Source organism: Proteiniphilum saccharofermentans (assembly GCF_900095135.1).
GTDB lineage: Bacteria > Bacteroidota > Bacteroidia > Bacteroidales > Dysgonomonadaceae > Proteiniphilum > Proteiniphilum saccharofermentans.
In genome coordinates this window covers 57672-288357 of record NZ_LT605205.1, presented here as the reverse complement: position 1 = coordinate 288357, position 230686 = coordinate 57672, and the positions used below count along the sequence as shown (strand labels likewise).

Annotated in this window: 157 protein-coding genes, 1 other RNA gene and 3 pseudogenes (1 of these 161 running past the window's edge); 84 read left to right on the top strand and 77 right to left on the bottom strand. The window is 44.9% G+C overall.

The genetic code is table 11. From position 1 onward, the window contains the following. The 9 genes and pseudogenes from PSM36_RS00985 to PSM36_RS00945 form a co-directional block, all read right to left on the bottom strand. Positions 1-776, bottom strand: the 5' portion of a protein-coding gene (locus tag PSM36_RS00985; RefSeq protein ID WP_076928401.1) for a glycoside hydrolase family 43 protein. It extends 349 nt beyond the left edge of the window; 776 of the gene's 1125 nt are visible here — the first part of the coding sequence; its start codon is at positions 774-776; the stop codon falls past the left edge of the window. Positions 777-978: 202 nt separating this feature from the next. Beyond that, entirely contained in the window at positions 979-1323 is a 345-nt protein-coding gene (gene rplT / locus PSM36_RS00980; protein ID WP_076928400.1) for a 50S ribosomal protein L20, read from the bottom strand. Positions 1324-1423: 100 nt separating this feature from the next. Further along, positions 1424-1621 (bottom strand): 50S ribosomal protein L35, encoded by a 198-nt coding sequence (gene rpmI, locus PSM36_RS00975; RefSeq protein WP_076928399.1) that lies wholly within the window; start codon positions 1619-1621, stop codon positions 1424-1426. Between the two features lie 118 nt (positions 1622-1739). Continuing rightward, positions 1740-4592, bottom strand: coding sequence for a bifunctional fucokinase/fucose-1-phosphate guanylyltransferase (locus PSM36_RS00970; protein ID WP_232001493.1), 2853 nt, complete (start codon positions 4590-4592; stop codon positions 1740-1742). A gap of 152 nt (positions 4593-4744) precedes the next feature. Continuing rightward, positions 4745-5197: a bactofilin family protein gene (locus tag PSM36_RS00965; RefSeq protein WP_076928397.1), complete on the bottom strand. Its 453-nt coding sequence runs from the start codon at positions 5195-5197 to the stop codon at positions 4745-4747. Next, positions 5190-6026: a M23 family metallopeptidase gene (locus tag PSM36_RS00960; RefSeq protein WP_076928396.1), complete on the bottom strand. Its 837-nt coding sequence runs from the start codon at positions 6024-6026 to the stop codon at positions 5190-5192. The genes PSM36_RS00965 and PSM36_RS00960 overlap by 8 nt, the downstream gene beginning before the upstream one ends. Positions 6027-6070: 44 nt before the next feature. Further along, positions 6071-6565, bottom strand: coding sequence for an AraC family transcriptional regulator (locus PSM36_RS00955; RefSeq protein ID WP_232001492.1), 495 nt, complete (start codon positions 6563-6565; stop codon positions 6071-6073). Between the two features lie 125 nt (positions 6566-6690). After that, positions 6691-7395 (bottom strand): WecB/TagA/CpsF family glycosyltransferase, encoded by a 705-nt coding sequence (locus PSM36_RS00950; protein WP_076928395.1) that lies wholly within the window; start codon positions 7393-7395, stop codon positions 6691-6693. Positions 7396-7405: 10 nt separating this feature from the next. Continuing rightward, positions 7406-8260 (bottom strand): annotated as a pseudogene (locus tag PSM36_RS00945) (delta-aminolevulinic acid dehydratase); the annotation flags it as partial. A 69-nt stretch (positions 8261-8329) separates the two neighbouring features. Between PSM36_RS00945 and PSM36_RS00940 the strand changes: the two are divergent. Further along, entirely contained in the window at positions 8330-8656 is a 327-nt protein-coding gene (locus PSM36_RS00940; protein WP_076928393.1) for a transposase family protein, read from the top strand. Positions 8657-8661: 5 nt separating this feature from the next. Then, a complete protein-coding gene (locus PSM36_RS00935; protein WP_161947535.1) occupies positions 8662-9528 on the top strand; it encodes an ISL3 family transposase in 867 nt (288 codons plus the stop codon). Positions 9529-9894: 366 nt separating this feature from the next. Here PSM36_RS00935 and PSM36_RS00930 read toward each other — a convergent pair whose 3' ends face one another. Next, a complete protein-coding gene (locus PSM36_RS00930; protein WP_076928391.1) occupies positions 9895-11106 on the bottom strand; it encodes a tyrosine-type recombinase/integrase in 1212 nt (403 codons plus the stop codon). Between the two features lie 247 nt (positions 11107-11353). Between PSM36_RS00930 and PSM36_RS00925 the strand changes: the two genes are divergently transcribed. Then, positions 11354-12625, top strand: a complete 1272-nt coding sequence (locus PSM36_RS00925; protein WP_076928390.1) for a Gfo/Idh/MocA family protein — start codon at positions 11354-11356, stop codon at positions 12623-12625. Positions 12626-12679: 54 nt separating this feature from the next. Here PSM36_RS00925 and infC read toward each other — a convergent pair whose 3' ends face one another. The 5 genes from infC to porX all read right to left on the bottom strand — a co-directional run bounded on the left by infC (position 12680) and on the right by porX (position 19544). Next, positions 12680-13237, bottom strand: a complete 558-nt coding sequence (gene infC / locus PSM36_RS00920; RefSeq protein ID WP_076928389.1) for a translation initiation factor IF-3 — start codon at positions 13235-13237, stop codon at positions 12680-12682. Positions 13238-13317: 80 nt separating this feature from the next. Further along, the gene (gene thrS, locus PSM36_RS00915; protein ID WP_076928388.1) at positions 13318-15264 is read right to left on the bottom strand and encodes a threonine--tRNA ligase; all 1947 of its coding nucleotides are present in this window, start codon (positions 15262-15264) and stop codon (positions 13318-13320) included. A gap of 143 nt (positions 15265-15407) precedes the next feature. Further along, entirely contained in the window at positions 15408-17477 is a 2070-nt protein-coding gene (locus PSM36_RS00910) for a tetratricopeptide repeat protein (protein WP_076928387.1), read from the bottom strand. A 35-nt stretch (positions 17478-17512) separates the two neighbouring features. Further along, positions 17513-17929 (bottom strand): tRNA (adenosine(37)-N6)-threonylcarbamoyltransferase complex ATPase subunit type 1 TsaE, encoded by a 417-nt coding sequence (gene tsaE / locus PSM36_RS00905; RefSeq protein WP_076928386.1) that lies wholly within the window; start codon positions 17927-17929, stop codon positions 17513-17515. Positions 17930-17972: 43 nt separating this feature from the next. After that, positions 17973-19544, bottom strand: coding sequence for a T9SS response regulator signal transducer PorX (gene porX / locus PSM36_RS00900; protein WP_076928385.1), 1572 nt, complete (start codon positions 19542-19544; stop codon positions 17973-17975). Positions 19545-19803: 259 nt separating this feature from the next. On the opposite strand from porX, the gene PSM36_RS00895 reads away from it, so the two are divergent. From PSM36_RS00895 to mscL, 4 genes are all read left to right on the top strand, one after another. Then, the gene (locus PSM36_RS00895; protein WP_076928384.1) at positions 19804-20439 is read left to right on the top strand and encodes a 3-keto-disaccharide hydrolase; all 636 of its coding nucleotides are present in this window, start codon (positions 19804-19806) and stop codon (positions 20437-20439) included. A gap of 13 nt (positions 20440-20452) precedes the next feature. Further along, positions 20453-21688, top strand: a complete 1236-nt coding sequence (gene rocD / locus PSM36_RS00890) for an ornithine--oxo-acid transaminase (RefSeq protein WP_076928383.1) — start codon at positions 20453-20455, stop codon at positions 21686-21688. Positions 21689-21777: 89 nt separating this feature from the next. Then, entirely contained in the window at positions 21778-22680 is a 903-nt protein-coding gene (gene ctlX, locus PSM36_RS00885; RefSeq protein WP_076928382.1) for a citrulline utilization hydrolase CtlX, read from the top strand. Between the two features lie 91 nt (positions 22681-22771). Next, the gene (gene mscL, locus PSM36_RS00880) at positions 22772-23188 is read left to right on the top strand and encodes a large-conductance mechanosensitive channel protein MscL (RefSeq protein ID WP_076928381.1); all 417 of its coding nucleotides are present in this window, start codon (positions 22772-22774) and stop codon (positions 23186-23188) included. 105 nt (positions 23189-23293) lie between these two features. Here mscL and PSM36_RS00875 read toward each other — a convergent pair whose 3' ends face one another. The 9 genes from PSM36_RS00875 to PSM36_RS00835 all read right to left on the bottom strand — a co-directional run bounded on the left by PSM36_RS00875 (position 23294) and on the right by PSM36_RS00835 (position 42105). Further along, complete coding sequence (locus PSM36_RS00875; RefSeq protein ID WP_076928380.1) at positions 23294-24061, bottom strand: TIGR03915 family putative DNA repair protein; 768 nt, start codon at positions 24059-24061, stop codon at positions 23294-23296. Then, the gene (gene galB / locus PSM36_RS00870; protein WP_076928379.1) at positions 24061-26514 is read right to left on the bottom strand and encodes a beta-galactosidase GalB; all 2454 of its coding nucleotides are present in this window, start codon (positions 26512-26514) and stop codon (positions 24061-24063) included. Before galB ends, PSM36_RS00875 begins: the two co-directional genes overlap by 1 nt. Positions 26515-26601: 87 nt before the next feature. Further along, on the bottom strand, positions 26602-27639 hold the full coding sequence (locus PSM36_RS00865; RefSeq protein WP_076928378.1) for a glycoside hydrolase family 53 protein: 1038 nt from the start codon (positions 27637-27639) through the stop codon (positions 26602-26604). A gap of 41 nt (positions 27640-27680) precedes the next feature. Beyond that, positions 27681-29387: a DUF5114 domain-containing protein gene (locus PSM36_RS00860; protein WP_083710870.1), complete on the bottom strand. Its 1707-nt coding sequence runs from the start codon at positions 29385-29387 to the stop codon at positions 27681-27683. 106 nt (positions 29388-29493) lie between these two features. Then, positions 29494-31071, bottom strand: a complete 1578-nt coding sequence (locus tag PSM36_RS00855) for a RagB/SusD family nutrient uptake outer membrane protein (protein ID WP_076928377.1) — start codon at positions 31069-31071, stop codon at positions 29494-29496. Positions 31072-31088: 17 nt separating this feature from the next. Next, complete coding sequence (locus PSM36_RS00850; RefSeq protein WP_076928376.1) at positions 31089-34070, bottom strand: SusC/RagA family TonB-linked outer membrane protein; 2982 nt, start codon at positions 34068-34070, stop codon at positions 31089-31091. 155 nt (positions 34071-34225) lie between these two features. Continuing rightward, positions 34226-36781 (bottom strand): cellulase family glycosylhydrolase, encoded by a 2556-nt coding sequence (locus tag PSM36_RS00845; RefSeq protein WP_076928375.1) that lies wholly within the window; start codon positions 36779-36781, stop codon positions 34226-34228. A 116-nt stretch (positions 36782-36897) separates the two neighbouring features. After that, a complete protein-coding gene (locus PSM36_RS00840) occupies positions 36898-40827 on the bottom strand; it encodes a hybrid sensor histidine kinase/response regulator transcription factor (RefSeq protein WP_076928374.1) in 3930 nt (1309 codons plus the stop codon). 15 nt (positions 40828-40842) lie between these two features. After that, positions 40843-42105 (bottom strand): putative DNA modification/repair radical SAM protein, encoded by a 1263-nt coding sequence (locus PSM36_RS00835; protein WP_076928373.1) that lies wholly within the window; start codon positions 42103-42105, stop codon positions 40843-40845. Positions 42106-42399: 294 nt separating this feature from the next. Between PSM36_RS00835 and PSM36_RS00830 the strand changes: the two genes are divergently transcribed. From PSM36_RS00830 to PSM36_RS00820, 3 genes are read left to right on the top strand one after another with little or no spacing between them, the layout of a single operon-like run. After that, positions 42400-42792 carry a DUF6249 domain-containing protein gene (locus tag PSM36_RS00830; RefSeq protein WP_076928372.1) on the top strand — a complete coding sequence of 131 codons (393 nt, stop codon included), beginning with the start codon at positions 42400-42402 and terminating at the stop codon, positions 42790-42792. A gap of 9 nt (positions 42793-42801) precedes the next feature. Next, a complete protein-coding gene (locus PSM36_RS00825) occupies positions 42802-43365 on the top strand; it encodes an RNA polymerase sigma factor (RefSeq protein WP_019540001.1) in 564 nt (187 codons plus the stop codon). Continuing rightward, the gene (locus PSM36_RS00820; protein ID WP_019540002.1) at positions 43362-43745 is read left to right on the top strand and encodes a hypothetical protein; all 384 of its coding nucleotides are present in this window, start codon (positions 43362-43364) and stop codon (positions 43743-43745) included. Before PSM36_RS00825 ends, PSM36_RS00820 begins: the two co-directional genes overlap by 4 nt. A 47-nt stretch (positions 43746-43792) precedes the next feature. Here the strand turns inward: PSM36_RS00820 and PSM36_RS00815 are convergent, their stop codons facing one another. The 9 genes from PSM36_RS00815 to PSM36_RS00775 form a co-directional block, all read right to left on the bottom strand. Then, positions 43793-44665, bottom strand: a complete 873-nt coding sequence (locus PSM36_RS00815; protein ID WP_076928371.1) for a polyphosphate kinase 2 family protein — start codon at positions 44663-44665, stop codon at positions 43793-43795. Positions 44666-44669: 4 nt separating this feature from the next. Continuing rightward, a complete protein-coding gene (locus tag PSM36_RS00810; protein ID WP_076928370.1) occupies positions 44670-46292 on the bottom strand; it encodes a S41 family peptidase in 1623 nt (540 codons plus the stop codon). An 84-nt stretch (positions 46293-46376) separates the two neighbouring features. Continuing rightward, positions 46377-46856, bottom strand: a complete 480-nt coding sequence (gene coaD / locus PSM36_RS00805) for a pantetheine-phosphate adenylyltransferase (RefSeq protein ID WP_019540005.1) — start codon at positions 46854-46856, stop codon at positions 46377-46379. Between the two features lie 110 nt (positions 46857-46966). Beyond that, a complete protein-coding gene (locus tag PSM36_RS00800; protein ID WP_076928369.1) occupies positions 46967-48835 on the bottom strand; it encodes a DNA topoisomerase IV subunit B in 1869 nt (622 codons plus the stop codon). Positions 48836-48924: 89 nt separating this feature from the next. Continuing rightward, positions 48925-50055 carry a GNAT family N-acetyltransferase gene (locus PSM36_RS00795; protein WP_076928368.1) on the bottom strand — a complete coding sequence of 377 codons (1131 nt, stop codon included), beginning with the start codon at positions 50053-50055 and terminating at the stop codon, positions 48925-48927. 77 nt (positions 50056-50132) lie between these two features. After that, on the bottom strand, positions 50133-51521 hold the full coding sequence (locus PSM36_RS00790; RefSeq protein ID WP_076928367.1) for an MltF family protein: 1389 nt from the start codon (positions 51519-51521) through the stop codon (positions 50133-50135). A gap of 183 nt (positions 51522-51704) precedes the next feature. Further along, entirely contained in the window at positions 51705-53036 is a 1332-nt protein-coding gene (locus tag PSM36_RS00785) for an ammonium transporter (protein WP_394333041.1), read from the bottom strand. 44 nt (positions 53037-53080) lie between these two features. Continuing rightward, entirely contained in the window at positions 53081-53440 is a 360-nt protein-coding gene (locus PSM36_RS00780; protein WP_019540010.1) for a P-II family nitrogen regulator, read from the bottom strand. Positions 53441-53486: 46 nt separating this feature from the next. Continuing rightward, a complete protein-coding gene (locus PSM36_RS00775; RefSeq protein ID WP_076928366.1) occupies positions 53487-54158 on the bottom strand; it encodes a TorF family putative porin in 672 nt (223 codons plus the stop codon). A gap of 408 nt (positions 54159-54566) precedes the next feature. On the opposite strand from PSM36_RS00775, the gene PSM36_RS00770 reads away from it, so the two are divergent. From PSM36_RS00770 to PSM36_RS00725, 10 genes are all read left to right on the top strand, one after another. Then, positions 54567-56621, top strand: coding sequence for a ComEA family DNA-binding protein (locus PSM36_RS00770; RefSeq protein ID WP_076928365.1), 2055 nt, complete (start codon positions 54567-54569; stop codon positions 56619-56621). A 67-nt stretch (positions 56622-56688) separates the two neighbouring features. Then, the gene (locus tag PSM36_RS00765) at positions 56689-58590 is read left to right on the top strand and encodes an ABC-F family ATP-binding cassette domain-containing protein (RefSeq protein WP_076928364.1); all 1902 of its coding nucleotides are present in this window, start codon (positions 56689-56691) and stop codon (positions 58588-58590) included. A gap of 75 nt (positions 58591-58665) precedes the next feature. Next, positions 58666-59436: a tRNA threonylcarbamoyladenosine dehydratase gene (locus PSM36_RS00760; protein WP_076928363.1), complete on the top strand. Its 771-nt coding sequence runs from the start codon at positions 58666-58668 to the stop codon at positions 59434-59436. Positions 59437-59769: 333 nt separating this feature from the next. Next, positions 59770-61563: an arginine--tRNA ligase gene (gene argS / locus PSM36_RS00755; RefSeq protein WP_076928362.1), complete on the top strand. Its 1794-nt coding sequence runs from the start codon at positions 59770-59772 to the stop codon at positions 61561-61563. A gap of 57 nt (positions 61564-61620) precedes the next feature. Beyond that, the gene (locus PSM36_RS00750) at positions 61621-62868 is read left to right on the top strand and encodes an acyloxyacyl hydrolase (RefSeq protein WP_076928361.1); all 1248 of its coding nucleotides are present in this window, start codon (positions 61621-61623) and stop codon (positions 62866-62868) included. A gap of 154 nt (positions 62869-63022) precedes the next feature. Beyond that, on the top strand, positions 63023-65479 hold the full coding sequence (locus PSM36_RS00745) for a glycoside hydrolase family 95 protein (protein WP_076928360.1): 2457 nt from the start codon (positions 63023-63025) through the stop codon (positions 65477-65479). A 4-nt stretch (positions 65480-65483) separates the two neighbouring features. Continuing rightward, entirely contained in the window at positions 65484-67736 is a 2253-nt protein-coding gene (locus tag PSM36_RS00740; RefSeq protein WP_076928359.1) for a GH92 family glycosyl hydrolase, read from the top strand. A 281-nt stretch (positions 67737-68017) separates the two neighbouring features. Beyond that, a complete protein-coding gene (locus PSM36_RS00735; protein WP_076931959.1) occupies positions 68018-69007 on the top strand; it encodes a sugar phosphate isomerase/epimerase family protein in 990 nt (329 codons plus the stop codon). 177 nt (positions 69008-69184) lie between these two features. Continuing rightward, positions 69185-70540, top strand: a complete 1356-nt coding sequence (locus tag PSM36_RS00730) for a Gfo/Idh/MocA family protein (protein WP_076928358.1) — start codon at positions 69185-69187, stop codon at positions 70538-70540. 43 nt (positions 70541-70583) lie between these two features. Next, entirely contained in the window at positions 70584-71378 is a 795-nt protein-coding gene (locus tag PSM36_RS00725) for a ThuA domain-containing protein (RefSeq protein ID WP_083710869.1), read from the top strand. Positions 71379-71759: 381 nt separating this feature from the next. On the opposite strand, the gene PSM36_RS00720 is transcribed toward PSM36_RS00725, so the two are convergent. Continuing rightward, on the bottom strand, positions 71760-74033 hold the full coding sequence (locus PSM36_RS00720) for a S9 family peptidase (RefSeq protein ID WP_232001491.1): 2274 nt from the start codon (positions 74031-74033) through the stop codon (positions 71760-71762). A gap of 245 nt (positions 74034-74278) precedes the next feature. Between PSM36_RS00720 and PSM36_RS00715 the strand changes: the two genes are divergently transcribed. Continuing rightward, complete coding sequence (locus tag PSM36_RS00715) at positions 74279-74482, top strand: hypothetical protein (RefSeq protein WP_175456786.1); 204 nt, start codon at positions 74279-74281, stop codon at positions 74480-74482. Position 74483: 1 nt separating this feature from the next. Next, the gene (locus PSM36_RS00710; RefSeq protein WP_076928356.1) at positions 74484-74834 is read left to right on the top strand and encodes a cupin domain-containing protein; all 351 of its coding nucleotides are present in this window, start codon (positions 74484-74486) and stop codon (positions 74832-74834) included. A 250-nt stretch (positions 74835-75084) separates the two neighbouring features. Here PSM36_RS00710 and PSM36_RS00705 read toward each other — a convergent pair whose 3' ends face one another. The 5 genes and pseudogenes from PSM36_RS00705 to PSM36_RS00685 all read right to left on the bottom strand — a co-directional run bounded on the left by PSM36_RS00705 (position 75085) and on the right by PSM36_RS00685 (position 81007). Further along, positions 75085-76203 (bottom strand): Gfo/Idh/MocA family protein, encoded by a 1119-nt coding sequence (locus tag PSM36_RS00705; protein ID WP_076928355.1) that lies wholly within the window; start codon positions 76201-76203, stop codon positions 75085-75087. A gap of 264 nt (positions 76204-76467) precedes the next feature. Next, positions 76468-76752 carry a hypothetical protein gene (locus PSM36_RS00700; RefSeq protein WP_154670937.1) on the bottom strand — a complete coding sequence of 95 codons (285 nt, stop codon included), beginning with the start codon at positions 76750-76752 and terminating at the stop codon, positions 76468-76470. A gap of 89 nt (positions 76753-76841) precedes the next feature. Further along, a pseudogene (locus PSM36_RS00695) lies at positions 76842-78289 on the bottom strand (IS1634 family transposase); the annotation flags it as partial. 122 nt (positions 78290-78411) lie between these two features. Next, positions 78412-79263: a TolB-like translocation protein gene (locus tag PSM36_RS00690; RefSeq protein WP_076928353.1), complete on the bottom strand. Its 852-nt coding sequence runs from the start codon at positions 79261-79263 to the stop codon at positions 78412-78414. A 319-nt stretch (positions 79264-79582) separates the two neighbouring features. Next, complete coding sequence (locus PSM36_RS00685; protein WP_076928352.1) at positions 79583-81007, bottom strand: hypothetical protein; 1425 nt, start codon at positions 81005-81007, stop codon at positions 79583-79585. A 296-nt stretch (positions 81008-81303) separates the two neighbouring features. Between PSM36_RS00685 and PSM36_RS00680 the strand changes: the two genes are divergently transcribed. After that, positions 81304-81450 (top strand): VOC family protein, encoded by a 147-nt coding sequence (locus PSM36_RS00680; RefSeq protein ID WP_083710868.1) that lies wholly within the window; start codon positions 81304-81306, stop codon positions 81448-81450. Between the two features lie 80 nt (positions 81451-81530). After that, on the top strand, positions 81531-82973 hold the full coding sequence (locus tag PSM36_RS00675; RefSeq protein ID WP_076928351.1) for an IS4 family transposase: 1443 nt from the start codon (positions 81531-81533) through the stop codon (positions 82971-82973). A 529-nt stretch (positions 82974-83502) separates the two neighbouring features. On the opposite strand, the gene PSM36_RS00670 is transcribed toward PSM36_RS00675, so the two are convergent. From PSM36_RS00670 to PSM36_RS00570, 21 genes are all read right to left on the bottom strand, one after another. Next, the gene (locus PSM36_RS00670) at positions 83503-84909 is read right to left on the bottom strand and encodes a hypothetical protein (RefSeq protein ID WP_076928350.1); all 1407 of its coding nucleotides are present in this window, start codon (positions 84907-84909) and stop codon (positions 83503-83505) included. A gap of 185 nt (positions 84910-85094) precedes the next feature. After that, positions 85095-85670 (bottom strand): RNA polymerase sigma-70 factor, encoded by a 576-nt coding sequence (locus PSM36_RS00665; RefSeq protein WP_076928349.1) that lies wholly within the window; start codon positions 85668-85670, stop codon positions 85095-85097. A 289-nt stretch (positions 85671-85959) separates the two neighbouring features. Next, positions 85960-88305, bottom strand: coding sequence for a glycoside hydrolase family 3 N-terminal domain-containing protein (locus tag PSM36_RS00660; RefSeq protein ID WP_076928348.1), 2346 nt, complete (start codon positions 88303-88305; stop codon positions 85960-85962). Positions 88306-88530: 225 nt separating this feature from the next. Next, complete coding sequence (locus PSM36_RS00655) at positions 88531-89610, bottom strand: family 16 glycosylhydrolase (protein WP_154671060.1); 1080 nt, start codon at positions 89608-89610, stop codon at positions 88531-88533. 74 nt (positions 89611-89684) lie between these two features. Continuing rightward, positions 89685-91556: a hypothetical protein gene (locus tag PSM36_RS00650; RefSeq protein WP_076928347.1), complete on the bottom strand. Its 1872-nt coding sequence runs from the start codon at positions 91554-91556 to the stop codon at positions 89685-89687. A 16-nt stretch (positions 91557-91572) separates the two neighbouring features. After that, positions 91573-93093 carry a RagB/SusD family nutrient uptake outer membrane protein gene (locus tag PSM36_RS00645; protein WP_076928346.1) on the bottom strand — a complete coding sequence of 507 codons (1521 nt, stop codon included), beginning with the start codon at positions 93091-93093 and terminating at the stop codon, positions 91573-91575. A gap of 19 nt (positions 93094-93112) precedes the next feature. Then, positions 93113-96556, bottom strand: a complete 3444-nt coding sequence (locus tag PSM36_RS00640; RefSeq protein ID WP_232001488.1) for a TonB-dependent receptor — start codon at positions 96554-96556, stop codon at positions 93113-93115. Positions 96557-96889: 333 nt separating this feature from the next. Beyond that, a complete protein-coding gene (locus PSM36_RS00635) occupies positions 96890-99706 on the bottom strand; it encodes a carboxypeptidase-like regulatory domain-containing protein (protein ID WP_076928345.1) in 2817 nt (938 codons plus the stop codon). A 3-nt stretch (positions 99707-99709) separates the two neighbouring features. Next, positions 99710-100741 (bottom strand): hypothetical protein, encoded by a 1032-nt coding sequence (locus PSM36_RS00630; RefSeq protein ID WP_076928344.1) that lies wholly within the window; start codon positions 100739-100741, stop codon positions 99710-99712. Continuing rightward, positions 100734-101546, bottom strand: coding sequence for a fimbrial biogenesis chaperone (locus PSM36_RS00625; RefSeq protein WP_076928343.1), 813 nt, complete (start codon positions 101544-101546; stop codon positions 100734-100736). Before PSM36_RS00625 ends, PSM36_RS00630 begins: the two co-directional genes overlap by 8 nt. A 151-nt stretch (positions 101547-101697) precedes the next feature. Next, positions 101698-102261, bottom strand: a complete 564-nt coding sequence (locus PSM36_RS00620) for a hypothetical protein (protein WP_076928342.1) — start codon at positions 102259-102261, stop codon at positions 101698-101700. Positions 102262-103040: 779 nt separating this feature from the next. Further along, the gene (locus PSM36_RS00615) at positions 103041-104024 is read right to left on the bottom strand and encodes a FecR family protein (protein WP_019540041.1); all 984 of its coding nucleotides are present in this window, start codon (positions 104022-104024) and stop codon (positions 103041-103043) included. 212 nt (positions 104025-104236) lie between these two features. Then, on the bottom strand, positions 104237-104815 hold the full coding sequence (locus PSM36_RS00610) for an RNA polymerase sigma-70 factor (RefSeq protein ID WP_076928341.1): 579 nt from the start codon (positions 104813-104815) through the stop codon (positions 104237-104239). A gap of 109 nt (positions 104816-104924) precedes the next feature. Next, positions 104925-106151: an aminotransferase class V-fold PLP-dependent enzyme gene (locus PSM36_RS00605; RefSeq protein ID WP_076928340.1), complete on the bottom strand. Its 1227-nt coding sequence runs from the start codon at positions 106149-106151 to the stop codon at positions 104925-104927. Positions 106152-106318: 167 nt separating this feature from the next. Next, on the bottom strand, positions 106319-107659 hold the full coding sequence (sufD, locus tag PSM36_RS00600; protein WP_076928339.1) for a Fe-S cluster assembly protein SufD: 1341 nt from the start codon (positions 107657-107659) through the stop codon (positions 106319-106321). 29 nt (positions 107660-107688) lie between these two features. Continuing rightward, positions 107689-108429 (bottom strand): Fe-S cluster assembly ATPase SufC, encoded by a 741-nt coding sequence (gene sufC, locus PSM36_RS00595; RefSeq protein WP_076928338.1) that lies wholly within the window; start codon positions 108427-108429, stop codon positions 107689-107691. Between the two features lie 69 nt (positions 108430-108498). Then, positions 108499-109263, bottom strand: a complete 765-nt coding sequence (locus PSM36_RS00590) for an ABC transporter ATP-binding protein (RefSeq protein ID WP_076928337.1) — start codon at positions 109261-109263, stop codon at positions 108499-108501. Positions 109264-109275: 12 nt separating this feature from the next. Then, positions 109276-110025, bottom strand: a complete 750-nt coding sequence (locus tag PSM36_RS00585; RefSeq protein WP_076928336.1) for an MlaE family ABC transporter permease — start codon at positions 110023-110025, stop codon at positions 109276-109278. Positions 110026-110078: 53 nt separating this feature from the next. Next, a complete protein-coding gene (locus PSM36_RS00580) occupies positions 110079-111641 on the bottom strand; it encodes a YihY/virulence factor BrkB family protein (RefSeq protein ID WP_076928335.1) in 1563 nt (520 codons plus the stop codon). Positions 111642-111734: 93 nt separating this feature from the next. Continuing rightward, positions 111735-112095, bottom strand: an RNA gene (rnpB, locus tag PSM36_RS00575) — RNase P RNA component class A. Between the two features lie 238 nt (positions 112096-112333). Further along, positions 112334-113191 carry a LytR/AlgR family response regulator transcription factor gene (locus PSM36_RS00570; RefSeq protein ID WP_076931955.1) on the bottom strand — a complete coding sequence of 286 codons (858 nt, stop codon included), beginning with the start codon at positions 113189-113191 and terminating at the stop codon, positions 112334-112336. A gap of 344 nt (positions 113192-113535) precedes the next feature. On the opposite strand from PSM36_RS00570, the gene PSM36_RS00565 reads away from it, so the two are divergent. The 10 genes and pseudogenes from PSM36_RS00565 to PSM36_RS00520 all read left to right on the top strand — a co-directional run bounded on the left by PSM36_RS00565 (position 113536) and on the right by PSM36_RS00520 (position 129883). Next, the gene (locus PSM36_RS00565; RefSeq protein WP_083710866.1) at positions 113536-114651 is read left to right on the top strand and encodes a DUF6051 family protein; all 1116 of its coding nucleotides are present in this window, start codon (positions 113536-113538) and stop codon (positions 114649-114651) included. Between the two features lie 128 nt (positions 114652-114779). Next, positions 114780-115343, top strand: coding sequence for an RNA polymerase sigma-70 factor (locus PSM36_RS00560; RefSeq protein WP_076928334.1), 564 nt, complete (start codon positions 114780-114782; stop codon positions 115341-115343). Between the two features lie 63 nt (positions 115344-115406). After that, the gene (locus PSM36_RS00555) at positions 115407-116378 is read left to right on the top strand and encodes a FecR family protein (protein WP_076928333.1); all 972 of its coding nucleotides are present in this window, start codon (positions 115407-115409) and stop codon (positions 116376-116378) included. A gap of 353 nt (positions 116379-116731) precedes the next feature. Next, positions 116732-119986, top strand: coding sequence for a SusC/RagA family TonB-linked outer membrane protein (locus PSM36_RS00550; protein WP_161947534.1), 3255 nt, complete (start codon positions 116732-116734; stop codon positions 119984-119986). Between the two features lie 12 nt (positions 119987-119998). Further along, positions 119999-121633, top strand: a complete 1635-nt coding sequence (locus PSM36_RS00545) for a RagB/SusD family nutrient uptake outer membrane protein (protein ID WP_076928331.1) — start codon at positions 119999-120001, stop codon at positions 121631-121633. Positions 121634-121918: 285 nt separating this feature from the next. Beyond that, entirely contained in the window at positions 121919-123598 is a 1680-nt protein-coding gene (locus tag PSM36_RS00540; RefSeq protein ID WP_083710865.1) for an FAD-dependent oxidoreductase, read from the top strand. Between the two features lie 4 nt (positions 123599-123602). Continuing rightward, entirely contained in the window at positions 123603-125276 is a 1674-nt protein-coding gene (locus tag PSM36_RS00535) for an FAD-dependent oxidoreductase (protein WP_154670936.1), read from the top strand. Positions 125277-125315: 39 nt separating this feature from the next. Next, positions 125316-126743 carry an FAD-dependent oxidoreductase gene (locus PSM36_RS00530; RefSeq protein ID WP_083710864.1) on the top strand — a complete coding sequence of 476 codons (1428 nt, stop codon included), beginning with the start codon at positions 125316-125318 and terminating at the stop codon, positions 126741-126743. Positions 126744-126964: 221 nt separating this feature from the next. Further along, a pseudogene (locus tag PSM36_RS17650) lies at positions 126965-127660 on the top strand (ThuA domain-containing protein); the annotation flags it as partial. An 87-nt stretch (positions 127661-127747) separates the two neighbouring features. Then, positions 127748-129883: an alpha-L-rhamnosidase-related protein gene (locus PSM36_RS00520; RefSeq protein WP_394333062.1), complete on the top strand. Its 2136-nt coding sequence runs from the start codon at positions 127748-127750 to the stop codon at positions 129881-129883. A 22-nt stretch (positions 129884-129905) separates the two neighbouring features. Here the strand turns inward: PSM36_RS00520 and PSM36_RS00515 are convergent, their stop codons facing one another. Then, a complete protein-coding gene (locus PSM36_RS00515) occupies positions 129906-130709 on the bottom strand; it encodes an SGNH/GDSL hydrolase family protein (protein WP_083710862.1) in 804 nt (267 codons plus the stop codon). A gap of 351 nt (positions 130710-131060) precedes the next feature. Here PSM36_RS00515 and PSM36_RS00510 point away from each other — a divergent pair, with 351 nt between their 5' ends. The 22 genes from PSM36_RS00510 to PSM36_RS00410 all read left to right on the top strand — a co-directional run bounded on the left by PSM36_RS00510 (position 131061) and on the right by PSM36_RS00410 (position 164469). After that, positions 131061-131627 (top strand): RNA polymerase sigma-70 factor, encoded by a 567-nt coding sequence (locus tag PSM36_RS00510; RefSeq protein WP_083710861.1) that lies wholly within the window; start codon positions 131061-131063, stop codon positions 131625-131627. 132 nt (positions 131628-131759) lie between these two features. After that, positions 131760-132749, top strand: a complete 990-nt coding sequence (locus PSM36_RS00505) for a FecR family protein (protein WP_076928327.1) — start codon at positions 131760-131762, stop codon at positions 132747-132749. Between the two features lie 263 nt (positions 132750-133012). After that, positions 133013-136309 carry a TonB-dependent receptor gene (locus tag PSM36_RS00500; protein ID WP_076928326.1) on the top strand — a complete coding sequence of 1099 codons (3297 nt, stop codon included), beginning with the start codon at positions 133013-133015 and terminating at the stop codon, positions 136307-136309. A 15-nt stretch (positions 136310-136324) separates the two neighbouring features. Beyond that, on the top strand, positions 136325-138163 hold the full coding sequence (locus PSM36_RS00495; RefSeq protein WP_076928325.1) for a RagB/SusD family nutrient uptake outer membrane protein: 1839 nt from the start codon (positions 136325-136327) through the stop codon (positions 138161-138163). A gap of 106 nt (positions 138164-138269) precedes the next feature. Continuing rightward, positions 138270-138428: a twin-arginine translocation signal domain-containing protein gene (locus PSM36_RS17270; RefSeq protein WP_154670935.1), complete on the top strand. Its 159-nt coding sequence runs from the start codon at positions 138270-138272 to the stop codon at positions 138426-138428. A 37-nt stretch (positions 138429-138465) separates the two neighbouring features. Continuing rightward, positions 138466-140163: an FAD-dependent oxidoreductase gene (locus PSM36_RS00490; protein WP_076928324.1), complete on the top strand. Its 1698-nt coding sequence runs from the start codon at positions 138466-138468 to the stop codon at positions 140161-140163. Positions 140164-140170: 7 nt separating this feature from the next. After that, a complete protein-coding gene (locus tag PSM36_RS00485; protein WP_076928323.1) occupies positions 140171-143179 on the top strand; it encodes an FAD-dependent oxidoreductase in 3009 nt (1002 codons plus the stop codon). Between the two features lie 13 nt (positions 143180-143192). Continuing rightward, positions 143193-144839, top strand: coding sequence for an FAD-dependent oxidoreductase (locus PSM36_RS00480; RefSeq protein WP_076928322.1), 1647 nt, complete (start codon positions 143193-143195; stop codon positions 144837-144839). Between the two features lie 7 nt (positions 144840-144846). After that, complete coding sequence (locus PSM36_RS00475) at positions 144847-146271, top strand: carbon starvation CstA family protein (RefSeq protein ID WP_076928321.1); 1425 nt, start codon at positions 144847-144849, stop codon at positions 146269-146271. A gap of 36 nt (positions 146272-146307) precedes the next feature. After that, positions 146308-147339: a sugar phosphate isomerase/epimerase family protein gene (locus PSM36_RS00470; RefSeq protein WP_076928320.1), complete on the top strand. Its 1032-nt coding sequence runs from the start codon at positions 146308-146310 to the stop codon at positions 147337-147339. 125 nt (positions 147340-147464) lie between these two features. Then, positions 147465-148601: an acyltransferase family protein gene (locus PSM36_RS00465; protein WP_076928319.1), complete on the top strand. Its 1137-nt coding sequence runs from the start codon at positions 147465-147467 to the stop codon at positions 148599-148601. Positions 148602-148685: 84 nt separating this feature from the next. Beyond that, positions 148686-150083, top strand: coding sequence for an alpha-L-fucosidase (locus PSM36_RS00460; protein ID WP_076928318.1), 1398 nt, complete (start codon positions 148686-148688; stop codon positions 150081-150083). Beyond that, positions 150080-151618: a sulfatase gene (locus PSM36_RS00455; RefSeq protein WP_076928317.1), complete on the top strand. Its 1539-nt coding sequence runs from the start codon at positions 150080-150082 to the stop codon at positions 151616-151618. Before PSM36_RS00460 ends, PSM36_RS00455 begins: the two co-directional genes overlap by 4 nt. A 96-nt stretch (positions 151619-151714) precedes the next feature. Next, positions 151715-153118, top strand: a complete 1404-nt coding sequence (locus PSM36_RS00450) for an arylsulfatase (protein WP_076928316.1) — start codon at positions 151715-151717, stop codon at positions 153116-153118. A gap of 109 nt (positions 153119-153227) precedes the next feature. Next, positions 153228-154784: a sulfatase family protein gene (locus tag PSM36_RS00445; protein ID WP_076928315.1), complete on the top strand. Its 1557-nt coding sequence runs from the start codon at positions 153228-153230 to the stop codon at positions 154782-154784. 421 nt (positions 154785-155205) lie between these two features. After that, positions 155206-156486, top strand: a complete 1281-nt coding sequence (locus PSM36_RS00440) for an acetylxylan esterase (protein WP_076928314.1) — start codon at positions 155206-155208, stop codon at positions 156484-156486. 67 nt (positions 156487-156553) lie between these two features. Further along, positions 156554-157483 (top strand): alkaline phosphatase, encoded by a 930-nt coding sequence (locus PSM36_RS00435; RefSeq protein ID WP_076928313.1) that lies wholly within the window; start codon positions 156554-156556, stop codon positions 157481-157483. Between the two features lie 11 nt (positions 157484-157494). After that, positions 157495-158943, top strand: coding sequence for a sulfatase family protein (locus PSM36_RS00430; RefSeq protein ID WP_076928312.1), 1449 nt, complete (start codon positions 157495-157497; stop codon positions 158941-158943). Between the two features lie 94 nt (positions 158944-159037). Continuing rightward, positions 159038-160627 (top strand): sulfatase family protein, encoded by a 1590-nt coding sequence (locus PSM36_RS00425; protein WP_076928311.1) that lies wholly within the window; start codon positions 159038-159040, stop codon positions 160625-160627. 137 nt (positions 160628-160764) lie between these two features. Next, positions 160765-162615 carry an endonuclease/exonuclease/phosphatase family protein gene (locus PSM36_RS00420; RefSeq protein ID WP_076931951.1) on the top strand — a complete coding sequence of 617 codons (1851 nt, stop codon included), beginning with the start codon at positions 160765-160767 and terminating at the stop codon, positions 162613-162615. Between the two features lie 48 nt (positions 162616-162663). Beyond that, the gene (locus PSM36_RS00415) at positions 162664-163617 is read left to right on the top strand and encodes a glycoside hydrolase family 43 protein (RefSeq protein ID WP_394333061.1); all 954 of its coding nucleotides are present in this window, start codon (positions 162664-162666) and stop codon (positions 163615-163617) included. Between the two features lie 144 nt (positions 163618-163761). Further along, complete coding sequence (locus tag PSM36_RS00410; RefSeq protein WP_232001486.1) at positions 163762-164469, top strand: carboxypeptidase-like regulatory domain-containing protein; 708 nt, start codon at positions 163762-163764, stop codon at positions 164467-164469. Between the two features lie 116 nt (positions 164470-164585). Here PSM36_RS00410 and PSM36_RS00400 read toward each other — a convergent pair whose 3' ends face one another. Next, positions 164586-166361 carry a DUF4091 domain-containing protein gene (locus PSM36_RS00400; RefSeq protein WP_232001485.1) on the bottom strand — a complete coding sequence of 592 codons (1776 nt, stop codon included), beginning with the start codon at positions 166359-166361 and terminating at the stop codon, positions 164586-164588. Positions 166362-166457: 96 nt separating this feature from the next. After that, positions 166458-167999: a family 43 glycosylhydrolase gene (locus PSM36_RS00395; protein ID WP_076928308.1), complete on the bottom strand. Its 1542-nt coding sequence runs from the start codon at positions 167997-167999 to the stop codon at positions 166458-166460. 582 nt (positions 168000-168581) lie between these two features. Between PSM36_RS00395 and thrA the strand changes: the two genes are divergently transcribed. The 4 genes from thrA (at position 168582) to PSM36_RS00375 (ending at position 176596) form a co-directional block, all read left to right on the top strand. Continuing rightward, on the top strand, positions 168582-171026 hold the full coding sequence (thrA, locus tag PSM36_RS00390; protein ID WP_076928307.1) for a bifunctional aspartate kinase/homoserine dehydrogenase I: 2445 nt from the start codon (positions 168582-168584) through the stop codon (positions 171024-171026). Between the two features lie 6 nt (positions 171027-171032). Beyond that, positions 171033-172238: a cofactor-independent phosphoglycerate mutase gene (locus tag PSM36_RS00385; protein WP_076928306.1), complete on the top strand. Its 1206-nt coding sequence runs from the start codon at positions 171033-171035 to the stop codon at positions 172236-172238. Between the two features lie 185 nt (positions 172239-172423). Continuing rightward, positions 172424-173725 carry a threonine synthase gene (thrC, locus tag PSM36_RS00380; protein WP_076928305.1) on the top strand — a complete coding sequence of 434 codons (1302 nt, stop codon included), beginning with the start codon at positions 172424-172426 and terminating at the stop codon, positions 173723-173725. 84 nt (positions 173726-173809) lie between these two features. Further along, positions 173810-176596 carry a putative LPS assembly protein LptD gene (locus tag PSM36_RS00375; protein WP_076928304.1) on the top strand — a complete coding sequence of 929 codons (2787 nt, stop codon included), beginning with the start codon at positions 173810-173812 and terminating at the stop codon, positions 176594-176596. Here the strand turns inward: PSM36_RS00375 and PSM36_RS00370 are convergent. The 4 genes from PSM36_RS00370 to PSM36_RS00355 form a co-directional block, all read right to left on the bottom strand. Continuing rightward, on the bottom strand, positions 176593-177852 hold the full coding sequence (locus tag PSM36_RS00370; protein WP_076928303.1) for a replication-associated recombination protein A: 1260 nt from the start codon (positions 177850-177852) through the stop codon (positions 176593-176595). The two genes, PSM36_RS00375 and PSM36_RS00370, sit on opposite strands and share 4 nt — an antisense overlap. A 142-nt stretch (positions 177853-177994) precedes the next feature. Then, positions 177995-178942, bottom strand: a complete 948-nt coding sequence (locus tag PSM36_RS00365) for a multiheme c-type cytochrome (protein ID WP_161947533.1) — start codon at positions 178940-178942, stop codon at positions 177995-177997. Between the two features lie 11 nt (positions 178943-178953). After that, the gene (locus tag PSM36_RS00360) at positions 178954-180603 is read right to left on the bottom strand and encodes a GMC family oxidoreductase (protein ID WP_076928301.1); all 1650 of its coding nucleotides are present in this window, start codon (positions 180601-180603) and stop codon (positions 178954-178956) included. Continuing rightward, the gene (locus PSM36_RS00355) at positions 180593-181138 is read right to left on the bottom strand and encodes a gluconate 2-dehydrogenase subunit 3 family protein (RefSeq protein ID WP_161947532.1); all 546 of its coding nucleotides are present in this window, start codon (positions 181136-181138) and stop codon (positions 180593-180595) included. Before PSM36_RS00355 ends, PSM36_RS00360 begins: the two co-directional genes overlap by 11 nt. Positions 181139-181433: 295 nt before the next feature. Between PSM36_RS00355 and PSM36_RS00350 the strand changes: the two genes are divergently transcribed. Further along, positions 181434-182399: a bile acid:sodium symporter family protein gene (locus PSM36_RS00350; RefSeq protein WP_076928299.1), complete on the top strand. Its 966-nt coding sequence runs from the start codon at positions 181434-181436 to the stop codon at positions 182397-182399. 44 nt (positions 182400-182443) lie between these two features. Continuing rightward, positions 182444-183754, top strand: a complete 1311-nt coding sequence (locus PSM36_RS00345; protein ID WP_076928298.1) for an LpxL/LpxP family acyltransferase — start codon at positions 182444-182446, stop codon at positions 183752-183754. Between the two features lie 66 nt (positions 183755-183820). Here PSM36_RS00345 and alaS read toward each other — a convergent pair whose 3' ends face one another. Together alaS and PSM36_RS00335 are read right to left on the bottom strand one after the other, a co-directional pair. Further along, entirely contained in the window at positions 183821-186439 is a 2619-nt protein-coding gene (alaS, locus tag PSM36_RS00340; RefSeq protein ID WP_076928297.1) for an alanine--tRNA ligase, read from the bottom strand. Between the two features lie 162 nt (positions 186440-186601). Then, positions 186602-187549, bottom strand: a complete 948-nt coding sequence (locus tag PSM36_RS00335; RefSeq protein WP_076928296.1) for a sugar phosphate isomerase/epimerase family protein — start codon at positions 187547-187549, stop codon at positions 186602-186604. A gap of 468 nt (positions 187550-188017) precedes the next feature. On the opposite strand from PSM36_RS00335, the gene PSM36_RS00330 reads away from it, so the two are divergent. From PSM36_RS00330 to PSM36_RS00295, 7 genes are all read left to right on the top strand, one after another. Next, positions 188018-188920: a class I SAM-dependent methyltransferase gene (locus tag PSM36_RS00330; RefSeq protein WP_161947531.1), complete on the top strand. Its 903-nt coding sequence runs from the start codon at positions 188018-188020 to the stop codon at positions 188918-188920. Positions 188921-188998: 78 nt separating this feature from the next. Next, complete coding sequence (locus tag PSM36_RS00325; RefSeq protein WP_076928294.1) at positions 188999-189391, top strand: MerR family transcriptional regulator; 393 nt, start codon at positions 188999-189001, stop codon at positions 189389-189391. 106 nt (positions 189392-189497) lie between these two features. Then, on the top strand, positions 189498-190664 hold the full coding sequence (locus PSM36_RS00320) for an exo-beta-N-acetylmuramidase NamZ family protein (protein WP_076928293.1): 1167 nt from the start codon (positions 189498-189500) through the stop codon (positions 190662-190664). Positions 190665-191075: 411 nt separating this feature from the next. Further along, the gene (locus tag PSM36_RS00310) at positions 191076-193700 is read left to right on the top strand and encodes a valine--tRNA ligase (protein ID WP_076931950.1); all 2625 of its coding nucleotides are present in this window, start codon (positions 191076-191078) and stop codon (positions 193698-193700) included. A 77-nt stretch (positions 193701-193777) separates the two neighbouring features. Beyond that, positions 193778-194647: a fructosamine kinase family protein gene (locus tag PSM36_RS00305; RefSeq protein ID WP_076928291.1), complete on the top strand. Its 870-nt coding sequence runs from the start codon at positions 193778-193780 to the stop codon at positions 194645-194647. A 95-nt stretch (positions 194648-194742) separates the two neighbouring features. Further along, positions 194743-195045 (top strand): hypothetical protein, encoded by a 303-nt coding sequence (locus tag PSM36_RS17265; RefSeq protein WP_154670934.1) that lies wholly within the window; start codon positions 194743-194745, stop codon positions 195043-195045. A gap of 44 nt (positions 195046-195089) precedes the next feature. After that, positions 195090-195743 (top strand): ATP-binding cassette domain-containing protein, encoded by a 654-nt coding sequence (locus tag PSM36_RS00295; RefSeq protein WP_076928289.1) that lies wholly within the window; start codon positions 195090-195092, stop codon positions 195741-195743. A gap of 171 nt (positions 195744-195914) precedes the next feature. On the opposite strand, the gene pbpC is transcribed toward PSM36_RS00295, so the two are convergent. The 3 genes from pbpC to PSM36_RS00280 form a co-directional block, all read right to left on the bottom strand. Then, entirely contained in the window at positions 195915-198401 is a 2487-nt protein-coding gene (pbpC, locus tag PSM36_RS00290; RefSeq protein ID WP_232001484.1) for a penicillin-binding protein 1C, read from the bottom strand. Positions 198402-198593: 192 nt separating this feature from the next. Beyond that, positions 198594-204167 (bottom strand): alpha-2-macroglobulin family protein, encoded by a 5574-nt coding sequence (locus tag PSM36_RS00285; RefSeq protein WP_076928287.1) that lies wholly within the window; start codon positions 204165-204167, stop codon positions 198594-198596. Positions 204168-204240: 73 nt separating this feature from the next. After that, positions 204241-205035 carry a helix-hairpin-helix domain-containing protein gene (locus PSM36_RS00280; protein WP_076928286.1) on the bottom strand — a complete coding sequence of 265 codons (795 nt, stop codon included), beginning with the start codon at positions 205033-205035 and terminating at the stop codon, positions 204241-204243. 257 nt (positions 205036-205292) lie between these two features. Here PSM36_RS00280 and PSM36_RS00275 point away from each other — a divergent pair, with 257 nt between their 5' ends. Both PSM36_RS00275 and ybeY read left to right on the top strand, forming a co-directional pair. Beyond that, positions 205293-206525: a nucleoside recognition domain-containing protein gene (locus PSM36_RS00275; RefSeq protein WP_076928285.1), complete on the top strand. Its 1233-nt coding sequence runs from the start codon at positions 205293-205295 to the stop codon at positions 206523-206525. Between the two features lie 38 nt (positions 206526-206563). Then, a complete protein-coding gene (ybeY, locus tag PSM36_RS00270) occupies positions 206564-206992 on the top strand; it encodes an rRNA maturation RNase YbeY (RefSeq protein ID WP_076928284.1) in 429 nt (142 codons plus the stop codon). Positions 206993-207037: 45 nt separating this feature from the next. Here the strand turns inward: ybeY and PSM36_RS00265 are convergent, their stop codons facing one another. Further along, a complete protein-coding gene (locus PSM36_RS00265; protein ID WP_154670933.1) occupies positions 207038-207685 on the bottom strand; it encodes a hypothetical protein in 648 nt (215 codons plus the stop codon). Between the two features lie 402 nt (positions 207686-208087). Between PSM36_RS00265 and mnmG the strand changes: the two genes are divergently transcribed. The 9 genes from mnmG to PSM36_RS00220 all read left to right on the top strand — a co-directional run bounded on the left by mnmG (position 208088) and on the right by PSM36_RS00220 (position 220342). After that, on the top strand, positions 208088-209962 hold the full coding sequence (gene mnmG / locus PSM36_RS00260) for a tRNA uridine-5-carboxymethylaminomethyl(34) synthesis enzyme MnmG (protein WP_076928282.1): 1875 nt from the start codon (positions 208088-208090) through the stop codon (positions 209960-209962). Positions 209963-210262: 300 nt separating this feature from the next. Continuing rightward, the gene (locus PSM36_RS00255; RefSeq protein ID WP_019538136.1) at positions 210263-210787 is read left to right on the top strand and encodes an adenine phosphoribosyltransferase; all 525 of its coding nucleotides are present in this window, start codon (positions 210263-210265) and stop codon (positions 210785-210787) included. An 89-nt stretch (positions 210788-210876) separates the two neighbouring features. Continuing rightward, positions 210877-212682: an excinuclease ABC subunit UvrC gene (gene uvrC, locus PSM36_RS00250; protein WP_076928281.1), complete on the top strand. Its 1806-nt coding sequence runs from the start codon at positions 210877-210879 to the stop codon at positions 212680-212682. Continuing rightward, positions 212679-213131 (top strand): D-aminoacyl-tRNA deacylase, encoded by a 453-nt coding sequence (gene dtd, locus PSM36_RS00245; RefSeq protein ID WP_076928280.1) that lies wholly within the window; start codon positions 212679-212681, stop codon positions 213129-213131. Before uvrC ends, dtd begins: the two co-directional genes overlap by 4 nt. A gap of 106 nt (positions 213132-213237) precedes the next feature. Beyond that, a complete protein-coding gene (locus tag PSM36_RS00240; RefSeq protein ID WP_019538139.1) occupies positions 213238-213579 on the top strand; it encodes a nucleotide pyrophosphohydrolase in 342 nt (113 codons plus the stop codon). Between the two features lie 26 nt (positions 213580-213605). Beyond that, a complete protein-coding gene (deoC, locus tag PSM36_RS00235) occupies positions 213606-214466 on the top strand; it encodes a deoxyribose-phosphate aldolase (RefSeq protein ID WP_076928279.1) in 861 nt (286 codons plus the stop codon). A gap of 57 nt (positions 214467-214523) precedes the next feature. Beyond that, positions 214524-217922 carry a glycoside hydrolase family 2 TIM barrel-domain containing protein gene (locus PSM36_RS00230; protein WP_076928278.1) on the top strand — a complete coding sequence of 1133 codons (3399 nt, stop codon included), beginning with the start codon at positions 214524-214526 and terminating at the stop codon, positions 217920-217922. Positions 217923-218118: 196 nt separating this feature from the next. Continuing rightward, a complete protein-coding gene (locus tag PSM36_RS00225; protein ID WP_076928277.1) occupies positions 218119-219687 on the top strand; it encodes a calcineurin-like phosphoesterase C-terminal domain-containing protein in 1569 nt (522 codons plus the stop codon). Between the two features lie 229 nt (positions 219688-219916). After that, positions 219917-220342, top strand: coding sequence for an Hsp20/alpha crystallin family protein (locus tag PSM36_RS00220; protein ID WP_076928276.1), 426 nt, complete (start codon positions 219917-219919; stop codon positions 220340-220342). A gap of 53 nt (positions 220343-220395) precedes the next feature. Here the strand turns inward: PSM36_RS00220 and PSM36_RS00215 are convergent, their stop codons facing one another. Beyond that, positions 220396-221370, bottom strand: coding sequence for a polyprenyl synthetase family protein (locus tag PSM36_RS00215; protein ID WP_076928275.1), 975 nt, complete (start codon positions 221368-221370; stop codon positions 220396-220398). A gap of 157 nt (positions 221371-221527) precedes the next feature. Here PSM36_RS00215 and polA point away from each other — a divergent pair, with 157 nt between their 5' ends. The 4 genes from polA to PSM36_RS00195 all read left to right on the top strand — a co-directional run bounded on the left by polA (position 221528) and on the right by PSM36_RS00195 (position 227151). Next, positions 221528-224326 (top strand): DNA polymerase I, encoded by a 2799-nt coding sequence (gene polA / locus PSM36_RS00210; protein WP_076928274.1) that lies wholly within the window; start codon positions 221528-221530, stop codon positions 224324-224326. 20 nt (positions 224327-224346) lie between these two features. Then, on the top strand, positions 224347-224799 hold the full coding sequence (locus tag PSM36_RS00205; protein WP_076928273.1) for a YqaA family protein: 453 nt from the start codon (positions 224347-224349) through the stop codon (positions 224797-224799). Positions 224800-224868: 69 nt separating this feature from the next. After that, positions 224869-225648 (top strand): radical SAM protein, encoded by a 780-nt coding sequence (locus tag PSM36_RS00200; RefSeq protein ID WP_076928272.1) that lies wholly within the window; start codon positions 224869-224871, stop codon positions 225646-225648. A 27-nt stretch (positions 225649-225675) separates the two neighbouring features. Beyond that, positions 225676-227151 (top strand): ATP-binding cassette domain-containing protein, encoded by a 1476-nt coding sequence (locus PSM36_RS00195; RefSeq protein WP_076928271.1) that lies wholly within the window; start codon positions 225676-225678, stop codon positions 227149-227151. A gap of 17 nt (positions 227152-227168) precedes the next feature. On the opposite strand, the gene PSM36_RS00190 is transcribed toward PSM36_RS00195, so the two are convergent. From PSM36_RS00190 to PSM36_RS00180, 3 genes are read right to left on the bottom strand one after another with little or no spacing between them, the layout of a single operon-like run. After that, positions 227169-228437, bottom strand: coding sequence for an MFS transporter (locus PSM36_RS00190; protein ID WP_076928270.1), 1269 nt, complete (start codon positions 228435-228437; stop codon positions 227169-227171). A 13-nt stretch (positions 228438-228450) separates the two neighbouring features. Beyond that, the gene (locus PSM36_RS00185; protein ID WP_232001483.1) at positions 228451-229509 is read right to left on the bottom strand and encodes a sialidase family protein; all 1059 of its coding nucleotides are present in this window, start codon (positions 229507-229509) and stop codon (positions 228451-228453) included. Beyond that, positions 229493-230584 (bottom strand): alkaline phosphatase, encoded by a 1092-nt coding sequence (locus tag PSM36_RS00180; protein ID WP_076931948.1) that lies wholly within the window; start codon positions 230582-230584, stop codon positions 229493-229495. Before PSM36_RS00180 ends, PSM36_RS00185 begins: the two co-directional genes overlap by 17 nt. Positions 230585-230686: the final 102 nt, after the last annotated feature.

Below are 230686 nucleotides of genomic sequence, written 5' to 3'. Positions count from 1 at the left end.
GAGCCTTCCGTCCAGCGACGGTTGACCTCCCCGGAAGTCACGGAACGGCTCTCCCACTCCGTCTGCGGATCGTCCATAATGGAAGGAGGTTGCAGTAGCAACACCGGCTCACCGAGAACAGCAGTAAAATCGTTAGAGATCTCCACACCGTAGACCCAACTCTCCTCGATCTCGTCAAAGAGGTTCTGCCCACGCGCCCATGCAGCTACTTCACTCTCAACCGGATTTTTATAGCAGCAACGCGAATAATAGAGATAAGTCCTGCCACCGTGTTGCAGGATATTGGCATCGATAATAGGATATCCCGGATCGAACAGGGGATTGTCGGACATCTCGGCAAACGGGCCTGTAGGTTGATCGGCCACCGCCACCCCGATACGGAAATTCTCCAGCTCATCGGTAGGATTCACTTTCCAGTCGGCGCTGAAGAACATATAATAACGTCCGTCGATTTCATATACTTCGGGTGCCCAATAGTTCTTTACTGTCCATGAACCGGGCTGGTCGCCCGAATAGACCTGTCCTTCGAAATGCCAATCGACAAGGTTATCCGAACTATAGGCACCGAACCCTTTCTCCACACCTCCCGTCCCGTACATATAATACTTCCCGTCGGAAGCGGAGAGGATAAACGGATCACCAAAAGCCACCGGTAACGGGTTCGAATAGGTGATGGTACCGGAAGAGGTTTTACCCGTATTACGGCAACCTACCAGCGTGCCAGCAAATATACCGGTCAACAGCAAAACAGCAGTTATTCCTTTGCACAGTTTCATATCATTATTCCATTTTTATATTTTCGGGACCTGTTTACCCCGGTCCCGCCTTCCAGGTGATTACTTCTCCGCTTGCACCAATCTCTCGCCAAACCGGTTTATACTCCATCTGCGTAGCAAAGATAAAATAAAAAAAGGAGAACCTGGTCAGGTTCTCCCTATCTATTCCATTCCGGATCAACCCGGCATGAAGAGTGTGTTACTATTTCACTTTATCCACGATAGCCTTGAATGCTTCGGGATGATTCATTGCCAAATCGGCAAGTACCTTGCGGTTGATTTCAATTTCATTCTTGTGCAGCGCACCCATCAGACGTGAATAAGACATACCGTGTTCACGGGCGGCGGCGTTGATACGTTGGATCCACAAAGCGCGGAAGTTACGTTTTTTGTTTTTACGGTCACGGTAGGCATAGGTAAGACCTTTTTCCCACGTGTTCTTGGCTACTGTCCACACATTCTTGCGGGCGCCGATATAGCCTCTTGTTAATTTCAGAACTTTTTTTCTGCGGTTGCGTGATGCAACATGATTGACTGATCTTGGCATAATGTTACTTGTTTTGAATGATAGCGTCCCTGTCGTACAGGGCTCTTGGCGGCATACATCCTGTTACTAAATCTCTTTTTTGGAAACTTACCCGTACGGATTATTTCAATCCCAACAGAATTTTAACGCTGTTTACGTCAGACTTGTGAACCAGACCGGTTTGCGTAAGATTTCTCTTTTGCTTTTTAGTCTTTTTGGTCAAAATGTGACTTTTGTAAGCATGTTTCCGCTTGATTTTTCCTGTTCCGGTAAGGGCGAACCTCTTTTTGGCACCGGAATTAGTCTTCATTTTTGGCATTTTGCTCTTTTTGAATTTGTTATTATTATTGTCCCTTTTACCTGTTATCCGGTAAAAAAGTTTGCAAAAGTAATGATTTTATTCTCGTTACGCAAGTAATTTTGGTGATTTTTTATTCTTATGACCTCGATACCTGAAATCCTTTTTTTGACAACTCCATATCTACGAATCGGGATTTCTCATTCAGCGGGTTTTTATTCAGCACTTTTCTGATGCGCAGCACCGCTTCCTCATCCTTCGCCACCATATAGAGATATCCTCCACCTCCGGCACCCGGCAGCTTGTACCCCAGCGTATAATCCTTCACCATATCGATGATCCTCTCCACTTCCGGCGGATTTGTACCTCTGTCGATCGTTTTCTTCTGTTCCCAGGTTTTCATGATCAACTGTCCGTACCGTTCAAAATCTCCCCGTTGAATAGAGTTTGCCATATCCAACGCATGCACTTTCATTTCATGCAGTATCGACAGGTGCCGTGCCGAATTAAGGAACATCCCCCTTACAATCTCACCCAGGATATTCTTTGCCACACGGGTAATTCCGGTATAGTACAACAGGTGAAACGGTTTATAAGCCTGGTCGGTAAAGAGAAAATCGGGAAGCCAGCTGATCTGGGGTGTCTGCAGGAAACCACGGCCCGATTCCAATAACTTTACTCCATGGAAGATACCTCCATACTGATCCTGCCATCCGCCTCCACTGGTCAACAGCTGCTCCAGTATTAACGTGTTCGTACTGATATCCTGCTTGTTCCATTGCAATCCGCAGAAATCATTCAGGGCACCCAGCACGGTAGACGCCAGGATAGAACTGGTCCCCAGTCCCGAGCCCGCCGGTATGGCAGCCAGTAACGTCAATTCTATACCCGCCCCGAATGCCTGCAGTTGTTCCGTCAACGTATTCCACCGCTCTGCTGAGAATTCCGGCAGGAAACCGCACAATGCCAGGGCCGCTTTGGGGATGGAGAAAGGAGAACCCAACTGATGGAATGCCCTCAGCCCATCAAAAGACTCCACCACTTCCGTTGCCCCCAGGTCAATGGAGCGCAATACGATCCGGTATTCCTTGGATGGCTTCACATAAACCTGCAAAGGAGGCTGCCCGTTCAGTTCTATCGCCACATTGACCACATTCCCACCTGAGTAGAGAGAGAAGGGCGGAGTATCCGTCCATCCTCCCGCCAGGTCGATCCTCACCGGGCTTCTGCCCCATATGATCTGGTCAGGAAATGCCGACAATCCGGGTGAACGTTTTTTGTTAGACAAAGCCTCAATCATCCCGTTGCGCAAAAGGGAGAAAGCTTCCTTCTCCTCTTTGTCCGCAGCCCCGGTCTCTCCAAGGAACGCCAAAAGTCGCGACCTGAACATCCGGTTATGGATATGCTGCATCTCATCAGCCTCCGGCGGCAACAAATCGGGCAGCTCCAGTCCCATATGATGATACTCATTGGCCACATCACTCAGGTCTAATTGATAAAAGACACTCTTTTCGTAGTTCTTCTCCAACATCTTGTAATTCTTACGCCGGAAAATCTCACGTTGGGCGTATAACCTGGCGATGGAAGCCCTCTCCATCAACTCGTCCGCCGAAAGGCGTTCAGACTCCAACCAGAGCCTCTTTCCCTCTCCGGAAAGATCGTGGCCGATCATCCATTTCAGCACTGTCTCCATCTCATCCAATTGTTCGAGGCATGGAAACAATTTACAGCGCTGGATATCCTCTGCATCACCCCCCAACACATCGGTGTTCAGGCCCCTCTGCTGTAGCCATTCAACCACCGGTTGTCCCATCCAGCATGTTTGCCGGTCACCGACCTTTCCTCCGGACCGGTCGTCCATTCCGTAGGGACGTATGGCATATGAGCGGGCGTCAACAGGTACCAAATCAATACATATACCTTCCGGCACATCTAATTGCCAATTGTTTTCCGGCACCCCGGTAATCACGCTATCCGCCTCGACAGTCCACCTGTTACCGAGACAGGAGTTCTCGATCCAGATATTCCGGTTTTTCTCGTTGAAATGAAAATCGATGATGGCATTCTGGGTGAAGATGGCAGGATTAGGTTTAATCTTCCGGTGCATGATCAACCGCTGGTCGAACACCTTATTTTGCAGCGCGAGGGTGGATGAGATCATCTCACGTGTGGTACCGTAATGGTAGAACTCACCTCTCTGCAAGGGAAGTATTTTCACGGAGAGCCGGTTGATTTCTCTGTCAATTTTCTTCGGATCAGTCCCTAATGCCAGGCCAAAGTCGCTATACAGGTCGTAGAACTCCAAAGAACCCTCTTTCCCGTATGAGCGCTCCCTCAGTAGTTGTACTGCCCTGTCGCTCAGCAGCCACATGCCGATATCCATCAGCATCAAATGGGATCGGGACAGTTCCTCCAATTCCTGCAACGAAGGCTTCTGCATCACCCTGTCCAGCACCTCGGGCATATCCCTGCGTGCGGCAAATACCCCGTGACGGGTTGCCTGTGACGAATCCACCCATAGGCCGTAGCACACCACATCCGCTTCCGGTATCTCTTGCAAGGGTTCTTCAGAACGGATCAACACATCCCCGCTTGCAATAAAAGTCCGCAGCGAGTCCGGTGCCTGTTTCAGTATCTGTTCATACAGAGGCAGCTGCAATGAAATAAGATCCTGGCGCAACCGTTGTCCCCGTGCCCAGCGAAATACCGGTATCGGCAATCCGGTCTTGCCCGTCACCGCGTAGGAAGGGAGACGCCTGCTCTGTCCACCCGCGTGGATCAGGATCCGTTTTTCGTTGGAAAGCCATGTTTCGAAGTCCGCACCCGGGTTTTCATTCCGGTAACATTCCTCCAGAAGCCAGGTTGTACCGCTTCCCGAACCTAATCGTTTCCCTTTCGGGTCGGAGGTGCAGAACCACTCTTTCCCGCTCCTTTGATGAAGCGCGTGATAATTCTTTGTGGCGTTATGTGGCAGTGAAAGGAGTTTCTTCATTTCAAAAAAATCAGATAGATACAGTATAAGTCGTTCTCTGCAAAAATAATAAAAACCTTTAGATAATATCTGATTTCTTTGAGCACCATTAAAATTTATTTATGCCAACTTAATGCGTGTTCGAACGCACCGACGAAAGCGCTGCTCAACCGTCAGGCATTTTTCTCTTTCGGCAAATTCTCCACACGCGGGAGTATTTCGACGGTTTTAACCTCATGGTCGTTGTTCTTGGCCGCTTCAATCTGGCTGATCTTCAGGTTCCCGTTATACCGGCTCCCCATCTCAATCTCCAGGGCATCCGTCACAATGTCGCCATGGACGGTGCCGGTGGACTTTAAGATGATCTCCTTGCTTTTAATATTGCCCTTGATGTGCCCGAAAAGGATGATGTAGTCACTCTCCATGTTGCCTTCCACGAAGGCTTTCTCTCCCAGTATGATGCCCTGTTTCAATGAAATATTACCTTCCACTTTGCCCTCGATACGAATAACGCTTTCACCGTGGATGTCACCTTTAAAGACAATATCATTGCCAATAATCGTGTTGATGGGCATGGAGTCTAACTTGGAAACCCCGCCATTGCTCTTTCTTTCGTCTTTAATCATAATTTTTCTCTGTATCAAAATTTAAATATTTTTTTGGGTTGATTTTTTCCCCGTTAACGATGATCTCATAATGCAGGTGGGGGCCGGTGCTCCTGCCGGTGTTGCCCAGCAACCCGATCATCTGCCCGCTGCCCACCTGCTGTCCCTCTTCCACATGTATCTGTTGAAGGTGCGCGTAGAGCGTTTGCAGGGTTTCATTGTGCCTTATGATCACGCATCGCCCGAGCCCGCCTTTATGGCCGGCAAAAGAGACCACCCCCTCGCCGGTCGACCGGACGCTGTCCCCCACCCGCCCTCTGAAGTCTATCCCCGAGTGGAATTCCCTGCCGGTTCCCGTAAACGGGTTGCGGCGGTAACCGAATTCCGAGGTGACGGCACCCCCGTACGGCTTGCCCACGGGCAGCATGTTCAGTATCTCCTCCAGGCCTTCAATCTGTTCCTGGTAGAAGTTGGCGAACTCGTTGATATGGATGATGTCGAAGTCGGGCCCCACTCCTCCCATATTCTCTATCTTCAGCTTCTCCAGTCCCCTCTCCTCAAGGAATGAGTTGAGGCGGTATATTCCCGAATCGATGGAAGCGAAAGCGGTGAGCGCCTTGTTGACATCGATCTGGCTCCGGATATAGTTGGCCCTGTCGAGCCTTTCCCGGTAAAGCCGGCTGGTGTTCTGGTAGACCAGGAAACCGGAAACCCCAAAAAAAGCGACCACGAGTAATAATGAAAACACAGCATACTTCCGCCAATTCATAATGATATGGGTGGGAACCTGGCGGACTTTGCTTTCCTTTTCCTTGGAGTTGACAATCAGTATCGAGGTTTTATGTTTCATTGTGATGGCTTTATGATTTTTGAGGGGTCAGGGTAAAACGGGGGTCAGGGGGTATCCTGCAATCTGCTTTTGCGGGGCGGGGTTCCGTAACGCTTGGTGTAGATGTTCACCAAATGTGATATGCTCTTGAAGCCGTACATTTTGGCTATTGCCGTAATGGGTATATCCGAATTGGCCACCAATGAGTGGATCTCTTCCATTTTCCTGTCCAATATCCATTGGTAAGGTGTTTGCCCGAAACTTTTCTTGAAATGGCGCGTGAAAGTCTTTAAGCAATCGTAGCCGCAAAGCCTTGCCAGTTCATTCATGTTCCTTGCCGATGAGTAATTGCCCAACACCCTTTCTTCAAACCATTTGAATTTAGATGTACGCGGGATGAACTTCACAAGGACGATCTCATCATCGGGCGACGAGGTAACCCTGCTTTTTAGTCCGTCCGAGAAAGTAAACGTGCATGATGCCACATCCGTCAGCAAATATTTGCGTACGTCATTCTTTCTGTTATTTTTTGATTTGATGCCGTCCATACAATCTTCCATTGCTTAGGTGAATATTTTTAATGGCTGCGGCCAATGAGTGCCTTGTTGACATCGATCTGGCTCCAGATATAACCAATTCATAATTTTCATGATAGCTCCATAACCATCTGCATAATAGAAATAAGTTATAATTTTCTTGTTGCCAACCAATACGCATACCGGATCAGATGAATCTGACGGCCTATACGCTTCGGTTGTTTTATAAGGCGATAAGCAAATTCCAGATTGTGGTCAATCCACCAGCGGGGTGCACGTTCCACATGTCCCGTATAGACGTCCAGACTACCTCCCAGCCCCTGATAAATGGCTGAATGACATCTTTGCATCTCTTCCATCAAGAGTTCCTGTTTGGGAGATCCCATCGCAACAAATACCACATCCGGCTTTTTTACCATAATATCCTCTATCAGGATCACTTTTTCCTCTTCCGTCTTAATATATCCGTTCCGGAACCCTTTGATCTGAATCGCCGGAAAGTCTTTCTTCAGTTTTGTAACCGTTTCTTCGATTATTTGCTGTGTAGTTCCCACTAAGTAGAAAGATTTCTCAAGATAAAACCGTTGTACGATCTTCAACCATAATTCGCATCCCGGGATTTTACAGGCATCCGTGTATCCTTTTTGTCGTAAGGCCAATTGGGCACCGGCACCATCGCAATAGCCGACATTCCGGTTAATGATCGCCCTTGTTTCGTCCGTCGCATGAAGGATCTTTTCGGCATTTATCGCTACGAGGATACCTTTATATAAATCCGCATAGTCCAACAACGCTTCTTCGGAATTGAAAGGATGCAACTCAACTCCGTTTAATGATACTTTTTTGTGTGTCACGATGAAGAAATCAACTATTTAGATAGTATGACATTGCATTGAACATAAACGCATTGCTCCAACGCATATAAGAAATTCTGGAACTGAAGTGCGGTTTTATCTGATAATAGAAATATCCTTTCTTGTCCTGCATATTTTTTAATGTCCAACCCATTACCTTTTCAGCCAGTTGTTGCCAATCGCCAAACTTATCCAGTCTCGATAATACAACGAACAGTTGTCCAGGACAATGGATATCAATCGGGTAAATTCGATCATGATAATATTTTGGAGTACCACCAGCCAGAAAAAAATTGCGTATATAAAAATCGAATCCTTTGATGATATTTTTCTGAAAGGAGTAATCCCCGGTTAAATTCTGAAAAGTTTGCAAAGCCTCTAAATTATATCCGGTATGAAAACTGTCTATCCATGATTGTACGGGCAACATGCCATAGATCCACGAACCATCTTTATTTTGAGCTTCACAGCAGGCTTCTACCGATGCCCGGGCCAACCGTTTATATTCTTCGTTTTTTGTATAATGATAACAGACACTCAATATTTTACTTCCCAATAAAGAAGCATTGAAGACGGTATTGTTTCCGGATAACGGGCTATAAGAAAAAAGGAAACCGTTACCACACTCGGTTCTATGCAGATCATTAATCACAAAATCCGCTGCGGATAAAACTTCGCTCAGATAGGTTTTATTGCGGGTAATTTCGTAAGCTTCACACAAAGCAGCCACGGCAAAAGAAGTGGCGACCACAGTCGGGGTATTTTTAGGAAACAGGAATATACGCCGGGCCTGCCAATCGAAATTATAACCCCAACAAGCTCCGCTATATCCTTTATTTTGAAGGGACAGCAAAAGATTGGTCAGAGAGTGTATTTTTTCCGGTTCTTCCCGTTTTAATATGACTTAACAAAATAAATTTTACCTTTGTATCGTATGACAACAAGCGATATATTAGAAAGAATCTTACTGCCTATCAATGATTTATGGTGTGTAGACAATGTTCAAATAAATGAAGAAGAAAAATCTGTTTATGTTCACCTATCATATAAGTTTGATTTTGTAGAAATTGACGGAAGAGATTACCCCATTTACGATTATCGTCATGAGCGTAATTGGCGTCATTTGGATTTATGGCAATACAAGACCTATTTAACTGCACGTATTCCGCGCTATAAAATAGGCGGTGAAATCCGTTCCGTTGACGTTAGCTGGGCAGATACAGGTGAACGTCTGACGACTTTACTTGAAAAAAAACGATAGAAACTTTGTCTCTGACAAAAAGTCAAAGCCGCACAGCTAAACTTTTGTCATTGAGCCACTCACAAGTAAGCCGGATAATGCACCGCAGCGTATCTCGAGGGCTGGAACGTCGAGACAAAAGCGACATTTATCCACACCTGAGCATTGACGAGAAAGCAACCAAAAAAGGACATCACTATTTAAGCATCTTATCCGATGAGCGCGCCGGAGTAGTTATTGAGGTTGTATCGGGACGAACCAAAAAAAGCGTAGATGATTTATGCGTAAAACTTTCTCAAAAGCAGCGCAAATCCGTCAAGACCGTATGCACGGATATGTGGGATGCTTATATCTATGGCGCAAATAAGTATTTTAAGGAAGCTAAACTCTGTCATGACAACTTCCATTTGGTGGGCTATTTGAATAAAGCGGTAGATAAAGTTCGCAAGAGAGAAGTTAAAACAAACGATGCCTTAAAGAAGAGCAAGTATCTGTTTTTGAAGGATAAAATGAACTTTACCAATAAACAGTATATTGCTTTCGAGGCTATATCAAATGCCAATTATGAGGTTTCGAGAGCTTGGAGAGTAAAGGAAAATTTTAGAGACATCGCATTTCGCCAAAACCGGCTGGATGCCCTTGCCATATATTCCTTTTGGCGGCTGGATGCCCAAAGGGCGAATATTAAAGAAATGAATGAGGTAGTCGAGATGTTTGACAGACATCAAAACGGCATTGTAAACGCAATAGAAACAGGTGCCTCAAATGCAAGAGCAGAAAGGTTAAACAGTTCAATACAAGAGATAAAAACAATTGCCAGAGGATATAGAAATGATGATAATTTTAGAGTAGCAATTTTGTTTTTCCATGGAAATCTTGATATGTATCCATAAATGTTAAGTCATACTAAAACTTATAGAACCAAATAAGTATTACTTTGTTTCAACAACATATAGGGTCATTTTATGAATATTTATATATTAAGAATTTATTATTCAATATGAAAATATCACTTATAAAGGAAGTAATTTACAAATCCTTATCGAGTTAGCTTATTTTCTTAATAGATTTTTATTATCTAATATTATATTCTTCAATGATATAGATGTCTATTTATCTTTTTTCTATATAAAAATGTAAGTTTTTGTAATGTAATTTCAGGTTTCTTTCATATCTTTGTGAAAAATAAAGTCCTGTTTCTGGAGCAGAATAGGGTATTTTAACCATTCACAATTTCTTCCATTTCTTCCCGGAACAGGTCAATTGAACACAGAGATTATTTTATGGTTTGCTTTGTCTATGACCGAATTATCCAAGGATGAAAGATAAATTCGTGTTATATTTTCGGAAGAATGTCCCATCCCCGCGCTGATAACCGATAAAGGAATATTGCTGTCACGTGCTGTTGTTGCCCAGGTATGACGCGGTGTATATGACGAAAGAGGAATGTCATATCCCAACATTTCAGACAACCGTTTCAATTGTTTATTATAATAACTCAAAGCGTTTTGATATTCACGGTACGCCTGCTTTTCATCGGTACTCGTAATAATGGGCAAAACATACGGTGTATGGATTGTCTTTTCCTGGTAGCGGTCTATGATCTCCTGTAGACAAGGTTCCACCTTGATACTTAGCCGTATTCCGGTTTTTCTCCGGATGTAAGTTGCAACTCCATGCTGGATATCGGATTTTTGCAAATAGGCCATATCCACGAACGCCATTCCCCGCAAATAGAGACTGACTAAAAAGAGATCGCGGGCATAAGCCAAAACCGGGATTTCTGTCAGGTCCAGTTTTTTTAACTGTTTGATGATTTGTTTGTCCACTGCCCGTTTACGAGTGGTATCTATACCCGTGTATACTTTCCGGAAAGGATTCCCGGCCGGGACCAATCCGTCGGACACAGCCGAATTATAAACCGCACGCAGGACACGCATATAAAATGAGCTGCTGTTCCGTTTTATTTTACGCTGACGGAGCCATTGTTCATATTCACTGATGAGTATTTCGGTACATGCGGGAAATGGTAAATATTGTTTGCCCAGGAATGCCGCAAAACTACGATATGCCCGCCGGTAATTAAGTGCCGTTCCATGAGCATTTTCCTCTTCTAATCTGCCTATACGTTTTTCCATGTATAAGAAAAAATCTTCTTCGGCAGGTATAAGCGCGCGGAACGCAAAAGCGATATCGGCTACATCATAAGGAACGCCGAAGGCCTCTTTCCGGGAAATGATGTCATGAAGAACGGCCAGATCGGCATTTATTGCCCTTTGTGCGGCCAACAGAAAAGAGACTTTTTCTCCGTTAATACGGACACGTGCATTCTGTGTATCCCATTCATGAGAATATAGTTTTATGGAAGATGTCAGTTGGACATGCTGTCTGCGATGAATAACCTGATAATAAATCGACCCGGCTTTGCCCGGTACGGTCGATATTCTTAATTTTACACGAATTGTTGCCATAGTACAATATTTTTTAATCCAAAAAATATACATGCAACAATCATACAAAATCTCTCTCCAAAAGGTCACAAAGGGGTATTTTCGTCCGAAGAGGCAAAAGAGATGTCAACAGGGCATAATAGAAATACAGATAAATCTGTTTTCCGACTGTGTTGCTTACCGAAATAGTTAGTACATTTGCCTATCCGGCCAATGACATTGATAACAATAATATGTTTATATATCTAACTCATTGAAAATATTTACTATGAACAGAAGAAATTTTATCAGGAGCGCCTCCATACTCTCCACGCTGACTGTTTTAAAGCCTGAAATAGTTTTTGCCACAAACAACAATTCCGCGGTAAGGATCGGATTAGTGGGATGCGGCAACCGTGCTGCAGGTATTCTTGGAAGTATGTCGGAAAATGCCAATATCCGTGTCGTTGCGTTGGCCGATCTTTTTGAAGACAAATTAGAGCAAGGTATTGCTTTTGCCAATACGCTCAATCAGAAAAGGAATTATGCTCCAGTCGGGAAAAACAACACCTACTCCGGCCATGACGCGTACCTCAGATTATTGGAGAACAAGGATGTGGATGCAGTCATTATCGCCTCCCCGGGTTATTCACATCCACAGATGCTGGAAGATACGGTTGCCGCCGGGAAACATGTCTATTGTGAGAAACCGATGGCCATAGATGCCGACGGCTGCCAACAGATTATAAAAACAGCGCGAAATATAGGGAATCGTCTTTCGGCATTCGACGGCTTCCAGGTCAAGTTCGCCACTCCCTATGCTGAGATGGGCAAAAGAATAAAAAGAGGGGATATCGGGGAGATCGTCACGGTACAGTTATATTATTTCTCATCGGGTGCGCCCATCATTCCACATGAAGGGATGTCATACGACGAAATGCGTATCCGTAACCACTATCATTTCCATGAAATATCAGGCGGCTGCTATCTGGACCAGGCCATCCACATGATCGACACCTGTAACTGGATATTGGATACTACTCCAATATATGCCATAGGGGACGGCACCAAAAAAGGGAGCCCCGATTTCGGGAATGCATGGACGAATTACCAGGTGATCTATAAATATCCGGGCGACATAAACGTGTCGGTACATTCTGCAAAATTCGGGAAAGTCTTCGGGGATGTATGCGCCCGGTTCATTGGCACGGAAGGTATTGCAGAAGCCCACTACAGTGGCGGCGTTTTCATTAATGGCACACACAAATGGGATTCGGGAATCGTACGTTCTGCAGCAGAGCTCACACCGGAATCGATCGCCCAAGGAGCGAGCTCCTCTTCACTCGACGATGCTGACCCCAATAAGGGAAAAGCATTTATCGACAGTATTATCACCGGGAAATATCTCAACCAGTTGGAATCGGGTTGTAACTCCACCCTCACGGCTATCCTGGGAAGAGAAGCTGCTTCGAAACAAGAGAAAGTGACATGGGATGAACTGGTTTACACCCCACATAGAATTGACCCGAATCTGGACTTAAAACAATTTACAGGAAAGTGAACGTGAGAAAAATATTGGCAGGAAAACGGTAAAAGCAAGGAGGAAGAACAGTCATTATTCTTCCCCTTTGTTTTCTTTTTTGGCACCGGGTGCCGCCTTTTTAGGGGAGAGCATGATTGACATACGCTTACCTTCCATGATAGGCATATATTCTACCTTGGCATACTCTTCCAGATCGTTGGCGAAACGTAACAACAATACTTCTCCCTGCTCTTTGAACAGGATAGAGCGCCCTTTAAAAAATACAAATGCCTTCACTTTTGAACCTTCGTTCAGAAAGTTCATGGCGTGTTTCAGTTTAAAGTTGTAGTCGTGATCATCGGTCTGGGGGCCGAAACGGATCTCTTTCACCGTCACCTTTACCGATTTAGCCTTCTGTTCCTTTAACTTTTTCTTTTGCTGGTATACAAATTTCTGGTAATCGATTACCCTGCAGACAGGCGGCTTTGCCGTAGGAGCTATTTCGACAAGGTCTAACTCCTGCTGTTCCGCAATTCTTAAAGCCTCCCTCGTGGGATAGATGCCTTCCTGCACATTGTCTCCTACTAACCGGACTTCCGGTACCCGGATACGCTCATTGATCCGATGTTGCTCTTTTGAGTCTTTTCTCATTCAAAAATTTTAAAAATTAAAAATGAATAATTAAGAATGAATAGTTAAGAGTCGGAATTTTAATTCTTAACTTTTAATTCTTAATTTCCACGATTCATCATTTCTTCCACTTCACGGGAAATTTCTTCGGCAAATGTACTCAATTTTACCGAACCTTTGTCTTCCCCACCCTGTTTTCTTACCGAAACTTCTTCATTTTCCACCTCTTTCTCGCCTACAATCAGCAAATAAGGGATACGCTTTAATTCATTGTCACGAATCTTACGACCCACCTTTTCGTTACGGTCGTCTACCTCGGCACGGATATCGAATTTCTTCAACTCCTTCACCACGTCGAAGGCATAATCGTTGAATTTCTCGCTGACCGGGAGCACTACTACCTGGGTAGGAGTGAGCCACAGCGGGAACTTACCGGCAGTATGCTCGATCAATACCGCCACAAAGCGTTCCATCGATCCAAATGGCGCACGATGGATCATCACGGGACGATGCTTTTGGTTGTCGGCGCCGGTGTATTCCAGTTCGAACCGCTCCGGCAGGTTATAATCCACCTGAATGGTACCTAACTGCCAACGGCGCCCCAACGCGTCTTTCACCATAAAATCGAGTTTGGGGCCGTAGAAGGCAGCCTCACCCAATTCCACTTTTGTTTTCAATCCTTTCTCTTCACATGCTTCTATAATGGCCCGTTCTGCTTTTTCCCAGTTTTCATCCGAACCGATATATTTTTCCTTATCGTCGGGGTCACGAAGCGATATCTGCGCTTCGAAGTTAGCGAAGTCCAATGCGTTGAAGATGATGAAGATGATATCCATCACTTTCAGGAATTCATCTTTCACCTGATCGGGCGTACAGAAGATATGCGCATCATCCTGCGTAAAGCCCCGCACGCGGGTCAGCCCGTGCAATTCACCGCTCTGCTCGTAGCGATACACCGTCCCGAATTCCGCCAACCGCAACGGCAGGTCTTTATAGGAACGGGGAAAAGCTTTATAGATCTCGCAGTGATGCGGGCAGTTCATCGGTTTCAACAGGAATTCCTCCCCCTCTTCAGGAGTTTTGATCGGCTGGAACGAATCCTTGCCATACTTGGCATAGTGCCCTGATGTCACATAGAGCTGTTTATGTCCGATATGGGGCGTGATCACCTGCTCGTAATCGAACTCGCGTTGTATTTTCTTCAGGAAGTCTTCCAGGCGAAGACGCAGTTGGGTACCCTTGGGTAACCACAAAGGAAGTCCCGATCCCACGGTCTGTGAGAAATGGAATAATTGGAGATCCTTGCCAATCTTACGGTGATCACGTTTCTTGGCTTCTTCCAGCATCACCAGATATTCATCCAGCATTTTTTTCTTGGGGAAGGTAATGCCATAGAGCCGTGTCAACTGGGGACGTTTCTCATCGCCGCGCCAGTAAGCGCCGGCAGCAGATAATATCTTTACCGCCTTGATATAGGAGGTATTGGGAAGGTGAGGCCCACGACACAAGTCGGTAAAACTTCCCTGGGTGTATGTGGTGATAGTGCCGTCTTCCAGTTCGTTGATCAGCTCTACCTTGTAATTTTCATCCCGGTCGGAAAACATACTGACAGCATCGGTTTTGGAGATACTCTTTCGTACGATATCTTCCCTGGCGGCGATCAGTTCCATCATCTTCTTCTCGATGGCCGGGAAGTCGGACTCTTTGATACTCACTCCTTCACCCGGATCCACATCGTAGTAAAACCCGTTTTCTATGGCGGGGCCTATACCGAATTTTATGCCGGGATAGAGTATCTGCAGTGCTTCCGCCATCAGGTGGGCAGACGAGTGCCAATAGGCATGTTTACCCTCTTCATCTTCCCATTTCAGTAACCGGACAGAGGCGTCGTGTCCAATCGGTCTTGTCAGATCCCATGTCTCACCATCCACACTCGCGGCAAGCACTTCCTGTGCCAGCCGCGGGCTGATACTGTTTGCAATCTCTATTCCTGTCACTCCTTTTTCATATTCCCTTACCGATCCGTCGGGAAAAGTAATCTTTATCATAATTTATGCCCTATTAGCTGAATAAAAACGTGTATTCTCACGTTTAAGAATACAAAAATAGTGATTTTTGTTGTAGTAAACCACATTTACAAATTTACAAATGCATGATTTTGCCTGTTAACCCACAAAGAAAAGCGGGCATGTTATTGCATCCGCTTGATGATACTATACGATTGCACAATCCCCAGTTCACCGGCTTTACGAAGATCATCAAGCCCGTCACGTGTTTCACCAATGGACAGACGCGATATACCCCGGTTGAAGTAGGCTTCAGCAAATTGAGGTTCCAGTTCAATCGCTTTGGTGTAGTCAGCAATAGCTGCACGGTAGTCTTTCTCAAGACTGAAAATCTCGGCACGGTTGTAATAAGCATACATAAAATTGGGATTCAGGCGGATAATCGCCTCATACTCCCTGAGTATCTCCTCATATTCAATCGATTTGGTAGAGATATCCGGTAATCTGGGTTTACCGGATATACCACTGCTGCCGGCAGATCCGGGGAGATCAATCCCTGTACTTCTGTCCATCATGATCGGATCGCTTTGCAGGCGGTCATATTCCACCTGCTTGGAACGGATTACAGCCCACGCAAAATGGGCGACCAACATTTTTGGGTTCATCTCAATAGCCCGCCTCATATCTTTCAAGGCATTCTCATAATCCTGCACCAACATAAAATCCATTCCCCGCCCGAAATAGAGCGAAGCATCGCCCGGCTCCCTGTCGATCCTGGCGGAATAGTTATCGATTGAACGGAAGTGCGTCTGTACCTGAAGTTCATTCAACGGCGCATCCCTGTTTGTCATCTTCAGCAACCAACTTAATCCAAGCTCACTATTTGCCTGATCCATTGTTTCGGAGTAATATACGGGACGGCGTACTTCAAAATCACGTTCATAGTAAGTCAGCACGAACCGCGGTTCCGGCTCGATAGGAGCACTGATATTTTGCACTCTTCCCCTGCTCTGACGCTGGTATTTTGTGTTTTCCGATTCTCCCTTGTCGGCTACCACCAAGAGATTGAACTTCTCAATATCGCGGTCGGCCTGCTCACGGGTATCTTTACTTTCCGACCTTTCCCTTGCCTGTTTGAAAGGTTCAGGATCCGCGGTTGCCACCTTACGGGCTTTAGACTCTTCGGCCCTCGCAATCATATAATCTTGCTCAGATCCCCGCAAGTCATTCAGCTCACGCTTCAACTGCGAACGCATATAATAACCGGTAAAGAAATCGGGATGCTCTTCCAGCACGACATTGAGGTCGCTCAAGGCGCCGGCCTTATCACCCACCTCGTTGTGCAGCATCGCCCTGTTCAGGTAAGCGATAGTATTTTCCGGATCCAGCTCGATCACCTTGTCGAAATCACGTATCGCCCTGTTATTATCGGCAACCTGTGCACGCAGAAGACCTCTGTTAAAACGGGCAATAAGGTTGTTTTCATCCATTTCTATCACCCTGTCGTAATCAGCCATCGCTCCACGCAGATCATTCAGATGATACTTCACCAATCCCCGGTTGATATAATTTCCTTCAAAATAGGGATCTAACCTGATCGCTTCATCCAGATCGGCAAGAGAACTATTATAGTCTCCCTGTTGAAAATGAAGCAATCCACGGGCTGCAAAGGTCTGTGCAGTATATGGATCCTTCTCTATCGCTGTATTCAGGTCGGCCATCGCCTTCGTGGTATCCTCCATCTGGATATACATGTGTGAACGGGCAAGGTATCCTGGGGTATAATCCGGGAAACGTCGTAAAAGCACATCAAAAAACTTCTCTGCAATATCATATTGCTTCAGTTCAATATTAACGATACCCATATTGACCAGTGTAAGCCTGTCTTCGGGATAAAATTCAAGGCTTCTCTGGTAATCCGTGGCAGCTTCCTCATATTTTTCCTGATTCTGGCGTGCAGCACCCCGCAACTGATAAGCAGCCGTATAGTAGGGATTACGCACCAGGCAGTTACTTGCATCTTCTTCCGCTCCCTGGAAATCATCGAGCATGAACTTAGCTACTGCCCTGAAATAATAGGGATCGGCCAGATAAGGCTTTGCTGTGATTACCTGGTTAAAATACTGTATGGCCAGCACGTAATCTTCAAAATATAGCGCATTCTTCCCGATCATCATCACACGGTCGGTATTGACCTGTGCCGATGTCGTGAGCGATGCGAGCAAAATAAAGGCAGCAATGATCGTTTTCTTCATCTTTAATCCTTTCAATGTGCGAATATATAGATTTTTCAGGAAATACTCTCTATTATCCGGCTTCCGCTATCGGTTTCCCGTACCGATAGCTTGACGGCATTCTCCGGTAATACCTGTTCCACGAGTTCCGGCCATTCGATAAAACAAGTATAACCGCTGTAGAGATAATCTTCGTAACCAAAATCGAATACCTCTTCAAGTTTATGGATCCGGTAGAAGTCAAAATGATAAATAGGTTCCCCGTCGCCTCCCCTGTACTCATTGATAATGGCGAACGTGGGGCTGGCAACAGTCTCTTTTACGCCAAGCGCCTGACAGACCGCCTTGATAAAAGTAGTCTTTCCGGCTCCCATACCCCCGTAAAAGGCAAAAACAGTATGATCACCCATTTGACCGATAAATTCCCGTGCCGCCGGTTGAAGTGCCTCTAAACTTTTTATTTCGATTCGCATAGTAATTTGAATAATGGGCCAATGTGAATAATATAATTGGTAATTAATAATTAGTAATTGGTAATTTCGAATCCAATGTTATAACCGGAATCACCATCTCCTCCATAGAAATACCTCCATGCTGAAAGCTATTTTCATAATAGGACTGATAGTGATTGTAGTTGTTGGGATAGACAAAAAAGTCATCATTCACTGCAAAGATATAACGGGTACTCATATTGGGTGACGGTAATCCGGCATTTTCGGGTCGGATCATATCGAATAGCCTCCTGGGATCATACCCGAGATTCTTACCCAATTTATAACGGAGATTTACGGCGGTCTCCCTGTCCCCCACCACTTTTATTCCTTTCTTCACTCTTATAGAGCCATGGTCGGTGGTGAGCACCACTTTATACCCTCTTTTCGCAATCTTCTCCAGCAGCGCCGGCAAGGGGGAATGCAGGAACCATGATTTGGTAAGTGAACGGTATGCCGATTCGTCAGGCGCAAGTTCTTTGATCATCCTCGACTCAGTACGCGCATGCGAAAGCAGGTCGATAAAATTGAATACCATTATATTCAGATCATATTTTTCCAACTCCATGAACCGGGTGACCAACTTTTCGCCCTCCTGATTCCTGTTGATCTTATGATAAGAGAAATTACAATTCCTGCCAAGACGTGTCAGATGCTCCCTAATAAATAACTCTTCATAAAGATTCTTCCCTTCATCCTCTGAGTCATATACCCAAAAATCGGGGAACATTCCCGACAATTGCTTCGGCATTAGTCCCGAAAAGATGGCGTTTCTGGCATAAGGAGTAGCGGTAGGCAGAATGGAGAAATAGAGATCTTCACTACAGATAAAAAAATCACTCACAACATCCTTTACCATCTTCCACTGATCGAAACGAAAATTATCAATCAGAATAAAAAAGAGCTTCTCTCCTTTGTCGACAGAAGGGAATACAAATCGCTGAAAGAGGTCGGGGCTCATCACAGGACGGCCAGGATGGTCACGGCCCTCCATAATCCAGCTTTCGTAGCTTCTGCGGATAAATTTTGCAAACAGACGATTCGCCTCTGCCTTCTGCGCTACCAGTGTCCCACTCATCGGATTCTGCGTTTGATCCAACCTGAGTTCCCAAAATACCAGTTTTTTATACACTGATATCCAATCGTCTGCGATCCGGCAATCTCCTATCTCAGCAATCAGAGGATTAAAAAGATCCCTGTATTCTTGTGTGACTGCCTCCGTCATGCGCTCATCCTGCTCGAGAATCTTCTTGATGCTCATCAACACCTGACTGGGCTTGACCGGTTTGATAAGGTAATCGGTTATCTTTTTTCCTATAGCGCGATTCATTATACCTTCATCCTCGCTTTTGGTAACCATCACCACAGGCATTTCAGGGTAGGATGAATGCAGTTCCGACAGGGTTTCCAGGCCGGACAGGCCTGGCATTTGTTCATCCAGAAAAATAATATCAAAGCGTTGTGAACGGCAGAGTTCAATCGCATCACGCCCATTATTGACACACTGCATCCCATATCCTTTTTCTTCCAGAAAAAGGATATATGGTTTCAGGAGATCTATCTCATCATCTACCCAGAGCAACCGTGCTTTGACCATCCGTTTGAGTCCTCTTAATCTACTTGTTATCGGAAATTAAACAAATGTATCTATTTCCGCGATATCTCACAATTTTTTTACTTTTTTTGGGACTCCATCCTGAGTATACGGAATTTTATAGACCATCATTCTATTTATCGTATGAAAAAGCTTATATTTGTAGCTATTGAACTCTTAGAGCAGAAATAAGGGTTGCTTTGGTTTACAGAACACAGATGAGGATCAACTTTAATGAACTTTATAATTTAAATTTATCCAGATGCAAGCAAAACTATCAATTATTATCCTATTAGCCTTTTTGGCAGTAAGTTGCGGACAACAGTCCGGTGAGATTTTCAATGGCAAGGACTTGTCGAACTGGAATTTTGTCGTCGAAAACAATGCGGTACCGGGAGACCAGGTATACACAGTGAAGGAGGGAGTGATCTCGATAAAAGGCGAGCCGCTCGGTTACATGTATACAAAAGAGAAGTACCGCAATTTCACGCTCGAACTGGAATACCGTTGGGCGGGAGAAGCAAGCAACAGCGGTGTTTTCATTCTGATTGAAGATCCTGCAAATCCATTCCCCAGGGGGATAGAATGCCAGTTAATGGCCGGAAAGGCCGGTGATTTCGTATTACTGAACGGCTCCGACCTGAACGAGTACACGCTGCCCGAAGGAGTAACGGAGCGACCAAAATTTCCTGTGATCGGGAAACAAAACCCTTCGAGCGAAAAGCCAACGGGAGAGTGGAACAAAGTACAGGTGACAGTGATAGACGGTGCCATCTCCGTGTACATCAACGATGTATTGCAAAACGAAGCGACCAGCACAGTAAAAGAGGGACACATAGGCCTCCAGAGCGAAGGCAAAGAGGTGCAGTTCCGTAATCTGGTACTGCGGGAAGCGTAGGAAAGTGGGAAATATGAATTTATCAGCTGCAACAAGACAGTATATTGACCTGGAAGAGAAGTACGGGGCACACAATTATCATCCTCTGCCGGTAGTACTATCCCGTGGGAAAGGGTGTTATGTCTGGGATGTGGATGGAAAGAGATATTTCGATTTTCTATCGGCTTATTCCGCGGTAAATCAGGGACACTGTCACCCTAAGATTGTAAGGGCCCTGAAGGAGCAGGCAGAGAAACTTTGCCTTACTTCCCGCGCCTTTTACAACGATACACTGGGGCCATACGAAAAGTTTATTCATGATTATTTCGGTTATGACAAGGTATTGCCGATGAACAGTGGCGCCGAGGCGGTGGAGACGGCTCTGAAACTGGCCAGAAAATGGGGTTATCTAAAAAAAGGCATTCCTGCAGCAGAAGCCATCATTATAGCCTGTGAAGGCAATTTTCACGGCAGGACTATCTCTATTGTCTCTGTCTCCACCGATCCGGATGCCCGTGCCGATTATGGTCCCTATACCCCCGGTTTCGAGGTGATACCCTATAATGATCCGGAAGCACTTGCTGCCGTGTTGGAAGGGAAAGCGGATTCCATTGCCGGTTTTTTGGTGGAACCTATCCAGGGGGAAGCAGGTGTAAATGTTCCTGACGAAGGTTATCTCAGGAGTTGTCACGAACTCTGTAAAAGGCATAACGTGCTTTTCATTGCCGATGAAGTGCAGACCGGAATTGCCCGTACCGGCCGGAAACTCTGTTGCGACCATGAAGGGATCCGCCCCGACATTGTAATCCTTGGTAAAGCCATTTCAGGGGGTGTACTGCCTGTCTCTGCCGTTCTGGCTGATGATGGGATCATGCTCACCATCCAACCCGGTCAACATGGATCCACTTTTGGAGGGTTCCCTCTCGCCTGCAAGGTAGCAACCGCAGCATTGGAAGTAGTGGAAGAGGAAAAACTGGCTGAAAAAGCCGGATACCTGGGCCAGATCTTCCGTGAAGAGATGGAGAAGATAGGAAGTCCGTTCATCAGGCAAGTGAGAGGAAAAGGGTTGCTCAATGCAGTCGTCATAGAACCGTATAACGGCAAACAGGCGTGGGATGTCTGCCTGAAGATGGCTGAAAACGGGCTGCTGGCAAAACCGACCCACAATCACATCATCCGTTTTGCACCACCGTTAGTGATCACTGGAGAGGAGCTGAAGGAAGCGATTGGTATTATCAAGGAGTCAATCAAGTCCCTGGAAACTACTTAAAGTAAGGTAAAAAAGTGGGAAGGTGGATTTTCAACTTTCAACTTTCAACTTTCAACTTTTAGTTTTTAGTTTTTAACTATATAAATCTTATGCAGACAACATCCAAAATATTGATGGTGCGCCCTTTCAGGTTTGCCTTTAACGAAGAGACGGCACAGAACAATTTTTTCCAGCAGGAGGGGAAATCCGATTCTGTAGCAGTCAAAGCGCTTGAAGAATTTGATGCCTTTGTGAATCAACTTCGCGGTAAAGATGTAGATGTGACGGTTGTACAGGACACTCCCGAACCGTGGACTCCCGATTCGGTTTTCCCAAACAACTGGTTTTCGTCTCATATCTCCGGCGAATTGGTGCTCTACCCTATGTTCGCCGAGAACCGCAGGCAGGAAAGAAAACGGGAGGCGTTGGGCTTACTGACCAGAAAGATGAATCACCGCAAAGTGATTGACCTGACACACTGGGAGAAGGAGGATGAATTCCTGGAAGGCACGGGAAGCATGGTATTCGACCGGGACAAACAGACCGCATACTGTTGCCGTTCACCACGCACCTCGGAGAAAGTATTGGCGGATTTCTGTGCCCGAATGAATTACGATGCAGTGGTGTTTGATGCAACCGATAAAAACGGGAACCTCATCTACCATACCAACGTGATGATGGCGGTGGGTAACCAGGTAGCGATTGTCTGCCTCGAGTCGATCAAAGACGATAATGAACGACAGAAAGTGGTTTCCAGACTGACTTCCGCCGGAAAGATCATTGTCGATATCTCTTTGGATCAGGTAGCCCGGTTCGCGGGTAACATGCTAGAGGTAAAGAGCCGGAACGGTCATCCTATCATGGTGATGTCGGCTTCCGCCCGTAATGCCCTTACCGCGCCACAGGAAACCATCATATCTACCTACAACACCATTTTATCCGTGCCGTTATCGACGATCGAGACAAACGGAGGAGGATCGGCGCGATGTATGATAGCCGAAATTTTTTATTAAAACAGAAGCTTTTACATTTTTTTTATTTACTTTGCACAATATCGTTTTTTTACGATACAAATAATTTTCAACCCTATTTAATCAAAAAACTATGTCATTCAGATCAGAACTAAAAGAATTCTTAATGCGCGGCAGCGTAGTAGACATGGCCGTGGGTATCGTGATCGGCGGGGCTTTCGGGAAGATCGTCACATCTTTTGTGAACGACATTCTTATGCCTCCGCTCGCGTTGGTCTCAGACCAAGGGCAATTCGTAGACCTGAAGCTTGTTTTAAGACAGGCGGTAATGGAAGGGGCGGAAGTAGTTAAGCCTGCCGTTACCTGGAATTACGGCGCTTTCATTCAGACGATCGTCGACTTCGTGATCATCGGCACGGCCATTTTCATGGTGATCAAAGCGATGAACTCCCTGAAGCGCAAGAAAGAGGAAGCACCTGCACCTCCTCCCGAACCGACCAAGGAAGAGACATTATTGACGGAAATCCGTGACTTGTTAAAGAACAAGTAGTTAAAAAGCATACCATGTTATCCGGAGCGAAGCGGGCCAATAAATTTACCAAAACTGAAAATCCGCAACGCCCCGGGACAGGGTAGCTGATAATCCGCAAAAGAATTACTGGATCTCCGGAAGGTATTTCCAGTAACGTTTTGGCATGTGCTGCCGTTGCAGTTTAAGATTGATACGCTCCTTAATTGTGATACTCTGAAAATATTCTTTCCACATTTTTTGAAAAAAAGCCTCTTCGTCAGAGAGCTTCTCATTGTCGAGTTTGCCTGATTTTAGTTCCACAAGGTCTTTTTGAGAGAAGGTTATCTCCTGCACTGTATGCGTATCATAGTATAGGCCTGTATTTCGCACGGTATCGTAAATAATCCAGGGTTGGCCGGCATAGCGCGATTTAAAATGCGGCACGATCAATGAAAGCACATTATAACGTGGAGAAACAGGGGCAAACCAGATGCCGTCGGCCGTCTCCTGAAAACGTACGAACTGGATCAGTTTCCGGGCATCGGTACCCACCTTCTGTGCGATATCCTTGATACGAAGTACGTCATCATCTCCGAAATTCATTTCAATCCCCTGAGGATGATCGATATTTTTACGGATATACCGGAAAAGCAACATTGTTGTTTCCGGCAATTCCGATAACCAAACGCTCAGCAACATATTTTGTGCGAATTTCGATATTTTTTTCTCCAGTCCTTTCCAGACCCGCTTCGATTTCTCTTTTTCGGTATCTACATAGTACTGCTCATCTATAAACAGAGGCTTTTGATCGAATTCAGAAAGGATCAGATCGGGAAATTTTCTTTGCTCATACGCAAAGAAAACACATGAAAGTAATCCGTCGAAAGTATTATCGTATGTAAAAACAATCATTATTCCACCCTTATAGAGATTTTTGACGATTGAACTCCTTTTGCCTTTGCTTCAAGGGTAAGCGTTCCGCCAGTTTCTCCGGCCTGCACAATGGTGGTGAGTTGCCCGTTGAAAAGCGGCATCTGCGGAAGGTGGAACATATCCAGGCATGTGGGGTCTCCATTGGCGGCAGCACGGTATTCCCCTGCACCGCTCACCGTGAAACGGATCATTCGGTCATCTAATGGACATAGGTTGCCGTCTTTGTCCACCACACGCACATTTACGTAAGCCAGGTCTTTCCCGTCAGCCGATAGCATATTCCGGTCGGGGATCAGCTCGATCCTATGGGGCTTACCTGCCGTACGAACCACTTTCTCCTCTGTTTTATTTCCGTTTTCATCGTAAGCAACGACCTTCACTTCCCCTGGTTCATAACACACATCCATCCACATCAGACGATATCTTTCCGTTAAGGAATTATTATTTTTTGTACGCTTTCCCTGGCTTTTCCCATTAATAAAAAGTTCGGCGGAGGGATAACTCGTATACACAAACACCGGGGTTACTTCTCCTTCGCGTCCTTTCCAGTTCCAGTGCGGGAGAATATGTAGCGTAGCTTCGTCCCTGTTCCAGATACTTTTGTACAGGTAATAGCGGTCTTTAGGAATACTTGCAAGGTCTATAATTCCAAACATGGAGCTGTGATTAGGCCATGCATCGGTGTCATAGGGCGAAGGCTCTCCCAGGTAATCAAAACCTGTCCAGACAAATTGCCCCAGTGTCCAGTGATAATCGTCAGCCAGAGCAAAATCTTCATCGGGGATATTCGACCAAAAGCAATATTCGAGATCATAGGAAGAGGACTGGTGATCGTCATAAAGCGCATCGGCTTTTTTCTCCACGGGGAACTTGTATACGCCACGGGAACTGACGGTGGAAGCGGTTTCAGAACCCAACACCAGATTTTGCGGAAGTCTTTCATATGCCTCCACATAACGGTGGGTTCGATAATTGAATCCGGGAATTTCAACCACCGCTGCAAACCCGTTGTCCAGCACACAACTGACCTGGTCCATTCCGGAAGTGACGGGACGGGTAGGATCTTCCCGGTGGCAAATATCCTGGAGGAAACGAGCCACCTTATAACCGTCGCTGCTGCATTGTGTCGGTACTTCATTACCGATACTCCACATGACTACGGAAGGGTTATTCCGGAAATGGCGCAACATATTCACCATATCTTTTTCCGCCCATTCGTCGAAGAACCGGTGGTAACCATTTTTGCATTTGGCAACATCCCATTCGTCAAAATTCTCCACGATCATCATAAAACCCATTTCATCGCAAAGTTTGACCAATTCCGGCGCAGGCATATTATGGGAAGTACGTATAGCATCGCATCCCATCTCTTTGAGGAGTGTCAGCTGGCGACGTAGAGCAGCTTCATTGATAGCCGCGCCCAAAGGGCCGAGGTCATGGTGGTTGCAAACTCCCTGAAATTTCCGCTGCTCACCGTTCAGGAAAAAACCCTTGTCGGCGATAAACCGGATATCCCGGATACCGAAACGGGTCGTATATTCGTCACTCTTTGTACCGTCAACAAATAGGGTGGACGTAGCCGTATAGAGGTAAGGCGTTTCGGGCGACCATAACCTGGGATTCTCCACGATAAAGTTCTGCTCAAACGGGCGTCCGTGGTCGAGTTGCTGTGTATTATCCTTCGTTGCCACCACCTTGTTATCCATATCCCTGATCTCCGTAACAATCCGTATGTTTGCATGATCGCCCGCTATTTCCGTCCGCAGGCGTACAGAGGCATATTCTTCTGACACAAAAGGCGTCGTGATATACGTTCCCCAGACAGGGATATGAGCCTTATTGGTTTGTATCACATGCACATTGCGGTAAAGTCCGGCCCCCGGATACCAACGAGAAGACTCCGGTTTATTCTCAAGCCGTACGGCAAGCAGGTTATTCTTACCGTCGACATGCAGCACTTCAGTGACATCGCAATGGAAAGCATTATACCCGTAAGGCCAGAAGCAGACCTCTTTCCCGTTTACATATACCCTTGCTTCGCTCATCGCACCGTCGAACTTCAGGGTAACGATTTGTTTTTCGGACTGGAAGTTTTCCACATCAAAAAAAGTACGGTACCAGCCAGTTCCCATATAGGGAAGGCCACCCGTGCGGCCGGTCTTTACCGTCGGCACCCTCTCCCCGTTCTGTATAATAGCTACTTCCTGAAGATCATGCTTCCGGTCGAATGGTCCGTAGATTGCCCAATCGTGAGGGATCCTTACCTCCTCCCAGTTTTTGTCATTAAAATCGTCGCTTATCGCTTGGGGGAAATCTCCTTTACTGAATCTCCAGTTCTTTTCCAACAGGAATTCGGTACGTTGTTGAGCATAAAGAGAAACTGTCAGAAAAAAGAAAATGATAAAAAATACAGACAATACGGCTCGTTTCATACGATTATTTTATTTTCTATATTTCGGTATATGGAACCTTTGATGACTGAAATAATCATGTCAGTCTCATACAATAATAATTTCAATTCAAAGCTTGAATGCGTCCAATGCTACGGTAGGGCGTCCGTTTTCATCGAAAGCGCCGAGGGTATATCCCTTCCAACCTCCATACGACTGGGGTTCCCAGTAGAAGACGCCTAAACAGCGATCATCTTCTATGGCTTTCGCTTTGGTGATCAGGTCTGCCAGGAAATCATGGCAGGCCTCCGCCTCATCCCATGGCATACCGACTTCGCAAATCATCACTTCCGAGTCGTAGCGGCTGATCATATCCCGTATGTTCGCAATACAATCAGCGTTCGTTTGTTGCCATGAGTCCGCTGCAGGATAGAGTGACATGCCGATCACATCCCATTTTCCGCCGTTATTCTTCAGTCCGTCGAATAGCCAGCGATAAAGGTCGTTATCATGCCCCCCATGCAAATGTACAATAACTTTCGCATCGGGAAACACCTCTTTTACGGCATCGTATCCGGCATTATTCAAGTCAGCATAATTTTCCATATTTACGGAAGCTTTTCCCTCTTCCCAAAGCATCCCGTTACCTGTCTCATTGCCTACCTGAATCCATTCGGGAGTGATATCATGCGCTTTCAGTTCGTTGAGTATCTCTCTTGTATGGTCGCCCACAGCTTCCTGCAACTCGTCCATATCCATATCCGTCCAGGCAGCAGGTTTTGTCTGCTGTCCGGGATCCGCCCACGTATCGCTGTAATGAAAATCTATCATCAGGCGCATGCCGAGGTTATTCGCACGGAACGCTTTTACCAGCAGGTCGCTCTTGTTGCACCATCCATCGACGGGATCGACCCATACCCGTAACCGGATAGAATTCATACCCAGTTCACGGAGTAAAGCCATACATTCTTTTTCACGATCATTACCGTCATAAAATTTAATACTGCTTCGTTCCATTTCGGTGAGCCAACTGACATCCGCCCCCTTGGCAAATCCACTCATATCGTATAGAGGAGGCTCCGGATATACCGGCTTATCGTCGCTGCTGCAGGCGGTAAGGGCGATCAACGCCCATACCGTATCCAGGAATATATTTTTTATGTTCATACGATTATTTTATTTGTTTACACTATCCTCACATTATCACATCATTCAATGGCATATGTCCGGTTGATAAGGTCTACCGTAATAGCGTAAGTCCCTGCTGGCCAACTGTTACTGTCGGGAATATCGTTACCACCATACTGTAATTTCCCGTCGCTGCCGCCAAAGAGAATATCCCAGTTATTCCGGATAAGGTAAATTTTAAATCCGTAGGTCGAAGCGCCTCTCACGGTAATACTTCCGGAATAGACACCCGGGACGGAGGTCGCCGCAAGTGTCTGATCGAACTCCCATTTATCGTCCAATCCGTTCACATATACATAGTCGCCTGCCTCAGTCAGTGCATAGGCGAGGTTTTTCAACGACAGGTCGAAGAAATAAACACCCGGTACAGGAGCGGCAATATTGTTCTGGCCCTGGAATTCCAGCGTTCCGGAATAGGCATCGCCTCCGGCTTGCGTGTACACGTCACCCCAATTGTCTTTCTCTATTCCAACCTGGTATCCCCATAGTGAATGTACATTCAGCACGCCGGCATAAGCCAGATTGTCCTCATCATAAAGATACAACTTATTATCGAAATTCCAGCTTCCTCCTGTGATACCGTCATCGATACCGATCATATAGACCTCCTGGCTGACGTGATCTGGCTCTTCCGATCCGCTCGTCACTTCACACGTCCAGTTTTTCGGATCGCTCAGGTCCAGGATCAACGTACATTCCCCTGCTGCGGGGATCTGTACGGAAACAGCACCTGCCACTCCGGCCAATACAAGTTTCCCGTTTTCCTGTGCAAAAGCGATGGTCACTTTATCGGCAGCGGGAGCGCTGTCACCTGTCTCGTAATTATACTCATCTCCCTGTCCGCTCAACCGGATCGTTGCCGTACCGGCAGAAGCGGCATTGAAAACATAGTACCATCTCGTATTGGGGCGATCAAACGTCATCTCGCCGGTGATATCCCCACTCACCTCCAATACCGGCAGATAAATAGCCGACCAGCGTTTACGCACAGTATTGACCTCTGTATAATAACAGCCGCCCGGCTCGGGATACCAGAAGTTCCAGCTACCTTCTTCGGAAGAAGCCAGGAAAGTAGACCCGTCTGCCGCAAGATTTCCCCATACCTTTCCGTCACCCTCTTCCATAAAGAAGTTGTACCACGAAGTAGCGCCGATAAATCCAGCATATACCCCATTCGCATCTGGAGAAGCCAGTGTAAGACCTGTTTGTTTTTTGTCCTTATCCAATATAAACCCGATAGTCATATCGATCAGATAGGGCGTGATATTGACTTTCTTTATTTCGCTGTATACCGATTCGATGTTGGGGGCTATGCTTCCGCGCAGACGGAAGTAGACAGGAGTCGCCACATCGGGTACAAGTCCCAGATTCTTGGCGATGGCATTCAACTCTGCACCGGTATAAGCTTTCGATTCCCCGGTACCTTCGGTTTCAATCACGTCCGACGAAAAATCTTCCTTCGTAGATAGCTGCAGGTATGCCGTAAACAGATCGGGAGCTCCCATATTCGGGTTGCTCACTACCAGCGTACTGTTTTTCCATGCGGCGGAGAGCACGATCTTCGAAGAATTTTCCTTACTTAACGTGATATCGGTTTCGGTAAGGACAAATTGACTCTCTTCCAGCCCCGAAAGATATATTTTATCTCCGTCTTCTTCGCAGGCGATCAAAAGCAGAAGCAGTAGAACGACGGCCGGATATTTTTTCAGTACATGTAATATATTCATATGATTAAAAATTAGACTCAAGAGCCAGGAATCAAGACACAAGACATTTTAACCATGACTTTGTGTGAAAACTGATTTCTCATGAGTGTTTCATTTGATTGTTTTTTTAATAATTCTCGTTACGCAGGTTCGGATTGGCAGTCAGGTCTGTGGTGGGGATGGGGTAAATATTGTATTTTCCATCTACCGCTCTCCCCTCTTTCACTCCCCCTTTCCACTGCCATAAGTAATCGGCCGTGGTAAACCTGCCATAGCGTATCAGATCGGTCCGGCGTGTACATTCCCAATAGAGCTCACGCGCACGCTCATCAAGAAAGAAATCAACCGTCAGATCATTGGCGGTCAGCTTCCCGTAGGTTTCATAATCATTGCCGAAAGCACGTTGCCGCAACCCGTTCACATAAGCCAATGCTTCTGTAACAGTGGCTCCCGTACCGCCGCGGCTGACAGCTTCGGCGAGCATCAGATAGACATCCGCCAGACGAAATACCGGAAAGTCCGTATTCACTCCGCCGTCCACTGTGTTAGACGCCATTTCACCTTCATCAGTCAGGTTTGTCCATTTGTCCACAAAATAACCGTTGCTTTGGTTATCTATTATATCGAGATATTGGGTTTGCCCTTCGGTAAAGAAAAGGGCCCTGCCATCTTTCTCGTTAAACAATGCCGGTATTTCGCCGCGTACGCGGAACATTCCCCATCCGCTGGTCACCCCGTAATCCGCAGGTTTCTGATAATCGGACGTGTTGCTTACCGCTCCACAAATAATATAGGTGGTAGCGCCCCAGGAGACGGTATGCGTCGCATCTACCGGAAAAGAAAATATAATTTCGTTCGTCCGTTTATGATTGTCGGCGTTAAACAGTTTCTTGTATTCGGGTTCAAGAGCATACCCCTGTTGTATAACCCTCTTACAGTAGTCAATACAGTCAATATATCGTTCCGTTCCCGTATATATGTTCGCATTCAGGTACATTTTAGCCAACAGGGCATAAGCCGCTCCTTTCGATGCCCGTCCGTATTCGCATTCCTCTTTGTCGGGCAGATCTCCGTCGATAGCCTGCAATTCCGATTCAATGTATTCGAATACTGCTTTCGCTTCATAGCGCGGTGGAATAAAAGTTCCTACCGGGTCATTCTCGGTAACAAACGGGATATTGCGGAAAAGATCGAGCGCATGATAATATGCCAGCGCACGGAGAAAACGTGCCTCGGCACGATAACCGCGAATATCCGCTTGTTCGCTTTCAGTGAAACGGGCTATTTGCTCGTCACCTGCATTACGAAGAAATTCATTGCAAAGGGCGATGTTATAAAATATACGATAGTACATATCAGCTACCCACGGATCGTTAGCGTCCCATGACAAAAAAGTCAGGTCACCCACTTTATCGCCTTCCAACCAGGTAGATGCCAGTTCGTCGGTTCCGCATTCCTGCAGATTGAAGAAGCTACGCATATAATCCTGCCCGTTATTGCTGGACAGGTCGGAGTTTCCTCCCCCTTTTTCTTGTCCGTTGATCACAAAAGCAACATAGAGTTTACCCAATACAGCCTTATAATTGGACGCGTCCTTGTATACATCCGAACTGGTAGTTTCAATGTTCGGATATTGGTCAAGATCGTCCAGACAGCCTGTCAATAAAAATAAACTAGAGAATAGTATATATATGATCTTTTTCATTGTAATATTTTTTAACGTTAAAATTCAAGACCGACATTCAGTGAGAAAGTCCGCGGCCGCGGATAAAATGACAAATCCATACCGTTCGGCACTTCGGGGTCTACACCATCATATCCGGTTATACAGAAAACATTCTGTACCATAGCGCTCACATTCACGGCACACCATTTGGTAATGCGTCCGAAATTATACCCCAGTGTCAGGTTATCCATTTTCAGAAAAGAAGCATTCCTCACATAGTAATCCGACAGGTACTGGCGGTTATTGAATCCGGTTTCCAGGTAACTTGCCGACAGGTTATTGATCTGAAAAGAATTATAACTTACAGTACTCCATGCTCCGGTATTCATTGCCATCCCGTTGTACACATAGTTGCCCACATTGGCGCGGAAGCTCATACCGAGGGTCCATTTGTCATAGCGGAGCGATGTACTGAGCCCGAAAATAAAATCGGGAGCCGGCGATTTGTAACGGTATAAGTCATTGGAATTGATCACTCCGTTGCCGTCGAGATCGGCATACGCCCCTTCGATGGGTTTTCCCGTTTCTTCGTCGTATAATTGGTGATACACATAAAACATATAGGGTTCATAACCTTCGGAAAGCACCTGAAACTGATAGCTGTCGATCGTCGGACCTACCAGCGTATTCATCGTGGCACTCCCTTCCACCAGCGACAGATTTTTCACCTTCATCTTCTGCCAGGTCATATTGTAACTTACATCCCATGTAAGATCCCTGGTATTTACCAGTGTGGCGTTCAATGTGAATTCAACTCCGCGGCTGTCGACATTTCCCACATTGGTAAGGATATTCTTGTCGAAATTGCTTCCTGCAGGCGAGGGTACGGTTGCCAGCAGGTCTTTGGTCTGACGGGTATAATAATCGAGACTTCCGGTAATACGGTCTTTCAGGAATCCGAAATCGAACCCCATATTCCAGGAGGAAGTCGTTTCCCATTTCAGGTTCTGCACATAGGCTTCGGGACGATAGGTATGCAGCCACTGGTCGCCGAATTGTACTTCCGCTCCTTCCTGACTATAGGTATATACCGGCAGGTAATTGTAGTTCCCGATACCTTCCTGTTGTCCCGTCACTCCGTAGCTTGCCCGTAATTTCAGGGTGCTGATCAGAGGATTGTCCCTTAGGAAGGCCTCTTCGCTTATGCGCCACGCCAGCGCTACGGAAGGGAAAGTACCCCAGCGGTGATCCCTGTGGAAGCGTGAGGTTCCGTCGCGGCGGACCGTTGCCGTAAACATATAGCGATTATCGAACGTATAGTTCAGACGGGCATAATAGGAAATAAGTGCATGGCGTTGATCGCCGGCTGCCGACGTAGTCTGCACCTCTCCTATCGTATTCAACTCGCTGTATGGTGCTGTAATGCTCTTCCAGAACTGGTAATCATAACCCATCGTCGCATCGATACTGCTCTTTACGGAAGTAAGGTACTTATTGTAATTCAGGTAAGCCGTAAGCAATCGGTTTGTATTTTTTTGAGGCCCATACCCGTAGTCACGCCCTTTTGTGGTATAATATTGCGCCGCTTCGGACGGCACATAGATCTCACCCTTGCCTTCGGCATGGTCATATCCCAGGGTGGTATGGAGTTTCAACTCGGGCAGGAAGTGCATCTTGTAATCGATATCGGCATTACCGATAAAGCGGCTCACCCTACTCGCGGAATAGTACTGTTCAACCAGTCCCAATGGGTTACGCACACCGCCATTCACAGGGTTACCACTGTTATCGATCGCTTCATCATATCCGCCGAAATTACTGTTCCCTGAATAGACCGGCAGTGTGGGATTAAATGTGGAAGCAGCCCAGATGGCTTCGTTATTCGTAAAACGGTTATTGTTCACAGCACCTTTTCCATTGAGTGTAACCCTGAGATGATCAGCGAAGAAAGAGGGTGAGAATGAAAAGCTACCGGTAAAACGCTCGGCATTGTCACTCTTCATCAATCCGTTCTGGTTGTAATACCCAAACGCGACTCTCACCGGCCATTGCGAAGCGATACGCCCGGCGATGCTCAGGTTATTATCGGTACCGGATGCCGCACGGAAGATCTGATCATTCCAATCGGTCGAGGTTGTGCCAAGTAGCGCTTTCTGTTCAACTGTTCCCCTCCCATTGATGATATCGGCGAACTGATCACGGCTCAGCATATCCGCCATCTTTGTACGTGTCTGCACCGAATTGGTAGTGTTGAACGTTACCCGCAGACGGTCATCCGTCCCTCTTTTCGTGGTGATGATGATCACCCCGTTGGATGCACGTGAACCGTAGATTGCAGTGGAAGAGGCATCTTTCAGTATGGTCATGCTTTCGATATCCGAAGGATTAATCAGGCTCAGGAAATTCCCGGAGTTACCGCTGATTCCCCCGTTCTCCAGGGGTACTCCGTCGAGGACTATCAACGGGTCGTTACTGGCGTTGAGTGATGCACCTCCACGGATACGGATGGTGCTTCCGGAGGTGGGCGATCCGCTGTTCGACATGATCTGCACGCCGGAGACCTTTCCGTTGATCAACTGTTCGGGCGATCCGATCAATCCCACGTTAAAATCTTTGCTGCTTACGTTGCTGACCGATCCGGTCAGGTCGCTTTTACGCTGCGTACCATAGCCGATAACTATAAGGTTATCCAGTGTAAAGGACTCGGGTTGCAATTGAATATTTACCGTTCCCCTGTCAACTACAGGCACAACCTGCGTTTCATAGCCGATAAAAGAGACCTGTATCTCGGTTTTTCCGGCGGGAAGTGTCAGGCTAAATTCCCCGTTTATACCGGCGGTCGTTCCGATGGTCGTACCCGTCACCAGGATCGTTGCCCCGGTCAAAGGCTCATTATTCTCATCGGTAATAACCCCTGTAATCCGTCGTCCGCCTTCCTGCTGTGCGAGCAGGGGGGAAGTACTTCCGGGAAGGATCAGGTACAGTATGGCTATAGCGAATACTGTAATAATAGGGTGAAATAATTTTCTCTCATTCATAATTCAGTTTACATTATATGGTATAGTAATATCTTTCATTTGATTAAAAATTAGACTCAAGAGCCAAGACACAAGACACAAGACATTTTAATCATTGGCATATTCATATTTTTCATCGAATGCTTCATAGTATAAAATATAATATGCATGTTGAACTATTCAAGCCATACATCGCCGATCTCAATAATAGCTTTCTCATTCTTCCGGCCATCGAATGAGATCTCCAGTAGTTCAATATCCTCAGGCCGGAAAGGGATAGGCACGACGGGGTCAAAATATTTTTTCAGAAACACCGGATAAGGGTGCGGTAACAACGCCGTGGCTGTCTGCTGCAATTCCGACAGGGGAATACGGTATACGGATTTTTCATTTACGGCTATTTTAGCGGCATACGTATAACCGGTATTCGTTACAAAACCGATACTAAGACTGTCTGGGGCATTATGTAGCGACACGCAAAGGGTGTTACTATCTCTCAGGCGCTTTGTCCGTAAATTGATTTCCTCTTTTATATAGCTCCGGAGGAAGAAACGGGGATTCTCATCATCCGATTCGAATACAAAACGTTGCATTGGTCTCGTTTCCGAACAGGTATCGATCAGCTCCCTTTGTACACGGCTCCATTCGGGCATGGTATATGTCTCTATCCGGCTGTTCTCACACGTTGCGGTAAAAAGGGATATCACGCTACCCGGATCAACAACCCGGGTTTCCCAATACATTGGAGAGGCATAGTCCCAATCGAGCGGGTTTCCCTGTATTCCGGCTGGGAACGTAGTTGGATTCCCGTTTCGTGAAACAATGATATTATACCTGAATTTACCTTGTGTGACAACTTCTCCGGGTATGATAGCCCGGTAAGTGTAACCGTGTATCCTTTCCATGAGATAGTGGGGATTATTGTCGTTCCAGAATGAAATGCGGTCGGTGTAGATCCATACCGAGTCGGGAAATGCCGGCCCGGCGATCTGTGCTTCGATCACCAGAGGTTTACCGCTTTCGGTAACCGCCGCGGACTGATGGGATACACTGTATGTTCGCGCACGGGGTTGCGGCGCCACATATTCACCTAATCGGATATTGTTCCACCGGGTATCGGCATCCCACTGCTGAGGGGAGACGTACCCTTTGCGTTGCAGGATATACACACCCGGGCCGAGAGCGGGAATAACACCATCCACAGCCTGGACGCTGTACCCGTTCCCCTCGTTGATTCCTCTTACTTCAAAATCATCCTGCAACGCAGGCAGGCGGAGCGTCATATCCCAATTGTTCCATGCAATGGTCACCACTTCTTTGTGAAGCGACGGTTTGGCAAACGGATCGCTTACCGGTACAGCATCGGGCATTACTTCAAGCCGCCACACACCCTCTTCCAACCGGTCGATAAAATAAGCGCCTGTTCCTTCGTACTGTACGATGGGCGAATTGCCGTATCCGACTATCGATTTCAATGCTACGGCATCAACAGGCGGGGTGGAGGTATGGTTGGAATAAAAGTATTTCTCTTTCATATTCATCATACTCAGATCCTGAGAATAGCTTACAGCAAAATCTGCGAAGAGTGTATCGGCAGGGTACGTGCCATAGGATTGTCCGCGTGGAACGGAATAAGCCACTTCAGCGGCAATTTTCATACTGATAGCTTTCTGTGGGGTATACGCCAGATTAAGGAAATGCGTTTGATACTCGGTATTGGCCCATGCCATATCCATCGGGTCATAGGCAAACTGCGTGATCCATTGGAAACCGGCTGTGCGGAATGTCCGAGCCATAGCAGGATGTATATAAGAATACATGATATCGGCCGGATCATATTCGTATACCAACCGGGTTTTGTTCTCAAATCCTTTTACATGACTGAAGGGGATATGAAAATCATCTACATACGGTAGAAAATTCCCTTTCCGGGTATATCCCGATACCAACCCGATAGGATACCACTGATACGTTGTTCCCTGAACGGACGTGTTGTAATAAGCCGGCACATGCTCCATGTTGTGGCTGACATTGTAAAAGACAGGTTTACGGTTCCCAGCTTTGCGCAGTGCGGCAAGTATACGGTTGATGTAATCACGGGTTTGTTGTTGTGTACCTGTATGGCAGGGCTCATTATTGATCTCAAATCCGACCACCGACGGGTCGTCCTTGTATGCTTTCCCGGTGTACGGATTGACATGCATGGCCAGCGAAGTAATATAGCGTTCCTGTGCCCGGATGGCTTCAGGGTTGGTATGGATCTCGCACTTATCATACGCATACGAAAAACCTCCGGTCGGTTGGTTCCTTTCCGGGTATCCGTTGCCGAAATTGGTCATGGCCGTGAGTATAATATGGATATCCCGTTCCTTAAGTTTATAGATTAGCCAATCCAACAGGTCAAGATGATCGTTCTCTATCAGGTTCCCTTCGATATCAGATATCTCCACATCCCATATATGGATGCGGTAAGCATTGAACCCCAAGCGGGCGAAATGATAGACATCCCTGTCGATCGCCGCTTTACGGTCAATATCCAGGTATCCCATTGCCCGGTAGGCATGGGCAAACGGAAGGGTATAGTTTACTCCGAAAAAAGAGGCTTCCCCGCGGGTATCTTCCCAGCGCATCACACCGTTTTTGTCGATGTATATAGCCGGTATTTCTTTTGCTTGCGTTGCAGGAAAAAAAATCAGGAAACAGAAAATAAGGGTCAAAATTCGTCTTTGCATACGTATTGCCTTTTAGTAACAATGATGCAGCAAAGATAGGCATGTGTAAAGGAGATTAAAAGCACATCCCGGACATAAATGGATAGATTTCGGACATGACCCTTTATCCTGTCCGGTCAGTTGTCAGCGTGTTCTTCCATAAACTGCCGCGGTGTCTTCCCAAACTCCGCCTGGAAGCATTTCGAGAAATAAGAGTGGTTGGAATATCCCACCATATACATCACTTCCGCCACTGTGAATTTTTTCTGACGAAGCAGCATGGCCGCTTTTTTCATCCGGATGGATTTAATATATTCCACAGGCGACATACCGGTGAGTTGCTTTGTTTTACGATAGATCTGTTTACTGTTTATTCCTGATAGTTCACTGAGCCGGTTTACATTCAGCTCTGAATTGGAAACATGGTCTTCGATAATCCGTATGAGTTTCGACAGGAATTTCTCGTCATACGATACCGCTTCGATGGCCCTGGGCTCCGAAATAATCTCCATACGTGCTTTGGCTTCCATCTGCTGTTTACGGAGAAGTAGTTGCTCCACCCGCGAAAGTAGTATCTCCGGCTCGAAAGGCTTTCCTATAAAAGCGTCGATATGGAGATGAATACTTTCGAGTTCCGTTTCTTTATCGTTTTTGACGGTGAGCAGAATAATCGGAATGGTCGATGTGGGAATATGTCTCTTAATCCGCTGACACATTTCCAGGCCGTTCATTACAGGCATCATCACATCCGCAATAATGAGATCAGGTTGGAATTCGAAACAAAGTTCTACCCCTGCCTTACCATTCTCGGCCACTTTACAACGGTACCGGGGTTGTAAGGTCTCACAGATAAATCCGGTGATATCGGCATTATCATCCACTACAAGGATCAATGGTTTATTTTCCGAAACAATCTGATCCTCCTTATGAAGCACTCCTGACGATGTTTGCCGGAACGGTAACGGAAGGATTAACGTGATTGACGTACCCCGGCCTTCTTCCGAAACCACGCGTATCTTTCCTCCGTGCAACTCGGTATAAGATTTTACCAGATAAAGTCCGACACCGGTACCTTCCCTCTTTCCCAATGTACCGGATGACTGGAAAAAGCGTTGGAATATGTATGGAAGATCTTTTTCGGGAATCCCTATTCCGTTATCGGATACTGTAATCTCCAATTCTCCGGTAGTATCGGAAGCATGTATCGAGAGGCTTATTTCACCCCCTTCGGAAGTATATTTGAAAGCGTTTGACAACAAATTCCCGAGGATCGACTCGAATTTAAGCACATCAATATCCAGATAAAGTTCCGGCAGATTACTTTCGAAAAGAAGAGCGATTTGTTTCTCTTTGGTTATCTCCTCTTCATACACGGCCAAAAGACTCCTGGCAAAAGAGATAAACTCTACTTTCGAGAGGATCAGGACAGATCCGGCGTTATCGTCTACCCGGTTAAAATCCAGTATCTGGTGTATCAGCGAATTCAATTTCCGGGCATTGCGTTGCACGATCTCCAATTGTTTCTTCTCCGACGGATTTTTCACTTCAAGGAGTAGTTTGCTGACCGGAGCGACAATTAGGCTCAAAGGCGTTTTAAAATCGTGAGATATGTGCGTGAAGAAATCTATTTTCGACTGTGATTGTTCCAGTATCTTCTCTTTCTCAAGACGCTCAAATTTCAGGCGGTTTCTTACCCTGAAAAAATTGATGATCCAGAAAATAAAGGTCAGCGTCAAAAGTATATAAACCGCTTTAGCCCATGCAGTATAGTACCAGGGAGGATTGATACGAATATCGATTATATAAGGTTGATCCGACGGTTTTCCATACGGGTCAGGTTCACTGATCAAAAGCTGATAGCTCCCATATTTCAGGTTATGATAAGTGATCCTGTTGGTATTTTGTTTCAGCAGATTCCAATCCTGGTCTACCGACGTTAATATATACATAAATTTAGGTTTCTCCTGCAGCGAATAGGACAAGTCGGATATTTCGAATGAAAGGTTATTCTGTGTATGACCGAATATAAATTTTCGTGCATAACGGATGCCGTTTTCGCTGATTCCGTCTTCAGGTGTTACCAGACGGTTATTGACATACAGGGCTGTAATCGTTATCGGACGTTCCACCCTGTGCATTCTGGCAATTTCGGGGGAGGTAATCACCAATCCGTCCACACCACCCATATAGACCAATCGGGTCCCGGGATCATAATACAAACTTGTAAAAGCTTTATCCATCACATGGAAGCGTCGCACATCCATCGTCTCTTTATGGATAATCCACGAACCGTCAGTGGTAGACACCCATATATCCTGTTCCACTTCGATCATTGATAATATTTCGTTTTGTCCGAAACTTTCCAGTAAAACGATATCCGGTTTCACACTTCCCGGCATAAAACGCATCACTCCACGACGAAATCCGGCCCAGATAACTCCCGAGCCATCACATAGAATATAGTTAAGGCTTTCACTGTCCGGGATATCGTCGGTCGGAATACGCGTAATTTCACGGGTCCGGATATTGATCTTTGTCATTCCTTTATTGTAAAGTAACATCCAGATATTTCCTTCGTTATCTGGGATCAGTTGGTTGACAAACATGCCTGGCAAACCATTGTCTGTAGAGTAATGATAGTCGGCGATATAGATTCCCCCGGAAGCTTTCATTAACCGTTGCTTATCGACCACAAATACTCCGCCAAGAAAACTGGCGATCCACAGATAGCCGTCATTATCCTCAAACAAATAATAGGCCCAGTTGCAATTATACATTCCGGTACTGTCTACTATATTATAATGGATAAATTGTTCCGTCGTATAATCGTATCGATTGATACTTCCGTCTGTGGCAATCCAGAGGTTACGGTCTTTATCCTCATAAATATTCCGCACACGATTATGGGAGAGCGGGGCGCTTCTGTTTCCCATTTTATACCAGATTGCCCGGGTATCTTGTCCGGAAACAGACCGGGAACGGATCAACCCGTTAGTACCTCCGAACCAGTAATATCCGTGGGAATCTTTAAAAAGCGAATAAAAGTGATTACCCTCTCCCGTACCGGTGATCTGTGAAATCGGCACATACCGGAAACCATTATTGAAACGGGAGAGCGAAATACCGTAATCTGTCCCTAACCAACTATTTTTTTCCTTATCAGTAAAAATGGTCCATACGATATTATTGGATAACGAAGAACTGTTACGGGAATCGTGGACCACATGCTGCAACTCTCCTTCCTCCTGATAGATATAAAGTCCGTTATCCGTTCCTGCCAATAAATTCTGTTGTTGATCCAACGCCAATGTTTTGACCGAATTTTCATGGAAGAACGTTAATTGCTCCACTTTCTTCGATGCAGGATCATACCTGAACAGATTCCCTTCCGTACCGATCCAGATACAACTCCTTACGGTATCTTCCAACAATGAGTTTACGAACAGATTACTTTTATTGACGGCACCGGGAAGAGGAATGGATTCGAAAGTATCCTTTTCCGGCAGATAACAGGATAATCCGTCGTAGGTTCCGATGTATATACGATCGTCCGTCGAATGGATAAGAGAGTAAATCGTTTCATGCGTTAAGCCTTTGTGTGTAGTTCTATCGATCCTCTCCAACCGTTCCGATTCGAAATCATAGGTATACAATCCGTTAAGGGTGCCAATCCATAACACCTTATCACGGCATACCATTGCACGGATATCCGTAGGAAAGGTGATGCCAGGGTTCTCATATCTGTCCGTACGATAGTTATAGATCAGTAATCCGTTATCCGATCCAAGGTACAGATAGTTTTCCCCAACGGTCATTCCACAATAGATCCGGCTATTGCTCCGCTCCCCGTAAGAAAAATGAGGTTGTACTGAATACCCGTCGTAACTGAACAACCCTTTATCCGTACCTATCCACATCATTCCCTGCCGGTCCTGAATAAAACTGTTCACGACAGACGCCTCGGGCCCTAAATGGATATTCTCGAAAATCTGATAATTGATGTTCTGACCGAAAGCCGGCACATAGAAACATATCGCAAGAAAAAAATATATAGATCGTCGTAACATATGCTTTGCTCCCTGCTATTCACCCCAATCTATTGAATATTGCAACAGTTCTGCCGCTGCTTTCTTCTGCTTTTGTGAGACCTGACGACGTACATACTGGGGCGTAAGTTCATTGACGGTCTGCATGGGCAATTCACGGCATGCAATAAAATACTGCGCACGCTTCATCACCACGCCTATCTTCTTCAGTTGTTCGGAACTTAGCCTGCCATACCGCCGCGAAGTGACGATCAGTTTAGCCGACTTCACGCCGATACCCGGCACGCGAAGGATCATCTCGTAAGGCGCCGTGTTCACATCAATCGGGAAAAATTCGGGATGGCGTAGTGCCCATCCCATCTTCGGATCGACATCTAGATCCAGATCGGGATGGGAGTCATCCACCAACTCTCCGGCCTTGAACTCGTAAAACCGCATCAGCCAATCGGCCTGGTACAATCGGTTTTCACGCACCAACGGAGGCTTGGACAACGCAGGTAGGCGGCTATCTCCGGAATTTACCGGAATATAGCCCGAATAATAAACCCGCTTAAAAGAGGGACGTTTGTATAATGCCGAAGCTAACGAAAGTATCTGTTTATCGTTGTCGGGCGTCGCACCAATGATCACCTGGGTACTCTGTCCCGCCGGCACGAATTTGGGCGCGGAACGGAATTTCTTGCGGTCTTCCGCACTTTCCAGCATCCCCTGCTGGATAAACCGCATGGGAGCGAATACGCTTGGGTAATCTTTTTCGGGCGCAAGCAATTTCAGGTTCTGTTCCGACGGAATTTCGAGGTTCACGCTCATACGGTCGACCAGCACTCCTGCCTGTGCGATCAACTCGCTACTTGCACCGGGAATAGTTTTCATATGGATATATCCGTTGAAGCGATGCACCTCACGTAATAGCTTCACCACACGTACCATCCGTTCCATCGTATAATCGGGATTGCGCATTACGCCCGAGCTGAGAAAAAGTCCCTCAATATAATTTCTCCTGTAAAATTCTATAGTCAGCTCTGCCAGTTCTTCTGCTGTGAAAGCCGCACGTTTCACATCGTTGCTCCGCCGGTTGGAACAGTAGGCACAGTCGTAAATACAGTGGTTGGTGAGCAGTATCTTGAAGAGCGAGATACATCGACCGTCGGGCGTGAAACTGTGACAGATACCCCAGCCTGCAGCCGTACCAATCCCTCCCTTTACATTGCTACGCGACGTACCACTCGATGCACAGGATACATCATACTTGGCAGCATCGGCAAGGATTTGTAATTTTTCGAGCGTCTTTTCGTTCATTTTGTATACAACAGATTTTGGCATTTTTCTCAGAAAATGCTCTCCGGGATCGGGAATTGACAAAGTAAAACGGGTACCGCTACTTCTTACCCAATTGCAAAGAAAAGAAATAGAAATCAGATTGACGAATTTAAAATCTTAAAAAACATATCATTGTCAATAAGTTATTAACATATTGATTTCCAATCAAAACAGACAAATTATAAAAATAATTACTTATTTTTGTAACCAGATACGATCATTGTAAGTCCTATGAATGAGAACAGCAAAAATAACGTTTAAAATGTTTGAATTATGGGTGAGTTTATTGGATTAATAGCGGTGATCAGTTCAGTTGCATTACCGATCATAGGAGGAATTGTACTGGGATTAAAATGGATGGGAAACCGTCATGCCGAACGAATAGGGCTCATTAACCAGGGGATTATCCCACCCGACAGCCCCCAAAAGAAATCGGATCCTAACCGGTTGGTGTCGCTGAGAAACGGGATCGTACTAATAGCACTGGGAATCGGGATCATAGTGGGATTTCTCTGTTCGGAGTATCTCATCATCGGTCGGGGCAATGAATTCTGGATGACCGGGGCAAGCGTGGTCTTTTTTCTCGGAGTTGGCTACTTAGTCTATTTTCTGGTGGTACAAAGAATGCCGGTCAACCGGTTAAAGGAGGAAGCCGAACAGGAATAACAGCTTGGAATGAACGAGAATCAACGTGTGCAACAAGTGCTCTCCGGCAACACTTCCGCATTCACATATTTTGTCGAGACTTATCAGGACATGGCGATTACCATCGCTCACCGGATATGCGGCAATATGCAGGATGCGGAAGATGTCGTGCAGGAGAGTTATGTAAAGGCATACAAGAATCTTCATAGCTTCCGTTCGGAGAGTAAATTCTCTACATGGCTTTACCGCATTGTCTACAATACGGCAGTCACCCAGACAAAAACACAGATATGGACGGATAGCGGGGAGATGCAAGCGGAAAGTACCCTCTTTCCGGTTGACAACAGCCTGCAGGTCGATATGGAAGAAACGGAACGCAAGGAGATGGTAGCCAATATTCTGCAAAAAATGCCTAAAGGAGACGCACTACTGCTTACGCTCTATTATATGGAAGAGAATCCTGTCAAAGAGATCGCCAAAATTACCGGGCTGAATGATTCCAATGTAAAAGTGAAATTGTTCAGGGCAAGGAAAATATTTAAGGAGTTATGGGTAAAACGCTATAAAGAAGCACTATTCATGGAGGAGACATGATGGAAGAAAAGAAACATACACAAAATGAGGAGCATCTTATCCGTGGGATGATGCAGGGTGCAAAACTAAAAGCATCCGATAATCTGAAATATCGGATCATGCAACAGATAGAGACCGAGCAGGCACTCACTCCATCGAAAATAAGCGACCGGAAAGAATCCGGCAATATACTGAAAGAATTCGGATCGATCTTCGGCACGATGTATGGCGTGTTGGCAGTGATGATTGCAGCAACATACTTCCTCTTCGGCCAGGAATACCTGTTCAGTCCCCAATTCCTAGGTACAGTGATCCTGGTTGCGTCCGTTTTCAGCCTGTTATGGTTGATTTCACGCCTTGATTCACATCTACAGAGAAAGAAAAAAATAGAGAACAAGTAAATCGGCCTGCATTCAATCAACCGCACTTAAATAGCATACAGGTAAAATTATTGCTTCATTAAAATTTCACGTGCTTTTTGCAGCATCTCGGGCGATTCTGCAGGCGGGTAACGCAGGTCGAGTGACCTGAACAGCTCAAGGATGATATCACCCACCGCCACACGTGCAAAGAATTTCTTATCGGCAGGAATCACATACCATGGTGCATAGGGCTTCGAGGTCTTCTCCAGCATCTCCTCAAATGCTTTTTCGTAATCATCCCACTGCTCACGGGCCTGCAAATCAGCCGAACTGAATTTCCAGTTCTTATCCGGCTCGTCAATACGGGAGATAAACCGCTCTTTTTGCTCCTCTTTGGATATATTCAGGAAAAATTTAAGGATACACATCCCATTCCGGTGAAGATGTTGCTCAATCGCATTAATATCCTCGTATCGGGCATCCCAGAACTGTTGATCGATATTCTCCACCGAACCATAACCGGGAATACGTTCATTAAGTATCCACTGCGGATTGACTTTCGTCGCCAGCACATTCTCATAATGCGAACGATTGAAGATCTCTATCATCCCACGCTGGGGTAACGCAATATAGTGGCGCCAAAAATAGTCGTGTTCCAGCTCATTCTTGGTAGGGGTTTTAAAACTATGTACCCGGCAGCCCTGTGGATTAATACCCGACATCACATGACGGATTACACCGTCTTTTCCGGCAGCATCCCGTGCCTGCAGAATGATCAGCAGTGAATACCGGTCGTCGGCATAGAACATCTCCTGGAATGTCTTCAACTCCTTGATGTTCTGCTTGATTTCCTCTTTGGCCGTTTTCTTGGTATATCCTCCGTCTTCACAGGTAGGAAAATCTTTCAGGCTGACTTTCGCGCCCTCCTGCACCCGCAATTTACTGTAATCGAAGTTCATACCCCTACCTGTTTTGTCCTACATTGCTCCCTACTCCTTCTAGTAATCCCTGATACCGGTTATCGTCGGAAATAATCTTCATCCCTTCCATAAAGATATCGTTTTCTTCATTGATGATCCTGAAAAATGCGGAAGAGTCATATAGATCCCTGGCCATCAATGCTTTTAATTGCTTAAAAATCAACGGGCGGGAAGAGGCGAATTGTTCTTCATCCCACTCGATATTCTCTTCGGAAGCTAGTTTCATCAATTTTGGAATCACACCTTCCGTTATCATATATTCTGCTTTAAACTTATTTATATCAGGATATTTCTGTAGTAACTCCCGGCGATGGTTGTCCACTTCCGCTATAGCGACCTTGTTGATCACACCCAATCCGTTTAATCTGCCGTGCAGCACAGTGCCGGCCGTCGTATCGATCGGTACAAAATAATCGGGCATAATACCACCTCCGCCATATACCGTGCGTTTATTCACCAATGTCGTGTACTTGAGGGAATCGGGGAAATGGATACTGTCGGCCTGGAACAGTTCACCGTGATTGTAACGATTCACAAAATCCATATTATATGCATCCTGGTCTCCATTCTCGTACGGTTTCTGGATGCTTCTGCCGGTCGGCGTGTAATACCTGGCCACGGTCAACCGGATCATGGTCCCGTCGGGAAGTGGTAACTGGCGTTGTACCAATCCTTTTCCAAACGTCCTTCTCCCGACTATCACACCTCTGTCCCAATCCTGAATGGCGCCGGCCAGGATCTCACTTGCGGATGCCGAGGCCTCATTGACCAATATCACCAGCTTTCCCCCTTTCAGTTCATCATCACCCGTGGCATTCATTGTATAGCGCGGCTGATTCTTTCCTTCGGTATAGACAATCAGTTTGCCGTCTCCCAAAAATTCATCCACTATATCATTGGCTGTCTGGAGTATCCCCCCTCCATTATCAGTCAGATCCAGGATGAGGTGGTCCATACCCTGCGCCCTCAACTCCTGCTCTGCCTGCCGGAACTCATCACCCGAAGTGATGCCGAAGCGACTCAGACGGATATACCCTATATCATCGGCCACCATATAGGAAGCATCGATACTGGTGATAGGGATCCTATCCCGGACAATCCGGAAAGGCATCAATTCCGGCACACCTCTGCGGAGCACTTTTACATTCACTTCAGTCCCTTTAGGGCCCCGAAGCATAGACACGACATCCTGGTTATTCTTCTTCACCCCGGCAATAAGCGTATCATTCACATAAATGATCTTATCTCCCGGCATAATACCGACCTTCTGCGACGGGCCACCGGAGATAACCTCCATTACATAGAGCGTATCGGTCAGCATATTGAACGATATACCAATCCCATCAAAGTTCCCCTGTAAAGGCTCATTCATGGCCTTCACCTCCTCCTTATTGAGATAGGTGGAATGCGGATCCAGTTCTTTCAACATGCCGCGTATGGCCGCTTCGGTCAGCCCTGAGGCATCCACATCGTCCACATACAGCCCCTGAATAAGTTGGAGGGTTCTCTCTAACTTGACACCTTCGGGTGACGGTCTGAATTGGGCATAAACACATCCGGTTAAAAACAGTGTACCTAAAACAATCGGTATTATTCTTTTTAGCATTTTTATTTTTTTGAGAGGTTTTATTCTTTTAATTCGATTCATCAGACAATCTCTATCCTTGTTTTCATTTAACGAAATAGTCCATTAAAATAACTCCATCCCTTCCGGGATAAAGCCACTCACATCGTACCCGTAACGCAGCAATTCCCTTACATGGGATGAACTGACATGGGTCAAGGCAGGTTCCGTAAATAGTACAAACGTCTCAATTCCCGAAATAGTTCGGTTCATGTCGGCTATCGTTTTTTCATATTCGAAATCTATTACCGACCTGATACCCCGTAAAATATATTGTGCACCCACCTTTTGTGCAAATTCTATGGTGAGGGAGTCGTAACTCTCCACCCTTACCCGCGGTTCGTTTTCGTATAATCCACGGATCATCCTGAGTCGTTGATCCAGGGGGAAAAATGACTTTTTCGCTTCATTAATCCCTATGGCGATCACAATTTCATCTACCAGCGATAATCCCCTTCTTACGAGCGACTCATGACCTATGGTGAAAGGGTCGAACGTACCGGGAAACAAGGCGATTCTATATTTAGCAACATCCATCTGAGACATATTTATTGGGGATGTGGGATTTGAGATGTGGGATGTGGAAATTGATTAATTACCAATTACTAATTACTAATTACAAATCAACCAATCACCTAACCACCTTTCCACCTTAATCAAGCGACCTCATCTTCTTCAACAACCAGATTTTCAATAATAAAAGATTGGCGTTCAGGAGTATTTTTGCCCATATAGAATTCGAGCAATTCTTTCAGAAGGTCTTCTTTACGCATGGTTACCCTATCCAGTCGGATATCCTCACCGATAAAGTTACGGAATTCGTCGGGCGATATTTCACCCAGCCCTTTGAATCGGGTTATTTCGGGGTTGGGTCCCAGCTCTTCAATAGCACTGAGGCGCTCTTCCTCCGTATAACAATAAAGAGTTTTCTTTTTGTTACGCACCCTGAAAAGAGGTGTTTGCAAAATATAGACATGCCCCTTTTTGATCAGGTCGGGGAAGAACTGCAGGAAGAAGGTAAGCAGCAGCAGGCGGATATGCATCCCGTCGGTATCGGCATCGGTAGCAATGATCACTTTATTGTACCGCAAGCCGTCCATATTTTCCTCAATATTGAGAGCCGCTTGCAGGAGGTTGAATTCCTCATTCTCATACACGATCTTCTTTGTCAACCCGAAGCAGTTCAGGGGTTTTCCCCTTAGGCTGAATACCGCCTGCAGGTTGGGATCACGGCTTTTAGTGATGGAGCCGCTGGCTGAGTCCCCCTCAGTAATGAAGATGCAAGTCTTATCCCTGTCATCCCCTTTGGCATCGTTGTAATGGATACGGCAATCTCTCAGTTTCTTATTGTGCAGATTGGCTTTTTTCGCCCGCTCGCGAGCCAGTTTGGTCACACCTGCTATGGCTTTACGCTCTTTCTCCGAATCAAGTATCTTTTTCTGTAGTACCTCTACAGTATCAGCATTCTTATGCAGATAATTATCCAGTTCTTTTTTGAGGAAGTCGTTAATATGTTTGCTCACTGAGATACCATTGGGTGTCATCTCCTTGGAGCCGAGTTTCGTCTTTGTCTGCGACTCGAACACCGGCTCTTCCACCTTGATACTGATGGCTGCCACCATACCGTTACGGATATCAGAGTACTCAAAGTTACGGTTATAGAACTCTTTGATCACACGTGCGGTCGCCTCCCGGAAAGCAGCAAGATGGGTTCCCCCCTGAGTAGTATGCTGTCCGTTGACAAACGAATAATACTCTTCACCGTACTGGTTGGTATGGGTAATTGCCACCTCTATATCTTCACCGAAAAGATGGATAATCGGGTAAAGTTCTTCGGAGGTAAGGTTTTCGTTCAGCAAATCTTCCAACCCGTTTTTCGAGCTGAATTTTTTATCGTTGAAAACAATGGTCAGGCCGATATTCAAAAAGACATAATTCTTCAGTAACGGCTCAATATGTTCGTCGCGGTAATGATACTCTCCAAATATTTCCACGTCAGGGGTAAAACTCACATAAGTTCCGTTTGGACTTGTGGTCGGCACAATCTCCCTGTCATTCGAGAGCACACCCTGCACAAACTCCACCGCCTTCATTTGCCCCTCCCGGAAACATTCCATTGCAAAAGAAGAAGAGAGCGCATTCACAGCTTTAATACCCACACCATTCAATCCCACAGACTTTTTAAATGCCTTGGAATCATATTTAGCGCCGGTATTCATTTTGGAACAGACATCCTTCACCTTACCGAGTGGTACACCACGCCCGTGGTCACGAACAGCCACACTTCCATTTTCAATAGTCACCTCGATGGTCTTACCGTATCCCATCATAAATTCGTCAATGGCATTGTCCAACACCTCTTTCAGAAGGACATAGATACCATCGTCATACGAAGATCCGTCGCCCAGCTTCCCGATATACATTCCGGGCCGCCGGCGGATATGTTCTTGCCACTCTAAGGTGACAATATTCTCTTCCCTATAATTATTATCGGCTATTTGTATGTCTTTTTCCGTTTCGTTCACTATTCTATTTCATTAAAATCAGACTATTTTCCGCCATGGTATAGCTCAAGCAAACTTGACTCTGCTCATTTGGCTTATAAAATAGTCCTTTATAAATTTTTTATAAATGCTCTCCGCCTTTTGTGTTGCTTTGTTTCCAGACTATTCCACATGGAATGCACTTTACTGTTTATTTCCAGTTCGGGGTTACTCTCGGCATATTCAAATCCCAATCGGTTGGCTGCCGGGATAAACTCGTTGAACATTAACGCATTCAGCCCTTTACCCTGATATTCGGGATCTACCGCCACCATTAACAAGTCGAGCACGTTGGTATCTTTTCCTTTTAACGCTTTGTAGAGGTGATACCAGCCGGTAGGCACAAATCGGCCTCTGGCTTTTTGTAATGCCTTGGCAATACTGGGAAGGCCTATGCCCACCCCTACCAGTTTATTGTCTTCCTGGCGAATCACCAATGTGAGGAATTCCAAACGAAGCATCGGGATATACATATCGACGTAATAATCAATCTGCCGGTCGGTCAACTCCACATATCCATAAAGATCTTTATAGGCACGGTTGATCAACTTAAAGATATCCCTCGCGTAGGGCAAAACATCCTTCTTACTCTCGAGATGCTTCACATCGAGCCCGAAACGTTTTTTTACGATCTCCGAGGCGCGCAGGAACCGCTCCGGCATCTCCTTGGGAATGGTAATGAGAAATTCCACCCAATCCTGATCCTTTATATATCCCATACGCTCCATATGGTTTACGTAGTAGGGATAGTTGTATATGGTGGAGAGGGTACCTATCTGGTCAAATCCCTCTACCAGCATCCCTTCATGGTCGAGGTCGGTAAAGCCGAGCGGCCCGTGTATCTTGTCCATCCCCCTCGACCGGGCCCAACTCTCAGCCGCACCGAAAAGGGCATCTACCACTTCACTATCATCAATAAAATCCACAAAACCGAATCGGGCATTCCGTTCGTTCCATTTCTCATTCGCTTTATGGTTGATGATGACACCAATCCTACCCACGATCTTATCGTCGCGATATGCCAGGAAATAGTTTGCATCACAATGATCGAATGCCGGATTTTTACTCCAGTTGAGTGTGGCTCTCTCATCGTAGATCAACGGAGGGACAAAATACTCATTCCCTTCATAGAGATCGATACCGAATTGGATGAATTTTTTCAAATCATCTTTCGTTCTGACTTTATTGATTATGACTGACATGTTTTATTTTCTGTAAATATGATTTTCACACCGATGGCAAAGATAGTGATTTTTTTATTGAATGATCAACAGGATTTTCATTCTTTCACCTTCTCCTTGTATATCTCCCATCTGTCTATCACATCGCGTACATATTTGATTGTTTCATCTGCCCTGAAATACCCATTTTTACAAACCGGATCCCGGTAGTACTGCTCCAGGCGTTTCAACTGCAAATATCTCTCCACGTTACTGTCCCATACCTCTTTATCACCACCATATTTTTCTGTCAGTGCCAATGCATCGAATACATGGCCGAGGCCTCCGTTATAAGCAGCTAAAGCCATTTTTATTCTCTCATCAGGGTTATTTATAAAACGGAAAATGTGAAGCAGATTTTTCAGGTATTCCGTACCTGCACTTATGTTTTTCTCAGGATCAAAAAGTTGCTCTCCTTCTGCACCCAATGAAGCGGCAGTAGCCGGCATTAATCCCATCAACCCTGTAGCACCCGCCCATGATTGTCCTTCCGTCTCGAATCTGGACTCCTGATAGGAAACCGAAGCAAGCAGCCGCCAGTCGATTCCCGACTCTTTCCCATATCGTTTGAAATAGGAATCAAAAGGGGAAATAACCCCATGGCCGGAAATCTCCCGGAAAGAGGGTCTTAAGAAGACGGAATATCCTTTTGTTTCTTCAAAATAGCGTTTGATGATCCGTAGAAAAGCAGTCCCGGAAGAGCGGCTCTTCATCCAGCTGTCCAGCGAATCAGCAAGTAGAGGAGTATCTTTTCTTACCACCCACGAAGAGCGCTGGTCGAAGCTGACCGGAAGATCCACATTCAGGTTTCCGAAATAGGTATGGTTGAGCATAGCCAGGTCATCGTCAGCCACTGTATAGGCGATCTCTCCCCGCGAAACCATCCGGATCAGATCTTCCACAACAATAGTGTCACTGTCTACCCTATCGATCAGAATACCTCCTCCCAGTTCGTCATTAAGGTTATTTATCCTGTCCAGGTATTTCGACTTATCGATCACTGTCACCTGCTTACCGATCAAACCGGTCACATCCGTCAACAGAGTATCGCCCTGTCCCGCACGTTGTACCAACACCTGATGTGAAATTTGCCGGAGTCCGCAATATAGTATTGAATCTTTCAAAGCATTGGTGACCGGTATACTGTAAGCAATTACATCAGCTTCCTTGTTTTGTAGCATCTCTACCATAGCTCCTGTATTCCCGGCCACAATAATCTCCGGGACTAACCCATGATGCTTGCAGAAATCACGAATCATATCGTAATGGTATCCCATGGGTTGATCCCGGTATATGAAATAGGAAGTGGATGTATTCAGAGTCAGTATGCGTAATGTATCCGACTCTACAATCTGAGGAAAATCGTACGTCCTCTCCTGTCTGCCCCAGTTTCCGCATGACAGGCACAGGATAACGGGAAACAGTAAAAACAATAGAGCTTTGCTCATATCCTGTTTAAGTTAAAAACCGGGGCAAATATAGTGAAAGCCGGGAGAAAAGCCAAGCTTGCTTAGGTTTTTCCGAGGCGCATCCTATATTATGGAAATTTAGTGAAAGCCGAGAGAAAAAACAAGCCGCCCTTGTAGAGGCAGCTTGTCCCGAAATTAAGAAAGATCAAATGACGGGTGGTTTTATTCATACGCTATTTCACCGTGTTCGGAGATATCGAGTCCGACAGATTCACTTTCCGCACTCGCCCTGATACCCACTATACTATCCACAATCTTGAATAATATCCATGTCATAATCGCACTGAATGCAATAGTGGCAACAGTTGCCACGACCTGTATCCACAACTGATTCCAATCGCCGTAGAGTGCTCCTTGCGCTCCTCCTTCGCCGGTAATCGCCTGTGTGGCAAAAATCCCGATGAGAAGTGAACCGACGACACCGCCGACACCATGCACCCCGAAGGCGTCCAATGAATCATCATAACCCAATTTTGGCTTCACATACGCTACCATAAAGAAGCAAACCAAACCGGCTACCAACCCGATAACAAAAGCCCCCAATACGCCGGAAGAGCCCGCAGCAGGTGTAATGGCAACCAGACCGGCAATAACGCCCGTACAAAAACCAACCACAGTCGGTTTTTTGTTGATAACCCAGTCGAGCGCAGTCCAAGTCAGCGCCGCAGCTGCCGCGGCTATGTTGGTAACCAGTAAAGCACTTGCAGACAAGCCGTCTGCTGCCAGGCCGCTTCCGCCGTTAAATCCCAGCCATCCCAACCACAGCAAAGCCGTACCGACCACCACGAACGGCACATTATGCGGAGTGATGGGGGCGGCTCCTTTTACATTCCATCCCTTCCTTTTACCGAGCAGGACAGCCATCACCAATGCTGATATTCCTGCATTGATATGCACCACAGTCCCTCCTGCAAAATCGATGGCACCCATTTCACCTATCCAGCCGCCGCCCCAGACCCAGTGGGCCAGCGGATTGTAAACCACCAGCGCCCATAACACGGAGAACAGCAGGAAGCCGCTGAATTTGATACGTTCGGCAAATGCACCGATGATCAATGCAGGCGTAATAACGGCAAACATTCCCTGAAACGACACAAACAAAAGTTCAGGAATAGCATAACCGTCAAGCAGGTCATTGATCCCTACGCCTTGCAGGAATATTTTATCGAAACCACCCACAACAGCATTCAAACCTCCCTCCAGCGAAGTAAAGGCCAGGCTATAACCAATCGCTACCCACTCTATAATGATTACAGCGGTCAGAATAAGACACTGCATCAATACACTCAATACATTCTTCCGGCGTACCAGACCTCCGTAGAACAGGGCCAGCCCGGGAATGGTCATCATCATTACAAGAATAGTGGCTACTATAATCCAGGCAGTATCACCGCTGTTCAGGACAGGTACCGCATCGTCCTGTGCAAAAGCAATAGCAGGTATGGCAAATAATGCGCAAAACATCATTATATATTTTATTATTTTATGCTTCATAATCTGTAAAAGTTATTTTTTAATCATTCTATCTTTTGGGAGTTTTAAGCATCCTTTTGCTCTTTGTCATACAATGACTCATCGCCACGGTCACCTGTACGGATCCGGATGGATTGCTCAATGGTTGACACGAAAATCCGGCCGTCTCCACTTTCACCCGTATAAGCGGATCGTAAAATAGCGTCGATCGATTTTTGCACATTTACTTCCCTGACCACGAAAGAGAGATAAATACGCTCGATGGCATTGACATCGTAAGCGATCCCCCGGAAAATAAGACCCTGTTTTGCTGTTCCCTGACCTTTTACTCCCCACCATGAAAGGAAGTCTATGTCAGCCTCATGCAAGGCAGCCCGAACCTCGTCGAACTTTGACTTGCGGATAATTGCTTCAATTTTCTTCATAAATGTTTGTTATAATTAATATATTTAGTGTAAAGAATAGATTTTATCAAAAACTCATACCGAAGACCAGGAAGACATCCTTCGTATCAGGATTCAGAATTGCCTGGGTAAAAACCGGAAGTGAAAATGAATCGGTGATGGTTATCTCTTTGCTTGCTTTTATCGACGCATTGATCAATGCGAACCCATCTGAATAAGCGCCTTCCCAGGGAGTTGCACCCAATATCAAATCCACATTGACACTCCCGACCGGAAGGGAGTAGGATGCTTCGAAATAGCTGGAATAATCATCATCCCCCGCAAAATTGGTATTCCATGCTAATGAAAGGGGAAAAGATTCTCCGAATGAGTAACCCAATGTGGCTTCAAAAACATGCTCCGAATAATCAAAATAACCGCTGCCTTCACCGTCCGGAAGATTCCGGGGAAAGAAATAATCGGTCACCAATACCGAAAAATTGCCAATGGAGTAACCGGCATACAGGTCAAACTCCCTCCAGCTACTTTCGAAACTGGTCGATCCCCATGCCCCAATTGAAAAATTGCCTGCCGAAAGTGAAATACCCGGTTGTACCGCGGCCGGACCACAATACTGGCCACGCCAGATATACGAACTTACAATATCGGCCCCTGCCGAGACAGCCACCTCCTGCCCTTTGACCCCATTTGCAGTTCCTAAGACTGCAATCAGCACAAAAAATAATTTTACCTTTTTCATCTTTTTTGCTTTTTAAATGAATAACCTTCAATCTTTAATCTATAAGTAACCAAAACCTAAAACAAACAATCTTTTTGAAATCAAATACGAGGAAATAAAATCTTTTTGACAATATTAAAGCGCAAAGATAATCAAAAAGATTATAAAACAAATAAAAATAAAACATTTTGACTAAAATATATCAAAAAATATAGCTATTAGTACAAAAACAAAAGGATATTATCATCAAAAAGATAATTTATCAATTCATAATCAAATGTTTAGGAAATAAGGAAAAAGATCGTTATTTTTGCAGGGAATAGGACATGAGAGCGATGACAATGAGTGTGTCATTGAGAGTGAACCATTGAATTGAGAAGTAAAATATTGAAAATAAGATTAATATGTTACAATCAAAAATCAAGTCTGATGAAACCCTGCCTCTTGACCCTTCTCTTAACCTTGGCTCTCGTTTCCACAGGCATAACACAGGCACAGCAGCCCGGGGATTGGCGTAAACTCGTGGAACAACTGGCCGAGGAGGAAATGAATGAAGCTGCCATTGAAAACATGTATGAAGAATTGTTGCAACTGGAAAACAATCCCATAAACCTGAACACGGCCACCCGTGAGCAATTGGAAAATTTCCCATTGCTTTCCATGGAAGATGCCGACGCCATCTTCCGTTTTTTAGAAAAAAACCGTCCCATATATACCTTGTTCGAATTGAGGAACGTACCACTTCTTGATATCAAGACCGTAGAGATGATCCTACCCTTTTTTTATGTAGGTGAAACGGAAGATAAAGCAGCCCGCCCACAGGTGTCCGATATCCTGAAAAACGGCCGTCACGAACTCCAGTCCCGTTTTGACAAAACGCTGACACAGCGAGCCGGCTACGGTGAGTTTCCGGACAGCATCCTTGAACGGTATCCCAACCGTAAATACCGCGGGGAAGATTTTTACGCCTCCCTCCGTTATTCTTTCCGTTACCGGAACAAGGTGCAGATGGGGATTACAGCCGAAAAAGACGCGGGAGAGCCTTTTTTCAAACCGGACTATCCGAAAGGATATGACCATTACGGCTTTCACCTGATTATAAACGATATAGGTTGGTTGAAAACGGTCGTGTTAGGGGATTACCGGCTCTCTTTCGGCCAAGGGCTGGTGCTGAACAACGATTTCATGATCAGCAAGTCATGGAGCACCGGCAATATTGCCCGGCGGACCTTACAACCCAAACGCCACTTTTCCACCGCCGAAGACGGTTTTTTTAGGGGAACTGCCGCGGTGGCGGAATTCAGGAATTTCGCCATCACCGGCTTTTATTCCAATAAAAAGATCGACGCCAACCTGTCGGACGACGGCCATATCACCTCGTTCAAGGTAGACGGCCTGCATCGCACCCCGCTTGAAATCGGGAAGAAGAGGAATACGCGGGAGCAGGTGGCGGGAGGCAACATCAACTTCCGAAAAGACCGCTTGCAGATAGGTATCAGCGGTATATATTACCAATATAACAGGATGTACAATCCCACACTCCGGGATTACAACTTTTACTCTCTGAGAGATTTTTCCAACTTCAACGCGAGCATCGATTACTCCTATCAACTCCCCGGCTTGATATTCGCGGGTGAGACATCCTTTGCCAGGAATGGAGCGGTCGCTACATTGAATACCCTGCAATACCGCTTCTCCGGCAACCTGTCGTTTTCACTGTTACACAGGCACTATCCTATTTCTTACAATGCCTTTTATGCACAGGCATTCTCGGAAGGGAGCGACGTGCAAAACGAGCGAGGATTGTATATCGGCACTGAATTCCGTCCTTTCCCCAAATTCTCGGTAACCGCCTATGCCGATTTTGTCCGCTTCCCATGGCTGAAATATAATATAGATACGCCATCGAATGCAGTCGATCTTTACCTTCTGGGAACCTACACTTTCTCGCGTCAGTCGTTTCTGGAAGGGCGATACAAGTACAAACAAAAGGAGAAGAATACCGCCTGGCCGGATGAGAAAAGCCGGTCGGTTCTCCCCTACGCCACCCATAAATTCCGTCTCAGGTACTCCCGCGATCTGCGGAGCGGGTGGAATTTCCGCACTACCGCTGACATGGCGCATTACAAGGAGAAGCATTTCCCGGCCGAAAACGGATTTATGCTCTCGCAAAATATCGGTTACCGGGGAAAAGGCTCGCTAACCGGAGATGCCTACCTGGCATGGTTCAACGCCGACACCTATGAGGCACGGCTCTATTCCCACGAACGGAACCTGCTGAACAGCTTTTATATGCCCTCGTTTTACGGGAAGGGTTGCCGACTGGCATTCTCCGCAAAATACGCGATCACGGATAACCTCTCTTTCTCCGTGAAATTCGGACATACCCGTTACTTCAACCGCGACACCATTGGCAGCGGCACCGAACTGATCGACGGAAAACGCCGTTCCGATCTTTTTAGTTATTTAAGATGGGTGTTTTAGGGGTTGGCCCTGTTCATTTGACTTAACGAAATAGTTTGTACATTTGTACGCAAAAAACAGACGAAGCATGCCCACACCCCTTCTTCAAATTGACCGGCTGACCAAAAGTTTCGGTGACTTAGTATTATTCAACGACATTTCTTTCGGCATTGCCGAAGGGGATAAGATTGGTTTGATCGCCCCCAACGGATCGGGTAAGACCACCCTGTTGAATATCCTTGCCGGAAAAGAACCGTACGACGATGGGAGGGTGGTATTCCGCAACGATATCCGGCTGGCCTACCTGGAACAGTCGCCGGCTTTCGATCCTGAAAAGACGGTATTAGAGACCTGCTTCAGCACCGACAATGAGACAGTGAAGCTGATCGCCCGCTATGAAGAGGTGATCTCCTCCGGAAACCAGGAGGGATTAGACCATTTGCTTGCCGGGATGGACCTGCATAACGCCTGGGATTACGAGCAGCGCATCAAACAGATACTGACGCAATTAAAGATTACCGATTTTCAACAGAAGATAGGGGAACTCTCGGGCGGACAAGTGAAACGGGTGGCGCTGGCCAATGTGCTGATCAGTGAACCGGAACTGCTGATCATGGATGAGCCGACCAACCACCTCGACCTTGAGATGGTGGAGTGGCTGGAAGAGCATCTCACGCGCAACAATATCAGCCTGCTGATGGTCACACACGACCGCTATTTCCTCGACCGGGTCTGCAACCAGATATTGGAGATTGATAACAAACAGGTTTTTTCTTATAAAGGTAACTATTCCTACTATTTAGAAAAACGGGATGAGCGGGTCATGGCACAAAATGCCGAAACCGAAAAGGCCAGGAATCTGCTGAGGAAAGAGTTGGACTGGATGCGGCGGCAACCACAGGCCAGGGGCACCAAAGCCAAATCGCGTATCGATGCATTTTATTCGCTCGAAGAGAAAGCCCAGCAGAAAAAGGATGGGCAAAATATCCGCCTGGCCGCAAAGGGCAGCTATATCGGGAAAAAGATCTTCGAGGCAAAAGAGGTCAGCAAGCGGTTCGGCAACGTCAGGATTACCGAAAAATTCAACTATATCTTCACCCGTTATGAAAAGATGGGTGTCGTGGGAAATAACGGTACAGGAAAATCCACATTTGTGAAGATGCTGCTGGGAGTGGAAGAACCCGACAGCGGCGGTTTTGATATCGGCGAAACGGTCAATTTCGGCTATTACAGCCAGGATGGATTGCAATTCGACGAACAGACAAAAGTGATCGATGTGGTACAGGCTATTGCCGAAGTGATCGACCTGGGTGACGGCCACCGCCTGACCGCCTCCCAATTCCTGCAACACTTCCTCTTCCCGCCCGAGAAACAACATAATTATGTATATAAACTCAGCGGGGGTGAAAAACGACGACTCTACCTCTGTACGGTACTGATCAAAAATCCCAATTTTTTAGTACTGGACGAGCCGACCAATGACCTTGACATTCTTACGCTGAATATATTAGAAGAGTATCTTGCAGGCTTCAAGGGATGCCTTATCGTAGTGTCGCATGACCGCTATTTTATGGATAAGGTGGTAGATCACCTGCTGGTATTCCATGGCAACGCACAGATTCAGGACTTTCCGGGGAACTATACGCAATACCGGGAATGGAAAGTGGCAGAAGAGAAAAAAACAGCAAAAGAGGAAAAAACGGCTGGCGGCGGCCCCAAAACCTCCACTTCAGTACCGGAAACGCCACCCCACCGGAAAAGGCCTGAAGAGAAGAAAAAACTTTCGTTTAAGGAAAAACAGGAGTTCGAATCACTCGAACAGGAGATAGAACAAATGGAAGCGGAAAAAGAACGTATCACCAACGAACTCTCCTCCGGAAACCTGTCCACAGAAAAACTGATGGCCAAATCGAACCGCCTGTCCGAACTGATCGATCTTATTGATGAGAAAACAATGCGCTGGCTCGAACTCAGCGATCGCGATCAATAATACCGATAGTTTTTCACCTTTGAGATAACGCTATATTGTTTCATTATTACTTTTGTGCGCGATTTGAAAACAAAAATGGAGTACAACGAACTATTTGCCCGTACAGAACTGCTGATCGGCAGGGAAGCAATGCAGTCGCTCGCCACAAAAAAAGTAATACTTTTCGGGGTGGGCGGTGTAGGCAGTTGGTGTGCCGAAGGATTGATCCGGAGCGGAATAATGCACCTTACTATTGTCGACTCAGATAAAGTGGCCGTTGCCAACAGCAATCGTCAACTACCTGCTACTACCCAAACAATTGGACAGTTGAAAGTGGAGGTACTTAAAAAGCGGCTACAGGAAATCAACCCCTTCGCCACTATCAATGCAATCCCGGAAATTTACAGTGCCGGCTCATCCTCTTCATTTCAATTGGAACAGTATGATTATGTGATCGACGCTATCGACTCACTCGCACACAAGACGCATCTGCTCACCGCAGCATCGGAAAGCGGAGCCACTGTCTTCTCCTCTATGGGTGCAGCACTCAAGATAGATCCGCAACAAATCAGGGTAGCGGAGTTCTGGAAAGTACGTGGATGCAAGCTGGCATCGGCATTACGTGACCGCCTGCGGAAAGGAGCAAAACTACAAAAACCGATCTTGTGTGTCTACAGCGAGGAACGACTCTCCAACATAGGCACAGAAGCCCTGCCCGATGCCGATGAGAAAGGCAGTTTCCGTAAAGCGCAGACCAACGGCACCATGGTGCAGGTGACCGCCGTCTTCGGCTTCACCCTCTCAGGCCTGGTAATTCAGGATATCATGAAGAACGGGAATTCCGGTAACCAATCACCATTCCTTTAACTTTCGATGGCAATGGATTGAATGATCCTATCCGCAACCTGCTTCGCTACCTCATCTTTTCTTTTCATAAAAAAGGAGACTTGCCATGCATTAAGCTCCGACATAAGAATGATTACAACACAAATAAGATTTCATACGATTGATATTGTGTATAAATCCAGTGGCGGAATTAATTATTATTTCCGAAATATTGAAAATATTCCTTAATCAATAATCTAAAAAATATGGATGAGAAATTGAAGTACCTATCAATGGAGTTTACAGGCAGATAGAAGCAACGGTTTTCCATTATTTTTTACTACTTTTGTGTCTCTAAAACAGCAATATCAAGATATGCATATCGAGAATAATCTTCAGGATGTCATTATCCGCGCAATAAAAGAACTTTATCACGAAGACGTGGAAACGTCGCAAATCACGCTTCAAAAAACAAAGAAAGAGTTTAAAGGGCACTACACGCTCGTCACCTTCCCTTTGCTAAAAATCTCCCGGAAGAAACCGGAAGAGACGGCACAGGAAATAGGTTCCTGGTTAACGGAAAACGCAGATATCGTCTCCGGATTCAATGTAATCAAAGGATTTCTGAATCTGGAAATTACGGCAGAAGCCTGGCTCCGGTTATTGGAACAGATCGACGGAGAACCTGATTACGGTTTCACACCTGTAGCGGATGATGCACCACTCTATATGATAGAGTACTCTTCCCCCAACACCAATAAACCATTGCACCTGGGGCATGTGCGAAACAACCTCCTGGGACATTCGTTGTGCGAAGTATTGGCAGCTAACGGAAAACGGGTGGTAAAAACCAATATCGTGAACGACCGGGGTATCCATATCTGCAAATCGATGCTGGCCTGGCAGAAGTGGGGCAACGGCGAAACGCCCGAATCTTCCGGTAAAAAGGGGGATCACCTGATCGGCGACTATTATGTGTTGTTCGATAAAAAATATAAAGAGGAATTGGGTTCATTACAGGAAAAAGGCATGTCGAAAGAGGATGCCGAGGAACAGTCGCAACTGATGGCGGAAGCCCGCGAAATGTTACGCAAATGGGAAGCCGGGGACGAAGAGACCGTCAACCTGTGGAAGCGGATGAACGAGTGGGTATATGCAGGATTTGACGAGACCTACCACCGAATGGGAGTATCATTCGATAAAATCTATTATGAATCGGAGACCTATCTTGCCGGAAAAGAAGAGGTACTGCGAGGTCTGAATCAAGGACTTTTCTACCGGAAAGAAGATGGATCGGTATGGGCCGACCTAACTCCCTACGGGCTGGATCACAAGCTGCTACTACGTGCCGACGGGACATCGGTCTATATGACGCAGGATATCGGTACAGCCAAATTACGGTTTGACGACTATCCCATCGACACCATGATCTATGTGGTGGGGAATGAACAGAACTATCATTTCCAGGTACTTTCCATTCTTCTCGACATGCTTGGATTTGAGTTTGGCAAAGGACTCGTACACTTCTCTTACGGCATGGTGGAACTACCCGAAGGAAAAATGAAATCGCGTGAAGGGACAGTGGTCGATGCCGACGACCTGATGACCGAAATGGTGGAAACTGCCCGTGAGACATCGAAAGAATTGGGTAAACTGGATGGTATATCTACCGAAGAAGCGGATAAAATCGCAGAGATGGTAGGTATGGGCGCCCTCAAATACTTTATACTGAAAGTAGACCCGAAGAAAAACATGACCTTTAATCCGAAAGAATCGATCGATTTTAACGGGAACACAGGGCCATTCATTCAATACACGCACGCACGTATACAATCCGTCCTGCGCAAAGCCAGTGAACAGGGCATCACTATTCCTGAAAGACTGGAGAACACCCTCACCCTTTCCGGGAAAGAAGAAGGGCTGGTACAGTTACTCGCGGAATTCGATGCGGTGGTGAAACAGGCAGGCACCGAATACAATGTCTCTCTCATCGGGAACTATGTGTACGAACTGGCAAAAGAGTTCAACCAGTTCTACCACGATTTCTCCATCCTTCGTGAAGAGAACAGCTCATTACGTGATTTCCGGTTGTTATTGTCAAAAAATATAGCCCTGACCATCAAAAAAGGAATGAAATTATTTGGCATAGATGTACCCGAACGGATGTAATACTAACTGAAGAATTGATTCAGTCGGAAGTCCGGGATCTGCCATATCGGAAGCGCTATGAGCAAAACAAAGATCAATAGAAGCATACTCCTTCTTACCATCCTGTTTTTCTGGAACACAGGAGGCGTGCGGTCACAACTCTATCCCGATTCGGTTTACTCCGACCGGCCAACTCTTATTCACCGGTTAGAAATAGGAGGCCGTCCGGGTTACATCATTCCCACCAACAAATTCCTGAGGGGAGAGAATGAGCAATCCCGACCGATCAGGTATGCCTTTTCCTCTCACCTGAAATATGCTTTTCAGTTCCATCCCGACAGCCGTACCGGACAGATCTACCGCGGCGCTTATCAAGGAATCGGGTTTGCCTATTATAACTTTGAAAATTCTCGTGAGATCGGGAACCCGAAAGCGGCCTATCTATTTCAGGGAGCGACCCTTGCCGAGATCACTCCTCGCCTGTCGTTCGATTATGAATGGAATTTCGGGCTGTCGACCGGATGGAATCCTTACGACTATGACAAAAATCCTTACAACGGAATGGTCGGATCAAAGGTCAATGCCTATATGAACGTAAACTTTTATTTCAGGTATCTTCTTTCCCGGTATTTCGATCTTATTTACGGCGTCACTTTCACTCATTTCTCTAACGGAAATACCAAATTCCCTAATGCAGGATTGAATGCGACAGATATAAAAGCGGGGATCACCTATAATATCAACCGACAGGTAAACTACCTCTCACAAGGCTTACCCGGTTACACCTCTCTTATAAGGGATTTCCCCCACCATATCAGTTACGATGTAGTATTATTCGGTTCCTGGCGGCGCAAAGGGATCGTCTTCGATGGGGAACCAATGGCTTCGCCTGACAAGTACACCGTGCTTGGATTCAACATCAACCCCATGTACAACCTGGGATACAAACTGCGAGTAGGAGCATCGTTAGACGGGGTATATGACAGCAGCGCCAACATATTTACCGAAGATTACATCATCTCCTACGGCGACCCAAATCCCGGATATACATTTTATAAACCTGCGGTGAATAAACAACTGGCGCTGGGACTTTCCGCCCGGGCAGAATATGTGATGCCCTATTTCGACGTGGGAGTGGGTATCGGAGCCAACCTGTTGCACGGCGGTGGAGACCTTAAAGGGTTTTATCAGATATTGGCTTTAAAAATAAAAGTCACGCGTTACTCGTTTATTCATATCGGGTATAACCTGCAGAATTTTGATACGCCTAACTACCTGATGTTAGGCCTTGGCCTGCGGCTGAATAACCAGCATCCGCAGCATTAAATAAAGTGGGAAGGCAGAAAAGTGATTTGAATTAGCAATTACTAATTACCAATGGATCAATGCGACATAAGTCCGGGATCCCAAATTTTTCATTTTTCACTTTTAGTTTAAGAAGTCTTGATTCATGACTCTAAGAGTCTTAATTCTAAATAAAATGAAACTAAAAAAACTGATTACATCTTTTTTCCTGACAGGCAGTATAGTGTTGACCTGGGGGCAGAATCCCGCATTAAAGACGCACTATAATTCTCCCGCTACAAATTGGGAAAATGAAGCTCTGCCGGTTGGCAACGGCCACATAGGTGCAATGGTCTTCGGCGGTGTCGACGAAGATGTTATTCTTGTGAATGAAAAAACATTATGGTCAGGCGGACCGGGTAAAAATCCTGATTACAACGGCGGGCACCGGAGAACGCCTGCTGAAAACCATCGTACTTTGCAACATATCAGAAATACTTTACAGGAGAAAATGACGGATTTCACAGCTACACAGTCCGCAGGAATAGATGCAAACGGAAAAGTTATCGCACATGATTATGCTCCTGAAGACGACGGGTTGAAAAGCCATATCCTGGACCTGACGGGGAACAGAGACGATTTTGGTTCCTATCAGCAATTGAGCAACATCCACATTGGCTCGAATCCGGCAACATCTGCCGGTTATTCCCGGTACGCACGTGAACTGGATATCGACAATGCGGTTGCTAAAACGACGTATCTCCAAAATGGAATAAATTACACACGTGAATATTTCGTCAGCCATCCCGACAATATAATTGTCATTCGTCTTACGGCTGATAAAAGAGGTTCACTTTCACATACATTTTATTTCACATCGCCGCAGGAAAGCATCCTTATAAGCGTGAGAGATAACGTTATTACCCTGGAAGGGAGGCCGGCTGACCATGGCGACGACGGCTTGAAGTTTGTCCAGCAAATGATAATCATCCCTACAGGCGGAACGATAAGTAATGACGGTAACCAAATCAAGGTGAAAAATGCCGACGAAATATTGCTGATCTCCTCGGCCGCAACCAATTACCATCAGTCGATGAATGCTGGTTTCAATTATTTTTCCAGCATCAATCCCCGCAACACAGTTGAAAACACAATACATAAAGCAGTTCAAAAAACCTATACCCAATTGTTGGACACACATATTCGGGATTATAAATCACTGTACGGCAGGATGAGTATTTCATTGGGCAATGCGGCTAACATCAATAATAAGACTACTGATGAGTTATTAAAAGGATATAAAGACGGTACCAATACACCCGCAGAAAATTTATACCTCGAGCAGTTGTATTATCAATTTGGACGCTATCTATTGATTTCATCTTCCCGAAAAGGCTCATTGCCCGCCAATCTTCAGGGGATCTGGGCAAAAGGATTAACCCCTCCATGGAATGCCGACTATCATACCAACATTAATGTCCAGATGAATTATTGGCTGGCCCAACAAACCAATCTGTCCGACTGCCATATACCGGTCATTGAATATACCAAAAGCCTTGTTTCGCGGGGAAGACTTACCGCGCAACATTATTATTGTAAACAAGACGGAAGTCCGGTGAGAGGCTGGGTCATTCATCATGAAAATAATATCTGGGGTAATACCGCCCCCGGAAACTGGTACACAGCATTTTACTTTCCGGCTGCCGCTGCCTGGATGTGCCAGGATATCTGGGAGTATTATCAGTTCAATCAGGACATAGAATTCCTGAGGGACTACTACCCGATCATGACAGATGCCGCATTATTCTGGGTAGATAATCTCTGGTGCGATTCCCGCGACGGAACTCTTGTCGCGAATCCCTCTTATTCACCTGAACATGGCCCCTATTCGCTTGGCGCATCAGCCGATCAGGCCATTATATGGGAACTGTTCGATATGGTAATCAAGGCAAGCGATACATTAAAATATGATACTCCGGAATTACAGGAGATAAAGAAGGCAAAGGATCAGTTGGCCGGACCCCGGATCGGTCTTGCCGGACAACTGATGGAATGGAAAGATGAGTTGCTGATGGACATTACGGGCGACAATGGGCATCGGCACGTCAACCATTTACACTGGTTGCATCCGGGAAGCAGGATCGTATCAGGCAGAAGTGCGGAGGAGGACCTATATGCAAAAGCGATGCAAACCACACTGAATACGCGTGGCGATGGGGGTACAGGCTGGAGTAAAGCGTGGAAAATAAATTTCTGGGCGCGACTGCATGACGGTAACCGTGCTCATAAACTGGTGCAGGAAATATTGAAAGAATCTACACTGACAAATCTGTTCGATACCCACCCGCCCTTCCAGATCGACGGGAACTTTGGTGCTACTTCAGGAATGACCGAGATGCTCGTGCAAAGTCACGGTGGTTATATCGAATTATTGCCTTCACTCCCTGATGCCTGGACCAGCGGCAGCTTTAAAGGGATCAAAGCCCGGGGAAATTTTGAAATAGAAGCAGAATGGAATGATGGAAAAATCACATCATTGAAGATCACCTCTGAGTCGGGAAACGATTGCGTGGTGAAATACAACGGGAAAACATTTTCTTTCCCAACCACCGCGGGAACTACCTATGATTTGAGCAATAAAACAAAATTTTAATCATATGAAACGAGCATGTAAACTATTCTTTTTTATTTTTATTGTGATTGCATTGTCGCCCGGATGTTCTTCGAACACACAATTTGCTGCAAAACCGCAGGAATTGGTCGATTACGTCAATCCCTATATGGGTAATATCAGTCATCTGCTTGTACCCACGTATCCAACAGTTCACCTTCCTAACAGCATGTTACGTGTATATCCCGAACGGGGTGATTATACCGGCGACTTGTTGAACGGTTTACCGATCGCGGTTACAAGCCATCGTGGAAGTTCGGCATTCAATTTAAGTACTTTCCAGGGAACCGAGTCGGAGTTGAAACCGGTTATTCCTTACAGTTATGACAGGGAAAAAATTACTCCATACGATTATTATGTCTACCTCGATGAAGAAGAAACAAGCGTCTATTATGCCGTCTCCAATCAATCAGGTATCTATGCACTGAATTTCGACCGCACAGATCCTTTGTTTGTGATTCTCAATTCCAGAAGAGGTGAGTTGAAATGGGACGGAAAAGCATTCTCGGGTTATCAGCAACTTCAAAACAACACCCGGATTTTCGTCTATATGGAGCCCGATGTGCAACCTCAAAGTGTAAAGAACGAAACAGCATCGGGCACAAATGCCCATATTGTATTATCTTACCCGCCGAACACCATGCGGTTAAATTTACGTTACGGAATTTCGTTTATCGATGCCGAACAGGCAAAGAAAAACCTTGCCCGGGAAATACCGGATTTCGATGCAAAAGCCGTAGCGGAAAAAGGACGAAAAGTGTGGAACGAAATATTGGGAAAAATTAAAGTGGACGGGGGTTCGGAAAACGACAGGGCAGTTTTCTACACCTCACTGTACCGAACCTACGAGCGGCCGGTTTGTATATCGGAAGACGGACGTTATTTCAGCGCTTTCGACGGAAATATCCATAATGACAACGGAACACCTTTTTATACCGATGATTGGATCTGGGACACTTACCGTGCCACACACCCGCTTCGTGTCTTGATAGAGGCCGATATGGAAAGCGATATCCTCAACTCTTTCCTACGGATGGCGGAACAAATGCCTGAATTTTGGTGGCCTACTTTCCCCGAAATTACGGGCGATAGCCGCCGGATGAACTCCAATCACGGCATTGCCACTGTAATTGACGGATATATAAAGGGACTGGAAAATATCGACCTCGCAAAAAAATATCCGGCTATGCGAAACGCCATAATGAAAAAAACGTTGGCTCCCTGGTCGGCAAAGCCGTCAGGCGAATTGGACCGGTTTTATCACGAGAACGGGTATATTCCCGCACTAAGAGAGGGAGAGAAGGAAACGATCCCCGAAGTGCATGGTTTTGAAAAGCGCCAACCTGTAGCCGTAACGCTCGGAACAGCCTACGACCAATGGTGTCTGGCACAAATTGCCAAAGAATTAGGAGAAATGGAAGATTATGCTTATTTCCTGCAAAAGTCATATAACTATCGCAATTTGTATAATGCAGAAACGGGTTTCTTTCACCCGAAAGATAAACAGGGCAACTTCATTGAACCTTTCGATTACAAATTTTCGGGCGGAATGGGGGCACGTGAATATTATGGAGAAAACAACGCCTGGACCTATCGTTGGGATGTGCAACACAATGTGGCCGACCTGATCCATCTGATGGGAGGACGTGAAAAATTTATTCAGAATCTCGATCAAACGTTCCGTGAACCGCTTGGAAGAAGTAAGTATGAATTCTATGCCCAGTTGCCCGACCAAACAGGAAATGTAGGACAATTTTCAATGGCAAACGAACCGTCGCTACACATCCCCTATCTTTATAACTATGCAGGAGAACCCTGGAAAACGCAAAAGCGCATTCGCAAACTGGTAACTGAATGGTTCAGGAACGACCTGATGGGTGTTCCGGGTGATGAAGACGGCGGAGGGATGTCGGCTTTTGTGGTGTTTTCACAAATGGGATTCTATCCGGTAACGCCGGGTAGTCCGACATATAATATCGGAAGCCCGTTTTTTGACGAAGTAACCATGCAGTTGGGCAATGGCAAAACATTGCGTATCGTTGCCCAAAACAATAGCGAGAATAACAAATACATTCAATCGGCACGGCTGAATGGGAAAGAATGGACAAAACCCTGGTTTAGTCACGAAGACATCAGGAACGGCGGGACATTAGAGCTTGTGATGGGCGATAAAGCCAACCGATCATGGGGCACAGCCCCGCAGGATGCACCACCCTCGGAAGGAATTAAAAACAACTAAAACAGGGTAAAGATGAGAAAAACAGTGGAGGTAAAGGGGAGCACTGCACTATTCAAGGAGTCGGATAATCTGCCGTAGGTAAAGTGGCAAAATTTGCCGGCATATAAATTTACAAATTGTATAAGCATATGATAAAAAATCAATACAGTTAAAATTATTTAATAACAGGATATCAATCCGATAAAAAAGAGTACCTTTATTTCATTCAATCCAAGGCAATGTCCAGGACAGTTATTGTTGCCGGAAAACAACTGACTATTAACCCTATAATTCAGATAAAAATGCCTCGATTAGTAACACTCTACTCTCTTCAATGGGGAGATCTATCATTGGAAAACGTATGTGCCAAAGCGAAAGAATTTGGCTACGACGGGCTTGAATTAGGATTGCCTGACCATTTGGATGTACGACAAACCGATCCGGAATATTACAAAGGCATCAAAGATCTTTTGGGAAAGAATGGGTTACAGCTACACACAATTTCTTCCCATCTGGTAGGACAAGCGGTATGTGACCGGATCGATGAACGGCACAAAGGAATTTTACCCGCTTACATCTGGGGTGACGGTGATCCCGAAGGTGTCCGCCAACGTGCTGCCGAAGAGTTGATATTAACGGCAAAAGCGGCCCGGTCATTAGGTGTAAACACGGTGGTAGGATTTACAGGAAGTCCAATCTGGCATTTGCTTTATTCATTTCCGCCTGTTACCGGATCTATGATTGATGACGGCTATAAAGAATTTGCCCGCCGTTTTATCCCCATTCTCGATGAATTTGAAAAACTGGATGTCCGTTTTGCATTGGAAGTCCACCCTACCGAAATTGCATTTGATACATTTTCAGCCCGTAAGGCATTGGAAGCTGTGGATCATCACCCTGCTTTCGGCTTCAATTACGATCCGAGCCATATGGGATACCAGGGTGTGGATTACGTGGACTTTATTTACCAGTTCCCCGATCGTATCTTCCACGTCCATATGAAGGATGTGTACTGGAGTGATACTCCCAAACAAGTAGGCGTGTTCGGCGGGCATGTACCTTTCGGCGATCCCCGGCGTTACTGGAATTTCAGAAGTGTGGGTAGAGGCAAGATCAACTTCGAAGAAATTATCCGTGCACTCAATGCTATCGGTTATCAAGGACCACTTTCAATAGAATGGGAAGATAGTGCCATGGATCGTGAACACGGTGCGCGTGAGTCCTGCGAATTTATCAAACGGATCGATTTCCAGATGTCAAAACATGCTTTTGACGCATTTTTTGCAAAATAACCATCAGCTATATCATTGTATATGAAGAGGAGAAAATTTTTAACAAACGCAACAGTACAAATTGCTAATTACCAATGGATCAATATGACATAAGTTTGAGATCCCAAATTTTTCACTTTCACTTTTTAATTTTTAATTTAATAAGTCTTGGTTCTTGTGTCTAAAATAAAAAATCGTATGCAAAATCAATCAAAAAAAGTAACACGAAGAGAATTCCTGGGTTTATCCGCATTGGGATTAACAAGTCTGACGATATTACCGAGTTGGACAATGAATGGGGTTAGAATAGCACCGAGTGACAGGGTGGTTTTGGGCTTCATTGGTTTGGGAAGGCAAGGTATAGGCGATTTCCACGCCTTCACCCATTGTCCCGGCGTACAGGTGGTTGCCGGTTGTGATGTGGATTCTATCAAAAACGATCGTTTCAGGCAAGCTGTCACCGCATGGCAAAGATCCAAAGGCATGCCCGAGAGATGCAATACCTACGAATTCTATGAACAACTCCTCGAACGTAAAGATATTGATGCTATTGCCATCGCCACTCCCGACCATTGGCATGCACTGAATGTAATCCACTCTTGTCAGGCCGGCAAAGATGTCTATTGTCAAAAACCATTGTCGTACAATATTTCCGAGAGTTTGGCTGTAGTCAAAGCAGTTCGTCACAATAACCGCATTGTACAGATAGGCAGCCAACAGCGATCAAGCAAAGAATTTCAAACAGCCATCTCCATGGTAAGAAACGGAAGTCTCGGATATGTAAAAGAAGTACATGTGAGAGTCGGTGAACCGCCCGCACCTTTTAACCTGCCGGAGGAACCGGTACCCTCTAACCTGAACTTCAACCAGTGGCTTGGCCCGTTAAACTTTCCGGTAGTGCATTACAATCACAAAATGTGTCCGCCTATCACTTACCCTGAACTGAAAGAAACGGGCGACTGGGCAGTATGGCGTTACTACAGGGAGACTGGCAACGGATTCATCGGCGATTGGGGAGCTCACCATTTCGATATCGCACAGGCAGCATTGGGTATGGACGGATTAACACCCGTGGAATATATACCTGCCGGATATAATGGAACGAAATATGCCACAATGAAATATACCAACGGACAGGTAGTAACCGAACAACCTTTCCGTGAGGACAAACCGGATGATAAAGGTATAAATTTCATCGGCGAAAAAGCGTGGTTGAAAGTAGCAAGGGGGTATATTGAATGTTCCGATCCGAACCTTCTGCAAAAATCGGAACAGACTTTTGCGGCCGGAGAATACGAAGTGAGTGCCCCGCATATGCAGGACTTTATCAACAGTGTGAGATCCCGGAAAGAACCTATCGCACCTGTTGAAGCAGGCGCTTCTACCAATATTTTCTTCTGTAATGTGAATATCGCCCATGAACTCGGACGCCCGGTAAAATGGGATCCGGTAACCAAGAGATATTTCGATGACAAAGAGGCGGAAGCCCATCGTTTATATTACTACGAATATAGGAATCCTTATAAACTACCCTACCGGGATAGGATGATTTGATAATGAGTTAATGTGATAATTGGAACCCTAAAAAATGAATCGTATGCAATCTTACAGGAAAATAATCATCGCTTTTGTAGCAGTAATGCTTTGCGTAGCCAATATCAAGGCAACCAATAACCTGAAAATAGCCGAAAACTCGTTGCACGGTAAAAAAGTGTTGTACGTTTACGGCGGCTGGGAAGGCCACGAACCCGAAAAGTGCCGGGATATATTCGTACCCTGGTTAAAATCGGAAGGTGCGGAAGTTTTTATATTCGATCAACTCTCCTGCTATGAAGACTCTGCATTAATGGCCAATATCGATTTGATCATACAACATTATACACAGGGAGAAATATCCGGTTCACAAGACAAAGCATTGCGTAATGCTGTGAAACGGGGAGTAGGGTTAGCGGGCTGGCACGGCGGGACAGGAGACTCTTTCCGGAACAACGTTGATTTTCAATATATGATTGGTGGACAATGGGTTGCCCACCCGGGAAATATCATATCATACACGGTGAATATCACCGACAAAGAAGATCCTGTTACCAAAGGATTAAACGATTTTGACATGAAATCGGAACAATATTACATGCATATCGACCCGAACATAAAAGTGTTGGCAACGACCATATTCTCGGGAGAGCACGACTATTGGATTGAAGGAGCCGTAATGCCCGTAGTGTGGAAAAAACAGTACGGCAAGGGACGTGTTTTCTATTCTTCACTGGGACACGTCGCCAGCGATTTTGATGTACCCGAAGCACTCGAGATCATGAAACGCGGTATCAGATGGGCGGCAGAAAGCTTAGAAAAAGAGCCCGAAAAATTGGTTTCACCGATTTATAAATAAAGTGGTTTTTTCCATTTTCTGTACTTCTCCGGTCATTTTGTAGGGTAAAGGGTAAACATTTCCCTTACTATCTCCACCACCCCATTGCTGGGGAGTATTTTCAGTCGGTGCTACCACTGTCCATTGCTTTTTATCGGCCCGGATACTACCAGTGTCATAATTATGGTCGGATGTGGCAACCTTATGATTCTCCCATTCTACGCCGTTCCAGTAAAAAATTACCTGCCATTCTTTCAGACCATTATCCGGGCCGGGGTGGTGTCCCTTTCCCGATACATAAAAAACTAAAAAAATAAAGATACACCCAGTAAATAGTATTTATTCATATACGTTCATCATCTGACAAATCACAAGACAACCAAACTAATCAGTAGTCCAATCCTACTTGAGGTATTTCGCCAGGAATCCCAGCATGGTACTGTAAAAGTCCATACGATTCTCTTCACGATAGAAGCCGTGCCCTTCGTTGTATTTCACCATATAGGGAATTTCCAGACCTTTCGCGCGTAGTGCCGTCACAATCTGATCCGACTCGTTGATGTTCACGCGGGGGTCGTTAGCACCCTGTACCACATAGACCGGCTTGGAGATCTTATCGATTTGATACACCGGTGAAGCTTCACGGGCAATAACTTTCTCTTCGGGATCATCCAGGTCATACCATATCTGCTTCACCATTTCAGTCAGGGGTTTCCAGTATTCCGGGAACGACGAAAAGAAAGTTTCGATATTGGACACGCCCACATAATCTACGCCACAGGTATAGAGATCGGGCGTTTTTACAAGTCCCATCAGTGTAGCATAGCCACCATGGCTACCGCCATAGATCGCAATTTTACTTTCATCTGCCCAACCCTGCGCAATGGCATAACGTACACCATCTTCCACATCATCCATCACTTTCCTGCCAATCTGCTTGAAACCGGCACGCAGAAACTCTTTACCATATCCGCCCGAGATACGGAAGTTCACTTGCAGGGTAGCATAGCCGCGGCTGGCAAACAATTGCGTTTCGGGATTAAATCCCCACGAGTCGCGGATTCCCTGCGGACCGCCATGCGGATTCACAATCATAGGTACTCTTTTGCCTGCCAGTGCTTCTTTCGGGAGTGTGATATATCCGTGGATCGTCAGTCCGTCACGGCTCTTAAAGGTGATAGGACGCATTTCCGCCATATCCTCTTCCTTCAGTTGCGGCATCAGGTCGTATAACAGGGTAAACTGTTTTGTTTTTACGTCGTACTCATAGTACTTTCCATACAACTTATCGCTTTGCAGGATGATCAGGAATGTGTTTTCATCGTCGTCATAATCAGCAATACCATATATCTTTCCGGGGAAGTTCTTGTTCACTCCGGCATCGATTTCCTTGTAGAGGTCACTCACCGGGATAACTTCCGATTTTTCTCCCTCGTAGCTGAAATAATCAATTTCGTAGTTGCGTTTACGAGAGAGCCCCATACCGGCTACATCATATTGAGGGTTTGAAAATACTTCTTTTATTTCACGGTTGTTTTTCAGGTCGTAGAGAACGATACGGGTTTTATCTCCGTCGAGGTTGGTAACCACATAGGCATCATCGGGATCGGACGTATTGTAATTAAAGGCGATGATCGAGAAGCTGTCGTCCCAGTTCATTTTTTTCTTCAACTCGAAATCTCCTGTTTCCGTATTTTTATAATAAAACTCCATTTCCACTCCGTTTACCATTTTGGTATAGGCACGCAAATTGCCCTCTTTGTCAAAATCATATCCCTGGATAGGATTAGCGACATCACTGTTTTCGTAGAGTTTTTCCAATTCACCCGTTACCACATTCAGTTTATAAGGCTCGAATATCTGCGGATTATCTTTATTCATCGAAATGATAATGTAATCTTTCTGATCTTTCAGGAGAGAGATGATTCCCGCCCTTACACCTTCAAAGGGAGTAAGATCACGGCTATTTCCCCCATCGATATTTGTCGCGTAAATATGGTAGTTTTCATTTCCCCCGTTGTCCATCGCATAAAACAAACGATCGTCGTTAATCCATCCGTATCCTTTGATCGGTTCCTCTTTTTCTTCGATGGCACGAATCACCTCTCCGGAGGCAAGATTTTTTATATAAACATGGTTTTTAAGTCCATCCTTTTCTTTGTACGACAGATACTTTCCGTTTGGTGATAACTGGAATGCCGATGCATTGGGCCGGGCAAAGTAATCGGCCACACTGTATTTATAATCTCCCTTATCGAAGTCGACCAGTTTACGCAATGCTTCTTCATTCGTCACCAGATCGGGATTCCCGGGAAGTTTACTTTCAAACCGTCTTAAAGTAAGCGGGAGAGTCATTCCGGCCTGCTCGTAGTTTCCGGTAATACTGTCTCCCTGCAGTTCTCCATTATAAACGATCTGCGCCGCAGTCACTCCCAGTTTGAGCCGATTATCCAACAGTTCTGCCACATCTACCGGTATGCCGGCCGCCCCCTGCATAGGGACGTCCATTGTACCGGATAAATTCCCGTCTTCCCCGGTAAGGTGGAAAATCAGTTCCAGATCTATCCCTTGCACCGAAAGGGTGCCTTTCCAGTCACCTGCAATAGTTTGTGCATTCAGACTCATAGTTGTTACAATCACGGCGATTAGTACGCCAATTCTTTTTATTATGTTCATATAATTAATTTTAATACAAGTAAAACAAACAGAATATAAAGTTGTTGAAAAGAATCTCATATTCCGGTACAAATGTAAAATGATCTATTTGTACCGGCAAATAATTTTACTCTTTCTTCACCATTTTTATTCCGCATCAAAAGAGAGCTTTCCATCCCTATGAGCTGTGAGGATGGATTTTCTTTCTTCACAGGGTTTTCCATCATGATTAGCTGCTCATATTCTGTTTATTAATCCAAATTTAAATGATGAACAAAGGGGATTTTGAACAAACGCCCGTTTTCCTTGGGACAAGCGATCCCGATTTCCACGTACCTGTGGAACGTGTGTACGCTTCCGCCAATATCCTGCGGGAAATGGATGCCTCTGTCACCGAAAAAGTATATGCCAACCGTGGACATACCATTTCCGAAGACGAAATTGAACTGGTAAACCGGATTATCTTTTGATATGAAAGTAACCCGCATTTATACCGATACTAACGGAGACTCCCGGTTTGAGGATATCGAAATAGACTTGTTCGACCGTGGTGAAATTGGACGCCTGTCTGAAAATATCGAAGTGAAATCTCTGCAATTCAGAACAGTCCCACCCGATTACGACTATGATTTCCATCACGCTCCGCAACGCCAGTATATTGTTTTGTTAGACGGCGGAGTGGAAATCGAAACATCATTGGGAGAGGTACGTCAATTTCAAACTGGCGAAATTCTTTTGGTGGAAGATACAACCGGTAAAGGACACCGTACTAAAAATTTAGAGAAAAAGGAACGTACATCAATTTTTATCCACTTAGCCTGAAACGAGTATGATAACCGTTCTCACCCGGGAACGTTTTCGGTAAGCGAATACAGAAGAAAAACTTGTTTTCCTCTGTTGAGGTAGAATTGAAAATCGAGAAGCGAAGGCGACTCAAAACGACTAACTTCAGTGAACATGACAATATGGGAGTTCCATACGACCTTACTATTAAAAATAAATATTGTCGTATGGAGAACTGTTTTCCTGAGTATTCAAATTCTTAAAGAAACGATGTCACCCTGCGTAAGAATTACTTTGTAAACTGAACTGTTCTCCCCTCTGCAGCACTTTGTTTCGCCGCGTCCAATATTTTCACGACAATCAGGTTGTTTTCCAAAGAAGAAAGGTCTGTGACTTTCACTTTGACATCTCCCCTGATCACATTTGCGAAATAGTTAAATGGCTCTTTTGCTTCCAAAGGAGATTCGGTTACTTTTTCTTCGCGCTTTGGAGTAGAACGCGCTAAACGGTATTCCAGATCATGGCTATTGAGCACACTTACATACCCATCCTCTCCGTAAATAGAGAGGTCTTTCCTGTCTATAGGCCAGTTCCACGATCCTTGAATCACGGCCTGTGCGTGCGGATAAGTCAGAATAATGGTTGCCTGGTCATCTACTTCGGGATAAACCTCCGGCTTGATCGTCTGTAGTATTGCCGTAACAGTTTCAGGTTCCTCATTCTGCATAATCCAGGTCATCAGGTTGGCTCCGTAACAGCCAAAATCGGTTACCGCCCCTCCTCCATTCTGGACAGGATCAGTAAGCCACTCCAAAAATTCGGGAGAGCATCCGATCTCCACAGGCCCTTTATGTCCGTCATTGATAATGACTTTATTAATATCTCCGATTTCCTGCTTCAGGACAGCCATTTCGAAAGCCTTGTAATGAGCTGGATACCATGTTGTCTCGTAGTTGGTCAAAAGGTGAATATTATTTTCCCGGGCCAGTTTTTTCATTTCTTCAGCGTGTTCGGTACTCACTGCCAGCGGTTTCTCTACCATTACATGGATTCCTCTCGGTGCACATACCTCTACGGTGCTTAAATGATCATAAATCGAATTAAAAGCGACCACTCCTTCCGGTTGGGTCTCTTCAACCATTGTAGCCAGGTCATCGTACACTATGCCCATATCAAATCCATACTGAACCGAAAGGGCCTGTGCTCTTTTCTTATTGGATTCAGCAATACCGACAATAAGGATATCGGTACGTTCCTTATATCGATTCAAAAGGCCGTGTACATGATCATGCGACAGGCCGTCAATTCCGATCCGAACAGGATTACTCGATGGCGGCGTATCAATGAGTTGCTTAACAAATAGGCCGGCAAAAATGATAAGGCTTATTAATAAAATAGGAAATTTCATATAATACACCTTTAGACGTTTCATAAAATTGTGAAATATTGATCAGCTCGGAAAGCAATTTCCCGACCTTTTGAGTGCTTACACACAGGCAAATGTAATAAAAATTATTTCACGCAACCTATAACTGAGGCAATATATTACAATATCTTACGTTTTTGTCCTAAATATACAACATAAGAGGTATTTACATGCAATTTCCAATAAAAGAATATCCATTAAAGTCACACGCATTCTTAATCTGCAGAACAAATATGACCATCGAAGTCATTCTACCACATACCAGTTGTACCCGTCTGCAGGAATGGAAATTTTTAAAGTGACAGAATAATCTCTGTTCAATTTATATTTTTTCCCTTTTGATACACCTTTTTCCTTTATGACGGCACTCTCCGTCAAGCCTGTATAATACAACGGGATGGAGATTTCTTTTTCGACAGGCTCATTTAAAGGATTATAAACCAAGACAAACGCTTTTTCCTTCAAAGCAGGATTCACATGCATGATTCCGTCCCAGTCTCTTCCGTCAGGCCGTCTTAACCCAACTTTCACTTACATTTCCACGCAATCCTGTCCAGAATGAGTCAGGACGATCCCCTTGGCGGTGACTGTGACCTACATATTTTTATTTTCTTGAACGGCGCCTGTTTCATCTTTAGGATGGAGTATATCCTCTCCGCTTGCTTTGTCGGCCGACTGCATTGTCTCAGTTCCACCTTCTCACCCAGGGCATTGACGGCTTCTGTAGTCACCAATTTCTGCGTAGACATGCGGCGAACAATCTCTGTCCAATAAGCGTTTTCTCCCGATTGCTTGAGTTGAAAGCGTATCGTATTGACAATCCAATAAGAAAGTAGTCCGAAGAATAAATGCGCATCACTGCGTTCATCCTTTTGATGATAGATGGGTCGTAGATTGAGATCCGTTTTTAGCTGCCGGTTGGTGCATTCTATCTCACGAATCAAATTATAATACTCCCAGGTCGTCTGTTCGCCAAAAGTCCGTACGTTGGTTCTCAGGAAATAGACTCCCGTGTTTTTGTCTATTGCGGTAATATCCTTGATCGTCCAGTTTACTTTTTGCATTTCAGCTGGTTTCCTCTCATTGCACAGGTACGTTATTTGATAATGTCGCGCGATGGAGGGATAACGCTCAATGGCTCTGCCGACTCGTTCAACTACTTTTTCGTAACGTTTGGTACCTCCTTTCCTTGTAATGGCCTCGTTGATTTTCTCCATCTCACCTTCAAAGCGTTCTTTCCATTGACGGTTCATGGAGGCTTCCGTCATTGCTTTTGAGGGAGAGGTGATCTCCAGATAATAATCCTCTTCAGGCCGGGTCTGCACTTCCCGCAAGGTAATCTCCTGTTTTCTGGTGTCATGTACGGTTACCGTCCGGTGATCCTTCGAGAGGCTGTAGTCTTTTAACCGTGTGCGGGATACGCAAAGATAATTGTATCCTTTTTCTTTTATGCCTTGCAGGTTCTCTTCGGTGGAGATGCCTGCATCGATTACAACCAAGGTCTTTTTACTGGTGACGGAGGTTTTGACAGCCAACTTGTCAATCATACCGGGAAGTGATTTGGGGTCTGAGGTATTGCCTGCAAGAATAGAGGAATAACGGATAAATCCCTCCCTGTTTATGCACAAGGCCAATACCAGTAATCGACAGTCGTTGCGCTTCTCCTTGCTGCGTCCGAAACGCGCTTTGCGACTTCCTGCTTTACGGCCTTCAAAATAGAAGTTGGTCAGGTCAAAAAGCACGATACGATTATCTATATTGAACAGGTTATCCGTCCTTTGGCAAGCATGCGTTGCCAGTATCGTTCGGCAAAGAGGCGCTCTTCGTGAGAAAGTCCATCCTTATTTTCCGGGAAAAGAGATCCATGATGCCGGTGTTGAAAACGCATAGTCAAGGCACGTGCAATACGTTTGACCTGGAGAGGCTTCAGGCATGGTTCAAAACCGATATTCAGTACAATCAGGGAATGCACGTGTCCGCGCACATCTCGATAAGACTCCTTCAGTCGATAGTAAGGAGCTTCCTGTCCCGTGGCGGAATTGAAACGTAGTTGTACATTCACGTGCATGAGACAAAAATACAACAAGACTTGCATTCAAAAGTGTCCTACAATCCGGATTTGACATACTTCCGAAAAATACGATCGCTGAATATCAAATGGCTATCACATCAAAGGAGCATAAAACAGGCTCATTTTTTATCAAAAATAATTTTGAGGGTGAAAGTTGGGTCAAAATCATACCCTTGAATGGGGTTGGCCGGGTCGCTGTTCTCGTAGAGTTTTTCGAGTTCACCGGTCACCACGTTCAATTTATACGGCTCGAAAATCTGCGGGTTATCCTTGTTCATGGAGATGATGATGTAATCCTTCTGTTCTTTCAAGAGCGAGATAATGCCGGCCCTGACCCCATCAAACGGGGTAAGATCGAGCGCGTTGCTCCCGTCGATATTGGCCGCGTAGATATGGTAGTTCTCGTTGCCCCCGTGGTCCATCGCGTAGAACAGGCGATCGTCATTAACCCAGCCATACCCTTTAATCGGTTCCTCTTTCTCTTCGATGGCACGTACCACTTCACCGGTAGCCAGCTCTTTGGTATAGACGTGGTTCTTGAGCCCTTCCTTTTCCATGTAGGAGAGGTACTTGCCGTTGGGTGACAACTGGAAGGAGGACGCATTGGGCCGCGCAAAATAATCGGCCACGCTGTACGTGTAATCGCCTTCATCGTGGGCGATCAACGCCTGCAGTTCTTCATCAGACGACACCAGTTCGGGATTACCCGGCAATTTGCTCTCGAACCGCTTCAAGGTAAGGGGAAGGGTCATCCCCGCCTGCTCGTAGTTCCCGGTGATGCTATCGCCCTGGAGCATGCCTTTATAGGTAATTTGTGCTGCCGACACACCCAGCTTTAACTCGTTCCCGGTTTGCTCGATTACATCCACGGGGATACCGGTCGCGCCCTGCATGGGCACATCCATGGTACCGGTAAGACTCCCGTTCTCCCCTACAAGATGGAACACCAGTTCCAAGTCGACCCCCTGCACCGAAAGGGTGCCTTTTCAATCTCCGGCAATGCTTTGTGCTTTTACACTCATAGTTACTAAGACGATGGCGAGTAACACGCCAACTTGTTTTATAACGTTCATAAATTTAAAATTTGTGTATTGAATACAGATCCGGCATCGCGGGCAATATTCCGTCATTAAAATCAGACGATTCTCGTTGCTGAATCTCGGGGCAGATGTAATGAAAGCCGAGAGGTTAGCCAAGCTTGCTTGAGCCGGCCCGAGGCGCATCTTACATTCTGCAAACTTAGGTAAAAAAGTCGAGATTTTATACACGAGCAAATAAAAATCAAGAGAATCAGGACTTCAGAAGGAATATCCTCAACATGGAAATTCTTGTGGCATACAATATGGAAAGGAACAGGGCAACCTGTTCGTACTCGGCATATATTTCGGGATCATTGAACAGGTATAAAGCCTCTATGCCTGCCAAATCGGAGGTCGACATAAAGTAGTGAAGCCTTTCCATCTGCAAATTCATATACTCATACGGGGTAATTTCGGCTCTTTCCCCAAACAGCGATTTGAATGAAAGCTCCGTTTTTTTCAGCTTTTTATCCAGAATTTTAATCACCTTCTCTTCCGATTTGAAAAGGGCATAGTCCGGATATTGTTTCAGCGCCCCGGCTATCCTCACTCTCCTCTCTTCCTCATCATCCAGAGAGTGTATTTCAAGAAACAGGGTATAAGGGAGTTCTCCCCAACGCCCGCGGATATATTCACCCAGCTTCGCTTCGTCATTTTCCTTGGTCAGATACGACAAATCTTCATACGTAATATCATTCTCATTCTGTAAGCCAAGCATCTGCCAGTAAGCGTCATTGGTAATGGTATAATCACGCGCTTCTTTACTCCATTTCGTGACCCACCTGTTTACCTCCTTAAAGTCTGTGAGATCTCCGTACAACAGATCCGTGAGCGCCCCAATTCTTCTAAAGTCCTCCTCTTCATACGGATCTTCATCGTCCCGGTCACTCTCAAATATTCCCTCTTCCGGGCCGGTATTTTCCAGGTGTTGGGTTAACTCCAGAAAAATCGCCGCATTTTCCTCATAACTGTTCCCGGAATATTCATCCAGAAAATCATCCTCTTCATCCCGGATATCGCCGTCTTCATCCTCTTCATCACCGTAAGAGTCATAAAACGAATCATCCAGTCCTAATATATAATCATAATTACCGGCACCAAGCTGCTTTTCCAGCCTGTGCATAATCATCCTGACCATTGTCTCATCCTCAAAAGGACCTTGCACGAACAGGGGTTTCCCATTCTCACCACCACAATGTATATCGATCAAGGGAATCTCGTCGCTGTCCTCTTCAAGCATGTATTGCGTAGTGGACAGAAAGTCCTTATGGGGTTCAAACCCGATATCTTCAGCATATTCCCAACCGGCATGGATGATGTTATGGACCAGATTGTATTCACATTCGAGCATGTCGAGACCGGTTTCCAATTTGCCCTTATACTCATCAAACGCATACTCCGGAACATTGAATTCATATAACGTGTCCTTTATCCCAAGACATTTCAGGTCGACAAGGTATGAACAATAGGTAATATTTCCATTGACATGCTTACGGGCAATGGTCACATGTGCGAGACCTTCCTCTTCCCAGCCTTCATTGACAAAGCATCTGAATATCGGAATATTACGGGCTCTTTGACGAATATAATTTTCCGGAGAAAGGATTTGTGGGGATTGCTTCTGCTTCTTACTCATAATAAATTATCGCATTTGGGTGAAGAATGATATTCAACGTTTTCGTTAAGCGATGAACATAAGACAAGCAAGCTTGGCTTATGTCGTCGCGAGAAAATGTCTAATGTAAATGAACACAAAATTACAATAATATCTTCGGAAAAAAGCGTTTTTACTCGGCAAAATCTATACGCGACACACTCCCACGCATGCCGCGTACTTTCACGTCGCACTTCAGCCGGGGCCCTTTCAACCAAGTGAACAAAGCGGTTTCCGGGATTGCTATATGCTTATTACAAAACCAATAGAGGCATAAAATGAGCTATGACATCCTGGGGCTGCGCCATATCACCGCCATCTCCAACAACGCGAAAAAGAACTTCGATTTTTACACCAACGTGCTGGGATTAAGATTAGTAACTGATGTTTCGCAGTTAAAAATGAAGTTGATAATCAGAGGATAAGAGATAAAAAAAGCAGCATATTTTAGCTAATATATCATTAAAAATGATTATCTTAGCGATGGAAACCAAACCATTAAAATATGCTGCGGGACAAAGATATTAAAAAGATTCAAGAGTTGAAAGCGGACTTTACCCCCGGCAGGGTTTCCGCGGAAGATATTTTTAGCCGCTTCAAGGCGTTGAAGCTAAGCGAAGGTCTTTCTGAGTTCAAATGGTTCAAGACCCGGGGATATGATTTTAAAATGGTCCTGGCCCTGCTGGTCTCCATGGTGGTCAGTTCAGACAAGACGGTCAACTCCTATCTGAACAGCCCCACAGGTGAAGGTTCCACCATGGGCAAGGATGTGTTCTATCGCCTGAAGAACAGTCCCTTTATATGCTGGCGGATGCTTATGTGGCATCTTGTGCATCGTTTTCTGACGGTGACGTCCAAAGATAGTGATGTAGATGATACCTCATCCCGTTACCTGATCTTCGATGACACCACCCTGTCCAAAACCGGTAAGCGTATAGAGAAGATCGGGAAGGTATGGGATCATGTAACAAACAGCTACGTGCTTGGATTCAAGCTGTTGGTGATGATGTACTGGGACGGCAAGTCCTCCATGCCACTGGATTTCAGTCTTCACCGGGAGAAAGGGAAGAATCAGGAACGCCCCTTTGGGATGAGCAAAAAGCAGATCCGCAAGCAATACAGTTGCAAGCGTATCAAGGACTCGTATACCGCTAAACGTGTGGAAGAAGTGGACACGAACAAGATCCAGATGGTCCTGCGGATGTTTTTCACGGCCATCTATCGCGGGCTTCGCGTTGATTACGTCCTGGTGGACAGCTGGTTTACTTGCGATGCGTTGATACAGGCTATCCGGGGTGTGAAGGACAAGGAAGTTCACCTGATCGGGATGTACAAGTTTGCAAAGACTAAGTTTGAGTACCAGGGTAAGAGCCTGACCCACGCCCAGATCAATAACATGCTGGGCAAAGCCAGGCGCTGCCGTTCCCTGGGTTACCAGTACAAACAGGCCAAAGTGCTGTACCAAGGTGTTGAGATCTGCCTTTTCTTTAGTCGTCGGGGCAAAAATGACAAATGGAAGGTTTTGTTGACGACGGACACGAAGCTGACGTTCAAGGGATTGATCAGGCATTACCAGGTAAGATGGGTTGTGGAGGTGTTCAATCGAGAATCGAAGCAATTGTTGAACCTGGGAAGATGTCAATCCAGTAACTTTGACGCCCAGGTAGCAGAAACGACCATCAGCATGATAGCCTATCTGTTATTGACACTGCGTTTCCGGTACGATAACTACGAGTCGAAAGGGGCACTCTATCGGTCAATGAACGCCGATGTGCTCAGGGAAACACTCGACAGACGGCTATGGGGGCTGTTCATCGAGTTAGCCTGCTCAGTATGCGAGGTATTGGAGATGGATGCCGATGATTTACTTGAAAAAATGTTGGCCAATCCAAAAGCAGAATCCATGATCATTGCACTGTGTTGTTCGGTGATGGTTAAGGACGATTGAGAAATTGTAAAATATAAAATGTTATAGTACAGAGATATAGATAATAATGCATTTCCCTTCTATTTCTTTGTCAATGGTTTGAGGGAAGTGCGAAACATGAGTAAAAGTATTAGCCGGAGGCAACTCGCTTTAATCATATACTTGTGTGAACTTTTTCGCTAAGCTAAATGAGCAAAGGACAAGTTTGCTTACACTATGCCATAGCGAGAACTATTTCGATAAGCGAGTACAGAGGCAAAACTTGTTTTGACTATGTTGAGCGTAAAAATAGTACAACAACAATTGAAAAAGTCTAACTTTAGTGATAATGATTATCATGCGCGTTTCATACAACAAATAACATCAAAGGGCAACTTTGATAAAGTCTTTTTATCCCTTTTTATATTTACTTGACGTATGAGAAAGGAAATACCCTATGTTAAAAACGTTTTTTTAATTTTGAGAAACTATTCTGTTAGTACGCTATATAAGTAATGACTACATGATCGCACAATTTCTCTAAGAAGTTATCTCCTTATTTTTTATGGCATTAGGGTTCCAAAAGGAACATCCTCAACACGGAAATTCTTGTAGCATATAATACAGAGAGGAACATATTGATCTGGTGATGTTCAGTATGGATTTCGGGATCATTGAACAGGAACAAACTCTCTATACCTGCCAGATCATAGGTTGACGCAAAATAGTGAAGCATCACAACTTGCCATTTTACATATTCGTACGGGGTGATCTCCTTTCTGTCCCCAAATAAAGATTTGAATGAAAGTTCCGTTTTCTTCAGCTTTTTATCCTGAATTTTAGCTGTCTTATCTTCCAATTTTAAAAGGGCGTAATCGGGATATTGATCAAGAGCCTGGGCTATTCTGGCTTTTTTTTCCGTAGGATCATTCAGACCTTGTAACTCGAGAAACGTGACATATGGGAGTTCACCCCACTTCTCACGCACATATTTTTGCAACTTTGCATCTTCAATCTCTTTAGTCAAATAAGACAAGTCTTCATAAGCGATCTCATCTTTATTTTGCAAACCCATCATCTGGTAGCGAGCGGCATTCGTGATGGTATAATCACGCGCTTCTTTCCTCCATTTCGTAATCCATCTGTTTACATCCTCAAAATCGACAAGATCATCATACAATATATCGGTCAACGCTTCTATTCTTTTGAAACTCTCATCGTCATCCGGGTCCTCATCGCCCCGGTCATCGCCAAACTCATCATCATCTAAATGTTGGGTTAATTTCAGGAAAATCGCTGCATTTCCACTATAACTGTTATCGATATATTCTTCGTGGAAAATGTCCAGGTCATCCCAGTCGTCTTCATCATCCCAGTCGTCATAAGACTCGTCAAACATTGGATTATTACCCCCTAAGAGATAATCAAAATGACCTGCTCCCAGTCTCTTTTTCAGGCTATTGATAATAGTGTTGGCTATTGTATCATCTTCTAAGGGGCCTTGTACGAAAAGCGGTTTTCCATTTTCACCTCCACACGCTATTTCAATCAAGGGTATATCGTCGCTATCTTCTTCAAGCATATATTGAGTAGTGGATAGAAAATCCTTATGGGGTTCAAAACCGATATCTTCAGCATATTCCCACCCGGCATGTATAATGTTATGAACCAAACCGTAATCGCTTTCAACCATATTAAGGCCCGTATCTAATTTACGCTTATATTCGTCAAATTCATACTCCGGAATATTAAATTCGTATAATGTGTCCTTTATTCCAAGACATTTCAGGTCGACAAGATATGAGCAGTAGGTTATATTTCCGTTGATATGCTTACGGGCAATGGTCACGTGCGCAATACCCGCATCCTCCCAGTCTTCATTGACAAAGCACTTGTATATAGGAAGATTACGGGCTCTTTGGCGAATATAGTTTTCCGGGGAAAGTATTTGCGGGGACTGTTTCTCCTTCTTCTTCATAATCAATTACCATACAGGGGTGAATAATGACGCCTCAATGCAAAAATACAATAATAATTAGAGATAAACGTTTTTTCACACGCAAAACTTAATCATATTATGCTTCTTTGCATAATGCTTTTTTGCATAATGCAAGCGATGTTCAACAACAGAAAAAGGCCTTTTTATAATGCAATGTTTTAAATCTAAGTAATGCTGCATGTGAGCAATACCAATGGGAGATAATCCTTCAGTTCGGCTCTTAATACGCTTAGCGCCTTGCTGATATAAGCCTCTATTGTTTTGGGAGAGACGGACATTTCCTCCGCTATCTGATTGTAAGTCATATTCTCAAACCGGCTCAGTTCAAAGGCTCTCCTCACGTTTTCGGGTAGCTGCTTCAAGGCAGTATGAAGCATTTGTTCCAGTTCTCCAATGGTATAAATCACTTCGGGGGTATCGGTGGTGGCGGAAACGGCCTGCTTCTCCGCATAATACTGTCGCACAGACTGTTTACGGAGATAATCCGTACAATTATTCTTTACACTGGTGATGAGCAAATTCTTAAAAGAGGAGGTGATTTCGATCTTTTTCCGGTTTTTCCATAAATGAAAGAAAGTATCCTGAACAATATCTTCACACGCTTCCGGCGAAGAGATGTAACGTTGTGCAAAGACACAGAGGGCAGGATAGAAGTCGAAAAACAACTCTTTAAACGCTTCCTGATCGTCTTGAAAGGCAATTCTCCTGAACAGGTTCTCCAATACTGCACTCTCTGCCATCTGCTACAAAATAAGTATCCTGAATTTTATTTTTCTTCACGGACTTTTTGCAAAGATGCAAAAAAATATTTAATCAGGAAACTGTAACCTTATAACTACTCATTCTGATTTTTTGGCTTCCTTCAAAATAACAAAAATCGCCGGAATGAGAGAGTCGTATCCGACGATTTTTGTTATAGGAACCTGCATCATCCTTTTAGGATTTGTTACAAGTAATCCGGGCAGGACACTCACCAATAATTACATTGGCATATTGGTACATTATCACATTAAATTAAATATCTATACTTTACTTATTCGGCCTATCCCAACCCCGGGTTTCCGTGCACCGGATCATGGCAATCTGGTCGCCCGCCTGTAGTTTGAACTCGCCTGCTTCCAGCGTCCACTCTCCTTTTTCATTTACAAAGGCAAGGTCGTCGGCTGCCAGTTGCAGTGTAACGGTTTTGGTCTCACCCGGTTCGAGTGTTATCTTTTCAAATGCACGCAGACGGCGTACATCGGGCGAAAGGGAGGCTACCATATCGCTGCTGAAGAGCAGTACTGCCTCTTTTCCTGCCAACGCTCCACTGTTCTTTACATCCACGGTCACCGTCAGCAGATCACCCGACACGAAATCTTTCTTGTCCACTGATAAATTGGTATACTCAAATGTAGTATAACTCAGTCCGAATCCGAACGGATACTGTACCGACGTCTGCGCTCCGTAATCGTAAGCGCCTTCCATTTTACCGTCTATATTCTGGCTTGGCTTATGATCGTAGGTGATCAACCCATGCTCGAATCTCGGGTAGGTATAAGGCAGTTTTCCACTTGGATTGACATCTCCCGTAAGAATATCGGCCAGTGCATCTCCCCCGAAATTACCCGGGAGATAAAGCTGAAGTACCGCTTTGGAATCCGGTTCAATCTTACGGATCAGTCGTGGGCGTCCTTCATTTAATACCAGTATGACCGGTTTTCCTGTCTTTTGGAGCGCCAATGCAAGGGCTGTCTGATTCTCTGACAGCGCCAATTCATCCAGGTTACCCGGTGTTTCACAATAGGAGTTCTCTCCTACACACAACACAATATAATCGACCCCTGCCGCGGCAGCTACCGCTTTTCCAATCTCAGGCGAATTTTCTTCGTAATACTGGCCATCCATCTTATAGGTAACTCCCGGCTCATATCTCACGTTCGCAGCGCCGAATTTATTTTGCAAGGCTTCGTAGATAGTGTTGTATTCTTGAGCAAACTCTTCGGTTTTTTCTCCCTGCCATGAATAACTCCATCCACCGTTGAGGGTACGCATAGAGTGCGCATTAGGGCCTGTCACTAAAATACGGACATTGGACGGTAACGGCAGGATGTTGTTTTCATTTTTCAACAGGGTGATCGACTCATCAGCGGCCGCTTTTGCTACCGCTTCACTCTCACTGCTCCCAAAGTCGGGATATTCAGAACGTGACCAGTAAGGATGCTCAAAGAGCCCCAGACGAAATTTCATCCGCAATACCCTACGTACTGCATCGTCAATCCGCTCCATGGGTATCTCACCTTCTTCTATCAGTTCTACTAAAGTAGGACAAAAGGCAAGATTATACGGCTCCATCACCAGGTCAATACCGGCATTGATGGCCGTTTTCACTGCCTCTTTATAATCTGTGGCGATCCTGTCCCGCGAGAGCAGATTCTGTACATCGGCCCAGTCGGTCACGATTACCCCGTCAAACGCGAGCTCTTCTTTCACCCATTCAGTCAGTAGCCGATAATCGGCATGGGTGGACACGCCATTGATGATACCCGAATTAACCATCAGCGAAAGTGCCCCGCCTTCTACTATAGAGGCCCGAAAGGGTTCAAAATATTTCTCACGCAATTCACTTTCTGAGATAAGAGCCGGTGTACGGTCTTTACCCGAGACAGGTACTCCATAACCCATATAATGCTTTACACAGGCGGCAATATGGTGGCTCCCTACATTGTTGCGGTCATTACCCTGAAACCCGAGTGTGGAGGCCACTCCCATCCGGGCATTGAGATAGGCGTCTTCACCGTAGCTCTCCCATTGACGCGACCAGCGGGCGTCTCTTCCCAGGTCCATAGTAGGAGCGAAAGTCCAGGGAATATTGCTGGCGCGGGTCTCATAAGCCGTAATACGGGAACCCTCTTTCATTAGATGGGTGTTAAAGGTGGCAGCCATCCCAACACCTTGCGGGAAGAAGGTAGCACCGGCGGTATAAGTAGTCCCGTGAATAGCATCAATGCCATAGAGCACCGGTATACCTGTCTCAGCCAACGCTCTCTCCTGTATGGTACGGACCGTTTTCTCCCACACCTCTGTGGTACGTGCCCGGTTGTTGGCGGTATTCAGGATGGAACCCACCTTGTATTTACCAATCACCGTATCCAGCATAGCAGGATCGATTTCGAAAGGCTCATCACTGAAATAGAGATTTCCTCCTTTTCCGATCACATCGACAGTGAATTGTGCCATCTGGCCTACTTTCTCCTCGAGGGTCATCTGCGCCATGACACTGTCGATCCGTTTTTCGATACCGGCATCCAAACCCAAGCCGGATGCTTTTTTATTTCCCCCGTTACAGGCACCCAGCAGAAGTACCGTTAGGATAAAAAAACTGATTTTTTTCATTTGATGTTACATTGAAATTAGAAGTCTGAAGTGAAGAAGTCCAAGAAGTGGAGAAGTTCAGAGTCTTGTACTAAACTCCCAAATCCGAAATCCCAATTCCCAAATCAAACATCCTAAATTTTTCACTTTTCACTTTTAGTTTTTAGTTTTTCACTATATAGATTTTCTATCGTCACTCGGCATAATCAAAACAAGTTTTTCTTCTGCCCTCGTTCCTAAGAAAATTCACTTTTTCTGATATACTCTTACGTAATCAATTTCATAGGAGGCAGGCAATGCCGATTCATCTACCCCTTGGGCGCCCCCCCAGGATCCGCCCCAGGCCAGATTAAGCTTCAGATAGAATGGATTGAAAAAAGGCCACGTATCCTTGTTCCCTGCCTTATCATTGGGAAAATGGAAATATTCAACTCCATCGACAAACCCTTTGATATAATCGGGAGTCCATTCAGTAGCATAGACATGGAATTCGGTTGAAGCATTCTGTATGGTTCTGGATGCACCTTTCTGTGTTTGATTCGTATGATTGTATGCTTTGGTATGTACGGTAGAATGCACGACATTGGGATCATAACCCACATATTCCATAATATCGATCTCACCGTCATCGGGCCAAGCGGTAAAATTTTTCGGCATCATCCAGAAGGCGGGCCAAGTACCTCTCCCAACCGGTAATTTCAGGCGTGCCTCAAAATAGCCGTATATCCAGCTTTTATCCGTATTCATACGGATGGAATAAACCGTTCCGTCTATTTTTTTTGCAGTGATAGTGAGAATACCGTTTTTTACGACAGCCAATTGCTCTCCATCTTTATCACCGCTGACATAGTGCTGCAGTTCTCCATTTCCCCAGCCTCCGCCACCGGTTTCGTACCACCATTCGGAGGCATTGGGGCGATCGCCTTCGTCAAACTCATCGTTCCACACCAGGGTATAACCTTCCGGAGCCTCGACATTGGGCACTGGTTTGCCTTCCTGTTCTACCGGAATACTGACCCGTTGGGTTCCCGCTTTAACGACAACCGCACCTTCACGCGCTGAAGTACTCGTGTTGGCAGCAATGGTTACCGTTATCGTCCCGGTAGTATTGACGGAACCCGTAGGACTGCAGGTAATCCAATCTTCGTTACTATAGGCGGCCCACTCGCGGTCAGCCGTAACATCAATAGTCGAAGTCTCCTTACTATAACCTGCATAAATTTGGGTGGGAGAACAAGTAACGCTCCCGCTTGCTTCAATTTCGTTGTCTTTACTACTGCAGCACACTATAGCAAGCGCAAGTACCGACAAAAAAAACAGCTTCATTTTATTCATAATCATATAATTAAAAGCATGTACGGCAAAACCATGATGCCGTACTATGCTATAGATTCATTATTTTATTCATTACATTCGGATTCTTTCAGGATAATGCTGCTGATGGTGACTTCGGCATTCGCAGGATTCCCCCCAAAGTCAAATACCAAATTTATCTTATCAATGTCAATTCCATCCATAGCAGGCATCTTAAACACATAATCCTCATACGCGATAAGATCAATATTCTTAGTGAAGAAGAACGTATTGTCATCATCGACTTTGGTGAGTTTGACAGTTACTGACCTGATATCCTTGCTTGAATTAAAGATACAGCGAAAATCATACTTATTCGCAGCGCTGGTCGCAATATTGTCTGTTTTGAAATGGACCTGTGCCTGCCATTGGGAAAATGTTTCTTCGGACAACGTGATTTTGTACGAGTTGCCGTCAGCCACGAAGCCGGGGTCTGCTATCTGGTTCCAACCCGGGGCATAATAAAAGAAGTTCGTATAGCTAACCGACTTCCACATATTGCAGTCCGAGTCCGGCAGCCAGTTCACATCATCTTCTTCAGGTTCTTCGATGACGGTGCCGTCGTCGCAACTATGCTCTTTCAATACGACACGGCTCACAGTAACGACTGTTTCTGCCGCATTACCGCCAAAGTCGAGCACAAGGCTTACCTTCTCCATGTCAATACCGGCCATATCTGTCTGAATAAAGGTATAATCTTGATATGCTTTCAGTGAAATACTTTCCTGAAAGTAATACACTCCATCATCTCCCGTCTTAACCAGTTTTACTGTTACATTGTTGTGATCCTTGGTAGAATTGAAGATAGTCGAAAAATCATAATTCGTTGCCGCATTAGTAGATAAGTCAGTCAGGAATTTCACTTGCGCCTGCCACTGGTCGGAGGTGGCCTCGGGCAAGGTAATCTGATAAGAATTACCGTTGTCGGCAAATCCGGGATCATCTATCTGGCTCCAACCCGGGGCATAGTAAAACTCGTTTGTGAACGTTGCCGTCTTCCACATGTTGCAATCATTATCCGGATCATAACCGCCCGGTTTTGTTTCTTCACCGCTTGTCAGGATATAATGCCACGCAATAGATCCGTTGTCCGAAATCAGCTCTATTTTAGTAGGTGAAATACCTGCCAGCTTATATTTCGGAGTATTGTAAATATCGTCGTTGGCGATATATGGGAACAGCGTGTGTGCCGGGAACGTCAGGTAAATGTCGTTTCCTTCCGCAACAAAATCATAGGTGGTTACCTGTTCCGAAACGGCCGCCATAAAGTCATTCCCATCGTTGGTATTATATTCGCTGAATACGGAACAACCGGCATTCACATACACCGTGCCTCCCACACCCGGATTATAGGTATAGTCCATACCTGTTGTAAAGGTAAGTATATCGTCATAAAGCCCCCAAGCTGCTTTCTCGTTAGGCGATGCGCTCCACCAGCCCGTCCCGTCTGTTCCCGATTCTCCACAAGCCAAGTGCGCAGGTTCGCTGGCAGCAATTGACCATGTTTTGCTTTCAGTTCCGGCAAAGAATGTAATGTACTTGTTAAAGTCAACCATCGAGTTGTCAATCGTAAACGTCTTGATGATGGAACCATCGCTGATACCGTTTGCATTCCCGATCTTGATCTCTACCGTATAGGTGCCGGCGGTACTATAAATTTTGGTAAGCCCGTTCACTGTGGAATAGGTGATTTTACTTTGTTCCTCAAAGATCCATACAGGATAAGCGGCCCTATTATTTAATGTGAACGTTACCTGGTTGATTTCCTGGTCGACAGTGATATTCACGTCAATATCCGCGGCCAGGGGAATACCAGCCTCATTCGGCGATGTAAAACCATCCGGGGAACAGCCTGCCAGGCAAAAAGCCATCGCCGCCATCAAGAGGGTAACCCTTATATAGCCATATATATTTTTCATAATTCTTCTATTTTATTTAATAGTTATTCTGAGTTAACGTACCTTGCGCCGCATCAATCTCATTTTGAGGAATGGGCAGGTATTTTTTATTGGGTGTCCATGAGTTTGTACGGTACTGGCCATCCGGAACAAGCACGGTAGTCGCTTTACCGGTACGTACCAAATCCCAGTAACGTTTTCCTTCGCCCACAAATTCCAACCGTCGCTCCTGAATGATATTGTCCACTGTGGCAGGAATGCTTCCCAATCCCGCCCTGTCGCGGACTTCGTTTAAATAGTTCTGTGCCGTTCCTTTACCTGAAACACCGCGGGCTAAGAGTTCGGATGCGTACAATAATGTTTCCGCATATCTGTAAACGCGGAAATTGTTATTGTAGTTCATATCGGCATCAGCAGCATGTCCTGCATTACCACCCACGCGGGGCAGGTACTTCCTTAAAAAATATCCGGTATCCTGATAACGTCCTGTGTAAGTAGCACCAGTGGAAACGGTATAGTCGGCAAAATTAAGGATACCCCCATCGCGACGTTCATCGGCTTCGTCATACATTTCGTAAGTTTCCACGCGAACCGGTTCAAATCCCCATCCGCCTTCATAATCCGGACTGCTGCCCAGATTGTTTATGCCTATAAATTTCGGATAAACTGAACCACCGGCGCCAGTAGCATTGTCCCAGGCGCGTTTACCGGCAGTAGAAACATAATTGATCTCGAAAATCGACTCGGTATTCCATTCTCCCGCTTCTTCCCAGATTAAAGCAAAATCGTCTACCAGGTCGTAGCTGCCGGAAGCGATGATCTCTTCCATATAGCTGAGAGCTTTGGAGTATCTGCTTTCGTCCTGCTGGTACATTACCACTTCAGTATAGAGCATATATGCCATGGCTTTCGATACGCGTCCATACCATTGGGCCGTTGTACGCATAGGTAATCCCCCGTTATCGATCGCGTCTTCCAATGATGTTATTATACCATTGTACACATCATCGGCAGTGCTTTGCTCATGTATATAAGGGAACGTGAGATTCTGTTCATAATAGGGAATATTGCCCCACAATTTCCACAACCACGTATAATAGAACGAACGCAATACTTTTGCCTCGGCTGTATAAAGAGCCTTATTCTCGTTAGAAATATCAGTTACATTTTCAATGTTTTCCACTACAACATTCGAACGGTTTACACCGGAATAGAATGTTGTCCAAAGATCACTTACCACAGAGGTGGGCAAAGCGTTGTAGTTAAACATACGGTGCAAATAAATACAATCATTTTCATCGGCTCCCCCGACGTAAACGTCATCAGCCATCACATCTGAGACCAAACCTATATGCGTATATTGCCCCCATGCATAGTCAAACCATTTTAATGGGTCGTATGCGGCAACGAGTGCTTCAAAGATCCTTTCATCCGAATTATAATATTCGTCAACAAAAACCTTGTCGGGCGATTCTACATCCAGAAAATCAGTTGTGCAGGACGTTCCCGTCATACCCAACAGTATGCAACTTATTAAAATTAAAATATATTTTTTCATACGATAGTCAGATTAGCAATTAAAAATTTAAATTTAACCCGAATGTATACGTTCTCGCCTGAGGATATATACCCCGGTCAATACCGATCTGTGTGCCTCCGGCGGAGATTTCGGGATCAAACCCTTCATATTTTGTGAGAGTCAGCAGGTTTTCAGCTGCTACAAAAAGGCGCAAGCTTGAAATCAGAAGATTTTTCGTCATCCCTCTGGGGAGCGTATATCCCAACTGTATGTTCTTCAACCGCCAATACGAACCGTCTTTCACGTACAAATCGGACGACAGCCAGTTGTTATTATCATCGGTAAAGGTGAATCGCGGAATACGGTTGGAAGTCCCTTCGCCGGTCCAACGATCCAACATATACGAAGGCAGGTTGATATAAGCGATATCCGTACGGCGCGTCGCATCAAAAATATCGTTCCCTTGTGTACCCTGCCACATCATGTTGAAATCAAAATTTTTCCATGCAACAGAAAAATTCAAGCCAAATGTCCAGTCGGGCATACCTTTACCGATTTTGGTCTTGTCGTTATCATCAATTTTACCATCTCCGTTTATATCGACGAAACGTACATCCCCCGGCACCGCTTTAGGCTGTATCAAAGACACATTTCCATCGGCATCGGTATGGGTATAACTGTTGATTTCATCCAGGTTCTGGAAAATACCGTTGGTTTTATACCCGTAGAAGAAAGGGAACGGTTGGCCATTTTCGGCTCTCGATACAGTTCCCACATTCTGGTAATTGTCGTAATTCTCGAATCCGGTTTCATTACCCAATTTAATGAGTTTATTTTTCAGGTAGGTAGCATTCCCCCCGATACGGAAGTTAAAGTCGGATACCTTGAATCTATAGCTTGTTTCGAATTCAAAACCGGAGTTTTCCATTTCTCCGACGTTACCCCAGGGTTTGGATTCACCCACATAAGAAGGGATGGGCATTACCATTAGCATACCGTCCGTAATTTTCTTGTAATAATCACCACTGAATGTTAATGCATTTCCAAGCAATCCGAAGTCAATACCGATATTGGTCTGTATGGATTGTTCCCAACGCAGGTCTCTGTTTGCCAGTCCGTTTGGTTTGGTACCGTTGAGCAGTCTTATGGCATCACCTGTCCCGAAGAAATAATTATTTCCGGTTTGGGTAAGCGCTACGTAGCGGAAATCATCGAGATTTTCGTTACCGTTTTTACCCCATGAAAACCGGAGTTTTGTGCTGTTCAGCCAATCGGGACGGTTTTGTGCAAATTCTTCGTTCATAATATTCCATCCCAGCGAGAAGGAGGGAAAGGTGGCCCAGGGATTGTTGGTCCCGAACCTGGAAGAACCGTCGCGGCGAATAGTTGCCTGAAACATGTAACGCTCGGCATAGTTGTAGCTTAACCGTGCGAAATAAGAAGCCAGGGCATGAGGATTAGTAGCGCCTCCGTAAACCGACATGTCGCCGTTAGCAGCGGTACCGGTCGTAAAGTTAATATTCGCCTTGTTGGGATTTTCTTCCACCATATAGTAATTGCTGCCACCCAACTGGCGTCCGTTGGTTTTCTTCGCCGATTGTCCCAACAGTACGGTTACGTTATGTAGTCCGATGGCTTTATCGTATGATAATGTGTTCTCTAACTGCCATACTAAAGAACGGTTCATCTCCGACCATACGGATGATTTCTCAGCCTTATTGGATTGTCCCAGGTAATACACGGGAGTCCAACCGTCAGTGCCCCAGAAAGCCAGATCCGTTCCAAACGACGACCGAAATTTCAGATTATCCCAAATAGTCAGTTCGCCCCAGAAATTGGCAATAAACTTGTCGGCATTTCCTTTCTCGCCCGGTAAAGTCAGCGCGGCCAACGGATTGACAATTTCATTATAGTCTGAGCCGGCAATGGTATAGATACGTCCGTTATTTTTATCGCGTACGGGACTAAAATTCGTTACGTTGGCATATCTTTCGAATACGGCATCCTCGTCTTCTTCATAAATTCCGAGGATAGGCGAGAAAGCAAGTGCACTGCCCAAAGGTGAACCATACTCCGAATTAGTGGTAATACCTTGCGACTGGATGCGCGAATAGGCCAGATTGGCGCCAAAGGTGACATTACTTAACCAGTTACGTTCATTCTTGGCATCCATGAGCACATACGTATTGTTGGAACGCAATGCAAGGCGTTTGTAATTGGAGCGGTCGAAATTTCCACCGACAATACCTTCCTGCGAATAATAACCTGCTGACAGGTAATAGTTGAGCCGTTGCGTGGTACCGCTCGCGCTGAACTGATGCTGGACTAACGGTGCATTATAATTGAAAACTTCCTTTTGCCAGTTTGTACCTTCCCCGAAGGAATAAGGATCGGCATAAAAGGGTGAATTTCCCCCGTTTATCCTGCCTTCGTTCATCAATATCGCGTATTCGGTGGCATTCAGCACGTCCCGTTCTTTCCATGGACTTTGCATACCATATGAGAAATCATACGTAAAACTCACTTTTCCCTCTTTTCCCTTTTTCGTAGTAACGAGAATAACACCATTCGCGGCGCGCGTACCGTAAATAGCTCCCGAAGCGGCATCTTTCAATACTTCTATGGATTCAATATCGCTCGGGTTAAGGTAATCAATACCTCCGTCAATCGGCATGCCGTCCACAATATAAACAGGATTGGAATTGTTAATGGTTCCGATACCACGCACACGCACCTTTGCTGCGTCACCGGGCTGACCGGAAGCGGAAGTAACGGTAACACCTGCTGTAAGCCCTTTCAACGCATTATCCACCCTGACGGGAGCCGTAAAGGCGAGATCATCGGCCGTCACACGACTAATAGCGGCTGTCACCACACTTTTGCGCTGTACACCATACCCGATTACCACCAGTTCATCGAGCACTTCGGTATCTTCCTGCAATTGTACGTTAAGCACGGTCTGATTAGTAATCGTAAATTGTTGCTCCAGATAGCCGATATAAGATACGCGAAGCGTAGCTCCTCTCGGTACGGATAACGCATAATTCCCATCTATATCAGTTACGGTACCAATCGTAGTTTCCGGAACGGAGATATTAGCCCCAATAACCGGATCATCATTTTCATCAGTCACCCGCCCGCTCAGACGTATTTCCTGTTGCGGAGCCTGCGTTGTTTCACTTGTTGCGGCCGTCGACTTATCAAAAATATAAATTTTGTTGTCTCTCAGCTCGTAACCGATATTACGGGGTGTAAACAACTGGTCCAACACCTGCGTAAGATCGGTATCGGTCACTCTGATAGTTACTGCATCATTCAGATCCACCACTTCCTTGCTAAACGCCAGGGTGTAGTCTGTCTGTTGGGTGATACTTTCCAGTACAGTTCTCAGATTTGTTTGGCTGAAATTCAGGTTCACTTTTTGTGCCGAACTGATTACGGTACTCAGCACAAAGAGCGACATCAGAATCATCCATCGCCTTTTCATTGGAATTTTTCCCATGGTTTGTTCTACATATTAAAAATTAGACATTAAAATTTTTTCACCTCACTAGAATTAATCTATCTCTCTACTTTTTATTACAGATACTGATTTAACACTTTTGAATGCTTGTTATCGCTTCTTTATAGTAGACACAGAGAAAAAGAAAAAGGATGAGTAAAAAGTAAAAATTTAACAAAATGATAAGAAAAACCGCAAAAAAAATAATGATAAATCCTTTGAATAACAGGGTGTAAGATAAAAAAAGAGAGACAAAAAAGGTCACAAAGATCCGGAGAAAAAGGGTCGAAGGACAACAGAAACAATATCCGAAACATATAAATATTATATCGGTCAATCGGAAGCGAAGAAGCGTTTTATATTTATTTTTCTCTCTTTCACTTCAATCTCAAAAGGATCGAGCACTGTAATTTTACCGGCTTCGATCGTGAAAGTACGGGTATAATCTTTACACTCGGAGTGTTCAGGCAACGTTTTGGTATCGAAGGTAATGGTATAGGTTCCCATGGGCAGGAAAGTGGTAAATTTTCCGTCGGCATCGGTGACAACGGTTTGAACAACTGTTCCGTCGGTATTTATTACTATAAATCGAAGACCTTCATACCTCGGCAGAATCTCCACACTATTCTCATCACTGATATAACCGACACTTCCCTGTAATGTACCGCTTTGTTTGAGGGAAATATTGATCACCGTTCTGGCACTTTTGGCAGTGATTTTCTTCCGGTCGAAGAACCAGCGTCCCGTCTGTATCGGCTTCACTATATACTCGCCGTAGGGTACCAGCGAGTAGCGAACCTTTCCTTCTTCGTCCGAAATAAAGGCTTTGTTATCAATGTTCAGCAGATAGCCTCCGGCCGGCTCATCTCCGTCATCATAACGGTTATTGGCGTTATGGTCGTAATAGACTTGAGCGACTACCTTGCTTTTCCGCCCCTTCATCGGCTGCGATTTGCTGAAATTCCATGTCACTCCCACCTGCACGTTGAACATATTACTGCTATTGATAAACGTGTATCTGTACCAATAAGCGTTCATAAAAAAAGCCATATTATCTTTTGCAAAAAAGTTTGCAGTAAGGTTCGCCGACGGCACGCTGCCCTGATACACATCATGGCTGAAGTTGATACCTGACGAGAAAGATAATTTTTTAGAAATATTTTTATTGATGGAAACCGAAGAGGTAAACCGGTTGAACTCCTTATGCTGTTGCTTCGCCATCATATATTCATAGAGATAGTAAGCTCCTTTCTGGTATGAGGCGTCTATCATCACTTCCCGGAATGAGTAATTCAGGGTTGTTTTTGCCTGTCCCGAACGGCCACCCTCCAAAGGATCGGCAAAAAATCCAGCCTCCAGTGTGCCGAAGAGGGAGTGCCTCGCATTGGGACTTTGCCATCGCCCTTGCCATCCCATGCGATGAGAAACCATTCGCACATTCCCTGAAACAGTTCCTTCATCGAGCCATGAGGTGTATGAGGGGGAACTTTCACCTTGATGCCGGTAATAGAGTGACGAAGTTACTCTCCCTAATTTTGGCAATGAGAGCATGATATTTCCATAACTGTTCTCTGACCGGTAAGTATAAGTGTAGGCGTACGATTTAGGTGCCGTTCTGTTGTAACCAATACTGCCGCTGATATAGGTGTTTTCAGACAATCTTTTATTGACTCCCTGCGTAAAGGAGAGAGTTCCTTTTCTGCTTCCGGGAAAATATCCATCGCTGTAATAACCCGATCCGTCCAAAGCGATTCCGAAAGGCAGATTACCTCTGTACCGAAGTTCAGCTGCACCGGAGAATTTGCTGTCTGGTATGTTCTCATAGCTGCTCAATGCTCCATGCGTCTCCATATGGATGCTCCAATTTTTCCCTAACAAGCTTCTCCACTGAAGGCCTCCTACATTATATATTGCTTTTTCATAAGGGTTTTTCTGGTAAATATAGGTTGCTTCCATACCCCTATCTGAATTATTGGCTCCTAATGCGCCTTGTATGTAAAACGAGTAATACTCGGTAAACCATGGCTGTGAACCTATCAGGTTAAAATTCTGATCGACCGCCCCGAAAGTGAGCGTTTTTCTCCTGTCGGCAGTCGACAATATTGCTTTTGCGCCCCGGCCAAATAGCGGTAACTCCGTCTGTTCACTCACGTTGCCAATAGTGAACTCATTCTCTTCAAGCTTATACATCAACGAGGTATTGGTAATCATGGGTGTATGGCCGGAATTGTATTTGTAGATATTCCCTTTCAGGTGGAGATAGCCTGCCGGCAGGTTCATATATCCCCCACCCTGTAATTGCAGCATATTCGAAGTAGCATTGTACTGCCGGTAGCTCAATGTAACGGAATTGTCGGCCAATCCCTGTCCGGGATACAAATTACGGGCGGGATTGGTATCTATATACTTCCTATCTGTAAAAACATTCTGCACGGTAACGGTCTTACTCCCAAAAATCGTTTTCTCCCTCCCTTTCATGGCAGTGATATGCACCGAAAATTGTCCCGATGAAAGGAGATTGCCACTGGGAATAAAGCTGTGGATAAACCGTTTCTGTTCCATAGGCGCCATGGTGATTTTCATCTCTGTAAAAGCAGGTGCTTCCCGCAGGTTGGGAACATTAAACACCAATGTCACCTCCTGATATGTGTTTCCGCTGTTATTCACCGTTACATGCACCCGCACCGAATCCTCCGGACGGGTTATCATCAGTGGGGCGTCATCCGTCATGAAAAATATCTGCTCCCGCTCTTCAATATCGATGTAGGTTTCCCGGGCCAGCACCCTTTCCTTTTTTTCATTGAGAATGATATACCTGATAGCTTTTCTTCCCGCACCGATATCCTTGGCTGCAATTAACCGGTAAGCGACAAAAACACTGTCGTTCTGAGCAACAGAAATCTCCCGTTCACCCTGTGAAAGGGAACGGAGTTCCGAGAGTGGATCCAACAGGACAGTTCCAGTGAATATCTGCTCCGATCGATTGGTTATCTTCAGGATATGACTTATAACCTGTGCATTAACCGAAGACTCCCGTATCTCCAAGCCGACCGGTTCTTCCGCAACAGATTGAGCCTTTATTCCGTGGAAAGTATAAAGACTGATGAGCAATAATCCTTTGAAGCAGAGCTTTTTTCTATTGCGGAACATTTGCTATCGGGGAGAAATTTCATACATAAGCGATGTCTCGTATTGTTCGGGAGGAACATTGAACAGGCGCGAATCATTCGCTTCGGTAAAATAGGTAATATCAAAATTTACAGGTGTACCCCCGGTAGAGGGTCCCTCCAGTATGGTCTGGGTACCAGTAGAAAGCGTACGGGAATATATATTTCCGGTTCCCCCGCTTAATTGCAGGTGAACAATATCCAACGGTAAAGTATTGCCGGCGGAGGAGGAGAAATGAGAGGATACGGATCTTACCGTAACCTGATAGGCAGTAGTGGCGGAAACAGATAATCCGTCAACATAAGTAACACTTTTGCCGTTGATATAATCCGCCATCGTTTTAAATTCCAGCAGTCCATTAGATGCTTCCGTAGAAACCCGGATGGTGTACCGTTTCTCTTCAGGAGGAGGATTACCCAGATTGGTTACCTGTATCTTAAAAGTATGTTGCAGTCGGGCTATGGGTATATTATTTTTATCGTATAGCGTATATTCTATCTGAAACGGATACTCTTTCCATGCCTGCAGGGAATTCAAATAGCTGCCGGGAGCGACCGTCAGATTAAATCCCATAATAAAATCAAAATAATCATTTTGATTTGGGCTGTTGTTTATGATGGGGGCATTGGAATTGGGAACAAGGTACACTTCATTCGGTCCGTTTTGAAATGGAACGGATAAAGGCATTCCTACCTGAGTAACGCTGGGAATGGGTCCCGATTTCAAATTACCGGATGTTCCGGTCGGGGAAAAACTTATTTTGTCTGCAGGAAATTCATTCCCTCCGTTTACAACCGGGTAGTTTACTATCCGGGCGGATAATTTCCAGTTCTCGAAAGTAATATTTCCATTACCGCTGATTTTCAATCTGGTAATATCCGATTGTGATACGGCACCTGAATAGGAACCCACACTAAGATAGTCGGATCCTCCCTGCCATGTCAGATTCACCTGACCGTATGCCGATATATGGAATAAGAGAAAAAGAAGTTCTATGTATATGAATAGCCTACTCATGAGTGAACTGCAGCTCTGCGGCTTCTATCGTGGTGCGGTCACCGTAATCGAGCATCACGGTGGCGATATATCTTCCTTTTTCCAGCTCTTGCCGGAGAGGAATCTGCATGATCCGACGGTCACCGGGCATCGTATAAAAATCGGCCGCTTCTATGTTCAATTCTTTACCGTCACCCTGGTTGAACAGACTGGCGCTCGCACGGCCGTTAATCCAAATATTACCCACATTGCTGAATAAGAGCATCAGCGAATTGGTTTCCTTATCGTATGCCAGATTCTCAATTTCCACTTTCTTTATTTCCGGAGCGTTGCCTTTACGGTATATTTTTATTCCCTGGCGGACATTGATCTTGATGGCTGCTCCCTGCGTATCTACGCCATCTACGGGATTCATCTGCGTTACAAATAGCATGGCCGTCTGTACATTCGCGTCACGGTCGATTTCCGCAGGTATGGTCATAGTCAGATCGATCTCCCGGCTTTCTCCCGGCTCAAGGGTCATATACATGCCACCGGGCAGGCTTAGCCAGCCGGCACAGGAATTATCCAGTGAATCAGGCGGGAACATAAGGTTGCCACCATAACTATCGTATTCCCAATCCCCCATTGTAAGGGAGAAATTGAGCGGATGATCTTTACTGACATTGCTGACCAGTACTTTCTGTGATCCTGTCTCTCCCGGGTCCAGACTATAATATACCCGCGGCGGAGACACCGAAATCCCTACCTGTGAAAAGACGGTGGAAGGAATTATGAAAAAAAGTCCGGCAAATAGTAAAGAACAGTGGACAAACAGATATCTCATCGATTAGAATATTTTATTCAGTCGGGTCGGTCGTCCCTATTGATTGTTAAATACAAGTAATAATACCCTATTGAATATAAGATAGAGGGAGAGAGAAACGATTCAACCGAAACGTTCTCCCCTCCTTCTTTCTATTTTTAATAAATATACTTTATTTTGATACTATAGTGTAGGTAACCTGTGCTGTATATACTGATTCGGCATCATCATGGATATATCTATTGATGTACTGGTATGAGGCGCCGGCAGCAGTGTTATCGTACTTTATATTGTAATTAAGTACACTCCCCCCCTCGGAGGCTGTAATTATAGGGATATCTCCTGTCGTTAAAGCTTGTTCATTAAATTCACCCACTGCGGTATTTGTTCCAAGTGATGCTAAAATCTTCACATCACCGGCTGATATAACCTCCGCTCCGTCACCTCTCTTAAACTCCCCGTTCGATTTCACATTTACTTGAAATCCTCCGGTACTGAATACGGTCAAATGATCTTTTTGCTCGGAAGAGACACCACTCGCATAATGATCTTTTGTTTCGTACACGAGATCTACTGTTTTCTGACTCGGATTAACAACAATTGTCTGAATTGGTTTAAACCTGATATTCACTGTTACATTATCCGTATTCGACGGACCTTCTGCTTTCACACTGTTCACACATACTAAGCCACAAATGATTAAAGCGGCGATTGAAAAAAAGTTTTTTGTTCTCATTTTGAATTAATTTATAAAGTGTTTATTTCTTTATGCAGTCTGTTTAACGGCGGACTACGCCGAAAATTTATATATACAAGACATTTTTATTGCATTTTACCGACAGGCAGAGCCCCAAAAATAACAACATAAAAAAACCGCTAATCTATTGCCATGCAATTCCTTTAGGTTTTTTGTCTGTTGAACTACTTATAAAATAATCTTTTCTGTAATCCGGATATCGAATCCTGCAGGGTGAAAGTGCAGATATCCTTAATACGAGTCAGTGAAGATGATTTTTGTATGCCTACTTATTTTTACTCTCTGTTCTATGTATAATCCATCATTTATTTAACCGACCCACGAATAAAGTTTTTCCGGGAAGCGCCTTTATTCCTTAAATACGGCTTAAGATACTAACCTACAACATATTACATCATATTCACTCAAAAAAGTGAGTCAAAGGTACGTCGACTTTTCGAAATAACAAAAAAAGGACATTATTTTTTATCTATTTAACATAGATAGCATTTATTGAATACTTTTAACTAAGGTTAAACATGCGTAATAAACTTAGTCCAAAATAGTTGTTTAAATTACATAAAAAACACACTGTTCATTTTTTAACGATTAATATAATAAATCATTAGATTTGGTGTCCGTTTTTTTAAGATACTCTATTCGGCAACACATAAATTGCATATTGATATATTAAGGATTTATAGTAAAACAAACAGGAAGAATGAACAAACAGGGAATCAGTGAAATCAGGTATCAGTTCTGCAGGGTTTATGAGAAGATTAAATAGAAACAGTAACCGTATCACCCTCGACAACAAATTTCACCGGGGATATTTTCTGAAGTTCCTTCAGCACATTTTCAATACCGGGTTGTTTGGTCGTTAGGGTATAACTGTAATTCAATGCTGCTGCATCTTGCACATGAAATTGCACATCAAATCTTCTCTCCAGTTCCTTTATCACTTCAGCAAGAGGGGTATCATAGAAATGGAGTACATTCTTTTTCCATAATGAAGCATTGGATGGATTGATAAGATTTCGCAAAGTTATTCTCCCGGTCGACTTATCATATTCTATTTTTTGTCCTGGCAACATGGGGTAGCTGTTTTGATGCACGTGAAAAGCGGTTCTCCCCTCATCCAGCACTACTTCTATAGTGTTGCTATTACCATAGGCTCTTACATTGAAAGAGGTACCTACTACCTCTGTCTCGGTATGCTGTGCGTGCACCACAAAGGGGCGGCTGCGATTGGAAGCCACGTTAAAATAGGCCTCTCCTTCGAGATAGATTTCTCTTTTTCGTAATCCGAATCTGTTCGGATAACGGATCTTTGTATCTGCATTAAGGAATACCTCTGTACCGTCCTGGAAAAAGATCCGCGCATCTTCTCCTTTAGGAACATATACTTCGGAATAGGTTGTTCCGGAGAAAAGATCGGTCTGTCTGTTCAGGTAAAAACCTAATCCTGAAAGAAGCAATATCGGCAAAAGAACGGCAACCACTTTGAGTAGATTTTTTCTGAAGCGGTTTTGGTAGATATTCCTGTCGATCCTTTTGTACAGGAGATCGGACTGTAATGGGGTAAATGATTTACCAAGGTCAGGTTCATTCTCCATCAGATAAGCATCTCTGTCGAGCATATCCGACAGGCATTGCTGCCCCTCGACCGTAGAAGAGAACCAATCGACCACCTCTACAGCCTCCTCTTTCGATGCCGATTCGGCTATAACCCTGTTAATAATATTTTTGTCCGATGATTGCATTTAATAAAGACTTTAGAGTCAAGAACCAAGACTTCTTAAACTAAAAGTGAAAAATGAAAGATTTCGGGTCTCGGACTTATGTCGCATTGATCCATTGGTAATTAGGAATTGGTAATTGCCAATTAAATCACTTTTCCACCATTCCACCATTCCACTTTCTATATTATATAGACACATATCCGGGTAAAAGAAATGAGTTTCGTTTCCTGTTTTTATAATAAGAGCATCTTAATCTGCTGAAAATAGGATCGTAATATTTTTAGAGATTCCTGATAATGGGACTTCACAGTATGAACTGATATCCCCATCTTATCGGCAATCTCCTGATTACTATCGGATGTCTTCAGTTTCCTCATACAGATTTCTTTTTTCTGAGGCGGAAGTTGTTCTATACATTTATAAAGCATTTCATACATCTGCTTTTCTTCCACCTCCCTCAAAATATCCTCATGTGCGGGAAAATCGATCTGCGCATTGACATAGTTAAGAGAAACTGCCTCCTTATGATCGCGGATCATATTCAGAATATAATTCTTTGTCATCGTATAGAGATAATTCTTCAAATTTATCTCTATATGAATATCTGCAGTGGATTCCCACAATTTTACGAACACATGCTGTACGGCATCTTCCGCCATTTGTACACTCTTGAGGTATTTCAGCGCCAATGAATAGAGATATCGGTGATATTTTTGATATATCATGGAGAAAGCCTCTTTATCCCTCTTTTTTAATAAGATGAATAAAGCGTGATCTTCATTTCTCTCCTTACCCCGGAACTCTTTTTGCATCTTCGAATTACTAATTACAAATTAGCACATTATTATCATTGGCATATTGACATATTATTCTCATTGGCACATTAACTACACTTTGCTCCGTGGAACGTTGTTTGACATATTAAGGATGAAACATCTTAACGATCCGCTCAATCCCTTTCAGAAGAAGATCAACTTCCTCTTTGGTATTATAGAAAGCGAAAGAAGCGCGAACAGTTCCTTCCACACCTAGTTCCCTCATCAACGGTTCAGCGCAATGGTGTCCTGTGCGGACGGCAATCCCCATCTTGTCGAGCAGTGTACCCATATCGTAAGGATGAATGCCGTCCACCAGAAAAGAGATTACGCTGCTTTTATCACCAGCATTTCCCAGAATACGCAATCCCGGCACAGATAGTAACTTTTCAGTGGCATACCGGAGCAGTTCATGCTCATAAAGATCGATATTTTGCAACCCGATAGAAGATACATAACGAAGTGCCGTAGCCAATGCCGCAGTACCTACAAAATCCGGGGTACCCGCTTCAAATTTGAAAGGCAGGTTGTTGAAAGTAGTTTTCTCAAACGAAACACTTGAGATCATCTCTCCTCCACCCTGATAAGGAGGCAGGGCATCAAGCCATTTTTCTTTTCCGTATAATACACCTACTCCTGTCGGTCCATATACTTTATGGGAAGAGAAGACCAGAAAATCACAATCGATCGCCTGTACGTCTACTTTACGGTGCTGCACGCTCTGTGCTGCATCTATAAGCACAGGGATATCATGATTGTGTGCTATCTCCACGATCTTATCAACCGGATTGACCGTTCCCAATACATTTGAAATATGGGTGACGGCAATCAGCCTGGTACGGGAAGTGATCTTTTTCTCCAACTCAGCCAGAATCAGCTCACCGTCAGCATTGATGGGAAGAACTTTCAGCGTCAAGCCATAATAACCACACTGCAATTGCCAGGGAACTATATTGGAGTGATGCTCCATGGCGGTAATCAACAGTTCGTCACCTTCACGGCAAAAGTTTCTGCAAAATGACGACGCAACCAAATTGATTGATTCCGTGGCACCACGTGTAAAAACAATCTCGTCGGAAGATACTGCGTTGATAAATTCCTGGACAGTCCTTCGTGAAGCCTCATGCTCATCGGTCGCCGCCTGACTAAGGAAATGTACTCCTCTATGCACGTTAGCATTCACGGTAGTGTACATCTCGTTGATCTTATCCATTACACACTGCGGTTTTTGAGTGGTCGCAGCATTATCGAAATAGACCAATGGCTTCCCGTATACTTCCCGTAAAAGTATAGGAAAATCGGCACGTATCTTATGTATATCGAGTTCTTTCAATCAATTCAACATTCAAAATTCAACATTCAGGATTTGACTACGTCGATTGTTAATTCAAGATTCCAAGATTTCAGAATTCAAGATTCTTCATTTCTCAACTTCTCCACTTCTTAGGCTTCTCCACTTCTAATTTCCAATCCACTAATCGTTAAATCAACAAATCACCTTTATTTACATACATTACAATTCCCACAGCGCATCAATTCACCGCGGAAACGTTTATCGATAAGGGTAATCAGACGCTCCTGCAGAGCAGGGATACGTATCATATCCACCACGTCACGCGTAAATGCCACCATAAGTAACAGGCGGGCTTCTTCTTTATCGATACCACGGGCGCGCATATAAAACAGGGCATCCTCATCAAGCTGTCCGGTAGTAAGTCCATGGGAACATTTTACGTCATCGGCATATATCTCCAACTGTGGCTTTGAGAACATTTGTGCTGTATTGGAAGAAACCAGATTACGGTTTGTCTGATAGGCCTGAGTTTTCTGTGCATCTTTCTCCACCAATATCTTTCCACAAAAAATACCGGTAGCCTTATCCTTCAACACATTTTTAAATAATTCGTTACTCATACAATTGGGCACTGCATGATCAAGAAAGGCAAAGTTATCGATATGCTGCGTTTTATCGCAGATAGCCAATCCTCCCGCATGCGCTTCGGCGTACTCTCCCAACAAACGGAACCTGTAATTGTTGCGTGTGTAGCCGTTGTGAAGTGTAATACCGCTGGTAACTACATTAGAATTCTCTTTTTGCTCACTGAAGAGATTGCTCAACCGGGTTACTTTTTCCGAATTCTCCTCCAGTTCGTAGAAATCAACTTGCGCAGAAGCTGCGGCTGAGATCTCCGTTACCTGGGTCACCACGAAGTGAACATCATCCACGGCATGGTCGCAGACAAGTAATTTCACATGGGCATTCTCTTCGGCAATAATCAATATTCTACGATTCACATTCAAATCTACTCCCCCTCGCAGGATATTAATCAACTGCAACGGCTTTTCAACCTCTACATTTTTGGGTACATATACTACAAAACCATCCTGGGCAAACATGGTGTTATAAGCCACTATGCCGTTATCCCTCATATCGGCAATCTGAGCATAATAAGTACCAAACTGTGCAGGATATTCTTTTGCGAATTGCAGCAAGCTACCGACAAAAACACCGGAAGGTAAATTCTCTGCTTGCTCTGCTTTATCATAATACCTGTCATTGATAAGAAAACAGGTATATGTAGAGAGGTTAGGCACGTCACATTTAAAAGCATCGTAAGGATTGACCGGGATAGGAATATTCCTTAGGTTCAATCCCAAATCTTTATCAAAATAGCGCATTATATTCGAGTGCTTGTATTCTTCCTGCTTTGAAGAGGGGAATCCAATCTGCGTGAATATATCGAAAGCTGCATCCCGGTGTCTGTTCAGCCCTTCTGCAGAATTAGCATCCAACTCACTGCGATACTGCTTAAACAGATCTATATATTGTTGTTCAATCATTTTTATCTAGGGGTTACGGGGTTACGGCCTTATCTTATCAGCCAATCGTATCCTTTCTTTTCAAGTTCTAAAGCGAGTTCCGGTCCACCCGATCTAATTATTTTACCTGCATATAACACATGTACGAAATCGGGTTTAATATATTCTAACAGACGCTGATAGTGGGTGATAAGAATAGTAGCATTCTCTCTGGTCTGCAGCTTATTTACACCGGCTGCGACCACCCTCAGGGCATCAATATCGAGACCTGAATCGGTTTCATCGAGGATGGACAACAGCGGGTTGATCATCGCCATCTGAAAGATCTCATTTTTTTTCTTTTCTCCTCCCGAGAAACCTTCGTTTACCGAACGGCTTACCAGTTGGCTGTCCATACCCAGCAATTCACGTTTATCACGCATCAATTTCAGGAAATCCGTAGCTGATATGGGTTCCTCATTCCTGTATTTTCTTTGCTCATTGACAGCAGCACGCATGAAGTTTACCATACTCACACCGGGGATCTCTACCGGATATTGGAAGCTGAGAAATATTCCCTCACGTGCCCTGTCTTCGGGTTCCATCTCCAGCAGTTCCTTTCCTTTAAAAAGAATACTGCCACGAGTAACTTCGAATTTCGGGTTGCCTGCCAGCACAGAAGCCAGGGTACTCTTTCCGGATCCGTTCGGTCCCATGACCGCATGCACTTCTCCGGCATTCACTTCCAGATCGATCCCTTTCAATATCTCCTGTTCTTCTACAATTGCATGCAGGTTCTTTATTTTTAACATATTATTTATTTTTTATTGAGTAACTACGGAGTAACAACTCTTACCATGAAATTGTTCTATCTTTATTCTTTACCCCTTTTCCTCTTCTGCTTCTTTGATTTTTTTGAAGAGGTCGGAAGCAAAAACGAAATCGTTCAGCTTTTCGTTGTCGGTTCCCATTACTTCCGATTTGTTCCCTTCCCATTCTTTGACTCCCTCATTGATGAAGATCACTTTGTCTCCGATATTGATTACCGAATTCATATCGTGTGACACTACTACAGTAGTCATTGAGAAATCTTTTGTCAGGTCGTGGATCAACTCATCGATGAGCTGGGATGTCTTGGGATCGAGGCCGGAATTAGGTTCATCGCAGAAAAGATATTTTGGATTCAAAGCGATGGCCCTCGCAATAGCCGCCCTCTTTTTCATTCCCCCGCTGATTTCAGAAGGATAAAGATTGGCAGCCTCCAGCAGATTCACCCTTTCCAGGCAAAACTCGGCCCGTTTTTTACGTTCACGACGATTCTTGCGTGAAAACATATCGAGAGGAAACATCACATTTTCCAATACTGTCCTTGAGTCGAAAAGGGCCGCTCCCTGGAAGAGCATCCCTATATCACGGCGCAACCGGCGTACTTCTTTCGATTTGAGTCCCACGAAATTCTTCCCGTCGTACCGGATCTCTCCCGAAGTAGGAGAAAGAAGACCGACAAGGCATTTCAGCAGAACAGTCTTCCCCGAGCCGCTCTTACCGATGATCATGTTCACCATCCCATTGTGAAAGGAAGCATTGATATTATCGAGAACAATCTCGCCGTCGAATTCCTTTCTCAGATTTTTCACTTCTATCATAGCGGCACTTCTTTACCCCAATACTAACTGCGTGAATACCAAATCACAAACCAATATCAATACGCTGTTGATTACCACTGAATTGGTACTGGCCTGGCCTACTTCCAATGCTCCTCCTTTAGCCGTATAACCAAAGTAGGCGGCAACAGAAGCGATAATAAAACCAAACACCATCGACTTGGCAATTGAGTACCAGATAAACGACTCCCTAAAGAAAGCCTGGATACCATATACATAGGTTTCTACCGATGGCGTCCCTAAAACCAGACAGATTATATAGCCGCCGGATAAACCGGTAAACATACTGAAGATAACCAATACCGGCATAAAAGCTACGAATGATGCTATCTTCGGGAATATCAAATAATTGGCAGAATTCACCCCCATAATATCCAATGCGTCGATCTGCTCGGTAATACGCATGGTGCCTATTTCCGAAGCCACATTCGATCCCACTTTACCCGCCAATATCAGACACATAATGGTTGATGAGAACTCCAGGAGTATGATCTCACGCGAAACCATACCGACTGTGAATCGGGGTAGCATAGGAGAATCGATGTTCAGGGCAATCTGCAAGACAATCACCGCACCGATGAAGAAAGAGATAATCACCACGATCCATATTGAGTTCACCCCCAGGAAGAAGACTCCTTTTATGAATTCCTTCAGAAATTCACTCATCCTATCCGGAATAGTAAGCACCTTCTTCATCAACAGTGCATATTCACCTACATTTTCTATGGAACTTATAAAACTCATGTGGCTTGTTTGGGGCAAAGATAATCATTTTATTTTTTATCGTCCGCGGCAGCTTAAAGATCTTTCAGTTGGAGATCACTGGTCCCGCCATGGAGCCCTATACGCGTATTCATCAATGCCTTCCAGTGCTCCTGGTAATCCCCGTCGATATCAATCATGAAATCTTCCGATCCCTGTTCGTCCAATTCAGAAATCAACCGGTCTACCGTAATCAAACTGATATCCATGGCCGGCTGAAACGCCGGGACACGCTCATCACCATCAGAAGGCGTCACGGAAATAATCTTCAGCTCAACCAATTGATCCAGGATATCGTTGGTAAGCCGTCCGGGCACTTTACATCTGACCGATATCTGGTCGGCTGTGAGAGGCGGCTTTTCATCGGCAAAACGCTGCACAATTTCCGAGGCAATCATCAATGTAAAGAAATCCCTGTACCGACGGCTGATATTACGTGTTTCCTTCTCAAATGAGAACTTTCGCACATTCTGCGCCGCATAGGAGACCTCCGCCCCGATCAACACAATGAACCATGACATCTGTATCCACAACAGCATGAGGGGAATAGCCGCAAAAGTACCGTAAATGGCATTGTAACGGGTAATCCACATCTGTCCGCTCAGGTAGAGCATCTGGAAGAACTGAAATGCGATCCCTGCAACCACTCCGGCTATCAGGGCATTCATAAACTTCACTTTTGTATTGGGCAGGAACTTATATAATGCAGTAAAAAGCAATATCATCACCACAAAGGGTACAATATCCAACAGTCTCGGAATAAAAGGATAGAGAATATAGATGATCTTGAGAGTATCGTTTTGCGGGTAGCTGAGAATATTCAGCGCATTGACCAGAATAAAAAATACAGGCATAAAGAGTACCATAGCAGTGTAATCGGTCACCTTTCGCCCAATCGCCCTTCCTTTATTAATCTGCCATATCTTATTCAGATTCCTCTCTATATCATTAAAGAGTACCAGGATAGTATATAGAAACAACAAAATACCTATTCCGGCAAATACACCCCCACCCTTTGCTTCTTCGAGCGAGTTATCGATAATCTGGAACAGGAGATTGAGAAATTCACGGGTCCGTCCTTCTGCCGACACCTCTTCTTCACCGGCTCCAGCCGGGGAAAGAGCTGAATTCACCGTTATCTCCTCACTTGCCTGATAAATCGTATCCACTGCCCCTATCCCCGCAGTAATGGTTATAGTACTATCGGTTCCCGGCTCCGGCGTTGCAACTACGATCTCATCCGCAGGCCTGCTTCCCAGCATAAAATTGAAGATACTACTCTCCATGATATTCTCAATACCAAAACCGCGGGCAATGGCAAAGATAATGGCCAGAAGCGGTACAATGGAAAGAAGTGTCCTGTAAGTGAGCGAACGGGCACTGGCTGCAATATCCAGTTCCTGTACATTCCTCACGGTGAGCATAACCGTCTTTATGGCATCATACAGGATATTCCTTTTGCCGGAGAGTGTCTCTGGATTTTGACGCCAGATACCGTATGAGAGGAAATGGATCAACTCTTTTATCTTGATCTTCAGCCGCTCAAGTCTACCTGGCCGTTCCTCTTCCGGTTCGTATCTCTTTTTTTTCCTTGCCATGACTTTTCAACTTCGTTGCACTATTTCTCGCTATGACATAATATAAACAAGTTTATCTTCTGCTCATTTAGCTTAACGAAATAGTTCTTATAAAAAAGCAGCCGGTCTGTAAGCCGGGTTCTGTATACCGACGAATCGGATGTTTGTCATTTATCTACGGAAAAGTGTCACCACTCTCCTTTAGCGGCCTACCCCTCGGCATCGGGCGAGCAACCCTAAGTATCCGATATACATGGCCTTGCAACCCATAATGCGTACGGCACACTGCATTGCTGCAACGTCCGGTGAGCTCTTACCTCACCTTTTCACCCTTACCCCGACACTGGCCGGGACGGTCGTTTTCTGTTACGCTTATCTGCCCTCACGGACAGCTTCCCGTTAGGAAGTATGGCGCTCTGTGTTGCCCGGACTTTCCTCTTCCCGCCTGACGGGAAGCGACAAACCGACCTGCTGCAGGTACAAAAGTAATACGAATTTAGCGATTTAGCCCTTATTTCCTGCGGTTTTTTTACATTTCAGGATATGATTGGAGTGGTTAAGTGGTTAGGTGCCTGAGTGCCTAAGTGGTTATGTTGAACTATTGAAGAACAAATGAAGAAGTCAAGAATTTTAATTTTTCACTCTTCACTTTTTCATTTAAAGAGTCTTGATTCTTGGTTCTAACAGTCTTTATTCTTTACTCTTTATTCTCTCTAAACCGAATAATGCGAAAATTTATGCATAAACGACTCATAATAAGTCTTTGAGACAGGGATATCGGGCGTATGGCCCTCATCGAGCTCCAATACGATTCCACCTTTTATCTTTTTCAGTATCTTCACCTTGTCCATATTCACGATATAAGAGCGATGGCAACGGACTAAAGGGGTTTCTTGAGTGAGATGTTCGTCCATCCATTTCAGTGAGTTACGCAATAGGAATTGCGACACGCCCGATTTATTCAGATAATAGATGGTCGCATAGTTATCTGCGGACTCAATATAGAGCAGATTTTCCAGCATCACCGATATTTTCAGGTCACCTTTCTCATCGTGGAATGCGATCAATGTTTTGGGATGGGTATCGGCCAATCTCTCTTCTTCAATACGCTCCAGGAGGGTAGTTTTCTCTTTCCATGAAAAATATAACCAGGTAATGGCATAGGGTAATAATAGCACCAATGCCGTGTTGAAAAGGCTCTGCCGGAAAATCTCGGAGATATCCCTCTCAATACCGTCTTTGGGAAAAAACTTGGAAAAAAGCGTATAGAAGATAGCCATCGCCACTATTTCACACAATATCCACAAGGCATAATGCCAATAGAGTATATCCCGTTTTTTAGAGTAGGCTGTAAGAATTATCCGGCTGATTACGACTACCAACATACCGGTAAGGATGATCAGGCTCGAAAAAGCAAAATATTTAATATCGGATACACCGGGATACCAGTCATGGGAACCGAAAGGCTGAAAGAGATTGATAAACAGCAGGGCAAACAGCGCCGTAAAAAGGATCGTTTTTACACTGTTTTTCTTTTCATATAAATATGCGGGAATCTTTCCTTCCATCATAAAAAATGAATTATCTGTCCATCCGATGCAAATGTAGTGAAAGGTGAACGCAATCGTGGGTGCTTGCACACAAAGATTGCTGAACCGCATCCTACATTCTACAAAAGTAAATTTTTATTGGCGACTTACCAAAATAATCAGATTTTCCTGCGATTTTTTCACCCCTGAATAGCATATTTCACCCCATATATAGGATTCTGTCCCATTTTCATTGCGCTTTTCCCTTTGATTTGCACACGGGAAAAAAAGCCTGTTCTTTTGTCTACAAGCCGGGACCAAAGACAAACTTATTTGGATTTTGGTAAGGTGCGAAAGAAATTATAAAGTCGAAAATTTTTCCGGATATGATGAACTACAACGAACGATACATTGAACTGAACGGTCTTTTCAGGCAGGGAGTGGACTGTCACTTAGAAGAAACAGGCATTGACATACGTTTTTTCCGTTTCCACAGTCTCTCAAGTAACGAAAGAGGTGGCACACTGTATTGCGCCGACAGTAATATATCCGAAAACTTTTCGTTTGAATATCCGGTATTCACTCCTTCGGGCAAACCTAAGCAAGAGGAAGCCATCCTGCTTCTGCACGGGTTGAACGAACGGAACTGGAATAAATATCTTCCCTGGGCAGAGTTCTTATGCCTCCATACCGGTAAGCCCGTAATACTTTTTCCTATCGCATTCCATATAAACCGGGCGCCTGCTACATGGTCAAACCCCCGCAACCTGGTAAACGTGCTGAACTTCCGGAAAGAAAAATATATCGACGATTGTTCCATCAGTTATGCAAACATAGCCCTGAGTGACCGGATCAGCCAAAGTCCGGAACGGTTCTATCTGTCGGGGAGACAAACCTGGGCAGATTTAACGGTGCTGATCGAAGAAATAAAAACCGGCCGTCACCCTCTTTTCAAGGAAGGTGCAAAAATTGATATTTTCGCATACTCCATCGGCGCCTTCTTGTCTCAGGTCGCCCTCATGGCCAATCAGAAAGGTCTTTTTTCGGATTCCCGGCTCTTTATGTTCTGTGGCGGAAGCATTTTTCGCTCCATGTTTGGCATTTCCAGAAACATCATGGACAAACCCGCCTTTGAAAAAATGCAGCAGTATTATATCCATGTTTTTGGAAACGAAGCCGGGTCTGTATGGGAACGCGACAACGCTTTCAACGCTTTCCTTCAGATGATCACACCTGAAAGATTCCGTTCCGAGCGTGAAAAATTCTTTACACGTTTTAGAGAAAGGATCAGAGGGATCGCTCTGGCAAATGACTTTGTAATCCCTTATCACGGGGTACAGGAAGCATTGGGCAGGAAAAATACGGAATCTACCATTCAATTACTTGATTTTCCATTCCAATACACCCACGAAAATCCTTTCCCTCATAATGCAAAGGACACCACATCCGTAAACAATGCTTTCACCAATGTTTTTTCCAGGGCAGTGGAGTTTCTGATTTGAATAAACGATATATAAGGGTTCAATTATAATAAATCGACTTGTTGTTAAATAATGGTTGATTCATCGGGTTATCATATTTTTATTTGTATTTTTGAGCTTTAATATCTCAAAAACAGTTAAAAAGGTCCGTGCAGGTTTCAACAGAATATAAGACTCAATTTGAAGAAGCGTATGTTTCCTACTATGCACGAATGAAACGCTTTGCCCGTCAATATGTAATCCGCGAAGAAGATGCGGAAAATATTGTTCAGGATATTTTTTTTGACCTATGGGAAAAACAGTTAGAATTCTCCTCCTTTGTCAACTTCAACGGATTTCTGTTTATGATGTTAAAAAACAGGTGTATTGATTTTCTCCGCCGAAAGACACTTGAACAACAGCTCATTGACGAAATACAATCTGAATATATCCGTACCCTGAAACTGAAATTCGAATCGCTTGAAGCGCTGGATAATAAATTTCTCAACGAGACCGATATTGATACCGTTATTAAAAATGCCATAGACAGTTTACCGGAGAAATGCAGGGAAATTTTTGTGATGAACAAGATCGAAGGAAAAAAACAAAAGTTAATCGCGCAGGAACTCAATATCTCTGTGCATACCGTGGAAAGCCAGATGGGCATTGCCTACAAAAAGCTAAAAGAAGCATTAAAATATTATATGCCACTCTTTCTATTCTTTTTTATTTGATTTTTTCAACTTCTCTTAGCGGATTTTCATTACTCATTCGTTTTATTAACAAGAAGCATTAAAATGGACGAACAACTCTTGCGCTATTTTTCGGGAGAATTAACAATTGATGAACGACTTGAATTGATTCACCGCATTGAAAACGACAGCCTGTTGAAGGCTGAATTTATTCGTTTGCAGAACCTGAATGCGATTTCGCAACTTTCATACCATCCTACAGACCGAAGCGAAGGGATCAGCCATTTCAAGACATTTACCATTCAAGTCAAACGGAATACCCAAAGAAAATCCTTTATCTATTTTGTAAAATATGCAGCAATAGCGCTGGTTCTTGTGGCTTCCACCGTTTGGGCTACGCTGTACCTGTCGGATACCGCCACGGAACCGGTTATGAACACTTTGTATGCCCCTGCAGGACAACGCGCCCAGATAACATTGCAAGACGGAACGGTAGTCTGGCTGAATGCACAATCCACGTTGAAGTACCCTTCTCATTTCTCCAAAAGAAACCGTGAAGTCGAGATCATCGGAGAGGCATTTTTCGATGTGGCCCAAGAGAAAAAGAGGCCGTTTATTGTCTCCACACAGCATATCGACATGGAAGTCTTGGGAACACAATTCAATGTTTACAGTTATCCCGATGCAGATTATATCCAGACAGATCTGGTAGAGGGTTCTGTGAAGATTTATGAAGCGATGGATAAAAAAAACAGCGTCATTTTAAAACCAAATGAACAAGTAACAATTCGAGGAAATAAAATGACTGTCGACAATATCATCAATTCTAACCATCTGCTTTGGAAGGAGGGAATTTATTGCTTCCACAACGAACGATTGATCGATATCATCGAAAAGCTACAACTATATTATGATATAAAAATCGTGGTGGAAGATCCCGAAATTTTTAATGTAAGGTATACCGGAAAATTCCGTCAACGCGACGGCATCGATGAGATCCTGCGTATTATGCAAAAAATTCAACCGTTTAAAATCGAGAAAGACAGAGACAACAATATCATCACGCTATCAAAATAGAACTATTTCGTTAAGCTAAATGAGCCGAGCCAAGCTTTATACCATAGCGAGAATTGAAAATCGAGGAGCGAAGGCGACTCAAAACGACTAAATTTATTGAACTATTAACCCAATTAAAACAGTATTGCCTATGAGAGATGACCTTATAAAATAAGAGCGATAGGTGCGCCAACACCTGTCGCTCTGTAAAAGCAAACACAGACAGTAACAAATCTGAATATTCACTTTAAACTTACAAATATATGAAAATAAACATTTCATCAGACCACTTTTTAACAAAAAAAAGTGATTGTAAAGATTTATTTAAGATCATGAAAATCTGCCTACTATTTTTATTTGCCTTCATATTTCAAATGATGGCGATCAATACCAATGCACAGGATGCGGTAATTGAATTAAAGACCAATTCCGTAACCATTAGTCAATTGATCAATGAAATTGAGAAACAAACCGATTATCTGGTCGTTTACAGCAACCGGGAAGTAGATACCAACAGGAGAGTCAATTTTCAAAAAAGATCAGGCAACGTATCTTCCTATTTGAACGAAGCCTTCTCAAATACCGAAATTGGTTATGATTTTGAAAACAATTACATCGTCCTTTCAAAAAAAGTCTATCAAAATGCGACAACCATAGCCCAACTAATCCAGGCCACCCAGCAGCAAGACAAAAAGATAACGGGAAAAATTACGGATGAAAATGGAGATCCGGTTATCGGAGCCACTATTGTAGAAAAGGATAACCCGTCACGTGGAACAATCACAGATGTAAATGGAAATTATACACTGACAGGTACGCCCGAAAATGCTACCCTGCAATTCACATACGTTGGTATGAAAACGCAGGAAGTAGCTATCGATGGAAGAACAACTATAAATATAGTTCTGGAAGCAGATACAGAATTGTTGGATGAGTTGGTGGTTGTGGGTTATGGTGTCCAAAAGAAAGTCAATTTAACTGGTTCTATAGTTGCAATTAATGAGAAAGATATAGAAAAACTAAATGTGACTCAGCCCTCTCAATTATTAGCTGGTCTTGCCAGTGGAGTCACAGTTACACAATCATCCGGACAACCGGGATCAGACGCTGCAACCTTACGAATTCGTGGACTGGGAACATTCAGTTCTGCAGGGACTTCACCACTTGTGCTGATTGATGGAATTTCTTCTGATATGAATCACATCAATGCTAATGATATTGAAAGCATTTCCATTTTGAAGGATGCTGCATCTGCCGCAATATATGGAACAAGGGCTGCCAATGGTGTAATACTCATCGAAACAAAAAAAGGGAAAGAGGGCATAACCAAAATTAATTACCAGGGAAGTTTCGGCTTTCAAAGACCATCCGAAATACCTAAGATTGTTGACTCGTGGGTATATGCCGAAATGATAAACGAGGCATTACGAAATGCAGGTAGTAACCAACAATATACTGAAGCAGAAATAGCCAAATTCAAATCGGGGGAAGATCAGGATAATTATCCAAATAAGCGCCACTATGACGATTTAGTTAAGTCAGGTGATGGTTTTCAAACCGAACATTACTTGAACTTCACGAGTGGTAACGACAAAAACTCTTATTTGTTTTCCTTGGGATACTTGAATCAAAACGGATTTGTTGATGAAACAAATCATACACATTACAATGTACTATTCAACGCGAGCAGTAAGGTGTCGAATAATTTCAGACTGAATGTGAAATTCCAGGGAAGAGCAGGGTCAACAAGTGAACCCACGACCATCAGGAGCGGTGATGGTGTAGATGGATTACTTAATTACGCCTTGAAAATACCAAATACAATAGCTGGTAAAAAATCCGACGGTTATTATGGGCAGCAGACAGGTTTTACGATTGAAGGTTGGATGGATAGTGAATCTTTTATAAAAAATACCAGTAACAGGATGAATGTAAGTGCAGGATTCGAGTGGGATATTTTAAAGTCTCTTAAATTGACCGGATTGGCAGGGTATAATTATGACAATACGAAGTATAAAAGGTTTTGGCCTGTATTAGTAGTAGATCAAACCTATACAGAGAGTCCTTCGGAATTAACTGAAACCAGAACGGAGAATTCACTTTTGACTTTACAAAGTTTCCTTAATTATAATAAGGCTATTGACAAGCATGAATTTAATGTACTCGGCGGTTATTCACAGGAAAATAATACGAATAGCTGGTTGCGGGCTTTTAGGGATAATTTTCCCAGTAATACATTATATGAAATTAGTGCCGGAGCACCCTCCAACCAACTAAACGGCGGCTCCGGGTATGAATGGGCATTACAGTCTTTCTTTGGCCGATTCAACTATGTCTTTGACGGCAAATATTTATTTGAAGCGAACACACGGTACGACGGCTCCTCAAGATTTCCTGCCAGTAAGCGATGGGGGTTGTTTCCTTCCGTATCGGCTGGATGGATTATCTCTCAAGAAAAATTCTTTCATTTCGAACCAATTAACCACTTAAAAATAAGGACATCATGGGGGAAACTCGGAAACCAGAACATCGGCAATTACCCATATCAGCAAATATTAACGCTGGGAGTCAATGCACCTTTCGGAGTATCAGAAAAAATGTTTTCAGGAGCAGCAGCAACCGTGGTTCCCAGTACCGATATTACATGGGAATCGACCCGCGTTGTTGGTGCAGGATTGGATATCGGGTTAATCAACAATAAAGTCAATGCCTCGATAGATATTTATGACAAACTGACTTCGGATATTCTGTATAATGTAACGGCTTCTACCGTACTAGGAATGACTCCTTCCGTACAAAATGCAGGAGTCGTGTCTAACAAGGGTATTGACCTTAACCTTCAGCATCGACATCAAATAGGTGATTTCTCGTATAATATTTCAGCGAACTTTTCATACGTAAAAAATGAAGTTAAGCAGTTGGCTACTGTGATACAAGATATTAATTCGGGTCTTTTTGTCGGATATCCATTACAGTCTATTTACGGATATGTAGCAGACGGACTCTTTGTCGATCAGCAGGATGTGGATAATTATCCCACCCAGCCCAGGGTAGCCGCACCGGGGGATATTAAATTGAAAGATATCAGCGGTCCTGATGGTGTACCTGACGGGAAAGTAAACGCCGATTACGACCGGAAGATTATCGGAAACCAATTTCCCAAATACACGTATGGGTTAACTTTTAGTCCCAGATATAAGAACTTCGACCTCTTTATTAATATGTATGGAGTAGCCGGCGTTAATAAAATTTTGGGAGGTTTTGCAGATAATGCATTTTATCAAGGCTCAAATCCGCAGGAATGGATGATGGATCGATGGACGAAAGAGAATCCTAATCCAAACGCACCCTATCCTAGATTTTTGGTTGTAGGCGGGGGCGAGCAGCAGTTTTACAGATCGACTTTTGTAATGCAGGATGCATCCTTTCTAAGAATCAGTAACCTTCAATTGGGATATACTGTCCCGGAAAAATTAGTAAAAAAAATATGGATGTCAAATCTTTATGTTTATATAAACGTAAAAAATCCGTTTACTTTTGATCGCTTCAGGGAAGGTTGGGATCCGGAAATGGGTACTGGATATCCTCCAGCACGATATTTTAGTGCAGGTGTAAATATTAATTTTTAATGTATAGTAAAAATGAAAAAATTAGATATATCGAATAGATTCGTAGGCATTCTGTTATTTTTTGCGATGCTTATACCGGGGTGTGTAAGTTTGGATAAGGATCCATTGGATAGCCTGTCAACAGGTACATTCTGGAAAACAGAAACTGATGCAATGTTAGGACTGACCGGAATTTATCATAACCCTCATCTGCAACAAAGCAATTATAATTTTTGGAGTCAGCTTGGTTGCCTGTACCTTTTTGAAGCCACAACAGATAATGGTTTCGAAAAGGATAATCATGTGACAGATATTAACAATGGCTCTCTTGCTTCCACTTACGGAGCTATCAACAATGCATGGGTTGATGCATATCAAAAGATTTCACGGTGTAATAATTTCATAGATAATATTGATGCCGTACAGATGAATCCTGACAAATTAGCTGAAATGAAAGCAGAAGCGAAAGTTATTAGGGCACATGACTATTTTTACTTGGCATTTTATTGGGGAGATGTGCCTTTAACGACTCACGTACTTACTGTGAACGAGGCAAATAATATTTTTCGTACACCCAAAAACGAAGTAATGGATTTTGTAATCAAAGAATTGCAGGAAGCGATTCCCTTATTACCCGTTATCCGTCCGGATGATGAACATGGACGGATTACCAAAGGCGGCGCTTTAGGTATTTTGGGGCGTGTCCTGATGTCCGAAAAACGATGGGAGGATGCCAAGGATGTTTATGAACAAATCATCAATATGGGTATCTACATCATAGACCCGCGCTTTAAAGAAATCTTTGAGGAAAAAGGCGAATCCAGCAAAGAGCATGTTTTGGTAAGTGTCCGTATGGAAGATGTGTACGGAACCCCCATGCTCCGGGGTTGTCATGGATTCGACTTTGGCGGATACCATTGGTTCAGCCCTTATAATGAATTGGTGGAAGAATTTGAATGCATCGACGGAAAACCCATTACCGAATCACCTTTGTATGACCCGGAAGATCCTTATACAAACAGGGATCCACGGCTGTATAAAACAATAGGTATCAATGGTCTGACCGTTTTTAAAGGGAAATTGTATATATCTCATCCCGATTCGTCTGCCGTAAAATACCAGGATCAGGTAACACGTCGTCCGTGGAGCGGTTATTTATTGCATAAGTTTAGTGATGGGGATTATACCGGAAACATTACACAATATGGCGGCGATTTCCCAATGATTCGCTATGCCGAAGTGTTGCTGAGTTATCTGGAGTCATGTATTGAAAGCGGTATGCCCATTACACAGAATTTGTTGAACGCAACCATCAACAAAGTGCGTGGCCGTGAAGAAGTTCAAATGCCGCCCGTAACCGAAACAGACCCTGCAAAACTGACTACCATTTTGCGGCGGGAGCGCAGGGTGGAACTGGCTTGGGAAGGGTTGCGGCTCTATGACTTGTTCCGGTGGCGCATCGCTCATGTCAAACTGAAAGGTACATTTACGGGCATGAAGGTTTGTCCTGCTTCGGAAGCTGCAAGTTATAAAACGGTTAAAGTGGATTCAAAAGGATATTATTTTTGTGAAGAGACCAACTTCCGTGAAAATGTAGATTACCTGTGGCCCATTCCTCAATCGGAAAGGGATGTAAATCCGAATCTTACTCAAAATCCAGGCTATTAAAAGGTATTCATAAAGAGGAGATTTCTGCTTTCACAAAAGAGTTCTCTCCTCTTTATTACTTTTGAATTGACAAATACAGTTTAACGTAAAATATTAACCATAATACTGTATTTCAGCACTATAGAAATGATACACGATGCATACTTATAGGCAATTTTTATTAGTGTGCTCGGTATCAAACCGAACAGAAGATTAAATGATAAACTTGTTAAAGAACATATTAAGTTTACAGCTAATGCTGCTTGACTATATATTGAATTTATAACGCATTATTAACAAATAAGTATGAAAAAGTTAATTATCTGCGGCCTATTGCTTTTAATGTTTGGGCAAGGATGCTCGTCACGGGAACGTACTGAGAATAAGACAACTTCAAGAATTAAATCCGATGTCTGTGTTTACGGGGCAAGTGGTCCTGGAATTGCCGCTGCTGTAGCTGCTGCAAGAGAAGGATATTCTGTTATTATTGTTGAGCCTTGTCACAAAATCGGTGGATTGCTTGGTTCCGGATTCAGAATGCAGCAAGATGTTCCTTATGCCGATCACCTCGGCGGACTTACCGGAGCCTTCTATGCTACAGATATTGTGCAACCTCAACCCAGACACCAGCAGGGAGCCGGAAAATACAATATTAAAGCCCTTCAGTCTATGATCGATGAATACAAAGATCAAATTAAGGTGATTACCGATCACCGTTTATCCTCTGTGAAAAAATCAAATGGAAGTCTTAAAGAAGTTTTTTTTGAATACGCCCCGCCAGGAAAAGACGGAGTCCCCATCTCTTACCGCATCTCAGAAGATTTAGTTTGCGTATCTTCATCAATCTTTATAGATGCAAGTTATGAAGGTGATTTAATGGCTTTCTCAGGAGTACCTTATAGGGTTGGAAAAGAATCCAAAAAAGAATACGGTGAATCTCTTGCCGGTACAGTATTGAGTAAACGGTTTCCGGGAGTCGATCCTTATAAAGAAAAAGGGAATCCCCAAAGTGGCTTTCTTTCGTGTATTACTCCTGATCCATTAGGAGAAGAAGGAGACTCAAGTCGATTTTTTATGGCATATAATTTCAAACTTGCATGGGAAAAAAATCCTACTCCCGAACATCCGGGTATTTTAATTACTCCACCCGAGAATAAAGACCCTGATGTTTACGAATTGTTGAAACGGTATGTTGATGCAGGCTATTCCTTTACTTGGCCACATGAAAATTTTAGCAGAGGGGAATTGATGACCGGGACATTACCTGGTATGCAAATTGATTATCCCGACGGAGACTGGCCGACAAGATCAAAGGTATGGCAGGGATTTATTGATCATATAAAAACACTAACAGACTTTTCCGGTAAAGAAGTAAGGTTAGTATCAGATTGTAACGAGGATACCGATGGCTGGCCGTTCCTTTACATCAGGGGAGGCAGAAGAATGGTCGGTGAATATGTGATGACACAACACGATCTTCAATTGCAAACCGACCCACCGACTCCCATAGGATTAGGATATTACAAAGTAGATATTTATCCCAACCGGCTGGTCGTATTGGATGATGGAACTTTGGCCCATGAAGGAAATCTATGGGAACATGTTTCCCCTGGTCCGTATCAAATACCTTACGGTGCAATAATACCGAAGAAAAAAGATTGCAGGAATTTACTGGTTCCCTTATGTATGTCTGCAAGCCACATTGCCTATTCGTCAATCAGAATGGAAGCAACTTACATGGTTATGGGTGAATCGGCCGGTATCGCTGCTGCTATCGCAATCCGCGAAAATAAAGCGGTACAGGATATCAGTCGCTCCGATTTGACTTCCATGTTAAAAAAATACGGACAAAAACTCGAATGGGACGGAAAAGGATATCGCAATTGGCGATATAATATCTTTAGTACACCACAAGAAGAAGTAACTCGATGGGATACCCATCCTGAGGAATATCAGAAAAAACCAGTTGAAACCCTTTGGAAATAAAAATATGAAGAATATAACTTTGACAATTGCTTTTATATTGACCTTTAATTTTTTATTGGGTCAGAACGTTAAATATAATACGGATGTCCTGGTATATGGCGCCACTCCCTCAGGAATAATGGCTGCAATAACAATAAAAAAGGCAGGTCGTTCTGTAATATTGGTAGAACCCAGCAGATGGGTTGGTGGAATTTTGGGCGCAGGATTAAAACCCACTCAAGATATGCCTAATTATGAAGCTGTTGGAGGGACAACCCGACAACTGATGCTACAGTTGGGTATAAGATCAAATGACCCTTCTTTAACAGTTGATGATGTCTTGAAATTAAACAAAGAAATCAGTCCTAAAGATATTAGAGAAGATTTTTTAAAGTTGCTTAATGATTATGATGTAACTGTGATCTATGATCATCGGATTAGTCGTACAGTAAAAATAGGGAATGGAATCAAAGACGTATTTTTTGATTTAGCTCCGTTTGATGATTATGGATGTCCTGTCGCGGCGGCAAAGATTAATGATAATCTCCAGATAAAATCTAAAATTTTCATTGATGCCAGCTATGACGGTGAATTGATGGCAAGAGCAGGTGTTTCCAATCGAATCGGGAGGGAATCAGTGATAGACTATAACGAAAATCTTGCCGGGGTACGTCCCTATGATAATATTACTCCAATCAGCCCGTTTGTTGTTCCGGATGATCCCAAAAGTGGATTATTAGCTTTGGTCGAGAATGATCATGGAAAACAACAGGGAGCAGGGGATCAATATACGCAAGCATATAATTTTAGATTTTATGTTACTTCAGATCCGGCAAGACGTATTGAAATAACTCCTCCAGATAATTACAACCCTTTTGACTTTGAATTAGTGGGTCGTTATGTAGATTATATAAAGAAGATTTCAAAAGACAATAATGAGTTAAATGAAAGATTAAGTTGGATTTTCCCGGGCTGGTTGAATGCTGCGGAGTATAATTATCAACGACGATCTCTGATCACGATGGTTCCCCTTGGAATAAATCATTTATATGCTGATGGAGATTATGCAACAAAAGCCCGTATTTGGAAATCATACCAGGACTATTTTCGTGGCCTTCATTATTTTTTATCTACGGACGAAAGAGTTCCTAAGGAGTTTAAACAAAAAACAGCGAGTTTGGGTCTTGACAAATTTCATCATCCGGAAACAAACGGATGGCCCCACCAGCTATATGTCCGCGTCAGTCGTCGTTTGATAGGTCTTTATACTATTACTGAGCACGATGTATACAATAAGACCCACATTGAAGACCCTATAGGCTTGGCACAATATGGTATCGACACTTATCCTGCCCGAAGGATTTGGTTTGAACGAAACGATTCCGTATACGTGGCGATTGAAGGAAATATGTTCGTAGGAGGGGCAAAAGGGCCGACAAATGTTCCATATCCCATACCTTACCGGGCAATTGTTCCTCAAAAGCACGAGTGCACTAACTTACTAATACCTGTATTATTCTCATCTACTCATTTAGGATATGCGTCTGCCAGAATGGAACCAACTTTTATGATTGTTGGAGAATCTGCCGGAGTAGCCGCAGTTCATGCCTTAGAAGAAAATGTACCGGTTCAAGACATTAACATAGAAAGCTATTTAAACAAATTGAGAGAAATTGGGCAGCGTTTGTATTGGGAATAATTATTGCATATTTCTAAACTAAAATAAAAGTTATTACTTATGAAAAATCAATCCAGAAGACGATTTATTAATAATATAGTTGGAAGTAGCATTGGATTAGGAGCACTTCCACTTTTATCCTTTGCTTCAAAGGAAAGGATATATAAAAAAACAAGTGATGAATTACCTGTAATCAACGAAGTCGATATCTGCGTCCTTGGGGGAAGTTGTACAGGTGTATTTGCTGCAGTTAGAGCTGCCCGACTGGGAGCGAGGGTTGCTATTATAGAAAAGCAGAATTCGTTCGGAGGAGTTGCAACCAATTCTATGGTTAATATCTGGCATTCGTTATACAACACAGAGTTTAATAAACAGATCATTGCAGGTTTGACTCTGGAAGCAATAGAACGTTTGTCTAAACGCAATGCGATTATTAAATCTGAAAGAAGCCTAAGTGCAGGTGTTACTTTCAATTCTCAGGAACTTAAGATAGAATTGGATGAGTTTGTATTTGAATCTGGGATCATTCCTTATTTACATACACTTTTTTCTGAACCATATTATGATAAAAACGGGGATCTTACTGGAGTCGTTGTTGATAATAAATCAGGCAGGGGTATTATTAAAGCCAGATATTTTGTCGATGCTACCGGCGATGGTGATTTGGCATATCGACTTGGGTTAGAATCCTATGTAAACGAATTACTCCAACCTCCAACAATGTGCGCACATTTTGACGGATGGGATGGAGAGCAATTCAATACTCTACTCAAACAGTATGGAAAAGAATTCGATATTCCCGATGGGTTTGTCTGGGGGGCAAAAGTACCTTCAACGAACACTTATATGTTAGCCGGCACAAGAGTATATGGAGTGGATTGTTCAATTGCCGATGACCTGACAAAAGCTGAAATTGAAGGTCGTCGTCAAATCAGGGCAATAATGGATATGATACGAAAGTACGGCAAAAATATGAATGTTGGGTTAGTTGGTCTGCCTTCTTATATAGGTATCAGGGAAACACGCCATATTAAATGTATTTATCAATTATCTGATGATGATGCCTTATATGGAAAAAGATTTGAAGATGCAATTGCAAACGGGAGTTACAGATTGGATATACACCATCAGGATAAACCAGGATTAACTTTCAGATACCTTGATGGAACCGAAGTATATGCACGACCCGGTCATCCAAGTGAAACAAAACGTTGGCGTGAAGAGACACCTGTTAATCCAACATTTTATCAAATACCACTGAGATCGTTGATTCCCCATAAATTCGATAATCTGATTCTTGCCGGAAGAATGCTTGATAGCAGTATTTTAGCATTTTCAGGAGTTCGGGTTATGGTAAATATGAATCAATTGGGAGAAGCGGCTGGTGTTTGCTGTTATCTCGCTTTAACTCAAGGAAAATCAATCAGGAATGTAAATTATAAAGAAGTTAGGAATGAATTATCAAAAGGGGGATCAATAATTTTGTGAACTTAATAAGTACAAGTTGTTTGCTTATATTTGTTGTATCAAAATTAAAAGGTCACACATTACATTATTTTTTTCAAGAGACGAAACTTGTTTTTCTTCCTTTGCCACGAAGAATTTCCGTATCCTCGTCGTGTTTTGATATTCTGATAAGAATATCTGAATCTTTTTAAGGTAAATTGTTTATCTTCGTCCCAGAGATATCCATACCATTCAAGATAGATATGAAAAAAATACTTTTGATTGCTTTGTTGATCTGTTCCGCATTTCAATTATTTGCGGATAAATGGGACAATAAAACCGCAAAACTGAAAGGGAAAAAGATACTTGTGTTCACAAAGAACGGTGAAGGATTTGTTCACGATAATATTGACGCAAATGTGAATATGTTTCTGAGACTGGGTGAACAACATGGCTTTACGGTAGACTCAACCTCCAATTCTACTATTTTTTCCACATCCGATTTATTCCAATACGATGCAGTAGTGTTTGCAAATACAAATAATAAAGTATTTGGAAATGAGAAAGAGAAAGAGGGGCTTGTACAATTTAACCAGCAAGGGAAAGGAATTGTCGGAATTCATATTGCCTGCGGCACCGAACGTGAATGGGACTGGTTTAAACAAATGATCGGCGGTACGTTTGACTTTCATCCCCGGCTTCAAAAATTCAATGTCCGTGTCGTTGATGATAAACATCCTTCTGCAAGGGATATTCCTTCGGTTTGGAATGTGGAAGATGAATTATATATAATGAAAGAAATGAATCCGACCGTACGGGTTTTGATGGTCTCAGATTTTTCATCGCCAGGTTTCCAACATTCAGAACCAATGCCCGACACCTTCGGCACCGTATTTCCAAGTGTCTGGTGCAATGAATTTGATGGTGGAAGGCAATGGGTTACAGCGCTCGGACATAAAAAAGAGGATTATAGTGATCCTTTGTTTATCAGCCATATCGTTGGAGGCTTGCAGTGGGCTCTCGCTAAAAAAGAATCGCAGGCATCAATAGCCGGAAAAGGAGAGTGGATCAGTTTTGACAATCCGCAGACCGTCCCTAATACCTGGATGATATTCCGCAAAGATATCGTGCTGGATGAAGTCCCCTCACAATTGACCGCCAACATTGCCGTAGACAGCAAATACTGGCTATGGATCAATGACCGGCTGGTGGTTTTCGAAGGGGGACTGAAGCGCGGGCCGGCCCGAAATGCCACTTATTACGATGAGGTGGAGATTGCTCCTTATCTTACTGAGGGAGACAATACGATTGCCGTACTCGTCTGGCATTTCGGCAAGAACAGTTTTAGCCATGCCAACAGCGGCGTATGCGGATTATTTTTTGAAGCCATCTCACCCACGGTGGAAATCCTCTCTGACCGTACATGGCGTGGAGGCGTATATGATGCGTATGAAGATACAGGTGCCCCCTTTCCAAATTATCGCTTATCAGAAAGTAACATCCGGTTCGATGCGCGGAAAGCAATCAAAAACTGGAACAAAAAAATATTCGATGGCCGGTTGTCACCCGCTTCCCTTTCAGGAAGCATATCCGATACCCCGCTGGGGCAACTGGTTAAACGTCCTATCCCCCTGTGGAAAGATTACGGGTTAGCCGCTTACCCCGATGTCCGTCAGTCAGGCGATACGCTCAAGTGCACCCTACCCTATAACTGCCACATTACCCCTTATCTGAAAGTACGGGCCTCCGCCGGACAGACTATTCATATGCTTACTGACAATTACACCGGTGGAAGTGCCAATAATGTACGTGCGGAATATATTACATGCGAAGGGGAACAGGAGTATGAAAACCTTGGCTGGATGAACGGGCATGAAGTCTGGTACGTTGTTCCGGAAGGGATCGAAGTGCTGGAACTGAAATATAGGGAGACAGGATACGATACGGAATTTTCCGGCAGGTTCCATTGTAACGACGAGTTTTTCAATGAATTGTGGAAACGATCGGCCAGAACCTTGTACGTGACCATGCGCGATACCTATATGGACTGTCCCGACCGTGAACGTGCGCAATGGTGGGGTGACGTGGTGAACGAATTGGGAGAGGCCTTTTATTCGCTTTCTCCTTCTTCCCATCAACTGGCACTGAAAGGTATCTACGAATTGATGAACTGGCAACGATCCGATGGCGTCATCTTCTCACCCTGCCCCGCTGGCAACCGTAATCAGGAACTCCCGCTACAGATGTTGGCTTCGGTGGGATGGTACGGCTTTTATACGCAGTATTTCTATAGTGCAGACAGTAGTTTTGTTCCGGTAGTCTATGACCGGGTAAGACGCTACCTCCATGATGTATGGAAGACGGATAACGACGGTTTGGTTATTGAACGTCCCGGTGACTGGAACTGGGGTGATTGGGGTAAGAATGTCGATATCGGCGTATTGACTAACTGTTGGTATTATCTGGCTTTAAAAGCCGAGCAGTCTTTTGCCCTTCAGATGGGAAAAACAGAGGATGCCCGCCAGGCTGCAGCAATGATGAGAAAGATCGAAGAAAATTTTGACACCCGCTTTTGGACCGGATCGGCATACCGTTCACCCGATTATAAAGGGGAGACAGATGACCGTTCACAGGCGATGGCGATTGTGTCAGGATTAGCATCGAAAAGCAAATATCCCGCTTTGCTGAAAGTACTTCAAAAGGAATATCATGCCAGCCCTTATATGGAGAAATACGTATTGGAAGCCCTGTTTGTCATGAACGAACCGGAATTCGCATTGGAACGAATGAAAAAAAGGTATTCCTCCATGTTAAAGTATGCACAATATACCACGCTATTCGAAGGATGGGGTATCGGAGCGGAAGGGTTCGGAGGCGGAAGCATCAATCATGCCTGGAGCGGAGGACCACTCACACTGCTCAGTCAGAAAGTCTGCGGCGTGGAACCCACCTCTCCGGGGTTCAGGACCTTCCGCGTAGCGCCTCAAATGGGCGACCTGACGGAAGCCGAAGCATCGTTCGAATCGGTAAACGGGGAAATAAAAGTTTCCGTAATGCGTTCCGGGAAGAGATATACTATCCGGCTGACCGTGCCGGAAAATAGTTCAGCAGAAGTTATTTTCCCGAATGGAAAATCGGTTAATGTATCGGCTGGAGATCACATATTGCATTCGACAAACTGATATCAAAAAGTAATTATTCGTCTTATTGAAAATCACTTGGTAATGCCAGTAACTGGTACTGTATTGTTTTTGCCAATCGGTAATGTCCTCTCGCGTTCAGATGCAAACGATCGGTCTCACTCGTGCAATAGGGAAGAAAAGCATCCGAAACAGGAAAAATTCCACTTAATGCATGTAGATCTATCACCGGTACAGACCAATAGGTACCTGCCTTTTTCAGTGTCTCGACATACTCTTCTAAATATAGGCCAATTCCGTTGGCATAATTCTCGTGGGGTTGTACATTGGTACTACTCCCGATAAAATCGCCCCGGTGTATAGGTGTCAATATGATGATTTGTTTGTCAGGATATTCTCCCTTCAATAACGAAAGGGTCTTGTTAATACGTCCGCAAAAGGTTGCATCTGTCATAATAGGCGTGCGATGTTTACGATAAGTATCCGTCCCATTGTAATTCACTTTTTCAATAGTTTCGGTAAAGAAGTCTCCTATGATTGTACTTCTATTATAATCGTTGGTCCCTGCCCAGATAAAAATAGCATCTATGGAGTCTTTCTTCTCTGCAATTAGTTCTTTCGCTTTTTCATACATCCCATCCCATTGCAAACCGCTTCTGGCATATACCGCGTAGTCTATGTTCATCAGTTCTTTCAAGAACTGCCAATACCACTTATCGGTCACTTTAGTATTAGGATCCGACATCGAATCTCCCAGATAAGCTGCGCGTTTACCATCCCATTGGGTGTTCAATGTTTTCTCACTGTCTGTAATAACCGACTTATTTTGAGCAATTGTTGCGACACATACCGGAAGTATGGTCAACATAAAAAATATTTTTCTAATCATCTTACACTTATTCTATTAATTCAGGCAAAAATACATCATTAACACCAATGTTCAAATACTTTAGACATTTTGAGTCGCCTGCGCTCCTCGATTTCCAATTCTCGCTATGGCATAGTATAAGCAAACTTATCCTCTGCTCATTTAGTTTAACGAAAACGTTCCTAAAAAATATCAAGATAAATTCTTATTCATCATATAAATTTATTAATCATATAAATTACAACCAGTTAATCATATTCCTAAAAACCTGTTGAGGAATTACAGCACATCAAAATCTTTTTTTACTTGAATTTATATATCTTTGTATTTACTTAAGAGAGCCAGAAAGTATTGAAAAGCAAAACAATCCATATAAATTCCAGTACCCTTCGTCTTCTGCGCAAAGGAGATGAAAAGGCTTTCGAATACCTGTTTCATCAATATTACAATCAGATCTATACGTTTGTTCTGAATACCCTTTTCGATAAGACATTTGCTGAAGACATTACCCAATCCGTTTTTATCTCTCTCTGGGAAAAAAGAGAAATGATTAATCCCGAAGCCAGTATCATACCTCTTCTTTATACCATCGCCCGGAACCATGTCTACAGACAAACCGAACAACTGTTACTGAAATATAAATATGAACAATACCAACAAGAAACGATACAGGAAAACACTGATATTGAAGAAGATGTGAATAGTCGTTTTTTGGAAAATATCCTTTCAGATTTTATTGAGAAACTACCTTCTGAACGACGCAAGATCTTCCTGTTAAGCCGAAAGGAAAATCTATCAAACAAAGAAATCGCCTCTCGTTTAGACATTTCCGAAAAAACAGTGGAAACACAAATAAGACGCTCTCTTATCTTTTTAAGGGAAAAGATGAAGTACTACATCAACACTATTTTGCTTTAATTTATTTATATTTTTGGTCTAGAATCTGTCGGTCATAACGACCTCAATGTTAATAATTGCTAATATTTTTGTTAAAAACAATATTTCTGTAAGGATTTTCTACCTGTTACGTATTACTATAAAAGAGTAAACATGTCAGAAGAAATTATAAATCTGGTTGAAAAATTTCTTTCCAACTCTATATCGAGGGAAGAGATGCGCAGGTTGCTACAAGCTTATCAACAAAAACAAATAAGTGAAAAGCAGCTTGATGATTATTATGCCGTTAAATGGAGAAATGCAGGACAATATTCATCGTTATTTGCTGATGAAAGCAAGGGAAGAGTATGGAAACAGTTTCAGCAGCACATGCACCAAAGGTTACAGAAGTCGCCGAAGCAGAAAAGCAGGTGGATATTATACGCAAGTGTGGCAGCCGTTGCTCTTCTGTTTTATATGCTGGGTTTTGCAATCCATTTGACCCGCGAAGGTGCACAACAAGAGCTTGTGGTCATGGTTGAAAACGGGCAAAAGGCAAGTGTTCAACTCCCCGATGGTTCCCACGTGCAACTCAATTCAGCAAGTGAATTGCGGTATCCCCCAGATTTTGGGAAGAAGGATCGAACAGTAAAGCTGACAGGAGAAGCATACTTTGATATAAAAAGCAATCCGGACAATCCGTTTATCGTACAAACACACTCCGGATTTCAGGCAAAAGCACTTGGAACAAAGTTCAATATCAAATCTTATCCTGATGATAAAGAAATAACCGGAACGCTCATCGAAGGTTGTATTGAAGTAAGCAGCCCGCAGTTTTCAGAGGTATTGAACCCCAATGAGCGTATATTATTTGATACTAAGGATATGACATTCTATAAATCTCGTATGCACAACGCGAATGATGCAATCTTCTGGATGACCGGACAATTTGTATTCGATAAGGAAACATTAGAAAATATTGCCAAAATATTAGAAAGGATGTATAATGTAACCTTTTCTTTTGCATCACCCGACATAAAAGAGATACAATACAGTGGAAAGATAAAGAATAATAGCATGGAGAACGTGTTAAATCTTATCACTATCGTTTCTCCGTTACAGTATACAATAACAGGATCACACATTACATTCAGTAAAAAATAAAATAATAATCAACAAAAACTAACGCCTATGACATAGAACAGAAACAACAAACCCAACGCATAATAAAGAAAACCGGAGCAATGTAGCGGCATCACTCCGGCAAGAATGCAATATTATGCTAACAGCACGGTAGCACTTTAATAGGTAAAAAAGCTATAAATCGCATTCATAAGGAACAAAAATACTCATTTAGAGTCAATACCGTACCTGTTTACCCTAAATTAAATCCTAAAACAAACTAAAATCTAAAAAAGAGTATCTCAATGAACGCACAAATCAAACGAATTGGCATAAGCTGTTTGCTTTTGCTCCTGTTAAATATTGGGCAAAGCATGGCACAAATAAGTATTTCTGCAACGAATACGGAGATAAATAACGTACTTGGCCAAATTGAGGAAAAAAGTGATTATACCTTTTTCTATAGTGATAACTTCCTCAATTTAAATCAAAAAGTAACGATCCATGCTAAGGACGAAACAATCGAAAACATACTGAACAGGTTGTTCCGTGACACAAACATTGGCTATAGAATTAACAATAAACAAATTGCGCTTTCTGAGAAAAGTGCACAGTATCCTGAAAATATCGCCCAGCAACAGAGACGAATCGTAATGGGAAAAATTACCGATTCTGATGGAGAACCTATTATTGGAGCCAATATTATTGAAAAAGGGACGACAAACGGTACGGTTACGGATATGGACGGAAATTTCTCTTTGAGGTTAGAAGAGAATGCCGTACTTCATATTTCTTACATCGGCTATTTATCACAGGATATTAACACTTCAGACAACACGACTTTTAATATTGTTTTAGAGGAAGACACCAGAGCGTTGGAAGAATTGGTGGTAATCGGCTATGGTACGGCACGCAAGATCGACCTGACAGGTTCAATCTCTTCTTTAAGCGGTGATAAACTGCAAATGAAGAGTACACCGCAGCTCTCCAGCCAAATGCAAGGACAAATGGCTGGCGTACAGATCACACGTTCCAGCGGTGACCCATCAGCCGGAGCGACCATCCGTGTGCGTGGGGTCACGACCATGTCAACCAACGACCCGTTGGTGATTGTGGATGGCATACCAGGTACCCTTAGAGACATTGCCCCTGAAGATGTAAAAGACATCCAGGTATTGAAGGACGCAGCATCTGCCGCCATCTACGGTTCTCGTGCAGCTGCCGGTGTTATCCTGGTCACGACAAAACGTGCCCGGAATAATGAATTCCACCTTTCCTATAATGGGGAATACGGCATTAATACACCAACGGCCAAGCCAAAATTCGCCAATGCAGTACAATGGATGAGTGGCCTTAATGAATTGGCTTTCAACGATGGGGCTTCCTCTCCTCACTCTCTTTACTCGGAAGATTTAATCAATAATTATGCACAATTGCGGGCTGATGATCCTGACCGCTACGCAGACACCGATTTCATGAACCTGGGCCTAAAGAGCAGTACGAATCACCAACGTCATTCACTCTCTCTTAGCGGTGGAACCGATAAACTGAAAACGAACTTCAGTTTTAACTACTATGATTCGGAAGCCCTTATAGATACAAAAACCTATGAGCGTTTTAACATCCGTACCAACAATGACTATACGATCAACAACTGGATCCATGCAAATGTAGACTTGAACCTGCTTTATTCTAACGCGAATGAACCACATCTCTCCATGGCTGAGCTGATGGAACGTGCACCAATCTATAACGCCTATTGGTCTGACGGACGTTTTGCCGATGGCAAAGATGGCGACAACCCCATTGCACAACGTGATCTGAGTGGATCACACAAAAAGCAAAACTATCGGGTTGGTGGAAAACTACAGCTGGTTCTCACTCCTATAGAAGGATTGGCTTTAACAGCCATCGTCGCTCCTCAATACTCCTTCTATAAAGGGAAAGATCATAGAAAAAGATATGAAGTGTACCGAATCACCGGTGATCCTATCCCTGGGGTCGGTTATTCCTCGACCAGCCTCAGTGAAGCGCGCAACGACAACCATAGTTTGACGAAGCAGTTTTATGCAAACTATAACCTGCAACTGAAACGCCACTCTATCGGATTGATGGCCGGTTATGAGGATTATTCTTATAAATGGGAAGAACAGGGGGCTTCACGCACCAATTATAGTTTGGTAAACTTTCCCTACCTGGACTTAGGTCCTGAAGATTATCAGTTCAACAGCGGAAAAGCCGGACATAATGCTTATCGTTCATTCTTTGGCCGTATCATGTATTCCTGGGCAGACCGCTATCTGTTGCAAGCCAATATCCGTTCCGATGGTTCCTCCCGTTTTGCTAAAGGTCATCGTTGGGGCACATTTCCTTCAGTCAGCGCCGGTTGGGTCATCTCTGAAGAACCCTGGTTCAATAAGAGTGTGGTCGACTTTCTGAAGCTACGCGGTTCTATCGGACAGTTGGGTAACGAGCGTATTGGTTCGGAATTCCCATACCAGGCCAGGTTGTCTTTTGGTACAGGTTTTATTCCCAATGCTTCTACCGGGGTTTCTGACATTGTGCAGACGGCTTATCAGATGGACTACGCGTTCAAAGACCTGACATGGGAAACAACGACGACCTATGGTATTGGTGCAGACATCTCCTTGTTAAAAAATAATCTACGCGCTTCGGTAGATTACTATTACAAAAAGACAACGGATATGTTGATGGAGGTAGGGTTTCCCTCCTATTTCGGTTATAACGCACCACAAAAAAATGCTGCCGACATGAACACGACTGGTTGGGATTTCGAAATTTCCTGGAACGACCGGATCAGAGACTTCCACTACGGTGTAAGTTTCAACTTATATGATTATCGTTCAAAAATGGGATATATGGCAGACAGACAAAGAATTGATGACAACAAAATCACCGAAGAGGGTTCTTACTATAACGAATGGTACGGCTACAAAAGTATGGGGATTATCTTAAACGAAAAGGCCATGCTGGACGAAAATGGTAATCAGATTCCCGTTCTGACCAATAATGACAAGGCCGGCAATATCCGCTACCAGGATATTGACGGCGATGGTAAAATCACCGCTTCCAACGATCGTGTACGTTTGGGCAACTCTTTGCCGGAATTGCAATACGGCGGATCTCTTTGGGCTGAATGGAAAGGTATCGATTTCAACTTATCATTCCAGGGTATCGGACACCAACTTTCTTACTGGTCATGGCCGGGCACACCGTTCAATTATCAAGCCTATGCCAGCCCGTTGAATCTGATCGAAAGCCATTGGAGTCCCACGGCTACGGATGAAGAAAATGCCAAAGCTAAATATCCGAAGTTGACAACCAACAGTGCCAATATTTACGCCAGAAGTGACTTCTACCTTTTCAACGGAGCTTATATGCGTATCAAAAATATCACATTGGGCTATACCCTTCCGTCCGAAATCACAAAGAAATTATCTGTCAACAAGTTGAGAGTTTATTTCAGTGCTAACGATCTGCCCGCTTTCTCAAAATATCCCAAAGGATATGATCCGGAATGGGGTCGTAGCGGCGATCTCCTCTTGTCTTCTTATATTTTTGGTCTGAATGTTTCATTTTAATTAGAGAATCCAGTTATGAATAAAATAAGCAAATATTTACTCGCCGGAATAGTGGCATTTGGCATGACTGCTTGTGCCGACCTTGATCTGAATCCATTATCGGAAGGATCAAGTGAGAATTGGTATCATGATGAAACCGAGATAGAAATGTCTCTCAACGATTTGTGGAGACCGGATTTTTTCCCAATTGATGCAATCTTCTGGGATGACGATTTATTAAACCGCAATGGATCTAACCCAATCACGTTAGGAACGGTAACCTCTCAATGGGGAGATGCTTCAACCCGCTGGACCTCATTATATAAATCCATCGCCCGTGCAACAAAAGTCATCGATGCGTTGGATAATGGGGTAGCAGCAGGAATAAGCGAAAGTAAAATTAATCAATACAAGGGTGAAGCCTATTTTATGATAGGGTTCGCTTATGGCGAATTGACGGCATATTATGGAGATTGTGTATTAAATAAAGGTATGACCTTAGACGAAGCCTATGTGGCAACCCGTTCACCCAAAAGTGAAGTGTTGGCCTATGCCTATGAGTGTTTAGATAAGGCAGCCGAATATTTGCCTGACTCCTACAAAGTCCAACAACGGCCGACCAAAGGGGCTGCCCTTGGCTTTAAAGCCCGTTTCGCACTCTTCCACGAAGATTGGCAAACGGCATTGGATGCCGCGGATAAATGTATGCAGTTGGGTGTTTACTCTTTACACGACAACTATCGCGAAATGTTCATAGCAAACAGTTCTCCCGAATTCATGTTCTATTTCAAAGGTGATTTGACGCTAAAGAAAGGATATGGTTTCATGACGAATGTCCGGGATTTTGTGATTCGTAATGTCGGTGGCCACTGTAACCAAAGTCCGTCGTTGGAGTTGCTTTGCTCTTACACCTGTACGGATGGTTTGCCTATCGATCAATCTCCACTCTACAATCCGAAAGATCCGTTTGCCAACCGTGACCCGCGTTTAGCGATGACAATCCAGCCGTTCAAGACGAAGTACTCTTCTGACTACGCAGAATATGAAGCATCTAAAAAAGATGGTACATTCCCTGAAAAATATCCGGACTACATCACGCTGGGTTATGAATTCAACCCCAGTCCTTATGCCAATAAAGTATATGAAGTGGCTACCGGCAACATGGTGGTTAATACTGATTCAAAAGCTTCGAACCAACACTCGGCATACAACGGACTGATCATTCGTAAATTCGTAAAAGATGAATGGAAAGATTTCAATAATCACGGTTTAGTGGCAGACAACTGTTATCCTTACTTGCGTTATGCCGAAGTCCTGATGACCTATATCGAAGCGAAGAATGAGTTGGGACAATGTACGCAAGAAGATTTGGACAAAACCATCAACCTGTTGCGGGAACGTGCTTACCGGGGTACCGGTATCACTTACCCACGTGTGGAAGTAGCTTCACAGACTGCTTTACGTAAGATCATCCGTATGGACCGTCGTTCGGAATTTGCACTCGAAGGGATACGTTATCGTGACCTGTTGCGTTGGCGTATCGCTGAAAAATCGCATAACAAATCTATGTACTACCTGTCCCGTGCCTGGTCCAATTCCGCCAACTGGAATGGTTTGACCGGCAGTGAATCAAACATTGAGCTGTCTCAGGATTTCATGACTTTACTGAAGAACTGGGACGAAGGTAATTACCCCATCGGTGGCGTACCGACAATCGACGAAAACGGCCTGCCTGACCTTTCACCGATGGAAACAGCGGGATATATCACCACGTTCTATAAAATGTCGTTCGATGCAAAGAAAAACTATCTATGGCCCATCCCAGCCAACGATATTCTGGTCAATAGCAATTTAACGCAGAATGATGGTTATTAATATTTTCTGATATTTACCCCAGTTGTAGGATCTGTTTATCCGGAGGATTTTCAGATTACAACTGGGGTGTTTTTATGTTTATCTCATCCCATTCTTTTAAAAGTATATGATTACACGACGTGATTTCCTAAAAGTAACGGCCGCCGGAAGCGAGTTGACCTCATTAGGCAGCGCGGCGGAAGTAAAGGCCGCTATGCAGATATTGCTCCGGACAAAAAATTCTGCCATGAAGGTCGCGCAAAAGAAATATAAAAAAAGAAAATAATACATTAAAGTGGACTTAATATTAAAAGAAAAAAATTATGTTTACAAAAAAATTTATTCAAGCCTTAAGCCTGAGCGTTATCTTTCTGATGTTGAGTTATTCAGGAATATTCGCACAAAATAAAAAATACGATGTAGTCATTTACGGCGGCACCTCTGCCGGCATTGCCTCGGCCATCCAGACATCAAGAATGGGAAAATCGGTAGTAATCATTGAACCGACTCATCGTCTGGGAGGTTTGACAACCGGAGGATTAGGCCAAACCGATATCGGAAATAAACATGTGATCGGAGGAATATCCCGTGAATTCTATCAAAATATCCGAAAACACTATGATGATCCAAAGAGTTGGAAATGGCAGGATAGAAATGCCTATATGGATGAAGGACAAACAAGAACCGAAAAGGGTGAAGATGCCATGTGGACATTCGAACCTTCTGCCGCCCTGAAAGTGTACCATCAAATGCTTTCCAAAGAAAAAATTGATATCGTGTATGGTGAAAGATTAAACAGGGAGAGCGGCGTCACTAAAAAGGGAAACCAGATTGAATCGATTGAAATGGAGAACGGTTCAAAATATACCGGAAAAATATTTATCGACGCAACCTATGAAGGAGACCTCATGGCCGCAGCGGGAATCAGTTACCGGGTAGGTAGGGAATCCAACCGTGAGTATGGGGAAACATTGAACGGTGTACAGGCCAACAAGATCAGCGCCTCCCTCAGGTGGACGCTTTCACGAAACGCATATAATCATAATTTCATTGACAGGGTCGACCCCTATATCGTCAAAGGTGATCCAACAAGCGGACTCCTTCCCTACATCTCCGAAGGGCCTCCAGGCGTGGATGGGGAAGGCGACAATAAAGTACAGGCCTACTGCTTCCGGATGACACTGACCGATCATCCCGACAACCGTATCCCTTTCAAAAAACCTGAAAACTATAACGAGTTGAATTATGAACTGCTTTTCAGAAACTATGAAGCGGACAACGGGTCGGAGATGAATCAGATGCCTTGGATCAATTCGCCGATGCCAAACAGGAAAACCGACACAAATAACAGAAGAGGATTTTCCACAGATTTTATCGGACAAAATTATGATTACCCGGAAGCATCCTATGAAGAACGAGAAAAGATCGTACAGGCTCACAGGGACTACCAACAAGGGTTGATGTGGACACTGGCCTACCACCCCAGAATTCCTGAAAAAGTGAGAAATGCGGTATCCAGATGGGGAACATGCAAAGATGAATACGAAGAAGGAAGCGACGGATGGCAGGAACAACTTTATATAAGGGAAGCAAGACGTATGGTGAGCGATTATGTGATGACCCAAAAAAACTGCGAAGGGATAGACACAATAGAAGATCCGGTTGGCATGGCCGCCTACGGAATGGATTCACACCACATACAGAGATATGTGGATGTAAACGGGTTTGTGCAAAATGAAGGTAATGTAGAAGCACACGGCTTTTCTCCTTACTCCATCAGTTACCGTTCGATTGTTCCCAAAAAAGAAGAATGCAACAACCTGCTGGTTCCCGTGTGTGTAAGTGCCACCCATATAGCATTTGGCTCCATCCGTATGGAACCGGTCTTTATGGTATTGGGACAATCGGCGGCTACCGCTGCATGCCAGGCTATCGAAGAAAAGAAGGCTGTTCAGGATATTGATTATTCCGTGTTACAAAAAAAGTTGTTGGATAACAAACAAATTTTAAAAAACAAGTAAACAGATAATGGTAACACGACGAGATTTTATCAAGGCAACAACCTTAGGGGGAACATTGGTGGCAACGAGACAGATGTCGAATGCCCGTACAGTTTTCATGTCTGCAACAAAGCCTGATTCCGGATTTATTGAGGAAGGAGAAAAGAGAATACCGGTAATCAAGGAGGTGGACATCGTTATCGTGGGAGGAACGTCGGCTGCCGTAGCGGCTGCAAGCGCGGCTTCCCGGACAGGAAGCAAAGTCTTCCTTGTGGCGCCGTTGTCTTACTTAGGGGATGATGTATGCGGGTCATTCAGAATAGTCTGTGATGAAAATGAAAAACCCGATAATCCCTTGAGTCGCCGCCTGTTTCTTCAGAGTAAGTATCCTACCCCTCTTTACATTAAAACGGAACTGGAGAATGAGTTAATTGACTATGATGTCGATTTTCTTTATAGCAGTTATGTTACAAACATTTTAGTTGATAAAGAAGGCAGCCTTTCAGGAATCGTCATTGCCAACCGGTCGGGACGCCAAGCCATCCGGTGCAGGGCAATCATCGATGCAACACATGTCGCATCTGTTGCCCGGACAGCCGGCGCACAATTCACCGATTTCAAGGCGCAGAAATATACATTTAATTTTGTAACAATCGGCAGTGAACCCCAATCAATTCCCGATACAAAAGCAGAAAAGATCCCTTACTCGATTACGGTTAAAGACAAAGAATTGCCGGTAGTGCGTTATTCGTTTCAAATGCATGTCGGGAATGACTCCTATGCAGTTATCCAGGAAATTGAACAAAAGATCAGGGATAAAGTATGGACACCGGCTCAAAGCGACAGCTCGGATATTCTTGAATATGTTCCTTTTGTTTCCATCATCTCTGAACGTGGATTCAACAAGCAGATATCTTCTGTCAGAGATATACCCATAGAGGCTTTACAGCCCAAAGGAATAAAGAATATATGGGTTCTGGGGCCTTCTGCCGATGTATCAAATGAAATATCGGAAAAAATAATGCGGCCTGTATATGCTACTTCTCTTGGAATAATTGTGGGTGAGACCGTGGCCATGTCTGTCAAAAACATACCTGTAAGCAATACTGACAGAGTTTATCATTTAGTCCGCAAGGGAGATAAAAAAGGAGAGATACGGGAATTGCTGCACCCACTTCGACCGGGAACAAATAAAGGTTTTGTAACATCTTCCAATGAAGCTCTTCCCGTACTGGGAGAATATGACGTTGTGGTAATGGGTGGGGGTACCGCCGGGGCACCCGCCGGTATATCTGCCGCCCGTCAGGGAGCTAAAACCTTAGTCCTGGAATATCTCCATGGATTAGGAGGTATTATGACCCTCGGATTAATCGGGAAATACTGGGATGGGTATCGGGGTGGTTTTTCATCTGAAGTGGATAACGGAGTTCGTGGTATGGCACCTTTGGATCATCCCCGCCAAATGAAAAACTGGGAAAGCGATCACTTGTCCGACTGGAAACAGGAATATTTCCGTAGTGAATTAAGAAGATCCGGAGGTGACCTTTGGTTCGGTGTTTTAGGCTGTGGAGCATTGGTGAGAAATAATCAGGTATCGGGTATTGTGGTATGCACACCCTATGGCAGAGGAATCATTCTGGCAAAGGTGGTAGTAGACAGTACGGGAAGCGCGGATATAGCCATTGCAGCCGGTGCCGATTATAATTATACGGGAAAGAATGTTGCCGTACAGGGTGCCGGCATGGGGTCCTGGAAGCCGGAAGATTACTATAACAACAACGATTGGGCTTTTATCGATGACTCTGATGTACTGGATATAAGCCGCATATATGTACAGGCCAAGAAAAAACTCGCCGGACATTATGATATGGTAAAATTGCCTCAAACAAGGGAGAGAAGACGAATGGTTGGGGAATACACGGTATCGGTATATGATGTAATAAGCAAACGGAGGTATCCGGATACCATCTCATACCATAAGAGCTCCTTTGATACGCATGGTATGATTGTTGATCCCTATTTTATCTTATCTCCCCCGCAGGAGAGACATACAATTTATGATGCCGATGTACCGTTAAGAGCCCTATTGCCAAAAGGATTGAAAGGCATTATTGTGACCGGATTAGGAGCAAGCGCCGATCGCGATGCCATGCCGGTAATCCGGATGCAAGCCTGTCTGCAAAATCAGGGATATGCCGTAGGTTATATTTCAGCAATGGCTGTACGTGAAAATAAAGATTTCAGGGAACTAAACATCAAAGCTATCCAGAAGTTCCTGGTCAGTATGGGCAACCTGCCAGACCATGTAGTGAAAGATAAACCTTTCAGGGGATACAGCGATAAAGATTTTGCAGATGCGGCCAGAAGCCTAAGGGACAACTATAAAGGATTGGAAGTGCTGTTGACCGATCATGAAAGATGTCGGCGGATAATCAGAAGAGAAATAGAGTCTGCCGCCCTCCGGGATAAGCTTACATATGCTTCTGTTTTATGTATGCTGGGAGATGATACTTTTGCCTCTATCATTGCCAGTGAGATAAAGAAGCAGGATAAATGGGACCAGGGATGGGATTACAGGGGAATGCACCAATTCGGAGCCAGTATGAGCAGAATGGATGCTTTACTGTTTGCTTTGGGAAATTCGAAAGGTAAAAGATCTCTGCCCGTTATACTGGAGAAAGCAGCCCTGTTGAAACCTGAAAGTGAATTCTCCCATTTCAGGGCGATTGCATATGCGTTGGGAGAAATAAGAAGTAAAGAAGCAGTTCCCATCCTTTATGACTTACTCATAAGTCCGGGAATGCGATATCACCACATTACCTCCTACAGAGAAGCACGGGCAAAAGTGGTTCCTTCGGTAAATGACAACAGCGTAAGAAATGCGGCCTTAAAAGAAATACACCTGGCGTACGCTTTATTCATTTGTGGAGACAAAAATCATTTGGGCGAAACTATTTTAAAGAGTTATGCCAACGGGTTACAAGGACATTATGCCCGGTTTGCAACCGATAAAATCCAAATTATAAAATCAAATTAAGAATGAAAATAGTATGAAGAAAACAAGTTATTTATTCTTTTTAATCGCATCACTGGTATTATTGCTATCGTGCAAGCAATCTGTGGATACCTACAAAGCCGATGTAATTATCTACGGGGGAACTTCAGCGGCAGTAATAGCCGCTGTGGAAGTAGCGCAATCAGGTAAAAATGTGATGATTGTCTCTCCTGATGCACACTTGGGGGGATTGACCTCCGGCGGGTTAGGGTTTACCGACTCCGGAAATACAGCATCGATCGGGGGGTTATCCCGGGAGTTTTACCACAAGGTATGGCTGCATTATAACGATTCCACTGCATGGAAATGGCAAAAGCAATCGGAATATGGAAATAAAGGCCAGGGTACTGTGGCAATGGACGGGGATAGCAGGACAATGTGGATATTTGAACCCCATGTGGCTGAAAAAGTTTTCGAGGATTTTATCCGGGAAAATAATATAACGGTTTACCGGGATGAGTGGTTAAATCGTGAATCTGGAGTAAAAACAGATAACGGAAAAATAATTTCTTTTACTACTTTATCCGGAAAAACATTTCAAGGTAAAATGTTTATTGACGCGACATACGAGGGAGACCTGATGGCTGCAGCCGGCGTATCCTATACGGTGGGAAGAGAGCCTTGTTCGCAATACAATGAAGAGTGGAACGGCGTACAGGCCGGAGTATATCACCATAGGCACTATTTCAACACCCCTGTCGATCCGTATATAGTTCCCGGAGATCCTTCCAGCGGTTTACTCCCTTATATCTCCGACGAACCGATACATCCCAATTGTACGGGTGACGATAAGATACAGGCTTACTGTTTCAGGTTATGCATGAGTAACCACCCCGAAAACAGAGTCCCTTTTGAAAAACCTGAAGGATATGATCCTGCCGGTTATGAACTGCTTGCCAGGGTTTTTGAATCGGGATGGGACGAGTGGTTTGCAAAGTTTGACATTATCCCCAACAGGAAGACCGATACAAACAACCACGGCCCTTTCAGTAGCGATCATATAGGAATGAACTACGATTATCCCGAAGCATCCTATGAACGGCGTAAAGAAATTATTGCAGATCATACCAATTATCAAAAAGGATTGCTTTACTTTGTATCGACCGATGAACGTGTCCCCCAGGAGGTGAGGGACAGGATGAAAGAGTGGGGCCTGGCCAAGGATGAATTTACCGATAATGGCAACTGGCCGCATCAACTCTATATCCGTGAAGCACGAAGGATGGTCGGAGCGTACGTCACCACTGAAAACGAGGTGCTCGGAAAAGTGCATGTGCCCGACCCTGTCGGTATGGGCTCATATACCATGGATTCCCACAATGTGCAACGTTTTGTGACAGCAGAGGGATATGTACAGAATGAAGGGGATGTCGGGGTACATCCCGGAAAACCATATAAGATTGCCTATGGCTCAATTGTACCCCGGAAAGAAGAATGTACGAATCTGCTCGTACCTGTTTGTCTTTCTTCCAGCCATATCGCTTTCGGATCCATCCGGATGGAACCGGTATTTATGATCCTGGGACAATCGGCGGCGGCAGCAGCGGTAATAGCCATAGATAATAAAATCAACGTACAGGAGGTGCCCTATGGGCAATTGGAGCAGGTATTACTTTCTAAGAATCAGATTTTAAATAATTAATATCCAAATGACCACCTTTATTATTTCGATAATAGCCCTCGTGGCTGGATATGCCTTCTACTCTAAATACCTGGAACGGGTGATGGAGGCCGATCCCCAACGTATTACACCCGCCTCCACCCTGGGCGATGGCGTAGATTATGTGCCTATGCCATGGTGGCGTGTATTCCTGATACAATTCCTGAATATTGCCGGGTTGGGGCCTATTTTTGGTGCGATTGCAGGTGCGATGTGGGGCCCCGTCGCATTCCTGTGGATTGTGTTGGGAACTATCTTTGCGGGCGGGGTGCATGATTATTTCTCCGGGATGCTTTCGGTCAGGCACGATGGCAAAAGTATCACCGAGATAATAGGGATTTATTTGGGAAGACAAGCCAAGCAGGTCATGAGAATTTTTGCGATTGTTCTACTGATCCTTGTAGGCGTTGTTTTTATTTCGGGGCCGGCCGGTTTACTGGCCGGACTCACCCCGGAATCACTCGATTTTACTTTCTGGGTCTGGGTAATATTTATCTATTATATATTGGCGACCCTCCTGCCCATAGATAAAATTATCGGGAGAATATATCCCGTCTTCGGGTTTGCCCTGCTCTTCATGGCTGTCAGTCTGATCACTGCATTAATAGTAAAAGGATATCATATGCCTGAACTGACCGCAGAGAATTTCAAAAATTTCCATCACAATAAAGAAAATCTACCGATTTTCCCAATGATGTTCATTACCATCGCATGTGGGGCGATATCAGGTTTCCATGCTACACAATCTCCCCTGATGGCACGCTGTTTGAAAAATGAGAAAGAGGGACGAAAGGTCTTCTACGGCGCCATGGTAACCGAAGGTGTGGTAGCTTTGGTATGGGCAGCCATCAGTATGAGTTTCTTCAACGGCCTGAAAGGACTCAACGATGTGATGATAGCGCAGAACGGGAATGCGGCATGGGTGGTGAATGAAGTCTCCTATTCATTGTTGGGAACATTTGGTGCAATATTGGCAATTTTAGGTGTTGTGGCCGCACCTATCACGTCGGGAGATACAGCTTTTCGAAGTGCCCGGTTAACAATCGCCGACCTTCTCAAAACCTCCCAGAGGCCTATCAGGAATCGTTTGATGATTACTGTTCCCCTGTTTGCTATCGGCTTCTTGCTGACAAAAATCAATTTCGATGTGATCTGGCGCTATTTTGCATGGGCAAACCAGACACTGGCTGCAGTGGTATTATGGACCATTACCATATATCTGTTGCAGAAAAAGAAGGGATATTATCTGATAACGCTTATTCCGGCATTATTTATGACAATGGTAGTCACTACATACATCATGCTGGCCCCTGAAGGATTTTCATTGCCTAAGCCTGTCTCTTATGGTATTGGTTTATTCTTTGTCATTCTTACGTTCACACTGTTTTTTATTTACAAGAAGAAATTGAAGTGACTTAACTACTTTTTTGAAAATAAATATTTCAATCATATGAAAAATAAACAGAATTCATCCAGTCAACTATCCAGAAGAAAGTTTCTTGGGACAGCTGCTGTTGTTGCCACCGGAACATTTCTTCCTTCCGTAGTCTCTTATGGCAATAATACCTCCAGACCGGAAAGCCAAACGGGCAATGTATTAAACCGAATTCCAAATTCTCAATTTGCCGGAGTACAGATCGGCGCTATCACTTACAGCTTCCGGGATCTGAAAGGAGGGTTGGAAGCAACCCTCAACGCTTGTGTAGAAGCCGGATTAAGTTCTGTAGAACTAATGGGCACAGGTGTAGAGGATTATCTTGGTGCACCGAAGAATCCGGTACAACGGCGTCCCGGGACCGACACCCCATTCACAGATGAAGAAAAGCGCCTCATCGCACAATACAACAGTGAATTGAAAGAATGGAGGAAAACAAACGGAACAATAAGCGCTTATACTCAACTTCGCAAAAAATTCAACGATGCCGGTGTAAATATCCACATATATAAATGGACTGCGGGCGAAACCGAAGAGGAACTCGATTATTCATTCAAGGTGGCTAAGACACTCGGAGCCATTGGCATAACTGCCGAGCTGAATGAAAAAAACGCCCGTTTACTGGGTCCCGCAGCAAAAAATAATGGAATGTTCGCCATACTTCACAATCATGCCCAGTTTGCCGAACGGGGATTTGATGTTGACAAGCTCCTCTCCTACTCCTCCGCAAATAGGTTGAACTTTGATGTGGGTCATTATTTCGGTTCTACCGGCTTGAATCCGGTTGATTTCATCCGGAAATATCATGGTCGTATCTCAAGCATCCATCTCAAAGATAAAACCGGCCCCGACAACGCGACACAAAAGAATACCAATCAGGTATGGGGGCAGGGGGAAACACCTCTCGCCAAGGTTCTTCACCTTATCAGGGATCAAAAACTACCTATCTATTGCGATATCGAACTTGAATATCCAGTAGTTCCATGGTCAACTTCGGTAAAAGAAGTAAAGACATGTAAAGAATTTTGCAGGCAACTATTGATATGAAGATATAAGCGTGGAAGCGCAGCGCCTATCGTTTAAAACTACCGGAGAACTATGCCCCTGGCCCGACGAAAATCGTGGCTCCCCTCCCGTCTCATAAAGTAAAAACTTTTAATAGAATTCTCTGTATGGAAAAACAAAAGTTACAGCGTTTAGAATCTTTGGATGTACTCCGTGGATTTGATCTGTTTTGCCTTGTTGGATTGGAAGTGATCGTTCACCGAATGAGAACTCCAATAAATCAATCATGGTATGATAAATTTTTGTGGAATTTTTCACACGTAGAATGGGCGGGATTTTCTCCCTGGGATCTGGTAATGCCCCTATTCCTTTTTATGTCAGGGGTATCTATTCCTTTTGCATTATCCCGTTATAGATCCGAACCCAATAAATTACCTGTATACCGCCGTATCGTAAAAAGATTTCTATTGCTATGGATATTCGGGATGATGTGCCAGGGTAACCTATTGGCATTAGACCCCAGCCGTATTTATTTCTATTCAAATACACTTCAGAGCATAGCAGTGGGCTACCTTGTTTCCTCCATACTCTTTTTACATACGAAAATAAAAAGCCAGATTGGAATTGCAGCAGGATTACTTATCGTCTACTGGCTTGTTATGCAATCTGTGACAGTGGGAAATTTTGGCGGTGGGAATTACACCCCGGATGGGAATCTTGCCGAATGGATCGACAGAACTGTTTTAGGTCGTTTTCGCGATGGTGCCAGGTTAGTAGATGGAGAGGCTATATTTTCTGATTGGTATCGATATACCTGGATTCTCAGTAGCCTGAACTTTGTTGTAACCGTACTAACAGGGCTTTTTGCAGGATATATACTGAAAAACAAGGAAACAGATTCGAAAAAGAAATGGCAATTATTATTAGGAATAGGAATTGCTATGGTAGTAGCCGGTTGGTTGTGGCATTTCCAGATGCCAGTGATCAAGAAAATATGGACCAGTTCCATGGTATTGGTTAGCAGCGGATATTGTTTCCTATTGATGGCGATATTTTACTACTGGATTGACTATAAAGGCCATAAAAAGCATTTAACATGGCTTAAAGTCTATGGGATGAACTCGATTACGGCTTATATGTTAGCTATGTGTATAAACTTCAGTTGTATTGGACAGTCCCTTCTGCAAGGGTTTGAACAATATATAGGTGACTGGTACCCAGTGTTAATAGCTGTGGCAAATGCGGTTATTATATACCTGGTACTGTGGGGGATGTACAAGAGAAACATCTTTCTTAAAGTCTGACTACCTGCACATTAAAAATTTCAAATACAAAATACATCCTATTCTTCCCTTTACCATCATGTATATTACAACTTAATGAATATCATGCTCAAAAAATCAATATCCCTATTCTTTCTTTTTTTATTGTCGACAGTTGGTGTGGTTGCCCAAATCCACCAGCGACCTACTCCCAGTGCATCTCAGCTTCGTTGGGCAAATGCTGGATTAGGTGTAATTTTTCACTACGACTTGCACGTTTTCGATGGAAAAAAATACAATCAGACAGCTAACCGCATACATCCCGTGGAAGATTATAACATCTTTAATCCTACCAGACTGGACACCGATCAATGGATAAAGGCGGCGAAAGATGCCGGTGCAACCTTCGCCATCATTACTGCCACTCATGAGACCGGATTTGCCATTTACCAAAGTGATGTAAATCCATACAGTTTGAAAGCATTGCGATGGCGCGAAGGAAAGGGTGACATCGTGGGCGATTTCGTGAAATCGTGCAGTAAATATGGGTTAATGCCCGGCATTTATATTGGCATCCGCTGGAATTCGCTCTTTGGCATCCACAATTTTAAGGCAGATGGCGACGGAGAGTTTGCCCACAACCGTCAGGAGTGGTATCGCCGCTATTGTGAACGAATGACCGAGGAACTCTGCTCACGATATGGCGATTTATTTATGATATGGTTCGATGGTGGCGCTGATGACCCTAAAGGGTTAGGCCCTGATGTAGAACCGATAATCCGTCGACTACAACCCGAATGTCTCTTTTATCACAATACAGAGAGAGCTGATTTTCGTTGGGGAGGCTCCGAAAGTGGAACGGTAGGTTATCCTAACTGGAGTACATTCCCCACTCCTTTTTCTCATAATAAGAACTTAGACCAACAGCATGAACATATAAAACTGCTAAAACACGGGGATCCGAATGGGAAATACTGGGTTCCGGCAATGGCTGACGCTCCTCTAAGAGGATATAATGGCCGTCACGAATGGTTTTGGGAACCTGGGGATGAGGACGCCGTTTATCCTCTCGAGAAACTAGTAGATATGTACTATAACTCGGTAGGACGTAACGCAACACTTATTCTTGGTCTCACTCCAGATCCAAGTGGATTGATACCTGAAGGTGATGCCCAACGATTGAAAGAATTTGGGGATAAAATCACCGAACTCATGACACATCCCATAAAATCCGTTAGCGGAACAGGTAACAAAATTGAACTAAAACTGGATAAAGCACAACCCGTCAATCAAATTATTCTACAAGAAGAGATCATCAAAGGTGAACGTGTTCGTGATTATCATGTAGAAGGGTTGACCTCCCGAGGCTGGGAAATTCTTTGCCAAGGAGAATCGATAGGACACAAACGTATCCAAACATTCTCTCCGGTTACTGTTGGCAAGATTCGATTAGTCATAAACAAACAGATAGATACTCCACAAATTTCTAATTTTAGTGTCTACAAAATAGATCAAGAGTTATGAATCCAAAAAAAATTTTACCACTTGCATTGATTCCGCTGACCGGATTGTCAGCCCAGAACACTGTTACTTCCGATAGTCGTCCCAACATAATCTTATTTATGGTAGATGATATGGGGTGGCAGGATACCTCATTGCCTTTCTGGAAAGAGAGAACCCCGCTTAACGAGCGTTACCATACTCCCAACATGGAGCGGCTGGCTTCGCAGGGGATGATGTTTACGCAAGCATACGCCTGTGCCGTAAGTTCGCCTACCCGTGTGAGCCTGATGACCGGCATGAACGCCGCCCGACACCGCGTAACCAACTGGACCCTTGAAAAAAACAGTTCTACCGACAGAAAGAGCGAAGTGCTTCAGTTTCCGGAGTGGAATGTAAATGGTATCTGCCAGGTTCCCGGTATACCCTTCACATATGAAGTGACGTCGTTGCCACAACTGCTTAAAAACAGCGGCTACCACACCATCCATTGTGGCAAAGCCCATTGGGGCGCCATCGACACGCCGGGTGAAAACCCTCACCACTTCGGCTTTGAAGTAAATATTGCAGGACATGCAGGAGGTGGAATCGCCAGTTTTTACGGTGAACAGAATTATGGAAACCGGGTCGATGGAAAACCCTCTCCGTTACAAGCTGTTCCCGGCCTGGAAAAATATTGGGGAACGGAAACTTTCGCTACAGAAGCATTGACCCTCGAAGCAATAAAAGCACTCGACAAGGCAAAAAATCTGGGACAGCCTTTCTACCTCTACATGGCACACTATGCCATCCACATTCCCATAGACAAGGATCAGCGTTTCTATAAAAAATACATTGATGGCGGACTCTCTGAAAAAGAGGCAGCCTACGCTGCCCTGATCGAAGGGATGGACAAAAGCCTGGGTGATCTGATGGATTGGCTGGAAGAGAATAAGCTGGATGATAATACCGTGATTATTTTCATGTCGGATAACGGTGGTTTCTCCACTTCCACCCAGTGGCGTGACGCACCTTTACACAGACAGAATGCTCCTTTGAATAGCGGGAAAGGATCAGCCTATGAAGGGGGGATTCGTGTACCGATGATCGTAAGATGGCCGGAAACTGTGCCCCCCAATACCCGATGTAACGACTATCTGATCGTTGAAGATTTTTTCCCTACCCTGCTCGATATGGCCCAGGTGAAGAGTCGTGAAGTCAAACAACCGGTGGACGGGATCAGCTTTCTCCCGATGCTGGAAGGTAAACAGACCGATGATAACAGACGTGCCCTTTACTGGCATTATCCTAATCTCTGGGGTAATGAAGGCCCGGGCATTGGGACCACAAGCACTGTTCGAAAAGGAGACTGGAAGTTAGTATATTATTACGAGACCGGAGAAAAAGAGTTGTTTAATATTACCGAAGACATTGGTGAAACGACAAACCGGGCAACACAAAAGCCAAGATTGGTACAACAACTTTCAAAAGAGTTGGGAGAATACCTTCGCAACGTGGAAGCACAACGTCCGATATTCAAAACTACCGGAAAGATGTGCCCTTGGCCTGATGAAATTTGAACTCTTATAATTAATTTTTAATCTAAAAATCTCTTTTGAAAAATAATATTTCGCTCTATTTGATGTAACTTTGGCATATAACAAGAACGAAATAATATGAAGAGTAAAATTTTTGCTGCGGGACTTTCCCTCGCAGCGTTAACCCCGCTCAACGCACAGCAAAAACCCAATGTGGTGTTTATCGTTGCCGATGATTTGGGTTACGGGGATTTGAGTTGTTACGGCCAGAAAAAATTCCAAACACCCAATATTGACCGATTGGCGCTCAACGGAATCCGGTTCACACGTTCCTATTCAGGAACTACCGTGAGCGCACCCTCGCGCGCCAGCCTGATGACCGGATTACATACCGGCCACACCCCGATTCGTGGAAATAAGGAAATAAAACCCGAAGGACAGTTTCCGCTGCCGGCCGGCACATTTACGCTTTTCCACCTGTTTAAGAATGCAGGGTATACCACCGGTGCTTTTGGTAAATGGGGATTGGGACAGCCCGGTTCTGTAGGCGATCCCAACAACCAAGGCGTAGATGAGTTTTACGGGTACAATTGCCAACTCCTGGCACATAATTATTACCCAAGCCATTTATGGTACAACCAGACAAAAATAGAGTTTCCTGAAAATGATCACGGACAATTCGGCGCATACTCGCAAGACCTGATCCAGGCAAAAACGCTGGAGTTTATCGATAAATACAATGGGGATCCGTTCTTCCTCTTCGTACCCATGGTGCTTCCACACGCCGAATTGGTTGTGCCCGAAGATTCCATCATCCAAAAATTAAGAGGAAAATTCGATGAAAAACCGTATAAAGGTACTGATTCCGGCCCCGCATTCAGAAAAGGAGGATATATGTCACAGGAACATCCGCGGGCTACACACGTCGCGATGGTAACACGTATCGACGCCTATGTGGGTCAAATCATTGAGAAACTCAAAGAGACAGGTGTCTATGAAAACACACTCATCATATTTACGAGCGATAATGGTCCCCACCGCGAGGGAGGCGGTGATCCGGATTTCTTCAATAGCAATGGCATCTACCGCGGATATAAACGTGACCTGTATGAAGGGGGTATCCGTGTACCTACCATCATTGCATGGCAAGGCAAAATCGCCTCCGGTAAGGAGAGTAGTTTCCCTTTCGCATTCTGGGATTATATGCCCACGTTTGCCGAACTGTTGAAAACCGATTCGCCGGAAAATACCGACGGGATCAGTATATTGCCCACACTCCTCAATAAAAAAGAAGGTCAGAAGAAGCGCGATTATTTCTATTTCGAGTTTCAGGAATTGGGCGGCCGCCAGGCGGTAATAAAAGATAACTGGAAACTGTTGCACCTCGATATCCGCCAGGAAGGGCTGTACGAACTCTATAATCTCGCGTCCGATCCTTCGGAGAATCACAACCTGCTCGATCTCTATCCTCAAAAAGCGGCAGAACTGAAAGAGATCATGAAGAAGGCCAGAACCGATGATCCCAACTGGCCGTTGTTTTAAGTAATTGATTCAGTCATACAATAGAGTTTATATCGAATAAGATTTTAGATATCTGATTATCGGAAGTCTTATTCTTTAATCAATATAATATCTAATAAACTTTCCAATTATGAGACATTTTTCTACCCGGTCAGTCCTCACTTTTGGTACCTGTCTGGCACTTCCCACGCAGGCACAGGAGATAAAACAAGAAGCAATCCAGGAGAAACCCAACATTGTGTTGATCTATGCAGATGATATCGGCTATGGAGATCTCTCATGTTATGGAGCTCACCGAGTGACAACTCCTCATGTAGATAACCTGGCAAATAACGGGATACGTTTTCTCAATGCCCATTCCGCCGCAGCGACCAGTACGCCTTCGCGTTACGGACTCTTTACGGGCGAGTACCCATGGAGAAGGAACGGTACCGGGGTTGCCCGCGGCGATGCCGGGTTGATCATCAAACCGCATCGGTACAATGTGGCAAAACTGATGAAAAAGGCGGGTTATACCACCGGAGCGGTAGGAAAATGGCACCTCGGCATCGGAGAGGAGACCGGCACCCAGAATTGGAACGGGAGGATTGCTCCCGGTCCGTACGAGATCGGATTCGACTACTCCTACCTTATGGCGGCAACGGGCGATAGGGTACCCTGTGTCTATCTGGAAAACCAGGAAGTGGCAAACCTCGACCTAAATGACCCGATCAGCGTAAGCTATTCGCAGAACTTTCCCGGAGAGCCTACCGGCAAGGATAATCCCGAACTGCTGACAAAATTGAGGCCAAGTCCCAACCACGGGCATGATCAGAGCATTATCAACGGGATCTCCCGCATCGGCTATATGAAAGGGGGCAAAGCTGCCCTATGGGAGGATGAAACGATTGCCGACAGCATCACCTCACGCGCTGTCCGTTTTATAGAACAGAATAAAGAGAAACCCTTCTTCCTTTATTTCGGCACCAACGATATCCATGTGCCGCGCTATCCGAACGAACGGTTCCGGGGCAAAACCCAGATGGGACACCGGGGCGATGCAATCGTCCAGTTCGACTGGTCGGTGGGTGAAGTGATCCGCGCATTAAAAGAGGCAGGTGTGTATGAGAATACGCTGATTATTTTGTCGAGCGATAACGGCCCGGTGGTGGATGACGGCTACGCAGACGAAGCCGTGGAGCGCCTGATGGATCATAAACCGTGGGGGCCTTATCGCGGCGGCAAGTACAGTATGTTTGAAGCAGGAACAAGAGTGCCTTTTATTGTTCACTGGCCGGAGGTGGTGCGTCCGGGTATTTCCGATGCGCTGGTTTCCCAGATCGACCTGTTAGGTACGCTGGCTGCTTTGACGGGTATTGAGTTGGAGGAGGAAAAATTAAGCGATAGCAGGAATCAACTTCCCGCATGGCTCGGTCTCGATAACGAAGGGCGTGAATACCTGATCGGTGCCGGCACTTCGCTTATGATCCGTACCAAAGACTGGAAGTATATTGAACCGAACAAGGGCAGGCAATACAACATGCTCACCGACACAGAGATGGGGAACAGCCCGGAGGATCAACTCTACCATTTACGCTATGACCGGGGTGAGTACGACAATGTAGCTGAAAAGAACCGCCTGAAGGTGAGATTTTTTAAGCAGATACTCGAAGAGGAAAAGAGCAAAGGTGGAGGGTTGAACTTGTAAGAAAGAACAGTATCAAAGGGAAGAAGTTGTTCAGTCCAATGTCTGAGCAACCTCTTTCTTGCATTAAAATTATTGATTTATCGACTTTTACAATGGATATAAAATAGTTTCCGGGAGAAATTTTGAATGTCCATTTTGTTTTATAAAAAACACTCTTCCACACCTTTGAGAAAAAGATGCAGAAGAGTTTATTAAAGTTATTTATTGCTGATTAATCATTATTTTCACAGGTCCCAACTTAAAAGTTGTATTTAGATAGCTTCAGCATGATGTGTAAACTTGATTGTAAAAGTAGTAAAATATATTTAAAAGTCAGTTTTTTTGATTAACTTGCCGGGTAAAAACAAAATTGTTAATTATTTTGGATATCAAAGGTTCATCAAAACAATTCCATACACTTTAATGAAAATATAATAATCGTATGAAAAATCGTCTATTTCTACTCTTGTTTTTTATATTGTCTCTTTGCCTGCAAGGTATTTCTCAACCTGCAAGGCAGTTGGTGCAGGTGATCGTGACACCGGATAAATCTGATTGGACCTATGAAAAGGGTAAACAGGCCCAATTTCAGATTATGGTACTCAAAAATAATGTTCCTTTAGATGGGATCGATGTGAAATACCGTATCAGTCCCGAATTGATGGATGCATGGGAAGAAAAAACCGTCACACTCAAGAAAGGAGTGGCCACTGTCAAAGCCAAACGGTTCAATGATGCTGGTTTTTTACGTTGCCAAGCATCGGTAGAGGTTGACGGGAAAACCTATTCCTCTTACTCGACTGCCGGATTTTCTCCCGAACAGATTAAACCGACCACTACACTACCATCCGACTTCGAACAGTTTTGGGATGGAGCCAAGGCGGATTTGGCCAAGATACCCATAAACCCTGTATTAACCCTGATGCCTGAACGATGCACCGACAAAGTGGATGTGTACCATGTGAGCATTGATAACATTAAAGGAAAAATTTATGGCATCTTATGTAAACCCAAAGCCGAAGGGAAATATCCCGCAATACTGCATGTTCCCGGTGCAGGGATACGACCTTACTACGGTGATGTGCGGAGTGCTGAAAAAGGTATCATCACCTTCCAGATTGGCATTCACGGCATCCCGGTAAACCTTGAACAAAAAGTTTACGACAATCTGGGTAGTGGTGCGCTCAACGGTTACCAGGTCGCCAATATGGATGACAAAGATAATTATTACTATAAACGTGTTTATCTCGGTTGTGTGAGAGCTGTAGACTTTATCGAGTCCCTTGATTGTTTTAACGGTCAGGATATAGCAGTAACAGGCGGAAGTCAGGGTGGCGCACTCTCCATTATTACAGCAGCACTCGATAGCCGTATCGATTATCTGGCTGCTTTCTACCCGGCTCTTTCCGACTTAACCGGCTATCTACACGGCCGTGCCGGAGGTTGGCCCCACATGTTCAAAGATAATTTCACCAATAAGCCCCAAAAAATAGAAACATCAAAATATTATGATGTGGTGAATTTCGCCCGCTTCGTCAAAGTACCCGGTTGGTATAGCTGGGGATATAACGACAACGTATGCCCGCCCACATCGATGCATGCCGCCTACAATGTCATTCCCGGATCCAAAGAGTTGCATCTTTTCCAGGAAACCCAGCACTGGACTTTCCCGGAACAGCAAGAACTCAAAAATAACTGGTTATTCAAAAAACTTTTGAAATAAAAATAGCATACCAACAGGCCATTCCCGCCGCAAACAAAAAGGTTATTTCTCTATAAAAATCAATCCTATGCAAAAAATCAATCCTATTATTGGTGTTCTTCTGTTACTTTTTATTTTTTCGTTGGCAGGATGTGGGTCAGGCACCGGCGAAGATAATACCCCTGCGTGGAAAGCCCAACATGTAGTTTTCATCGGACTAGATGGATGGGGCAGCTATAGTGTAGAAAAAGCAGATATGCCTAATGTGAAACAACTGATGAAAGAAGGTAGTTACACCCTGCAAAAACGGACAGTACTTCCTTCATCAAGTGCGGTAAACTGGGCATCTATGTTTATGGGAGCGGGGCCGGAGTTACACGGATACACCACCTGGGGGTCTCAGACACCCGATCTTCCCTCCCGCGAGTTAAACCGGAATGGGATGTTTCCCAACATCTTTAATCTACTGAAGGAAGCTGCTCCCGAAGCTGAAATAGGAGCAATATATGAATGGGATGGGATTAAATACCTGATAGATACACTTTCTCTGAATTACTATCGCAATGTCCCCAACGACAACAAGCTGAACACAGAACTCACCAGATTTGCCGTAAAATATGTCAAAGAAAAAAAGCCGACACTGGCAGCGTTTATCTATGACAGTCCGGATGATGTGGGTCATGCAGATGGACATGATACACCCGGCTATTATGCCAAATTGAAAGAGTTGGATGACCAGATAGGTGAGATAATTAACGCCATGAAAGAAACAGGCATGTATGACAATAGCATCATCATTGTCACTTCAGACCATGGAGGTATAGATAAAGGACATGGAGGCATAACAATGATGGAAATGGAAACACCCTTTATCATTGCAGGTAAGGGTATTCAGCAGGGAGGTGAATTTCAGGAAAGCATGATGCAGTTTGACGTCGCACCCACCATCGCCGACATATTTCATTTAGGTCCACCACAAGTATGGGTTGGGCGTTCTATGAAACAGGTATTCTACTGATAACATATAAAATGGAAAGAAAATCAAAGATAAGGGTAGGTGTATGGGGGGCAGCTCTTTCAGCCGCTGTCGCTTGCACCCCCTCTCAACAATCAGAGAAAGCAGGTAAAGAGTTACCCAATGTGATACTGATCCATCTCGACGATATGGGATATGGAGACTTGTCTCTCACCGGAGCTACAGGATATAAGACACCTCATATCGACAGGATGGCCAATGAAGGGCTCTTCTTCACTCATTATTATTCGCCACAGGCGGTATCGAGTGCTTCCCGCGCCGGTCTGCTTACGGGATGCTACCCAAACCGTGTCGGGTTTGCCGGTGCATTAGGACCCACTTCAGGGATCGGGATCTCTGACGATGAAGTGACCATTGCCGAATTACTTAAAGAGAAAGGATATGCCACCGCAGCCTACGGTAAATGGCATTTGGGAGTTCAGTCCCAATTCCTGCCCACCAATCACGGGTTCGATGAGTTTTATGGTATCCCCTACTCCAACGATATGTGGCCACTGCACCCGACAGGCACATATCCCGACCTGCCTCTGTTCGAAAATAAGGAGATCGTGAATCCGGCGGTTTCACCTGACGATCAGGCCCAATTTACCACCGACTTCACCTATCGCACCGTCGATTTTATCAAAAAAAAACATGACAATCCTTTCTTTATCTATCTGGCCCATCCGATGCCACATGTACCTCTCTATGTTTCCGATAAATTCAAAGGAAAATCAGAGCAGGGTCTATACGGTGACGTGATGATGGAGATCGACTGGAGCGTGGGAGAAATCATAAAAACATTGGAAGAGACCGGCCTGGATAAACAGACACTCGTAATTTTCACCTCCGATAATGGACCCTGGCTCAACTATGGCAATCACGCAGGAAGTACTGCCGGTTATCGCGAAGGGAAAGGGACTACATTCGAAGGGGGACAGCGCGTGCCCTGTATTATGATGTGGCGAGGTGTAATACCCGAAGGAGGCATTTCCAACAGTCTCGCTTCAGGTATTGATATCCTTCCCACTCTGGCGGAGATAACAAGTGCTCCTCTGCCTGAACATATTATCGACGGTGTCAGCCTCCTACCTATACTCAAAGGAGATGTAGAAGCTAAGCCGAGAGAAACTTTCTACTATTACTACCGGCAGAACAGCCTGGAAGCAGTCAGACACGGAGATTGGAAATTGGTTTACCCGCACCCGGGAAGAAGCTACGAAGGATCACAACCGGGCAATGAAGGAAAGCCGGGAAAAGTAAAAGAGGGATACCCCTTCCCCGGTGCACTCTACGATCTGCGACGAGATCCCGGTGAACGCTATGATGTGAGCGGGACTTATCCCGATATTGTAGGAAAGCTTGAACAAATTGCCAACGTAGCACGACAGGATCTGGGTGATGATCTCACTGGAAATGAGGGAAGCAACCGCAGACAACCGGGAAGAATTTCCGGACAATAACAAATTTATTTGTTTTGCCGAGCGCAGAATTGAAAATTGAGGAGTGAAGGCTACTCAAAACGACCAATTTTATTGAACTTTTAATACAAACGCAATGAAACGATATAATTTGATTATTCCGGCAAAATGGGCGGGTATCAGTTCGCTGGCACTGCTAGGTGCCTGCCAGAACCAGGAGAAAGAGCCTCAACAGCCGAACATCATTTTCATTATGAGCGACGACCATGCCTATCAGGCAATCAGCGCTTATGGCTACGGACTGAACGAAACACCCAATATAGATAGGCTTGCAGAAGAAGGAGCTCTGTTTTCCCGGTCAACAGTTACCAACTCCATCAGTGCACCCAGCCGCGCGGTCCTGCTTACCGGAAAGCACAGTTTTGTGAATGGTAAGGTCGATAACAACCGACCCTTTGACTGGAATCAGCCCAACTTCCCGAAACTGATGCAGGCTAACGGTTATCAAACCGCCATGATCGGTAAGATACACCTCGACGGCATACCACAAGGATTTGACTTCTCCATGGTGCTTCCGGGACAGGGACAATATTACAATCCCGATTTTCTGATCGATGGTGAAAGGGTCCGCAAGGAAGGATATTGCACTGAAATCATCACCGAAACCACCCTCGACTGGCTGAAAAATAAACGTGATCCCAATAAGCCGTTCTGTGTGTTGTATCACCAGAAGGCCCCCCATCGCAATTGGCAACCGGCGCCCAAGTACCTCACCCTCTATGATGATGTCACTTTTGAACCGCCGGCCAATTTCTTCGATAATTACGAAGGTCGCGGAAGAGCTGCTAAGGAACAGGAGATGCAGGTTCACGGCCATGCCATGTGGGGACACGACTTTAAAATGATCGTCGACCCTTATGGCGACAGTACCGGATTTCATCATGAATTGAATCGCTTCAATGATAAGCAGCGTGAAGACTGGCTTTCCGCCTATACACCTGAAAACGAAGAGTTCAAAGCGAAATACCACAGCCTTACGGATAAAGAAATCGCCTTGTGGAAATACAACCGTTATATCAAAGATTACCTGCGCACTATCAAATCAATCGATGATGGCGTAGGAGAATTACTTGATTATCTTGAGGAAGCAGGCCTCGCAGAAAACACCATCGTGGTCTATACCTCCGACCAGGGTTTTTACCTTGGGGAGCACGGTTGGTTCGACAAGCGGTTCATGTATGAAGAGTCATTCAGAACTCCGTTGTTGATGCGCTATCCCAAAGAGATAAAATCCGGAACTGTCATAGACGCATTAGTCCAGAATCTTGACTTTGCTCCTACTTTCCTTGATTATGCAGGGATCGAAGTACCGGAAGAGATGCAGGGAGAATCTTTCCGACAAGTGGTAGCAGGAAAAACCGACAAGTGGCGAGATGCCGTCTATTACACTTATTACGAATTCCCATCGGTACACATGGTGAAGCGGCATTATGGTGTAGCAACTGAACGATACAAGTTGATGCATTTTTACTATGATATAGACGAATGGGAAATGTATGACCTGGAAACAGATCCTATGGAAATGAGGAATATCTATGATGATCCGGCCTATGCCGAAGTACGCGATATGCTCCATAAGAGATTGGAAGAGTTACGGGTGTACTATGGAGATAGTAACGAACTCAATGAAAAATTCCTGAAAGAATATCTCGAACACCAGAATTAATGAGCCAATATGCTAATGTGCCAATTTATTGATTTCATGATTTGACAGTTAGTAATTTTTAGTTTTTAGTTTTTAGTTTTTAGTTTTTAGTTTTATAAAAGTCTTTGTCCTTTATTCTAAAAGTAATGTACAATCCGATGAAAAAAATAGTCTTTTTATCAATCTTCAGCCTCGTTCTGTTCCATTCAGGGGCACAAACATTTCCACAGCGGGAAAATACACACCGTCTTATGAGTTACAATATCCATCACGGTGAAGGGATGGACGGCAAAATAGATATTGAACGGATCGGCAAACTGATCATTGACATCAACCCCGAAGTGGTGGGATTACAGGAGGTAGACAGTGTAGTGGTCAGAAGCGGCAATATCGATATCCTGCAATTACTCTCGGAACAAACCGGCATGTATGCTACCTTCGGTTATTCCATCCTGCACGACGGAGGGAAGTACGGGAACGGCATTCTGACACGGGAAAAGCCTCTCGCAGTAAAAAAGATTGCTCTTCCGGGAGCCAAAGAAGCTCGCACCGCATTGATAGTGGAACTCGATAAATACATAGTAGTCAATACACACCTGTCGCTTACCAACGAAGAACGGCTCGAATCGGTTAAGATCATTACCGATGCCGTAGAAATATACGACAAACCGGTATTTCTGATGGGAGATCTCAATGCCACTCCTGATTCCGAACCTATCACATTCCTGCAGGATAAGTGGCAGATCCTCTCCAATCCTAAACAGCCCACCTCCCCATCGGTCAATCCCCGGTCAACAATTGATTACATACTGGGATATACGGCCAAAGGCGAGACCTATGCGAAATACAGGGCTCACGTAATCGATGAGCAGGTAGCATCAGACCATAGACCTCTGTTTGTGGATATCCGCCTGAAAACACCCGCATCTGAAGTAATGCGCACCATCCCTTACCTGCAGAACCCCGGCACCGACGAGATGACCGTGATGTGGCTGACCAATGTGCCGGCGAGAAGTTGGGTGGAATACGGCACAGATCCCAATAACCTGAAACGGGCGCGCACTTTCATCGAAGGAGTTATGGTTGCGAACAACAAGATCAACCGGGTACGCCTTACCGACCTGCAACCGGGTACACGATACTATTACCGGGTCGTATCCCAGGAAGTCACCCGATATTCCAGCTATTACAAGGAGTTTGGAGACACCGTAAGATCCGATATCAAATCATTCACCACCTGGAGTGATGACATGAAAGATTTCCGTGTGATCGTATACAACGACATCCACAGTAATATGGAGATGTTCAATAAACTGCATTCTCTGGTAGAGGATAAGCCTTATGACCTGGTCATCTTTAACGGCGACTGTTTTGATGATGTAGAGGTGGAAAGTGATATTGTGGACAGGCTGCTCACCTATACGCCCAGGATCAAAAGTGACGAGATACCCTCCATATTTATCAGGGGAAACCACGAAACACGAGGAGAATACTCCCTCCACTTGTGGGACTATCTCGGGAGAATGGGTGGTCGCTCCTACAGCGCTTTTTCATTGGGTGACACCCGTTTTGTCCTTCTCGATTGCGGTGAAGACAAGCCGGACGACCACTGGGTGTATTACGATATGAATGATTACACCCAGCACCGGATCGACCAGGCCGAGTTCCTGAAAGAAGAATTGCAATCCACAGCATTTAAGGATGCCAGGAAACGGGTACTGGTCCACCATATCCCTATTTTTGGCGTCAAGCCCGATAGCTTCTCCCCCTGCTCCGATCTATGGATACCGGTACTGGAGGATGCCCCATTTAATATTTCCCTCAACGCCCATACGCACCGCTATCGGGTAATAGAAAAGGGAGAAACAGGAAATAACTTCCCTGTCATTATCGGTGGAGGTAACAGAGAACCAGACGGTACGGTGATGGTGCTTGAGAAGAGAGAAGACAAACTGACCGTCGAAGTGATCAATGCAGCAGGAGAAAAGTTACTGGAAAAAGAATTATAGATAACTGAAAACGAAATGAAGAAAATCCTTTTTATGTTGGCGGGAGCCATGTTATTATCCGCATGCGTGAATAACAAAGAGAAGAACGATGCAGTCCAATATTCCGGGAACCCGATCTTTGAAGGGTGGTATGCCGATCCCGAGGCGATTGTATATGACGACCAGTACTGGATCTTTCCAACCTATTCCGACTTGTATGAAAAACAGGTATTTTTCGACTGTTTCTCCTCTCCCGATCTGGTGAACTGGACAAAACATGAGAATATCCTCGACACGGCAGAGGTAAAATGGGCTAAGATAGCCATGTGGGCACCGGGAGTGATCGAGAAAGACGGGAAATATTATTTCTTCTTTGCAGCCAACGATATCCAGAATGAGGACGAAACAGGAGGTATCGGTGTTGCGGTAAGTGACAGGCCGGAAGGTCCCTATAAAGATCTGCTCGGTAAACCGCTGATCAACGAGATCGTGAATGGTGCGCAACCGATCGACCAATTCGTTTACAAGGAGAACGACAGCACCTACTATATGTTTTACGGTGGCTGGAGACATTGTAACGTGGTACTGCTTAATAATGATTTTACAGGAATCAGGCCGTTCCCCGACGGAGAGCTCTATAAGGAGGTAACTCCTCAGAATTATGTAGAGGGTCCATTTATGTTCAAAAAGGACGGCAAATATTATTTTATGTGGTCGGAAGGCGGTTGGGGTGGCCCCGATTACAAGGTAGCCTATGCTATAGCCGATAATCCGTTAGGACCCTTTGAACGGATCGGCACTATCCTGGAGCAGGATCCTGAAATAGCTACAGGCGCAGGGCACCACTCAATAATCCATAACCTTAAAAATGACGATTGGTACATCGTATACCACCGCCGACCAGAGCCGAATATTCATCGCGACCATCGGGTGACCTGTATTGACAAGATGGAGTTTGATGAAAACGGGTATATCAAACCGGTAGAGATGACTTTCGAAGGAGTAGCTGCCAACCCGCTCTGACCTGTTTTACCTGCCGGTTCACCCAAAATCAGGCTAACCCGTACCATTCGTACCCGATTAGTTGTGTTCGTCCCTGAGGCGTTGCATACTGGTCGGGTACGATTTATATTTGCAGATAATCATTATACTAAAAACACCTGCATTATGATTTATCTGCATCCTACATTCATTTTTTTATTTCTGTTGTTCTCTTCGCTTTTTGTAAAGGCACAACAGATCACGGTCACGGGATCAGTCACCGATGAGCATGGGGAACCGCTTGTGGGCGTAACCGTACAAATAAAGGGCAGTACATCCGGCACGGTGACCGGCGCTGACGGGGATTTTTCACTGGCAGCTCCTGCCGACGGGGTAATACAATTCTCTTATATAGGATTTACTTCAGTAGAAAAGCCGGTGAGCAGAGAGTTCATGCAGGTGATGCTGAAAGAAGACCTCATCATGATGGATGAGGTGGTGGTCACCGCGCTGGGCATGAGGAAAGAAAAGAAAGCACTGGCCTACTCCGTCACCGAATTGAAAGAAGATGCCTTCCTGGTAAAAAGCCCTGGACTGGCGGACGGACTGGCGGGGAAAGTAGCCGGTATCAACGTGGTGAAACCCACTACCGGCGCTATGGGCTCGACCCGCATCGTCATCCGGGGTAATGGCTCATTCGGCAACAACCAACCGCTCTATATTGTAGACGGTATGCCGATCGACAACAGCAACTACGGACAACCCGGACTATGGGGCGGCGTGGACGGAGGCGATGGCATCTCATCCCTGAACAGTGACGATATCGAATTCCAGTCGGAGCCTCCTCTCGGAATTTTAGACCACCACAACTCAGCCTCGGAAAGATCTCCGTAGTCGAAGTTCTCCTCCCAGACCAACCGCCACTCTTTCTTCGCCCCATTACAGGAACAGAGAAAAAAGAGAGCGGAGATCAAAGAGATAAAAAAGAATACTTTCTTCATCATGATTGTTTAATTCAGCAATTTCTTGGCATCGTTCAACTTTTCCTGCCAGTCGGCAGAAGGATCCAGTGTATTGAAATACTCGATCGCCTCTTCCAGTTGATTCAGTTTTGCCAATGACTCAGGGCTGTTTTCTTCGGTATATTTTTTGCGCAATACCCGGATCTTTTCCGCATCCTGAATTCCTTCCACCAGGCGTTCGAAGCGGATAGAACTGCGTGCATCAGGATAAACCATATAGGTGTCACCTGCAGGCCATGTCCTGAAGCGTGAATCAGTCAACGGATTTTCAACCCACGAATTATAAGCCCAACGCAGGAAGCCATCAAAATCGGCAGCTACGGCATACCATGCGGCATAGACCGATTCTGCCGGTGCGGAGAAGGTAAACATATTGGGGAACGGATCGGAGCAACACACATAATAAGTGGTAATCAGTCCTTTGGCTCTTCGTGTGGCGATCTCTTCTTTGGTTACCTCGTTACCGGCCCCAACACAAATATCCTTTATCCACGGGTAGTCCCTGTAACTCTTATGGTTGTCGGCCAAAGAAACACCCAACTCGGGAGCCGCGCTCTCCAATACCTTCAACGCCGCCTGCATATCTGCCGGTGCACGCTCATCCATGGCTATATTGGTTATCTCCAACCATCCTTTTTCGCGTAAGTGGCTGGTAAAATCTTTCAGGAAGACACTCCACATCTCCACATATTCTTTCGACTGGGCTTTCAGCTCTACGGTGACCAACTCTCTTTTTTCCATATCATTATAGTGCAGCTTGTTATTCCAGGTGAGCAAAGAGTAGCAATTGATCATCTTGTCGATACCCAGATCCATCATATACTCTACCCATTTATCGAAAATAGTATAGTCGAAAGTCCAGCTTTGGTCTTCATGTTTTGTCCAGATGATCATATCGGCATAGGCATCATAGCACTGATTATTCCACGGATCCATATTCAGGGTAGCGGTGATCACTTTCTGTCCCGCATCGGCCAGCATCTTCATCAATGGTTTCATTTTCTCGAAATGGGCATCGCTCCATACTTCCAGGTTATGCACCCTTGCCACGGCCGAAGGATGTTGCCACAGGTCAAGATGATAGAGCCACTCCGACGGTTCGGGCAGGACCTGATCCACCACATTCAACGCTATTTCAAAATCCTCCACCTTACTTCCTCCTGCATACAGTTTCAGGGTACTCTTATAGTCTCCGGCAACAGCATCGGAGGGAATGGCAAAAGTCAGCCAGACCGGCCTGACACTCTTTGCTTCTACATTGAAGCACTCCAGGTTATCCAACATATCCGCTGCCAGTGATGACGGAAAATCTTCAGGCTTGCGGTATCCGCAACCGGGGCCAAACTCATCGGTCATCACGTAGCGGACAAACCTTGCCTGTGCAACAGATGCAGGCAGTTTACTTCCCTGTGCCTGAAAGTCGGTGAATTCCAATTCTACCTGATCGGTATTCGAAACCGACCATAAAAGTAGTTGGGCTGATACTTTTTCCCCCTTCCAACCTGTAACTGTTACGCTCTTATTGAGAGATACCTGGGGCGCCACCGATTTCGGCAGTTTGTCGTCAATCGAAATAAATGATACCTGTAACCCTGCAGGCACGTTTGACCAGTCGGATAAGGTATCGTTTGTCGGATCCTGCATCTCTTCAAAAGTGTTACACTCTTTTTTCGGACGCTTGCTTTCGCATGAGATAAGGACTAAAACCTGTAACCCTATCAACATGCATACGGATAATCGTAAAATAGTTGATGAAATACTCATAGAAAATAAGATAATAGATATATGATATATTTATGTTATTGTATACTTTTAATTTATCATTTACTTAATCCGGATAATAAATCAAGTTAGGTTATTTCACATTTTTTCGTTCTCTAATACAAAATAATCGATCACTGCCGGAACCTCAGCCTCTCCTATATGGATCAATCCGGGACGGGCTACCCTGTCCCAACGCACCAGGAATGCAGCATCGAGAGGAGTATCATTCACCGAAGTCCAGGATTCCCCATCGCCACTGTAGGAAAACGTGAGGAAGCATCCCCTCTCCACGTCAATCCTGAAATAGGAAATTTTTTCTTCAGGGATAGTCGGGAAAAGAACGGTTTCCAGACCTTCTCTCACCGATTTCAATTCCACCCGATCACCTTTAATACCGATTGCCATCAAATTCTTATTATCACCGTACATCGTTAACCCTTTGAAACTATCATTGATATTACTGATTTTTGTCTGATAGCTATAGTGTGTTGTTTGCGGACGCAGACAAAGGGCTGTCCCGTGTTCGTTCCCGGCTATCGGTCTTCCTGTCAATATCAGTTCACCGTCATTCAATGTTACATCTATTTCTGCAAAGGGATAGTTCCATGTCCAGTCTACTTTCAATGTTTCCCCGGAAAAATCATCCTTAAAATCGGATACCTTTTTCTGCACGGAACCTTCAAACGGAACAGGCTGTCTATCCACGGCCTGCTTCCCGGTTTTAAAGCGAACCCAATCATTGTCTGTCATTTCCAACTCATGCAAAACAGGTTGTCTCCCTAAGAAAAATGCATCGCCCGTCTGGTATCCGTGACTCAGATAGAAATACCGCCCATCGGGTGTCTCCACCGCAGTTCCATGTCCAACGGAAATATAATCTCCCTCCCCTCCCGAGAGAATAGGATTCCCCTCGTACTTTTCATAAGGCCCCCTAAAGTGTTTGGAACGGGCAACCCGCACGTCATAATCGCTCGAAGGGCCGCAACAACTCTTCGCCGAATAAAGGATGTAATAGTAATCACCCTTTTTAAAGTGATGTTGTCCTTCCATGCCAATCCCTTCATCATCCTTTAGCAGTGAAAACGGTTCCCCCTCCAGCCGTAATCCGTCAGCAGACAACCGGCTTCCCAACAACTCTATGGGACGTTGGTCAAGGCCATATGCTTTCCAGGTGAGATAGAGCTGGCCATCATCATCGAACACGAAGGCATCAATAGCTTCGGTACCCAGCTCCACAATAGGACCATGATCCTTAAAAAGCAGGGAAGTTCCTTCCGATGACGCCACACCTATGTAGGAGATATTGTCCGTTTTTCGCCGGGCAGTATAATAGCAATACATGGTATCATTGTGATAATACAACTCCGGTGCCCAGAACGAATTCGAAGTCCATTCCGGCTGCTCGTCGAAAATATGTCCGATCTGCTCCCAATTGACCATATCTTTCGATATAAATACCGGGTAAAAAGGAGCCCATTCGGAAGATGTTGCTGTCGCGTAATAGGTATCTCCCACCCTGATAACGGAAGGGTCAGCCATATCGCCGCAAATAACAGGATTATTAAAAAAAGAACTCTCCTGGGAAATTGAGAGGGACGCTACGAGAAAGAAAATTACCAAAAGATTTGTCAGTTTCATTATGACTATTTTTCTGCCGGTAACTGAACAATAGGGTTAGTGGACAATATCATCCTGCCGACTCATGAATTACAACAGACAAAAATAGTGAAAGCCGAGAGAAAAGCCAAACTTGTTTGAGTTTTTCCGAGACGCATCCTATATTATGAAAAAATAAGCATTATTTCTGTAGTAAAAGATGAAAAACGACAGCTATATTCTCTGTTTTTATTGCATTTTATCAATTATTCCGCTATCTTTGCAATAAAATCAAATGTGAGCAATGCAGAGATTGTATTCAACATACCTCCACACTACCACTACTATGACCATGACCCCTTAGGGGGTTATGTAAATTCTTCGCACCCGGACTCGTCCGTTTTTTGACGAGAAACAACGTTAGACAACTGGACAGGGGTCAAACTGTTATTCGACGACCGAATGGGAGTCAAATTTCAAATTCCATAAATCCATTAAAGAATAAAGAGCTACCTGATGAGTTAATTCATTTCAGGACACGTTGTCGGGATCAACAAGTTAGTTTATTAATTTCAATTCTAAAAAAATGTTTCATATAACCTCAGGGTTAAAAATATAATCAATATGAAGGTGATGAAATTCGGGGGAACATCCGTAGGTGAGCCCGATAGTTTACAACGAGTCAAGAAGATCATAGAAAAAGAGAGGGAGCCCGTCATTGTGATAGTTTCAGCGCTGGGGGGTGTAACAGACCGCTTGTTGCTGGCTGCCAATTTCGCATTGAACGGTAATCCGGGCTATAAAACGTTGATCGAGGAAATAATTCTGCGTCATGAGGAGTTGATTGAAAAAATGATCTCCTCTCCGGATGACAAGGAAGAGCTAAAGCAAAAGACAGGACATTTATTCGAAGAGCTACGCAATATTTTACAAGGAGTATTTCTTATCGGCGATCTCTCACAGAAGACCTCCGACAAAATTGTCAGCTATGGAGAACGATTTTCCTCCCTGATCATCAGCAAGATAATTGACATGGCGCAACTATATGATGCCACCAAATTCATCAAGACAGACAAACAATTTCACAATCATATTCCCGATCTGGCACGATCGAATGAACTGATCCGTAAAACATTCTCCGAAATGCCACCACCTCGTGTGGCAGTGGTACCCGGATTTATCTCATCCAGCAACGACAACAATGACATCACGAACCTGGGACGGGGAGGTTCGGACTATACTGCTGCTATCATCGCAGCAGCAATGAATGCTTCGGTGCTGGAGATATGGACAGACGTAGACGGGTTTATGACAGCCGATCCCAAGATCATCAATTCTGCCTATGTCATCGAGGAGTTGTCATTTACCGAAGCGATAGAGCTGTCCAACTTCGGAGCAAAGGTCATCTATCCTCCTACCATTTTCCCTGTTTATCACAAAAATATCCCCATACGTGTCAAGAACACGTTCCATCCCGAAACGGAAGGTACGTTGATAAAGAATATCGAACCCTCACGAAACGGAAAGATCATTAAAGGTATCTCATCTATCAATGATACGGCACTGATCACTATCCAGGGATTAGGTATGGTAGGGGTGATCGGTGTAAACAAACGTATTTTCTCTGCTTTAGCCGACAACGGTGTCAGCGTTTTTATTGTTTCACAGGCATCATCGGAGAACAGTTCCTCTATCGGGGTACGTTCACAGGATGCGCTCCTGTCACAACAGGTGCTCCGAAAGGAATTTGCCCATGAAATAGGGATGGGAAGCATTAACGATATCATCGTGGAATATGATCTGGCTACCATTGCCATTGTCGGACAGAACATGAAGCATGTACCGGGCATTGCGGGAAAATTTTTCGGTGCTTTGGGACGGAACGGTATCAGTATTGTGGCGCTGGCACAGGGAGGGGGGGAAACCAATATCTCCTGCGTGATAGCCAAATCCGACCTGAAGAAGTCGCTCAACGTGATCCATGACTCCTTCTTCCTGTCACCCTACCAGGAGTTGAATCTATTTATCGTCGGCACCGGTACTGTGGGTGGTAACCTGCTGGAACAGATCAAGCAGCAGCAAAGCACCCTAAAGGAACAAAATAAGTTAAGGATCAACATCGTAGGCATAGCTAACGGACGGAAAGCGTTGTTCACCCGTGAAGGGATTCCTCTGGACGGATACTTCGATAACCTGATGGCAAACGGCGTACAGAGTTCACCCGAACGTATCCGCGAAGAGATCATCAAAATGAATATCTTCAACTCCGTATTTGTCGATTGTACGGCAAGTCCGGACATCGCGAAATTATATGGCGAACTGATGGCGAAAAATATTTCGGTGGTCACCGCCAACAAGATCGCCGCCTCATCCGATTATGAGAGTTACCGTTATCTGAAAGAAACTGCCCGTAAAACAGGTGTGAAATTTCTATTCGAAACGAATGTAGGAGCAGGGCTTCCCATTATCAACACAATGAATTCCCTGACCAATTCAGGCGACAAAATCGTAAAACTGGAAGCAGTCCTTTCCGGCACATTGAACTTTATCTTCAACACATTGAGTGAAGATATCCCATTCAGCAAAGCAATACGAATGGCAGTGGAGGCACAATTCGCCGAGCCTGACCCCCGCATAGACTTGAGTGGATTGGATGTAACACGGAAATTAGTAATCCTCTCCCGCGAAGCAGGAGCCAACGTAAATCAATCAGATGTAAAGAAAAACCTCTTTATACCCCAGAAATATTTTGACGGCTCACTGGAAGAGTTCTGGAAGACTATTCCTGAGATGGATACATCGTTCGAGGCACGCCGGCAAGAACTGGCCAAAGAGGGAAAACGACTCCGATTCGTGGCATCGTATGACAACGGCAATTGTGAAGTAGGACTGCGGGAGGTAGAACAGGGGCATCCTTTCTATGACCTGGAAGGAAGTAATAACATCATCATGATCACTACCGAGCGGTATAATGAATATCCCATGGTGATCAAAGGATATGGTGCCGGTGCCGGTGTAACGGCCGCAGGCGTATTTTCAGATATCATCTCAATTGCAAATATCAGGTAAGGTAAAATGAAATATATAATAATTCTTGGTGACGGCATGGCCGACGAACCCATTGCTTCATTGGGAAACAAGACAACCATACAGGCCGCCGCCACACCCTACATAGACCTATTGGCACGAAAAGGCAGAAACGGACTGCTACATACCGTTCCTGAAGGATTTGCACCGGGGAGTGAGATCGCCAACCTCTCTGTCATGGGATACGATGTGGCTTCGGTATACGAGGGCCGTGGCGTACTGGAAGCTGCCAGCATGGGTGTGGATATCCTGCCCGGGGAGATGGGAATGCGCTGTAACCTGGTTTGTCTCGAAGGAGAACTGTTGAAAAATCACTCGGCAGGACATATCTCAACCCCTGAAGCAGCGGAACTGATCCGATCCCTTGACAGCAAATTGGGAAACGACATATTTAGTTTCTACCCCGGGGTCTCCTATCGCCACCTGTTGAAAATGAAAGGTGGTGACAAGCGACTCCGTTGCACTCCTCCCCATGATATTCCGGAAAAACCATTCCGGGCACATCTGATACAACCCGACGACGAGGAGGCAAGACCGACAGCCGAGGCTTTGAACAGGTTGATCTTTGCATCCCAGGAGATACTGGCAGATCATCCCATCAACAAAAAAAGGATAGTAGAAGGAAAGTCTCCCGCCAACAGTATCTGGCCATGGTCTCCAGGATTCCGCCCTAAGATGAAACCATTCAATGAAATGTTTCCGATCAAAAGCGGCGCAGTGATCTCTGCCGTGGATCTGATAAGGGGGATTGGCGTGTATGCGGGATTGGAAGTGATCATGGTAGAAGGGGCTACAGGCCTCTACGACACCAATTATGAAGGAAAAGCAGAAGCGGCACTCAGGGCATTAAAAGAAAAAGATTTCGTATATCTCCATATCGAAGCCAGCGACGAAGCGGGACATGAAGGAGATGTTCCGTTGAAAGTGAAAACTATTGAATATCTGGATGCCCGTATTGTAAAGACCATCTATGAAGAGATCCTGCAATGGGACGAACCGGTTACCATCGCCATCCTCCCCGACCATCCCACCCCCTGTGCCATACGCACACATACACGTGAGCCTATTCCTTTCCTGATCTATCATCGGGATATCGAACCCGACAGCGTACAGGTATATGATGAGTTTGCCGCAAAAGAGGGAAGTTACGGATTACTCTATGGCGACCAGTTTATGAAAGCTGTCTTTGGATAATGGAAAGGTGGAAAGGTAATTGGAATTACCAATTACTAATTACAAATGGATCAATATCAGAGTATTGAATCGTGAATTAAGACAACGTTCGGCGAAACCAATTAACAATCGGCATAAGCCAAATCTTGAATTTTGAATTTCTATAGTCTTGACTCCTGGCTCTAAAAATCTTTACTCTCTATAAAATGAAATATTACAGTACAAATAAAGAAGCATTCATCGTTTCCCTGCAAGAAGCAGTAGTAAAAGGATTGGCTCCCGACAGGGGACTGTATATGCCTGAAAGGATCGCACGTCTTCCTCAGAAATTCTTTGATGGAATGATGGATTTATCCTTGCAAGGGATATCCAAGACCGTTGCGGAGGCCTTTTTCGGGGAAGATATTCCGAAAGAAAAACTGGATGCCATTGTCGGCGACACATTGAGTTTTGAGATACCACTCAAAAAAGTGGAAGACGGGATTTATGTGCTGGAATTATTCCATGGACCCACCTTCGCGTTTAAAGATGTAGGTGCCCGTTTCATGGCGCGGATGCTCTCCCACTTTGTAAAAGAGAAGCAGGAGGAGGTAAACGTGTTGGTCGCTACTTCGGGTGATACAGGCAGTGCGGTAGCCAACGGATTTCTGGGCGTAGAAGGTATCAGAGTGTTTGTGTTGTACCCTTCCGGAAAGGTGAGCGATATGCAGGAAGCTCAATTCACCACCTTGGGACAAAATATAGTTGCTCTGGAAGTGGACGGTACATTCGACGACTGTCAAGCTCTGGTAAAATCAGCATTTATGGATGATGAATTGAATAAGCGGATAAAACTCACCTCTGCCAATTCCATTAACGTGGCCAGATTCCTTCCACAATCATTCTACTACTTTTGGGCCTATGCACAATTAGTAAGACAAACACAATTTACAAAAATGGTGATTTCTGTTCCAAGCGGAAACCTGGGAAATCTCACTGCCGGACTTTTCGCCAAACGTATGGGACTACCGGTAGATAGATTTATCGCTGCCAACAACCGAAATGATGTCTTCAGGGAATACCTGCAAACCGGGCAATATAATCCGAGAGCATCGGTACAGACCATTGCCAACGCCATGGATGTAGGTGCTCCCAGTAATTTCGACCGTATCCTTGATCTCTACGGCCATTCTCACAAAGCAATCACTAACGATATTTCATCTTTCCGATACAGTGATGAGGAGATCAGTACAGCCATCAAGAATGTTTATATAGAATCAGGGTATCTGCTCGACCCGCATGGGGCATGTGCATACCTGGCACTGAAAGAAGGGAAAAGGTCAGACGAAACAGCCATTTTTCTGGCTACCGCCCATCCGGCTAAATTCAAAGAGACAGTGGAAGCATCCACCGGCGCCCCAATACAAGTCCCGGATGCGCTGGCTGCTTATATGCAACACAAAAAGCAATCGATCCCTCTACCCAATGACTTTGATCTCTTTAAAAAGAAGCTAATCGGCCGGTCTTAAGTTTCTTTTTATTATTTTTGCTGCGAATTAATCCATTAATGTGTAGTTTTGCGTTCAAAACCATACGCTAACTGCTGATTCCGCATGAGGCAATTATTACGATATATATTTTTATATTTTGTGCTGGCCATCTTTTTGCAAGGCTTCTTTATCCGAAAAGCAGCTGCTGCAACAGATCCGACAGTATGGAATGCCGCATCGGGATCAATCCTGTCTGACAAAATAAAACAAGATATTGCCTCACCCCAACAACCACAGGACACACTCTCCACAAGTCCCGATTCAGTCTCCTCAAAACAGGTATTGGAGACTGCTGTATTTTACACGGCTCAGGATTCTATGGTATTTACCGGCAACAATATGGGTTATCTCTACGGAGATGCCGATGTTAAATATGGGAATTTGGCTATCAAGGGGGAATTCATTACTATGGATCTGGACAGTAGTATTATTTCTTCCACCTTTGGTATTGACTCAGCAGGCAAAGAGTTTGGATACCCCGTTTTCTCTGAAGGAGGGATGGAGTATGAAATGAAGAAAGTACGTTACAACTTCGATACCCGAAAAGCATTTATCAACAATGTAATTACCCAGCAAGGAGAGGGACATATCGTGGCCAATGAAGCCAAAATGAATCCCGACAACTCTTTTTATATGCGGAATGCGAAATATACCACATGCGACCAGCATGACCACCCGCATTTCTACCTGAACCTTTCGAAAGCTAAAGTACGACCGGAGAAGGATGTTGTTACCGGCCCTGCCTGGTTGGTAGTAGCCGATGTGCCACTATTTCCCGTCGTATTGCCTTTCGCATTCTTCCCCTTTACAAAAACCTACTCGTCAGGGATTATTATGCCAAGTTACGGCGATGAGATGGCCCGTGGATTTTATCTCCAAAACGGAGGATATTACTTTGCATTGAGTGATTACATCGATCTTGCTGTCACGGGGGAACTTTATACAAAAGGTTCATGGGGGATCGGTGCTCGCTCAAACTACCGTAAACGGTACAAATACTCCGGTAACTTCAATGTGTATTCCCTCACTACGGTCACCGGTGAAAAAGAACTTAAGGATGTAGTGCCCGAGGCATACTCCGTAGCGAAAGACCTCCGCATCAACTGGACCCATTCGCAGGACCCGAAAGCCAACATGTACCGCACCCTCTCGGCAAGCGTGAACTTCTCCACCAGCAGGAACAACCACAGGGATCTTAGTCGTCTCTATTCACGGGAAGCCTCCAACAACACCAAAAGCTCGAGTGTGAACCTCACCCAACGTTTCCCCGACTCACCATGGAGCCTCTCGGCCACTATGAGCATCAACCAGGTATCACGAGACTCCACTATCGCAGCCACCCTACCCAACCTCTCTCTCAACATGAGCCGTATCTATCCCCTTAAAAGGAAAAACGCTGTGGGTGCGGAACGATGGTACGAAAAAATATCGATGAGCTACTCCGGCGAATTCCGTAACTCCATCACCACAAAAGAAGACCGATTCCTGAAGTCGAATCTAGTACGTGACTGGACAAACGGCATGCGGCATAACATTCCCGTAAGCGCAACCTTTACCCTGTTCGATTTCATCCAGTTATCACCCTCGTTCAATTATACCGAACGCTGGTACACCGGTGCGCATAAACAGGCCTGGGATCCCGTCGCCAAGAGGCATGTTCCCGTGGATACCGTGCATGGGCTAAAACGTGTGTATGATTACAGCACCTCGCTCAGCGCACAGACAAAAATATACGGGATGTACACGCCATGGAAGATGTTCGGGGATAAAGTACAGGCGATCCGGCATGTATTCACACCCAGCATCAGCCTGAGCTACCGACCCGATTTCGGCGACCCGAAATACAATTTCTACGAGACATACACCTACAGGAACGAGTATGGAGAAGATGTGGAATATACCTATTCTCCCTATTCCACCATGATGTTCGGGACCGCTCCTACCGGGCAAAGTGGAAGTATCGGTTTCGATTTCAAGAATAACCTTGAAATGAAAGTCCTGAGCGACAAAGATTCTACCGGAGTACGAAAGATAAGTTTGATCGACGATCTGGGGATCAACTTCAGTTATAATATGATGGCCGACTCCATGAAGTGGAGTAATATCAATTCCAACATCCGCCTGAAATTGTCAAAATCATATACTCTCAGCCTGAATGCTACCTGGGATCCCTATCTTTATGAACTGGATCATAACGGAACTCCCCATAGGGTAGATAAACTCAGAGTTCTCAATGGCAAAGGGATCGGAAAATTGATGAATACCGGGACATCTTTCTCCTATTCACTGAATCAGGATACTTTTAAAAAATTATTTGGTCGTGATGACGGGAGTTCCAGGGGGAATGAAAATGAACCGGATCCTGATAATTTACCGGATGACGGCACAATAGGTGCAAACCCATATGAAGAAGCCGAAAGGAGAAGTTCTTTCGAGCAGACTGACAACTCAATGGGAGAATTCGATAGCGACGGTTATCTGAAGAATTCGGTGAATTGGAATCTCTCATTCAATTATTCGATGCGTTACGGATATGGGGAATTTAACAAAGAACGCATGGAGTATAAGGGGAAACTCACCCATAGTTTCGGGTTGAGTGGTTCTATCCAGCCCACCAAAAACTGGAATTTCACGTTCAATACCGATTACAATTTCGAAGTCAACAGATTCACCAGTATCAACTGTACACTCACGCGCAACCTGCATTGCTGGAGCATGTCCGCCAGTTTTATCCCTATTGGGCCCTATAAATCCTATAACTTCACTATCCGTGCCAACTCCTCACTATTGCAGGATCTGAAGTGGGACGAACGCAGTTCACCGTATGACAGGGGAGCAAGCTGGTACTAACCCCACAGTTTCTTCATTAACTCGTTCATTTTCGATTCACCCGGGTTGGATTGGGGTTCCCAAAAACGACTATTTTTTAACTCTTTAGGGAGATATTCCTGTTTTACAAAGTTATTTTCATAGTCGTGTGCATACTTATACTCCTTGCCGTAATTAAGCTCTTTCATCAAAGAAGTGGGTGCATTGCGCAAATGTAATGGTACGGGCAGATTGCCGGTCTTCTCCACTTTCGCCATAGCACTGTCAATAGCCAGATAGGCCGAATTACTTTTAGGAGATGCGGCCAGATAGATGGTAGTTTCTGCTAATACGATACGCCCTTCCGGCCAACCGATCTTCTGCAAGGCATCGAAGCATGCATTGGCCAACAGCAATGCATTGGGATTCGCCAACCCTATATCCTCTGCTGCCGAGATAACCAGCCTCCGGGCAATGAACTTGGGGTCTTCCCCACCCGCTACCATCCGGGCCAGCCAATAGATTGCCGCGTCGGGATCACTACCCCTTATCGATTTGATAAAAGCGGAAATGATGTCATAATGCATCTCCCCACCCTTATCATAAGCCGCCGGATTCTCCTGTAACCGTTCAGTCACCATCTGGTCGGTGACCACGATTGCTTCATCATTGTCGGAAGCTACTGCCAAATCCAGAATATTGAGCAACTTTCGGGCATCTCCTCCCGAAAAACGAAACAGGGCATCAGTTTCTTTAACTTCTATCTTTCTCTCTTTCAGGATAAAGTCCTCGTTAAGCGCCCGATTCAATAATTGTTCCAATTCCTTCTTATCCAACGGTTTCAAGACATATACCTGACAACGGGATAGTAATGGACGAATCACCTCAAATGAAGGATTTTCGGTGGTAGCGCCAATCAATGTGACAATACCTGTCTCCACGGCATTCAACAGGGAATCCTGCTGCGACTTGCTAAAACGGTGGATTTCGTCGATAAAAAGAATAGGTGCCGATGACTCAAAAAAGCGATTATTCTTTGCCTTTTCAATCACTTCACGTACATCCTTCACACCTGAGTTGATGGCACTCAACTTGTAAAAAGGAGCATTCAGCGTGTTTGCAATAATATTTGCAAGGGTGGTCTTTCCCACGCCGGGCGGTCCCCAGAGAATGATGGAAGGAATTCTTCCCGAGTCAATCATCCGGCGCAGTACAGCCCCCCTGCCAACCAGGTGCGACTGGCCGATCAGTTCATCGAGATGTTGCGGCCGGAGCCGTTCCGCAAGAGGTGTACCCATAGGAATTCAATTTTTATACATTGCAAAGATAAATAAATTTAATTTCTTTATCTTCTACTTTTACAGTGCATCAAAATGTCATGGTATCACTCTTCGCTTAACTCTCCGAACCATTGCCACCATCATAAAGTAATAAAGATTCTCAATTTATACCTGCCTGTTGAACAGATAAATTTGAATTATGTACATTTCTATAATTGTTCTTTAAGCCGTTAGAATGGGGGTTATGGCAATCCAGGCAGCTCATCCCTTCGTAAAGGCCGGTTGGGGTTTTATCATCCTCCGTACCTGCTTCGCGCCGACCATTGGGCGAATGGCATTGCATGCATAGCCATGTATTAGGGTCGTCGGACACCTTCACCGGTGAATCCCCGTCGTAGATGGTGGGCTTGAGCAACTTGTCCGATGGCAGATGGCGCTTTTCCGCACGTAGATATAAGGCCGTAGCAGATCGTTCGGTTTTTTGCATCAATTTGTCCCGGGACTCCTTATCTAACGAGGTATATCCAATTCGCTTACCTTGTCCACCATGCATCTGGTGACATGTCAGGCAGGTTATCGTCGGACGATCGGCCTGTTTGCCATCCCTTATCTCCCACGCTGTGGCATCTCCCTCAAGTGACATCAGATCGTGGATATTGCCGTCATAATGTGCGCCGTGGCAACGAAAACAATCCCAATAGGGCTTTTCCATTTTATTGTGATCCACATCCATAAAAATATCCCTGTAGGTAGTGGAATGCGCTCCCGATTTCCAGGCCGCATACTCCGCCTGGTGACATTCCGCACACTTGTCTGCCATGGCCATAGCCTGCGATTCGTTAAGGTAAAGGTCTTCGTTGGTCTTTTTCCGGGTAAAGTGGACATATACCATCCGGGCCTTCTCCGACAGGCTTGCAAAACCATCACTTAATGCTGTACCATGACATTGCGTGCAGGAAATATCTGCATGGACGGAGTTTTTCCAAGAGACGCAACTGGGTCTTATTTCATGGCACAAAGCGCAGGTGAAATCCGGATCCATTCTGTTCCATGCAACATAGGAGATTGCTATAGTGAGAAATCCTGCGACCGCAATTGCAATGATCATATAACTTTTTTTCATGCCTCACCCCCTGTATATTTTTTCACAATCTGTTCACCGGTACGGTAAGCCATGGCCATAATGGTAAGAACCGGGTTAAAACCGCCGTTGGTGACCAATACGCTTCCATCGGCGATATAGAGGTTATCCAGATCATGCACCCTGCAAAACCGGTCGACAACCGATGTGGCCGGATCATCTCCCATACGGCATGTACCTGCCTGGTGTTGCCCGCCTGTCATTCCCCCTCCACCGCCATGTGCCCATGCCCGGGAGGCTCCTGCACGTTGCATGATCTCCAGTGCTTTCCCCGAAAGGAAAGCACAATGCTTTTGATCAATGGGATGACGTGATCCGGAGATGGCTGCAACCGGTACCCCCCAATAATCCCTTACCGTTTCGTCTACTGTCACCCGCATATCAAAATTGGGCATTTCCTGTATAGGTCCTATCATACGGCTCACCCGGTAATAATTCTCACGCTGGAACCGTTTATGTTCAGCCCCCCACCGGGGTGACCCACCCGGCCTGAAACCGGAAAAGGCATATGGCATCATAAAAAACTCATTGGCCAGCAAACCTCCTCCAACGATACCTTCGTTATGGTGATTATAATCCATTATGGCAACACAAGCGCCTGGGCCCTGGAGATCGAGGACATCGAAATCAAATATCCCTGTTGCACCTGTATATGCGTGTCCCTGCAGGTTACGCCCTACCCAGTCGTTATCATTGCCTATCCCTTTGGGAAATTGCTGCGATTTGGAGTTTAGCAGGAGGCGCGCTGTCTCCGTAGCAGAAGCCGCTACAACAATGATATCCGCCTCCATCTGCCGGCTTTTATTCTTTTCGTCGAAGTAGGAGACAGCCGTTGCCTGTTGCTGGCCGTCGGTATGGACTTTATAGACAAAACAATGGGTCTTTACCTGGCAATTGCCAGTCTGCATGGCTACGGGTATAACGGTGTTGTGCGTCCCGTTCTTGGCATCCACCGGGCAGGCATAACCGCAGCAAGTACGGTTCCTGATACATCCTGGCCTCCCATTGTAGGGAACCGAGTTCCGAAGCATGGGTATCGGGAAAGGGTGCAATCCCATTTCTTTGCATACTTTTGCCAGGAAACGCCCTTCCTTATTATATTCAAAGGACGGCATCGGGTAAGGTTCCTCTCGATTGGGAGCGAAAGGATTCCCGCTCATATCCCCTGCCACACCTATTTCATGCTCTGCCTTCGTGTAATAGGGCGCCAGTTCTTCATACGAGAACGGCCAGTCTTCCAGAGTAGAGCCTTCTACAGGACCATAGATCGATTTCAGGTGAAAATCCTCCGGCATAAAACGCCATGCCATCGCACCGTAAGAGACCGTACCTGAACCTACACAAGCTGCCACATGGTTATAACCACCATTCTGGGGTGTAACTATATGTTTACTCCCGTCATCCCCTATAACTACTCGGGGATTCCTTTTCCAATCCGGCCCGAATGCGGAGCCCAGTTCCTGTACCCGCTGTGAAATCAATTCATCATTGATATGCTTGTCGTAATCCGGCCATCCTCCCCTTTCAAACAGAGTGACATGGATGCCGTGGGTGGCGAGCTCCTTTGCGATGACCCCACCGCCTGCTCCCGCTCCAATCACAATCGCGGTCTTACGGTTATTCTTCATATCTGTTCTGCCCTATTAATAACGGGAAATCCAACCGCATCATTCGAAAACTCACGTAGTTCTTATTACCTCCATGGCGGGGAGAACCGTAAAAGCCCTGCATGGTATTACGGAGCACAATGTTGAAAAACTCTTTCTGGTTAATTTTTCCCCAGAAAGACGGGGGGAGTCCACCTTTTTCCATTTGCACGAGCACGAAATGCTGGACATTCCATTCCAGTTGTGCGAAAGTTCTTCCGTATGTTTCCCTGCAAAACTCTTCCAAAGATCCCAACCCGTTTTTGTAAGGTTCGGTCAACTCAGGGAAACGTTGGTAAAGTAATTTATCGATAAAGTTGACAACTCCCGCATCACGTGCTCCGGCAAACTCATCGGAAGGAATAAATTGCTCACAGATACACCCCAGACACTCTGCTTCCTCCCTGGAGAAGACACGGTAGAATTCTTTTTCCACCCTGCGCACACAGCCGGGTAACAGCAGTAGGGAACCGTAACAGATGGCTGCCCGCTTGACAAACTGACGTCGATTAATCATATGAAAATCCAAATATTTGATATCCAAACCAAAACGATCCATTGAAATTCACTATAAATATCGAAAGAGAATCACCTTTTCATCTGCAAAAGGTAACGGTATTATTAAATATGCTCAATCCCGGTATTTTTGATTAGTTGATTTGCCTTCTCTCAGATTACAAAAAAAAGAAAAAAGAGCAACAAAACAAAATTTTATCTCAAAAAACCAATCAAACTTATTACCAAAAAAATCTCAGGATGTTTCAGAATGATAATTTTTGTACTTTTGTAACTTACAATCAATTAGTCATCCAATGCAATTCACTCCATTATTGTCCCTTTTCGGAAATCTGGAACAACTCGACACGGTCCGGCTAAACTTTAACCAGGAGAGTGTCAACCTGATGAATATCGCCATTGCCTTTATCATGTTCGGTGTGGCACTAAGCATCAAGCCTCAGCACTTTAAAACACTGGCATTCAACCCGAAACCGGTATTACTGGGTGTTATTGCGCAATATATACTTCTTCCGGCATTTACTTTTGTCTTGGTGATCCTGCTTCGTCCCAGTACCGCCGTAGCTATGGGGATGATATTGGTAGCAGCCTGCCCCGGTGGTAACGTATCGAATCTGATCTCCTCCATATCGAAATCGAATATCACTCTCTCAGTAAGTCTCACCGCCATCACTACCGTGATGAGCCTCTTTATGACACCGTTCAATTTTGCCTTCTGGGGTGGACTCTATGCGAAGCATTCACCCTTGCTGGTTCCTATCACAATTGATCCGGTAGAGATGTTCCGGACTGTCTTCCTGATCCTGGGTATCCCCGTGATTCTGGGAATGTTCGTGGGGATAAAATTCCCGGTATTCGCAAGAAAAATCGACAGAAGTGTACAGGCCGCTTCTATCATCTTTTTCGTGGGTTTCATCGTGGCAGCCCTGGCAGGAAATTTTGACCTCTTCCTACGCTATATCCATTTGATATTCTTTCTGGTACTTATCCATAACGGATTGGCATTTTTAAGCGGATATTTCTTACCGAAAACATTCAAAGTAAGCGAAATCAACAGCAGAACCATTTCCATAGAGACCGGTATCCAGAACTCGGGACTGGGACTTGCACTGATCTTTAATCCAAGGATATTCCCACCCGAATTACATCTGGGAGGGATGGCCTTTATCGCCGCATGGTGGGGAATATGGCATATCGTTGCCGGGCTCTTGTTGGCTTTTTACTGGAGAAGACGTGTGATTACTCCCGCAGTAATGCCTTAAACCAATCCTGTTTCCCTGATATTATTGATCAAAACATCCAAGATATGATATACCGTTACGATTTTCGTTATGCATTGGCCAAGATACCGGTGAATACCGCCCTGAGATTAAACTTCAGGAAACTGGTATTTGTCGGAAAGAAGGAAAATGTATCCAAAAAAAGAGCGATCATCTTCGCTCCTAACCACCGCAATGCACTGATAGACGCACTGATACTGGTCTTCGCCAGCTATCACCGTAAACAGATTGTATTTCTGGCGCGTGCCGATATTTTTAAAAAGAGCTTTATGGCATGGCTGCTGAGAGGAATGCGTATTATGCCGGTCTTCCGCATCCGCGACGGCAAGGATAACCTGGACAAAAATAATGAGATCTTCAACAATGCCGCCCGTATCCTGCGAAAAAATAATCCTATCGCGCTCTTTCCCGAAGCAAAACATAACCCTAAGCAATCGCTTTTACCTATACAAAAAGCTGTTCCCCGCATCGTATTACCCACCGAAGCATCCGTCGACTTTCAACTGCGGAGCCAGATTGTTCCCGTATCTATCTATTACAGGGATATGTTCGGTTTTCTGTCGGACGTTTATGTTACTTTCGGTACACCCATCGAAGTCTCCGGTTACAAGGATATGTATAATGAGAATTCCGTCCTGGCGATCAATCAGTTGAGGCAGGAGCTGGAAAACCGGCTCAAATCGATGGTGGTCAATATATGGAATGATGAGTTTTATAATGAATACTCTCACGCCATTGACTGGAATGGCGACCGGATTGCAAGGGAAAAATTCTCCGGGAGGAAAGACGATTTTCTGCAGGCATCGCTTTATATCGTGAAAAGACTGGATGAACTGTACGAAGACAATCGCACGGAATTCGATCAAAAAACAGCCGGTTTTCGTGAAGCCCACGCCCTATTGAAAGAGCATGGACTCACTTCGAAAGACCGGCTATGGAAACCTTCCTCCGGATGGAATCTTTTTGCCCGTTTCATGGCACTTATCCTTAGCGCTCCTATAGCATTCCTGGGATTCCTGAATGGTATCTTCCCCATCCTGATCAATAAAAAGTTATCAGGTCTGTTCAAGGATAAGCAGTTTATCCCATCGGCAAGATATGCCGCGGGACTCTTTTTTGTCCCCATATTCGACCTGATCCAGTCGCTTATCGTCGGTGCCGTTACAAAGGACTGGCTGCTGGCGCTCGGTTATTTTATCCTGATGCCGCTCACCTTCTATTTTGCCCTCTACTGGCGCAAGTGGCTTAAAACAACCCTGCGGGACAGTAAAGTACGCCGGTTCACAAAACAGCACCCGGATACGTGGAAGAGGGTACTGGAGCTTATCCGATTGTAATTTAATTACCAAATTATTAATTACTAATTACCAATCAACACATCAGTAAATCATCACATTATCAAATCAAAAATCATTCAGTTTCTGTACGATCGACTCTACAGCGGCAATCAGCCCATCGGCGTTCTTGCCGCCCGCTGTGGCGAAGTGAGGTTGTCCGCCGCCGCCGCCCTGAATCTGCCTGGCCGCTTCACGCACCATATTCCCGGCATGTAATCCTCCGGCCACCAGATCATCGCTCAGCATAACGGTAAGACTGGGTTTTCCATCGGCAGAAGTTCCGGCCACAAACATCATCTTCTCCGGGAACTGTCCTTTCAGTTGGTAAGCGATATCTTTCACCACATCAACCGATCCTATCGGCATGATCAGCTTAAAGAGAGTTATACCCTGGATATCCTGCTTTTTATCGATAATTCGCTGCTTCAACTGTTCGGTTTTCTCTTTCACATACTCCCGGATCTCTTTTTCCATCTCTTCGTTGTCGGCAAGTAACCGGCGGATCCCTTGCATCACATCAGGTACATTATGCAATAGATTCTTTATCTCGACTAATGCATCCTCTTTAGCATAAAGATAATCTTCACACACTTTTGCCGTTACCGCCTCGATACGGCGTACACCGGCTGAAATGGCACTCTCGGTAATAATACGGAATGTGCCGATACGTCCCGTAGATGAGATATGCGTACCACCGCACAATTCAATAGAAGAACCGAAACGGACGGTACGCACGTCATCACCGTATTTCTCACCAAACAACGCCATTGCTCCCTGGGCTTTTGCCTCTTCAATGGGTACATGACGATGCTCTTCAATCGGATAATTACTCCGTATCTTTGCCGTCACCCGTCTTTCCACTTCACGGATCTCTTCGGGAGTCATCTTCCCGAAGTGGGAGAAGTCGAACCGCAACAGTTCAGGAGATACATACGACCCTTTTTGTTCCACATGCATGCCCAATACCTCACGAAGTGCCTCGTGCATCAGGTGGGTAGCAGTATGGTTACATTCGGTAGCCGTCCGCTTTTCCGTATCGATCCGGGCAGTAAAGGTTCCTTCTATATTCGCCGGCAATTTCCGCGTAAAATGCACCGCAAGATTATTCTCCCGCTTGGTATCAAAAATATCGGTCTTCTCGCCTTCTTCGGGAATCAGCCAGCCGGTATCCCCTACCTGCCCCCCCATTTCAGCATAAAAGGGTGAACGGGAAAGGACAATCTGAAAGAATTCCCTGTTCTTTTGTTTTACAGCACGGTAACGGAGGATACGGGTCTCGGTTTCAGTTTCGTCATATCCTGTAAACTCCGGTTCACCATCACGTACTTTAGTCCAATCGCCGGTCTCTACCGCAGCGGCATTACGGGCACGTTGTTTCTGTTTCTCCATTTCGGTATTAAAACCGCCCACGTCGACCGTCATTCCGTGTTCACGCAGGATCAGTTCTGTTAAATCCAGCGGGAAACCAAAAGTATCATAGAGCTGGAAAGCCACTTCGCCGCTCAACACCCCACCCTCCTGTTCGGGCAGGTTTTTTTCCAAGAGACGGATACCGGTTTCCAGTGTACGCAGGAATGACTCTTCTTCCTCTTTCATTACCTTCTCAATAAGTATCTGCTGTGCTGCCAGTTCGGGATAAGCATCACCCATCACTTCAATAAGCGTGGGGATCAGCCTGTACATAAATGACTCGTGCATTCCCAGGAAAGTGTAACCGTAACGCACCGCGCGCCGCAGGATACGGCGGATCACATAACCCGCTTTGGCATTTGATGGAAGTTGTCCGTCGGTAATGGAGAAAGCGATGGTACGCAGATGGTCGGCAACAACGCGCATTGCCACATCTTTCGCGGGATCTTCGCCATAAAGTGCATTACTTATTTCTCCTATTTTTCGGATTATGGGCTGGAAAAGATCGGTATCATAATTCGACAGTTTACCCTGTACAGCCATACAGAGTCGTTCAAAACCCATTCCGGTATCAATCACTTTAGCGGGGAGCGGCTCCAGTGAACCATCTGCCTTACGGTTATACTGCATAAACACCAGGTTCCATATCTCAATCACCTGAGGATGACCCTGATTCACGAGCGACAATCCGTCTATTTTAGTCCGTTCTTCTTCCGGACGGATATCGATATGAATTTCGGAACAGGGACCGCAGGGGCCCGTATCGCCCATCTCCCAGAAATTATCATGTTTATTGCCATTGATAATCCGTTCTTTGGGCAGGTATTCTTCCCAGTAAGCAGCTGCCTCATCGTCCCGTGCGAGATTTTCTTCAGCAGCTCCTTCAAAAACGGTGACGTACAACCGTTCTTTATCTAATCTAAGCACCTCCGTCAGATACTCCCATGCCCATGCAATAGCCTCTTTCTTGAAATAGTCGCCGAACGACCAGTTGCCCAGCATCTCGAACATGGTATGGTGGTAAGTATCATGTCCCACCTCCTCCAGATCGTTATGTTTACCGCTCACGCGCAGACATTTCTGCGAATCGGCTACGCGAGGATATTTTACCGGCGCATTTCCCAGAATAATATCCTTAAACTGATTCATACCCGCGTTGGTAAACATCAGTGTAGGGTCATCCTTTATCACCATGGGAGCCGAAGGCACGATCCGGTGTTCTTTCGATTGAAAGAAATCTTTAAACGATTGTCTTATCTCTTTGGAAGTGATCATATAAACTATTCTTTGCTTCTTATTTATTCTAAACAAGATGCAAAATTACATGAAAAACTTCGTATCCCCAAGTGTGTGAATAAAAACCGTGAAGGGGAAGTCGTGAAACAGGTAAATAAGTTGTTTGTATTATATCGTGATGAATAAGGCCATTATAACATATTACAAATATCCAATAATCTCATCCATCTGCATGGAGATCTTTTTCAGATGATCCCTGTTTCCACCCGGAACCTCAGCGGTGAGCCATCCGCCCGTGTGACCGATCTCACGTACTGCTTCCATGACCACCGGCCAGTTATTGTCTCCCTTCAACAGATCCACCTTAAAACCTTCCCACAATCCTTTTGAATTCATCAACTCACGGCTGAATTCCTTGATATGGAGTTTCATGATACGCCTGTTCAATGTACGGATCCAATGTTCCGGCCATCCATAACGCAACACATTACCGATGTCGAAATACCATCCCACCAGCGGATGATTGATCTCATCGACATATCTTTTGGCTTCCACGGGGCTGATGAGGAAATTGTTCCATACATTCTCCAGGGCAATCTGCATGCCGGTCTCCTCTGCAAAAGGGATCAATTCACGGATAGAGTTCTGCGAATTGATATATGCCTGTTCATACGATACCTTTTCATTGACAACTCCAGGTACCACCAATACGGTATCACCACCCAGTTCCTTCACATCCCGAAGTGAAGCGGCTACCGACTGGATACACTTCTTTCTCACTTCCGGATCGGGATCGGAAAGTGGCAATTTCCAGTGATCCTTATTCACTACCGACGGGAGTTCAATCCCTGATTTTTCTTTTGCGTCAAGTATCTCCGCTATCGGCAAGTCTACCGGGCTGTTGAGTTCCACTCCATCGAAACCCAAATCCCTGACCAGTTTGAATTTTTCGGTTAGTGACAATTTCTCATCGATCATTCCAAACCCTAAACTCTTTTTTAAGGTCACCTTCTTCATTCCCTGCGTAGATCCGCTCTGCCAGACAGATCCTGAAACCGAAGGTGTAACGGCGGAAGAGAGGGGATTGACTGCCGCTGCTCCTGCAATGACAGCCGCAGATTTAATAAATTGTCTTCTAGAATACTGCATAATGGTTGTTTTTATGTGAATTCATCAATGGCCTGGATCTGTTTAAGTTAAGGAGCCTTATTGATCTCTGTCCTGGACACTTTCTTTTAAAACTTTTGTTCCCTTAATGCCAGGTGTTCTAAATCGAAAGCTATAAAGATAAATTATTACAATTTATTAAACAAGAAAAACAGATTTTTTAATTGGCTTTTCTATCAAATATTGTAGAACAGGTATAATATTAACCAATCATGTTTCGCTTGTTCTGATGATTACAACTAAAGATCCCCACTTTAGCCATATATGGCTTCAAATTTACATGCGAACGTTGAGTTAACAATAATACTTTTCTAATCTCCTATAAAAAGGAAAATAGAAAATTTGTCTTTCCACGTGAATAGTCGTACTTTTGAACGTCTAATATAGGTTTAATCCGTATATATGTCAATTATCACCATTACAAGCTGTCCTGTTTGCGGCAGTAACGATTTGAAGAAAACTTTTGACGGTGTCGATTACTTCTCAAGCAGAGAGGTATTTCCCGTCTGTGATTGTGCCCATTGCGGGTTTCGTTTCACAAATAATTTTCCTTCGGAAGATGCTATCGGCAGATATTACGACTCACCGGATTATATCTCCCATTCCGATTCATACAAAGGGCTGATCAACCGGCTATACCACTACTTCCGGAAAAGGATGCTGAGAAAAAAAGTCGGCCTGGTAGCAGCTCATGCGGCCAGGCCCCCCATCCGATTACTGGATATCGGCTGCGGCACGGGTCACTTTCTGGAAGCAGCAAAGGAACAAGGATGGATTGTTTCGGGTATCGAGAAGGATGAAAAAGCCCGGGAAAGCGCGACTATCCGCTCAGGCTTGATGGTAAATGACGAAAATTTTTTCTGGGAGATGGAGAGTTCCTCATTCAATGTCGTAACACTGTGGCATGTACTGGAACATCTTGAAAAACTCAATGAAACCATCGACAAAATAAAAGAGATTACCACTCCGGAAGGGATTATCGTACTTGCGCTCCCCAACTGTCACTCCTACGATGCAGGATTCTATAAAGAGTTGTGGGCTGCTTATGATATTCCACGCCATCTCTGGCATTTCTCTCCTGATACTGTCGAAAAACTACTTACCAAACATCACCTGAAAATAATAAAGAGAGTACGTATGCCTTTGGATGCCTTTTACATCTCCTTGCTGAGTGAGAAATACAGGGGGAGTAATCCGTTGATGAAATATGGGAGGCCATTCGGAGTAGGTGCGATAGGCCTTATGCGCTCCCTATTCAATCCGGAGCGAGCAAGTTCTATCATTTACATCGCGAAAAAATGGGAGATAAACAGAAATCAGGCGAATAATAGCGAAAAAACTTGCCCCTCCTAACGGAAAATATTATTTTTGAAATGGATAACATTTATCCGGCCAATTATTCCAACCGTGCCCATTTACAAAAAGATTATTATGGGAAAAAGAAAGAAACCAATTCAGTTTGATGACAAGCGCCTCTTCTATTCCATTCAGGAAGTGGCCGATCATTTTGCGGTCAACGTGTCACTTCTACGTTTCTGGGAAAAGGAATTCGAAAATATCAATCCTAAAAAAACAGCGGGAGGTACCCGCCAGTACACCCGTGAAGATATACAACAGGTAGAAATCGTGTATCATCTGGTAAAAGAGAAAGGAATGACGCTGGAAGGAGCCCGGCAGACGCTAAAATCAAAAAAAGACGAGGAAGAGAAGCGGGTTGAAGTTCTTTCCAGACTCACAAAAATAAAAAAAGAGCTGCTATCGCTGGAGACGGAATTCGACTGGCTCCATGAACAGCAGAAATACACCAAAATAAAAACGGAATAACAATGAATGTGGGATGTCGGATGTCGGATGTAGATAATTCCCAATTCCCAATTCCCAATTCCCAATTCCCAAATCCCAAATCCCAAATCCTTTAGTTCAAATAAGTATGAAAAAATATATATTTCTACCTATTCTACTCCTTTCTACTTTTATATTTGCTCAAAATGAAGCGACCGTAAAGGTAGGTGCTGAACAAACTGATCTTTATTTTCCCCTGTTGACAGGAAAACGGATTGCAGTAATGACCAACCAGACAGGAATGGCCGGAAATGAACATCTGGTGGATATGCTGGCCAGACACCAATTCAATGTAGTGGGTATTTTTTCTCCCGAACATGGTTTTCGTGGTACTGCGGATGCGGGAGAACATGTTTCGAATTCGGTTGACGAAAAGACAAATATCCCTATCTGGTCACTCTACGGCAGCGGAAGCGGTAAACCGTCACCGGACAAGATGAAGCAATTCGATGTACTGCTGTTCGACCTGCAGGATGTGGGGCTCCGCTTCTATACTTATTACGCCAGCATGGCCCGCCTGATGGATGCCTGTGCGGAGCACGAAAAAAAGATGGTCGTGCTGGATCGTCCCAACCCGAACGGATTCTATGTGGATGGCCCGATCCTCGATATGAAACATAAATCGGGTGTAGGATGGCTGCCTATTCCGGTGGTACACGGCATGACACTCGGTGAGCTGGCGTTGATGATCAACGGGGAGAAATGGCTTCCGGAAGGCAAGGTGTGTGATGTGACGGTCGTTCCCTGCAAAAACTATACCCATCAAACCCGTTATGAGCTGCCCATCGCCCCGTCCCCAAACCTCCCCAATATCCACTCGATCTACCTGTATCCTTCCACCTGTCTTTTCGAAGGGACGGTGATGAGCCTGGGGCGTGGTACATCATTCCCTTTTGAGGTATACGGACATCCGCAGTATAAAGGATCTGATTTTTCGTTCACTCCCCGAAGCGTACCCGGCGCCAAGAATCCGCCACTGCTCAATAAAAAATGCTACGGAGTGGATCTGCGGCAGGTCCCCAATGAACTAATATGGAAAAACGGATTCGACCTCTCCTATATCATCGATGCCTATAATAACCTGAATATGGGAGAGAAGTTTTTCTCCTCCTTCTTTGAAAAACTGGTCGGAATAGACTATATCCGCAAAGATATTATCGCGGGAAAATCAGCCGGAGAGATCAGGGAAAAATGGTCCGGCGATGTGGAGACATTCAAACGGCAACGAAAACCTTATCTTCTCTATCCAGAGTAATTGGAAAAATGATATCCCGGATATTAAAATTTTGTCATTATTTTTTGAATATTTATCCTATACTCTGAGGGTTGTTGCCGGAAGTTCCGAGACAGGACCCACCATAGCAATTGTAAATGCTGATGGGGTCGATCATACATTGTCTCTCCTTGCCGCGAGTATATCCAGTACTACCTTTAAGAACAAACAGGGGACGCCTATTTTACAGGCATAGCTGTTTTCAAATACAAGAACGTTTTGAGTTATTTTTTGTACTTTTGTATTTTGCTTCCGTCTTTTTGACGTTACGTCCGCCGGGCAAAAAAACCGGAGGTGAAGCATCATCGTAAAACAGGATAAGACCGCACAAGACGAGACAAGATGATCGTAGTTGTGTGCGGATTTTGTATGATTAAACTCAATTATGTTCGTATGGAGATTGCAAGCAAATACAACCCCGCAGAGGTAGAAGAGAAGTGGTATAAATATTGGATGGACAACAAATTGTTCCACTCTGAACCGGATAGTCGCGAACCCTATACTATCGTTATTCCGCCACCTAACGTCACCGGCGTACTGCATATGGGGCATATGCTCAATAACACTATCCAGGACGTACTGGTACGCAGGGCGCGGATGCAGGGAAAGAACGCCTGCTGGGTGCCCGGCACGGATCATGCTTCTATTGCTACCGAAGCAAAAGTGGTGAACAGGCTGGCTGCACAGGGTATCAAAAAGAATGAACTCAGCCGGGAAGAATTTCTGAATCATGCATGGGACTGGACTCACGAGCATGGAGGGATTATCCTGGAACAGTTGAAGAAGCTGGGTGCTTCCTGCGATTGGGACAGGACTGCTTTCACTATGGATGAGATCCGTTCTGAGAGCGTACTAAAAGTATTTTGTGATCTACATGATAAAGGACTTATTTACCGCGGAGTAAGGATGGTCAACTGGGATCCAAAAGCCCTTACAGCACTTTCTGACGAAGAGGTGATCCATAAGGAAGTGACCGGCAAACTCTATTATCTACGATATAAAATTGAGGGTGATCCCGACGGGGCATACGCAGTGGTCGCCACTACCCGCCCCGAAACTATCATGGGTGATACGGCCATGTGCATCCATCCCGATGATCCCAAAAACACCCACCTGAAAGGGAAAAAAGTCATTGTTCCTTTAGTCGGCCGGGCTATTCCCGTAATTGAAGATGACTATGTGGATATCGAATTCGGTACCGGTTGCCTGAAAGTGACCCCGGCACACGATGTGAACGACTATATGCTGGGCGAAAAGTACAACCTGCCATCCATCGACATATTCAATCAGGACGGCACACTGAATGAAAATGGCGACCGATATGTGGGAATGGATCGTTTTGAGGTACGCAGGCAGATCGAAAAAGACCTGGAAGAAGCCGGACTATTGGAAAAAATGGAGCCTTACACCAACAAAGTAGGCTTTTCGGAACGTACTGATGCAATAATCGAACCGAAGCTCTCAATGCAATGGTTCCTGAAAATGGACGACCTGGCACGTCCTGCCCTTGAAGCGGTGGAAGATGGAACCATCCGCTTCTATCCTGAAAAATATAAGAACACTTACCGCCACTGGATGGAAAACATCAAGGACTGGTGTATCAGTCGCCAGTTATGGTGGGGACACCGGATACCAGCTTACTTCCTCCCGCAGGGAGGATATGTGGTAGCCATGAGCCGGGAGGAGGCATTCGAAAAAGCATTGGAAAAAGTGGATTATCCGCTATCGATCGACGACTTGAAACAGGACGAGGATGTGCTCGATACCTGGTTCTCTTCATGGCTGTGGCCTATTTCGGTATTCGACGGCATCAACCACCCCGATAACAAGGAGATTGCATACTATTATCCTACAAGCGACCTGGTGACTGCTCCCGAAATTATTTTCTTCTGGGTGGCACGCATGATCATGGCAGGATATGAATACCGCAAGGAACCCTGCTTCCGCAATGTCTATTTCACGGGGATTGTACGGGATAAACTGGGACGGAAGATGTCCAAATCGCTCGGCAATTCACCGGATCCTATCGAACTGATGGAGAAATACGGTGCTGACGGCGTACGTATGGGTATGCTGCTCACTTCCCCGGCCGGGAACGACCTTCCTTTCGATGAATCGGTCTGCGAACAGGGACGTAATTTCAACAACAAGATATGGAATGCTTTCCGCCTTATCAAAGGATGGGAGACCGATGACACCATACCTCAGCCGGAAACGGCTAAGATCGCGGCTGAATGGTTCCGGAGCAAACTCTCCGAAACTATCGCCGAATTAGATGACCTCTTCTCCAAATATCGCCTTTCGGAAGCGTTGATGCTGCTTTACAAACTCTTTTGGGACGAGTTCTCTGCCTGGTACCTCGAAATGATAAAACCGGCCTATCAACAGCCTATCGACACGGAAACATATAAGATCACACTCTCTTATTTTGATGCGCTGATGCGGCTGCTACACCCCTTTATGCCGTTTATTACCGAAGAGTTGTGGCAGGCTTTGTGCGACAGGAAGGCAGGTGAGAGCATCATGACCAGTCTTCAACCGAAACAGACTCCGGCAGATAAGGAACTACTGAACGATTTCGAAACACTGAAAGAGGTAGTTGCCGGTGTACGTACTATCCGTCTGGAAAAGAATATCCCCAACAAGGATGAATTGGAATTACAGGTAATCGGTCAACACAACCATCAATATAATAGTGTGATTTCCAAGATATGCCGTCTCTCCTCCGTCATTTCTGTTTCTGAAAAGCAACCCGGAGCATCGGGTTTTCTTGTAGGGACTATCGAATACAGTATTCCCCTGGCGGATAAAATGGATGTGGAAGCTGAACTCCAGAAGTTGAAGGTAGAACTCACCTATACCGAAGGTTTTTTACAGTCGGTATTAAAAAAACTGGGTAACGAACGGTTTGTACAGAATGCAAAACCTGAAATCGTGGAAGGGGAGCGCAAGAAACAGGCTGACGCCGAAAGTAAAATCGCCCTGCTGAAGGAGAATATCGCGGTATTGGAGAAATAAACAGAGGATTACAGTTTTTATATCCGGGATACCGGCCCTGTCCGGTCTCTCCCATTTAACTATAACACGGCTGAATAATGAGTGAACCCTTAGCACATATTCTGCCATATATCACTTCCTGTCTGGGAGAAAGAGTGATGAACGCCAGACCAGTTTCCGGCGGGGATATCTCTTCGGCATACCGCGTGGATACCGCAACGGGACAATACTTCCTGAAAGTGAACAACGCTCCTTTTGCCCTGGAAATGTTCTACTCGGAACAGGAGGGATTACAAGCCATTGAAGAATCCAAAACTATCGCTGTACCCCATGTGCATCTTGCTGGCTCCATCAATGGGCAAGCCTTTCTCCTGATGGATCTTGTGGAAAGCAAACGACCGAATCTCTCCGATTATCAACGCCTGGGTAGTCAATTGGCCGGATTACACCAATGTTCACAAGCAGACTTTGGATTTTCTTCCGATAATTTTATCGGCAGTCTGCCCCAGCAAAATCATCCTCATACCAACTGGGCTGAATTCTATTGGTTCGAGCGTATTCTCCCTCAACTTCAACTGGCACTCAGAGACGGATTAATACAATCACAAATGATACCGGAAGAAGAGAGAGCCATCACCCTGTTCCGGGAAATCTCCGGCGATATAAGACCTGCTTTACTGCACGGTGACCTCTGGGGTGGCAACTACCTGATCGCAGCAGACGGCACGCCCTTCCTGATCGATCCTGCCGTATATTATGGCCACTCAATGGTCGACATTGCCATGAGCCGGCTCTTTGGCGGTTTCGGGGCCGAGTTCTACGATGCCTATCACGAGATTATCCCCCAATCTACTCATTACGATACACAAATTGAATTGTATCAACTCTACTATTTGCTGGTACATCTCAACCTCTTCGGCAGCGGGTACTACTCTTCCGTCTCATCCATTTTGAAAAGATACTTTTGAGATAAACGGATAAACCAACGTTAACATTCAGGGAAGCAACATCTGTAAAGCTAAATATCTATTAATCTATATATTTTTTGCAACTTTGTAGGATTATGGTAAAAAAATTATGCATCTTATTCACCTTTTACCGGTATTATATCTGGGTATCTCTTCTTGTCAATCTGATTTGTGCTTTTTTCTTATGGAAAAACGGGATTGGCATGTATCCAATGCTATTCTGGTTCAAGATATTTACAATGGGAGCATCATTCTATCTTATAAATGATTACAGGAAGCAGATATACTTTTATTTCCACAATTTTGGCCTTTCTAAAAAAGTACTCTGGATATTCTCTCTCCTGTTTGACCTGCTCCTGTTCTTCGCTATGATGATTTTGGCCTATAATCTTCGATAAATAATTTTCGTTCCCTATATCCTGATGTAAAACATAATTAAGAGATGAAACATGCATTGGAAATAAGTAGTGTCCGGTTGCTATTTGGAGAAAGACTCATTCTTTCGGACGTTTACCTGAAAATTGAAACCGGAAATATAATGGGGCTACTCGGACAGAATGGATGTGGAAAATCATGCCTGATGCGCGGTATATATGGAACGCTTGCTTGTGAGAAATCTGTAAGTATTGACGATATCTATTTTCTTGATGTTTACAAACATCCCCAACTAGTACGTTATCTTCCTCAACACAATTTTATTCCCAAATGGCTCTCTTTAAAACATATCTTTCGGGATTTCCGTGTTGACTTCACCGGATTCGCTGAACTCTTTCCCGAGTTCCGGGGACGTGAAAAAGCAAAAACAGGAGAACTCTCCGGGGGAATGCACCGTCTGGTGGAGCTGTATATTATTTTAAAGTCCGACTCGCAGTTTATACTGCTCGACGAACCTTTCACCCATATCAGTCCCGTACATAACGATATAATAGAAAATACCATCCTTTCGGAAGCTGAAAATAAAGGCTTTCTGATTACCGACCATATGTATCGCCGTATCCGTAAGGTTAGCGATCCCGTCTATCTACTTTCAAACGGGAAAACACATTTAGTGAAAGAGGAAGAGGATCTAAGGGTATTAAGGTACGTTCCCCGGTGACATTCTCGATTTCGTTTGCGTTACAATATCCACACCCACAAATATCAATAACGAAGCAATGCTCTCATCTAACTTTGTATTTTCAAACAATATCCGGGATCATCAAAGGTAACAGACGAATTACGGTCGATACAGCGCTACGTTTAAGCCTCTTCTGTGGATAGAATAAATTCACTCTACTTCAAACCGTATTGACAACGAAATACCATTCTCATCCACAACGGTAAGGATATACTCACCCGGATCAGGAGAGAGTTCCATCTGGTGGATACTGGATGTTTCTCCCAAATAATCCGTGCCGAGATGCCAGAAGACACGTGCCGAGGGATTCCGGTGTGCCAGTTCGAAAACGGCTTTTCCACGCGAACCATCCAATTGTTTGGTTATTCTGAGTATCGCTCCCGGATAGGGATAGATAAACTGCATCACCGTGTCGGAGAGGTTTCCGGAAGTACATTCAGGGGAGAAAGGAGGTAACGACCGATAACCCGGATGACTTTGTTTGTAGTACCATTCCCACGACGGCGGTAACTGGAACCATGAAACGGACCGAATACCCCTGTCACCTGCACATTGTTCATATACCCGGTACTGTCCGTCTTCAGACAGGTGGATTCGCCTGTGATAACTGCAGACCGCTCCCTGCAACCCTTTTGCAGGAACAAGCAGGGTGTCGATGGAGTTTTCTGGACAATACATCCCCTTCAACTGGCCGCTCTCACGGCATACAGCCACTTCGGCCAGCTCTCCGTAAGGCGTTTCGAACCACCTGGTAGCAGGTAAAATATTGAACAGGTCGAACATCACCTGTGCTGACGTACGTGCCCCTGTGAGTCCCGGACGGCCTTCACCGCTTGCATTGCCTGTCCATACAGCGACAAGATATTTGGGTGTAACACCTACCGACCACGCATCGCGGAATCCGTAACTTGTACCTGTTTTCCATGCGACCCTCCGGAGAGATGGTACAAAGTCCCAGTTCAACTCTTCCGGCCGGTTCACATTGGTCAGCGCCTGTAACATAAGCCATGCGGCACCGGCATTGAACAATGGTGATTCATCCTGTTTCGATCTTAGCGCACTATTTTTCGCCATGGCAAAGTTCCCGAACAAGTTCGAACTTTGCCCATCTGGCTTAACAAAATAGTTCCGTTCTCGTGGCTGATGATCACGCAACAGCCTGAAATTCTCCCACTCATAGTATGTCCCGTCACGGTTATAATCCGTCACGGTATGTGCCATCCGGGCATAGGCGTTGGCAATATCCCATAACGTACCCTCTGTCCCTCCGAGGATCAGGGAAAGCCCGTAATGGCCGGCCGGCCGGTTGAGGGTGGTCAGTCCCGCCTTTTTTAAAAGATCGTAGAATTTCGGTACGCCATACTTCCTTAATGAAACCACTGAAGGGACATTCAACGAACGCGCCAGTGCCTCATCCGCATGTACCGCACCGTCATACCCCAGACTAAAATTCTTAGGGGCAAATCCGTTTATATTGATGGGAACATCGGGAAGCAACTCCGTGGGCAACAGTGCACCCTCCTGCAACATGGCGCAATAGAGGAACGGTTTCAGTATGCTACCCGTACTTCGGGGAGATTGAATAATATCTACCTGGCTGCCATAGGCATTGGTTCTGAATCCCACGTTACCGTTATAAGAAAGCACTTCGTTCGTCTCCAGGTCGACAATCAACGCGGCAAGGTTAAATATACCGTTTTGCGAAAATTCGGTATTCCAGCGGTCTAACACCTCTTCGGCACGCATTTGCAGGTGTTTGTCAACCGTAGATTGGATATGGTTTCCGGGATTCTGTAAAAAGGCCTGTGTCACCAGGTGAGGTGCGATCTGCGGCAAAGGATGCGGGTGATCAGGTAACGGCTCCGACACAGCCAGTTCATAGTCTGTCTGGTCAATGATATTGTCATCGAGCAATTGACGCAAGAGACGGTTTCGCTTCTTCAACAAACCTTCCCGGTCACGACCAAAGTGCATCATCGCGGGTGAATTGGGCAATACTGCCAGCACAGCCGCTTCACCCCATGAAAGAGACTCTGCGCTATGTCCGAAATATCGCCACGACGCAGCATCAATACCCACCACATTTCCACCCATCGGCGCATGCGAGGCATACAACGCCAGAATCTTCTTTTTTGAGTATGATAATTCAAGCCGGGTAGCGAGGATGACTTCGATGAACTTTTCGAAATAAGTACGTTTATTCCGGCGCATCAGCCGGACTGTCTGCATGGTGATGGTGCTTCCGCCACTCACTACCCTACCCGCTTTCACGTTCTGTATCATCGCCCTGCCAAGCGCTAAAGGGTTTACGCCCGGATGATAACGAAAATACCTGTCTTCAAACTGGATAAGGCATATTTCATATTTCCCGGGGACGCTGTCGGCCGGTGGAAAGCGCCATTGTCCGTCGGATGCAATGCGTGCACCCAACAGTTCACCGTTCCGGTCCGACACCAGCGTACTGTATGGCGGGTCGAACAACGTGCCGGACAGGGAAAACAAGTACCAAACCAACAAGAAAGCAAGCACCAACAGGACGGTTTTTTTTCGTAGATTCAATGTATGAACCCGTTTCAATAACGTTCCCCCGTACGACACTGTATGCCTCCCTATCTTCTTATCAGCATGCTTTACCATCTCACTCTCTATCCCATATAGATATGTGCAACTAAAGCGAAGACCTTTAGATGTTTTGTGGGGACCCATAGCTCAAGAAGAGCGTTAAAAGAGTAGTTAGCCAAGCGACTTCTACTCTTTTAGCGATCGAGAGCAAAAATGGGTCACAAAACATCGTCAGTCGAACGATTTAGTTGCATACACCCGATCTACTTATTCTACAACCTTCACCCACGCACCTCTGTTTCTTGCCTCTTCGTGCGGTGCATACATTGCCTGGCACGATACCGGCGGCAGATAATAATTACCCCGGTATGCTGCCTGCAACCGCACGCGGAATGTCTTCGTCTGTCCTGCACCAAGGTTAAAATAGGTCAGTACGCGGTCGTCGCGAATATCGCGGTAGTTATATCCTCCGCCGGAAGCAGACGCATCCGCTTCGAGCATCCGTTCATTGAAAATTTCCCAACCGGACGGGAACACCTGTGTCAGTGCCAGATCAGTAAAGGCCTGTTCGGCGCTGTTCTGGACGGTTACCACTACCGTGAATTCCGTTCCCTGCGGAAGCGATTCCACATTCAACGGGTTGCCGTTCAGATCGACATACCTTACCGACATCCTAAACCGCCCTTGCGTCGGTTCCTGATCTGTACCGACCTGTGGAATTGTCCTGGCCGAAAGGCGTGTATAGAGCTTACCTTCTCCCTTATTGGTAAGATTTACCGAAAGTTTTTTGTCCGGATTTATATCTACCTGATGGATCGCTTTCGGCGTATTCACATTCTCCATATTCCTGCCATTCAATGTCCAATCGACATCGATATTACCCGAACCGACTTGTCCGGCGAGTTTAGCCATTGCCACCAGTCCGAACGCGGCGGTCTGGGTAGTGATATAACTGGAAGATAACGATTCTGCCACTGAGGGGGCTATTGACATCGCTTTTTCCACATTGTCAAGCAGCAGGTATGTTTCCAGGATCATCGCCCTGTCCCGCGCCGATGTTCCATAGGTATCATTGTTGAAGCTGTACGCTGAGACCTCATCGGGCAGATTGAAGACCAACGAATTGGCAACATCAACTCTACCTGCCATTGCATACGCGGCAGCCAACCGCCAACGCGCCTGCAACGACAAACCGGACAGTTCCCGCATACGGTTCATAGCACCGAGCTCCGTAGTTCCGTTCAGCACCAGGGTGTAAAGGCGATACGCCTGTTGCAGTTCGATCATAGAAACGGAGTAATAAGTTCGGTTGGGATTGGTAGGTAGCCAATTCTGCGCAAGCCTCCTCTGGAACTGGGCCCATCGTGAAAGCACGGTTTCCGGCACCTCGTATCCCTTGTTTTTCGCCTCAATCAGAAAATGCCCTGCATAAGTAGTTGCCCATTCCGATGCGTAACTATCTCCATACCAATACATAAATCCGCCATCGGCCAATTGCCGTGATGAAAGCATCCTGATCACCTCATTCACTTTCGCAGTCATCTGCTTCTTTTCATCCTCTCTCAGCACCGTGAACTCCTCGATATAGAGCAACGGGAAAGCCTGCGAAGTGATCTGTTCGGTACATCCGTGAGGGTACTCAAGCAGATAATTCATATTCTGACTGAAATTGACACTCGGCAGACGTGAGAGTTCGAGGGTAGCCCAATCATCAGGCTCCACTCCCTCGGTTTGAATATCGAGTGTGACCGATTCTCCCGGATCGATCAGTTTTGCCTGTGTGATAACGGTAGGCGGATTCGGGTTACGGACTGCGATATCAATGGTCTCCGAGAATGACATACCATTACCGGTAGCTTTAATTTCCACCTGTTCAGCTCCGGTCTCCTTACCGGATGCAAGTTTGAAGAAAACAATTTTATCGCCCGGCTTGTCAAACGACACGTTTTTGGTTGTCCCGTCCGTTGGTTTAAGTAAACCTTTTGTCTGAATGGAAACCTGCACATTTTTCACGCTATTCCCCATAGCAAAAACATTGACAGGGAGCCATACTTCTTCGTCCGGCCCCATGATGCGTGGAAGTGTGGAAAGCGTCATCAGGTCGTTTTTCACTTCCACGGTTTTCTCGGCGTTGCCATAGGCACCGTCTCCACCGGCCACCACCATCACCCGTACCGACCCGATATATTGCGGAAGCCTGATCGTATGCGATTTTGTCTCACCACCTTTCAATTCAAATGGCCCGATAAATTTCACCACCGGCTTAAAGCGGTTCACATTGTCACGCGACGGTCTCAATGCTTCATCACCGCCGATACTCAACAACGGTCCCATCATACCGGTATTTGCTCCCAGTACACGGTCGAACAGATCCCATGTTCGTACGCCAAGGGCTTCACGCGCATAAAATTCGCTCCACGCATTGGGTGTCTTGAAAGCGGTCAGATCGAGCAAACCTTCATCCACAATAGCCAGGGTATAGGTCATCGGTTTTTTTGTTTTTTCCGATACCGAGATGGTAAACTCTTTTTCAGGTTTAAGCATATCCGGCATACGGATAACCGGCTCCAGAATACTATTCTTGTTCTCCACACCCACATTCACCACACCATACATCCGGATAGGCAGGTCGTTCACGGTCTGCGCGTGTGGTTGCAGCATGGTGGCGAATACATAGAAGTTGGGCGCCATATTCTCAGTGACCTCTATCACATATTTGGTATCTTCCTCACCGGAAGTTTTCACCCATTCCCGATGAAGGATTCCCGATCCGTTTTCGATACTGATGAGCACGCGGCCTTCCGAACTTTTCGGGATGATAACCGTTGCCTTCTCACCGGTTTCATACGACGGTTTGTCGGTGGAGAATGCCAACATGGTCAGCCCTTCCGGGTCACTCTTGGCCGAGCGTCCCCGCCATAACGGCCAATCGACATAAAAGACCGTCCCGGTAGCATGTTTACCCTCTTTATCTTTCACCAGAAGGAGGTAGCGCCCCCAATCGGGATAATCCACCTGAAAATCGATTTTACCCTTTCCGTTGGTGAGTGTTACATCTCCGTTTGCCACGATGTTGGCGGCAGTATTGTTCACGTAAGACCCCAGATCTTCCTGCGTACTGTCCCACCACCAGCTCCAGTTGAGTTTATAAACCGTATATTCCACATTTCCCGAAACAGCCTTGCCATAAGCATCTACCGTAACCACATCGAACGGGACCGGGCTGTCGGTCTCCAGGAACTGGCCGGGACGCAAGTCAGGTGCTTTTACCCCTACATACCTTTTATAAGGCGAATAAAAGACCGTCTGGGCATAAAAACTCATATCCCCACCGGTTTCGTACACGCGTGAAAGGATATTCCCGCGCAACATTCCCGGTGCATTTTCGGCTACAGGGACTTTGGCATTGACTCCCGCCACACCGGAAGCATTGAGTACTCCCTCGAATATTTTCGTCTTACTTGTTTCGAATTTCACTATCGGATTATTGAACGAATAGCCGACATATCCTTTGAACGGGTTATCAGATGCATAGAGCGTCAGGTCTACATCTGCTTTCAGGTTCGAAGCAGGTGCGCCGTGCAGCCATTGTGATGTAAGTGTACCCGAGATAACGCCATTTGACGCATCAATAATGGAGTCGGTATCCAAACGCACCCTTAACCGGTTGGGTTTGATGGTTTCTATGCGAAGCGACTTATGGAAAGTGGTACCGCCCACTTTTACCTGTCCCTGCCAGACACCGGTCTCTGCAGCCGGATCTGTCGGCACGGTGAAAGTGTAGAACCCGTTCAGGCCGTCGCTCTTCACCTGCCTTTGGTAAAATTGCCCCCGGGGAGTATAGACCTCAAGGGTCACGGGGTGTCCTTCCGGTAATTTTTTCTCTCTGTCTTCAAGGATAAACGATACGAAGATGGTATCACCGGGGCGCCATACGCCGCGTTCGGTATAGACATACCCTTTCAGTCCTTTTTGTATCTCTTTTCCGCTTACATCGAACCGGCTGAGCGATAACGACGCCTGGTCTGCCACTTCCAGATAGCCGGTATCATTACCTTTGGCTACCGTCACGACAAACGGGCGCCCTTTCTTATAATCGATCTCAGCAAAGCCTTTGCGGTCGGTCTTACCCGAACCCATGACCTGCATCTGATAGTTGTATATAGTCACTTCGGCTCCGGAGAGAGGCTCGGTGGAGAGTATATCAGTCACAGCCACACTCATGATATGCCCCTGCCCTGCTTTGGCAATGATTCCCACATTGGATGCCATGACCATTGTTTGGATCCTGCGATCCTGAAGCATATAATAGGTCGGCTTACAAGGATCATCCCGCTCTTCCCATTTATATCCGCTCCAGTCGATCGGTTCATAATAATAAGGGTATGGTTCATCCCACACCGCTTCATCCTCTTCAGATAGCTGGTCATCGGAAAAACGTTTCATGATCGCTTCATCGGGAGACTGTGGCCTTATCCCTTCGCAGGGATAGAGCGAATAATCGGACCGCATGGAGAGCTGTACCATATAGAGAGCACCGGGATCTTTCCCGATCATCTGGGAAAGATCGATGGTGAAATTGTTCCATTTTGAAAGATCCAATTGTTTATCCCTATCCAGACGGATGCGTTTCTTCATCACCAACCGTCCGAAACGACGCAACTCACTACCCGACTGGTTGTTGTTCAGTGAAGAGGATTGCAGGTAATAAAGGAGATTGTTGCGGTATATTTTCACCACTTGCACATCTACCGCCCAAAGGTTTACAGCGCTGAATGGTAATAATAGTTGTTCTGCATCGGGCAGGATATTTCCACTCTTTTCGAATTTTATCTGCGGTTTATCATCGTCCACTTGCAATTGATAAAGATAACTCTTGTCAAGGTTCAATCCGGAGTTATTTTTAATACCCTCATAGATCTGCAGTTCCATCTGTCCTTTCGGCAGGGTTTCAGGATATATCTTGATCACATTCTTGTCGATACGGTAAGTGAAATTCTTCACACCGGAGGGTACGATCAATCCTTCCAGATCCTGCGTCTGTGAAACCGGATCACTGAAAGTCAGCCGGATATGAGGATCGGCAACCTGCATCATACGCACATCCGTCACTTCAAAATGATCCTTCGAAAATGCGGGGATATCGATCGTATATTCAACCTTCTTCTTTGAATTAATTGCTTTCCCGTCAATGGTCAGCGCATATTGCTGCGGCTTATCCGTCCGCTGCAGGCTATCTATCGAAACGTGAAACGCAGTGGCACCAGCAGGCTTTACCTGTATATGGCTCTGTTTCGCTCCTTTCACATCGAACATTCTGGTAACGTCGTCCGACGAAACAGGATTGGACAGATTCATCGTCACTTCTACCCTGTTCCATGTCAGGTCGGACATACTCATCGGTGAAAAGGGAAGCAGGTCGGCAGTAAAACTTTGCTCATTTACACGGATGGAGAAGTTAAATTGTCGGAATTTCTCCTCCACGTCCAACACTTTTCCCAAAAGGAAGCCAATATGGTATTCCTTTCCCGGCTCCAACTCTCCCGCATCGGGCATAAAACGGATGGTGTTCCCATTCACCCAAAAAGTTTGTCCTTTCAAAGAGGGCGAAAACGAAAATAACTTATCTTTTACTTCAGCATTCAACTCCACGGCAGGAATCTCCTGCACAAGTTCTATCTGGATAAATGCATCGGAAGAGACATTTCCATACGTAAATGCTGAAATATAACGGGCAAATTCCGGGTCAATTTCTTTACCGCTTTTTGTACTACAACCGGCTAACAACAGGAGAAGAGCCACACATATAACAGAAAAAAAAAGGAGAGATGTTCGTCTCATACGATAAAAATTAGATACAAGAGTCAAGACTTGCTTAATTATTCAATTTATTAATCTACAGAAATATCAATTATCAGAATTCCAAATAGGGTTCAAGACGAAGGATGTCATCCGGTGTAAACTCATCGAGGATGGAGAGTTCACGAATAGAGGTGATATTACCTTTTCTCCGGCGAATGCTCATGATCGCTTGTACCTGTTTGTAATTCAGGTAGGGATGACGCAATAATTCCTTGAAATCTGATTGATTAACCTGGATCCTGCGGAAATTGCCATCAGGTTCAATATAAACAGCTATGCGGGAGAAAAGTTCCTGATCAATACCGTACACTTCCAATAGTTGCTCAACATATACAAATCCGCCCAGCAAGTCGCGGTACTTCACAATACGGGAAGCATACACACTACCGATACCGGGCACTTTCTTCCATTCGGACGTATCGGCTTTGTTCAGGGAAATAGTTTCCCCTTCGGAAAGTTTCTCCATAGACGGATAAGCAGCACGGAAGGATGATATGTCACTGCTTCGTGAGGAATACCTTTCTGTAGCATTCTTCTCACCTTGACGGGAGATGCTCTTATTTGCAGAACCACCCTTGTCCGACGAACGCTCTGCAGCACTTTTCCGCTCCATTGGAGCCTCTCTCTCTTCTGGAACAGTAACGGCGGAAGGTTCCCTTACCTTTAATGTACGCCGAAATTCTTCAAATTCCCGAACCAGCGAATCATTCTGCATCAGGATAACATCCGACGAGTTCTTGTAGCTGAGAAGTGCATTCAAAATAAAGGTTAACACAATAAGAATAAGCAACAGGATGACTGCTGTCTTTGAACCTCTCTGAAAATATAGAAAATCTTTCCAGCGCATGTCTTTCTAACGTGCTAATTAATCAATATGCCAATGTGCCAATTAAATTATTAAATCATTGTGCCATCCAAATTCATTGGCATATTAACCACGATTTGCTCCGTTGAACGTTGTTTGGCACATTATTCTCATTGGCACATTAACCTGCCTTAAAGTTAGAAATTATATTGTTTTCTTTTTGATAAATAGTCATAAATTGTATCTTTGGTGAATCTTTGTCCGTTAAATGTCCGTCTAATCTCAGATTCCCGCAGAATATGGTATTGAATTATATTTGGATTGCTTTTTTTCTGATCGCTTTCGTGGTGGCTTTGGTAAAGCTGGTTTTCTTTGGAGATGTAAATGTCTTTACCGAGATCATGAATTCTACTTATGAGTCCGCCAGAACCGGTTTTGAAATTTCTCTGGGATTGACGGGGGTGCTGTCACTCTGGCTGGGGGTGATGAAGATAGGTGAACGGGGAGGCATGATAGAGCTCTTTTCGAGGGCTGTCGCCCCCCTTTTTTCCCGGCTTTTTCCCGATATACCCAAGAATCATCCTGCTTCGGGCTCCATCCTGATGAACCTCTCTGCCAATATGCTGGGCCTTGACAATGCAGCTACACCGTTCGGGTTGAAAGCGATGCAGGAACTGCAGGAGATTAACCTGAGAAAAGAGGAAGCCTCCAATCCCATGATCATGTTCCTAATCCTGAATGCATCGGGTTTGACATTGATTCCCGTCACTATTATGGTTTATCGTGCACAGTTGGGTGCTGCCAACCCTGCCGACATCTTCGTCCCGATTATGATCGCTACCTTTTCCTCTACCGTGATCGGCATGATTGCCGTCTGTCTGAAACAGCGTATCAATATCTTCAACAAGGCGATCATGGGTTTTGTATTGAGCATAGCAATACTTATCATCGGCACGATAATTCTCTTCCGGTCGATGTCGCAGGAACAGATCAATATTGTCTCGGGTCTTGCTGCAAATATCTTTCTCTTCACTATTATCGTACTTTTCATTGTAAAGGCACTACGCCGTAAAATAAATATCTTTGATGCGTTTATCGACGGGGCAAAAGAGGGTTTTAAGACTGCTGTCACCATTATTCCTTTCCTTATCGCTATACTGGTAGGGATTGGGGTCTTCCGTGCTTCGGGAGCGATGGATTTCCTGATGGAAGGGCTGCGGGATATGGTAGCGCTGACAGGCCTCGATACCCGCTGGGTGGATGGTATGCCCACCGCATTGATGAAACCGCTGAGCGGTAGCGGTGCCAGGGGAATGATGATCGATGCCATGCAGACATTCGGAGCCGACTCGTTTGCCGGCAGATTATCCTCCGTACTTCAGGGGGCTACCGACACCACCTTCTATATCGTGGCTGTTTATTATGGTGCGGTGAACATCAAAAATTCCCGCTATACCGTTCCCTATGCGCTTTTGGCCGATTTGGCAGGTATTATTGCCGCCATTTTTGTGGCCTATCTCTTTTTCGGATAAAAAATAAAGCATCCTCCAGGTGAATAAATGTTAATAAAATGGCAATTACTTTCGAAGCTGAAAATATCGATTTCCCGAAGATCAAAAAAAGGGAGACGGCAAACTGGATAAAATCCGTTACGAAAAGTTACGGGAAACAAACCGGTGATATTTCCTATCTTTTTTGTACCGACGAAAAAATTCTGGAAGTCAACCGGCAATACCTTCAACATGATTTTTATACCGATATCATCACCTTCGATTATTCCGAAGGTAATCGCATTTCGGGAGATATTTTTATCAGCCTCGATACGGTACTATCCAACTCAATTCAATATGACACTGATTTCGAAGAGGAGTTATACCGTGTCATTATCCATGGCGTGCTCCACTTATGCGGTATCAATGATAAATCGGAAGCCGAAAGCAAACAGATGAAAGAGGCTGAAGAAAGAGCCCTCAGCCTGAGAAAAGAAAAAGGGAATTAATTCTGTAATTCCCGCCATATAAAGCACCTTGGAAAAAACAAATCGTTAAAAAGAGAAATCAATAGCGGCTGAAAGACCTACTCTGCCGATTCTCCTGGAGAAATCCTCACCATGTGGTCCAGTCTTCAAATTGGGATTACTCATTCTGGAAAAGGGTGCATAAATACCACTGGTTTGGACAGTTATTCCTGCAAAAGGGAGAAGTTGGTAACGGATAGCTCCGGACAAAGTAAAACCTGCAGCAATTCCTTTATATGCACCACCCATTTTTCTATCCTCGGGTAATTGACTTTGATCAACGATTAAATCAGGAGAATCAATAATATAAGTAATTATCTTTTCTATTCCTGTCAATTCATTATAAAACATCACTACTCCGGCATTAGCCATGATCATCCATTTCGTTTCACCCAAAGGCCATCTTCCATAAATGGCGGGACCAAACATATGCGATTTCTCTTTAAAAGCTAATGACTTATATTCATACACAGGATAATCATAGGAGTGTTCTGTATATTCCAGATAAGATTCTTTATTGTATTTGGAGGTATAGAAAGCATACTTTATCCCAACTCCATAATTCTTTGAGAAAAACCAAGCACCATCAAAACCGGGAGAAAATCCCCTTTTGGTTGGAGGAACGATAAGTTCATTCGATAATTCAATACTTGAAGATCCTAAGTTGAAGTTCATACCGGCATTCAACGACAAATAAATTTTTTGGTATTGCTATCCACTGTTATCAGATTGTCCATATACAGAAAAGATAAAAAATATGCAGAATGCAGCCAAGAAAAGTTGTTTCAGATTCATTATCGCAAGTTTTAGAAATTTTTTATATAAAATATATGTCGATCGCAGAATTAACAATCGAGGAATAAAGGCGACTCAAAACGAATAATGTAATTGAACAATTGATATTTTGGGTGCAAATATATAAAGATTCCGATAAACAAACGAATGAACTTGAAGAATCATTTTCTCTGTAAACATCTGAATTAAAAGGGATTTTATACCTCTTTCCGGTAATTAACATTACTATAACAGGTAACTTTTTCTTTTTTAGTATCTTTGCTATCTCAAATCAAAAAAAAAATGACTTTCAATTACGACATCATAGTGGTAGGGGCAGGCCATGCCGGATGCGAAGCGGCTGTAGCCGCTGCCAATCTGGGATCCAAGACACTCCTGATCACGATGGACATGAACAAGGTTGCCCAGATGAGTTGCAATCCCGCCGTAGGTGGTATTGCCAAGGGACAGATTGTGCGTGAAATTGATGCATTGGGTGGGCAGACGGGAATTGTGAGCGACAAGACTGCTATCCAGTTCCGCATGTTGAACCGTTCAAAAGGCCCTGCCATGTGGAGCCCCCGTGTACAAAGTGACCGGATGAAATTTATCGAAACATGGCGCACAATTATAGAAAACACACCTAACCTGGATATGTGGCAGGATATGGTGACCGGGCTTCTTTGTAAAGACTCTACTATTTCCGGAGTAAAAACCGGCATGGGAGTAGAGTTTTTCAGCAAAGCAGTAATCCTTACAAACGGCACTTTTTTAAATGGACTGATCCATATTGGCAAGGTACAGATCGGCGGAGGACGTGTTTCCGAACCGGCCTCCTACGGGATGACAGAGCAATTGCGTGACCTGGGATTCTCCACTGACCGGATGAAGACAGGGACTCCAGTACGTATTGACGGGAGAACGGTTGATTTTTCCCTGCTGGAAGAACAGAAAGGAGATGAAGATTTTCATAAATTCTCCTATCTTCCGGATGTACAACGAACACTCAAACAAAGAAGCTGCTGGATAGCTTATACCTCTGAAGAGGTACATGAAGCCTTACGTGATGGATTAAGTGATTCGCCACTCTACAACGGACAGATACAAAGCATAGGGCCTCGCTATTGCCCCAGCATAGAGACCAAAATCGTCACTTTTTCCGAGAAGACGAGCCATCAACTGTTTTTGGAACCTGAAGGAGAAACAACCCATGAGTGTTATCTCAACGGCTTCTCTTCTTCCCTACCCTTGCAGACACAATTGAGCGCCTTGCAACGGATACCGGCCTTCCGGAATGCACATATTTTCCGTCCCGGTTATGCCATAGAATATGATTTCTTCGACCCCCGGCAATTGTATCCGACACTGGAAACAAAGTTGGTGAAAAACCTCTTTTTTGCAGGACAAATCAACGGCACTACGGGTTATGAAGAGGCGGCAGGGCAAGGATTGATAGCAGGCATCAACGCCCATATCAACTGTCATGGGGGAGATCCTTTTGTATTACGCAGAGACGAAGCATACATAGGAGTATTGATCGACGACCTGATCACGAAGGGTGTTGACGAACCCTATAGGATGTTCACCTCCCGTGCTGAATACCGTATTCTTCTCCGTCAGGACAATGCAGACGAAAGACTCACAAAAAAGAGTTATGAGTTAGGACTGGCGACTCAAGAGAGACTCCGGCTACTCAACCGAAAAGAAGAAAAAGTTGCACAAATCATCAATTTCGCACACAATTTCTCCATCAAGGCAGATCGTATCAACCCATTCCTCGAACACATCGGCACAGCACCTTTGAAGCACGGCGTGAAGCTACATGACCTGTTAACAAGGCCACACATCGACCTGACGCTAATGGCGCAAGAGGTGGCTCCGCTCAAAGAGCTATTAGAGACTATCGACGAACGGGAAGAGGAGATCATTGAGTCGGCCGACATAGAGATAAAATATAACGGCTATATCAAGCGTGAACGGATGATGGCGGATAAAATCACACGTTTAGAAGATATTCGCATCAAGGACAAATTCAACTACAACGAAATACAATCGCTCTCGACAGAAGCAAGACAAAAACTGACCAGAATTAACCCGGGGACGATTGCCCAGGCGAGCAGAATTCCGGGTGTTTCACCCAATGACATATCCGTTTTGCTTGTCTTATTAGGACGTTAAAACAGAAATGTTTCACGTGGAACATTCAAAAAAGATAAATTATATAACAACGTTTCGTTAAGCTAAAATAACGCGTAAGCGAGGGCAGTGTCAAGCTCGCTTGAACATTGCCGAGCGAGAGTTATTTATTTAAATGAGCATAGTATAAACTCGCTTATATTACCATCGCGAGTACTATTTCGACAAGAGAGAACATAAGCAAAACAAGTTTTACTTATGTCGGACGCAGAAATAGTCTGTAAAGAATTGAAAATCGAGGAGCGAAAGCGACTCAAATAGACTAATTTTAATGAATAAAAAATGAGTATCGAAACACTTACTTCCGCTGTCAGGAGCATCCCTGACTTCCCTATTCCGGGGATTGAATTCTACGACATCACGACCCTGTTCCAATCAGCATCCCACTTGAAAGAACTTTCGGATATCCTATATGACAGATATAAGGACAAGGGTATTACCAAAGTGGTGGGGATCGAATCCAGGGGTTTTTTTATGGGGCCGGCTACCGCGATCCGGTTAGGTGTAGGATTTGTACCTATCCGTAAACCCGGAAAACTCCCTTATAAAGTAATAGAAGAAACTTACACGAAAGAATATGGGGAAGACACCATCCAGATCCACCAGGATGCATTGACGAATGAGGACGTGGTGTTGCTTCACGACGACCTGCTGGCTACCGGAGGAACGATGGTGGCTGCGTATAATCTTGTAAAGAAATTGGGTGTAAAGAAGATTTATATCAACTTTCTTATAGAACTGGAAGAGCTAAAAGGGATTGATCATTTCCCGAAAGATGTCGAAGTAAATTCGGTAATCAAATTTTAAGGAGAGAGAATATCCCTGATAGTATCGGCAGATAGAATTGCTGACCGGCCATCAGGGATTTTCACTCCAATTTAGACTAAAACCCAGCCATGACCGACGAAATTAAAAATACGCTTGCCGTTATCCCTCACCAACCGGGCTGCTATCAGTTCCTTGATGAGAATGACACCGTTATATATGTCGGTAAAGCCAAGGATCTCAAAAAAAGAGTCTCTTCTTACTTTAACAAACACCATGATCATCCGAAAACACGCATTCTTGTAAGAAAGATACGAAAGATAAAATACATTGTCGTCAATTCTGAAGAGGACACCTTCTTACTCGAAAATAACCTGATCAAAAAGTTAAAGCCACGATACAATGTGATGCTTAAGGATGACAAATCCTACCCCTTTATCGTGGTGAAAAATGAATATTTCCCCCGGGTCTATAAAACCCGGAATATAGTGAAAGATGGGTCCAAATATTTCGGCCCCTATACCTCGGTACAATCGGTGAATGCACTGCTGGATATTTTCAGGCGTGTATACAAAATACGTACGTGCCGGCTCAATCTGACTCCTGAAAACATAGCCGCCGGAAAATTCAAGGTATGCCTCGAATATCATATCAAACGATGTGAAGGGCCATGTGAGGCTTTGCAATCACTGGCAGAGTACAATAAAAATATCGAAGAGATCATTGAGATATTGAAGGGGAATGTAGCTATTATCGAAAGACAGATTCATGAAAAGATGCAGACCCTTGCGGGACAACTGCGGTTTGAAGAGGCACACAGGTTAAAGGAAAAATTGCTGCTGATCCAGAATTTCAGAGAGAAATCACAGGTAGTAAGTAACATAAACTATAATCTGGATGTCTTCTCCATTGAAGAGGCTGAAAATTCAGCATACATTAATTACCTACACGTAGTGAATGGCGCTGTGAATCAAGCTTATACGTTCGAATATAAAAAGAAACTCGATGAATCTCCTGAAGAACTGCTTGGAATGGGGATTGTAGAGATGCGGCAACGATTCGGCAGTGACATGAAAGAGGTGATCGTACCTTTTATTCCCGACCTGAAACTGCCGGACGTAGAGTTCACCATTCCACAAAGGGGAGAAAAACGAAAACTGCTCAGTCTGTCAGAAAAGAATGTAAAGCAATATAAGATCGACAAATTGAAAAAAGCAGAGATGCTCAATCCCGAACAACGGGCAACCAGAATCCTGAAGGGAGTACAGAATGATCTCCGGTTAAAAGAAATTCCATGGCACATCGAGTGCTTCGACAATTCCAATATCCAGGGGACAAATCCGGTGGCAGCCTGTGTTGTTTTCAAAAAAGCAAAACCATCAAAAAAAGATTACCGCCATTACAACGTGAAAACGGTTGTAGGGCCTGATGATTTCGCATCAATGCGCGAGATTATAGAAAGACGCTATTCTCGGCTACTTAACGAAGGCGCTCCCCTACCCCAACTCATTGTAATTGATGGAGGTAAAGGACAATTGCATGCTGCTGTGGAATCGCTTCAGAAAATCGGACTATACGGAAAAATCGCAATTATAGGTATTGCCAAGCGCCTGGAAGAAATTTATTTCCCTGAAGATCCCATTCCGCTCTATATCGACAAGAGTTCAGAAACGTTAAAACTTATCCAGCAGGCACGGGATGAAGCGCACCGGTTTGGGATCACCTTCCACCGGCAAAAAAGGAGCAAATCTCAAACAACTTCGGAATTGGACCAGGTCAAAGGTATCGGCCCTGAAACAAAAAAGAGATTGTTGATCTATTTTAAAAGTATCAAACGGATTAAAGAGGCAACCAAAGAAGAGCTCATTTCTGTGATCGGAAAAAGTAAAGGCGAGATCATCTGGAAATGGATAACAAGGGAAAATGAGCAATTATGAGACTACTTATTCAACGCGTAAGGGAAGCAGCCGTTCATATCGACGGGCAAAAAATAAGCAGTATTGGCGAAGGGATGCTACTATTGGTAGGAATAGAAGAAGCCGATAATGAAGAGGATATTGGCTTCCTATGTAAAAAGACGGTAAATTTACGTATATTTGACGATGGAAAAGGGGTTATGAACCGGTCGGTGCTTGAAACCGGGGGCGATATATTAGTGGTTTCACAATTTACACTGCATGCCAGCACAAAGAAAGGCAATCGACCTTCTTATCTACGTGCTGCGAAACCGGATATCTCCATCCCTCTTTATGAGCAGTTCTGCTCTACTCTGTCGGAGATGTTATTAAAACCGGTAGCGACCGGGAAGTTCGGGGCCGACATGCAGGTCAGCCTGGTAAATGATGGACCGGTTACGATTTGGATCGACTCAAAAAATAGGGAATAGAAACCGGAAGAAGGAGGAGACCGGGAAACCAGGAAGATTGGGGAGAAAGTAGGTGTAATCACTCCCGACGAATTCCAAAAAGTAACGAGAAACAAAACGAAACAATATGACGATACAGGAAGCCCAACAGCAAGTGGATGAATGGATCAAAACCTATGGTGTCCGCTATTTCAGCGAGCTGACCAATATGGCGATCCTCACTGAGGAGGTCGGTGAATTGGCACGGATCATGGCACGTACGTATGGTGATCAATCTTTCAAAAAATCTGACTTATCGAAAAATATGGCCGATGAAATGGCGGATGTGCTTTGGGTACTCCTTTGCCTGGCCAACCAGACCGGGGTAAACCTGGAAGAGGCATTAATCAAAAACATAAAAAAGAAAACCATGAGAGATGCCGACAGACACCTTAATAACGCAAAATTACAGGATAACAATGATAAATAATTTATTAAATAAAGATAAAAAGACCGATGGAAACAAACAAGTATAGCAAAGCTATCAATACACATCCGTTTATGCTGACGGACGAAGAAGTTACTAAAAAAGTAAACGACCTTCTCGCTGAAAAATATAGTGAAAATAATAATTCCGCAGTCTATAGGAAACTGTATAGTTGTATAGATCTTACATCTCTCAATAGCACCGACTCCAATGAAAGTATCTGGAAATTCGTCGAGAAGGTAAACAGTTTCGACGGCTCTAATCCCGAAATGGATAATGTAGCAGCCATCTGCGTCTATCCCAACTTTGCCCATACGGTGAAAGAGGCATTGACTGCAGATGTGAAAATCGCCTGTGTCGCAGGAGGATTTCCTTCATCCCAGACCTTTAACGAGATCAAGATAGCCGAAACATCGCTCGCTGTAGCAGACGGGGCAGACGAGATAGATGTGGTCATCAACGTAGGAAAATTTTTAGAGGGTGAATATGAAGAGATGTGTGAAGAACTCACCGAAATAAAAGAAGCCTGCCGTCACGCTTCACTGAAAGTAATTCTGGAGACCGGTGCACTACAAAATGTAAAGAATATTCATAATGCAGCCATCCTGGCGCTCTATTCCGGGGCTGACTTCCTGAAGACATCCACCGGAAAAGGATATCCCGGGGCTTCCCCTGAAGCGGCGTACGTAATATGTCAGGCCATCCTCTCCTATCATGCCAAAACAGGGAAGAAAATCGGCCTGAAAATGTCCGGAGGGATTGCTACTACAGAGGATGCCGTGAAATATTATACTATTGTGAAAGAGACACTTGGCGAAGAATGGTGCAACAATACCCTGTTCCGTCTCGGGGCAAGTCGACTGGCGGATAGCCTTCTCTCAAAAATTTAATGTATCAATAAGTAATTAATAACCACCAATTTTTCACTTTTCATTATATAGTAAAATATGAACATCAAATCTTTTCTCCTGACAGCTATTGTCTGCTTGTGTAGTCTAAGCACATTGTCAGCGCAGGATCACAGGTCAATTTCACCTCGCCGTACAACCCCCTACTGGCAGGATGTGAACGTAGTACAGGTAAACAAGGAGCATCCGCGTACGCAATTTATGACCTACGAAACCAGATCGGAAGCGCTTAACATCCCTTTCGAGGAAAGTAAATATTATCTTTCTCTTAACGGAACATGGAAATTCTATTTCGTGGATTCCTACAAACAACTGCCCGAACATGTCACCGATTCTACCGTCGTCCTCACCGGATGGAAAGATATCAAGGTACCGGGCAACTGGGAAATGCAAGGTTTCGGTACTGCGATCTATGTAAATCATCCCTACGAATTCGTAGAACGTGATCCGGAAACCCGCTATCCGAAGATGGAGCCGCCTTATCTTCCGGAAGAAAATCCGGTGGGCGTATATCGCCGTGAAATAGATATCCCCGAAGATTGGAACGACCGTGAGATATTTTTGTCCATTGACGGAGCCAAATCGGGAGTTTATGTATATATCAACGGAAAAGAGGTAGGATATAGCGAGGATTCCAAAACAGCTGCCGAATTCAGGATCAATCCTTATGTACATCCCGGTAAAAATTCACTCGTACTGAAAATATTCCGCTGGAGTACGGGCTCCTACCTTGAGGCCCAGGACTTCTGGCGTATCAGCGGTATTGAGCGGGATGTCTTCCTCTGGTCGCAACCCAAAACATCGTTACGTGATTTCAGGGTGAAATCGACACTTGATGATAGTTACCGCAATGGTATCTTCGAATTGGAAACGACCGTCAGCAACTACCTGTCCGGCGCTTCCTATGCCGAAGTCTCTTATGAACTGCTCGATCCCGTCGGCAAAGTGGTTGCCTCAGAAACGAAACCGGTGGCAGTCCAAAGCCATGGAGAGAATACCGTCCGCTTCAACGCGCAACTGCTGCCTGATGTGGCTGCATGGACTTCTGAGCATCCCCATCTTTACAAACTGCTTATCACCGTGAAGAAAGAAGGGGAAACGTCGGGAGAGGTAGTCCCCTACCCTGTCGGTTTCCGCCGTTTCGAGATCAAACCGGTAAAGACCGGCGATCGAACCGACCGGCTTTTCCTTGTGAACGGGCAACCCATCAAGTTAAAAGGGGTCAACCTGCATGAGACTAACCCCAAAACCGGGCATTATGTGACGGAAGAACTGATGCGAAAAGATATCGAGCTGATGAAACTCCACAATATCAATACCGTCCGTCTCTCCCATTATCCGCAACCACGCCGCTTCTATGAACTGTGCAGCGAATACGGGCTCTATGTATACGATGAAGCCAATATCGAGTCACACGGGCTTTATTACGGTGAACGGTCCCTCGCCAAACACCCGGAATGGGAGCAGGCCCATATGGACAGGACCGTAAATATGTTCGAAAGGAACAAAAATCATCCGTCCGTCGCCATCTGGTCGCTTGGCAATGAAGCCGGCAACGGTATCAATTTCTTCCATACCTACAAATTCCTGAAAGACCAGGAGCGTAGCCTGATGGATCGTCCGGTGAACTATGAACGGGCGTTATGGGGCTTTAACTCGGACATGTATGTGCCACAATATCCCAGTGCTGCCTGGCTGGAAGAGATCGGCAAAGCAGGGAGCGACCGGCCGGTGATCCCCTCAGAATATTCACATGCCATGGGTAACTCCAACGGTAATCTTGATATCCAGTGGGAAGCAATCTACAAATACCCGAATCTGCAGGGCGGATACATCTGGGATTGGGTAGATCAGGGTATGGAAGCTTACGACAAAGAAGGAAGGCTCTACTATAAATATGGCGGGGACTATGGTGTAGATATGCCCAGTGACGGAAACTTTCTCTGCAACGGACTGGTAAATCCAGACCGTACCCCCCACCCTGCCCTGGCCGAAGTGAAATATGTCCACCAGAATTTTGCTTTTGAAGCGGTCGATCTGTCAACAGGCGTTTTCCGGATCATTAACCGGCAATATTTCTCCAATACGGATGACTATACTTTCCGCTATACTATCACTGAAAACGGAAAGAACATATCCGAAGGAATGTTGCAAGTCTCCCTGCGACCTCAACAAACAACAGAGGTTTCATTACCTGTCGGTAAGTTACAGCCCAAACCCGGTATGGAATATTTTGTCAACTTTGAAGTGATTCAAAAAGAGGCTGCACCATTAATTCCTGCCGGTTACATCGTAGCCATCGAACAATTCAAACTACCGCTCTCGATACCTAAGCAAGCATATACGGGGAATAGTAACAATCCCCCGCTACAAGTGGATCAATCCGGAAACAGCATCCGTGTAACCTCACCCCGCCTGGAATTTGTATTTGACAAAGCAAGCGGTATGGTTACCTCCTACAAGGTGGAAGGGAATGAGTATTTTGACAAAGGTTTCGGCGTACAGCCCAACTTCTGGCGTGCCCCGAACGATAACGATTACGGAAATGGAAATCCTCACCGCCTGCAGATATGGAAACAATCAAGCAAAAATTTCAATGTCACCGACGTGAAGAGTTATCCTGAAAATAATAAAGTGGTGGTTGAAACCACTTATCTGCTTGCTGCCGGCAATCTTTATACTGTAAAATACAGTATCTATCCTTCCGGGGTTATAAAGGTAGATGTGAAATTCTTCTCTGCCGATATGGAGGAGAGACAGGTTGGTGCTTCCGAAGCGACGCTCACAGCCACTTTCTCACCGGAAGCATCCGCTGCCCGTAAAGCTTCATCCACTCTGAATGTCCCCCGTATAGGCGTGCGATTCCGTATGCCGGTGACGATGAATAACGTATCTTATTTTGGCCGTGGCCCGGGAGAGAATTATATCGACAGGGCTTCCGGATCCAAAGTAGGCCTTTACCAAACCACTGCAGAGGAAAATTATTTCCCTTATGTTCGCCCGCAGGAAAACGGACATCGGACCGATACACGATGGGTAGCCCTCACCAATGGCACCGGCGGATTGATGGTCGTTGCCGACAGTACCATAGGATTCAATGCATTGCGTAACAGCGTAGAGGATTTTGACTCCGAAGAGAACAAGGACAAGCCTTATCAGTGGAACAATTTCAGCAGTGAGGAAATCGCTTCCCGTTCCGATGAAGAGGCAAAGAACAAGCGACCCCGCCAGACGCATATCAATGATATCGTCCCCCAAGACTTCGTGGAGGTATGTATCGATATGAAACAACAAGGCGTTGCGGGATACAATAGTTGGGGAGCCCGCCCCCTTCCCGAATACAGTATTCCTGCCAATCAGGATTACAAATGGGGTTTCACACTGATTCCGGTGAAAAACGAAGCGGGGATCGCAGAGAAATCACCTTTGAAATACTAAAGGGATTTAGTTGCATCAAATCGTTTCAGATCTTATTGCAACGGGCAGAAGGTTGGTTTTCCGGCTTTCTGCCCGTTTTGTTTATGTTTTTCCTTTGTACTCGCTTAACGAAAAAGTTCACCGATTCGTAACAGTTTGACAGGAAGAAAGACATATCTTTGCAATTCAATATAGCTCAATCATAAAACACACGGCAATGCAAAAAAATTTACTCTTTCTTATTCTGCTATTCAGCAGCATCCTGGCCTATTCCCAACAGACTGCCAAAGGATATGTATATGAAGATGCCAATAGAAACGGGAAGAAAGACAGGCGTGAAGCCGGTATTCCCAATGTGTCCGTTTCAAACGGAACAGATGTGGTACTTACGGATAGTAAAGGATTTTACACTCTCCCTGTAAATGACGGTAGTACTATCTTCGTGATCAAGCCCGGCGGATACAAAACTCCTGTGGATGAAAATTTTATTCCCCGGTTCTATTACCACCACAAACCGGAGGGTTCACCCGATTCTTTCACCTATAAAGGAATATCACCAACGGGAAGTCTCCCTAAGTCGATAGATTTTGCGTTTCACAAACAGGATGAGCCGGAGAACTTCACCGCCGTTATTTTCGGTGACCCACAACCCTATTCCATTCAGGATATGGATTATTTCACGGAAAAAATAGTGAATGATGTGGTGAAAACCGATAAAACCCTGTTCGGTATAAGCTTAGGTGACATCGCAGGTGATAATCTTGATCTGCATCCGGTCTATAAAGAGCGGATGCGTCGCCTACAGTTGCCATGGTACAACGTAATGGGTAATCACGACATGAATTACGACGCGCCATCCGATGAGCTCTCGGATGAAACCTTCAAAAAGAATTTCGGCAGCGCCAATTATGCCTTCAACTACGGCAAGGCACATTTTATCATCCTTGACAACATCCTTTATCCCGATCCGCGTGATGGTAAAGGCTATTGGGGCGGTTACCGTGAGGACCAGCTTATTTTTCTGGAAAACAACCTGAAGCATGTCCCCAAAAACAAACTGGTGGTTTTGTCGCAACACATTCATATGAAAGACAATTCGGGTGGTTCGTACCGGTTGGAAGACCGCCAGCGCCTGTTCGACCTGCTGAAAGATTATGAGAATGTACTGATCATGTCGGCGCACACCCATTTACAGGACCAGATCGAATACACCGAAGCAGACGGATGGAAAGGAAAAAAACCTCTGCATGAATATAATGTGGGTACTACTTCGGGCGACTGGTATTCGGGGAAACTGGATGAGAAGGGATTACCCGACGCTACTATGCGTGACGGCACGCCGCAAGGATATGCTTTCCTGAATATCAACGGGAATCAATATGATGTGGATTACAAAGTTGCCGGTAGGGAAAGCGAGTATCAAATGAATATCTTTGCTCCGAAAGTAGTGCCGCACAAAGGAAGAACCACATCTCAGATCATGGTGAACTTCTTTATGGGCAGTCAAAACGATTTGGTCGAATACCGGATTGATGAGGGGGGATGGCGGAAAATGCACTATGTCTCCGCTCCCGACCTCAACTATCTCACAAAATTACTGGAGTGGGATTTCACCGAGGAATTACTGCCGGGACGACGTCCTTCGAATCCCGTGAACAGCACGCACGTATGGATCGGCCCTGTTCCAACGGATTTGCCGGCGGGCAAGCATACCATCGAAGTACGGGTTACCGACAGATATGGCAAGACTCACTCCGGCAAAAGAACATATTCAATCCTCGAATAATTTTTCCTGCCGAACGGCCAAACCAATCGAAAAGAGACTGTCATATACCTTTTCAACATCCCTAGACACTGCCATTTTGTCCTCTAATTTTACAGTATTAAACCGTTTTTCGACCTTTTTCGGTCATTTTGTCACAAATATACTTAAAAACGGGTTAAGCTTCCTCCCGGCATATATTTTGCACTTTTGATAGTGTAACAAAAGAAAACTAAAAGAAAGGAGTAAAATTATGGCAATTATAAGACGTACAAACAACTGGTTACCGAGTATTTTCAATGACTTTTTCGGTAATGAATGGATGGAAAACAGCAGCAGATCTGTTCCTGCCATCAATATCCAGCAGAATGAAAAAGGATTTACGGTGGAAGTTGCGGCTCCGGGCATGACCAAAGAAGACTGTGTGGTGAGGATCGATGAGGAAAATAATCTGGTGATCTCCTTTGAGAAGAAGAATGAACAAGAAGAAAAAGATAAAAAGGGAGCTTACCTCAGACGTGAATTTTCTTATACGCAGTTCCAAAGAAGAATGGTATTGCCTGAGAACGTAGAAAAGGATAAGATCTCCGCAAAGGTGGAAAACGGGGTTTTGACCGTTGAAATCCCCACTGTGGAAGAAGAAAAAGTTTCTACATCCAAGCTGATTGAAATCCAGTAAGTAACAAAAAATGAATCGGGTAAGGGAGTGGCCAATGGTTCCACTCTCTTTTTTTAATGATCCCGATCATTCAAATAGATCAGGAGAAGACGCAAAAGAGTTTTGATCTGGTCATCGATGGAGAGCTCCGAGATGATCGTTTCCGCCTCATCCAGCAATTCCCGTATCTTTTTATAGGCATATTCTACCCCACCATATTCTTTGGCAAAATCAAGCACCCTCTCGATATTTTCATCTGAATAATCCCGTGATTGAATGATTTTCAACATCCCGTCGGAAACCGTCCGGGGTGCATGCTGCAAAGCATATATAAGGGGAAGTGTCACTTTACCTTCCCGGATATCGTTTCCGGTAGGTTTACCCACATCGGTTTTGTAATAATCAAAGATATCATCCCTTATCTGGAAACAGATACCCAGGATGCCTCCCAACCGGCTGAATCCGGAGATAGTCTGCGGGGAAGCGCCTCCGGTAATAGCTCCGATAGTAATGCTGGCACGCAATAAAGAGGCTGTCTTCTTTTCGATCACCTGAAAATAGGATGCTTCATCAATTAGGATCTCCTCAGCAAGTGCAAACTGTACCAACTCTCCTTCCGCAAGACTTTTTCCCAACTCCGACATGATACGTACAATATTGAGATCCTTAGTCTTTACACTCTCAGCCAAAGCCGACGACAAAAGATAATCACCCACAAGTACCGCCCTGGTGTTATCATAAACAGCATTCACAGAACGCCTGCCCCTGCGCATATCGGACTTATCAATCACATCATCATGTACAAGCGTGGCTGTATGCAACAACTCAACAGTCACAGCACCATGATATGTTTCCGGAATAATCTGCCCGCAGGCTTTTGCAGTCAGCAACACCAACATGGGTCTTAACCGTTTACCATTCGCCTTAAAAACATAATCGATAATACCTGAAATGCGGGGATTGTCGTTTTTGATTGACTCTCGTAAATAAGTATCAAAAAGTTCCAGTTCTTCCTGCAAAAAATCTCTTATGACCTGACTCTGATCCATCGCATCCTGAATTTTATGTCACAAATTTATAAATTATTCTCCTCCCAGCAACAAATATTCGTAACTTTACATTTCTTAATCAGATTTTGAACGTTTTCGTTAAGCTAAATGAGCAAAGTCAAGCATAGAAAACAACTAAATTTATTTGAATATAATTATGCACAAAAACAAGCTTTTCCTTCTGGACGCCTATGCTCTTATTTATCGTTCCTATTATGCTTTCATCAGGAACCCGAGGGTAAACTCAAAAGGTGAGAATACATCTGCCATTTTCGGGTTTGTAAATACCCTGGAAGAAGTACTCCATAAGGAAAATCCATCACATATCGCGGTGGCTTTCGATCCTGATGGCCCTACTTTCCGTCATCAGGAATTCGAGGCCTATAAGGCGCAACGTGAAGCTACCCCTGAAGATATCAGGCGATCGGTTCCCATCATCAAGCAGGTCATTGCCGCTTACAATATCCCCATACTGGAAGTACCCGGCTATGAAGCAGATGATGTAATCGGCACTATTGCCAAACGAGTAGATAAGGACCGTTTTGATGTTTATATGATGACACCGGACAAAGACTACGGGCAGCTTGCCGAGTCCCATATCTTCATCTACAAACCCAAATACGGCAGCAATGATTTCGATATCCTGGACGATAAAAAGGTAATGGAAAAGTATGACCTCTCGAGTCCAACCCAGATGGTCGACCTGCTGGGGCTGATGGGAGATACCTCAGATAATATCCCCGGGTGCCCGGGAGTAGGAGAAAAGACGGCTATAAAACTGCTCAAAGAGTTCGGCACAATCGAAAACCTACTTGCACAAAGCCATCAACTGAAAGGTGCGTTGCAAAAGAAGGTAGAGGATAACCGGGAACAGATCCTTTTCTCAAAATTCCTTGCCACTATCAAGACGGATGTACCCATTGAGGTAAAAGAGGATGATTTTGCCCGGAAAGAGATAAACAGAGAGACCATGAAGGCACTTTTCGAAACGCTGGAATTCCGTACATTCCTGAATCGCATGTTCAACCAGACGCCTGCGGTCGTTGTATCCAAAGGGCCTGTACAGGGCAATCTGTTTGATACGGTCGAAGTCGAAGAGGAAACCGAAATAGAAACACTGCCGCCGGTCGAATTATCCGCCGGTTACACCGATATCCACACAACACCCCATCAATACACGATGATACGGTCGGAAGAGGAAATGGCAGGACTATGCAAAAAGTTGACGGCACAGCCATCGGTCTGCTTCGACACGGAAACTACCGGTATGGATCCGTTATTAAGTGACCTGGTGGGACTCTCCTTCGCGTTCAAGGAGGGGGAAGCCTGGTATGTACCTATTTCTGCCGACCGTGAAGAGGCCTGTCGCCAGGCAGCGATATTCAAGCCTTTCTTTGAAAATGAGGCTATCGATAAGATCGGGCAAAACCTCAAATATGATATCCTGTCACTCCGCAATTATGATATCCATGTGAAAGGGAAACTCTTCGACACCATGATCGCCCACTATCTCCTGAACCCGGAAATCCGGCACGGGATGGATTATATGGCTGAAACCTACCTGAAATACCGGACGATCCATATCGAAGAACTGATCGGCCCAAGAGGTAAGAACCAAAAAAGCATGCGCGATGTGGATCCGAAGATCGTGGTCGATTATGCCGCAGAAGATGCCGACATCACACTGAAACTGAAAAATATACTGGAACGGGAGATTCACGATAACAAACTGGAGAAGCTGTTCTACGACATTGAATGTCCTCTTATCTATGTGCTGGCCGATATGGAATGGACCGGGGTAAGGCTCGACCTGAAAGCATTGGAAGAGCTTTCTACCCAATACACCGCCGAACTGCAACGGATTGAAAAAGATATCACCGATATGGCCGGTATCGAGTTCAATGTCAATTCTCCCAAACAAATCGGTGAGATACTGTTTGACAGGCTGATGATCGTGGATAAGCCGAAAAAGACCAAGACCGGACAATATAAAACCAGTGAGGAAGAGCTGGAGAAAATCCGCTCGAAACATCCGATCATCGAAAAGATACTGGAGCAGAGGGGACTTAAAAAACTGCTCGGTACTTATATCGATGCATTCCCGCTGCTTATCAATCCCCGTACGGGTAAGATACACACCTCATTCAACCAGACGGTAGCCGCCACAGGACGCCTGAGCAGCACCAACCCCAATCTGCAGAATATCCCTATCCGTGATGAACGGGGTAAAGAGATGCGGAAAGTATTTATTCCCGACGAAGGATGCCTGTTTGTTTCATCGGACTACTCACAGATCGAACTGCGTATTATGGCTCACCTGAGCGGTGACAAGAACATGACCGAAGCGTTCAGTAAAGGGCAGGATATCCATGCCGCTACTGCTGCCAAGATCTATAAGATTCCCCTCGAAGAGGTCACCGGGGATATGCGGCGTAAGGCAAAGACAGCCAACTTCGGGATTATCTACGGTATCACACCCTTCGGCCTGTCAGAACGGCTTACCATCTCCCGTACCGAAGCCAAAGAACTGATCGATGGATATTTTGAGACTTTCCCGCAGGTGAAACAATATATGGATGAAAGCATTTCCCAGGCGCGTGAGAGAGGATTTGTAGAAACGATTTTAGGACGTAAACGGTATCTCGCCGATATCAACTCCCGGAATGCCATCGTACGTGGCTATGCTGAACGGAATGCCATCAACGCCCCTATCCAGGGGAGTGCGGCAGATATCATCAAAATGGCCATGATCCGCATCTTCACCAGGCTACAAAAGGAGAAGCTCCAATCCAAAATGATCCTTCAGGTACATGACGAATTGAATTTCAATGTATTCCCGGAGGAATTGGAAAAAGTAAAAGCAATTGTGACGGAGGAGATGGAAAATGCCTGTCAATTGTCAATCCCGCTGAAGACCGACATAGGGGTGGGGGAAAACTGGCTGGCAGCACACTAATCAATTAGCATATCAGTTGTATGCTCGACGGATTAGCGGAATTCGGTTACTGGGGACTACTGCTGGCTTCTTTTCTGGCAGCCACTATCCTGCCGTTAAGTTCGGAAGTGGTTTTCGCCGCGCTGATTGCCGCAGGATATGATATATGGAGTTGCATCACCTATGCCACGGTTGGAAACTCCATTGGCGGTGCAACCTGCTATTATCTGGGACGCTTAGGTAAAATAGAATGGCTCGAAAAGTGGTTTAATATAAAACGGGAGAAGATAGATAGCATGATCTCACGGTTGCAGACCAAAGGGGCAATTATGGGTTTTTTCGGCTTTCTCCCCGGTGTGGGAGACCTGATGCTGGTCGCATTAGGCTTCATGCGGGCCAACACACCCATAGTGATGATATCAATGACTGCCGGTAAATTTCTGCGGTATCTGGTGATCGCTTTCGGCACCGACCGCATCCTTTCATGGTTTTAATGGAACAGCCGCTCACTTTTAGTTTTTAATTTTTCATTTTTCACTATTCATTTTTCACTATTTATTCACATGTCCACCATACTTTTTCATGAGATTGTTTTTGGGCCTATCCACAGCAGGAGGCTGGGGGTATCGCTTGGAATGAACCTGCTGCCGTATGACGGTAAGCTCTGTTCATTCGACTGTATCTATTGCGAATGCGGGTTCAATAAGGATTTCCGTACAAAGACCAAATTACCCGACCGGGAAAATGTACGGGCGGCGCTGGAAGATAAACTGTTATCGCTCCGCCGGGAAGGAATCACACCCGATGTAATCACTTTTGCCGGTAACGGGGAACCGACGATGCATCCTGAATTCAAGGGTATCATTGATGACACCATAGAGTTACGGAACCGTTATTTCCCCGATGCCAAAATAAGTGTGCTGACAAACGGTATGCACCTCAACAAGCCCGAGGTATTCGAGGCACTCCAAAAGATAGAGAATCCCATAGTGAAACTCGACTCGGCACTCGATAAGACCGTACGTCTGCTCGACCGTCCCAACGCACCAGGATATTCAGTGGCCAAACAGGTAGAACGCTATAAGCGTTTCAAAGGTGATTTTATCCTACAGACTATGTTCGTGAGAGGCCGGTTCGAGGGAAAGGAGATAGACAACACCACCGAAGAGGAGATTTCAGCATGGTTAGAGCTCGTCAGGGCGCTTAATCCCCGCGAGGTGATGATCTACACCATCGACCGGGAAACGCCCGCTAAAGAGCTTGAAAAAGTGCCTGTCGGCGATTTGCAGAAAATAGCTGCCAGGGTGGAAGGGTTAGGGATACAAACAAACGTGGCGGGATAAGGCTCTTTCATCTTACTTCAAACATTTATGCATCAGGTCATTGCACTGGACAACGTTATACCAAGGATGCCCGATTCACCTTTCACACAACCTATCAACTGGCAAATTAACAGTGATGAGGTTTGGGGCATTACAGGGCGTAACGGAAGTGGTAAATCATTACTATCGGAACTGATATGTGGAAAGATAGCAATACAATCAGGTAATATCCGGTATCATTTTTCAGATGATCCGGATAAAAAAGGCGGTTTCCGGTTACCTTCCCAACAGATCAGGAAGATCGAGTTCAACGCCGCCTATTCCCTACTCGATTACCGTAAGCTATTCTATCAACAACGATTCAATAACTCCGAAAATGAAGAAATACCGTTGGTAAGTGATCTATTACCATTAGACAACCTCTCCGAAGAGAATCGTCTTATTTTCAAAACTTTCCATCTTTTCGACCTAATGGATCGGAAGTTTATCCACCTGTCAAGTGGAGAATTACGGAAATTCCTTATAGCTAAGGTATTGCTCGACAACCCGAAAATGCTGATATTCGATAATCCCTTTATCGGTCTGGATGAAGAATCGCGTAAGTCTCTCAATGCAATGTTTGTGTTTCTTCTTAACCGCTATAATATCCGGCTATTGTTTATTTCTCCGTCATTCGACGACCTGCCGGCCTGCACAACGCATATCTTGGAAATGAAACACTGCTCGGTCAACTTCCGTGGAGAAAAATCTGATTTTATCCCGGAAAGCCTGTCTATGACAGCTTCTCTTCCCGGAATCAACTGGGATGATTTCACACCCGAAGACCGTAACCCCGAAAGCAACGAACTTGTATCGATGACCCATGTGGATATTGCTTACGGGAAAAGAATCATTCAGAAGGATGTCAACTGGACAATCTTAAAGGACGAAAAATGGGCGCTATTGGGGCCTAATGGTTCCGGGAAGTCGACCTTACTCAGTTATATCTTTGCCGACAATCCGCAGGCATATGCTAAGAATATACGCCTCTTTGGGAGAAAAAGAGGAACCGGGGAAAGCATTTGGGATATCAAACGGCGTATTGGCTTCAGCTCTTCAGAATTACACCTCTATTACAGGGAAAATGTAAGTTGTTCGGCGGTGGTTGCCTCCGGATTTTTCGACAGTATCGGATTATACCGCAAGTGCAATGCACAACAGACTCTTCTCTCGGAGAAATTAATGGAAATATTACAAATAGCACACTTGAAAGAAAGGCCGTTCCTGAAAGTCTCTTCGGGCGAACAGCGGTTACTCTTTTTTGCCAGGGCGCTGATCAAAAATCCTGAATTATTGATCCTTGATGAGCCTTTCCACGGATTAGACCGGCATAACAAAATACGGTGTACATCCATCGTAGAGTCTTTTGCACACCAAAACGGGAAGTCCCTCATCTATGTCACACACAGAAAAGAAGAGATCCCCGATTGTATAAATCACTTTATGGTCTTGCAACAATACGAAGAGATCTCTTCCGAAGAATAAAACAGAAAAATTTCCTGTTATTTCATTTTTTCCAGCAATTCATCCGTCATGTCTATCGTTCTGGGCCTGAGGACAGTCAACTGCAGGATAATGGCAATGACAACCGCTCCGATCATCGCAATAAAAACAGTATTCATATGACCGGCATCCAACGCTTTACCTAGCTCATTGGTAATCACTGCCCCGGCAGAAATACCTGCCAGATTCATAAACCCGTAACCGGTGGCACGATAACGTGACGGCACAAACTGGCAGAGGATCGGCATATTATTCACATCGAAGATCCCGAATCCAAGACCGAACATAAGTGCTCCGGTAACAATCAAGGCCAAACCACTACCGTAACCGATCAACACCAATGCCGGAATAGTGAGTCCCAATCCGATCACACCAGTATAGATCCGTCCTTTTAACCGCTTCGCTACCCAACGGTCGGACATATATCCTCCGACCAACACACCGACTAACGACGCCATTGCCAATGTCATAGTCGACAAAGGCCCTGCTTTTTCCATTCCCATATTGAGTGATTCCGAGAACAGTGTCGGCAGCCAGTTTTTAGTCGCCCATCCCGGCAGACTCGGTGCAGAAAAGTAAAAGAGGATTACCCAGAATGCAATATTGGAGAAAAGCATGGACAGCCCCTTTCCCATTGCACTGAATTCCTGCCTGACAGACCTCTTCCTGGTTGTATCGATCGAATAGGTTTTCCTTTCACGCAAAAAGGCAATCAACAACAAACTATACATCATTCCGATAAGGCCAAATGTATGAAATGTAAACTGCCAGGAGGTACCTGCGGCCAGAGTCGCTCCGAATCCACCGAATGCCTGCCCGAGATAGATCCCTGAAGTGTGGAATCCAATGGCTAATGACCGGGTTTTTCCCTGATGATAATCCGCAATCAGGGAGAGGGCGGCAGGTACATAAAAAGCCTCACTGACACCCATAGCGGCCCTCAGAATATATAACTGGTCTATATTCCGGGCATACCCCATGGTAAGGGTTACTCCCGACCAGACAAAGAGGCTGACCACGATCAGCCATTTGCGGTTCAGCCGGTCGGCAATAACACCCGATAATGGACTCATAAAGGCGTATATCCAGAGAAATACCGCCATCAGCCGTCCAAAATTGGTTGCGGTAACCAGTTCTGCTATATCCACTTCCATAAATGGTTTCATGGTGGCAAGCATCTGCCGGTCGAGATAGTTCAACAGCGCTACAAACCACAGCATGCCCACCACTAACCATGGATAGGATTTTTTTGAGGTTAAATTTAACATAAGCCTCATCAATTTAGAGCTTCAATTGCACGTATTTGATCCTCTCGCGATTATAGGTATAAGTCACATGGATAATCCCGTCCTTATCCTGTATAATGGCAGGGTAGCTGAATTCACCGGAGGGTTGGTCTTCCAGATCGATCAGCTTCTCCCATATTTTACCGTCATATGAACCGGCTATCGCCAATTTATTCCTACCTGAGGTAACCGGATTGTAGATAATCAACTGCAAGCCACCGGATAGGGTCACAGCATCCGTACCGGAGTTATTATTGGGCAGCTCGGTCGGTGCCAGGGGCGACCATGTTTTACCGTTGTCATACGACCAGGACTCCACTACTCTTTCGTTTTTCGAGCGGCAGAGAATTTGAAGGGCTCCATCCTTATGGAATAATACTGAAGGCTGGATAGCGTCAAAACCATTATTGTCGACCTCTATCTTTTCCCAATCCGTCAGATCCTGGTTCGACATCTCCATATAGACATTCCATTTGCCTACAATCTCTATACTGGTAGGGTAGAGTATTTTGCCTCCGGGGATGATGACCGGTTTGTTTTTGATCGGCCCGAGGCATCCGCGCGGAATAGCCTCCATGGCAGACCAACTCTTACCTTCATCGGTCGATATCTTGTATTCACCCCACCAGGTACTGGGACTTGGCCCTACTTTGTAATAAAGGATCAAGTCCCCATTGTCACGTTTGAACAGAACCGGATTCCAGCTGGGAAATCTCTGTGACTCATTCTGTACGCCATCGGCCACTTTAACAGGTTCGCTCCATTGGCCATTTTTGAATCTGGAAGTATAAATACTCACATCGGGATGCCTCTCGTAGGTACCCCCGAACCATGCTGCCAATATGCCATCCCCTGTCTCCACAATGGTCGAGGCATGTGCTGAAGGCACTGAAGCCGGCTCCGGGATTATTTCCGAATGAAGGATTACCGGTTTAATTGCACGTAACCGGCTCCTGTCAGTTTGCTCAGAAAAAGAGTCGTTGCCAGACACTCGTCCTGCCGATAGTAAAAGCAGGCATAACAGCAGTGCAATGTTATTATTTTTCAATACCATATAACTTTAATACTTTGGTAAGAATATCGGTATTCTCGTATATCCCGGCAAATTCGGCTGCACCTGCACCATAGGCAAACACGGGAACCATCACGGCGGAATGCCCTTTTGTACCATAATTGGCTTCTACTTCCCCGGTCGACAGGTCACCTCCTGTAAGCGACATGCCTCCTGTCTCATGGTCTGCGGTAATAATGACAAGCGTATTGGGATCCTGGTCCGCATAATCGAAAGCCACTTTAATAGCCCGGTCGAAATCCAGCATTTCACTGATAGTGGCATCCTTATCATTCGCATGGCAAGCCCAATCGATTTGGGAACCTTCCACCATCAGACAAAAGCCTTTGTCATTGTTTTTCAGAAGATTGATAGCCGCCTGTACACTTTCGGGAAGGAATTCCCCCCTTTCAGGATAGAGAGCCGGATGTTCGTCTGCTACCAAACCTGCCAGTTTGCCCGAGCCGACTTTCTTGATATCGTCCAGATTGAAAGCAATCTGGAAACCTTTTGCAGACAGTTTATCGAGCAGATTCTCGTTATCAGAGCGACTATCGAAGTATTTCTTTCCTCCTCCAATAAAGACCGAAAGATCAGAATTCACAAAATCGACTGCGATCTCCTCTTCCATTTTACGACTAGGCTGGTGGGCAACAAATGATGCCGGCGTAGCATGGGTAACGGCACAACTCACTACAACCCCAGTAGACAAACCGTTTTCAGCTGCATACTCCAGCATCGATTTAACCGGATTCCCATCAGGATCAACACCAATAGCACCGTTCTTTGTTTTGGTTCCGCATGCGATGGCGGTACCGCCTGCGGCTGAATCTGTTATATAACTGTTTGCTGAATAGGTCTTGGAGAAGCCTACAAATTGACTCTTTTCGAGGAAGAGCATTCCCTTATTTGCCGTCAATCCCGCATACACCTGGCTGACACCCATGCCGTCTCCAATCATCACAATCACGTTCTTTACCTGCGGGGCAGCCTTTTCTTCGGTCTTATTACCTGTAGATGCACATTGTACAAAGAATATCGATAAAACAATAAGAAGCAATAAATGAATTTTTTTCATACGATTATTTTTTTTTATATTTCGGTGTATGGAACCTTTGATATTTAAAATAATCATTCCCTTCGGATGTCTAATGATTATTTTAAACATGTCGGTTTCATA

Excerpts from the sequence above, each read along its gene's own strand:
- rplT (WP_076928400.1), bottom strand. The coding sequence starts at position 1,323 with ATGCCAAGATCAGTCAATCATGTTGCATCACGCAACCGCAGAAAAAAA.
- rpmI (WP_076928399.1), bottom strand. The coding sequence starts at position 1,621 with ATGCCAAAAATGAAGACTAATTCCGGTGCCAAAAAGAGGTTCGCCCTT.
- PSM36_RS00970 (WP_232001493.1), bottom strand. The coding sequence starts at position 4,592 with ATGAAGAAACTCCTTTCACTGCCACATAACGCCACAAAGAATTATCAC.
- PSM36_RS00965 (WP_076928397.1), bottom strand. The coding sequence starts at position 5,197 with ATGATTAAAGACGAAAGAAAGAGCAATGGCGGGGTTTCCAAGTTAGAC.
- PSM36_RS00960 (WP_076928396.1), bottom strand. The coding sequence starts at position 6,026 with ATGAAACATAAAACCTCGATACTGATTGTCAACTCCAAGGAAAAGGAA.
- PSM36_RS00955 (WP_232001492.1), bottom strand. The coding sequence starts at position 6,565 with ATGGAAGATTGTATGGACGGCATCAAATCAAAAAATAACAGAAAGAAT.
- PSM36_RS00940 (WP_076928393.1), top strand. The coding sequence starts at position 8,330 with ATGACAACAAGCGATATATTAGAAAGAATCTTACTGCCTATCAATGAT.
- PSM36_RS00930 (WP_076928391.1), bottom strand. The coding sequence starts at position 11,106 with ATGGCAACAATTCGTGTAAAATTAAGAATATCGACCGTACCGGGCAAA.
- PSM36_RS00925 (WP_076928390.1), top strand. The coding sequence starts at position 11,354 with ATGAACAGAAGAAATTTTATCAGGAGCGCCTCCATACTCTCCACGCTG.
- infC (WP_076928389.1), bottom strand. The coding sequence starts at position 13,237 with ATGAGAAAAGACTCAAAAGAGCAACATCGGATCAATGAGCGTATCCGG.
- thrS (WP_076928388.1), bottom strand. The coding sequence starts at position 15,264 with ATGATAAAGATTACTTTTCCCGACGGATCGGTAAGGGAATATGAAAAA.
- PSM36_RS00910 (WP_076928387.1), bottom strand. The coding sequence starts at position 17,477 with ATGAAGAAAACGATCATTGCTGCCTTTATTTTGCTCGCATCGCTCACG.
- tsaE (WP_076928386.1), bottom strand. The coding sequence starts at position 17,929 with ATGCGAATCGAAATAAAAAGTTTAGAGGCACTTCAACCGGCGGCACGG.
- porX (WP_076928385.1), bottom strand. The coding sequence starts at position 19,544 with ATGGTCAAAGCACGGTTGCTCTGGGTAGATGATGAGATAGATCTCCTG.
- PSM36_RS00895 (WP_076928384.1), top strand. The coding sequence starts at position 19,804 with ATGCAAGCAAAACTATCAATTATTATCCTATTAGCCTTTTTGGCAGTA.
- rocD (WP_076928383.1), top strand. The coding sequence starts at position 20,453 with ATGAATTTATCAGCTGCAACAAGACAGTATATTGACCTGGAAGAGAAG.
- ctlX (WP_076928382.1), top strand. The coding sequence starts at position 21,778 with ATGCAGACAACATCCAAAATATTGATGGTGCGCCCTTTCAGGTTTGCC.
- mscL (WP_076928381.1), top strand. The coding sequence starts at position 22,772 with ATGTCATTCAGATCAGAACTAAAAGAATTCTTAATGCGCGGCAGCGTA.
- PSM36_RS00875 (WP_076928380.1), bottom strand. The coding sequence starts at position 24,061 with ATGATTGTTTTTACATACGATAATACTTTCGACGGATTACTTTCATGT.
- galB (WP_076928379.1), bottom strand. The coding sequence starts at position 26,514 with ATGAAACGAGCCGTATTGTCTGTATTTTTTATCATTTTCTTTTTTCTG.
- PSM36_RS00865 (WP_076928378.1), bottom strand. The coding sequence starts at position 27,639 with ATGAACATAAAAAATATATTCCTGGATACGGTATGGGCGTTGATCGCC.
- PSM36_RS00860 (WP_083710870.1), bottom strand. The coding sequence starts at position 29,387 with ATGAATATATTACATGTACTGAAAAAATATCCGGCCGTCGTTCTACTG.
- PSM36_RS00855 (WP_076928377.1), bottom strand. The coding sequence starts at position 31,071 with ATGAAAAAGATCATATATATACTATTCTCTAGTTTATTTTTATTGACA.
- PSM36_RS00850 (WP_076928376.1), bottom strand. The coding sequence starts at position 34,070 with ATGAATGAGAGAAAATTATTTCACCCTATTATTACAGTATTCGCTATA.
- PSM36_RS00845 (WP_076928375.1), bottom strand. The coding sequence starts at position 36,781 with ATGCAAAGACGAATTTTGACCCTTATTTTCTGTTTCCTGATTTTTTTT.
- PSM36_RS00840 (WP_076928374.1), bottom strand. The coding sequence starts at position 40,827 with ATGTTACGACGATCTATATATTTTTTTCTTGCGATATGTTTCTATGTG.
- PSM36_RS00835 (WP_076928373.1), bottom strand. The coding sequence starts at position 42,105 with ATGAACGAAAAGACGCTCGAAAAATTACAAATCCTTGCCGATGCTGCC.
- PSM36_RS00830 (WP_076928372.1), top strand. The coding sequence starts at position 42,400 with ATGGGTGAGTTTATTGGATTAATAGCGGTGATCAGTTCAGTTGCATTA.
- PSM36_RS00825 (WP_019540001.1), top strand. The coding sequence starts at position 42,802 with ATGAACGAGAATCAACGTGTGCAACAAGTGCTCTCCGGCAACACTTCC.
- PSM36_RS00820 (WP_019540002.1), top strand. The coding sequence starts at position 43,362 with ATGATGGAAGAAAAGAAACATACACAAAATGAGGAGCATCTTATCCGT.
- PSM36_RS00815 (WP_076928371.1), bottom strand. The coding sequence starts at position 44,665 with ATGAACTTCGATTACAGTAAATTGCGGGTGCAGGAGGGCGCGAAAGTC.
- PSM36_RS00810 (WP_076928370.1), bottom strand. The coding sequence starts at position 46,292 with ATGCTAAAAAGAATAATACCGATTGTTTTAGGTACACTGTTTTTAACC.
- coaD (WP_019540005.1), bottom strand. The coding sequence starts at position 46,856 with ATGTCTCAGATGGATGTTGCTAAATATAGAATCGCCTTGTTTCCCGGT.
- PSM36_RS00795 (WP_076928368.1), bottom strand. The coding sequence starts at position 50,055 with ATGTCAGTCATAATCAATAAAGTCAGAACGAAAGATGATTTGAAAAAA.
- PSM36_RS00790 (WP_076928367.1), bottom strand. The coding sequence starts at position 51,521 with ATGAGCAAAGCTCTATTGTTTTTACTGTTTCCCGTTATCCTGTGCCTG.
- PSM36_RS00785 (WP_394333041.1), bottom strand. The coding sequence starts at position 53,036 with ATGAAGCATAAAATAATAAAATATATAATGATGTTTTGCGCATTATTT.
- PSM36_RS00780 (WP_019540010.1), bottom strand. The coding sequence starts at position 53,440 with ATGAAGAAAATTGAAGCAATTATCCGCAAGTCAAAGTTCGACGAGGTT.
- PSM36_RS00775 (WP_076928366.1), bottom strand. The coding sequence starts at position 54,158 with ATGAAAAAGGTAAAATTATTTTTTGTGCTGATTGCAGTCTTAGGAACT.
- PSM36_RS00770 (WP_076928365.1), top strand. The coding sequence starts at position 54,567 with ATGAAACCCTGCCTCTTGACCCTTCTCTTAACCTTGGCTCTCGTTTCC.
- PSM36_RS00765 (WP_076928364.1), top strand. The coding sequence starts at position 56,689 with ATGCCCACACCCCTTCTTCAAATTGACCGGCTGACCAAAAGTTTCGGT.
- PSM36_RS00760 (WP_076928363.1), top strand. The coding sequence starts at position 58,666 with ATGGAGTACAACGAACTATTTGCCCGTACAGAACTGCTGATCGGCAGG.
- argS (WP_076928362.1), top strand. The coding sequence starts at position 59,770 with ATGCATATCGAGAATAATCTTCAGGATGTCATTATCCGCGCAATAAAA.
- PSM36_RS00750 (WP_076928361.1), top strand. The coding sequence starts at position 61,621 with ATGAGCAAAACAAAGATCAATAGAAGCATACTCCTTCTTACCATCCTG.
- PSM36_RS00745 (WP_076928360.1), top strand. The coding sequence starts at position 63,023 with ATGAAACTAAAAAAACTGATTACATCTTTTTTCCTGACAGGCAGTATA.
- PSM36_RS00740 (WP_076928359.1), top strand. The coding sequence starts at position 65,484 with ATGAAACGAGCATGTAAACTATTCTTTTTTATTTTTATTGTGATTGCA.
- PSM36_RS00735 (WP_076931959.1), top strand. The coding sequence starts at position 68,018 with ATGCCTCGATTAGTAACACTCTACTCTCTTCAATGGGGAGATCTATCA.
- PSM36_RS00730 (WP_076928358.1), top strand. The coding sequence starts at position 69,185 with ATGCAAAATCAATCAAAAAAAGTAACACGAAGAGAATTCCTGGGTTTA.
- PSM36_RS00725 (WP_083710869.1), top strand. The coding sequence starts at position 70,584 with ATGCAATCTTACAGGAAAATAATCATCGCTTTTGTAGCAGTAATGCTT.
- PSM36_RS00720 (WP_232001491.1), bottom strand. The coding sequence starts at position 74,033 with ATGAACATAATAAAAAGAATTGGCGTACTAATCGCCGTGATTGTAACA.
- PSM36_RS00715 (WP_175456786.1), top strand. The coding sequence starts at position 74,279 with ATGATGAACAAAGGGGATTTTGAACAAACGCCCGTTTTCCTTGGGACA.
- PSM36_RS00710 (WP_076928356.1), top strand. The coding sequence starts at position 74,484 with ATGAAAGTAACCCGCATTTATACCGATACTAACGGAGACTCCCGGTTT.
- PSM36_RS00705 (WP_076928355.1), bottom strand. The coding sequence starts at position 76,203 with ATGAAATTTCCTATTTTATTAATAAGCCTTATCATTTTTGCCGGCCTA.
- PSM36_RS00685 (WP_076928352.1), bottom strand. The coding sequence starts at position 81,007 with ATGAGTAAGAAGCAGAAGCAATCCCCACAAATCCTTTCTCCGGAAAAT.
- PSM36_RS00680 (WP_083710868.1), top strand. The coding sequence starts at position 81,304 with ATGAGCTATGACATCCTGGGGCTGCGCCATATCACCGCCATCTCCAAC.
- PSM36_RS00675 (WP_076928351.1), top strand. The coding sequence starts at position 81,531 with ATGCTGCGGGACAAAGATATTAAAAAGATTCAAGAGTTGAAAGCGGAC.
- PSM36_RS00670 (WP_076928350.1), bottom strand. The coding sequence starts at position 84,909 with ATGAAGAAGAAGGAGAAACAGTCCCCGCAAATACTTTCCCCGGAAAAC.
- PSM36_RS00665 (WP_076928349.1), bottom strand. The coding sequence starts at position 85,670 with ATGGCAGAGAGTGCAGTATTGGAGAACCTGTTCAGGAGAATTGCCTTT.
- PSM36_RS00660 (WP_076928348.1), bottom strand. The coding sequence starts at position 88,305 with ATGAAAAAAATCAGTTTTTTTATCCTAACGGTACTTCTGCTGGGTGCC.
- PSM36_RS00655 (WP_154671060.1), bottom strand. The coding sequence starts at position 89,610 with ATGAAGCTGTTTTTTTTGTCGGTACTTGCGCTTGCTATAGTGTGCTGC.
- PSM36_RS00650 (WP_076928347.1), bottom strand. The coding sequence starts at position 91,556 with ATGAAAAATATATATGGCTATATAAGGGTTACCCTCTTGATGGCGGCG.
- PSM36_RS00645 (WP_076928346.1), bottom strand. The coding sequence starts at position 93,093 with ATGAAAAAATATATTTTAATTTTAATAAGTTGCATACTGTTGGGTATG.
- PSM36_RS00640 (WP_232001488.1), bottom strand. The coding sequence starts at position 96,556 with ATGGGAAAAATTCCAATGAAAAGGCGATGGATGATTCTGATGTCGCTC.
- PSM36_RS00635 (WP_076928345.1), bottom strand. The coding sequence starts at position 99,706 with ATGTTCCGCAATAGAAAAAAGCTCTGCTTCAAAGGATTATTGCTCATC.
- PSM36_RS00630 (WP_076928344.1), bottom strand. The coding sequence starts at position 100,741 with ATGAGTAGGCTATTCATATACATAGAACTTCTTTTTCTCTTATTCCAT.
- PSM36_RS00625 (WP_076928343.1), bottom strand. The coding sequence starts at position 101,546 with ATGAGATATCTGTTTGTCCACTGTTCTTTACTATTTGCCGGACTTTTT.
- PSM36_RS00620 (WP_076928342.1), bottom strand. The coding sequence starts at position 102,261 with ATGAGAACAAAAAACTTTTTTTCAATCGCCGCTTTAATCATTTGTGGC.
- PSM36_RS00615 (WP_019540041.1), bottom strand. The coding sequence starts at position 104,024 with ATGCAATCATCGGACAAAAATATTATTAACAGGGTTATAGCCGAATCG.
- PSM36_RS00610 (WP_076928341.1), bottom strand. The coding sequence starts at position 104,815 with ATGCAAAAAGAGTTCCGGGGTAAGGAGAGAAATGAAGATCACGCTTTA.
- sufD (WP_076928339.1), bottom strand. The coding sequence starts at position 107,659 with ATGATTGAACAACAATATATAGATCTGTTTAAGCAGTATCGCAGTGAG.
- sufC (WP_076928338.1), bottom strand. The coding sequence starts at position 108,429 with ATGTTAAAAATAAAGAACCTGCATGCAATTGTAGAAGAACAGGAGATA.
- PSM36_RS00590 (WP_076928337.1), bottom strand. The coding sequence starts at position 109,263 with ATGATAGAAGTGAAAAATCTGAGAAAGGAATTCGACGGCGAGATTGTT.
- PSM36_RS00585 (WP_076928336.1), bottom strand. The coding sequence starts at position 110,025 with ATGAGTTTTATAAGTTCCATAGAAAATGTAGGTGAATATGCACTGTTG.
- PSM36_RS00580 (WP_076928335.1), bottom strand. The coding sequence starts at position 111,641 with ATGGCAAGGAAAAAAAAGAGATACGAACCGGAAGAGGAACGGCCAGGT.
- PSM36_RS00570 (WP_076931955.1), bottom strand. The coding sequence starts at position 113,191 with ATGATGGAAGGAAAGATTCCCGCATATTTATATGAAAAGAAAAACAGT.
- PSM36_RS00565 (WP_083710866.1), top strand. The coding sequence starts at position 113,536 with ATGATGAACTACAACGAACGATACATTGAACTGAACGGTCTTTTCAGG.
- PSM36_RS00555 (WP_076928333.1), top strand. The coding sequence starts at position 115,407 with ATGGACGAACAACTCTTGCGCTATTTTTCGGGAGAATTAACAATTGAT.
- PSM36_RS00550 (WP_161947534.1), top strand. The coding sequence starts at position 116,732 with ATGATGGCGATCAATACCAATGCACAGGATGCGGTAATTGAATTAAAG.
- PSM36_RS00545 (WP_076928331.1), top strand. The coding sequence starts at position 119,999 with ATGAAAAAATTAGATATATCGAATAGATTCGTAGGCATTCTGTTATTT.
- PSM36_RS00540 (WP_083710865.1), top strand. The coding sequence starts at position 121,919 with ATGAAAAAGTTAATTATCTGCGGCCTATTGCTTTTAATGTTTGGGCAA.
- PSM36_RS00535 (WP_154670936.1), top strand. The coding sequence starts at position 123,603 with ATGAAGAATATAACTTTGACAATTGCTTTTATATTGACCTTTAATTTT.
- PSM36_RS00530 (WP_083710864.1), top strand. The coding sequence starts at position 125,316 with ATGAAAAATCAATCCAGAAGACGATTTATTAATAATATAGTTGGAAGT.
- PSM36_RS00515 (WP_083710862.1), bottom strand. The coding sequence starts at position 130,709 with ATGTTGACCATACTTCCGGTATGTGTCGCAACAATTGCTCAAAATAAG.
- PSM36_RS00505 (WP_076928327.1), top strand. The coding sequence starts at position 131,760 with ATGTCAGAAGAAATTATAAATCTGGTTGAAAAATTTCTTTCCAACTCT.
- PSM36_RS00500 (WP_076928326.1), top strand. The coding sequence starts at position 133,013 with ATGAACGCACAAATCAAACGAATTGGCATAAGCTGTTTGCTTTTGCTC.
- PSM36_RS00495 (WP_076928325.1), top strand. The coding sequence starts at position 136,325 with ATGAATAAAATAAGCAAATATTTACTCGCCGGAATAGTGGCATTTGGC.
- PSM36_RS17270 (WP_154670935.1), top strand. The coding sequence starts at position 138,270 with ATGATTACACGACGTGATTTCCTAAAAGTAACGGCCGCCGGAAGCGAG.
- PSM36_RS00490 (WP_076928324.1), top strand. The coding sequence starts at position 138,466 with ATGTTTACAAAAAAATTTATTCAAGCCTTAAGCCTGAGCGTTATCTTT.
- PSM36_RS00485 (WP_076928323.1), top strand. The coding sequence starts at position 140,171 with ATGGTAACACGACGAGATTTTATCAAGGCAACAACCTTAGGGGGAACA.
- PSM36_RS00480 (WP_076928322.1), top strand. The coding sequence starts at position 143,193 with ATGAAGAAAACAAGTTATTTATTCTTTTTAATCGCATCACTGGTATTA.
- PSM36_RS00475 (WP_076928321.1), top strand. The coding sequence starts at position 144,847 with ATGACCACCTTTATTATTTCGATAATAGCCCTCGTGGCTGGATATGCC.
- PSM36_RS00470 (WP_076928320.1), top strand. The coding sequence starts at position 146,308 with ATGAAAAATAAACAGAATTCATCCAGTCAACTATCCAGAAGAAAGTTT.
- PSM36_RS00465 (WP_076928319.1), top strand. The coding sequence starts at position 147,465 with ATGGAAAAACAAAAGTTACAGCGTTTAGAATCTTTGGATGTACTCCGT.
- PSM36_RS00460 (WP_076928318.1), top strand. The coding sequence starts at position 148,686 with ATGCTCAAAAAATCAATATCCCTATTCTTTCTTTTTTTATTGTCGACA.
- PSM36_RS00455 (WP_076928317.1), top strand. The coding sequence starts at position 150,080 with ATGAATCCAAAAAAAATTTTACCACTTGCATTGATTCCGCTGACCGGA.
- PSM36_RS00450 (WP_076928316.1), top strand. The coding sequence starts at position 151,715 with ATGAAGAGTAAAATTTTTGCTGCGGGACTTTCCCTCGCAGCGTTAACC.
- PSM36_RS00445 (WP_076928315.1), top strand. The coding sequence starts at position 153,228 with ATGAGACATTTTTCTACCCGGTCAGTCCTCACTTTTGGTACCTGTCTG.
- PSM36_RS00440 (WP_076928314.1), top strand. The coding sequence starts at position 155,206 with ATGAAAAATCGTCTATTTCTACTCTTGTTTTTTATATTGTCTCTTTGC.
- PSM36_RS00435 (WP_076928313.1), top strand. The coding sequence starts at position 156,554 with ATGCAAAAAATCAATCCTATTATTGGTGTTCTTCTGTTACTTTTTATT.
- PSM36_RS00430 (WP_076928312.1), top strand. The coding sequence starts at position 157,495 with ATGGAAAGAAAATCAAAGATAAGGGTAGGTGTATGGGGGGCAGCTCTT.
- PSM36_RS00425 (WP_076928311.1), top strand. The coding sequence starts at position 159,038 with ATGAAACGATATAATTTGATTATTCCGGCAAAATGGGCGGGTATCAGT.
- PSM36_RS00420 (WP_076931951.1), top strand. The coding sequence starts at position 160,765 with ATGAAAAAAATAGTCTTTTTATCAATCTTCAGCCTCGTTCTGTTCCAT.
- PSM36_RS00415 (WP_394333061.1), top strand. The coding sequence starts at position 162,664 with ATGTTATTATCCGCATGCGTGAATAACAAAGAGAAGAACGATGCAGTC.
- PSM36_RS00410 (WP_232001486.1), top strand. The coding sequence starts at position 163,762 with ATGATTTATCTGCATCCTACATTCATTTTTTTATTTCTGTTGTTCTCT.
- PSM36_RS00400 (WP_232001485.1), bottom strand. The coding sequence starts at position 166,361 with ATGAGTATTTCATCAACTATTTTACGATTATCCGTATGCATGTTGATA.
- PSM36_RS00395 (WP_076928308.1), bottom strand. The coding sequence starts at position 167,999 with ATGAAACTGACAAATCTTTTGGTAATTTTCTTTCTCGTAGCGTCCCTC.
- thrA (WP_076928307.1), top strand. The coding sequence starts at position 168,582 with ATGAAGGTGATGAAATTCGGGGGAACATCCGTAGGTGAGCCCGATAGT.
- PSM36_RS00385 (WP_076928306.1), top strand. The coding sequence starts at position 171,033 with ATGAAATATATAATAATTCTTGGTGACGGCATGGCCGACGAACCCATT.
- thrC (WP_076928305.1), top strand. The coding sequence starts at position 172,424 with ATGAAATATTACAGTACAAATAAAGAAGCATTCATCGTTTCCCTGCAA.
- PSM36_RS00375 (WP_076928304.1), top strand. The coding sequence starts at position 173,810 with ATGAGGCAATTATTACGATATATATTTTTATATTTTGTGCTGGCCATC.
- PSM36_RS00370 (WP_076928303.1), bottom strand. The coding sequence starts at position 177,852 with ATGGGTACACCTCTTGCGGAACGGCTCCGGCCGCAACATCTCGATGAA.
- PSM36_RS00365 (WP_161947533.1), bottom strand. The coding sequence starts at position 178,942 with ATGATCATTGCAATTGCGGTCGCAGGATTTCTCACTATAGCAATCTCC.
- PSM36_RS00360 (WP_076928301.1), bottom strand. The coding sequence starts at position 180,603 with ATGAAGAATAACCGTAAGACCGCGATTGTGATTGGAGCGGGAGCAGGC.
- PSM36_RS00355 (WP_161947532.1), bottom strand. The coding sequence starts at position 181,138 with ATGATTAATCGACGTCAGTTTGTCAAGCGGGCAGCCATCTGTTACGGT.
- PSM36_RS00350 (WP_076928299.1), top strand. The coding sequence starts at position 181,434 with ATGCAATTCACTCCATTATTGTCCCTTTTCGGAAATCTGGAACAACTC.
- PSM36_RS00345 (WP_076928298.1), top strand. The coding sequence starts at position 182,444 with ATGATATACCGTTACGATTTTCGTTATGCATTGGCCAAGATACCGGTG.
- alaS (WP_076928297.1), bottom strand. The coding sequence starts at position 186,439 with ATGATCACTTCCAAAGAGATAAGACAATCGTTTAAAGATTTCTTTCAA.
- PSM36_RS00335 (WP_076928296.1), bottom strand. The coding sequence starts at position 187,549 with ATGCAGTATTCTAGAAGACAATTTATTAAATCTGCGGCTGTCATTGCA.
- PSM36_RS00325 (WP_076928294.1), top strand. The coding sequence starts at position 188,999 with ATGGGAAAAAGAAAGAAACCAATTCAGTTTGATGACAAGCGCCTCTTC.
- PSM36_RS00320 (WP_076928293.1), top strand. The coding sequence starts at position 189,498 with ATGAAAAAATATATATTTCTACCTATTCTACTCCTTTCTACTTTTATA.
- PSM36_RS00310 (WP_076931950.1), top strand. The coding sequence starts at position 191,076 with ATGGAGATTGCAAGCAAATACAACCCCGCAGAGGTAGAAGAGAAGTGG.
- PSM36_RS00305 (WP_076928291.1), top strand. The coding sequence starts at position 193,778 with ATGAGTGAACCCTTAGCACATATTCTGCCATATATCACTTCCTGTCTG.
- PSM36_RS17265 (WP_154670934.1), top strand. The coding sequence starts at position 194,743 with ATGGTAAAAAAATTATGCATCTTATTCACCTTTTACCGGTATTATATC.
- PSM36_RS00295 (WP_076928289.1), top strand. The coding sequence starts at position 195,090 with ATGAAACATGCATTGGAAATAAGTAGTGTCCGGTTGCTATTTGGAGAA.
- pbpC (WP_232001484.1), bottom strand. The coding sequence starts at position 198,401 with ATGGTAAAGCATGCTGATAAGAAGATAGGGAGGCATACAGTGTCGTAC.
- PSM36_RS00285 (WP_076928287.1), bottom strand. The coding sequence starts at position 204,167 with ATGAGACGAACATCTCTCCTTTTTTTTTCTGTTATATGTGTGGCTCTT.
- PSM36_RS00280 (WP_076928286.1), bottom strand. The coding sequence starts at position 205,035 with ATGCGCTGGAAAGATTTTCTATATTTTCAGAGAGGTTCAAAGACAGCA.
- PSM36_RS00275 (WP_076928285.1), top strand. The coding sequence starts at position 205,293 with ATGGTATTGAATTATATTTGGATTGCTTTTTTTCTGATCGCTTTCGTG.
- ybeY (WP_076928284.1), top strand. The coding sequence starts at position 206,564 with ATGGCAATTACTTTCGAAGCTGAAAATATCGATTTCCCGAAGATCAAA.
- PSM36_RS00265 (WP_154670933.1), bottom strand. The coding sequence starts at position 207,685 with ATGAACTTCAACTTAGGATCTTCAAGTATTGAATTATCGAATGAACTT.
- mnmG (WP_076928282.1), top strand. The coding sequence starts at position 208,088 with ATGACTTTCAATTACGACATCATAGTGGTAGGGGCAGGCCATGCCGGA.
- PSM36_RS00255 (WP_019538136.1), top strand. The coding sequence starts at position 210,263 with ATGAGTATCGAAACACTTACTTCCGCTGTCAGGAGCATCCCTGACTTC.
- uvrC (WP_076928281.1), top strand. The coding sequence starts at position 210,877 with ATGACCGACGAAATTAAAAATACGCTTGCCGTTATCCCTCACCAACCG.
- dtd (WP_076928280.1), top strand. The coding sequence starts at position 212,679 with ATGAGACTACTTATTCAACGCGTAAGGGAAGCAGCCGTTCATATCGAC.
- PSM36_RS00240 (WP_019538139.1), top strand. The coding sequence starts at position 213,238 with ATGACGATACAGGAAGCCCAACAGCAAGTGGATGAATGGATCAAAACC.
- deoC (WP_076928279.1), top strand. The coding sequence starts at position 213,606 with ATGGAAACAAACAAGTATAGCAAAGCTATCAATACACATCCGTTTATG.
- PSM36_RS00230 (WP_076928278.1), top strand. The coding sequence starts at position 214,524 with ATGAACATCAAATCTTTTCTCCTGACAGCTATTGTCTGCTTGTGTAGT.
- PSM36_RS00225 (WP_076928277.1), top strand. The coding sequence starts at position 218,119 with ATGCAAAAAAATTTACTCTTTCTTATTCTGCTATTCAGCAGCATCCTG.
- PSM36_RS00220 (WP_076928276.1), top strand. The coding sequence starts at position 219,917 with ATGGCAATTATAAGACGTACAAACAACTGGTTACCGAGTATTTTCAAT.
- PSM36_RS00215 (WP_076928275.1), bottom strand. The coding sequence starts at position 221,370 with ATGGATCAGAGTCAGGTCATAAGAGATTTTTTGCAGGAAGAACTGGAA.
- polA (WP_076928274.1), top strand. The coding sequence starts at position 221,528 with ATGCACAAAAACAAGCTTTTCCTTCTGGACGCCTATGCTCTTATTTAT.
- PSM36_RS00205 (WP_076928273.1), top strand. The coding sequence starts at position 224,347 with ATGCTCGACGGATTAGCGGAATTCGGTTACTGGGGACTACTGCTGGCT.
- PSM36_RS00200 (WP_076928272.1), top strand. The coding sequence starts at position 224,869 with ATGTCCACCATACTTTTTCATGAGATTGTTTTTGGGCCTATCCACAGC.
- PSM36_RS00195 (WP_076928271.1), top strand. The coding sequence starts at position 225,676 with ATGCATCAGGTCATTGCACTGGACAACGTTATACCAAGGATGCCCGAT.
- PSM36_RS00190 (WP_076928270.1), bottom strand. The coding sequence starts at position 228,437 with ATGTTAAATTTAACCTCAAAAAAATCCTATCCATGGTTAGTGGTGGGC.
- PSM36_RS00185 (WP_232001483.1), bottom strand. The coding sequence starts at position 229,509 with ATGGTATTGAAAAATAATAACATTGCACTGCTGTTATGCCTGCTTTTA.
- PSM36_RS00180 (WP_076931948.1), bottom strand. The coding sequence starts at position 230,584 with ATGAAAAAAATTCATTTATTGCTTCTTATTGTTTTATCGATATTCTTT.